The organism is Lelliottia sp. CFBP8978 (assembly GCF_034046055.2).
Lineage (GTDB): Bacteria > Pseudomonadota > Gammaproteobacteria > Enterobacterales > Enterobacteriaceae > Enterobacter.
In genome coordinates this window covers 3,794,036-4,019,203 of the sequence record NZ_CM188253.1, presented here as the reverse complement: position 1 = coordinate 4,019,203, position 225,168 = coordinate 3,794,036, and the positions used below count along the sequence as shown (strand labels likewise).

The 225,168-nt window shown below is 53.0% G+C and carries 228 protein-coding genes, 4 tRNA genes, 4 rRNA genes and 1 other RNA gene (1 of these 237 running past the window's edge); 140 read left to right on the top strand and 97 right to left on the bottom strand.

Annotation, left to right across the window (positions count from 1 at the left end):
• The first annotated feature begins 112 nt into the window (after positions 1 to 112).
• Together bfd and bfr are read left to right on the top strand one after the other, a co-directional pair.
• A complete protein-coding gene (bfd, locus tag SOM82_RS18935) occupies positions 113 to 307 on the top strand; it encodes a bacterioferritin-associated ferredoxin (protein WP_154129135.1) in 195 nt (64 codons plus the stop codon).
• Between the two features lie 72 nt (positions 308 to 379).
• Positions 380 to 856: a bacterioferritin gene (gene bfr / locus SOM82_RS18930; protein WP_154129134.1), complete on the top strand. Its 477-nt coding sequence runs from the start codon at positions 380 to 382 to the stop codon at positions 854 to 856.
• On the opposite strand, the gene SOM82_RS18925 is transcribed toward bfr, so the two are convergent.
• Positions 840 to 1,313, bottom strand: a complete 474-nt coding sequence (locus tag SOM82_RS18925) for a prepilin peptidase (protein ID WP_320461705.1) — start codon at positions 1,311 to 1,313, stop codon at positions 840 to 842. The two genes, bfr and SOM82_RS18925, sit on opposite strands and share 17 nt — an antisense overlap.
• Positions 1,314 to 1,699: 386 nt before the next feature.
• Here SOM82_RS18925 and rpsJ point away from each other — a divergent pair, with 386 nt between their 5' ends.
• The 31 genes from rpsJ to SOM82_RS18770 all read left to right on the top strand — a co-directional run bounded on the left by rpsJ (position 1,700) and on the right by SOM82_RS18770 (position 16,538).
• Positions 1,700 to 2,011, top strand: a complete 312-nt coding sequence (gene rpsJ / locus SOM82_RS18920; RefSeq protein WP_001181005.1) for a 30S ribosomal protein S10 — start codon at positions 1,700 to 1,702, stop codon at positions 2,009 to 2,011.
• A gap of 32 nt (positions 2,012 to 2,043) precedes the next feature.
• Entirely contained in the window at positions 2,044 to 2,673 is a 630-nt protein-coding gene (gene rplC / locus SOM82_RS18915; protein WP_016538466.1) for a 50S ribosomal protein L3, read from the top strand.
• Positions 2,674 to 2,683: 10 nt separating this feature from the next.
• Positions 2,684 to 3,289: a 50S ribosomal protein L4 gene (gene rplD, locus SOM82_RS18910; RefSeq protein ID WP_015960716.1), complete on the top strand. Its 606-nt coding sequence runs from the start codon at positions 2,684 to 2,686 to the stop codon at positions 3,287 to 3,289.
• On the top strand, positions 3,286 to 3,588 hold the full coding sequence (gene rplW / locus SOM82_RS18905) for a 50S ribosomal protein L23 (protein ID WP_004868363.1): 303 nt from the start codon (positions 3,286 to 3,288) through the stop codon (positions 3,586 to 3,588). Before rplD ends, rplW begins: the two co-directional genes overlap by 4 nt.
• A gap of 17 nt (positions 3,589 to 3,605) precedes the next feature.
• The gene (rplB, locus tag SOM82_RS18900) at positions 3,606 to 4,427 is read left to right on the top strand and encodes a 50S ribosomal protein L2 (protein WP_000301869.1); all 822 of its coding nucleotides are present in this window, start codon (positions 3,606 to 3,608) and stop codon (positions 4,425 to 4,427) included.
• Between the two features lie 16 nt (positions 4,428 to 4,443).
• The gene (gene rpsS / locus SOM82_RS18895; RefSeq protein WP_001138115.1) at positions 4,444 to 4,722 is read left to right on the top strand and encodes a 30S ribosomal protein S19; all 279 of its coding nucleotides are present in this window, start codon (positions 4,444 to 4,446) and stop codon (positions 4,720 to 4,722) included.
• A 14-nt stretch (positions 4,723 to 4,736) separates the two neighbouring features.
• Complete coding sequence (gene rplV, locus SOM82_RS18890) at positions 4,737 to 5,069, top strand: 50S ribosomal protein L22 (protein WP_002919773.1); 333 nt, start codon at positions 4,737 to 4,739, stop codon at positions 5,067 to 5,069.
• A 17-nt stretch (positions 5,070 to 5,086) separates the two neighbouring features.
• Complete coding sequence (rpsC, locus tag SOM82_RS18885) at positions 5,087 to 5,788, top strand: 30S ribosomal protein S3 (protein ID WP_000529945.1); 702 nt, start codon at positions 5,087 to 5,089, stop codon at positions 5,786 to 5,788.
• Positions 5,789 to 5,800: 12 nt separating this feature from the next.
• Complete coding sequence (gene rplP / locus SOM82_RS18880) at positions 5,801 to 6,211, top strand: 50S ribosomal protein L16 (protein ID WP_002919759.1); 411 nt, start codon at positions 5,801 to 5,803, stop codon at positions 6,209 to 6,211.
• Positions 6,211 to 6,402, top strand: a complete 192-nt coding sequence (rpmC, locus tag SOM82_RS18875; RefSeq protein ID WP_032614707.1) for a 50S ribosomal protein L29 — start codon at positions 6,211 to 6,213, stop codon at positions 6,400 to 6,402. Before rplP ends, rpmC begins: the two co-directional genes overlap by 1 nt.
• Entirely contained in the window at positions 6,402 to 6,656 is a 255-nt protein-coding gene (rpsQ, locus tag SOM82_RS18870; protein WP_006817275.1) for a 30S ribosomal protein S17, read from the top strand. The genes rpmC and rpsQ overlap by 1 nt, the downstream gene beginning before the upstream one ends.
• A 166-nt stretch (positions 6,657 to 6,822) precedes the next feature.
• On the top strand, positions 6,823 to 7,194 hold the full coding sequence (rplN, locus tag SOM82_RS18865) for a 50S ribosomal protein L14 (RefSeq protein WP_004160583.1): 372 nt from the start codon (positions 6,823 to 6,825) through the stop codon (positions 7,192 to 7,194).
• Positions 7,195 to 7,204: 10 nt separating this feature from the next.
• Positions 7,205 to 7,519, top strand: a complete 315-nt coding sequence (rplX, locus tag SOM82_RS18860; RefSeq protein ID WP_016538464.1) for a 50S ribosomal protein L24 — start codon at positions 7,205 to 7,207, stop codon at positions 7,517 to 7,519.
• A gap of 14 nt (positions 7,520 to 7,533) precedes the next feature.
• On the top strand, positions 7,534 to 8,073 hold the full coding sequence (gene rplE, locus SOM82_RS18855; protein WP_015960710.1) for a 50S ribosomal protein L5: 540 nt from the start codon (positions 7,534 to 7,536) through the stop codon (positions 8,071 to 8,073).
• 14 nt (positions 8,074 to 8,087) lie between these two features.
• Positions 8,088 to 8,393, top strand: a complete 306-nt coding sequence (rpsN, locus tag SOM82_RS18850) for a 30S ribosomal protein S14 (RefSeq protein ID WP_015960709.1) — start codon at positions 8,088 to 8,090, stop codon at positions 8,391 to 8,393.
• 33 nt (positions 8,394 to 8,426) lie between these two features.
• On the top strand, positions 8,427 to 8,819 hold the full coding sequence (gene rpsH, locus SOM82_RS18845; protein WP_006178918.1) for a 30S ribosomal protein S8: 393 nt from the start codon (positions 8,427 to 8,429) through the stop codon (positions 8,817 to 8,819).
• Between the two features lie 12 nt (positions 8,820 to 8,831).
• Complete coding sequence (rplF, locus tag SOM82_RS18840) at positions 8,832 to 9,365, top strand: 50S ribosomal protein L6 (protein WP_154129133.1); 534 nt, start codon at positions 8,832 to 8,834, stop codon at positions 9,363 to 9,365.
• Between the two features lie 9 nt (positions 9,366 to 9,374).
• Positions 9,375 to 9,728, top strand: a complete 354-nt coding sequence (rplR, locus tag SOM82_RS18835) for a 50S ribosomal protein L18 (protein ID WP_000358956.1) — start codon at positions 9,375 to 9,377, stop codon at positions 9,726 to 9,728.
• A gap of 14 nt (positions 9,729 to 9,742) precedes the next feature.
• Positions 9,743 to 10,243 (top strand): 30S ribosomal protein S5, encoded by a 501-nt coding sequence (gene rpsE, locus SOM82_RS18830; protein ID WP_002438697.1) that lies wholly within the window; start codon positions 9,743 to 9,745, stop codon positions 10,241 to 10,243.
• A gap of 6 nt (positions 10,244 to 10,249) precedes the next feature.
• Positions 10,250 to 10,429, top strand: coding sequence for a 50S ribosomal protein L30 (rpmD, locus tag SOM82_RS18825; RefSeq protein ID WP_003863301.1), 180 nt, complete (start codon positions 10,250 to 10,252; stop codon positions 10,427 to 10,429).
• Positions 10,430 to 10,432: 3 nt separating this feature from the next.
• Positions 10,433 to 10,867: a 50S ribosomal protein L15 gene (gene rplO, locus SOM82_RS18820; RefSeq protein ID WP_064327681.1), complete on the top strand. Its 435-nt coding sequence runs from the start codon at positions 10,433 to 10,435 to the stop codon at positions 10,865 to 10,867.
• A 7-nt stretch (positions 10,868 to 10,874) separates the two neighbouring features.
• Positions 10,875 to 12,206: a preprotein translocase subunit SecY gene (gene secY / locus SOM82_RS18815; RefSeq protein WP_064327680.1), complete on the top strand. Its 1,332-nt coding sequence runs from the start codon at positions 10,875 to 10,877 to the stop codon at positions 12,204 to 12,206.
• A 31-nt stretch (positions 12,207 to 12,237) separates the two neighbouring features.
• The gene (gene rpmJ / locus SOM82_RS18810; RefSeq protein WP_000868187.1) at positions 12,238 to 12,354 is read left to right on the top strand and encodes a 50S ribosomal protein L36; all 117 of its coding nucleotides are present in this window, start codon (positions 12,238 to 12,240) and stop codon (positions 12,352 to 12,354) included.
• Between the two features lie 146 nt (positions 12,355 to 12,500).
• Positions 12,501 to 12,857, top strand: coding sequence for a 30S ribosomal protein S13 (rpsM, locus tag SOM82_RS18805; protein ID WP_003031135.1), 357 nt, complete (start codon positions 12,501 to 12,503; stop codon positions 12,855 to 12,857).
• 16 nt (positions 12,858 to 12,873) lie between these two features.
• Entirely contained in the window at positions 12,874 to 13,263 is a 390-nt protein-coding gene (gene rpsK / locus SOM82_RS18800; RefSeq protein ID WP_003031137.1) for a 30S ribosomal protein S11, read from the top strand.
• A 34-nt stretch (positions 13,264 to 13,297) separates the two neighbouring features.
• Positions 13,298 to 13,918 carry a 30S ribosomal protein S4 gene (gene rpsD / locus SOM82_RS18795; protein ID WP_042717062.1) on the top strand — a complete coding sequence of 207 codons (621 nt, stop codon included), beginning with the start codon at positions 13,298 to 13,300 and terminating at the stop codon, positions 13,916 to 13,918.
• A gap of 25 nt (positions 13,919 to 13,943) precedes the next feature.
• Positions 13,944 to 14,933 carry a DNA-directed RNA polymerase subunit alpha gene (locus tag SOM82_RS18790; protein WP_002919219.1) on the top strand — a complete coding sequence of 330 codons (990 nt, stop codon included), beginning with the start codon at positions 13,944 to 13,946 and terminating at the stop codon, positions 14,931 to 14,933.
• Between the two features lie 40 nt (positions 14,934 to 14,973).
• A complete protein-coding gene (gene rplQ / locus SOM82_RS18785) occupies positions 14,974 to 15,360 on the top strand; it encodes a 50S ribosomal protein L17 (protein WP_001216372.1) in 387 nt (128 codons plus the stop codon).
• Positions 15,361 to 15,467: 107 nt separating this feature from the next.
• On the top strand, positions 15,468 to 15,836 hold the full coding sequence (locus SOM82_RS18780) for a DnaJ family domain-containing protein (protein WP_320461706.1): 369 nt from the start codon (positions 15,468 to 15,470) through the stop codon (positions 15,834 to 15,836).
• A 2-nt stretch (positions 15,837 to 15,838) separates the two neighbouring features.
• Complete coding sequence (gene zntR, locus SOM82_RS18775) at positions 15,839 to 16,264, top strand: Zn(2+)-responsive transcriptional regulator (RefSeq protein ID WP_154129131.1); 426 nt, start codon at positions 15,839 to 15,841, stop codon at positions 16,262 to 16,264.
• 58 nt (positions 16,265 to 16,322) lie between these two features.
• Positions 16,323 to 16,538 carry an alternative ribosome-rescue factor A gene (locus tag SOM82_RS18770; RefSeq protein ID WP_320461707.1) on the top strand — a complete coding sequence of 72 codons (216 nt, stop codon included), beginning with the start codon at positions 16,323 to 16,325 and terminating at the stop codon, positions 16,536 to 16,538.
• On the opposite strand, the gene mscL is transcribed toward SOM82_RS18770, so the two are convergent.
• The 5 genes from mscL to def all read right to left on the bottom strand — a co-directional run bounded on the left by mscL (position 16,539) and on the right by def (position 21,319).
• Positions 16,539 to 16,952, bottom strand: a complete 414-nt coding sequence (gene mscL, locus SOM82_RS18765) for a large-conductance mechanosensitive channel protein MscL (protein ID WP_154129129.1) — start codon at positions 16,950 to 16,952, stop codon at positions 16,539 to 16,541.
• 147 nt (positions 16,953 to 17,099) lie between these two features.
• A complete protein-coding gene (gene trkA / locus SOM82_RS18760) occupies positions 17,100 to 18,476 on the bottom strand; it encodes a Trk system potassium transporter TrkA (RefSeq protein ID WP_154129128.1) in 1,377 nt (458 codons plus the stop codon).
• A gap of 22 nt (positions 18,477 to 18,498) precedes the next feature.
• Positions 18,499 to 19,785: a 16S rRNA (cytosine(967)-C(5))-methyltransferase RsmB gene (rsmB, locus tag SOM82_RS18755; RefSeq protein ID WP_320461708.1), complete on the bottom strand. Its 1,287-nt coding sequence runs from the start codon at positions 19,783 to 19,785 to the stop codon at positions 18,499 to 18,501.
• A 52-nt stretch (positions 19,786 to 19,837) separates the two neighbouring features.
• Positions 19,838 to 20,785, bottom strand: a complete 948-nt coding sequence (fmt, locus tag SOM82_RS18750; RefSeq protein WP_320461709.1) for a methionyl-tRNA formyltransferase — start codon at positions 20,783 to 20,785, stop codon at positions 19,838 to 19,840.
• A 24-nt stretch (positions 20,786 to 20,809) separates the two neighbouring features.
• Entirely contained in the window at positions 20,810 to 21,319 is a 510-nt protein-coding gene (gene def, locus SOM82_RS18745) for a peptide deformylase (RefSeq protein ID WP_154129126.1), read from the bottom strand.
• Between the two features lie 127 nt (positions 21,320 to 21,446).
• Here def and dprA point away from each other — a divergent pair, with 127 nt between their 5' ends.
• Genes dprA through SOM82_RS18715 form a run of 6 tightly spaced genes read left to right on the top strand, consistent with a single transcriptional unit; the run spans position 21,447 to position 25,230 of the window.
• Positions 21,447 to 22,571 (top strand): DNA-protecting protein DprA, encoded by a 1,125-nt coding sequence (dprA, locus tag SOM82_RS18740; protein WP_320461710.1) that lies wholly within the window; start codon positions 21,447 to 21,449, stop codon positions 22,569 to 22,571.
• The gene (gene smg / locus SOM82_RS18735; protein WP_154129124.1) at positions 22,543 to 23,016 is read left to right on the top strand and encodes a DUF494 family protein Smg; all 474 of its coding nucleotides are present in this window, start codon (positions 22,543 to 22,545) and stop codon (positions 23,014 to 23,016) included. The genes dprA and smg overlap by 29 nt, the downstream gene beginning before the upstream one ends.
• 26 nt (positions 23,017 to 23,042) lie before the next feature.
• A complete protein-coding gene (locus tag SOM82_RS18730) occupies positions 23,043 to 23,597 on the top strand; it encodes a DNA topoisomerase family protein (protein ID WP_320461711.1) in 555 nt (184 codons plus the stop codon).
• Positions 23,590 to 24,162, top strand: a complete 573-nt coding sequence (gene tsaC / locus SOM82_RS18725) for an L-threonylcarbamoyladenylate synthase type 1 TsaC (RefSeq protein WP_320461712.1) — start codon at positions 23,590 to 23,592, stop codon at positions 24,160 to 24,162. The genes SOM82_RS18730 and tsaC overlap by 8 nt, the downstream gene beginning before the upstream one ends.
• A gap of 4 nt (positions 24,163 to 24,166) precedes the next feature.
• Positions 24,167 to 24,985: a shikimate dehydrogenase gene (gene aroE / locus SOM82_RS18720; protein ID WP_320461713.1), complete on the top strand. Its 819-nt coding sequence runs from the start codon at positions 24,167 to 24,169 to the stop codon at positions 24,983 to 24,985.
• A complete protein-coding gene (locus tag SOM82_RS18715) occupies positions 24,982 to 25,230 on the top strand; it encodes a DUF1488 family protein (protein ID WP_320461714.1) in 249 nt (82 codons plus the stop codon). Before aroE ends, SOM82_RS18715 begins: the two co-directional genes overlap by 4 nt.
• Here SOM82_RS18715 and SOM82_RS18710 read toward each other — a convergent pair.
• Positions 25,191 to 25,760, bottom strand: a complete 570-nt coding sequence (locus SOM82_RS18710; RefSeq protein WP_320461715.1) for a gamma carbonic anhydrase family protein — start codon at positions 25,758 to 25,760, stop codon at positions 25,191 to 25,193. The genes SOM82_RS18715 and SOM82_RS18710 overlap by 40 nt on opposite strands.
• Positions 25,761 to 26,235: 475 nt before the next feature.
• Here SOM82_RS18710 and SOM82_RS18705 point away from each other — a divergent pair.
• From SOM82_RS18705 to rrf (SOM82_RS18680), 6 genes are all read left to right on the top strand, one after another.
• A 16S ribosomal RNA gene (locus SOM82_RS18705) occupies positions 26,236 to 27,775 on the top strand.
• Between the two features lie 85 nt (positions 27,776 to 27,860).
• Positions 27,861 to 27,936 (top strand) — tRNA-Glu (locus SOM82_RS18700).
• A 217-nt stretch (positions 27,937 to 28,153) separates the two neighbouring features.
• Positions 28,154 to 31,060, top strand: a 23S ribosomal RNA gene (locus SOM82_RS18695).
• Between the two features lie 92 nt (positions 31,061 to 31,152).
• Positions 31,153 to 31,268 (top strand): 5S ribosomal RNA (gene rrf, locus SOM82_RS18690).
• Positions 31,269 to 31,282: 14 nt separating this feature from the next.
• Positions 31,283 to 31,358, top strand: a tRNA-Thr gene (locus SOM82_RS18685).
• Positions 31,359 to 31,400: 42 nt separating this feature from the next.
• Positions 31,401 to 31,516: ribosomal RNA gene (gene rrf, locus SOM82_RS18680) — 5S ribosomal RNA — on the top strand.
• Together the 16S, 23S and 5S rRNA genes with 2 tRNA genes alongside form the textbook arrangement of a ribosomal RNA operon.
• 122 nt (positions 31,517 to 31,638) lie before the next feature.
• Here rrf (SOM82_RS18680) and SOM82_RS18675 read toward each other — a convergent pair.
• The 7 genes from SOM82_RS18675 to SOM82_RS18645 form a co-directional block, all read right to left on the bottom strand.
• On the bottom strand, positions 31,639 to 32,397 hold the full coding sequence (locus tag SOM82_RS18675) for an amino acid ABC transporter ATP-binding protein (RefSeq protein ID WP_154126491.1): 759 nt from the start codon (positions 32,395 to 32,397) through the stop codon (positions 31,639 to 31,641).
• Between the two features lie 7 nt (positions 32,398 to 32,404).
• Positions 32,405 to 33,508, bottom strand: coding sequence for an amino acid ABC transporter permease (locus SOM82_RS18670; protein WP_320460947.1), 1,104 nt, complete (start codon positions 33,506 to 33,508; stop codon positions 32,405 to 32,407).
• A gap of 9 nt (positions 33,509 to 33,517) precedes the next feature.
• Entirely contained in the window at positions 33,518 to 34,699 is a 1,182-nt protein-coding gene (locus SOM82_RS18665; protein ID WP_320460942.1) for an amino acid ABC transporter permease, read from the bottom strand.
• Between the two features lie 69 nt (positions 34,700 to 34,768).
• Positions 34,769 to 35,794 (bottom strand): amino acid ABC transporter substrate-binding protein, encoded by a 1,026-nt coding sequence (locus tag SOM82_RS18660; RefSeq protein ID WP_154126488.1) that lies wholly within the window; start codon positions 35,792 to 35,794, stop codon positions 34,769 to 34,771.
• Between the two features lie 481 nt (positions 35,795 to 36,275).
• The gene (locus SOM82_RS18655; protein WP_154126487.1) at positions 36,276 to 36,497 is read right to left on the bottom strand and encodes a hypothetical protein; all 222 of its coding nucleotides are present in this window, start codon (positions 36,495 to 36,497) and stop codon (positions 36,276 to 36,278) included.
• 320 nt (positions 36,498 to 36,817) lie between these two features.
• Positions 36,818 to 39,928, bottom strand: coding sequence for an efflux RND transporter permease subunit (locus SOM82_RS18650; protein ID WP_154126486.1), 3,111 nt, complete (start codon positions 39,926 to 39,928; stop codon positions 36,818 to 36,820).
• Between the two features lie 11 nt (positions 39,929 to 39,939).
• Positions 39,940 to 41,079, bottom strand: coding sequence for an efflux RND transporter periplasmic adaptor subunit (locus SOM82_RS18645; protein ID WP_320460941.1), 1,140 nt, complete (start codon positions 41,077 to 41,079; stop codon positions 39,940 to 39,942).
• Positions 41,080 to 41,478: 399 nt separating this feature from the next.
• Between SOM82_RS18645 and envR the strand changes: the two genes are divergently transcribed.
• A complete protein-coding gene (gene envR, locus SOM82_RS18640) occupies positions 41,479 to 42,126 on the top strand; it encodes an acrEF/envCD operon transcriptional regulator (protein WP_320460940.1) in 648 nt (215 codons plus the stop codon).
• Here envR and SOM82_RS18635 read toward each other — a convergent pair.
• The 14 genes from SOM82_RS18635 to acuI all read right to left on the bottom strand — a co-directional run bounded on the left by SOM82_RS18635 (position 42,121) and on the right by acuI (position 55,072).
• Positions 42,121 to 44,208 carry a putative bifunctional diguanylate cyclase/phosphodiesterase gene (locus SOM82_RS18635; protein ID WP_320460939.1) on the bottom strand — a complete coding sequence of 696 codons (2,088 nt, stop codon included), beginning with the start codon at positions 44,206 to 44,208 and terminating at the stop codon, positions 42,121 to 42,123. The two genes, envR and SOM82_RS18635, sit on opposite strands and share 6 nt — an antisense overlap.
• Positions 44,209 to 44,353: 145 nt before the next feature.
• Positions 44,354 to 44,518, bottom strand: coding sequence for a DUF2556 family protein (locus SOM82_RS18630; RefSeq protein ID WP_320460938.1), 165 nt, complete (start codon positions 44,516 to 44,518; stop codon positions 44,354 to 44,356).
• Positions 44,519 to 44,696: 178 nt separating this feature from the next.
• Complete coding sequence (gene fis, locus SOM82_RS18625; RefSeq protein ID WP_000462905.1) at positions 44,697 to 44,993, bottom strand: DNA-binding transcriptional regulator Fis; 297 nt, start codon at positions 44,991 to 44,993, stop codon at positions 44,697 to 44,699.
• Between the two features lie 25 nt (positions 44,994 to 45,018).
• Entirely contained in the window at positions 45,019 to 45,984 is a 966-nt protein-coding gene (gene dusB, locus SOM82_RS18620; RefSeq protein WP_154126481.1) for a tRNA dihydrouridine synthase DusB, read from the bottom strand.
• A 330-nt stretch (positions 45,985 to 46,314) separates the two neighbouring features.
• Positions 46,315 to 47,055: a carbonic anhydrase gene (locus SOM82_RS18615; RefSeq protein ID WP_320460937.1), complete on the bottom strand. Its 741-nt coding sequence runs from the start codon at positions 47,053 to 47,055 to the stop codon at positions 46,315 to 46,317.
• A gap of 142 nt (positions 47,056 to 47,197) precedes the next feature.
• Positions 47,198 to 48,079: a 50S ribosomal protein L11 methyltransferase gene (gene prmA / locus SOM82_RS18610; protein ID WP_154126479.1), complete on the bottom strand. Its 882-nt coding sequence runs from the start codon at positions 48,077 to 48,079 to the stop codon at positions 47,198 to 47,200.
• A gap of 11 nt (positions 48,080 to 48,090) precedes the next feature.
• Entirely contained in the window at positions 48,091 to 49,542 is a 1,452-nt protein-coding gene (gene panF, locus SOM82_RS18605; protein WP_320460936.1) for a sodium/pantothenate symporter, read from the bottom strand.
• The gene (locus SOM82_RS18600) at positions 49,532 to 49,774 is read right to left on the bottom strand and encodes a YhdT family protein (protein ID WP_154126477.1); all 243 of its coding nucleotides are present in this window, start codon (positions 49,772 to 49,774) and stop codon (positions 49,532 to 49,534) included. The genes panF and SOM82_RS18600 overlap by 11 nt, the downstream gene beginning before the upstream one ends.
• 108 nt (positions 49,775 to 49,882) lie before the next feature.
• Positions 49,883 to 51,232 carry an acetyl-CoA carboxylase biotin carboxylase subunit gene (gene accC, locus SOM82_RS18595; RefSeq protein WP_154126476.1) on the bottom strand — a complete coding sequence of 450 codons (1,350 nt, stop codon included), beginning with the start codon at positions 51,230 to 51,232 and terminating at the stop codon, positions 49,883 to 49,885.
• A 10-nt stretch (positions 51,233 to 51,242) separates the two neighbouring features.
• Entirely contained in the window at positions 51,243 to 51,710 is a 468-nt protein-coding gene (gene accB, locus SOM82_RS18590; protein WP_154126475.1) for an acetyl-CoA carboxylase biotin carboxyl carrier protein, read from the bottom strand.
• 21 nt (positions 51,711 to 51,731) lie between these two features.
• Complete coding sequence (aroQ, locus tag SOM82_RS18585; protein WP_154126474.1) at positions 51,732 to 52,184, bottom strand: type II 3-dehydroquinate dehydratase; 453 nt, start codon at positions 52,182 to 52,184, stop codon at positions 51,732 to 51,734.
• Between the two features lie 234 nt (positions 52,185 to 52,418).
• On the bottom strand, positions 52,419 to 53,018 hold the full coding sequence (msrQ, locus tag SOM82_RS18580; protein ID WP_320460935.1) for a protein-methionine-sulfoxide reductase heme-binding subunit MsrQ: 600 nt from the start codon (positions 53,016 to 53,018) through the stop codon (positions 52,419 to 52,421).
• On the bottom strand, positions 53,019 to 54,020 hold the full coding sequence (msrP, locus tag SOM82_RS18575) for a protein-methionine-sulfoxide reductase catalytic subunit MsrP (protein ID WP_154126473.1): 1,002 nt from the start codon (positions 54,018 to 54,020) through the stop codon (positions 53,019 to 53,021).
• A gap of 77 nt (positions 54,021 to 54,097) precedes the next feature.
• Positions 54,098 to 55,072: an acrylyl-CoA reductase (NADPH) gene (gene acuI, locus SOM82_RS18570; RefSeq protein ID WP_320460934.1), complete on the bottom strand. Its 975-nt coding sequence runs from the start codon at positions 55,070 to 55,072 to the stop codon at positions 54,098 to 54,100.
• 195 nt (positions 55,073 to 55,267) lie between these two features.
• On the opposite strand from acuI, the gene csrD reads away from it, so the two are divergent.
• The 8 genes from csrD (at position 55,268) to tldD (ending at position 67,658) form a co-directional block, all read left to right on the top strand.
• Positions 55,268 to 57,208, top strand: a complete 1,941-nt coding sequence (csrD, locus tag SOM82_RS18565) for an RNase E specificity factor CsrD (RefSeq protein ID WP_320460933.1) — start codon at positions 55,268 to 55,270, stop codon at positions 57,206 to 57,208.
• Between the two features lie 402 nt (positions 57,209 to 57,610).
• Positions 57,611 to 58,654 (top strand): rod shape-determining protein MreB, encoded by a 1,044-nt coding sequence (mreB, locus tag SOM82_RS18560; RefSeq protein ID WP_000913396.1) that lies wholly within the window; start codon positions 57,611 to 57,613, stop codon positions 58,652 to 58,654.
• Between the two features lie 61 nt (positions 58,655 to 58,715).
• Positions 58,716 to 59,732 carry a rod shape-determining protein MreC gene (gene mreC, locus SOM82_RS18555; RefSeq protein WP_320460932.1) on the top strand — a complete coding sequence of 339 codons (1,017 nt, stop codon included), beginning with the start codon at positions 58,716 to 58,718 and terminating at the stop codon, positions 59,730 to 59,732.
• Positions 59,732 to 60,220 carry a rod shape-determining protein MreD gene (gene mreD / locus SOM82_RS18550; protein WP_320460931.1) on the top strand — a complete coding sequence of 163 codons (489 nt, stop codon included), beginning with the start codon at positions 59,732 to 59,734 and terminating at the stop codon, positions 60,218 to 60,220. Before mreC ends, mreD begins: the two co-directional genes overlap by 1 nt.
• A gap of 9 nt (positions 60,221 to 60,229) precedes the next feature.
• Positions 60,230 to 60,823, top strand: a complete 594-nt coding sequence (locus SOM82_RS18545) for a Maf family protein (RefSeq protein ID WP_320460930.1) — start codon at positions 60,230 to 60,232, stop codon at positions 60,821 to 60,823.
• A complete protein-coding gene (gene rng, locus SOM82_RS18540) occupies positions 60,813 to 62,282 on the top strand; it encodes a ribonuclease G (RefSeq protein WP_154126468.1) in 1,470 nt (489 codons plus the stop codon). The genes SOM82_RS18545 and rng overlap by 11 nt, the downstream gene beginning before the upstream one ends.
• Before the next feature lie 43 nt (positions 62,283 to 62,325).
• Positions 62,326 to 66,126 carry an AsmA2 domain-containing protein YhdP gene (gene yhdP / locus SOM82_RS18535; protein ID WP_320460929.1) on the top strand — a complete coding sequence of 1,267 codons (3,801 nt, stop codon included), beginning with the start codon at positions 62,326 to 62,328 and terminating at the stop codon, positions 66,124 to 66,126.
• Positions 66,127 to 66,212: 86 nt separating this feature from the next.
• Positions 66,213 to 67,658, top strand: a complete 1,446-nt coding sequence (tldD, locus tag SOM82_RS18530; RefSeq protein ID WP_154126467.1) for a metalloprotease TldD — start codon at positions 66,213 to 66,215, stop codon at positions 67,656 to 67,658.
• Between the two features lie 37 nt (positions 67,659 to 67,695).
• Here tldD and aaeR read toward each other — a convergent pair whose 3' ends face one another.
• Positions 67,696 to 68,622, bottom strand: coding sequence for an HTH-type transcriptional activator AaeR (aaeR, locus tag SOM82_RS18525; RefSeq protein WP_154126466.1), 927 nt, complete (start codon positions 68,620 to 68,622; stop codon positions 67,696 to 67,698).
• 179 nt (positions 68,623 to 68,801) lie between these two features.
• Here aaeR and aaeX point away from each other — a divergent pair, with 179 nt between their 5' ends.
• From aaeX to SOM82_RS18500, 5 genes are all read left to right on the top strand, one after another.
• Positions 68,802 to 69,005, top strand: coding sequence for a p-hydroxybenzoic acid efflux pump operon protein AaeX (gene aaeX / locus SOM82_RS18520; protein ID WP_154126465.1), 204 nt, complete (start codon positions 68,802 to 68,804; stop codon positions 69,003 to 69,005).
• Between the two features lie 7 nt (positions 69,006 to 69,012).
• Entirely contained in the window at positions 69,013 to 69,945 is a 933-nt protein-coding gene (gene aaeA / locus SOM82_RS18515) for a p-hydroxybenzoic acid efflux pump subunit AaeA (RefSeq protein WP_320460928.1), read from the top strand.
• 5 nt (positions 69,946 to 69,950) lie between these two features.
• Complete coding sequence (gene aaeB, locus SOM82_RS18510) at positions 69,951 to 71,918, top strand: p-hydroxybenzoic acid efflux pump subunit AaeB (protein ID WP_320460927.1); 1,968 nt, start codon at positions 69,951 to 69,953, stop codon at positions 71,916 to 71,918.
• 86 nt (positions 71,919 to 72,004) lie between these two features.
• On the top strand, positions 72,005 to 73,459 hold the full coding sequence (locus SOM82_RS18505; protein ID WP_320460926.1) for an NAD-dependent succinate-semialdehyde dehydrogenase: 1,455 nt from the start codon (positions 72,005 to 72,007) through the stop codon (positions 73,457 to 73,459).
• A 48-nt stretch (positions 73,460 to 73,507) separates the two neighbouring features.
• Positions 73,508 to 73,780, top strand: coding sequence for a barstar family protein (locus SOM82_RS18500; protein WP_154126461.1), 273 nt, complete (start codon positions 73,508 to 73,510; stop codon positions 73,778 to 73,780).
• 71 nt (positions 73,781 to 73,851) lie between these two features.
• Here SOM82_RS18500 and yhcN-B read toward each other — a convergent pair whose 3' ends face one another.
• The 3 genes from yhcN-B to argR all read right to left on the bottom strand — a co-directional run bounded on the left by yhcN-B (position 73,852) and on the right by argR (position 75,338).
• Positions 73,852 to 74,118 carry a DUF1471 family stress response protein YhcN-B gene (gene yhcN-B, locus SOM82_RS18495; RefSeq protein WP_154126460.1) on the bottom strand — a complete coding sequence of 89 codons (267 nt, stop codon included), beginning with the start codon at positions 74,116 to 74,118 and terminating at the stop codon, positions 73,852 to 73,854.
• 108 nt (positions 74,119 to 74,226) lie between these two features.
• Positions 74,227 to 74,490, bottom strand: coding sequence for a peroxide/acid stress response protein YhcN (gene yhcN / locus SOM82_RS18490; protein WP_154126459.1), 264 nt, complete (start codon positions 74,488 to 74,490; stop codon positions 74,227 to 74,229).
• Between the two features lie 377 nt (positions 74,491 to 74,867).
• Complete coding sequence (gene argR / locus SOM82_RS18485) at positions 74,868 to 75,338, bottom strand: transcriptional regulator ArgR (protein ID WP_100778698.1); 471 nt, start codon at positions 75,336 to 75,338, stop codon at positions 74,868 to 74,870.
• A 405-nt stretch (positions 75,339 to 75,743) separates the two neighbouring features.
• On the opposite strand from argR, the gene mdh reads away from it, so the two are divergent.
• Positions 75,744 to 76,682: a malate dehydrogenase gene (gene mdh / locus SOM82_RS18480; protein ID WP_154126458.1), complete on the top strand. Its 939-nt coding sequence runs from the start codon at positions 75,744 to 75,746 to the stop codon at positions 76,680 to 76,682.
• Between the two features lie 58 nt (positions 76,683 to 76,740).
• Here the strand turns inward: mdh and degS are convergent, their stop codons facing one another.
• The 3 genes from degS to zapG all read right to left on the bottom strand — a co-directional run bounded on the left by degS (position 76,741) and on the right by zapG (position 79,835).
• Entirely contained in the window at positions 76,741 to 77,808 is a 1,068-nt protein-coding gene (gene degS / locus SOM82_RS18475; RefSeq protein WP_154126529.1) for an outer membrane-stress sensor serine endopeptidase DegS, read from the bottom strand.
• Positions 77,809 to 77,898: 90 nt separating this feature from the next.
• Positions 77,899 to 79,266, bottom strand: a complete 1,368-nt coding sequence (gene degQ, locus SOM82_RS18470; protein WP_154126457.1) for a serine endoprotease DegQ — start codon at positions 79,264 to 79,266, stop codon at positions 77,899 to 77,901.
• A 170-nt stretch (positions 79,267 to 79,436) separates the two neighbouring features.
• Entirely contained in the window at positions 79,437 to 79,835 is a 399-nt protein-coding gene (zapG, locus tag SOM82_RS18465) for a Z-ring associated protein ZapG (protein ID WP_154126456.1), read from the bottom strand.
• A gap of 189 nt (positions 79,836 to 80,024) precedes the next feature.
• Here zapG and zapE point away from each other — a divergent pair, with 189 nt between their 5' ends.
• The 10 genes from zapE to nanQ all read left to right on the top strand — a co-directional run bounded on the left by zapE (position 80,025) and on the right by nanQ (position 88,518).
• Positions 80,025 to 81,149: a cell division protein ZapE gene (zapE, locus tag SOM82_RS18460; RefSeq protein WP_320460925.1), complete on the top strand. Its 1,125-nt coding sequence runs from the start codon at positions 80,025 to 80,027 to the stop codon at positions 81,147 to 81,149.
• 281 nt (positions 81,150 to 81,430) lie between these two features.
• The gene (gene rplM, locus SOM82_RS18455; RefSeq protein WP_004868222.1) at positions 81,431 to 81,859 is read left to right on the top strand and encodes a 50S ribosomal protein L13; all 429 of its coding nucleotides are present in this window, start codon (positions 81,431 to 81,433) and stop codon (positions 81,857 to 81,859) included.
• A gap of 15 nt (positions 81,860 to 81,874) precedes the next feature.
• Entirely contained in the window at positions 81,875 to 82,267 is a 393-nt protein-coding gene (gene rpsI / locus SOM82_RS18450) for a 30S ribosomal protein S9 (RefSeq protein ID WP_064543072.1), read from the top strand.
• A 311-nt stretch (positions 82,268 to 82,578) separates the two neighbouring features.
• Positions 82,579 to 83,217: a stringent starvation protein SspA gene (gene sspA / locus SOM82_RS18445; RefSeq protein ID WP_154126454.1), complete on the top strand. Its 639-nt coding sequence runs from the start codon at positions 82,579 to 82,581 to the stop codon at positions 83,215 to 83,217.
• 5 nt (positions 83,218 to 83,222) lie between these two features.
• On the top strand, positions 83,223 to 83,720 hold the full coding sequence (gene sspB, locus SOM82_RS18440) for a ClpXP protease specificity-enhancing factor (protein ID WP_320460924.1): 498 nt from the start codon (positions 83,223 to 83,225) through the stop codon (positions 83,718 to 83,720).
• Positions 83,721 to 83,831: 111 nt separating this feature from the next.
• On the top strand, positions 83,832 to 84,614 hold the full coding sequence (nanR, locus tag SOM82_RS18435; RefSeq protein ID WP_154126452.1) for a transcriptional regulator NanR: 783 nt from the start codon (positions 83,832 to 83,834) through the stop codon (positions 84,612 to 84,614).
• A gap of 121 nt (positions 84,615 to 84,735) precedes the next feature.
• Positions 84,736 to 85,629 carry an N-acetylneuraminate lyase gene (nanA, locus tag SOM82_RS18430; RefSeq protein ID WP_320460923.1) on the top strand — a complete coding sequence of 298 codons (894 nt, stop codon included), beginning with the start codon at positions 84,736 to 84,738 and terminating at the stop codon, positions 85,627 to 85,629.
• A gap of 65 nt (positions 85,630 to 85,694) precedes the next feature.
• Positions 85,695 to 87,182 carry an MFS transporter gene (locus SOM82_RS18425; protein WP_154126450.1) on the top strand — a complete coding sequence of 496 codons (1,488 nt, stop codon included), beginning with the start codon at positions 85,695 to 85,697 and terminating at the stop codon, positions 87,180 to 87,182.
• Positions 87,179 to 88,051, top strand: coding sequence for an N-acetylmannosamine kinase (gene nanK / locus SOM82_RS18420; RefSeq protein ID WP_320460922.1), 873 nt, complete (start codon positions 87,179 to 87,181; stop codon positions 88,049 to 88,051). Before SOM82_RS18425 ends, nanK begins: the two co-directional genes overlap by 4 nt.
• Entirely contained in the window at positions 88,051 to 88,518 is a 468-nt protein-coding gene (gene nanQ / locus SOM82_RS18415; protein ID WP_320460946.1) for an N-acetylneuraminate anomerase, read from the top strand. The genes nanK and nanQ overlap by 1 nt, the downstream gene beginning before the upstream one ends.
• Before the next feature lie 34 nt (positions 88,519 to 88,552).
• On the opposite strand, the gene SOM82_RS18410 is transcribed toward nanQ, so the two are convergent.
• Both SOM82_RS18410 and gltB read right to left on the bottom strand, forming a co-directional pair.
• A complete protein-coding gene (locus tag SOM82_RS18410) occupies positions 88,553 to 89,971 on the bottom strand; it encodes a glutamate synthase small subunit (protein WP_154126448.1) in 1,419 nt (472 codons plus the stop codon).
• A gap of 9 nt (positions 89,972 to 89,980) precedes the next feature.
• A complete protein-coding gene (gene gltB / locus SOM82_RS18405; protein ID WP_320460921.1) occupies positions 89,981 to 94,441 on the bottom strand; it encodes a glutamate synthase large subunit in 4,461 nt (1,486 codons plus the stop codon).
• 685 nt (positions 94,442 to 95,126) lie between these two features.
• Between gltB and mnmL the strand changes: the two genes are divergently transcribed.
• On the top strand, positions 95,127 to 96,068 hold the full coding sequence (mnmL, locus tag SOM82_RS18400; protein ID WP_320460945.1) for a tRNA modification radical SAM protein MnmL/YtqA: 942 nt from the start codon (positions 95,127 to 95,129) through the stop codon (positions 96,066 to 96,068).
• On the opposite strand, the gene SOM82_RS18395 is transcribed toward mnmL, so the two are convergent.
• On the bottom strand, positions 96,048 to 97,550 hold the full coding sequence (locus SOM82_RS18395) for a helicase HerA-like C-terminal domain-containing protein (protein ID WP_320460920.1): 1,503 nt from the start codon (positions 97,548 to 97,550) through the stop codon (positions 96,048 to 96,050). The genes mnmL and SOM82_RS18395 overlap by 21 nt on opposite strands.
• Positions 97,551 to 97,687: 137 nt before the next feature.
• On the opposite strand from SOM82_RS18395, the gene SOM82_RS18390 reads away from it, so the two are divergent.
• A complete protein-coding gene (locus SOM82_RS18390) occupies positions 97,688 to 99,331 on the top strand; it encodes a dihydroxyacetone kinase subunit DhaK (RefSeq protein ID WP_320460919.1) in 1,644 nt (547 codons plus the stop codon).
• Positions 99,332 to 99,422: 91 nt separating this feature from the next.
• Here SOM82_RS18390 and ahr read toward each other — a convergent pair whose 3' ends face one another.
• From ahr to pepA, 5 genes are all read right to left on the bottom strand, one after another.
• Positions 99,423 to 100,442, bottom strand: a complete 1,020-nt coding sequence (gene ahr, locus SOM82_RS18385; RefSeq protein WP_154126444.1) for an NADPH-dependent aldehyde reductase Ahr — start codon at positions 100,440 to 100,442, stop codon at positions 99,423 to 99,425.
• 83 nt (positions 100,443 to 100,525) lie between these two features.
• Positions 100,526 to 101,029 (bottom strand): GNAT family N-acetyltransferase, encoded by a 504-nt coding sequence (locus tag SOM82_RS18380; protein WP_320460918.1) that lies wholly within the window; start codon positions 101,027 to 101,029, stop codon positions 100,526 to 100,528.
• 123 nt (positions 101,030 to 101,152) lie between these two features.
• On the bottom strand, positions 101,153 to 104,008 hold the full coding sequence (locus SOM82_RS18375) for a valine--tRNA ligase (protein WP_320460917.1): 2,856 nt from the start codon (positions 104,006 to 104,008) through the stop codon (positions 101,153 to 101,155).
• Positions 104,008 to 104,451 carry a DNA polymerase III subunit chi gene (holC, locus tag SOM82_RS18370; RefSeq protein ID WP_154126441.1) on the bottom strand — a complete coding sequence of 148 codons (444 nt, stop codon included), beginning with the start codon at positions 104,449 to 104,451 and terminating at the stop codon, positions 104,008 to 104,010. The genes SOM82_RS18375 and holC overlap by 1 nt, the downstream gene beginning before the upstream one ends.
• 82 nt (positions 104,452 to 104,533) lie before the next feature.
• On the bottom strand, positions 104,534 to 106,045 hold the full coding sequence (gene pepA / locus SOM82_RS18365) for a leucyl aminopeptidase (RefSeq protein WP_154126440.1): 1,512 nt from the start codon (positions 106,043 to 106,045) through the stop codon (positions 104,534 to 104,536).
• Between the two features lie 266 nt (positions 106,046 to 106,311).
• Here pepA and lptF point away from each other — a divergent pair, with 266 nt between their 5' ends.
• From lptF to mtgA, 5 genes are all read left to right on the top strand, one after another.
• Complete coding sequence (lptF, locus tag SOM82_RS18360; protein WP_320460916.1) at positions 106,312 to 107,412, top strand: LPS export ABC transporter permease LptF; 1,101 nt, start codon at positions 106,312 to 106,314, stop codon at positions 107,410 to 107,412.
• Positions 107,412 to 108,494, top strand: coding sequence for an LPS export ABC transporter permease LptG (gene lptG, locus SOM82_RS18355; protein WP_154126439.1), 1,083 nt, complete (start codon positions 107,412 to 107,414; stop codon positions 108,492 to 108,494). Before lptF ends, lptG begins: the two co-directional genes overlap by 1 nt.
• Before the next feature lie 137 nt (positions 108,495 to 108,631).
• Positions 108,632 to 110,965 (top strand): aerobic respiration two-component sensor histidine kinase ArcB, encoded by a 2,334-nt coding sequence (gene arcB, locus SOM82_RS18350; protein ID WP_320460915.1) that lies wholly within the window; start codon positions 108,632 to 108,634, stop codon positions 110,963 to 110,965.
• 230 nt (positions 110,966 to 111,195) lie between these two features.
• Positions 111,196 to 111,849, top strand: coding sequence for an isoprenoid biosynthesis glyoxalase ElbB (gene elbB / locus SOM82_RS18345; RefSeq protein WP_320460914.1), 654 nt, complete (start codon positions 111,196 to 111,198; stop codon positions 111,847 to 111,849).
• 65 nt (positions 111,850 to 111,914) lie between these two features.
• Positions 111,915 to 112,574, top strand: coding sequence for a monofunctional biosynthetic peptidoglycan transglycosylase (mtgA, locus tag SOM82_RS18340; RefSeq protein WP_501083570.1), 660 nt, complete (start codon positions 111,915 to 111,917; stop codon positions 112,572 to 112,574).
• Positions 112,575 to 112,582: 8 nt separating this feature from the next.
• Here the strand turns inward: mtgA and npr are convergent, their stop codons facing one another.
• The 11 genes from npr to SOM82_RS18285 form a co-directional block, all read right to left on the bottom strand.
• Positions 112,583 to 112,855 (bottom strand): PTS phosphocarrier protein NPr, encoded by a 273-nt coding sequence (gene npr / locus SOM82_RS18335; RefSeq protein ID WP_154126436.1) that lies wholly within the window; start codon positions 112,853 to 112,855, stop codon positions 112,583 to 112,585.
• Positions 112,852 to 113,706 (bottom strand): RNase adapter RapZ, encoded by an 855-nt coding sequence (gene rapZ, locus SOM82_RS18330; RefSeq protein ID WP_320460912.1) that lies wholly within the window; start codon positions 113,704 to 113,706, stop codon positions 112,852 to 112,854. Before rapZ ends, npr begins: the two co-directional genes overlap by 4 nt.
• Before the next feature lie 45 nt (positions 113,707 to 113,751).
• A complete protein-coding gene (gene ptsN, locus SOM82_RS18325) occupies positions 113,752 to 114,243 on the bottom strand; it encodes a PTS IIA-like nitrogen regulatory protein PtsN (RefSeq protein WP_320460911.1) in 492 nt (163 codons plus the stop codon).
• A gap of 82 nt (positions 114,244 to 114,325) precedes the next feature.
• Positions 114,326 to 114,613: a ribosome hibernation promoting factor gene (hpf, locus tag SOM82_RS18320; protein ID WP_095283584.1), complete on the bottom strand. Its 288-nt coding sequence runs from the start codon at positions 114,611 to 114,613 to the stop codon at positions 114,326 to 114,328.
• A 22-nt stretch (positions 114,614 to 114,635) separates the two neighbouring features.
• Complete coding sequence (gene rpoN, locus SOM82_RS18315) at positions 114,636 to 116,069, bottom strand: RNA polymerase factor sigma-54 (RefSeq protein WP_320460910.1); 1,434 nt, start codon at positions 116,067 to 116,069, stop codon at positions 114,636 to 114,638.
• 171 nt (positions 116,070 to 116,240) lie between these two features.
• A complete protein-coding gene (lptB, locus tag SOM82_RS18310) occupies positions 116,241 to 116,966 on the bottom strand; it encodes an LPS export ABC transporter ATP-binding protein (RefSeq protein WP_154126432.1) in 726 nt (241 codons plus the stop codon).
• 6 nt (positions 116,967 to 116,972) lie between these two features.
• Positions 116,973 to 117,527, bottom strand: coding sequence for a lipopolysaccharide ABC transporter substrate-binding protein LptA (lptA, locus tag SOM82_RS18305; protein WP_154126431.1), 555 nt, complete (start codon positions 117,525 to 117,527; stop codon positions 116,973 to 116,975).
• A complete protein-coding gene (gene lptC / locus SOM82_RS18300) occupies positions 117,496 to 118,071 on the bottom strand; it encodes an LPS export ABC transporter periplasmic protein LptC (protein WP_154126430.1) in 576 nt (191 codons plus the stop codon). Before lptC ends, lptA begins: the two co-directional genes overlap by 32 nt.
• Positions 118,068 to 118,634 carry a 3-deoxy-manno-octulosonate-8-phosphatase KdsC gene (gene kdsC / locus SOM82_RS18295; protein ID WP_154126524.1) on the bottom strand — a complete coding sequence of 189 codons (567 nt, stop codon included), beginning with the start codon at positions 118,632 to 118,634 and terminating at the stop codon, positions 118,068 to 118,070. The genes lptC and kdsC overlap by 4 nt, the downstream gene beginning before the upstream one ends.
• Before the next feature lie 14 nt (positions 118,635 to 118,648).
• Complete coding sequence (gene kdsD / locus SOM82_RS18290; RefSeq protein WP_154126429.1) at positions 118,649 to 119,635, bottom strand: arabinose-5-phosphate isomerase KdsD; 987 nt, start codon at positions 119,633 to 119,635, stop codon at positions 118,649 to 118,651.
• A gap of 13 nt (positions 119,636 to 119,648) precedes the next feature.
• Positions 119,649 to 120,626: a calcium/sodium antiporter gene (locus SOM82_RS18285; RefSeq protein WP_320460909.1), complete on the bottom strand. Its 978-nt coding sequence runs from the start codon at positions 120,624 to 120,626 to the stop codon at positions 119,649 to 119,651.
• Between the two features lie 227 nt (positions 120,627 to 120,853).
• On the opposite strand from SOM82_RS18285, the gene mlaF reads away from it, so the two are divergent.
• From mlaF to murA, 7 genes are all read left to right on the top strand, one after another.
• Positions 120,854 to 121,666: a phospholipid ABC transporter ATP-binding protein MlaF gene (gene mlaF / locus SOM82_RS18280; protein WP_154126427.1), complete on the top strand. Its 813-nt coding sequence runs from the start codon at positions 120,854 to 120,856 to the stop codon at positions 121,664 to 121,666.
• Between the two features lie 7 nt (positions 121,667 to 121,673).
• Positions 121,674 to 122,456: a lipid asymmetry maintenance ABC transporter permease subunit MlaE gene (gene mlaE / locus SOM82_RS18275; protein ID WP_154126426.1), complete on the top strand. Its 783-nt coding sequence runs from the start codon at positions 121,674 to 121,676 to the stop codon at positions 122,454 to 122,456.
• Positions 122,457 to 122,460: 4 nt separating this feature from the next.
• The gene (mlaD, locus tag SOM82_RS18270) at positions 122,461 to 123,024 is read left to right on the top strand and encodes an outer membrane lipid asymmetry maintenance protein MlaD (protein ID WP_154126425.1); all 564 of its coding nucleotides are present in this window, start codon (positions 122,461 to 122,463) and stop codon (positions 123,022 to 123,024) included.
• A 3-nt stretch (positions 123,025 to 123,027) separates the two neighbouring features.
• Positions 123,028 to 123,663, top strand: a complete 636-nt coding sequence (gene mlaC, locus SOM82_RS18265) for a phospholipid-binding protein MlaC (protein WP_154126424.1) — start codon at positions 123,028 to 123,030, stop codon at positions 123,661 to 123,663.
• Entirely contained in the window at positions 123,663 to 123,956 is a 294-nt protein-coding gene (gene mlaB / locus SOM82_RS18260) for a lipid asymmetry maintenance protein MlaB (protein ID WP_154126423.1), read from the top strand. Before mlaC ends, mlaB begins: the two co-directional genes overlap by 1 nt.
• Before the next feature lie 126 nt (positions 123,957 to 124,082).
• A complete protein-coding gene (ibaG, locus tag SOM82_RS18255; protein WP_154126422.1) occupies positions 124,083 to 124,337 on the top strand; it encodes a BolA family iron metabolism protein IbaG in 255 nt (84 codons plus the stop codon).
• A gap of 52 nt (positions 124,338 to 124,389) precedes the next feature.
• Positions 124,390 to 125,649: a UDP-N-acetylglucosamine 1-carboxyvinyltransferase gene (gene murA, locus SOM82_RS18250; protein ID WP_154126421.1), complete on the top strand. Its 1,260-nt coding sequence runs from the start codon at positions 124,390 to 124,392 to the stop codon at positions 125,647 to 125,649.
• Between the two features lie 74 nt (positions 125,650 to 125,723).
• On the opposite strand, the gene sfsB is transcribed toward murA, so the two are convergent.
• Both sfsB and ispB read right to left on the bottom strand, forming a co-directional pair.
• Entirely contained in the window at positions 125,724 to 125,999 is a 276-nt protein-coding gene (gene sfsB / locus SOM82_RS18245) for a DNA-binding transcriptional regulator SfsB (RefSeq protein ID WP_154126420.1), read from the bottom strand.
• 228 nt (positions 126,000 to 126,227) lie between these two features.
• Positions 126,228 to 127,199 carry an octaprenyl diphosphate synthase gene (ispB, locus tag SOM82_RS18240; RefSeq protein WP_154126419.1) on the bottom strand — a complete coding sequence of 324 codons (972 nt, stop codon included), beginning with the start codon at positions 127,197 to 127,199 and terminating at the stop codon, positions 126,228 to 126,230.
• Positions 127,200 to 127,457: 258 nt separating this feature from the next.
• On the opposite strand from ispB, the gene rplU reads away from it, so the two are divergent.
• The 4 genes from rplU to cgtA all read left to right on the top strand — a co-directional run bounded on the left by rplU (position 127,458) and on the right by cgtA (position 130,301).
• Positions 127,458 to 127,769, top strand: coding sequence for a 50S ribosomal protein L21 (gene rplU, locus SOM82_RS18235; RefSeq protein WP_003025032.1), 312 nt, complete (start codon positions 127,458 to 127,460; stop codon positions 127,767 to 127,769).
• Positions 127,770 to 127,788: 19 nt separating this feature from the next.
• Positions 127,789 to 128,046: a 50S ribosomal protein L27 gene (rpmA, locus tag SOM82_RS18230; RefSeq protein WP_007673187.1), complete on the top strand. Its 258-nt coding sequence runs from the start codon at positions 127,789 to 127,791 to the stop codon at positions 128,044 to 128,046.
• 95 nt (positions 128,047 to 128,141) lie between these two features.
• Positions 128,142 to 129,107 (top strand): DMT family transporter, encoded by a 966-nt coding sequence (locus tag SOM82_RS18225; RefSeq protein WP_154126418.1) that lies wholly within the window; start codon positions 128,142 to 128,144, stop codon positions 129,105 to 129,107.
• A gap of 15 nt (positions 129,108 to 129,122) precedes the next feature.
• Entirely contained in the window at positions 129,123 to 130,301 is a 1,179-nt protein-coding gene (gene cgtA / locus SOM82_RS18220) for an Obg family GTPase CgtA (protein WP_320460908.1), read from the top strand.
• 35 nt (positions 130,302 to 130,336) lie between these two features.
• Here cgtA and pmrB read toward each other — a convergent pair whose 3' ends face one another.
• The 3 genes from pmrB to dacB are packed head-to-tail and all read right to left on the bottom strand — an operon-like array spanning position 130,337 to position 133,475.
• Complete coding sequence (pmrB, locus tag SOM82_RS18215) at positions 130,337 to 131,380, bottom strand: two-component system sensor histidine kinase PmrB (protein ID WP_320460907.1); 1,044 nt, start codon at positions 131,378 to 131,380, stop codon at positions 130,337 to 130,339.
• Positions 131,377 to 132,039 (bottom strand): two-component system response regulator PmrA, encoded by a 663-nt coding sequence (gene pmrA / locus SOM82_RS18210; protein ID WP_154126415.1) that lies wholly within the window; start codon positions 132,037 to 132,039, stop codon positions 131,377 to 131,379. The genes pmrB and pmrA overlap by 4 nt, the downstream gene beginning before the upstream one ends.
• 2 nt (positions 132,040 to 132,041) lie before the next feature.
• Entirely contained in the window at positions 132,042 to 133,475 is a 1,434-nt protein-coding gene (dacB, locus tag SOM82_RS18205; protein ID WP_320460906.1) for a serine-type D-Ala-D-Ala carboxypeptidase, read from the bottom strand.
• A 247-nt stretch (positions 133,476 to 133,722) separates the two neighbouring features.
• Here dacB and greA point away from each other — a divergent pair, with 247 nt between their 5' ends.
• On the top strand, positions 133,723 to 134,199 hold the full coding sequence (greA, locus tag SOM82_RS18200; RefSeq protein WP_154126413.1) for a transcription elongation factor GreA: 477 nt from the start codon (positions 133,723 to 133,725) through the stop codon (positions 134,197 to 134,199).
• A 151-nt stretch (positions 134,200 to 134,350) separates the two neighbouring features.
• Here the strand turns inward: greA and yhbY are convergent, their stop codons facing one another.
• Complete coding sequence (gene yhbY / locus SOM82_RS18195) at positions 134,351 to 134,644, bottom strand: ribosome assembly RNA-binding protein YhbY (RefSeq protein WP_154126412.1); 294 nt, start codon at positions 134,642 to 134,644, stop codon at positions 134,351 to 134,353.
• 126 nt (positions 134,645 to 134,770) lie between these two features.
• Here yhbY and rlmE point away from each other — a divergent pair, with 126 nt between their 5' ends.
• From rlmE to SOM82_RS18165, 6 genes are all read left to right on the top strand, one after another.
• Positions 134,771 to 135,397, top strand: a complete 627-nt coding sequence (gene rlmE, locus SOM82_RS18190; RefSeq protein ID WP_100778747.1) for a 23S rRNA (uridine(2552)-2'-O)-methyltransferase RlmE — start codon at positions 134,771 to 134,773, stop codon at positions 135,395 to 135,397.
• Between the two features lie 102 nt (positions 135,398 to 135,499).
• On the top strand, positions 135,500 to 137,434 hold the full coding sequence (gene ftsH, locus SOM82_RS18185; RefSeq protein WP_154126411.1) for an ATP-dependent zinc metalloprotease FtsH: 1,935 nt from the start codon (positions 135,500 to 135,502) through the stop codon (positions 137,432 to 137,434).
• Between the two features lie 96 nt (positions 137,435 to 137,530).
• Positions 137,531 to 138,379: a dihydropteroate synthase gene (gene folP / locus SOM82_RS18180; protein WP_320460905.1), complete on the top strand. Its 849-nt coding sequence runs from the start codon at positions 137,531 to 137,533 to the stop codon at positions 138,377 to 138,379.
• Positions 138,372 to 139,709, top strand: a complete 1,338-nt coding sequence (glmM, locus tag SOM82_RS18175; RefSeq protein WP_154126409.1) for a phosphoglucosamine mutase — start codon at positions 138,372 to 138,374, stop codon at positions 139,707 to 139,709. The genes folP and glmM overlap by 8 nt, the downstream gene beginning before the upstream one ends.
• A gap of 224 nt (positions 139,710 to 139,933) precedes the next feature.
• The gene (gene secG / locus SOM82_RS18170) at positions 139,934 to 140,266 is read left to right on the top strand and encodes a preprotein translocase subunit SecG (RefSeq protein ID WP_095283558.1); all 333 of its coding nucleotides are present in this window, start codon (positions 139,934 to 139,936) and stop codon (positions 140,264 to 140,266) included.
• 9 nt (positions 140,267 to 140,275) lie between these two features.
• Positions 140,276 to 140,362, top strand: a tRNA-Leu gene (locus SOM82_RS18165).
• Positions 140,363 to 140,486: 124 nt separating this feature from the next.
• On the opposite strand, the gene argG is transcribed toward SOM82_RS18165, so the two are convergent.
• On the bottom strand, positions 140,487 to 141,833 hold the full coding sequence (gene argG / locus SOM82_RS18160) for an argininosuccinate synthase (protein ID WP_154126408.1): 1,347 nt from the start codon (positions 141,831 to 141,833) through the stop codon (positions 140,487 to 140,489).
• A 341-nt stretch (positions 141,834 to 142,174) separates the two neighbouring features.
• Between argG and SOM82_RS18155 the strand changes: the two genes are divergently transcribed.
• The 12 genes from SOM82_RS18155 to mtr all read left to right on the top strand — a co-directional run bounded on the left by SOM82_RS18155 (position 142,175) and on the right by mtr (position 155,874).
• A tRNA-Met gene (locus SOM82_RS18155) sits at positions 142,175 to 142,251 on the top strand.
• A gap of 207 nt (positions 142,252 to 142,458) precedes the next feature.
• Positions 142,459 to 142,911, top strand: coding sequence for a ribosome maturation factor RimP (rimP, locus tag SOM82_RS18150; RefSeq protein ID WP_154126407.1), 453 nt, complete (start codon positions 142,459 to 142,461; stop codon positions 142,909 to 142,911).
• Between the two features lie 28 nt (positions 142,912 to 142,939).
• Positions 142,940 to 144,427, top strand: coding sequence for a transcription termination factor NusA (gene nusA, locus SOM82_RS18145; RefSeq protein ID WP_320460904.1), 1,488 nt, complete (start codon positions 142,940 to 142,942; stop codon positions 144,425 to 144,427).
• 24 nt (positions 144,428 to 144,451) lie between these two features.
• A complete protein-coding gene (gene infB, locus SOM82_RS18140; RefSeq protein WP_154126405.1) occupies positions 144,452 to 147,145 on the top strand; it encodes a translation initiation factor IF-2 in 2,694 nt (897 codons plus the stop codon).
• Positions 147,146 to 147,249: 104 nt separating this feature from the next.
• Positions 147,250 to 147,651: a 30S ribosome-binding factor RbfA gene (rbfA, locus tag SOM82_RS18135; RefSeq protein WP_154126404.1), complete on the top strand. Its 402-nt coding sequence runs from the start codon at positions 147,250 to 147,252 to the stop codon at positions 147,649 to 147,651.
• The gene (truB, locus tag SOM82_RS18130) at positions 147,651 to 148,595 is read left to right on the top strand and encodes a tRNA pseudouridine(55) synthase TruB (protein WP_154126403.1); all 945 of its coding nucleotides are present in this window, start codon (positions 147,651 to 147,653) and stop codon (positions 148,593 to 148,595) included. Before rbfA ends, truB begins: the two co-directional genes overlap by 1 nt.
• A 150-nt stretch (positions 148,596 to 148,745) precedes the next feature.
• Positions 148,746 to 149,015 carry a 30S ribosomal protein S15 gene (gene rpsO, locus SOM82_RS18125; protein ID WP_003861789.1) on the top strand — a complete coding sequence of 90 codons (270 nt, stop codon included), beginning with the start codon at positions 148,746 to 148,748 and terminating at the stop codon, positions 149,013 to 149,015.
• 242 nt (positions 149,016 to 149,257) lie between these two features.
• Positions 149,258 to 151,390, top strand: a complete 2,133-nt coding sequence (pnp, locus tag SOM82_RS18120) for a polyribonucleotide nucleotidyltransferase (RefSeq protein WP_154126402.1) — start codon at positions 149,258 to 149,260, stop codon at positions 151,388 to 151,390.
• Positions 151,391 to 151,498: 108 nt separating this feature from the next.
• The gene (gene nlpI / locus SOM82_RS18115) at positions 151,499 to 152,383 is read left to right on the top strand and encodes a lipoprotein NlpI (RefSeq protein WP_154126401.1); all 885 of its coding nucleotides are present in this window, start codon (positions 151,499 to 151,501) and stop codon (positions 152,381 to 152,383) included.
• Positions 152,384 to 152,492: 109 nt separating this feature from the next.
• Positions 152,493 to 152,573 carry a protein YrbN gene (gene yrbN / locus SOM82_RS18110; RefSeq protein ID WP_097919743.1) on the top strand — a complete coding sequence of 27 codons (81 nt, stop codon included), beginning with the start codon at positions 152,493 to 152,495 and terminating at the stop codon, positions 152,571 to 152,573.
• The gene (locus SOM82_RS18105) at positions 152,566 to 154,488 is read left to right on the top strand and encodes a DEAD/DEAH family ATP-dependent RNA helicase (protein ID WP_154126400.1); all 1,923 of its coding nucleotides are present in this window, start codon (positions 152,566 to 152,568) and stop codon (positions 154,486 to 154,488) included. Before yrbN ends, SOM82_RS18105 begins: the two co-directional genes overlap by 8 nt.
• 141 nt (positions 154,489 to 154,629) lie before the next feature.
• Positions 154,630 to 155,874, top strand: coding sequence for a tryptophan permease (gene mtr / locus SOM82_RS18100; protein WP_320460903.1), 1,245 nt, complete (start codon positions 154,630 to 154,632; stop codon positions 155,872 to 155,874).
• A gap of 79 nt (positions 155,875 to 155,953) precedes the next feature.
• Here mtr and SOM82_RS18095 read toward each other — a convergent pair whose 3' ends face one another.
• The 3 genes from SOM82_RS18095 to ubiU all read right to left on the bottom strand — a co-directional run bounded on the left by SOM82_RS18095 (position 155,954) and on the right by ubiU (position 158,977).
• Positions 155,954 to 156,961: a luciferase-like monooxygenase gene (locus tag SOM82_RS18095; protein WP_320460902.1), complete on the bottom strand. Its 1,008-nt coding sequence runs from the start codon at positions 156,959 to 156,961 to the stop codon at positions 155,954 to 155,956.
• Between the two features lie 133 nt (positions 156,962 to 157,094).
• On the bottom strand, positions 157,095 to 157,973 hold the full coding sequence (locus SOM82_RS18090; protein ID WP_154126397.1) for a U32 family peptidase: 879 nt from the start codon (positions 157,971 to 157,973) through the stop codon (positions 157,095 to 157,097).
• Positions 157,974 to 157,981: 8 nt separating this feature from the next.
• Positions 157,982 to 158,977 (bottom strand): ubiquinone anaerobic biosynthesis protein UbiU, encoded by a 996-nt coding sequence (ubiU, locus tag SOM82_RS18085; RefSeq protein WP_015960579.1) that lies wholly within the window; start codon positions 158,975 to 158,977, stop codon positions 157,982 to 157,984.
• Positions 158,978 to 159,196: 219 nt separating this feature from the next.
• Here ubiU and ubiT point away from each other — a divergent pair, with 219 nt between their 5' ends.
• Positions 159,197 to 159,721, top strand: coding sequence for a ubiquinone anaerobic biosynthesis accessory factor UbiT (ubiT, locus tag SOM82_RS18080; protein WP_320460944.1), 525 nt, complete (start codon positions 159,197 to 159,199; stop codon positions 159,719 to 159,721).
• Positions 159,715 to 160,218 carry a GNAT family N-acetyltransferase gene (locus SOM82_RS18075; protein ID WP_320460901.1) on the top strand — a complete coding sequence of 168 codons (504 nt, stop codon included), beginning with the start codon at positions 159,715 to 159,717 and terminating at the stop codon, positions 160,216 to 160,218. The genes ubiT and SOM82_RS18075 overlap by 7 nt, the downstream gene beginning before the upstream one ends.
• Here the strand turns inward: SOM82_RS18075 and SOM82_RS18070 are convergent.
• The gene (locus SOM82_RS18070) at positions 160,205 to 160,546 is read right to left on the bottom strand and encodes a GIY-YIG nuclease family protein (protein ID WP_154126394.1); all 342 of its coding nucleotides are present in this window, start codon (positions 160,544 to 160,546) and stop codon (positions 160,205 to 160,207) included. The two genes, SOM82_RS18075 and SOM82_RS18070, sit on opposite strands and share 14 nt — an antisense overlap.
• A gap of 14 nt (positions 160,547 to 160,560) precedes the next feature.
• Here SOM82_RS18070 and SOM82_RS18065 point away from each other — a divergent pair, with 14 nt between their 5' ends.
• Complete coding sequence (locus tag SOM82_RS18065) at positions 160,561 to 160,995, top strand: YhbP family protein (RefSeq protein WP_320460900.1); 435 nt, start codon at positions 160,561 to 160,563, stop codon at positions 160,993 to 160,995.
• Here SOM82_RS18065 and SOM82_RS18060 read toward each other — a convergent pair.
• Positions 160,975 to 161,493 (bottom strand): type 1 glutamine amidotransferase domain-containing protein, encoded by a 519-nt coding sequence (locus SOM82_RS18060; RefSeq protein WP_154126392.1) that lies wholly within the window; start codon positions 161,491 to 161,493, stop codon positions 160,975 to 160,977. The two genes, SOM82_RS18065 and SOM82_RS18060, sit on opposite strands and share 21 nt — an antisense overlap.
• A gap of 128 nt (positions 161,494 to 161,621) precedes the next feature.
• Here SOM82_RS18060 and SOM82_RS18055 point away from each other — a divergent pair, with 128 nt between their 5' ends.
• The 4 genes from SOM82_RS18055 (at position 161,622) to SOM82_RS18040 (ending at position 164,435) form a co-directional block, all read left to right on the top strand.
• Positions 161,622 to 162,266, top strand: coding sequence for an NAD(P)H-binding protein (locus SOM82_RS18055; protein WP_320460899.1), 645 nt, complete (start codon positions 161,622 to 161,624; stop codon positions 162,264 to 162,266).
• 40 nt (positions 162,267 to 162,306) lie between these two features.
• Positions 162,307 to 163,344, top strand: a complete 1,038-nt coding sequence (locus tag SOM82_RS18050) for a permease (RefSeq protein ID WP_320460898.1) — start codon at positions 162,307 to 162,309, stop codon at positions 163,342 to 163,344.
• Positions 163,345 to 163,518: 174 nt separating this feature from the next.
• Positions 163,519 to 163,989: a L,D-transpeptidase family protein gene (locus SOM82_RS18045; RefSeq protein WP_320460897.1), complete on the top strand. Its 471-nt coding sequence runs from the start codon at positions 163,519 to 163,521 to the stop codon at positions 163,987 to 163,989.
• Positions 163,986 to 164,435, top strand: coding sequence for a hypothetical protein (locus SOM82_RS18040; RefSeq protein ID WP_320460896.1), 450 nt, complete (start codon positions 163,986 to 163,988; stop codon positions 164,433 to 164,435). Before SOM82_RS18045 ends, SOM82_RS18040 begins: the two co-directional genes overlap by 4 nt.
• Before the next feature lie 210 nt (positions 164,436 to 164,645).
• Here SOM82_RS18040 and dolP read toward each other — a convergent pair whose 3' ends face one another.
• Genes dolP through SOM82_RS18020 form a run of 4 tightly spaced genes read right to left on the bottom strand, consistent with a single transcriptional unit; the run spans position 164,646 to position 168,347 of the window.
• Positions 164,646 to 165,221: a division/outer membrane stress-associated lipid-binding lipoprotein gene (gene dolP, locus SOM82_RS18035; protein WP_154126387.1), complete on the bottom strand. Its 576-nt coding sequence runs from the start codon at positions 165,219 to 165,221 to the stop codon at positions 164,646 to 164,648.
• Between the two features lie 9 nt (positions 165,222 to 165,230).
• The gene (gene diaA, locus SOM82_RS18030) at positions 165,231 to 165,821 is read right to left on the bottom strand and encodes a DnaA initiator-associating protein DiaA (RefSeq protein WP_003861754.1); all 591 of its coding nucleotides are present in this window, start codon (positions 165,819 to 165,821) and stop codon (positions 165,231 to 165,233) included.
• A gap of 22 nt (positions 165,822 to 165,843) precedes the next feature.
• On the bottom strand, positions 165,844 to 166,239 hold the full coding sequence (locus SOM82_RS18025) for a YraN family protein (RefSeq protein ID WP_154126386.1): 396 nt from the start codon (positions 166,237 to 166,239) through the stop codon (positions 165,844 to 165,846).
• On the bottom strand, positions 166,197 to 168,347 hold the full coding sequence (locus SOM82_RS18020; protein ID WP_320460895.1) for a penicillin-binding protein activator: 2,151 nt from the start codon (positions 168,345 to 168,347) through the stop codon (positions 166,197 to 166,199). Before SOM82_RS18020 ends, SOM82_RS18025 begins: the two co-directional genes overlap by 43 nt.
• A gap of 62 nt (positions 168,348 to 168,409) precedes the next feature.
• On the opposite strand from SOM82_RS18020, the gene rsmI reads away from it, so the two are divergent.
• Positions 168,410 to 169,276 carry a 16S rRNA (cytidine(1402)-2'-O)-methyltransferase gene (rsmI, locus tag SOM82_RS18015; RefSeq protein ID WP_154126384.1) on the top strand — a complete coding sequence of 289 codons (867 nt, stop codon included), beginning with the start codon at positions 168,410 to 168,412 and terminating at the stop codon, positions 169,274 to 169,276.
• A gap of 91 nt (positions 169,277 to 169,367) precedes the next feature.
• Here rsmI and garD read toward each other — a convergent pair whose 3' ends face one another.
• The gene (gene garD, locus SOM82_RS18010; RefSeq protein ID WP_154126383.1) at positions 169,368 to 170,939 is read right to left on the bottom strand and encodes a galactarate dehydratase; all 1,572 of its coding nucleotides are present in this window, start codon (positions 170,937 to 170,939) and stop codon (positions 169,368 to 169,370) included.
• Positions 170,940 to 171,352: 413 nt separating this feature from the next.
• Here garD and garP point away from each other — a divergent pair, with 413 nt between their 5' ends.
• The 6 genes from garP (at position 171,353) to SOM82_RS17980 (ending at position 176,817) form a co-directional block, all read left to right on the top strand.
• Complete coding sequence (gene garP, locus SOM82_RS18005; RefSeq protein WP_154126382.1) at positions 171,353 to 172,687, top strand: galactarate/glucarate/glycerate transporter GarP; 1,335 nt, start codon at positions 171,353 to 171,355, stop codon at positions 172,685 to 172,687.
• A 26-nt stretch (positions 172,688 to 172,713) separates the two neighbouring features.
• On the top strand, positions 172,714 to 173,484 hold the full coding sequence (gene garL, locus SOM82_RS18000; protein ID WP_154126381.1) for a 2-dehydro-3-deoxyglucarate aldolase: 771 nt from the start codon (positions 172,714 to 172,716) through the stop codon (positions 173,482 to 173,484).
• Positions 173,485 to 173,516: 32 nt separating this feature from the next.
• Positions 173,517 to 174,407, top strand: coding sequence for a 2-hydroxy-3-oxopropionate reductase (gene garR, locus SOM82_RS17995; protein WP_154126380.1), 891 nt, complete (start codon positions 173,517 to 173,519; stop codon positions 174,405 to 174,407).
• Positions 174,408 to 174,467: 60 nt separating this feature from the next.
• A complete protein-coding gene (gene garK, locus SOM82_RS17990; protein WP_320460894.1) occupies positions 174,468 to 175,613 on the top strand; it encodes a glycerate 2-kinase in 1,146 nt (381 codons plus the stop codon).
• Positions 175,614 to 175,645: 32 nt separating this feature from the next.
• Positions 175,646 to 176,024: RNase P RNA component class A (rnpB, locus tag SOM82_RS17985), an RNA gene on the top strand.
• A gap of 289 nt (positions 176,025 to 176,313) precedes the next feature.
• Complete coding sequence (locus tag SOM82_RS17980) at positions 176,314 to 176,817, top strand: hypothetical protein (RefSeq protein ID WP_320460893.1); 504 nt, start codon at positions 176,314 to 176,316, stop codon at positions 176,815 to 176,817.
• On the opposite strand, the gene SOM82_RS17975 is transcribed toward SOM82_RS17980, so the two are convergent.
• Positions 176,755 to 177,204, bottom strand: coding sequence for a hypothetical protein (locus SOM82_RS17975; RefSeq protein ID WP_320460892.1), 450 nt, complete (start codon positions 177,202 to 177,204; stop codon positions 176,755 to 176,757). The two genes, SOM82_RS17980 and SOM82_RS17975, sit on opposite strands and share 63 nt — an antisense overlap.
• A gap of 169 nt (positions 177,205 to 177,373) precedes the next feature.
• Between SOM82_RS17975 and SOM82_RS17970 the strand changes: the two genes are divergently transcribed.
• The gene (locus SOM82_RS17970; protein WP_414672122.1) at positions 177,374 to 177,586 is read left to right on the top strand and encodes a hypothetical protein; all 213 of its coding nucleotides are present in this window, start codon (positions 177,374 to 177,376) and stop codon (positions 177,584 to 177,586) included.
• Positions 177,587 to 177,720: 134 nt separating this feature from the next.
• Positions 177,721 to 178,530: a DUF4225 domain-containing protein gene (locus SOM82_RS17965; protein ID WP_320460891.1), complete on the top strand. Its 810-nt coding sequence runs from the start codon at positions 177,721 to 177,723 to the stop codon at positions 178,528 to 178,530.
• On the opposite strand, the gene SOM82_RS17960 is transcribed toward SOM82_RS17965, so the two are convergent.
• Entirely contained in the window at positions 178,527 to 178,841 is a 315-nt protein-coding gene (locus SOM82_RS17960; protein WP_003862882.1) for a hypothetical protein, read from the bottom strand. The two genes, SOM82_RS17965 and SOM82_RS17960, sit on opposite strands and share 4 nt — an antisense overlap.
• An 869-nt stretch (positions 178,842 to 179,710) precedes the next feature.
• Here SOM82_RS17960 and tdcA point away from each other — a divergent pair.
• The 6 genes from tdcA to SOM82_RS17930 all read left to right on the top strand — a co-directional run bounded on the left by tdcA (position 179,711) and on the right by SOM82_RS17930 (position 187,192).
• Complete coding sequence (gene tdcA / locus SOM82_RS17955; RefSeq protein ID WP_320460943.1) at positions 179,711 to 180,649, top strand: transcriptional regulator TdcA; 939 nt, start codon at positions 179,711 to 179,713, stop codon at positions 180,647 to 180,649.
• A 101-nt stretch (positions 180,650 to 180,750) separates the two neighbouring features.
• Positions 180,751 to 181,740, top strand: coding sequence for a bifunctional threonine ammonia-lyase/L-serine ammonia-lyase TdcB (gene tdcB, locus SOM82_RS17950; protein WP_154126378.1), 990 nt, complete (start codon positions 180,751 to 180,753; stop codon positions 181,738 to 181,740).
• A 13-nt stretch (positions 181,741 to 181,753) separates the two neighbouring features.
• On the top strand, positions 181,754 to 183,085 hold the full coding sequence (tdcC, locus tag SOM82_RS17945) for a threonine/serine transporter TdcC (protein ID WP_154126377.1): 1,332 nt from the start codon (positions 181,754 to 181,756) through the stop codon (positions 183,083 to 183,085).
• Positions 183,086 to 183,115: 30 nt separating this feature from the next.
• Complete coding sequence (gene tdcD, locus SOM82_RS17940) at positions 183,116 to 184,324, top strand: propionate kinase (RefSeq protein ID WP_320460890.1); 1,209 nt, start codon at positions 183,116 to 183,118, stop codon at positions 184,322 to 184,324.
• 15 nt (positions 184,325 to 184,339) lie between these two features.
• Positions 184,340 to 186,634, top strand: a complete 2,295-nt coding sequence (gene pflB, locus SOM82_RS17935) for a formate C-acetyltransferase (RefSeq protein WP_320460889.1) — start codon at positions 184,340 to 184,342, stop codon at positions 186,632 to 186,634.
• Between the two features lie 147 nt (positions 186,635 to 186,781).
• A complete protein-coding gene (locus SOM82_RS17930; protein ID WP_154126374.1) occupies positions 186,782 to 187,192 on the top strand; it encodes a Spy/CpxP family protein refolding chaperone in 411 nt (136 codons plus the stop codon).
• 44 nt (positions 187,193 to 187,236) lie between these two features.
• Here SOM82_RS17930 and SOM82_RS17925 read toward each other — a convergent pair whose 3' ends face one another.
• Positions 187,237 to 187,938, bottom strand: coding sequence for a pirin family protein (locus tag SOM82_RS17925; RefSeq protein WP_320460888.1), 702 nt, complete (start codon positions 187,936 to 187,938; stop codon positions 187,237 to 187,239).
• Positions 187,939 to 188,042: 104 nt separating this feature from the next.
• Here SOM82_RS17925 and SOM82_RS17920 point away from each other — a divergent pair, with 104 nt between their 5' ends.
• A complete protein-coding gene (locus tag SOM82_RS17920; RefSeq protein WP_154126372.1) occupies positions 188,043 to 188,939 on the top strand; it encodes a LysR family transcriptional regulator in 897 nt (298 codons plus the stop codon).
• A gap of 37 nt (positions 188,940 to 188,976) precedes the next feature.
• Here SOM82_RS17920 and SOM82_RS17915 read toward each other — a convergent pair whose 3' ends face one another.
• The 11 genes from SOM82_RS17915 to SOM82_RS17865 form a co-directional block, all read right to left on the bottom strand.
• A complete protein-coding gene (locus tag SOM82_RS17915; protein ID WP_154126371.1) occupies positions 188,977 to 189,342 on the bottom strand; it encodes a DUF805 domain-containing protein in 366 nt (121 codons plus the stop codon).
• Between the two features lie 105 nt (positions 189,343 to 189,447).
• Positions 189,448 to 190,434, bottom strand: a complete 987-nt coding sequence (locus SOM82_RS17910; protein WP_320460887.1) for a glutathione S-transferase family protein — start codon at positions 190,432 to 190,434, stop codon at positions 189,448 to 189,450.
• Positions 190,435 to 190,535: 101 nt separating this feature from the next.
• The gene (locus SOM82_RS17905; protein WP_320460886.1) at positions 190,536 to 190,928 is read right to left on the bottom strand and encodes a DoxX family protein; all 393 of its coding nucleotides are present in this window, start codon (positions 190,926 to 190,928) and stop codon (positions 190,536 to 190,538) included.
• Positions 190,929 to 191,170: 242 nt separating this feature from the next.
• Complete coding sequence (locus tag SOM82_RS17900; protein WP_320460885.1) at positions 191,171 to 191,470, bottom strand: YqjK-like family protein; 300 nt, start codon at positions 191,468 to 191,470, stop codon at positions 191,171 to 191,173.
• Positions 191,467 to 191,865 (bottom strand): phage holin family protein, encoded by a 399-nt coding sequence (locus SOM82_RS17895; RefSeq protein WP_320460884.1) that lies wholly within the window; start codon positions 191,863 to 191,865, stop codon positions 191,467 to 191,469. Before SOM82_RS17895 ends, SOM82_RS17900 begins: the two co-directional genes overlap by 4 nt.
• 2 nt (positions 191,866 to 191,867) lie before the next feature.
• Positions 191,868 to 192,173 carry an ElaB/YgaM/YqjD family protein gene (locus tag SOM82_RS17890; RefSeq protein WP_154126364.1) on the bottom strand — a complete coding sequence of 102 codons (306 nt, stop codon included), beginning with the start codon at positions 192,171 to 192,173 and terminating at the stop codon, positions 191,868 to 191,870.
• Between the two features lie 41 nt (positions 192,174 to 192,214).
• Positions 192,215 to 192,583 carry a DUF1090 domain-containing protein gene (locus tag SOM82_RS17885; protein ID WP_154126363.1) on the bottom strand — a complete coding sequence of 123 codons (369 nt, stop codon included), beginning with the start codon at positions 192,581 to 192,583 and terminating at the stop codon, positions 192,215 to 192,217.
• A gap of 154 nt (positions 192,584 to 192,737) precedes the next feature.
• Positions 192,738 to 193,067: an EnvZ/OmpR regulon moderator MzrA gene (mzrA, locus tag SOM82_RS17880; protein ID WP_501083569.1), complete on the bottom strand. Its 330-nt coding sequence runs from the start codon at positions 193,065 to 193,067 to the stop codon at positions 192,738 to 192,740.
• Positions 193,068 to 193,122: 55 nt separating this feature from the next.
• Entirely contained in the window at positions 193,123 to 193,785 is a 663-nt protein-coding gene (yqjA, locus tag SOM82_RS17875; protein WP_154126361.1) for a DedA family general envelope maintenance protein YqjA, read from the bottom strand.
• A 348-nt stretch (positions 193,786 to 194,133) separates the two neighbouring features.
• On the bottom strand, positions 194,134 to 194,910 hold the full coding sequence (exuR, locus tag SOM82_RS17870) for a transcriptional regulator ExuR (RefSeq protein ID WP_154126360.1): 777 nt from the start codon (positions 194,908 to 194,910) through the stop codon (positions 194,134 to 194,136).
• A 117-nt stretch (positions 194,911 to 195,027) separates the two neighbouring features.
• Positions 195,028 to 196,326, bottom strand: a complete 1,299-nt coding sequence (locus SOM82_RS17865; RefSeq protein ID WP_320460882.1) for an MFS transporter — start codon at positions 196,324 to 196,326, stop codon at positions 195,028 to 195,030.
• 480 nt (positions 196,327 to 196,806) lie between these two features.
• Between SOM82_RS17865 and uxaC the strand changes: the two genes are divergently transcribed.
• From uxaC to SOM82_RS17850, 3 genes are all read left to right on the top strand, one after another.
• Positions 196,807 to 198,219: a glucuronate isomerase gene (uxaC, locus tag SOM82_RS17860; RefSeq protein WP_320460881.1), complete on the top strand. Its 1,413-nt coding sequence runs from the start codon at positions 196,807 to 196,809 to the stop codon at positions 198,217 to 198,219.
• Between the two features lie 17 nt (positions 198,220 to 198,236).
• Positions 198,237 to 199,724 carry a UxaA family hydrolase gene (locus tag SOM82_RS17855; RefSeq protein WP_320460880.1) on the top strand — a complete coding sequence of 496 codons (1,488 nt, stop codon included), beginning with the start codon at positions 198,237 to 198,239 and terminating at the stop codon, positions 199,722 to 199,724.
• Between the two features lie 80 nt (positions 199,725 to 199,804).
• Entirely contained in the window at positions 199,805 to 200,359 is a 555-nt protein-coding gene (locus SOM82_RS17850; RefSeq protein ID WP_414672121.1) for a YgjV family protein, read from the top strand.
• Between the two features lie 16 nt (positions 200,360 to 200,375).
• Here SOM82_RS17850 and sstT read toward each other — a convergent pair whose 3' ends face one another.
• The 4 genes from sstT to SOM82_RS17830 all read right to left on the bottom strand — a co-directional run bounded on the left by sstT (position 200,376) and on the right by SOM82_RS17830 (position 204,707).
• A complete protein-coding gene (sstT, locus tag SOM82_RS17845; RefSeq protein WP_320460879.1) occupies positions 200,376 to 201,617 on the bottom strand; it encodes a serine/threonine transporter SstT in 1,242 nt (413 codons plus the stop codon).
• A gap of 214 nt (positions 201,618 to 201,831) precedes the next feature.
• Positions 201,832 to 202,800, bottom strand: coding sequence for a TerC family protein (locus tag SOM82_RS17840; protein WP_154126354.1), 969 nt, complete (start codon positions 202,798 to 202,800; stop codon positions 201,832 to 201,834).
• A gap of 273 nt (positions 202,801 to 203,073) precedes the next feature.
• The gene (locus SOM82_RS17835) at positions 203,074 to 204,072 is read right to left on the bottom strand and encodes a Gfo/Idh/MocA family protein (RefSeq protein ID WP_320460878.1); all 999 of its coding nucleotides are present in this window, start codon (positions 204,070 to 204,072) and stop codon (positions 203,074 to 203,076) included.
• A gap of 134 nt (positions 204,073 to 204,206) precedes the next feature.
• The gene (locus SOM82_RS17830) at positions 204,207 to 204,707 is read right to left on the bottom strand and encodes a YgjP-like metallopeptidase domain-containing protein (protein ID WP_320460877.1); all 501 of its coding nucleotides are present in this window, start codon (positions 204,705 to 204,707) and stop codon (positions 204,207 to 204,209) included.
• Between the two features lie 84 nt (positions 204,708 to 204,791).
• Between SOM82_RS17830 and rlmG the strand changes: the two genes are divergently transcribed.
• Positions 204,792 to 205,928, top strand: a complete 1,137-nt coding sequence (gene rlmG / locus SOM82_RS17825) for a 23S rRNA (guanine(1835)-N(2))-methyltransferase RlmG (protein WP_320460876.1) — start codon at positions 204,792 to 204,794, stop codon at positions 205,926 to 205,928.
• Between the two features lie 58 nt (positions 205,929 to 205,986).
• Here rlmG and SOM82_RS17820 read toward each other — a convergent pair whose 3' ends face one another.
• The 3 genes from SOM82_RS17820 to lsrR form a co-directional block, all read right to left on the bottom strand.
• A complete protein-coding gene (locus SOM82_RS17820; protein ID WP_320460875.1) occupies positions 205,987 to 208,008 on the bottom strand; it encodes an oxidoreductase in 2,022 nt (673 codons plus the stop codon).
• 455 nt (positions 208,009 to 208,463) lie between these two features.
• On the bottom strand, positions 208,464 to 210,047 hold the full coding sequence (gene lsrK, locus SOM82_RS17815; protein WP_320460874.1) for an autoinducer-2 kinase: 1,584 nt from the start codon (positions 210,045 to 210,047) through the stop codon (positions 208,464 to 208,466).
• A 33-nt stretch (positions 210,048 to 210,080) separates the two neighbouring features.
• Positions 210,081 to 211,052, bottom strand: coding sequence for a transcriptional regulator LsrR (lsrR, locus tag SOM82_RS17810; protein WP_154126348.1), 972 nt, complete (start codon positions 211,050 to 211,052; stop codon positions 210,081 to 210,083).
• Positions 211,053 to 211,267: 215 nt separating this feature from the next.
• Here lsrR and lsrA point away from each other — a divergent pair, with 215 nt between their 5' ends.
• The 6 genes from lsrA to lsrG are packed head-to-tail and all read left to right on the top strand — an operon-like array spanning position 211,268 to position 216,967.
• The gene (lsrA, locus tag SOM82_RS17805) at positions 211,268 to 212,755 is read left to right on the top strand and encodes an autoinducer 2 ABC transporter ATP-binding protein LsrA (RefSeq protein WP_320460873.1); all 1,488 of its coding nucleotides are present in this window, start codon (positions 211,268 to 211,270) and stop codon (positions 212,753 to 212,755) included.
• Positions 212,752 to 213,783, top strand: a complete 1,032-nt coding sequence (gene lsrC, locus SOM82_RS17800; RefSeq protein ID WP_320460872.1) for an autoinducer 2 ABC transporter permease LsrC — start codon at positions 212,752 to 212,754, stop codon at positions 213,781 to 213,783. The genes lsrA and lsrC overlap by 4 nt, the downstream gene beginning before the upstream one ends.
• Positions 213,784 to 214,776 carry an autoinducer 2 ABC transporter permease LsrD gene (gene lsrD, locus SOM82_RS17795; protein WP_320460871.1) on the top strand — a complete coding sequence of 331 codons (993 nt, stop codon included), beginning with the start codon at positions 213,784 to 213,786 and terminating at the stop codon, positions 214,774 to 214,776. It abuts the gene before it with no gap.
• A 1-nt stretch (position 214,777) separates the two neighbouring features.
• Complete coding sequence (lsrB, locus tag SOM82_RS17790) at positions 214,778 to 215,779, top strand: autoinducer 2 ABC transporter substrate-binding protein LsrB (RefSeq protein ID WP_154126344.1); 1,002 nt, start codon at positions 214,778 to 214,780, stop codon at positions 215,777 to 215,779.
• A 10-nt stretch (positions 215,780 to 215,789) separates the two neighbouring features.
• Positions 215,790 to 216,677: a 3-hydroxy-5-phosphonooxypentane-2,4-dione thiolase gene (lsrF, locus tag SOM82_RS17785; protein WP_100778830.1), complete on the top strand. Its 888-nt coding sequence runs from the start codon at positions 215,790 to 215,792 to the stop codon at positions 216,675 to 216,677.
• Entirely contained in the window at positions 216,674 to 216,967 is a 294-nt protein-coding gene (gene lsrG / locus SOM82_RS17780) for a (4S)-4-hydroxy-5-phosphonooxypentane-2,3-dione isomerase (protein WP_320460870.1), read from the top strand. Before lsrF ends, lsrG begins: the two co-directional genes overlap by 4 nt.
• 104 nt (positions 216,968 to 217,071) lie before the next feature.
• Here lsrG and ygjK read toward each other — a convergent pair whose 3' ends face one another.
• The 5 genes in view from ygjK to ebgA are tightly spaced (at most 57 nt apart) and all read right to left on the bottom strand, a layout consistent with a single transcriptional unit that may run on beyond the window.
• On the bottom strand, positions 217,072 to 219,423 hold the full coding sequence (gene ygjK / locus SOM82_RS17775; protein ID WP_320460869.1) for an alpha-glucosidase: 2,352 nt from the start codon (positions 219,421 to 219,423) through the stop codon (positions 217,072 to 217,074).
• Between the two features lie 16 nt (positions 219,424 to 219,439).
• Positions 219,440 to 220,498, bottom strand: coding sequence for a protein YgjJ (ygjJ, locus tag SOM82_RS17770; RefSeq protein WP_320460868.1), 1,059 nt, complete (start codon positions 220,496 to 220,498; stop codon positions 219,440 to 219,442).
• 18 nt (positions 220,499 to 220,516) lie between these two features.
• Positions 220,517 to 221,965 carry an amino acid permease gene (locus SOM82_RS17765; protein WP_320460867.1) on the bottom strand — a complete coding sequence of 483 codons (1,449 nt, stop codon included), beginning with the start codon at positions 221,963 to 221,965 and terminating at the stop codon, positions 220,517 to 220,519.
• A gap of 57 nt (positions 221,966 to 222,022) precedes the next feature.
• A complete protein-coding gene (locus SOM82_RS17760; RefSeq protein WP_320460866.1) occupies positions 222,023 to 222,472 on the bottom strand; it encodes a beta-galactosidase subunit beta in 450 nt (149 codons plus the stop codon).
• Positions 222,472 to 225,168 carry the 3' portion of a beta-galactosidase subunit alpha gene (ebgA, locus tag SOM82_RS17755; protein WP_320460865.1) on the bottom strand. 366 nt of this gene lie beyond the right edge of the window, so 2,697 of the gene's 3,063 nt are visible here — the last part of the coding sequence; its start codon lies beyond the right edge, outside the window; its stop codon occupies positions 222,472 to 222,474. The genes SOM82_RS17760 and ebgA overlap by 1 nt, the downstream gene beginning before the upstream one ends.

The following is a 225,168-nucleotide window of genomic DNA, read 5'->3' as shown; positions in this document are numbered from 1 at the left end:
TCACAAATAATCGCATTTTTTGTTAGCTTCCGGCCCGTCTCACTACGAATGTGCTATTGTAATCATAATTATTCTCACTTAGAATTTGATCATAAATTGAGCGGGAGTATTTATGTACGTTTGTTTGTGTAATGGTGTGAGTGACAAAAAAATACGTCAGGCTGTTCGCCAGTTTAACCCTCAGTCATTTCAGCAACTGCGCAAGTTTGTTCCAGTGGGAAATCAATGTGGTAAGTGCGTCCGTGCGGCACGCGAAATCATGCAGGACGAATTGATGCAGATCCCGGAATACAAAGAGATCGCCTGAGCCTCTATCTTTTTTTTGACATCCCTGTAGCCCCATCTACGCTTCAATAAGTGGAAGCGGAGGGACTATATAATGAAAGGTGATGTTAAAATCATAAGTTATCTCAATAAATTATTGGGAAATGAGCTTGTCGCAATCAATCAATATTTTCTCCATGCGAGAATGTTCAAGAATTGGGGGCTGACACGCCTCAACGACGTTGAATACCATGAATCTATCGATGAAATGAAACATGCCGATAAATACATCGAGCGTATTTTATTTCTTGAGGGCATCCCGAATCTGCAGGATCTCGGCAAGCTCGGTATTGGCGAAGATGTCGAAGAGATGCTGCAATCTGACCTTCGCCTTGAACTCGAAGGCGCGAAAGATCTTCGCGAAGCCATCGCGTATGCCGATAGCGTTCATGATTATGTTAGCCGCGATATGATGATCACGATTCTCGCAGACGAAGAAGGTCATATCGACTGGTTGGAAACCGAGCTGGACCTCATTGGAAAAATTGGTTTGCAAAATTACCTGCAATCGCAAATCAAAGTGACGGATTGATTAAGCTCTGCCAACCCATTATCAGACCTGCTGCCGCCATGAATGGACCAAACGGCAGCGGGTTTTTATGTACCTGTAATCCAGGGTTGAATAGCATTTTGAAAAGCACATAAAGAGTAGCCAGTAGGGCCGCTGACAATGTTATGACTGGAAGCACATACCAGCCGTGCCAGGCGCCGAGAGCGCCCAGATATTTCACATCTCCGTATCCCAGCCCTTCACGTTTGAATATCAAACGATAACCCCAGTAAATGCCAGCGAAGCCAATGTAACCCGCCATGGCACCAGTCACCGCGTTTGCCAAAAAATCCGGATTATTGATGAGATGATAAAGCAGACCTGTCCACAAGAGTGGGCAGAGATATTTGTCCGGCAACAATCCGAAGCGGATATCTTCGCGAACCAGCAGGCAGGATATTACTGCATAGGTCATCAGAAAAGGGAAAACAGTCAACACGATTTATGCCTCTGCGATTAACGTGGCGATATCCTCGTCTGTGGAGAAAACTACGACAAGCAGCAGAGTGAACCTTTGCGTGTGGCATTCCAGTGAACCGTCTAAACCATGAAAACATGACGTCTTTATGTCGAGCCTCCACGCAAAATCAATCAGTAGCGCCCGTTTTCTAAACTACGCTTGCGTTGCGGCCAGATTTACGTATAATGCGCGGGCTTGTCGTAATTGACGGCTGGTTCAATATGAACCGGAGTAACACTGTTTTTCGTTACTCAACAATGCTCCCAATTGGGGGGCTACGTAAGAACGGTTACACTCTCCCATCAATCGTAATGGGTTTGAGTAGTAATCATTTTCGTTTATAAAATAATTGGAGCTCTGGTCTCATGCAGAACCAAAGAATCCGTATCCGCCTGAAAGCGTTTGATCATCGTCTGATCGATCAATCAACCGCGGAAATCGTCGAGACTGCCAAGCGCACTGGTGCGCAGGTCCGTGGTCCGATCCCGCTGCCGACCCGCAAAGAGCGCTTTACCGTTCTGATCTCTCCGCACGTTAACAAAGATGCGCGTGATCAGTACGAGATTCGCACTCACAAGCGTCTGGTTGACATCGTTGAGCCAACTGAGAAAACCGTTGATGCTCTGATGCGTCTGGATCTGGCTGCCGGTGTAGACGTGCAGATCAGCCTGGGTTGATCAGGTCATCGAGCGATTGAGAGGTTGAAACAATGATTGGTTTAGTCGGTAAAAAAGTGGGTATGACCCGCATCTTCACTGAAGATGGCGTTTCTATCCCAGTAACCGTAATCGAAGTTGAAGCAAACCGCGTTACTCAGGTTAAAGACCTGGCTAACGATGGCTACCGTGCTGTTCAGGTTACTACCGGTGCTAAAAAAGCTAACCGTGTAACCAAGCCGGAAGCTGGTCACTTCGCTAAAGCTGGCGTTGAAGCTGGCCGTGGTCTGTGGGAATTCCGTCTTGCTGAAGGCGAAGAGTTCACCGTAGGTCAGGACATTAGCGTTGAGCTGTTTGCTGAAGTTAAAAAAGTTGACGTAACCGGTACCTCTAAAGGTAAAGGTTTTGCTGGTACCGTTAAGCGCTGGAACTTCCGTACCCAGGACGCTACCCACGGTAACTCCTTGTCTCACCGCGTACCGGGTTCTATCGGTCAGAACCAGACTCCGGGCAAAGTGTTCAAAGGCAAGAAAATGGCAGGTCAGCTGGGTAACGAACGTGTAACCGTTCAGAGCCTGGACGTAGTACGTGTTGACGCTGAGCGCAACCTGCTGCTGGTTAAAGGTGCTGTTCCGGGTGCAACCGGTAGCGACCTGATCGTTAAACCAGCTGTGAAGGCGTGAGGAGATAGCAATGGAATTAGTATTGAAAGACGCGCAGAGCGCGCTGACTGTTTCCGAAACTACCTTCGGTCGTGATTTCAACGAAGCGCTGGTTCACCAGGTTGTAGTTGCTTATGCAGCTGGTGCTCGTCAGGGTACTCGTGCTCAGAAGACTCGTGCTGAAGTAACTGGTTCCGGCAAAAAGCCGTGGCGCCAGAAAGGTACCGGCCGTGCGCGTTCAGGTTCTATTAAGAGCCCGATCTGGCGTTCCGGTGGCGTGACCTTCGCTGCTCGCCCGCAGGACCACAGTCAAAAAGTAAACAAAAAGATGTACCGCGGCGCGCTGAAAAGCATTCTGTCCGAACTGGTACGTCAGGATCGTCTGATCGTTGTCGAAACGTTCTCTGTAGAAGCGCCTAAAACTAAGCTGCTGGCACAGAAACTGAAAGACATGGCTCTGGAAGATGTGCTGATCATCACCGGTGAGCTGGACGAGAACCTGTTCCTTGCTGCGCGTAACCTGCATAAGGTTGACGTACGCGATGCAACTGGTATCGACCCGGTTAGCCTGATCGCCTTCGACAAAGTCGTAATGACTGCTGATGCTGTTAAGCAAGTTGAGGAGATGCTGGCATGATTCGTGAAGAACGTCTGCTGAAGGTGCTTCGTGCACCGCACGTTTCTGAAAAAGCGTCTGCTGCGATGGAAAAAACCAATACCATCGTTCTCAAAGTTGCTAAAGACGCGACCAAAGCAGAAATCAAAGCTGCTGTGCAGAAACTGTTTGAAGTCGAAGTCGAAGTCGTTAACACCCTGGTAGTTAAAGGGAAAGTTAAACGTCACGGACAGCGTATCGGTCGTCGTAGCGACTGGAAAAAAGCTTACGTCACCCTGAAAGAAGGCCAGAATCTGGACTTCGTCGGCGGCGCTGAGTAAGTCGGAGGAGTAATACAATGGCAGTTGTTAAATGTAAACCGACATCTCCGGGTCGTCGCCACGTCGTTAAAGTGGTCAACCCAGAGCTGCACAAGGGCAAACCTTTTGCTCCGCTGGTTGAAAAAAACAGCAAATCCGGTGGTCGTAACAACAATGGCCGTATCACCACTCGTCACATCGGTGGTGGCCACAAGCAGGCTTATCGTATTGTTGATTTCAAACGCAACAAAGACGGTATCCCAGCAGTTGTTGAGCGTCTTGAGTACGATCCGAACCGTTCCGCGAACATCGCGCTGGTTCTGTACAAAGATGGCGAACGCCGTTACATCCTGGCCCCTAAAGGCCTGAAAGCTGGCGACCAGATTCAGTCTGGCGTTGATGCTGCAATCAAAGCAGGTAACACCCTGCCGATGCGCAATATCCCGGTTGGTTCTACCGTTCATAACGTAGAAATGAAACCAGGTAAAGGCGGTCAGCTGGCACGTTCCGCTGGTACTTACGTTCAGATCGTTGCTCGTGATGGTGCTTATGTCACCCTGCGTCTGCGTTCTGGTGAAATGCGTAAAGTCGAAGCAGACTGCCGTGCAACTCTGGGCGAAGTTGGCAATGCTGAGCATATGCTGCGCGTTCTGGGTAAAGCAGGTGCTGCACGCTGGCGTGGTGTTCGTCCTACCGTTCGCGGTACTGCGATGAACCCAGTCGACCACCCACATGGTGGTGGTGAAGGTCGTAACTTTGGTAAACACCCTGTAACTCCATGGGGCGTTCAGACCAAAGGTAAGAAGACCCGCAGCAACAAGCGTACTGATAAATTTATCGTACGTCGCCGTAGCAAATAATTTTAGAGGATAAGCCATGCCACGTTCTCTCAAGAAAGGTCCTTTTATTGACCTGCACTTGCTGAAGAAGGTAGAGAAAGCGGTGGAAAGCGGAGACAAGAAGCCCCTGCGCACTTGGTCCCGTCGTTCAACGATCTTTCCTAACATGATCGGTTTGACCATCGCTGTCCATAATGGTCGTCAGCACGTTCCAGTATTTGTTTCCGACGAAATGGTCGGTCATAAACTGGGTGAATTCGCACCGACTCGTACTTATCGCGGCCACGCTGCTGATAAAAAAGCGAAGAAGAAATAAGGTAGGAGGAAGAGATGGAAACTTTAGCTCAACATCGCCATGCTCGTTCTTCTGCTCAGAAGGTTCGCCTTGTTGCTGACCTGATTCGCGGTAAGAAAGTGTCGCAGGCCCTGGACATCCTGACCTATACCAACAAGAAAGCTGCGGTATTGGTTAAGAAAGTACTGGAATCTGCCATTGCTAACGCTGAACACAACGATGGCGCTGACATTGACGATCTGAAAGTTGCGAAAATTTTCGTAGATGAAGGCCCAAGCATGAAGCGCATTATGCCGCGTGCGAAAGGTCGTGCAGATCGCATCCTGAAGCGCACCAGCCACATTACTGTGGTTGTGTCCGATCGCTGAGACTCTGGAGACTAGCAATGGGTCAGAAAGTACATCCTAATGGTATTCGCCTGGGTATTGTAAAACCATGGAACTCAACCTGGTTTGCGAACACCAAAGAATTCGCTGACAACCTGGACAGCGATTTTAAAGTACGTCAGTACCTGACTAAGGAACTGGCTAAAGCGTCTGTATCTCGTATCGTTATCGAGCGTCCGGCTAAGAGCATCCGTGTGACTATTCACACTGCTCGCCCGGGTATCGTTATCGGTAAGAAAGGCGAAGACGTAGAAAAACTGCGCAAGGTCGTAGCGGATATCGCTGGCGTTCCTGCACAGATCAATATCGCTGAAGTTCGTAAGCCTGAACTGGACGCTAAATTGGTTGCTGACAGCATCACTTCACAGCTGGAACGTCGTGTTATGTTCCGTCGTGCTATGAAGCGTGCTGTACAGAACGCAATGCGTCTGGGCGCTAAAGGTATCAAAGTTGAAGTTAGCGGCCGTCTCGGCGGCGCGGAAATCGCACGTACCGAATGGTACCGCGAAGGTCGCGTACCGTTGCACACTCTGCGTGCTGACATCGACTACAACACCTCTGAAGCGCACACCACTTACGGTGTAATCGGCGTTAAGGTATGGATCTTCAAAGGTGAGATCCTGGGTGGTATGGCTGCTGTTGAACAACCGGAAAAACCGGCTGCGCAACCTAAAAAGCAGCAGCGTAAAGGCCGTAAATAAGGAGCGTCGCTGATGTTACAACCAAAGCGTACAAAATTCCGTAAAGTGCACAAAGGCCGCAACCGTGGTCTGGCGCAGGGTACGGATGTTAGCTTCGGCACTTTCGGTCTGAAAGCTGTTGGCCGTGGTCGTCTGACTGCACGTCAGATCGAAGCAGCACGTCGTGCAATGACCCGTGCAGTTAAGCGTCAAGGTAAAATCTGGATCCGTGTATTCCCGGACAAACCAATTACCGAGAAGCCGCTGGAAGTTCGTATGGGTAAAGGTAAAGGTAACGTGGAGTATTGGGTTGCCTTGATTCAGCCGGGTAAAGTCCTGTATGAAATGGACGGCGTACCGGAAGAGCTAGCCCGTGAAGCATTCGGCCTGGCAGCAGCGAAACTGCCGATTAAAACCACCTTTGTAACTAAGACGGTGATGTAATGAAAGCAAATGAGCTGCGTGAAAAAAGCGTTGAAGAGCTGAACGCTGAGCTGCTGAACCTGCTGCGTGAGCAGTTTAACCTGCGCATGCAGGCGGCAAGTGGCCAGCTGCAACAGACTCACCTGCTGAAGCAAGTGCGTCGTGATGTTGCACGCGTTAAGACTTTACTGACTCAGAAGGCGGGTGCGTAATGACCGATAAAATCCGTACTCTGCAAGGTCGTGTTGTTAGCGACAAAATGGAGAAATCCATTGTTGTTGCTATCGAACGTATTGTGAAACACCCGATCTACGGTAAATTCATCAAGCGTACGACCAAACTGCACGTACATGACGAGAACAACGAATGCGGTATCGGTGACGTGGTTGAAATCCGCGAATGCCGTCCGCTGTCCAAGACTAAGTCCTGGACGCTGGTTCGCGTTGTAGAGAAAGCCGTTCTGTAATACAGTAAGGCCTCTCAATACGAATACACGGCTCAGTAATGGGCCGTGTATTTTTTCTACCCATATTGTAGAACCGGTGTTATAATGCCGCGCCCTCGATATGGGGCTTTTCGACGACTCTGATTTTGGAGTCTCAGGTAGTAGTTGACATTAGCGGAGCACTAAAATGATCCAAGAACAGACTATGCTGAACGTCGCCGACAACTCCGGTGCACGTCGCGTAATGTGTATCAAGGTTCTGGGTGGCTCGCACCGTCGCTACGCAGGCGTAGGCGACATCATCAAGATCACCATCAAGGAAGCAATTCCACGTGGTAAGGTCAAAAAAGGTGATGTGCTGAAAGCGGTAGTGGTGCGCACCAGGAAGGGTGTTCGTCGCCCTGACGGTTCTGTCATTCGCTTCGATGGTAATGCATGCGTTATTTTAAATAATAACAGCGAGCAGCCTATCGGCACGCGTATCTTTGGGCCGGTAACTCGTGAACTTCGTACTGAAAAGTTCATGAAAATTATCTCTCTGGCACCAGAAGTACTCTAAGGAGCGAATCATGGCAGCGAAAATCCGTCGTGATGACGAAGTTATCGTGTTAACCGGTAAAGATAAAGGTAAACGCGGTAAAGTAAAAAATGTTCTGTCTTCCGGCAAGATCATTGTTGAAGGTATCAACCTGGTTAAGAAACATCAGAAGCCGGTTCCGGCCCTGAACCAACCAGGTGGCATCGTTGAAAAAGAAGCTGCTATTCAGGTTTCTAACGTTGCACTCTTCAACGCGGCAACCGGCAAGGCTGACCGTGTAGGCTTTAGATTCGAAGACGGCAAAAAAGTCCGTTTCTTCAAGTCTAACAGCGAAACTATCAAGTAATTTGGAGTAGTACGATGGCGAAACTGCATGATTACTACAAAGACGAAGTAGTTAGCAAACTCATGACTGAGTTTAACTACAATTCTGTCATGCAAGTCCCTCGGGTCGAGAAGATCACCCTGAACATGGGTGTTGGTGAAGCGATCGCTGACAAGAAACTGCTGGATAACGCAGCAGCTGATCTGACAGCAATCTCCGGTCAAAAGCCGTTGATCACCAAAGCACGCAAATCTGTTGCAGGCTTCAAAATCCGTCAGGGCTATCCGATCGGCTGTAAAGTAACTCTGCGTGGCGAACGCATGTGGGAGTTCCTTGAGCGCCTGATCTCTATTGCTGTTCCACGTATCCGTGACTTCCGTGGCTTGTCCGCTAAGTCATTCGATGGTCGTGGTAACTACAGCATGGGTGTCCGTGAGCAGATCATCTTCCCAGAGATCGACTACGATAAAGTCGACCGCGTGCGTGGTTTGGATATTACCATTACCACTACTGCGAACTCTGACGAAGAAGGCCGTGCTCTGCTGGCTGCCTTTGACTTCCCGTTCCGCAAGTAAGGTAGGGTTACTGAATGGCTAAGCAATCAATGAAAGCACGCGAAGTAAAGCGCGTAGCTTTAGCTGATAAATTCTTCGCTAAACGCGCTGAACTGAAAGCGATCATTTCTGATGTGAACGCTTCCGACGAAGATCGTTGGAACGCAGTTCTGAAGCTGCAGTCTCTGCCGCGTGATTCCAGCCCGTCTCGTCAGCGTAACCGCTGTCGTCAAACTGGTCGTCCGCACGCTTTCCTGCGGAAGTTCGGGTTGAGCCGTATTAAGGTCCGTGAAGCCGCTATGCGCGGTGAAATCCCGGGTCTGAAAAAGGCTAGCTGGTAATTGTCACCAATTGAATCACGGGAGTAAAGACAGATGAGCATGCAAGATCCGATCGCGGATATGCTGACCCGTATCCGTAACGGTCAGGCCGCGAACAAAGTTGCGGTCACCATGCCTTCCGCCAAGCTGAAAGTGGCAATTGCCAACGTGCTGAAGGAAGAAGGTTTTATCGAAGATTTTAAAGTTGAAGGCGACACCAAGCCGGAACTGGAACTTACTCTTAAGTATTTCCAGGGTAAAGCTGTTGTAGAAAGCATTCAGCGTGTCAGCCGCCCAGGCCTGCGCATCTATAAGAAAAAAGATGAGCTGCCAAAAGTTATGGCTGGTCTGGGTATCGCAGTTGTTTCTACCTCTAAAGGTGTTATGACTGATCGTGCAGCGCGCCAAGCTGGTCTTGGTGGCGAAATTATCTGCTACGTAGCCTAATCGGAGGAAAGAATGTCTCGTGTTGCTAAAGCACCGGTCGTTGTTCCTGCCGGCGTTGATGTAAAAATCGACGGTCAGGTTATTACGATCAAAGGTAAAAACGGCGAGCTGACTCGTACTCTCAACAATGCTGTTGAAGTTAAACATGCAGATAATGCTCTGACCTTCGGTCCACGTGATGGTTTCGTGGATGGATGGGCTCAGGCTGGTACCGCGCGTGCCCTGCTGAACTCAATGGTTGTTGGTGTTACCGAAGGCTTCACTAAAAAGCTTCAACTGGTTGGTGTAGGTTACCGTGCAGCGATCAAAGGGAATGCAGTAGGCCTGTCTCTGGGCTTCTCACACCCTGTTGAGCATCAGCTGCCAGCCGGTATCACTGCAGAATGTCCGTCTCAGACTGAGATCGTGCTGAAAGGCGCTGATAAACAGCTGATCGGTCAGGTTGCAGCAGATCTGCGCGCCTACCGTCGTCCTGAGCCTTATAAAGGCAAGGGTGTTCGTTACGCCGACGAAGTCGTGCGTACCAAAGAGGCTAAGAAGAAGTAAGGTAACACTATGGATAAGAAATCTGCTCGTATCCGTCGTGCGACCCGCGCACGCCGCAAGCTCAAAGAGCTGGGTGCAACTCGCCTGGTGGTACATCGTACCCCGCGTCATATTTACGCACAGGTCATTGCACCAAACGGTTCTGAAGTTCTGGTAGCTGCTTCTACTGTAGAAAAAGCTATTGCTGAACAATTGAAGTACACCGGTAACAAAGACGCTGCTGCAGCTGTTGGTAAAGCTGTTGCTGAACGCGCTCTGGAAAAAGGCATCAAAGACGTGTCCTTTGACCGTTCCGGGTTCCAATATCATGGTCGTGTCCAGGCACTGGCAGATGCTGCCCGTGAAGCTGGCCTTCAGTTCTAAGGTAGAGGTGTAAGATGGCTCACATCGAAAAACAAGCTGGCGAACTGCAGGAAAAGCTGATCGCGGTTAACCGCGTATCTAAAACCGTTAAAGGTGGTCGTATTTTCTCCTTCACAGCTCTGACTGTTGTTGGCGATGGTAACGGTCGCGTTGGTTTTGGTTACGGTAAAGCGCGTGAAGTTCCAGCAGCGATCCAGAAAGCGATGGAAAAAGCCCGTCGCAATATGATTAACGTCGCGCTGAACCACGGCACCCTGCAACACCCAGTTAAAGGTGTTCACACGGGTTCTCGTGTCTTCATGCAGCCGGCTTCAGAAGGTACCGGTATCATCGCCGGTGGTGCAATGCGCGCCGTTCTTGAAGTCGCTGGAGTTCATAACGTTCTGGCTAAAGCATATGGTTCCACCAACCCGATAAACGTGGTTCGTGCAACTATTGATGGCCTGGAAAATATGAATTCTCCAGAAATGGTCGCTGCCAAGCGTGGTAAATCCGTTGAAGAAATTCTGGGGTAATTGACCATGGCAAAGACTATTAAAATCACTCAAACCCGCAGTGCAATCGGTCGTCTGCCGAAACACAAGGCAACGCTGCTTGGCCTGGGTCTGCGTCGTATTGGTCATACCGTTGAGCGTGAGGATACTCCCGCTGTACGTGGTATGGTCAACGCGGTTTACTTCATGGTTAAAGTTGAGGAGTAAGAGATGCGTTTAAATACTCTGTCTCCAGCCGAAGGCTCTAAAAAGGCGGGTAAACGCCTTGGTCGTGGTATCGGTTCTGGCCTCGGTAAAACCGGTGGTCGTGGTCACAAAGGTCAGAACTCTCGTTCTGGCGGTGGCGTACGTCGCGGTTTCGAGGGTGGCCAGATGCCACTGTACCGTCGTCTGCCAAAATTTGGCTTCACTTCTCGCAAAGCAGCGATCACAGCCGAAATTCGTCTGTCTGACCTGGCGAAAGTTGAAGGCGGCGTTGTAGACCTGAACACGCTGAAAGCAGCAAACATTATCGGTATCCAGATCGAGTTCGCGAAAGTGATCCTGGCTGGTGAAGTTTCTACTCCGGTAACTGTTCGCGGCCTGCGTGTTTCTAAAGGCGCTCGTGCTGCTATCGAAGCTGCTGGCGGTAAAATTGAGGAATAAGTAGCAGATGGCTAAGCAACCGGGATTAGATTTTCAAAGTGCCAAGGGTGGATTTGGCGAACTGAAACGCAGACTTTTGTTTGTTGTTGGTGCGCTGATCGTTTTCCGTATTGGTTCTTTTATTCCGATCCCTGGTATCGATGCCGCTGTACTTGCCAAACTGCTTGAGCAACAGCGAGGCACCATCATTGAAATGTTTAACATGTTCTCTGGTGGTGCTCTCAGCCGTGCTTCTATCTTTGCACTGGGTATCATGCCGTATATTTCGGCATCGATTATTATCCAACTGTTAACAGTCGTTCATCCGGCTCTGGCAGAGTTGAAGAAAGAAGGGGAGTCTGGTCGTCGTAAGATCAGCCAGTACACCCGTTACGGCACTCTGGTGCTGGCAATATTCCAGTCAATCGGTATTGCTACCGGTTTACCGAATATGCCTGGTATGCAAGGTCTGGTAATTAATCCAGGCTTTGCATTCTATTTCACCGCTGTTGTAAGTCTGGTCACAGGAACGATGTTCCTGATGTGGCTCGGCGAACAGATTACTGAACGAGGTATCGGCAACGGTATCTCAATCATTATCTTCGCTGGTATCGTTGCGGGACTCCCGCCAGCCATTGCCCATACGATCGAGCAAGCGCGTCAAGGCGACCTGCACTTCCTCCTGTTGCTGTTGGTTGCAGTATTAGTATTTGCAGTGACCTTCTTTGTTGTATTCGTTGAACGTGGTCAACGCCGCATTGTGGTGAACTATGCTAAACGTCAGCAAGGTCGTCGTGTCTATGCTGCACAGAGCACACATTTACCGCTGAAAGTGAATATGGCGGGGGTAATCCCGGCAATCTTCGCTTCCAGTATCATTCTGTTCCCTGCGACCATCGCGTCATGGTTCGGGGGCGGAACGGGTTGGAACTGGCTGACAACAATTTCGCTGTATTTGCAGCCTGGGCAACCGCTTTATGTGTTACTCTATGCGTCTGCAATCATCTTCTTCTGTTTCTTCTATACGGCGTTGGTCTTCAACCCACGTGAAACAGCAGATAACCTGAAGAAGTCCGGTGCATTTGTACCAGGAATTCGTCCGGGAGAGCAAACGGCGAAGTATATCGATAAAGTAATGACTCGTCTGACTTTGGTTGGTGCGCTGTATATTACTTTTATCTGCCTGATCCCGGAGTTCATGCGTGATGCAATGAAAGTACCGTTCTACTTCGGTGGGACCTCACTGCTTATCGTTGTTGTCGTGATTATGGACTTTATGGCTCAAGTGCAAACTCTGATGATGTCAAGTCAGTATGAGTCTGCCTTGAAGAAGGCGAACCTGAAAGGCTACGGCCGTTAATTGGTCGCCCGAGAAGTTACGGAGAGTAAAAATGAAAGTTCGTGCTTCCGTCAAGAAATTATGCCGTAACTGCAAAATCGTTAAGCGTGATGGCGTCATCCGCGTGATTTGCAGTGCCGAGCCGAAGCATAAACAGCGTCAAGGCTGATTATTTCGCATATTTTTCTTGCAAAGTTGGGTTGAGCTGGCTAGATTAGCCAGCCAATCTTTTGTATGTCTGTATGTATCCATTTGAGTATCCTGAAAACGGGCTTTTCAGCATGGTGCGTACATATTAAATAGTAGGAGTGCATAGTGGCCCGTATAGCAGGCATTAACATTCCTGATCAGAAACATGCTGTGATCGCATTAACTTCGATCTACGGCGTCGGCAAGACCCGTTCCAAAGCCATTCTGGCTGCAGCGGGTATCGCTGAAGATGTTAAGATCAGTGAGCTGTCTGAAGAACAAATCGACACGCTGCGTGACGAAGTTGCCAAATTTGTCGTTGAAGGTGATCTGCGCCGTGAAGTTAGCATGAGCATCAAGCGCCTTATGGACCTTGGTTGCTATCGCGGTTTGCGTCATCGTCGTGGTCTCCCGGTTCGCGGTCAGCGTACCAAGACCAACGCACGTACCCGTAAGGGTCCGCGCAAACCGATCAAGAAATAATCGGGGTGATTGAATAATGGCAAAGGCACCAATTCGTGCACGTAAACGTGTAAGAAAACAAGTCTCTGACGGCGTGGCTCATATCCATGCTTCTTTTAACAACACCATCGTTACTATTACTGATCGTCAGGGTAACGCATTGGGTTGGGCAACAGCCGGTGGTTCCGGTTTCCGTGGTTCTCGCAAATCTACTCCGTTCGCAGCTCAGGTTGCAGCAGAGCGTTGTGCAGAAGCCGTAAAAGAATACGGCATCAAGAATCTGGAAGTTATGGTTAAAGGTCCGGGTCCGGGTCGCGAATCAACTGTTCGTGCTCTGAACGCCGCTGGTTTCCGCATCACTAATATTACTGATGTGACTCCGATCCCTCATAACGGTTGTCGTCCGCCGAAAAAACGTCGCGTATAACGCTTACGTTTTCTAGGATTGTTGGAGATAGAAAATGGCAAGATATTTGGGTCCTAAGCTCAAGCTGAGCCGTCGTGAGGGCACCGACTTATTCCTTAAGTCTGGCGTTCGCGCGATCGATACCAAGTGTAAAATTGAACAAGCTCCTGGCCAGCACGGTGCGCGTAAACCGCGTCTGTCTGACTATGGTGTGCAGTTGCGTGAAAAGCAAAAAGTTCGCCGTACCTACGGTGTGCTGGAGCGTCAGTTCCGTAACTACTATAAAGAAGCAGCACGTCTGAAAGGCAACACTGGTGAAAACCTGTTAGCTCTGCTGGAAGGTCGTCTGGACAACGTTGTTTACCGTATGGGCTTCGGCGCTACTCGTGCTGAATCACGCCAACTGGTTAGCCACAAAGCAATCATGGTAAACGGTCGTGTTGTTAACATCGCTTCTTATCAGGTTAAAGCGAATGACGTTGTTAGCATTCGTGAGAAAGCGAAAAAGCAATCTCGCGTGAAAGCCGCTCTGGAGCTGGCTGAGCAGCGTGAAAAGCCAACCTGGCTGGAAGTTGATGCTGGCAAGATGGAAGGCACGTTCAAGCGTCAGCCGGAACGTTCTGATCTGTCTGCGGACATTAACGAACACCTGATCGTCGAGCTTTACTCCAAGTAAAGCTTAGTACCAAAGAGAGGACACAATGCAGGGTTCTGTGACAGAGTTTCTAAAACCGCGCCTGGTAGATATCGAGCAAGTGAGTTCGACGCACGCCAAGGTGACCCTTGAGCCTTTAGAGCGTGGCTTTGGCCATACTCTGGGTAACGCACTGCGCCGTATTCTGCTCTCATCGATGCCGGGTTGCGCGGTGACCGAGGTTGAGATTGATGGTGTACTTCATGAGTACAGCACCAAAGAAGGCGTTCAGGAAGATATCCTTGAAATCCTGCTCAACCTGAAAGGGCTGGCGGTGAGAGTTCAGGGTAAAGATGAAGTTATTCTTACTCTGAATAAATCTGGCATTGGCCCTGTGACTGCAGCCGACATTACCCACGACGGTGATGTCGAAATCGTCAAGCCGCAGCACGTGATCTGCCACCTGACCGATGAGAACGCAGCTATTAGCATGCGTATCAAAGTTCAGCGCGGTCGTGGTTATGTGCCGGCTTCTGCCCGAATTCATTCGGAAGAAGATGAGCGCCCAATCGGCCGTCTGCTGGTCGACGCATGCTATAGCCCTGTAGAGCGTATTGCCTACAATGTTGAAGCAGCGCGTGTAGAACAGCGTACCGACCTGGACAAGCTGGTCATCGAAATGGAAACCAACGGCACAATCGATCCTGAAGAGGCGATTCGTCGTGCGGCAACCATTCTGGCAGAACAACTTGAAGCTTTCGTTGACCTACGTGATGTGCGTCAGCCGGAAGTTAAAGAAGAGAAACCAGAGTTCGATCCGATCCTGCTGCGCCCTGTTGACGATCTGGAATTGACTGTCCGCTCTGCTAACTGCCTTAAGGCAGAAGCTATCCACTATATCGGTGATCTGGTACAGCGTACCGAGGTTGAGTTGCTGAAAACGCCGAACCTGGGTAAAAAATCTCTTACTGAGATTAAAGACGTGCTGGCTTCACGTGGTCTGTCTCTGGGCATGCGCCTGGAAAACTGGCCACCGGCAAGCATTGCTGACGAGTAACCGGATCACAGGTTAAGGTTTTACTGAGAAGGATAAGGTCATGCGCCATCGTAAGAGTGGTCGTCAACTGAACCGCAACAGCAGCCATCGCCAGGCTATGTTCCGCAACATGGCAGGTTCACTGGTTCGTCATGAGATCATCAAGACGACCCTGCCTAAAGCGAAAGAGCTGCGTCGCGTAGTTGAGCCGCTGATTACTCTTGCCAAGACTGACAGCGTTGCTAATCGTCGTCTGGCATTCGCCCGCACTCGTGATAACGAGATCGTGGCAAAACTGTTTAACGAACTGGGCCCGCGTTTCGCGAGCCGTGCAGGTGGTTACACTCGTATTCTGAAGTGTGGCTTCCGCGCAGGCGACAACGCTCCGATGGCTTACATCGAGCTGGTTGATCGTTCTGAGTCGAAAGCAGAAGCTGCTGCAGAGTAATCTGTAGTAACGTAAAAGAACCCGCTTCGGCGGGTTTTTTTATATCCTCTAAACCCTCACTTATCTACACTGTTCTTGTTAACTCTCATTACGTCTGGATTTCCACTATGTGGCTACTTGACCAATGGGCAGAACGTCATATTCTCGAAGCTCAACGCAATGGCGAATTTGATCATCTTTCTGGCAGTGGTGAACTGCTGATCCTGGATGATGATTCACATGTTCCAACGGAGTTACGTGCTGCTTACCGATTGCTTAAAAATTCCGGCAATCTTCCACCAGAGTTGATTTATCGAAGGAATGCTCTGGAACTGACCCACTTGCTCAAGAGTATTGATCATGATGATCACAGAGCAGATGAACTCCGCGCTAAACTTGCGATGATGGAGTTAAAGTTGCAACAGGCTGGGGTGAATACTGAATTCTTGCATGGCCAATACTCTCAGCAGCTATTGAATAAAATTAACGAGGATTAGCAATGTATCGCATCGGTGAACTGGCGAAGCTGGCAGACGTAACGCCTGATACCATCCGCTACTATGAAAAGCAGCAGATGATGGATCATGAGATTCGAACGGAAGGCGGATTTCGTCTCTATACCGAGAAGGATCTTCAACGGCTGAAGTTTATCCGCTATGCGAGACAGCTTGGCTTTACGCTGGAGTCGATCCGAGAACTGCTGTCGATCCGTATTGATCCGGCGCATCATACCTGTCAGGAGTCAAAAAGCATTGTTCAGGCAAGACTGAATGAGGTGCAAGCACGTATCGAAGAATTACAATCCATGCAGCGTTCCTTGCAGCGTCTGAATGATGCCTGTTGCGGCACTGCTCATAGCAGCATCTATTGCTCTATCCTTGAAACCCTGGAGCAAGGGGCTAGCGGAATACAGCGTGGCTGTTGATTTTCAAAATGGTCGGACCTAAACTCGTGCCGACGTTACACACATATCTGGAGATATAATGAGCCGCTATCAGCATACTAAAGGGCAAATTAAAGATAACGCGATCGAAGCATTACTTCATGACCCGCTTTTCAGACAACGAGTTGAGAAGAATAAAAAAGGAAAAGGAAGTTATCTACGTAAAGAAAAGCATGCGAATCGGAGTAGCCGGGAGGCCAGTGGCAAGAAAGTGAAGCACTTTTTTACCACTGGCCTTCTGACTTTGTGCGCCTGATTAAGTACGATTATTCTGTTCTTTTAACAGATCGCGAATTTCACTGAGCAAGACTTCTTCTTTTGATGGTGCCGGTGGAGCAGCTGCGGGTTCTTCTTTTTTACGATTCAGTCTGTTGATAAGTTTGATCGCCATGAAGATTGCAAACGCGACGATGACGAAGTCGAACACGTTCTGAATAAATACGCCGTAGTGCATGACGACTGCCGGAATATCACCCTGAGCTTCTCTGAGAGTGACTGCAAACTGTTTAAAATCAATCCCGCCGATTAACAGACCCAGCGGCGGCATAATGATATCGGCGACCAGAGATGAAACAATCTTGCCGAATGCCGCACCAATAATCACACCCACCGCCAAATCGACTACATTTCCGCGCATCGCAAATTCGCGAAATTCTTTAATCACACTCATTTTATTCTCCTTGAGCCAGCTGACGATCCTAAGTTTAACAAATCATTAGCCAATTTCCATTGAGGATAAATAATCGTTATGAAAAATTAATCATTATAAAAGAGATGGTTAATATTAAAAGGCGCTCAAGATGAGCGCCTTTTAGCACTACAGGAAGAAAGGACTTGGCTGGAATAGGCGTTCGACATCCGTTATAAACTTTTTATCGGTAAGGAACATAATGACATGGTCACCCTGCTCGATGCGTAAATTGTCATTGGCAATCATGACATCATTACCGCGAACGACGGCTCCGATAATAGTCCCGGGTGGGAGTTTGATCTCATCAATGGCACGGCCAACCACGCGTGAAGTGGTTTCATCTCCATGAGCAACAGCTTCTATTGCTTCGGCAACACCACGACGAAGGGAAGAAACACCGACGATGTCCGCTTTACGGACATGGCTTAACAGCGCTGAAATGGTTGCCTGCTGCGGCGAAATAGCAATATCGATCACGCTACCCTGAACAAGGTCAACATAGGCGCGACGCTGAATAAGCACCATCACCTTTTTGGCGCCCATACGTTTAGCCAGCATGGCCGACATAATGTTCGCTTCATCGTCATTGGTGACGGCAATAAACAGATCAACTTGATCGATATGTTCCTCTGCCAGCAACTCCTGATCCGATGCATCGCCATAGAATACGATAGTATTTTGTAACTTCTCCGCCAGCTCAGACGCTCGTTGTTGATCGCGTTCGATCAACTTTACGCTGTAGTCTTTTTCCAGACGATGGGCCAGGCCCGCACCGATATTCCCCCCGCCTACGAGCATGATTCGTTTGTAAGGCTTTTCCAGGCGCTGCAACTCACTCATGACGGCACGAATGTGCTGCGAGGCGGCGATAAAAAATACCTCATCGCCGGCTTCCACGATGGTTGAACCTTGCGGGCGAATTGGTCGGTCATGACGAAAGATGGCTGCAACACGCGTATCGATATGCGGCATATGTTCGCGCATCGTGGACAATGCGTTACCGATTAGCGGGCCGCCGTAATAGGCTTTCACGACAGCAAGACTGACTTTTCCTTCAGCAAAATTCACAACCTGCAAAGCGCCTGGATATTCGATCAAACGGTAGATGCTATCTATCACCAGTTGTTCTGGCGCGATAAGGTGATCGATGGGCACTGCTTCAGAGTTGAACAACTTGTCTGCGTCACGGACGTAATCTGGAGAACGGATACGTGCAATTCGATTAGGGGTATTAAATAGCGAGTAGGCAACCTGACAGGCCACCATGTTCGTTTCATCTGAGCTGGTCACGGCAACCAGCATATCGGCATCATCGGCCCCCGCTTCGCGAAGCACGCGGGGATGCGAGCCATGCCCCTGGACAACACGTAGATCGAATTTATCCTGCAATCCGCGTAAGCGATCGCCATTGGTGTCAACGATAGTGATATCGTTGTTTTCACCCACCAGGTTTTCGGCCAGCGTACCGCCGACCTGTCCTGCACCCAGAATGATTATCTTCATAAGTTGCGACCCGTTTTCAGCATTACGCTTTGATTAGCTTAGCGTAAAAGAAGCCATCACCTTCTTCCGCACCCGGCAAGTTTTGTATGCCTGGATTGTCAGGTGAGCCGGTCATATGTAACTCGGCATCAGGAGTTCGTTTCAAAAAGGCTGCAACCTGTCGGGAGTTTTCTTCCGGAAGGACTGAACAGGTCGCATAAACCAGCGTGCCACCTGGCTTGAGATGTGGCCAAACAGCATCGAGAATTTCGCTCTGCAGCTGGGCCAGCTCGTTAATATCCCGGTCCCGACGCAGCCATTTGATATCAGGATGGCGGCGGATGACACCGGTTGCGGAGCAGGGGGCATCCAGCAAAATGCGATCAAACTGTTCGTCACCGCACCATTGTGCAGGCGTACGTCCATCACCCTGCTTGACTTCGGCTTTCATTCCTAAGCGTTTCAGGTTGTCGTAAACGCGTGACAGGCGCTGTTCATCCACATCGACTGCCAGAACGTTGGCCAACGGCGCGGCTTCAAGGATATGCGTTGTTTTCCCGCCGGGCGCAGCGCAAAGGTCCAGAATACGTTCGCCATTTTTTGGCTCAAGCCAGGTAACACATCCCTGCGCAGAGGCGTCCTGAACGGTCACCCAACCTTGTTCAAAACCGGGTAAGGCGTGGACCGGGGCTGGCGAAGCCAGGCGTACCGCATCCGGGTAGTTATCATGCGTAAAACCATTCATATCTGCTTGTTCCAGCAGAGATAACCACTCATCGCGAGAATGATGATTGCGGTTAACACGCAGCCACATCGGAGGACGCTGATTGTTGGCTTCAACAATGGCTTCCCATTGCTTAGGATAAACTTTTTGCAGACGTTTCAGCAGCCAGTCGGGGTGCAGAAAACGCTTATCAGACTGGGCAAACTCAGTCAGGAGTTCTTCCTGCTGGCGCTGGAACTGACGTAACACGCCATTAATGAGGCCTTTAAGCTGTGGGCGTTTTATCGCAACAGCACCTTCTACGGTCTCGGCTAGCGCGGCGTGAGGAGGAATCCGCGTATGTAGCAGCTGATAGAACCCAACCATAATCAAATAATGGATGGTACGCTGTTTACCCGTCATTGGGCGGGACATCAGCTTGTTGATAAGCCATTCCTGCTGAGACAGCGTGCGCAATACTCCAAAGCAAAGTTCCTGAAGCAGGGCTTTGTCTTTATCAGAAACTTTCTGTTGAAGCGGCGGCAGGATATTACTTAGTGATTGACCCTGTTCGACCACTTTTTCAATGGCTTGCGCTGCCATGCTGCGAAGATTTTGTTTTTTCATAACCGCAAAAATAAAAATGCCCGGAAACTCCGGGCCTTAGGATTAAATGCACTCAGGCAAGACGTTTGCCCGGCGTAAACCACTCGCGACGGGAATTCAGCAGGTCCTGCGCGCTCATTGCTTTTTTACCGGCGGGTTGCAGTGATTCGAGATTCAGAATGCCTTCTGCAGTAGTGACCTGGATGCCTTGTTTATTCGCTTCAATAATAGTGCCCGGTTCTTCAGATGAGGCTCTATCAATGACGGACGCCTTCCAGACTTTGATGGGCTGATCGTCGATCATTATCCAGCTCATAGGCCAGGGATTAAATGCGCGAATACACCGTTCTAACTGGGCTGCCGAGAGGGTCCAGTCGATTTGGGCCTCTTCTTTACTGAGCTTTTCAGCATAGGTAACGAGCGCTTCATCCTGAACTTCTGGCTGAGTTGTCCCATCGGCCAGTTGTTGTAGCGTCTCAATTAACCCTTGTGGACCCAGGTTTGCCAGTTTGTCGTAAAGCGTTGCGCTGGTATCTTCTGCGGTGATTGGGCATGCCAGTTTATACAGCATATTTCCCGTATCAAGTCCGACATCCATCTGCATGATTGTGACACCCGTTTCGCTATCACCAGCCCACAGTGAACGCTGGATGGGGGCCGCACCACGCCAGCGCGGCAGCAGCGAACCATGCACATTGATGCAACCGAGACGAGGCATATCAAGAACGGCTTTTGGTAAAATTAAACCATAAGCCACAACAACCATGACATCTGCATTCAGATCGGCGACGAGCTGCTGATTATCCTGGGGCCGAAGGGAAACCGGCTGAAAAACGGGCAAAGCATGCTGTTCCGCCAGAACTTTGACCGGACTCGGCATCAATTTCTTGCCGCGACCAGCAGGGCGGTCAGGTTGAGTGAATACGCCGACAATCTGGTGACCAGATGATAACAGCGCGTCAAGATGACGCGCTGCGAAGTCAGGTGTTCCCGCGAAGATAATGCGTAACTTTCTAGACACGTTATTCCTTGTATCCGGGGTCTGTTATGCGCGAGTACGCATACGATCCAGTTTCTCTACTTTCTGACGAATACGCTGCTGTTTCAGCGGAGAGAGGTAATCAATAAATAGCTTACCGACTAAATGGTCCATCTCATGCTGAATACAGATCGCGAGCAGATCGTCTGCTTCCAGTTCAAACGGCTTACCATCCCGGTCAAGCGCGCGAATTTTCACTTTCTCTGCGCGTGGCACTAATGCACGCTGTTCAGGAATCGACAGACAGCCTTCTTCGATGCCGGTTTCGCCGCTTTTCTCAAGCAGCTCCGGATTGATCAACACTAGACGTTCTTCGCGATTTTCAGAAACATCAATCACGATGATACGCTTGTGGATATTCACCTGCGTGGCCGCGAGGCCAATGCCTTCTTCTGCATACATCGTATCGAACATATCATCGACGATACGCTGAATTTCTGCATTCACTTCTTTTACCGGTTCAGCAACAATGCGAAGGCGCTCGTCCGGGATGTGTAACACTTGCAAAACTGCCATAAATTTCCAGAGCCGTGTTCAGGAGTTGAAAAGATTATTACCTCTATTCTAGACAAATCCCCCTCTGATTGACAGCATCGCTGACCAATCGCAAAGATTGCTGAGGCTGCTTATGGCAGGGAAAAGGATGACTTCAACAGAGATATGGTTACGTCTAATCAACATGGGCGATTTATGCGGCGATGCCATGCTGATGGCTGCACAAAATCTGTCCCAGCGCCAGGATATCGATGAAGCTGCGCTGAAAGAGGCTGGCTTTACTGACAGGCAGTCCAGCAAATTCTGGAGCCTGACAGAATCAGAACTTATTCGCTCACTGAACTGGCTCGAGCAACCGGGTCAGTCCCTCATCTCAGCCGAAAGCCCCTTTTATCCGCCGCTTTTACGCGCCATCCCAGACTATCCTGGTGCGTTATTCGTCAGAGGCAATCTTGATGCGCTTAACCACTTTCAGTTGGCTGTAGTGGGTAGCAGAAGCCCCTCCTGGTACGGAGAGCGGTGGGGGAAAAGCTTTTGCGAACATCTGGCAAAATCTGGACTCACTATTACCAGCGGCCTGGCGTGTGGCATTGATGGTATAGCCCATCGTGCAACGCTATCTGTTCAGGGCATAAGCGTTGCCGTTCTGGGTAACGGCCTGTTTAGTATTTATCCCCGCCGCCATGTTGATCTTGCGGACAGAATTATCGACGCTGGAGGTGCGGTCATTTCTGAATTTTCACTCGCCACGCCTCCCTGGCCGGGGAACTTTCCGCGTCGTAATCGCATCATTAGCGGATTGAGTCAGGGGGTTTTTGTTGTTGAGGCGGCAATAAGAAGTGGTTCGCTTGTGACAGCCCGAAGCGCGCTTGAGCAAGGGCGAGAGATTTTTGCTTTGCCGGGACCGGTCGGAAACCCTGGATGTGAAGGACCACACTGGCTCATTAAGCAAGGGGCGACGCCAGTCACAAATGCAGAGGAAATTATTGAGAATTTGCGTTACGGACTCCATTGGGTACCCGACGAACCTGAAATATCACTTTATTCATCAGATCAGGAGGAGGTGGCATTGCCATTTCCAGAGCTCCTGGCTAACGTAGGAGATGAGGTAACACCTGTTGACGTTGTCGCTGAACGTGCCGGCCAACCTGTGCCAGCAACGGTAGCACAGCTACTGGAACTGGAGTTAGCAGGATGGATCGCAGCTGTACCCGGCGGCTATGTCCGATTGAGGAGGGCAAGCCATGTTCGACGTACTGATGTATTTGTTTGAGACTTACATCCATAACGAAGCTGAAATGCGCGTGGACCAGGATCGACTGACGCGGGATCTTACCGATGCAGGTTTTGAGCGGGAAGATATTTATAATGCGTTGTTGTGGCTAGAGAAACTGGCTGATTATCAGGAAGGCCTTGCCGAACCGATGCAGCTTGCCTCAGATCCACTGTCTGTACGCATTTATACAGTTGAAGAGTGTGAAAGGCTGGATGCCAGTTGCCGGGGATTTGTCCTATTCCTGGAACAGATTCAGGTGCTAAACCTCGAAACCCGAGAAATGGTGATAGAGCGCGTCATGGCGCTGGATACGGCAGAATTCGAACTGGAAGATCTGAAATGGGTGATCCTGATGGTTCTGTTTAATATTCCAGGCTGTGAAAATGCCTATCAGCAAATGGAAGAATTACTCTTTGAAGTGAATGAAGGTATGCTGCATTAATTCTTTATGCAGCCCCAAGAGTTGTTATGGCCAAATCAGCACTATTTACGGTGCCAAATAACGAGCCCTGCCCACAGTGTGGGGCTAAACTTATCATACGGTCCGGGAAACACGGTCCGTTTCTCGGTTGTTCACACTATCCGGAATGTGATTATGTCCGTCCCCTGAAAAATCAGGCGGACGGCCATATTGTTAAAATTCTGGAGGGGCAAACTTGCCCATCCTGTGGAGCTGACCTGGCGCTTCGCCAGGGGCGTTTCGGCATGTTTATAGGATGCAGCCATTACCCCGAGTGTGGGCACACAGAGCAGATTGATAAACCAGATGAAACAGCGATAGCGTGTCCTCAGTGCCAGCAAGGCCAGTTGATACAGCGTCGTTCTCGTTTCGGTAAGACCTTCCATTCTTGTGATCGCTACCCTGAATGCCAGTTCGTTATCAATTTCAAGCCTGTAGCGGGAAAATGCCCTCATTGCGAATATCCGCTACTTATAGAGAAGAAAACGGCGCAAGGCGTTAAACGTTTTTGTGCCAGTAAACAATGTGGAAAGCCAGTTCCGACGGATCAAACCTGTGAATAATAATTTGCCATCAGGTTCCATCGCGCATGCGGTGGACGTACTGAAGAATGAAGAAGTCATCGCATATCCAACAGAGGCTGTGTTTGGGGTCGGATGCGATCCTGACAGTGAAATAGCCGTTACTCGTTTATTAGAACTTAAGCAGAGGCCGGTCGAAAAAGGACTGATTCTGATTGCGGCTACCTTTGAACAGCTCAGACCCTATATTGATGATTCGATGTTAAGTCAGGCGCAGCGCGATACCATTTTTGCTGTCTGGCCTGGGCCGGTCACCTTTGTTTTCCCGGCGCAACCGACCACACCACGCTGGCTGACCGGGCGTTTTGACTCTCTGGCTGTCCGTGTCACCGATCATCCGCTGGTTGTTGAACTGTGCCAGACTTTTGGTAAGCCGCTGGTTTCAACGAGTGCCAATTTGACGGGGTTGCCTCCTTGTCGCACATCGCAAGAAGTTTTGGCTCAGTTCGGTAATGATTTTCCTGTGGTCAGGGGCGAAACCGGTGGTCGCCTGAATCCGTCGGAAATTCGAGATGCATTGACCGGCGAGCGTTTTCGCCAGGGGTAATAGGATGGATAAGTACGCCGTTTTTGGTAACCCAATAGCTCATAGCAAGTCCCCGTTCATTCATCAGCTATTTGCTCAACAGCTTCAGCTTGATCATCCCTATGGACGTGTTTTGGCGCCTGTTGATGATTTTGTCGCGACGCTTGATATCTTTTTTACCACGGGCGGGCGGGGAGCGAATGTAACAGTCCCCTTTAAAGAAGAGGCTTTTGCGCGAGCCGATGAGTTAACGGAGCGAGCGTCGTTGGCCGGAGCAGTCAATACGCTTAAACGGCTGGAAGACGGGCGTCTGCTGGGGGATAACACCGACGGTATCGGTTTATTAAGCGATCTTGAAAGACTCTCTTTTATTAAGAAGGGTTTTCGCATTTTACTGATTGGAGCGGGAGGAGCCTCTCGCGGCGTGTTGTTACCCCTTCTTTCTATGGATTGCGCTGTCACTATTACCAACCGTACCTTTTCCCGAGCTGAAGACCTGGCGAAGCTGTTTACTCATACGGGAAGCGTGGATGCGGTGGCGTTGAATGATCTGAACGGGAGGGAGTTTGATCTTATTATTAATGCCACCTCCAGCGGGATCGGTGGTGAAGTCCCAGTTATCCCATCTTCCTTAATCAAGGCGCATATGTACTTCTATGACATGTTCTATCAAAAAGGAAAAACTCCTTTTCTGAACTGGTGTGAAGGACATGGCGCGAAACATCTCGCAGATGGTCTGGGCATGCTGGTGGGTCAAGCGGCACATGCCGTGTTGCTATGGCATGGCGTACTGCCCGATACAGAACCGGTTATAGAGAAACTTAAAGAGGAATTGCAGGCATGAATCAGGCAATTCAGTTTCCGGACAGAGAATTCTGGGATGAAAGCAAACAAGCGGTTTGTTTTCCGGTGCTGGTTAATGGCATGCAAATGACTTGTGCGATCAAATCAGAATTATTACTTAGTCGCTTTGGGGGGAGGGTTCCTCTTGATGCATTTAAGGATAATCGCTGGGATCTTGAAGAAGAAGCCAGCGATCTGATCCGCGATCAGCAAGAAGACGATGAAGGCTGGGTATGGTTTTCCTGAGCCAGATAGTCGTCTTTCCACTTAACGTAGTTATCTGCTGAGTATTTCAGTCCTTCTATTTCCGCCTCTTTTAATGGGCGGATCTGTTTTACCGGACTGCCTAAATAGAGATAGCCGCTTTCCAGACGTTTGTTTTGTGGGACCAGGCTGCCGGCTCCAATCATGACATCGTCTTCAACTATCACACCGTCCAGTAAAATAGAACCCATACCGACTAACACCCGGTTGCCAATCATGCAGCCGTGCAGCATGACCTTATGTCCGACGGTTACCTCTTCACCCACAATGAGTGGGTTGCCTTCCGGGTTATAAGCAGATTTATGAGTAACGTGTAGAACGCTGCCGTCCTGAATGTTGGTTCGCGCACCTATCGCGACGTAGTTCACATCACCCCTGATCGCGACCAGTGGCCAGATGCTCACATCATCCCCCATTCTCACATCACCGATGACCACGCTGCTGTCATCGATCATCACGCGCTCTCCTTTTACTGGGAACAGATCTTTATAAGGGCGTAGTACTGCTGACATAGGAACCTCGATTGATGAACTCTGTAGAGAAGACTTTGATCGTATTATGCAGCGCGGGCAAGGGGAAAATACGTCATTTTTTAGTCAGATCGGGCAGGATCTCGACGGAAAGAGTGGAAAAGCAGCAGTCAGAAAAAAAGATCTAAAAAACGCTTGTGCTAAAAACTGGGATCCCTATAATGCGCCTCCATCGACACGGCGGATGTGAATCACTTCACACAAACAGCCGGTTCGGTTTAAGAGAAAAAATCCTGAAATTCAGGGTTGACTCTGAAAGAGGAAAGCGTAATATACGCCACCTCGCAACGGTGAGCGAAAGCCGCGTTGCACTGCTCTTTAACAATTTATCAGACAATCTGTGTGGGCACTCAAAGTGACATGGATTCTAAACGTCGCAAGACGCTAAATGAATAACCAAGTCTCTGAGTGAACATACGTAATTCATTACGAAGTTTAATTCACGAGCATCAAACTTAAATTGAAGAGTTTGATCATGGCTCAGATTGAACGCTGGCGGCAGGCCTAACACATGCAAGTCGAGCGGTAGCACAGAGAGCTTGCTCTCGGGTGACGAGCGGCGGACGGGTGAGTAATGTCTGGGAAACTGCCTGATGGAGGGGGATAACTACTGGAAACGGTAGCTAATACCGCATAACGTCGCAAGACCAAAGAGGGGGACCTTCGGGCCTCTTGCCATCAGATGTGCCCAGATGGGATTAGCTAGTAGGTGGGGTAACGGCTCACCTAGGCGACGATCCCTAGCTGGTCTGAGAGGATGACCAGCCACACTGGAACTGAGACACGGTCCAGACTCCTACGGGAGGCAGCAGTGGGGAATATTGCACAATGGGCGCAAGCCTGATGCAGCCATGCCGCGTGTATGAAGAAGGCCTTCGGGTTGTAAAGTACTTTCAGCGAGGAGGAAGGCATTGTGGTTAATAACCACAGTGATTGACGTTACTCGCAGAAGAAGCACCGGCTAACTCCGTGCCAGCAGCCGCGGTAATACGGAGGGTGCAAGCGTTAATCGGAATTACTGGGCGTAAAGCGCACGCAGGCGGTCTGTCAAGTCGGATGTGAAATCCCCGGGCTCAACCTGGGAACTGCATTCGAAACTGGCAGGCTAGAGTCTTGTAGAGGGGGGTAGAATTCCAGGTGTAGCGGTGAAATGCGTAGAGATCTGGAGGAATACCGGTGGCGAAGGCGGCCCCCTGGACAAAGACTGACGCTCAGGTGCGAAAGCGTGGGGAGCAAACAGGATTAGATACCCTGGTAGTCCACGCCGTAAACGATGTCGACTTGGAGGTTGTTCCCTTGAGGAGTGGCTTCCGGAGCTAACGCGTTAAGTCGACCGCCTGGGGAGTACGGCCGCAAGGTTAAAACTCAAATGAATTGACGGGGGCCCGCACAAGCGGTGGAGCATGTGGTTTAATTCGATGCAACGCGAAGAACCTTACCTACTCTTGACATCCACGGAATTTAGCAGAGATGCTTTAGTGCCTTCGGGAACCGTGAGACAGGTGCTGCATGGCTGTCGTCAGCTCGTGTTGTGAAATGTTGGGTTAAGTCCCGCAACGAGCGCAACCCTTATCCTTTGTTGCCAGCGGTTCGGCCGGGAACTCAAAGGAGACTGCCAGTGATAAACTGGAGGAAGGTGGGGATGACGTCAAGTCATCATGGCCCTTACGAGTAGGGCTACACACGTGCTACAATGGCGCATACAAAGAGAAGCGACCTCGCGAGAGCAAGCGGACCTCATAAAGTGCGTCGTAGTCCGGATTGGAGTCTGCAACTCGACTCCATGAAGTCGGAATCGCTAGTAATCGTAGATCAGAATGCTACGGTGAATACGTTCCCGGGCCTTGTACACACCGCCCGTCACACCATGGGAGTGGGTTGCAAAAGAAGTAGGTAGCTTAACCTTCGGGAGGGCGCTTACCACTTTGTGATTCATGACTGGGGTGAAGTCGTAACAAGGTAACCGTAGGGGAACCTGCGGTTGGATCACCTCCTTACCTGAAAGAACCTGCCTTTGTAGTGCTCACACAGATTGTCTGATGAAAAGTAAATAGCAAGGCGTCTTGCGATTGAGACTTCAGTGTCCCCTTCGTCTAGAGGCCCAGGACACCGCCCTTTCACGGCGGTAACAGGGGTTCGAATCCCCTAGGGGACGCCACTTGCTGGTTTGTGAGTGAAAGTCGCCGACCTCTGTATCTCAAAACTGACTTGCGAGTCATGTTTGAGATATTTGCTCTTTAAAAATCTGGATCAAGCTGAAAATTGAAACGACACACTGTGTCTGTTCTCCGTAATAAGAACAGATAAGCGGTGTGTTCGAGTCTCTCAAATTTTCGCAATGCGATGATGTTTTACGAAACATCTTCGGGTTGTGAGGTTAAGCGACTAAGCGTACACGGTGGATGCCCTGGCAGTCAGAGGCGATGAAGGGCGTGCTAATCTGCGATAAGCGTCGGCGAGGTGATATGAACCTTTGACCCGGCGATACCCGAATGGGGAAACCCAGTGTGTTTCGACACACTATCATGTCATGAATACATAGTGGCATGAGGCGAACCGGGGGAACTGAAACATCTAAGTACCCCGAGGAAAAGAAATCAACCGAGATTCCCCCAGTAGCGGCGAGCGAACGGGGAGGAGCCCAGAGTCTGAATCAGCGCGCGTGTTAGTGGAACGGTCTGGAAAGTCCGACGGTACAGGGTGATAGTCCCGTACACAAAAATGCACGCGTTGTGAACTCGAAGAGTAGGGCGGGACACGTGGTATCCTGTCTGAATATGGGGGGACCATCCTCCAAGGCTAAATACTCCTGACTGACCGATAGTGAACCAGTACCGTGAGGGAAAGGCGAAAAGAACCCCGGCGAGGGGAGTGAAAAAGAACCTGAAACCGTGTACGTACAAGCAGTGGGAGCCTACTTGTTAGGTGACTGCGTACCTTTTGTATAATGGGTCAGCGACTTATATTCTGTAGCAAGGTTAACCGTATAGGGGAGCCGAAGGGAAACCGAGTCTTAACTGGGCGTTAAGTTGCAGGGTATAGACCCGAAACCCGGTGATCTAGCCATGGGCAGGTTGAAGGTTGGGTAACACTAACTGGAGGACCGAACCGACTAATGTTGAAAAATTAGCGGATGACTTGTGGCTGGGGGTGAAAGGCCAATCAAACCGGGAGATAGCTGGTTCTCCCCGAAAGCTATTTAGGTAGCGCCTCGTGAACTCATCTTCGGGGGTAGAGCACTGTTTCGGCTAGGGGGCCATCCCGGCTTACCAACCCGATGCAAACTACGAATACCGAAGAATGTTATCACGGGAGACACACGGCGGGTGCTAACGTCCGTCGTGAAGAGGGAAACAACCCAGACCGCCAGCTAAGGTCCCAAAGTCATGGTTAAGTGGGAAACGATGTGGGAAGGCACAGACAGCCAGGATGTTGGCTTAGAAGCAGCCATCATTTAAAGAAAGCGTAATAGCTCACTGGTCGAGTCGGCCTGCGCGGAAGATGTAACGGGGCTAAACCATGCACCGAAGCTGCGGCAGCGACACTTAGGTGTTGTTGGGTAGGGGAGCGTTCTGTAAGCCGTTGAAGGTGAACTGTGAGGTTTGCTGGAGGTATCAGAAGTGCGAATGCTGACATAAGTAACGATAAAGCGGGTGAAAAGCCCGCTCGCCGGAAGACCAAGGGTTCCTGTCCAACGTTAATCGGGGCAGGGTGAGTCGACCCCTAAGGCGAGGCCGAAAGGCGTAGTCGATGGGAAACAGGTTAATATTCCTGTACTCGGTGTTACTGCGAAGGGGGGACGGAGAAGGCTATGTTAGCCGGGCGACGGTTGTCCCGGTTTAAGCATGTAGGCGGAGAGTTTAGGTAAATCCGGACTCTTATCTAACGCTGAGGTGTGACGACGAGGCACTACGGTGCTGAAGTAACAAATGCCCTGCTTCCAGGAAAAGCCTCTAAGCATCAGGTAACATCAAATCGTACCCCAAACCGACACAGGTGGTCAGGTAGAGAATACCAAGGCGCTTGAGAGAACTCGGGTGAAGGAACTAGGCAAAATGGTGCCGTAACTTCGGGAGAAGGCACGCTGGTGTGTAGGTGAAGTCCCTGCGGACGGAGCTGAAACCAGTCGAAGATACCAGCTGGCTGCAACTGTTTATTAAAAACACAGCACTGTGCAAACACGAAAGTGGACGTATACGGTGTGACGCCTGCCCGGTGCCGGAAGGTTAATTGATGGGGTTAGCCGCAAGGCGAAGCTCTTGATCGAAGCCCCGGTAAACGGCGGCCGTAACTATAACGGTCCTAAGGTAGCGAAATTCCTTGTCGGGTAAGTTCCGACCTGCACGAATGGCGTAATGATGGCCAGGCTGTCTCCACCCGAGACTCAGTGAAATTGAACTCGCTGTGAAGATGCAGTGTACCCGCGGCAAGACGGAAAGACCCCGTGAACCTTTACTATAGCTTGACACTGAACACTGGTCCTTGATGTGTAGGATAGGTGGGAGGCTTTGAAGCGTGGACGCCAGTCTGCGTGGAGCCAACCTTGAAATACCACCCTTTAATGGCTGGTGTTCTAACGTAGACCCGTAATCCGGGTTGCGGACAGTGTCTGGTGGGTAGTTTGACTGGGGCGGTCTCCTCCTAAAGAGTAACGGAGGAGCACGAAGGTTAGCTAATCCTGGTCGGACATCAGGAGGTTAGTGCAATGGCATAAGCTAGCTTGACTGCGAGAGTGACGGCTCGAGCAGGTGCGAAAGCAGGTCATAGTGATCCGGTGGTTCTGAATGGAAGGGCCATCGCTCAACGGATAAAAGGTACTCCGGGGATAACAGGCTGATACCGCCCAAGAGTTCATATCGACGGCGGTGTTTGGCACCTCGATGTCGGCTCATCACATCCTGGGGCTGAAGTAGGTCCCAAGGGTACGGCTGTTCGCCGTTTAAAGTGGTACGCGAGCTGGGTTTAGAACGTCGTGAGACAGTTCGGTCCCTATCTGCCGTGGGCGCTGGAGAATTGAGGGGGGCTGCTCCTAGTACGAGAGGACCGGAGTGGACGCATCACTGGTGTTCGGGTTGTCATGCCAATGGCATTGCCCGGTAGCTAAATGCGGAAAAGATAAGTGCTGAAAGCATCTAAGCACGAAACTTGCCCCGAGATGAGTTCTCCCTGACTCTTTAAGAGTCCTGAAGGAACGTTGAAGACTACGACGTTGATAGGTCGGGTGTGTAAGTGCAGCGATGCATTGAGCTAACCGATACTAATGAACCGTGAGGCTTAACCTTACAACGCCGAAGATGTTTTGGCGGAAGAGACGATATTCAGCTTGATAACAGATTAACTGACGCGCGAAGAAGCGTGTTGGTAACAGAATTTGCCTGGCGGCTTTAGCGCGGTGGTCCCACCTGATCCCATGCCGAACTCAGAAGTGAAACGCCGTAGCGCCGATGGTAGTGTGGGGTCTCCCCATGTGAGAGTAGGGAACTGCCAGGCATCAAATTTAGCGTGCTGATATGGCTCAGTTGGTAGAGCGCACCCTTGGTAAGGGTGAGGTCCCCAGTTCGACTCTGGGTATCAGCACCACTTAATACGTAGGTTGAAGTTCGGCAAAAGTAAAAGAATTTGTCTGGCGGCTTTAGCGCGGTGGTCCCACCTGACCCCATGCCGAACTCAGAAGTGAAACGCCGTAGCGCCGATGGTAGTGTGGGGTCTCCCCATGTGAGAGTAGGGAACTGCCAGACATCAATTAAGTGAAAAGGCCATCCGAAAGGATGGCCTTTTTGCGTTTCGGCACAGGATGATTTGAAAAATTTGCGTCTTTAAGTGACTTGCCTGGCAATCAAATTGACGCCAGGCAGCTTTATTAATGAATGACCTGCGATAAAAATGCGCGTGTGCGTTCAGATTTCGGGTTTGCAAAGAACTCCTCCGGAGGAGCCTGCTCCACAATTTCACCGCGATCCATAAATATCACCCTGTCCGCTACCGTTCTCGCAAATCCCATTTCATGTGTTACACAGAGCATTGTCATGCCTGACTGGGCCAGGCCAATCATCGTATCCAATACTTCTTTAACCATCTCAGGATCGAGGGCTGAAGTCGGTTCATCGAACAGCATAATTTTGGGTTTCATACACAGGGAACGAGCGATTGCCACACGCTGTTGCTGTCCACCTGATATTTGTCCTGGAAACTTATGAGCATGTTCTGCGATACGCACGCGTTCCAGATAGTGCATTGCGAGTGCTTCCGCCTCCTTCTTCGGCATTTTTCTCACCCAGATTGGTGCCAGCGTGCAGTTTTGCAATACCGTCAGATGTGGGAACAAATTAAAGTGCTGAAATACCATACCGACTTCCTGACGAACCCTTTCGATATTGCGAATATCTTCATCCAGCTCGATTCCATCGACGACAATGCGCCCTTGCTGATGTTCCTCAAGATGATTTATGCAACGGATGGTTGTCGATTTTCCTGAACCTGATGGCCCGCACAGGACGATGCGCTCACCCTGTTTGACCTTTAAATTGATATCTTTTAGTACGTGAAACTGCCCATACCATTTATTGACATTTTCCAGCGTAATCATCGCGTCGGCGGGGGTCATTGTTATTTTGCTCATACATTCCTCAGTGCGGCGTACGCCCGGTGTTAAAGCGCTTCTCCAGATATTGGCTGTAGCGCGACATGCTGAAACAGAAAATCCAGTAAACAAGTGCTGCAAAAACATATCCTTCCGTTGACATACCAAGCCAGACAGGATCAACGGTCGCCTGTTGAACGCTGCTGAAGAGATCGAACAATCCGATAATGATCACCAGGCTGGTATCTTTAAAAAGTGCGATTATCGTGTTTACCAGCCCTGGGATGACCAGTTTCAACGCTTGCGGCAAAATCACCAGCCCTTGCGTTTTCCAGTAACCCAGCGCCAGCGATTCGGCTGCCTCATACTGACCTTTCGGAAGAGCCTGAAGTCCACCTCGTACCACTTCCGCGACATAAGCCGACTGGAACAAAATGACCCCCACCAGGGCGCGGATCAGTTTGTCGATGGTGGTGCCCTCTGCCATAAACAGCGGCAGCATCACCGAGGACATAAACAGAACGGTAATCAGCGGTACACCGCGCCAGAACTCGATAAAAATCACCGACAGAATGCGTACCACTGGCATAGTTGAACGACGACCAAGTGCCAGCAAAATCCCCAACGGCAGCGCCCCGGCTATGCCCACAGAAGCGATGATCAGTGTTAACGTCAGCCCACCCCACTGGCGTGTTTCAACACGCTCCAGCCCCAGTATTCCCCCATACAGCAACAGCCAGACAATCAGCGGATACGCCACTGCCCAGCAGGCAATGTAGCGACCACGACGCGGCAGGCTTTTAAAGAACATCGGTGCGATCGACAGTAGACCAATAACCAGCGCCAGATTAATGCGCCAGCGCTGATCGTGTGGATACAGGCCATACATAAACTGGCCAAAACGTTGATGAATAAACACCCAACACGCTCCTGCTTTGGTGCAGTCAGCGCGTGTCGAGCCTGTCCAGTTTGCCTGCAGAAAAGCCCAGTTCAATAGCGGCGGGATTAGCTCCCACATTAACCACAAGCAGAAGATAGTCAGAAGACTGTTACTCCAGGAGGAGAACAGGTTTTTGCGAGCCCAGGTGATAAAACGCGAGCCTCCAGCGCTGGACGGACGCGGGGCGTGAGACAATACGGCTTTTGTCATCATGGTTCCTTAGCGCTCAACCAGTGCGATGCGACGGTTATAAATATTCATTAATAACGAGATGCCCAGACTGATCAGCAGATAAACCGACATTGTGATGGCAATAGTCTCAATCGCTTGCCCGGTCTGGTTAAGCACTGTTCCGGCGAACAGCGACACCATGTCGGGATAACCAATTGCGGCAGCCAGCGAGGAGTTCTTGGCAATGTTGAGATACTGACTGGTCAGCGGCGGGATGATCACACGCATGGCCTGAGGAATAATCACCTGTCGCAGTGTCACCGGATTGGGTAATCCGAGCGAACGCGCGGCTTCATGTTGGCCATAGGGAACCGCCTGAATACCGGAGCGAATAATTTCAGCGATAAACGCAGAAGTATAAATAGACAAGGCCAGGGTCAACGCGGCCAGTTCGGGGATCAAAACCATTCCCCCGCGGAAGTTAAATCCGCGTAATTGTGGGATATCCCAGTGTATTGCTGCGCCAAATATCCACTGCGCGGCTAGCGGCAACCCAATAAACAGTATCGTCACGACCGGCCATGTTCTGCGAAGTTGACCGGTTTTGATCTGGTGCGCACGGTTATAGCGGAATAGCCCAACGGCGATTGCGAAAGCGATAATAATGGCTGCGATAAACGCATACATTCCTTCACCAGCCTGAGGAGAGGGGATGTACAAGCCACGGTTACTCAGGAAAAAAAGATCAAAAGCATCTACTGCCTGGCGGGGGCCTGGCAGATTACGCAGTACGGCGAAATACCAAAAGAAGATCTGCAGGAGTGGGGGAATATTGCGAAATGTCTCAATATAAATCGTGGAAAGTTTACGCAATAACCAGTTTTCTGACAGTCGTGCAAGTCCGAGGAAAAAGCCCAGAATTGAAGCAAATACAATACATAATGCAGAGACCAGCAGAGTATTCAGCAATCCGACCAGGAATACTCTTCCATAAGTATCGCCTTCCTGGTAATCGATTAAATGCTGCACAATTCCGAAACCGGCACTGCGATCCAGGAATGCAAAGCCTGACGTAATACCGCGATTGCTCAGGTTAGTCACGGTGTTGTGAATTAAATAAACCGCAACAACCACGACGGCGACAATGGCGATAATTTGAAATAGCCAGGCGCGGACCGCGGGGTGAGAAAAGGAAAGTTTTCCTTTTACGGCTAAGCGGCGATGGGACATAAAGAAACCTCGGTAACCATGACTCTGGACTGGGCACTGCTGATGCAGTGCCCGTTACAGCTAAAATGCTTAGCGCACTGGCGGGGCGTACTGAATACCGCCGTTATTCCAGAGATTGTTCTGGCCACGTTTAATCTTCAGCGGGCTTTCCGAACCGACGTTACGCTCAAAGATTTCGGCGTAGTTCCCAACGTGTTTGATGATGTTATAAGCCCACTTGTTATCAAGCTTCAGGTCTTTGCCGTAGTCACCTTCTTTACCCAAAAGGTGTGCCATATCCGGAGTGGAAGGATTAGCCGCTTTTTCGTCGACATTTTTAGAGCTGATCCCCATCTCTTCGGCGTTCAGCATGGCAAATAAGGTCCAGCGAACAATAGAGAACCAGTCTTCATCGCCACGACGCACGACCGGGCCAAGTGGTTCTTTAGAGATAACTTCTGGCAGAACGATCCATTCGGCTGGGTTACTGAGTTTGATGCGCAGAGCGTAGAGTTGTGATTGGTCAGAAGCCAGCGTATCGCAACGGCCTGACTCCAGTGCTTTTGCCGATTCGTCAGAGCGATCGAAAGTCACCGGGGTGTATTTCATTTTGTTTGCTTTAAAATAGTCGGCAACGTTCAATTCGGTATCCGTACCTGCCTGGATACAAACCGTCGCGCCGTCGAGTTCTTTTGCACTTTTCAGCCCGGCTTTATTGTGGGTCAGGAAGCCGATGCCGTCATAATAAGTCACGCCAGTAAAAGACATCCCCATGCCTGCATCGCGTGAAGAGGTCCAGGTTGTGTTACGGGAAAGCATATCAACTTCGCCGGATTGTAAGGCGGTAAAGCGTTCTTTTGCCGTCAGAGGGGTATATTTGACTTTAGTATCATCCCCAAAGAGGGCTGCGGCAACGCCACGACAAACATCAACATCAATGCCGGTAAATTTCCCGTCGGCATCTGCATAAGAGAAGCCTGGCAACCCATCGCTAATACCGCATTGTACAAAGCCTTTCTTTTTCACGGCATCCAGAGTTGCGCCCGCATGTGCTTGACCCGCTACCGCAAACAACATGCCCGCGGCGGCCAGGCTGGCTATCATCGTTTTTTTCATAATGCATCCTGTGTGGCGAAATTTATCGTTATAGAAAGTCGTTTTAAAACGCTTTTACCTGTCTGTGGCATAAGCCGACGTTTGTAAAGCAAACGGGATGCCAGTTTTCACGTTCGGATAAAAATGGGGATAACTGAACGCGTAATGCTGAGTGTAGACAGGGATAAATAAATCGAGCGCCCTGAAATGGTGCGAAATTAGTACCTGCGCCACAAATCGGAGCAAAAGTTGACGACGAGTGAGTTAAATTCTGGCGATGGTTTCTGGCGTGAATATTGGCAGGGTATTTAATGTTATTAATCTGTGAAAAATATCACGCAGAGAGATGAGAATTAAAAATGAATGGCAAAGAAGATGTGATATGAATCGGGTTGAAAAAATGGAGGAAGATAAAAATGGGCGTTTATAAAATGATGAGCAGAAAAACTGCACTGATTTGAAGCAAAAGCGCGGAGTTCAGCCGCGCTTTTGCAGGAAAGTCTTATTTGGTGAGGGCGACGATACCCAGCGTCAGGCCGGCAATAGCAGCTGCTCCGCCAGCGATAGCTCCTGCGGTTTCCCAGTTATCCTGTGTGGTACCTTTCATACAGGTATTGGTATGAACCAGTCGACCTTGATCGTCATACACTGGTACACACGGAGAATCGTGTGCGCAACCAGCCAAAAGCGCTGCGAGCAATGAGACGCAAATGAATCTTTTCATGATGTTACCTCTGAATTAAAACTGGCTCGCTATAAAACCAGAAAGGTATTTATCGAGCTGGCATTATTTTACCACTACATCTATCTTCGGCGGCAGGACGAATAATCTCAAAGTATGTGATTTGTAAAAATCATGGAGAAGGTAGCAATATCGGCATGATTTAATGAAGAAAGTGTGGAGAGACGCGAGTGGGTTTTGAACTTAACACAAATGAAATCATACTTAATTATAAGCAGACATAATAATATAGATAAAGGGCAAGAACTAATCCTCTGTTTATCTTAAAAGAAAAGGCATCCAGGGGACGCCTTTTGGGTTTGTTACTCAGCGTGTCGATTAAAGCGTCGTCGCACTACTACAAAAAATACGGGTACAAAGAAGATAGCCAGAAGTGTGGCGGAGAGCATACCTCCCATCACCCCTGTACCAACGGCATTTTGCGCACCGCTCCCGGCTCCATGGCTGAGAACCAGTGGCATAACACCCAGGATAAACGCCAGTGAAGTCATCAGGATAGGACGCAGGCGCATACGAGCCGCTTCGAGCGCAGCTTCCATCACTCCCTTTCCTTCTTTCTCCATCAGATCTTTTGCAAATTCGACAATAAGAATGGCGTTCTTAGCCGAAAGCCCAATAGTAGTGAGAAGGCCCACCTGGAAATAGACATCATTGTTTAACCCACGCAGTGATGCGCCAAGAAGCGCGCCAATGACCCCTAGCGGCACCACCAGCATAACGGAGAATGGGATCGACCAACTCTCGTAGAGTGCTGCCAGACACAAGAAAACGACGATCAGCGAAATGGCATACAGGGCAGGTGCCTGATTACCAGAAAGCCGCTCCTGATAAGACATTCCCGTCCAGTCGAAACCAATGCCCGAAGGTAATTTCTTCGCCAGGCTTTCCATCATGATCATCGCTTCGCCCGTACTCCTGCCTGGTGCGGACTCGCCGAGGATTTCCATTGATGGCATGCCGTTGTAGCGTTCAAGGCGCGGTGAGCCTGAAATCCAGTATGAGGTGCTGAAGGCAGCGAAAGGAACCATCTCCCCGTTTGCACTACGCACATAAAGGTTATTGATGTCGCCAGGCAGCATGCGGTATTTGGCATCAGCCTGTACATAGACCTTCTTCACGCGACCGTGATCGATAAAGTCGTTGACGTAAGTTCCCCCGAGCGCAGTCGAGACAGTCTGATTAATATCCGACACGCTCACGCCGAGCGCCTGCGCTTTTTCCTGATCAATATCCAGTTTGAACTGAGGTGTATCTTCCAGCCCGTTAGGACGTACGCGAACCAATAGATCGGGATGCTCTTTTACCATGCCAAGCAACTGATTGCGTGCTTGCGTGAGCTGAGTATGCCCGAGGTTTGCCTGATCAATAAGCTCAAAGTCAAAGCCCGTGGCGGTGCCCAGCTCGATAATCGCTGGCAGGTTGAATGGAAAGACCAGACCGTCTTTTAACTGACTGAACGCTTTTGTTGCGCGCCCAACGATGGCGCCGACGCCGTTTTCTTCTCCTGGACGATCTTCCCACGGTTTAAGGCTAATAAATGCGATACCTGAGTTTTGACCCTGGCCGCTAAAACTAAAGCCATTTACCGTGAAGACCGACTCCACGTTCGCTTTCTCTTTGGTGAGATAATAGTCCTGAACCTGATCCAGAATCTGCTGCGTACGGGTTTGCGTGGCGCCAGCGGGCAGCTGGACCATCGTCAAAAATACGCCCTGATCTTCTTCCGGAAGGAAGGAGGTCGGGAGCCGCAAAAACAGAACCGCCATGCCACCAACAATCACGACATATACCAGCAGATAGCGCCCGGTTTTGCGAAGAATTCCGCTCACGCTGTTGCTGTAATGATCGACACTCTTATTGAAAAGGTTATTGAACCAGCCAAAGAGCCCGCCTTTTGCATGATGTTCTTCTGAAGGCGGTTTCAGTAGCGTGGCGCAAAGAGCTGGCGTCAGAATCATCGCCACCAGGACAGAAAGGGCCATAGCCGACACAATGGTCAGGGAGAACTGTCGGTAAATCGCGCCAGTGGAACCACCAAAAAAGGCCATCGGAATAAATACCGCCGAAAGTACCATCGCGATGCCGACCAGTGCGCCCTGGATTTGCTCCATAGATTTTTGCGTCGCTTCTTTTGGCGGCAGCTTATCCTCCGCCATGACGCGCTCTACGTTCTCGACAACAACAATGGCGTCATCGACCAGTAAGCCTATCGCCAGTACCATCCCGAACATCGTCAGGGTATTGATGGAAAATCCGAAGGCAGACAGAACGGCAAATGTACCCAGCAAAACGACGGGAACGGCAATGGTTGGGATCAGCGTGGCTCGCAGGTTTTGCAGGAACAAATACATCACCAGGAACACGAGCACGATCGCCTCGAACAACGTTTTAACCACTTCATGAATGGAAATTTTCACAAAAGGTGTCGTGTCATACGGGTAAACGACTTTCAGGCCTTGAGGGAAGAAGGACTGCAGTTCTGCCAGCTTTGATTTAATTGCAGCGGCCGTATCAAGGGCGTTCGCGCCCGTTGCCAGTTTGATCCCAAGACCTGTTGCCGCCTGGCCATTGATCTTCGTCACCATGTTGTAGTTTTCACCGCCAAGTTCAATTCTGGCGACATCCTTAAGATGCACCATTGAACCATCCTGATTCACTTTTAGCGTGATCTTGCTGAATTCCTCCGGAGATTTCAGTCGGGTTTGCGCGATGATAGAAGCGTTAAGCTGCTGTCCAGGTACGGAAGGTGACCCACCCAGTTGACCGGCTGCAATCTGGTTATTCTGGGTTTTAAGCTGGTTGATGACATCCAGCGGCGTCAGCTGGTATTTATTCAGAGCATTGGCATCGAGCCAAATACGCATCGCATACTGCGCACCAAACAACTGCACATCGCCGACACCCGAGGTACGGCTGATGGCATCTTTCACATTTGAGGCAACGTAATCAGAGATATCATCCTGTGACAGACTTTTGTTATCGGAGACAAAACCTGCAACCAGCAGGTAGCTGCTGCTGGATTTCTCCACGCCAATCCCTTGCTGTTGCACTTCTTGTGGCAGTAGCGGCATCGCAAGCTGAAGTTTATTTTGTACCTGCACCTGTGCGATATCCGGATCGGTTCCGGACTGGAAGGTCAGGGTAATGGTCACGCTGCCCGAGGAATCGCTGGTGGAGGACATATACATCAGGTTATCAATACCGTTCATGTTCTGTTCGATAACCTGCGTGACGGTATCCTGCACCGTCTGGGCATCAGCGCCAGGATAGTTCGCCGTAACAGCGACGGCAGGTGGCGCTATGGTGGGATACTGCGCCACGGGCAGTTTGAGAATAGCCAGCCCGCCTGCAATCATCAATATGATGGCAAGAACCCAAGCGAAAATCGGCCTTTGAATAAAGAAATTAGCCATTTCGTAATCCCTTAGCTGGCTTTAGACGTGGCGGAGTCAGGCGTGGCGACCACGGTGGCACCAGGATGCGCTTTTTGCAGGCCGCTTACGACGACACGGTCCCCTTCCTTCAATCCTTCCGTTATCAGCCAGCGATTGCCGATAGCCTGAGAGGCAACGACGTTACGCATTTCGATCTGCTCTTTCGCATTCACAACCAGCACGGTGGCATCGCCGCGCGGCGTGCGGGTGACGCCCTGCTGAGGAACGAGGATAGCGTCAGGCTGTACGCCTTCATCTATAACGGCGCGCACAAACATTCCTGGCAACAACATATGCTGAGGATTGGGGAACACGGCGCGCAGCGTGATAGAGCCGGTGCTCTCATCTACGGTGACATCAGAGAACTGGAGCGTCCCTTTTTGCGGATACGGCTGGCCGTTTTCCATTAGAAGCTGGACGCTGTTGGCTGCATCGTTTTTCGTCAGACTAAGTTGCTTCAGATGCATAAAGTCGCTGCTGGACTGGGTGACATCCACATAAATAGGATCAAGCTGTTGAACGGTTGCCAGTGCGGTAGCCTGACCGTTGGTCACCAGTGCGCCTTCGGTGACGCTGGATTTACCAATACGTCCGCTAATAGGGGATGACACTTTAGTGTATGCGAGATTGATACGTGCGGTTTCGACACCGGCCTGGGCGGCGATAACGCTGGCATCCGCCTGTCTGGCGTTGGCGACGGCCTGATCATATTCTTGCCGACTGACATACTGAGTACCCACCAGAGGGACATAGCGTTTCACGGTTAAATGGGCGATGTTTGCCGCTGCTTCGGCTTTTACCAGATCGCCTTTCGCGCTGTCATACGCGGCCTGATAAGTCGCGGGGTCTATCTGATACAGGGAGTCGCCAGCTTTGATATCGCTACCTTCGGTGAAATTACGACGTAAAACGATTCCGCTTACCTGCGGACGAACTTCAGCGACGCGAAATGCATCCGTACGCCCTGGCAGCTCTGTTGTTACCGCCAGTGGGGCACTTTTCACGACGTAAACAGAGACCTGGGGGACCTGTGCGCCTTGCTGTGGGCTCTCAGAGCCATCACAGCCAGCAACCAGTGCAGCGCAGACAATAAGACCGGACAAAGGTAAAAGCCTGAAGTGTGTCGTCATACTGTTCCTTTAAAAAAACAATAAATGATATTTGCCGTGAAGTTGTGAAAAAGTCGGAGGGGCAAAGAGTGAGAAAGCGTGCGCACATCATAATGAGGTACGTTGGTTATTTTTAATTTATAAGTGCGGCGCAGGCTTTATTAAGATAAAAATCAGAGTCTGAAACCATAAATCAACGATATAGTGATTTTGTAGCACGCCGTTCTGGTTATTTAAAGGGTGCAATTCATTTGTTTAATGGATGTATTTAATGGAATTCATTCTTGTGAATTATTAATTCATGTTATTGACTTTTTTTGTGCAAAATAACATCCGTTTTTATTGAATACTCCCACAACGATGCGTGCCCGATTTTTTACCGGTGACATAGCAACTTGTTTGGTGAATGGGTAAGAGAGTATGGCGCGTAAAACGAAAGAAGATGCACAGAAAACACGACAACTGCTGATCGACGCTGCCATTGCTGAGTTCTCGACGCGTGGTGTGGCAAGTACCACGCTGACTGATATTGCAGCAGCAGCGGGGGTGACGCGAGGGGCAATATACTGGCATTTCACCAGTAAGTCAGAAATCTTCAATGCAATATGGGAGCAGCAACTTCCCTTATGTGATTTAATTCACGATCGCCTTTCTTTAAAGCCGGATGATGATCCATTGCTGGTGCTGCGTGAGCGTTTTGTGATTGCCTTGCAATATATTTCCCACGACCCACGGCAGCGAGCATTGCAACAAATTCTTTATCATAAATGTGAATTTCATGATGAAATGACGTCAGAATGTGAAATTCGGAAACGAATTGGTTTTAATTATGAAAATGTTCGTACATTACTGGAGCGTTGCCTGTCACGCGGCGTCATTTCGCCTAACGTCAATATTGATATGGCATTAATTGTTTTCCACGGTTTTTTTAGCGGATTAATTAAAAACTGGTTGATGAACAATGAGAGCTTTAATCTTTATCTGCAAGCGCCTGCGCTGGTGGATAATATTCTGGCGACATTACACATTACGCGCGTGTCGCCAGTGTCGTATCACATCGCCTCATGACGGCAATTTTTTTCCTGCGATCTCAGCATCATTGCAAAGATTTTCGACAGTTTGTGCCGTCACCGGTTTGCCCAACAGATACCCCTGGAGCGTGTTACAGCCTAACTCGGTCAAAAACGCTTGTTGGGCCTCGGTTTCCACACCTTCAGCCACAACTTTAAGATTCAACGTTTTTGCAAGCGCGACAATCGCGGAGACGATGGTGGCATCATCACTTGCGCCGCTGAGATCTTTCACAAACGCACGATCGATTTTGAGCTCACAGGCCGGTAATCTCTTCAGATAGAGCAGGCTGGAATATCCCGTCCCAAAATCATCAATGGAGGCTTTTACGCCCGCATTGGTGAGCTCCGTTAAGACCCGTACGCTTTCGTCCGGATTGTTCATCGCCGTAGTTTCTGTGACCTCAAGGATCAACGATTCTGGCGGAAGATGGTGCCGTGCCAGACAGTCGAGCACCGTTTTAACCAGCGTGGGTTGCTCAAACTGGAGCGTCGACAGATTCACCGCCATGGACCAGTTCAGATGTCCCTGAAGATGCCACTCGCGTAGCTGACGGCAGGCTTCGTTAATGACCCAGTTGCCAATCGGAATAATCAATCCGGTTTTTTCTGCCAGTTGCAGGAAAATATCGGGAGTAAGCAGCCCCTGTTTCGGGTGTTCCCAGCGCAACAATGCTTCGAAGCCGAGGATAGGACCGGCGGGCGCATGGAATTTAGGCTGATAGTGAAGGCGTAGTTCATCGCGCTCAATCGCCAGCCACAGATCATTCATCAGCTGCAAATGCGTTTGCGCCAGCGTATTCATGGAGGGCTGGAAAAAGTGATACCCGTTACGCCCCATATGTTTAGTGTGATACATCGCCGCATCAGCGTTGAACATCAGCTCACGATCGGTTTTCCCGTCGTGTGGATAGAGGGCAATACCAATGCTGACGGTCACAACCAGCTCGTAAGGATCGACATTGAAAGGGCTATCAATAGCACGAACGAGCGCATTGGCAAGCGAGGCTGCATCATCCGGACCGCCCACTTCCGCCAGCAAGATAAACTCGTCCCCGCCGATACGGGCGAGAGTATATTGCCCTTTCAGCGGCAGCCGTAGCCGCTCGGTCACCGCGACCAGAAGCTTATCACCCGTATCATGGCCATAAGCGTCATTGACCGCCTTGAAACCATCCAGGTCCATAAACAGCAGCGCAAAGTGGGTCCCTTCGCGGTCAGCTTTGCTGATGGCCTGATCGAGTCGGTCTTCCAGCAGGATTCGGTTGGGTAAACGGGTCAGGGTGTCGTGCAGCGCCAGTTGCGCGAGTTCGCGGTTCGCTTCCGCAAGGGAAGAGGCCAGCAGAGACGTCCGCGCCTGAAGTCGGGCATCAAGCATTGATACCAGCAAGGTAATACCCAGAATAGAGAGCGCGACGACGCTGACCAGAACCGCCAGCCAGCTGCCATTAATCCCGTGGTGGTGCATGCCAGAAGCAGTGTCGGGAAACTGTGCCGCCTTCATACCAGCATAGTGCATGCCTGCTATCGCAATCCCCATCGTGATAGCGGCACCCAGGCGCATCAGAGCAACCTGTGCGGCTTCATGCCGCAGGCGGAATGTGAGCCACAGCGCGACAAGCGAGGCTGCCAGCGCAATCGCCACGGAGATGGCCACCCACATTTTGTCCCAGACAATGGCTGATGACACTTCCAGCGCGGCCATGCCCGTGTAGTGCATCGCGACGATGCCCGATCCCATTACGAATGCCCCCGGCAACAGGCGTCGTAAACGCAACTGCTCGCCACTGACCAGCCACAGAGCAAACATTGACGAACCAATGGCAATCACCATCGAGAGCACGGTTATTGCCGTGTCGTAGCTCATGCTCATGGAGATATCCATCGCCAGCATGCCGATGAAGTGCATTGCCCATACGCCGATCCCCATCGCAATGCCTCCCCCGGCCAACCATATGCGCGCAGCGACGCCCTGGTTTCCGGCGACACGCGCGGCCATATTTAACGCGGTATAGGCAGCAAGAATGGCAACAACAAAGGAGATGACAACGAGGATTTGGTTGTATTGGCTAACCAGCATGGTCTGTTTAACTCATTCTCAGTGAGACGTTATGCAAGAGCGCTTGAAAAGGGCAGAGACATTATCACCGTACTGGATTGACGAAAAGGGATTTAAATCCCTGTTTTTAATGGGTGATAGGGCTATTTTCCACGATGTTAGCCGCTTAATCGAGATCGGAACAATTCACCAGTTTGAGCGGATTAACGGAGTTCATATTGCGACACTTATCGGTTTCGGTACTGAGCAGTTCAATCCACTGTATCAGTAGCGCATCAAAGATGAAGACCGTGACAGCAAAGACAATCAGCCACCCGTATTTGCGAATCATTGTGTCGTTCCGGAGTTAGAGGTCCAGTGAGGTGGTGGAAATATACACGAAAAGCAGACGTTTAAAAGCGGGAGAGTACAAGGTTTACAAAGCGCTGACGCAGGGAGAAGGAGAAATAAAAAAGGCGCGTCCCCATGCCGAGTAGCGCCTTTTTAAACAAGCAGTTAGCTAATCGAAATTAGTTCATGCCGTATTTTTTCAGTTTCTTACGCAGGGTACCACGGTTGATACCCATCATCAGGGCAGCGCGGGTTTGGTTACCGCGGGTGTATTGCATCACCATGTCCAACAGTGGCTGTTCAACTTCAGCCAATACCAGCTCATACAGGTCATTAACATCCTGACCGTTCAGTTGAGCAAAATAGTTCTTCAGTGCCTGTTTTACCGAGTCACGGAGGGGTTTTTGAGTTACCTGATCCTGAGAGTTAACGGTAGAAACGGTCAGTACGTCAGAATTTACGCGTTGTTCGAACATAGTTCTGTCAGCTCTTTATTTCTGTTTACGCAAAATTTTCGAAGTATGCCTCCAACGCCTCCAGCTGTAAGCTGGCATCCTCTATGGCGTTGAATGTGCGCCGAAACTGGTCATTTGGAGCGTGTTCCTGGAGATACCAGGATACGTGTTTACGCGCAATTCGGTACCCTTTTGCCTGACCATAAAAATCATGCAATTCCCGAATATGTGCACAAAGCAAGCGCTTAACCTCTGCCAGAGGCAGTGGAGCAAGCAACTCCCCAGTGTCCAGATAATGCTGGATTTCCCGAAAGATCCAGGGTCTTCCCTGAGCTGCACGTCCTATCATCAGAGCATCTGCCCCTGTATAGTCGAGCACAGCCCTGGCTTTAAGCGGGTCAGTTATGTCGCCATTCGCGATAATCGGAATGGAAACTTTCTGCTTAACTGCCCGAATGCTGTCGTATTCCGCATTGCCATTGAACAAACAGGCACGCGTACGTCCATGAATGGTCAGGGCCTGGATACCACAGTCTTCGGCCAGTTGGGCAATTTCTACACAGTTACGGTGTTCCGGCGCCCAACCAGTGCGAATCTTCAGCGTGACCGGAACGTCCACTGCATTTACAACCACCGATAAGATCGATTTCACCTGATCGGGGTATTGCAGAAGGGCTGAACCAGCCAGCTTGCGATTCACTTTCTTTGCCGGGCAACCCATATTGATATCAATAATTTGGGCGCCACTTTCAACGTTAATACGCGCGGCTTCCGCCATCTCTTCAGGATCGCTTCCGGCAATTTGCACGGTTCGAATACCTGGTTCATCAATGTGCACCATCCGAAGACGGGATTTATCGCTTTCCCAAACCTGCGGGTTAGACGACATCATCTCGGAAACGGTTAATCCTGCTCCCATCTCGTAGCACAGCGTCCTGAATGGCCGGTCGGTAATACCTGCCATAGGTGCTGCGATCAGGCGATTTCTGAGCTGGTACTGTCCGATGCGCATGAGTTAAGAAATGACCATACTGTGACTGCAAGGCGGCGTATATTACGCATTTTTTGCACGAGATGAAAGGCCAAACTTTGAACAATCCGCTGTTATAGATCAAGGAATTGCTATGCAGCCTATAAGAAATGAATTATTAACCAGTTAAATCATTGTGTTATATGTTTGTGTTTATTTTATAGACGCTTACAAATTCCCTTAACTTCTCTTGATATCGGCATAAATGAATCGCTTAATCGGGATAATCTGCTGTTTTTAGCAGCAGATTATTGCCCTTCTTTGCGATCTCAGTCGCATTTTAGAACATGATCTCAGATCGCAATATGAACATTATTCAACCACAACACGTCCGTGCAGCGACTGTACCGGGCGGTTATTATCGTGATGCATTGTGTGTGTGAATTTCTCCCACTGACTTTCAGAAAGCGTCATGGGTTGTTTCAGGACAATCCAGGTCACACCCTCTGAGCATGGCGGGGTGGTCAGAGAACCGCTAAAACGCCAGTAGGTTTTGTCCGTTGGCAGCAGCTTGTTGATATCAAGATGGATATTGAGCGTGGCAGATTGCTCAGCGTGTCCCGGCATCACATTCCAGAGCTTATCGAGCTCTGCATTGGCAGCGCCTTTATCAAACATCACTGCGACCACGGTCAGCTCACCTTTGGCATTTTTATGCACCAGGTGCATTTCCATCGCATACTTTTTCCCGTGCACCGTGTTTTCACTCGGTGAATGGAAATGGAACTGCTGGAGCGTCCAGGTCTGATTATCAAGCGTGATCGTATCGCGGGTGTCGGCCTTTTCGACGGCCTGAATGGTATGGCCGTTATTTGTCAAAGTGACAGGGCCATCAATGTAGCCCGTCTGGAGCGGAGAGATATGCGCCTGGACGGTTGAGTCGATGTTGATTGGAGACTGATTCATCCCCATCTGGCAGGTTTTGAACGACTCATCCAGCTCGCCCCAGTGTTCAGGAGAGCCTTCGCCTTCATAGCTCCAGTGAGATGCATAAGCTGAAACAGACATCATACTCAGCGCCAGCAGCGCGGCCTTGCCAATAAATTGAATCATAGTATTCTTCCGGTGAATATTTTTATGTAAATCATTCATATAGGAAATAATTTCCTGCTGTTATTATACAGGATAACTATGAGGGAAGGAGACGTTTACACGAAAAAAGGCGCGGGAAGATACCCACGCCGGAGAGAGGAAATTACTTCTTACGACCGGTAATACGACACCACTCTTCTTTCTCAACCACAGGATCGAGAGCAAAGAGGTCAGCATAGGCTTCGCATACGCTTTCCGCCTGGCTGGCCAGAATCCCGGAAAGCCCGAGCAGACCGCCCTCAACGGGCAGCACGCTAATTAAAGGTGCCAGCTCGCGTAACGGGCCTGCCAGAATATTCGCCACCACCACATCGGCTTTCATGACCTCTGGCTGGCTGTCCGGTAAATACAGCTCGAGACGGTCGGAAACACCATTGCGCTGAGCGTTATCGCGACTTGCCTGGATCGCCTGCGGATCGATATCGATCCCGATCGCTTTTGCTGCACCCAGTTTCAGCGCGGCAATCGCCAGGATCCCTGATCCACAACCGAAGTCGATCACTGTTTTGCCTTCAAGATCCAGGCCATCAAGCCATTGCAGGCAAAGAGAGGTTGTCGGATGCGTTCCTGTACCAAACGCCAGACCCGGATCAAGCATGACGTTCACGGCATTGACATCAGGCACATCGCGCCAGCTCGGGCAGATCCACAGACGTTGACCAAACTGCATCGGGTGGAAATTATCCATCCACTCGCGTTCCCAGTCTTTATCTTCCAGTTGTTCGATCTTGTGAACAAAACCAGTCCCCAGTAGCGGGTGGTTTTCCAGAATCGCCACGACTTCTTTCATGTCGGTTTCTGCATCGAACAGGCCAATTACGTCAGTGTCGCCCCACAGGCGTGTTTCGCCGGGAAGCGGTTCAAACACCGGTGTGTCATGCGTATCCTGGAAAGTGATGGAAACCGACCCGGCCTCCATTAATGCGTCACTCAGCTCTTCGGCATTCGCGCCTGTTGTGTTCAGTTTTAGTTGGATCCACGGCATGGCAAAACTCTTTATTTATCAGTAGAAATGACGGCAGCCTGCGGAACAGGTTGACCGAAACGGTTCCCGACCACAAACGCCAGCAAACTTAACAGTAACGAAGGCACGATAGGATGGAAGCCCAGATACTGAATTTTAAATGTGGCAAGTACTGCATACAGCACGCCGCCTGTAATCATCCCGCTCAGCGCGCCCGCAGCGTTGGCGCGTTCCCAGTACAGTCCCAGGACCAGCGGCCACAAAAACACGGCTTCAAGCCCGCCGAAAGCCAGCAGGTTTAGCCAGATAATCATCTCCGGTGGACGCCATGCCGCCAGCATCATCAGAATGCCGAGCACCAGTGTGGTCCAGGTGGAGATTCGTTTCAGGCGCTGCTCATTATGCATTTTAGTCGGACGCGCGCTGAGCCACAGATCTTTAATGATCGTGGCGGATGCCTGTAACAGGTGAGCATTCACGTTAGACATGATCGCTGCCATTGGCGCGGCGAGGAACAGACCCGCCGCCCAGGGGGGTAAGACTTCTACCATCAATGTCGGGATAACCTGATCCGGTACGGTCAGATGCGGCAATATGGCACGACCCAGCGCACCGGCCAGATGCATTCCCAGCATCAGCAGTGACACCACCACGGTCCCGATAATAATTCCGCGATGTACGGCTTTGCTGTCTTTATAGGAGATACAGCGCACCGCCGTGTGCGGCAGGCCGATGACGCCAAAGCACACCAGAACCCAGAATGAGGTCATAAACGCTGGGGTGAGAATGTCATCAGCGCCGTGCGGGCTAACCAGCTTCGGATCAATGTGCTCCAGCGTTTCAACGGCATTGTGCAAACCGCCCGCGGCATAGATAACGCCGACCAATAACACCAGAGTGCCAATCAGCATCACCATGCCTTGCATCGTGTCGTTAAGCACGCTGGCACGAAATCCGCCAAACGCGGTATAAAGCGCGATGGTAATGCCAAAAATCAACAGGCCGTGTTCATACTGGATACCGGCGGCGGTTTCCAGCAGACGTGCGCCGCCGATGAATTGCACCGCAATCGCCCCGACAAAAGCCACCAACAGGCTTACGCTGGCAATCCACACCACCGCGCGGTTCTGGTAGCGAGCCTGCAGCATGTCATTAAGCGTAATGGCGTTATAGCGTCTGGCGAGAATGGCGAATTTCTTCCCCAACACTCCGAGCGACAGCCAGATAGTGGGCACCTGAATCATCGCCAGCAGAACCCAGCCCAGCCCATATTTGTAGGCTGCACCCGGCCCGCCGATAAACGAACTGGCGCTGACATAGGTCGCGGTCAGGGTCATCGCAAGGACAAATCCGCCCATTGAACGGCTGCCCAGGAAATATTCGCTGAGAAACGATCCGGAACTGCGCTTACGCATGGCATAAGCGGAAAGGCCAAACACCACGAATAAATAGATAATCAAAACGGCGATGATTTCAGTTTGCATCGCTATCCTCCAGAGAGATATCGCGGAAGATAAAGCGCACCATCAGCCAGCACAGCACGATAAAAACCAATGGCATAAGCAGACAGGCCATTTCAAACCAGTGCGGCAGGCCGGTAAATCCGGTAGCAGAACCAGGTAAGTAAGCAGTTACTAACCATGCGACGAGATAGAGAAGGGTCAGCCACAGCGCCCAGCGCGCTTCTTTATGGGCTTGAACAAATCGTTTGTCCATTTTAAGTCCCTTGTGGATGAAGAAAACGGGGATTGTACCCTACGGGACTTGGCGATCCCCAGAAATAAAAAAGGCCGGAATATCCGGCCTTTTAACGCTAATGCAGTCTTATTTTTCGTTCAGACCGAGTTTTTTCTCCAGATAGTGGATGTTGGTTCCACCATTCTGGAAGTTCTCGTCGTTCATGATACGAACCTGCAAATCAACGTTGGTTTTAATACCGTCGATGATCAGCTCCTGCAGGGCGTTCTTCATGCGGGCAATCGCCACATCACGGTTCTCACCGTAGCAGATCAGCTTACCGATCATTGAGTCATAGTACGGCGGTACAGTGTAGCCGGCGTAAATATGAGATTCCCAACGGACACCAAAGCCACCCGGCGCGTGGAAACGCGTGATTTTACCCGGGCTTGGCAGGAAGGTATTCGGGTCTTCGGCGTTAATACGGCACTCGACCGCATGGCCTTTCACCACAACTTCTTCCTGCGTGATGGACAGCGGTTGGCCCGCCGCGATACGCAGCTGTTCTTTGATCAGATCAACGCCGGTAATCATTTCTGTTACCGGGTGCTCAACCTGAATACGGGTGTTCATCTCAATGAAATAGAACTCGCCGTTTTCGAACAGGAATTCGAACGTACCTGCACCGCGATAGCCGATATCAACGCACGCCTTGGAGCAACGCTCGCCGATGTAGCGACGCAGTTCCGGGGTAATGCCCGGTGCTGGTGCTTCTTCGACAACTTTCTGGTGACGACGCTGCATGGAGCAGTCACGTTCCGCCAGATAGATCGCATTACCCTGACCGTCAGCCAGCACCTGAATTTCGATGTGGCGTGGGTTTTCGAGGTATTTTTCCATGTAAACCATGTCATTGCTGAAAGCAGCTTTTGCTTCCGCTTTGGTCATGGAGATGGATTGCGCCAGATCGGCATCGCTACGCACAACGCGCATACCGCGACCACCGCCGCCACCGGACGCTTTGATGATAACCGGATAACCAATGCGTTTAGCATGGGCGCGGTTAGCATCCATATCGTCGCCCAGCGGGCCGTCGGAGCCTGGTACAGTTGGAACGCCAGCTTTCTTCATAGCGGTAATAGCAGACACTTTATCGCCCATCAGGCGGATAGTGTCAGCTTTAGGGCCAATGAAGATAAAGCCAGAGCGTTCTACCTGCTCAGCAAAGTTGGCATTCTCAGAGAGGAAGCCATAACCCGGATGGATTGCCACCGCGCCGGTGATTTCAGCGGCGCTGATGATAGCCGGGATATTCAGATAACTTTTTACGGACGGAGCCGGGCCAATACAGACCGTCTCATCCGCCAGTAATACGTGTTTTAAATCGCGGTCCGCGCTTGAATGCACAGCAACAGTCTTGATGCCCAGTTCTTTACAGGCACGAAGAATTCGCAATGCGATCTCGCCGCGGTTGGCGATGACAATTTTATCCAGCATGTTCGCCTCGTTACTCGATGACGACCAGAGGCTCGTCAAATTCTACCGGCTGACCACTTTCGACCAGAATCGCTTTCACAGTACCTGACTTGTCAGCTTCGATCTGGTTCATCATTTTCATGGCTTCAACGATACACAGGGTATCGCCTGCGTTGACTTTCTGACCCACTTCGATGAACGCTTTCGCATCCGGGCTCGGGGTGCGGTAGAAAGTACCAACCATCGGGGAACGTACGATGTGACCACTGATTTCTGCGGCTGCTGCGACCGGCGCTTCTGCTGCTGGAGCAACGGCGTTAGACAGAGCAGGCTGCTGCTGCATCACTGGGGCAGCGTAAGCCTGCTGCATGACCGGGAAGCTAGCGGCTGGCGCTGCACGGCTGATGCGTACAGACTCTTCGCCTTCAGAAATTTCCAGTTCGGAGATGCCTGATTCTTCAACCAGCTCGATCAGTTTTTTAATCTTACGAATATCCATGAGTGGGTTCCGTACTCTTGTTTAGTGTGATTGTGACAGGCGTTTTACCGCTGTCTGTAAAGCGTATGAATAACCGTCAGCACCCAGTCCGCAGATGACGCCAGCGGCGACATCAGACAGATACGAATGGTGGCGGAACGGTTCTCGGGCGTGCACATTGCTCAGATGGATCTCGATAAACGGGATACTCACCGCAAGCAGTGCGTCGCGTATCGCGACACTGGTGTGCGTAAACGCGGCCGGATTAATCAGGATATAGTCCACATTGTCTTTAGCCTGATGAATACGGTCGATGAGTGCGTACTCCGCGTTTGACTGAAAATGGTCAAGACTCACACCCAGCGCAGCTGCTTCCGTGCCAAGACGGTTAACAATTTCGCTCAATGTCAGCGTGCCGTACTTCTCGGGTTCACGCGTACCGAGCATATTCAGGTTCGGTCCGTTTAAAACTAAGATGTGCAACTTTTCAGTCATTGTGCCGCTATCTCCTGCGATTCTCGGGTAAAAAACAAAATATACCTTCGATGCGCAATTGTCACCCTTTAGGGCGGTGAAAAACCCCTTCGGGAAAACCAAGGTCGCACATTATAACGATTTCGTAGCATTTGGCAGCTAAATACTGGTCTTATCAGGGAAGATTATCAACCGCAATTGGAAAAAGATTCGCGGTTGATAAGTAATCTGCGGGAAAACGCACAGTTTCCTGAACTATCGAAACCACATGCGGAACTTCTTATAACGCCACATCAAAAGGGCTAAAGCGACCAGCGCGTAGAGGATTGGCTGAGGGGATAATATCTTCACCGACCACAGATAATGGATGGGCGTAAGGATCGCGACAAGATAGACGAAATTATGCAAAAGTTGCCACTTCCTGCCCAGCTTTCGTTGTGCATACTGCGTTGATGTCAACGTTAACGCCAGTAAAACCAGCCAACTCACTATTCCCAGCGTCAGGTACGGACGCGTCACCAGCTCGCTGCCCAATAGCGACACATTATTGATCCCCAGTTCCAGCAGCGCATAGCTCGTCAGATGCAGCGTCGCCCAGGCAAAGCACCATAGACCTAAAAGACGTCGTGTGCGAATCAATAACGGCTGTTTAGCGTAACGCGCCAGTGGGGAGACCAGCAAGGTTGCGAGTAAAAATTTCAGAGCCATCCTACCGGTAAAGTGTTGAATATCCTTTGCCGGATCGGCGCTGAAATAGCCCTGGCTGGCGGCCCAAAACAGCCATATAAAAGGAAGCAAACCGGCCAGATGCAACAGCACTTTAAGCCAGGTGATCTGCTTTACGGTAAGGCGCACTTAAAAATTCTCCCGTAAATTGAGTCCCCGATACAGCGAGGCGACTTCATCCGCATAGCCATTAAACAATAGCGTGGGTTGGCGTTTAACATCCAGCGCGCCGCCGGAGCCGATAAAGCGCTCGGTCGCCTGCGACCAGCGCGGATGATCAACATGCGGGTTTACGTTGGCGAAAAAGCCATATTCTCCCGGTGCGGCAAGGTTCCAGGTGGTCGGCGGGCGCTCTTTGGTGAGCTTAATACTGACGATCGATTTAATCCCTTTAAAGCCATATTTCCACGGCACGGTTAAGCGGATGGGGGCGCCGTTTTGCGGAGGTAAGGCTTTACCGTAAACGCCGACGGTCAGTAACGTCAGAGGATGCATCGCTTCATCAAGGCGAAGCCCTTCTACATATGGATAGGCCAGTCCGCCGCCAATAAACCGATCTTTCTGCCCGGGCATTTGCTCCGGTGAGTAGAGCGTCTGGAAAGAAACATATTTGGCGTTGCTGGTGGGTTCCGCCATAGCCAGTAATTTATGCAGCGGAAAACCGATCCAGGGTACGACCATCGACCACGCCTCTACGCAGCGCATACGGTAAATGCGCTCCTCAAGAGGAAAGCGGGTGGTGAGGTCGTGATGGTCCAGCGTGAGCGGTTTGGCAACTTCGCCCTCAATTTTAAGCGTCCAGGGATCGGTTTTCATGCTGCCAGCATTGGCGGCAGGATCGGCTTTATCGAGGCCAAATTCGTAAAAGTTATTGTAGCCCGTCACTTTCTCTTCAGGAGTCAGTGCAAGCTTGTTTTGCCACTGGGCAGGTTGGGTAAATGTCAGCGGCTGTCCGGATGGGGCTTTGGGGCGATCGTTGCCTTTAAACCAGTCGAGCAGATCCGCATGAGCCGTATGGGGCAGCGAAAGGGCCGTTGCGCTGATGCCAAGCATCTTCAGGATCTGGCGGCGTTGTAACATAAAGACAGATTCAGCCGTGACATCGGCTTCCGTCAGTTTTCTGCTTTTCATGGCATCCTCCGTCATGCGTTTTTTTAATCATGACGGAGGAGCCGGGTTATCGCGAATATGTCACGAAAATTTGAAGATTAAGCGATCTTGACCAGTGCCCGACCGTGGAACTGGTTGCTCATGATCTTGTCTGCATACTCAGGCGCCTGCTGGAGGGTGATTTCTGTGGCGCTCTGGCTATAGAACGATTCCGGTAAATCGCGTACCAGACGCTCCCACGCCTGCGTGCGTCGCGCCGCTGGCGTCATGACGGAATCCACGCCTTGCAAACGCACATTACGCAGAATGAAAGGCATCACCGTGGTGGGAAGAGCGAAACCACCAGCCAGGCCGCAGGCCGCCACGCAACCGCCGTAGTTCATTTGTGCCAGAACTTTGGCCAGCACTTTGTCGCCCACGGTATCCACAGCGCCAGCCCAAAGCTGTTTTTCCAGAGGACGCGTTTCGGCAAACTCTTCGCGCCCAAGAATCCGTGTTGCGCCGAGGGAGCGAAGATAATCATGAGTGCTTTCTCGCCCGGAAACCGCGACCACCTGATAGCCCAGTTTATGCAGCAGAGTCACGGCGGTACTGCCCACACCGCCGCTGGCGCCGGTTACCACGATTTCGCCGGACTCCGGACGAATGCCCGCGTCTTCCAGTGCCATCACACACAGCATCGCGGTAAAGCCCGCGGTTCCGATAATCATCGCTTTGCGGCCATCCATGCCTTTTGGCATCGGCACCAGCCAGTCGCCCTTCACGCGGGCCCGATCCGCCAGCCCCCCCCAGTGATTTTCACCAACGCCCCAGCCGGTTAACAGCACATGCTGTCCGGCATGAAAACGGGGATCTTCGCTCGAGTGAACATGCCCGGCGAAATCAATTCCAGGTATCATCGGAAAGTTTCGGATGATTTTACCTTTCCCGGTAATAGCCAGTGCATCCTTATAGTTCAGGCTGGACCAGTCGATATCAACGGTGACTTCGCCTTCTGGCAGGCGGTTTTCCTCAATGGATTGAACCGACGCAAGGGTTTTTCCGTCTTGCTGTTCTAAGATCAATGCCTGCATATACATATCCTCACTAAGCATGGTGATTGGAAAAATATTTCTGAAGACTATACTCGCACACTGAAACACTGTGCCGATTTAACGCAATAAATTGCCAGATATACCAGGTTTGGTAGTATGCCTTTGCTAAACGCTAGTTAGCACTTACTTGCTATCCAACCGTTTTCCCCCATCAACCACGGAGTAATCTCAAGGATGCGATTAACGACGAAATTTTCGGCTTTTATTACGCTGCTGACGGGGCTAACTATTTTTGTCACCCTAATGGGGTGCTCGTTAAGTTTTTATAACGCCATCCAGGACAAGCTGACGAATCGCGTGTACTCGGTGGCGTCCGTCATTGACACGCGGCTTGTCACGTCCTCCATTCCCGCGCTCTCTCAGCAACTGGATGAGTTGATGGTGCCGGTCGATATTGTGCATATCGACATTTTACAAGGTAGCAAAGTGGTTCTCAGCCATGCCCGCAAGAGCAGTTATCGCCCCGCAGGGGCACTGGCGCAATATCGGGAACTCACCGTTCACTCCTTAAAAAGTCCGGGAATGAGCTTCAGGCTGGTCTATCAGGACCCGATGGCAAATTATTTCCGCTCGCTGATGACCACCGCACCGCTGACGATTGCGATAGGCTTTATTGTGTTACTGATTTTTTTAGCAGTACGCTGGGTTCGGCGTCAGCTTTCGGGACAAGAGTTGCTGGAATCACGCTCGGTGCGCATTTTAAACGGCGAACGAGGCGCAAAGGCGCGGGGTTCTGTTTATGAGTGGCCGTCACGCACCAGCAGTGCGCTGGACGTTTTGCTCTCTGAGATTCAGTTTGCCAGCGATCAACGTAATCGGATGGATACGCTAATTCGTTCCTATGCCGCCCAGGATAACAAAACCGGTCTTAACAACCGACTCTTCTTTGATAATCAGCTGGCCACGCTGCTGGATGATCCGGAAAAGGTTGGAACGCACGGCGTGGTGATGATCATTCGCCTGCCCGATTTCGATTTATTACGCGAAACCTGGGGCCGTCCGGTGGCCGAGGATCATCTTTTCACGCTGATTAACTTGCTCTCTACTTTTATTATGCGTTATCCCGGTTCGCTGCTGGCACGCTACCACCGCAGCGATTTTGCCGTGTTATTGCCCCATCGGACGTTGAAAGAGTCAGAAAGTATTGCCAGCCAGCTCCTGAAAGCCGTCGATGCATTGCCGCCAACAAAAATGCTCGATCGGGACGATATGGTACACATTGGAATTTGTGCCTGGCGCGGTGGACAACACACTCAGCAGGTGATGGAACATGCGGAGGCCGCGACGCGTAACGCGGTGTTGCAGGGGGCCAATGGCTGGGCTGTTTATGATGATTCTCTGCCGGAAAAAGGGCGGGGAAATGTGCGCTGGCGAACGCTCATCGAACAGATGCTCAGCCGCGGCGGGCCGAGGATTTACCAAAAGCCAGCGGTCATGCGTAATGGTCTGGTCCATCATCGTGAATTAATGTGCCGGATCTTCGACGGAAGCGAAGAGGTGGTTTCCGCAGAATATCTGCCGATGGTGTTGCAGTTTGGTCTCTCCGAGGAGTATGACCGCCAGCAAATTACGCGCCTCATTCCATTTTTATCTTTCTGGCCTGAAGAAACTCTGGCATTACAGGTAACAGTAGAATCGCTGATTAGGCCTCGTTTTCAGCGCTGGTTACGCGATACCTTAATGCAGTGCGAAAAATCACAGCGGAAACGCATTATTTTTGAACTTGCAGAGGCAGATGTTTGTCAACACATCAGCCGCTTACAGCCGGTGATTCGCCTGATGAATGCACTCGGCGTTCACGTTGCGGTAACACAGGCGGGTTTAACACTGGTGAGCACCAGCTGGATCAAGGAACTGGATGTGGAATTGTTAAAGCTACATCCGGGGCTGGTGAGGGACATCGAAAAACGCACAGAAAATCAGCTTTTGGTTCAAAGTCTGGTTGAGGCGTGCAAGGGAACGCGAACACAAGTATTTGCCACAGGTATACGTTCACGCAGTGAATGGCAGATGTTGACGGAGCGCGGTGTGGCGGGTGGTCAGGGGGATTTTTTCGCCGCCTCTCAACCGCTTGACAGCAATGTGAAAAAATATTTGCAAAGATACTCGGTTTGACCTGCCGTTTAATCTGTTTTCACGTAGAATATCGCGCCTGTAGCTTTGAGTATGACGAGCATACGCCCAAAATAATTCAGGTTGCAGTACGGCGGCTAACGAGGGAATCCCGAAGAGCTTATATAAGTCAGCGATTCGGGTGTGTGAGAGCAGTCATCGCCGCTGCAGTTTGAAGAGTGTCGGGTACGCCAGTGAACGCCCTTTATCGTTGCAAATTAAGTGAGGAACACAGCTGTTTACTCAGCCCTGATGGACTCAGGTAATAAATTTGTAACATAAGGAAACGTGCTGCACTAATTTTCACCGTAGCAGATGATTTTTGCGCCTTGTCGCTGCTATGTGTGGTTGGTAAAGTAAGCGGATTTTATTTTTCCGCCCCAGCTTTCAGGATTATCCCTTAGTATGTTGAAAAAATTTCGTGGCATGTTTTCCAATGACCTGTCCATTGACCTGGGTACTGCGAATACCCTGATTTATGTAAAAGGACAAGGCATCGTATTGAATGAGCCTTCCGTTGTGGCCATTCGTCAGGATCGTGCCGGCTCCCCGAAAAGCGTGGCAGCCGTAGGACATGATGCGAAGCAGATGCTGGGTCGTACCCCAGGCAACATCGCCGCGATCCGCCCGATGAAAGACGGCGTTATCGCTGACTTCTTCGTCACCGAAAAAATGCTTCAGCACTTCATCAAGCAGGTTCACAGCAACAGCTTCATGCGCCCAAGCCCGCGCGTGCTGGTGTGTGTACCGGTGGGTGCAACGCAGGTTGAACGTCGTGCAATCCGTGAGTCCGCTCAGGGCGCTGGTGCGCGTGAAGTCTTCCTGATTGAAGAACCGATGGCTGCGGCAATTGGCGCAGGTCTGCCGGTTTCAGAAGCAACGGGTTCGATGGTGGTGGATATTGGTGGTGGTACCACTGAAGTTGCCGTTATCTCCCTGAACGGTGTGGTTTATTCCTCCTCCGTACGTATCGGTGGTGACCGCTTCGATGAAGCCATTATTAATTATGTGCGCCGTAACTACGGCTCTCTGATCGGTGAAGCCACCGCAGAGCGTATTAAGCACGAAATCGGTTCTGCTTATCCTGGTGATGAAGTCCGCGAAATCGAAGTCCGCGGTCGTAACCTGGCTGAAGGCGTTCCGCGCGGCTTTACTCTGAACTCCAACGAAATTCTGGAAGCGCTGCAAGAGCCGTTGACCGGTATCGTGAGTGCAGTCATGGTTGCTCTGGAACAGTGCCCGCCAGAACTGGCTTCTGATATCTCTGAACGCGGTATGGTTCTGACTGGTGGTGGCGCGCTGCTGCGTAACCTCGACCGCCTGTTAATGGAAGAGACAGGTATTCCTGTCGTAGTTGCAGAAGATCCACTGACTTGCGTAGCCCGTGGTGGCGGCAAGGCGCTGGAAATGATCGACATGCACGGCGGCGACTTGTTCAGCGAAGAGTAGTCAGGTGTGAAAGGGTAGCGGACGCTGCCCTTTCTCTCTGACGCGAGAATACGCATAGCCTATGAAGCCAATTTTTAGCCGTGGCCCGTCGCTGCAGTTTCGCCTGATCCTGGGGGTACTGGTAGCGCTTGGAGTCATCATCGCCGATAGCCGCCTCGGTATGTTCAGCCAGATCAGAACATACATGGATACCGCCGTCAGTCCTTTCTATTTTGTATCAAATGGTCCCCGCGAATTACTCGACAGCGTTTCACAAACTTTGTCGTCGCGCGATCAACTCGAGCTTGAAAATCGTGCGTTACGCCAGGAGCTGCTGCTGAAAAACAGCGAGCTGCTGATGCTGGGTCAGTATCGTCAGGAAAACGCACGTCTGCGTGAACTGCTTGGCTCGCCGCTGCGTCAGGATGAGCAGAAAATGGTGACCCAGGTGATCTCCACCGTTAACGATCCCTACAGCGATCAGGTGGTGATCGACAAAGGCAGCGTTAATGGTGTCTACGAAGGCCAGCCCGTCATTAGCGATAAAGGCGTGGTGGGGCAGGTTGTGGCCGTTGCCAAACTGACCAGCCGCGTTCTGCTGATATGCGATGCAACCCATGCTTTGCCGATCCAGGTGCTGCGTAATGATATTCGTGTCATTGCTGCGGGTAATGGCTGCACGGACGATCTGCAACTGGAGCATCTGCCTGCCAACACCGACATTCGTGTGGGTGATGTCCTGGTCACCTCCGGTCTGGGTGGCCGTTTCCCGGAAGGCTATCCGGTTGGCGTTGTTTCTTCCGTGAAGCTGGATACCCAACGTGCCTATACCGTGATTCAGGCTCGTCCAACCGCAGGATTACAGCGTCTGCGTTATCTGCTGCTGCTGTGGGGAGCCGATCGTAACGGCATCAACCCGATGACGCCGGAAGAGGTGCACCGCGTAGCCAATGAACGTCTGATGCAGATGATGCCGCAGGTTCTGCCAGCGCCTGATTCGATGGGGCCGCCCGCGCCTGTCCCTGCACCGGCCACCGGATTGACGCAGCCTCCTGCGGATGCGCCGCTGCCGCCACAAATCTCCCGTGGAGGGCAGTAGTGGCAAGCTATCGTAGCCAGGGACGCTGGGTTATTTGGCTCTCGTTTCTCATCGCATTGTTACTGCAAATCATGCCCTGGCCGGACGACATTCTTGTTTTCCGGCCAAACTGGGTGCTGCTCATTTTACTGTACTGGACCCTCGCTCTGCCGCACCGCGTAAATGTGGGCACAGGATTTGTGATGGGTGCCATACTGGATCTCATTAGTGGCTCCACGCTTGGCGTGCGCGCGCTATCCATGAGTATTATTGCGTACCTTGTCGCACTGAAATTCCAGCTTTTCCGTAACCTCGCTCTCTGGCAACAGGCGCTGGTGGTGATGTTGTTGTCTCTCGCCGCAGATATCATTGTTTTCTGGGCAGAGTTTTTAGTGATCAACGTCTCTTTCCGACCGGAAGTGTTCTGGAGTAGTGTAGTCAACGGTGTGCTCTGGCCATGGCTGTTCCTGCTGATGCGTAAAGTTCGCCAGCAGTTTGCTGTGCAATAAAAGGTTTCTATGACTTCTTTATATCTTGCCTCTGGTTCTCCGCGTCGTCAGGAGTTGCTCACTCAATTGGGCGTTTCTTTTGAGCGTATCGTCACCGGTATTGAAGAAACCCGCGGCGATGGCGAAAGCGCGCAGCAGTATGTATGCCGTCTCGCGCGGGAAAAAGCCCTGGCGGGTGTGGCGCAAACGCCGCGCGATTTGCCGGTGCTGGGGGCAGATACCATCGTGATTTTCAACGGTGAAGTGCTGGAGAAACCGCGTGACGATGAACATGCGGCGCATATGCTGCGCAAGCTATCCGGTCAAACTCACCAGGTGATGACGGCGGTTGCGCTGGCGGATAGCCAGCAGGTGCTGGATTGTCTGGTGGTCACGGATGTCACGTTCAGAGTGCTTACCGACGAGGAGATCGCCGGCTATATTGTCAGCGGTGAACCTATGGATAAAGCAGGTGCATACGGTATTCAAGGGCTGGGTGGCTGTTTTGTCAGGAAGATTAATGGCAGCTATCACGCCGTAGTCGGCTTACCGCTGGTGGAAACGTATGAGTTGCTGAGCAATTTTAACTCACTGCGTGAGGGAAGGGATAATTATGACGGCTGAATTATTGGTTAACGTAACGCCATCCGAAACCCGTGTGGCGTATATAGATGGCGGCATTCTTCAGGAAATTCATATTGAGCGCGAAGCGCGACGCGGAATAGTAGGCAATATCTACAAAGGTCGTGTCAGTCGAGTACTACCGGGTATGCAGGCGGCATTTGTAGATATTGGCCTTGATAAAGCGGCGTTTCTGCATGCCTCTGACATCATGCCCCATACCGAATGCGTAGCGGGCGAAGAGCAAAAGCAATTTACCGTTCGCGATATCTCTGAACTGGTGCGCCAGGGGCAGGATCTCATGGTACAGGTGGTGAAAGATCCCCTGGGAACCAAAGGCGCCCGTCTGACCACCGACATCACATTACCTTCCCGTTATCTGGTCTTTATGCCAGGCGCATCGCACGTCGGCGTCTCTCAACGTATTGAAAGCGAAAGCGAGCGTGAGCGCCTGAAAAAGGTCGTGGGGGCTTACTGTGATGAGCAGGGCGGATTCATTATTCGCACCGCGGCAGAAGGCATCAGCGAAGAGGATCTCGCCTCTGATGCGGCCTATCTGAAACGGGTCTGGACCAAAGTGATGGAGCGTAAAAAACGCAACCAGACCCGCTATCAACTGTACGGCGAGCTGGCGTTGGCCCAGCGCGTGTTACGTGATTTTGCTGATGCGCAGCTCGACCGCATTCGCGTGGATTCCCGCCTCACTTACGATGCGTTACTGGAATTCACCGCTGAATACATCCCGGAGATGCCCGGTCTGCTGGAACACTATTCTGGCCGCCAGCCGATTTTTGATCTCTTCGACGTCGAGAACGAAATCCAGCGCGCGCTGGAGCGTAAAGTTGAGCTGAAATCCGGCGGCTATCTGATTATCGATCAGACCGAAGCGATGACCACCGTCGATATCAATACCGGTGCATTTGTCGGTCATCGCAATCTCGACGACACGATTTTCAACACCAACATTGAAGCGACCCAGGCCATCGCGCGTCAACTGCGTCTGCGCAATCTTGGCGGTATTATCATCATCGACTTTATCGATATGAATAATGAGGATCACCGCCGCCGTGTGCTGCATTCGCTCGAACAGGCGTTGAGCAAAGATCGCGTTAAAACCAGCATCAATGGTTTCTCGCAGCTGGGGCTGGTGGAGATGACGCGTAAGCGGACGCGCGAAAGCGTCGAGCACGTGTTGTGCAATGAGTGCCCGACCTGTCACGGACGCGGCACGGTAAAGTCCGTGGAGACGGTCTGTTACGAAATTATGCGTGAAATTGTTCGCGTCCACCATGCCTACGACTCCGACCGTTTTCTGGTCTATGCTTCCCCTGCGGTGGCAGAAGCGCTGAAAGGTGAAGAGTCACACGCGCTGGCCGAAGTGGAAATCTTTGTTGGCAAACAGGTTAAAGTTCAAATCGAGCCGCTCTATAACCAGGAGCAGTTTGACGTGGTGATGATGTAAGAGGCAGCAACGCTGCAAGAGTACGGCTGACAAGGAGAGATGCGTGAGGCGATTGCCGGGAATTTTACTGCTTACGGGGGCAACGCTTGTCGTTATCGTCGCGTTGCTCGTGAGCGGGCTACGCCTCGTTTTACCGCATCTGGATAGCTGGCGTCCGCAGGTGCTGGCGAAAATCGAAAGTGCTACCGGCGTTCCTGTCGACGTGAGCCAGCTCAGCGCGAGCTGGCAAAATTTTGGCCCAACGCTGGACGCGCGGGATATTAATGCCACCCTGAAAGACGGCGGCTACCTCAAAATCAAACGCGTTACCCTGGCGCTCGATGTCTGGCAAAGTTTGCTGCACATGCGCTGGCAGTTCCGCGATCTCACCTTCTGGCAGCTTCAGTATTTAACCAATACCCCTCTGCGTAATGACGCAGGCAGCGAAGGTATGGAAACCAACCGCATCAGCGATCTCTTCCTGCGCCAGTTCGATCATTTTGATCTGCGCGATAGCGAGGTGAGCTTCATTACGATCTCCGGTCAACGGGCGGAGCTGGCGATCCCGCAACTGACCTGGCTCAACGGCAAAGACCGGCATCGCGCAGAAGGACAGGTAAATCTCTCCAGCCTGAACGGTCAGCATGGGATCATGCAGGTACGTATGGATCTGCGTGATGACAAAGGGCTGCTTAACAACGGCAAAGTTTGGCTACAGGCTGACGATGTGGATGTTAAACCCTGGCTCGGCAAATGGATGCAGGACAACGTTGCGCTGCAAACCGCGCGTTTTAGCGTGGAAGGCTGGCTGACGCTCACTGAAGGCGATATTGCCGCCGGTGATGTCTGGTTGAAGCAGGGCGGCGCGACATGGAAAGGCGATTCCGAATTGCATGAGATGTCGGTAGATAACCTCACTGCCCATGTCACCCGCCAGGGCGCTAACTGGCAATTCTCTATTCCTGACACCCGCATTACGATGGACGGCAAAGCCTGGCCGCGCGGGGCGTTGACGATGGCGTGGATCCCAGAGCAGGAAGTGGGTGGCGTAAACAATAAACGCAGCGACGAGTTGCGCATTCGCGCCAGTCATCTCGATCTGGCGAGCCTCGAAGCGTTGCGCCCCATCGCCAACAGAATGTCCGCGTCCCTGGGTGAAGTCTGGCAGGCCACGCAGCCGAGCGGGCAAATCGACACGCTGGCCCTCGATATCCCATTACAGGCGACGGAAAAAACGCGTTTCCAGGCGTCGTGGAAAGCGCTCTCCTGGCAGCAATGGAAGCTGTTGCCTGGCGCGGAACATTTTGACGGTAAGCTCGAAGGCAGCGTTGAAAACGGCAGACTGACGGCGAAAATGACCGACGCCAAAATGCCATACGAAACCGTTTTTCGCGCTCCGCTGGAGATCGAAAAAGGCACGGCCACGCTGAACTGGCTGAAAAATGCCAAAGGTTTTCAGCTTGACGGGCGCGATATCGACGTCAAAGCGACAGGCGTCCACGCTACCGGTAATTTTCGTTATTTACAGCCAGAGGGTGATGAACCCTGGCTGGGTATTCTGGCCGGTATCAGCACCGACGATGGCGCACAGGCCTGGCGCTATTTCCCGGAAAATTTAATGGGTAAAGCGCTGGTGGACTACCTGAGTGGCGCGATTCAGGGCGGCCAGGCGGATAACGCCACGCTGGTGTATGGCGGCAATCCCCATCTCTTCCCTTATAAGCACAACGAAGGTCAGTTTCAGGTTCTGGTCCCGCTGCATAATGCGACCTTTGCCTTCCAGCCTGACTGGCCTGCGCTCAAAAACCTCAATATTGAGCTTAACTTCCTGAACGACGGCCTGTGGATGAAATCCGACAGCGTCGCGTTGGGCGACGTCACTGCCAGCAATCTCAGGGCGGTGATCCCGGATTACTCCAAAGAGAAGCTGCTGATCGACGCGGACATTAACGGGCCGGGTAAAGCCGTGGGGCCGTACTTTGAAGAGACCCCGCTGGATGACTCTCTGGCCGCCGCACTGCAAGAGCTGCAAATTGATGGCGACGTGAACGCGCGCCTGCATCTTGATATCCCGCTGGACGGTGAAATGACCACCGCCGAAGGCGACGTGATGCTGAATAACAACAGCCTGTACATCAAGCCACTCGATAGCACGTTGAAGAACCTGAGCGGTAAGTTCAGCTTCGTGAACGGCAATCTGAAAAGCGAACCGCTGAAAGCGAACTGGTTTAATCAGCCCATTAATGTCGACTTCAGTACTACCGAGGGTGAGAAAGCCTATCAGGTCGCCGTCAATATGAACGCAAACTGGCAGCCTTCCAGAATGGATGTGCTGCCAAAACCGATCGCTGATTCACTGGATGGGGCAGTTGCCTGGGACGGCAAAGTGGCGATAGACCTGCCATATCGCGGCAGCGCGCGTTACAAGGTCGATGTCACAGGCGACCTGAAAAATGTAAGCAGTCACTTACCTTCGCCGCTGGATAAGAAATCCGGTCAGGCGTTACCCGTAAAAATTAACGTCGACGGTGATCTTAACAGCTTCGCAGTGACCGGGAATGCGGGCGGGAAAAACCATTTCAATAGCCGCTGGTTACTGAACCGTAAATTAACCCTCGACAGAGCGATCTGGACGACGGACAGCCGTACCATTCCGCCCCTGCCAGAACAGCAGGGCGTGGAGCTGAATCTCCCTCCGCTGGATGGTGCCGAATGGCTGGCAATGTTTAACAAAGGCGTTGGGCAAAATGTCGATGAGGCCGCGCAGTTCCCGCAAAAAGTGACCGTGCGTACCCCGTCACTGGCGCTGGGCGGGCAGCAATGGAACAACCTCAGCATTGTCTCTCAGCCCACGCTGAATGGTTCGACGGTAGAAGCGCAGGGTCGCGAGATTAACGCCACGCTCACCATGCGCGATAACGCACCGTGGCAGGCAGCGATTCGCTATCTTTATTACAATCCGGTATTTACCCCCGCGAAAGGCCAAAACAGCAGCGTCTCGCCTTTGGCTGAAGTCTCTAAAGTGGATTTCAGCGGCTGGCCCGATCTGCAGCTGCGCTGCGCGGAATGCTGGTTGTGGGGACAGAAATACGGCCGTATTGATGGTGATGTGACAATTAAAGGCAACACCCTCAGCCTGGCCGGCGGCTTAATTGATACCGGATTTGGCCGTCTCACCGCCGATGGCGAATGGGTGAATCGCGCAGGTGAACAGCGCACGTCGCTGAAAGGGCGCATCAAGGGCGGTAAGCTGGATTCCGTGGCTAACTTCTTCGGGATCAGCACGCCGCTTCGTGGCTCTTCGTTTGACGTGAATTACGATCTTCACTGGCGCGCCGAGCCGTGGAAGCCCGATGAAGCTTCGCTTAATGGCATTCTCAAAACGTACTTTGGCAAGGGGGAGATCGCCGACGTCAGTACCGGTCATGCCGGCCAGCTGTTACGCCTGCTCAGCTTCGATGCGCTGTTGCGTAAATTGCGTTTTGACTTCAGCGATACCTTTAGCGAAGGGTTTTACTACGATTCCATTCGCAGTACGGCGTGGATCAAAGATGGCGTTCTGCATACAGACGATACGCTGGTGGATGGCCTTGAGGCCGATATCGCCATGAAAGGCTCCGTGAACCTTGTGCGCCGCGAGCTGGATATGGAAGCGGTGGTGGCACCCGAAATCTCAGCAACCGTCGGCGTGGCTGCCGCGTTTGTGGTCAACCCAATTGTGGGGGCCGCAGTGTTTGCCGCCAGCAAAGTGCTGGGGCCACTGTGGAGCAAAGTCTCGATTCTGCGTTATCGTATTACCGGCCCGATGGATAAGCCGCAAATTAATGAAGTGCTCCGTCAGCCGCGCAAAGATGCGCAGCAATGATTTGACGGCGGGGATTAATTGCCCCACTCTCAACTGATGAGATCTTTTATAGCGCCTCATGGCGGCAACGAACGAGTAGCAAAACGATGAGTCTGAACCTGGTAAGTGAACATTTGCTCGCAGCGAACGGCCTGAGTCATCAGGACCTGTTTTCCATTCTTAGTCAACTGACCGAACGTCGTCTCGACTACGGCGATCTCTATTTCCAGTCGAGCTATCACGAATCCTGGGTTTTAGAAGACGGCATCATAAAAGATGGCTCCTGGAACATTGACCAGGGCGTAGGTGTACGCGCCGTTAGCGGCGAGAAAACCGGCTTTGCTTATGCCGATCAAATCAGCCTGGCAGCGCTGGAGCAGAGTGCTCAGGCGGCTCGCACCATCGTGCGTGAAAACGGTGATGGGCGCGTGAAAACGCTGGGTGAAGTGCAGCATACCGCCCTCTATACCAGCATTGATCCGCTGCAAAGTATGAGCCGTGAAGAGAAGCTGGATATTCTGCGTCGCGTGGACAAAGTGGCCCGCGCGGCAGACAAACGCGTACACGAAGTTTCAGCCAGCCTGAGTGGGGTGTATGAATTAATTCTGGTTGCGGCAACCGATGGCACGCTGGCTGCCGATGTACGTCCACTGGTCCGTCTGTCCGTCAGCGTTCAGGTGGAAGATGATGGCAAGCGCGAGCGTGGCTCCAGCGGCGGCGGCGGTCGTTTTGGTTATGACTGGTTCCTGGCCGATGAAGATGGCGAAGTGCGCGCGGATGCGTGGGCGAAAGAAGCCGTTCGTATGGCGCTGGTGAACCTTTCAGCGGTGGCGGCTCCTGCGGGCACGCTGCCGGTTGTGCTGGGCGCGGGCTGGCCGGGCGTGCTGCTGCACGAAGCGGTGGGTCATGGTCTGGAAGGTGATTTTAACCGTCGTGGCACGTCGGTGTTTAGCGGTCAGATGGGGGAGTTGGTAGCCTCTGAGCTGTGTACCGTTGTGGATGACGGAACGATGGTCGATCGCCGTGGTTCAATCGCCATCGACGATGAAGGGACGCCGGGTCAGTATAATGTGCTGATCGAAAACGGCGTGCTGAAAGGCTACATGCAGGACAAGCTGAACGCGCGTCTGATGGGCGTAGCACCAACCGGTAATGGTCGTCGTGAGTCTTACGCTCATCTGCCGATGCCGCGTATGACCAACACCTATATGCTGGCAGGAAAATCGACTCCGCAAGAGATTATCGAATCCGTGGATTACGGTATTTTCGCGCCAAACTTTGGTGGCGGTCAGGTTGATATTACCTCCGGTAAATTCGTCTTCTCGACGTCAGAAGCGTATTTGATCGAAAAAGGCAAAGTCACCAAAGCGGTGAAAGGGGCTACGCTGATCGGTTCCGGCATTGAAGCCATGCAGCAGATCTCAATGGTCGGTAACGATCTGAAACTGGATAAAGGCGTTGGCGTCTGCGGTAAAGAAGGCCAGAGCCTGCCGGTGGGTGTCGGCCAGCCGACCCTGAAAGTTGATAATCTTACGGTGGGCGGCACAGCCTGACTGGTCCCTTCTGATGCCCTCTTCCGAGGGCATCTTGTTACTCTTTTCTTCTTCCGCGCATTCCCTGATACAGCTCCGCAACCTCGACAAAATAATCCGTCAGATAGTTAATACAGACCTGTACTTTAAGCGGCAGTTTGTCTTTTTCGGTATACAGCGCATACACCGGTCGCGGATCGGACTGATAGCGGGGGAAAAGGATCTCCAGCTCGCCGCTGTTAATCTCATTGATCACCCACATCAACGGAACGTAAGCAATCCCGGCTCCGGCGACCAGCCAGCGGGAAATCGTCATCGGATCGTTGGTCACGAACCGGCCTTGCGGCAGTAATTTTGTAGAGAGCCCCTCGGGCGCGATCAGCTCAAATTCGTTGTCGGGACGTACGCTGTATTCCAGCCAGGAGTGGTTGCTTAAATCCGCGGGCTTTTCCGGAACGCCAAACTGCGCCAGATAATTTTTTGAGCCGCAAACCACCATGGGCATACTGCCCAGACGACGAGAGAAGAGGCTGGAATCCTGGAGCGCCCCCACGCGGATCACCACATCCAGACCGTCCGCGATGAGGTCCGGCGCCGGTATGCCGGTAACCAGATTGACCGTTAGACCGGGATACTCTTTGAGCATTTCCGCGGTCATACCGGCGAGAACATTTTGTGCCATAGTTGAAGAACACCCAATGCGCAGCGTGCCAATAGGGGTGTTGTTAAAGGCGTAAAGTTGCTCGTGCACATCCTGGACTTCGTGCAGCATGCGGCGGCAGCCCTGATAATAAATTTTGCCCGCTTCCGTCAGCCCAATGCTGCGGGTGCTGCGGTTTAGCAACTTCACCTGAAGCTCATCCTCCAGTTTTGAAACAGTCTGACTGATGGATGAAACACTCATCTGAAGCTGTCGGGCTGCGGCGGTAAAAGAGCCAAATTCGACAACTTTGGCAAATACTGACATGCGCTTTAAACGTTCCATTGTTCACTCTGGCTTAAAAGTGATTTAGATCACATATGATAGATAACAGCATAACAGTTACGTTAATATACTATTCATGACATAACAGCTTCGCCATTCCCGCCCGGCTTTTCTTGCCTTCCTGCGATGGTGTGAGCTTAAAAATTCTGTCGCCTGCTCGTTCTCTAATCAAGGTCAACATGAGTCTGTTTCCCGTTATCGTGGTGTTCGGTCTGTCGTTCCCACCGATTTTCTTCGAACTTATTTTATCACTGGCGATTTTCTGGCTGGTGCGTAAGGTGCTGGTCCCCACCCGGATCTATGATTTTGTCTGGCACCCTGCGTTGTTTAATACCGCGCTGTATTGCTGCCTGTTCTGGTTAATATCGCGCATGTTTGTCTGAGGTAGATGTGAAAACACTAACAAGAAATATCTCCCGCACCGCCATTACTGTGGCGCTGGTCATTCTGGCATTTATTGCTATCTTTCGTGCCTGGGTGTTTTACACCGAGTCACCGTGGACGCGCGATGCACGATTCAGCGCCGATGTTGTCGCCATTGCGCCTGATGTCGCAGGGCTTATTACGGCAGTTAATGTGCACGATAACCAGCTGGTGAAAAAAGATCAGGTTCTCTTCACTATCGATCAGCCGCGCTATAAAAAAGCGTTAGAAGAGTCTGAAGCTGACGTCGCGTATTACCAGGCACTGGCGACTGAAAAGCGTCGCGAAGCCGGGCGTCGTAACCAGTTGGGCGTTCAGGCGATGTCTCGCGAAGAGATTGATCAATCCAACAACATGCTGCAAACCGTCCTTCATCAGCTGGCAAAAGCGGAAGCAACGCGCGATCTGGCGAAACTGGATCTGGAGCGGACGGTTATCCGTGCCCCCTCGGATGGCTGGGTCACCAACCTGAATGTCTATACCGGGGAATTTATCACACGTGGCTCGACCGCGGTTGCCCTGATTAAACAGCATTCGTTCTATATTCTTGCCTATATGGAAGAGACCAAACTGGAAGGGGTTCGCCCCGGATACCGCGCGGAAATCACCCCGCTCGGAAGTAATCGGGTGCTCAAAGGGACGGTGGACAGCATTGCTGCGGGTGTGACTAACTCCAGCGCCACCCGCGATGCCAAAGGGATGGCAACCGTTGATTCCAATCTCGAGTGGGTCCGCCTCGCGCAGCGTGTACCGGTTCGCATCCATCTGGATGAGGAGCAGGGGAACCTGTGGCCAGCCGGGACCACGGCTACGGTGGTGATCACGGGTGAAAAAGACCGAGATGCCAACAACGACTCGCTGTTCCGTAAAATTGCGCACCGCCTGCGCGAGTTTGGTTAATCGTGATGGGCATTTTCACTATTGCCAGCCAGCACATTCGCTTCGCCGTTAAGCTGGCCTGCGCGATTGTGCTGGCGCTGTTTGTCGGTTTCCATTTTCAACTGGAAACACCGCGCTGGGCGGTACTGACGGCGGCAATTGTGGCCGCGGGGCCGGCATTTGCCGCCGGTGGCGAGCCATACTCCGGCGCCATCCGCTATCGGGGAATGCTCCGTATTGTCGGGACGTTTGTCGGCTGTGTAGCGGCGCTGGTGATTATTATCACGATGATCCGCTCGCCGCTTCTGATGCTGATGGTGTGCTGTATTTGGGCCGGTTTTTGCACATGGGCCTCTTCCCTGGTTAAGGTGGAAAACTCTTATGCGTGGGGACTTTCCGGTTATACCGCGCTGATTATTGTGATTACGATTCAGAGTGAACCCCTGCTCGCGCCGCAATTCGCGGTAGAGCGTTGCAGTGAGATCGTTATCGGTATTGTTTGTGCGATCGTCGCCGATCTGCTCTTCTCTCCACGCTCGATCAAACAAGAAGTGGATCGTGAGCTCGACGCACTGATTGTCGCTCAGTATCAGCTCATGCAGCTCTGTATTAAGCACGGCGACAGCGAAGAGGTGGATAATGCGTGGGGGGCTTTGGTGCGTCGTACCACTGCGCTGGAAGGGATGCGTAGCAACCTCAACATGGAATCTTCCCGCTGGGCGCGCGCTAACCGGCGACTCAAAGCGATCAATACAGTCTCGTTAACGCTGATCACTCAGGCGTGTGAAACCTACCTCATTCAGAATACTCGTCCGGAAGCGGTTACCGATACGTTCCGCGAGCTGTTCGAAGAACCCGTCGAAACGGTTCAGGATGTTCATAAACAGCTGAAGCGGATACGCCGGGTGATGTCCTGGACCGGGGAGCGCGATACTCCCGTGACGATCTACAGTTGGGTGGGGGCCGCGACGCGCTATCTTCTGCTTAAACGCGGCGTGATCAGCAATACGAAAATCAGCGCTATTGAAGAAGACGTTCTGCAAAGTGAGATCGTTGTAAAAGCCGAATCCGCTGAGCGCCACCATGCGATGGTGAATTTCTGGCGCACCACGCTTGCCTGTATGCTCGGCACGTTGTTCTGGCTGTGGACGGGCTGGACATCGGGCAGTGGCGCAATGGTTATGATTGCGGTGGTCACCTCGCTGGCGATGCGCCTGCCCAACCCGCGGATGGTCGCGGTTGACTTCTTATACGGTACCATTGCCGCACTGCCCATCGGGGCGTTCTATTTCCTGGTGGTCATCCCGTCCACCCAGCAAAGTATGCTGCTGTTGTGTATCAGCCTTGCGGTGCTGGCGTTCTTCATTGGAATAGAAGTGCAGAAGCGTCGTCTGGGATCGTTGGGCGCGCTGGCCAGTACCATTAATATTCTGGTGCTGGACAACCCGATGACATTCCACTTTAACCAGTTCCTCGATAGCGCGTTAGGCCAGCTGGTAGGCTGTTTCCTGGCGATGATGGTGATTCTGCTGGTTCGGGATAACTCGCAGGCGCGGACGGGCCGCGTGCTGCTGAATCAGTTTGTTTCGGCGGCGGTGTCCGCTATGACGACGAACACCGCCCGGCGCAAAGAAAACCATCTGCCTGCGCTTTATCAGCAGCTGTTTTTACTGTTAACCAAATTCCCCGGCGATGTGGCTAAGTTCCGCCTGGCGTTGACGATGATCATCGCTCACCAGCGACTGCGTAATGCGCCTGTGCCGATCAATGACGACTTATCCGCGTTCCACCGTCAGCTGCGCCGCACGGCCGATCATGTTATTTCGGCCTCAAGCGATGACAAACGTCGTCGCTACTTCGCGCAGCTGCTGGAAGAACTGAATATCTACCAGGAGAAATTACGCGTCTGGGAAGCTCCTCTGCAGGTGACCGAACCCGTCAGGCGACTAACGGATGTGCTTCAGCGCTATCAAAATGCGCTGACCGACAGCTGATGAGGATGAAACCGACGCCAAAAGCGTCGGTTTTTTTATGGCTATACTTAATCTGGCAGGCTCTTAAACCCAGATCAGGAGGACACATGACAACCCAGGCACTCCAGGATAATGCGCTTTTTCAGACCGGATATCTGGTAGACGGCGTATGGAAAACGTTGAATACCACGTTCGATGTGCTTAACCCGGCAACGGGCGAGATCGTCGCCAAAGTGGCAAAGGCAGGTAAAAAAGAAACAGAAGAAGCCATTGCGGCTGCGAGCCGAGCCTTTCCTGCATGGCGAGCAAAAACGGCGAAAGAGCGTTCGGCTATCCTCTATCGCTGGTATGAGCTGATTATCGAAAATAAAAGCTGGCTCGGACGACTGATGACCACCGAGCAAGGGAAGCCATTAAAAGAAGCGGAAGGCGAAGTCGAATATGCCGCCAGCTTTATTCAGTGGTTTGCCGAGCAGGCCAAGCGTGCCAATGGCGAAATTATTCCGCCGGTTAAACCCGGCTCCCGCATTCTGGCGACGCGTGAACCGATAGGCGTCGTGGCCGCCATTACCCCGTGGAATTTCCCGATGGCGATGCTGACCCGCAAGCTTGGTCCGGCGCTGGCCGCAGGCTGTACCGGGGTCATTAAACCCGCAAACAACACCCCGCTGAGCGCCTTTGCGCTGCTGACGCTGGCGAAAAAAGCCGGTGTTCCGGACGGTGTGCTTAATGCCGTAGCCGGGAACACGCATGAAATCAGCGATGCGATTATGGCCAGCCATGACGTGCGTAAAATTTCGTTTACCGGCTCGACCGCGGTCGGCAAAACGCTGGTGCGTAATGCTGCGGAAACCATGAAGAAAGTCTCGATGGAGCTTGGGGGCAACGCACCTTATATCGTCTTTGAAGACGCCGATATTGACGCCGCCGTGAAGGGGGCCATCGCCAATAAATTCCGTAACGCAGGACAGGTTTGTGTCAGCGTTAACCGTTTTTATATTCATGAATCCATCTACGATTCGTTTGTCAGCCAACTTGCCGATGCGGTTAATGCGCTGAAAGTGGGGAATGGCCTCGATGAGGGGGTGGTGGTTGGCCCCCTGATTGAACCTTCCGCGGTAGATAAAGTGCGCGAGCATGTCGAAGATGCCGTTGCCAAAGGCGCGACGGTTCTGGCTGGCGGTAAAGCCCATTCGCTCGGCGGAAATTTCTGGCTGCCAACGGTCCTGGGGGATTGCCATGAGGGAATGAAACTGGCGGAAGAAGAGACTTTTGGCCCGGTTGCCGCCTGCTTCCGCTTTACCTCGGAAGAGGAGGTGATCCAGCGCGCGAACAATACCCCGTTTGGTCTGGCGGCTTATTTCTATACGCAAAATCTGTCCCGCGTTTTTCGCGTCTCGCAAGCCATTGAGAGCGGCATGATCGGGATTAATGAGTGTGCGGTATCGACTGAGCTGGGGCCCTTCGGCGGCGTGAAAGAGTCGGGCCTGGGCCGCGAGGGATCGGTTCTCGGGCTGGAAGAGTTTCTTGAAGTGAAAACCCTGCATATTGGGGGATTATAATAATCGTCAGGGCGGCATTAGCCGCCCGTCCGGACAGGGTGGCTGGCAATGAATATCTATACCTTTGATTTTGACGAAATCGACAGTCAGGAAGACTTCTTTCGCGAGTTTGCTCGCACCTTCGGCCTTGAACGGGAAAAGGTAACCAATCTTGATTCACTGTGGGATGTTGTGACGGGCGAAGGGCTACCGATGCCGCTTGAGATTGAATTTACCCATTTACCCGAGAAGCTTCGCCGGCGCTTTGGTGCGCTGATTCTGCTGTTTGATGAAGCGGAAGAAGAGCTGGAAGGACAACTGCGTTTTAACGTCCGCCGCTGATTGTTGGATATAAAAAAGCCCCTGACAAAACAGCGTCAGGGGCAAGTCGTATGATGAGATACGACGAGGGTTTATTTGTACAGTTCAGCCGTTGCGTGCCAGTGGTCACCTTCATTCAGCTCGGTGACTCGATAGCTGCTGGCGCCCGCTTTTTCAGCTTTGGCGGACAGTTCCTGACGGACATCCATCGGAGAGCCGCCTACTGATGAAACAGAGATGCTTCCCATGGATTGCAGATTTTGTGCTTGTTCAGCGTTAACCTGTTGAACAGCAGCGCTGGCACCGAATGACAGGACGGAAGCCAGACCTAGGGTGGCGATGATTAATTTAGTGTTCATAGTCATTACTCCTGAATAGTTTTCTCTCAACGGCGAGAAGGGTTAAACCGCTTTTTTTATGCCTGGTGCCGTTGATCAGATCATTACGTTACTTATTGTTGCTCAAACTTATTTGTACAGTTCAGCCGTTGCGTGCCAATGGTCACCGGTACGCGCTTCAATAATGCGGTATGAAGATGCACCCTGTTCTGACGCTTTTTTGTTCAGCATTTCATGCATATCCATCGGAGTGGTACCGATAGCGCCAACGGACACGGTGCCGATTGCCTGACGGGATTGCGCCTGATCGGCATTAATGGAGTCGGCTGCAAAAGCACCAAAAGAAAGAACAGACAGTACGCTCAGCGCGGCTACAGTCGTTTTGATTTTCATGATTCTTTACCTCGTCGAATTTTATTGGGGTCTTTCGTTTCGTGACCCTCATCACAAAATCAAGTATACACTAATCACGCTAAAAATTAATAACACGCTAATGGTTTCGCCTGTTATTACGTATTAACAAAAATGATTTATATAACTAAAACGAATAAATATGGTTGTTTTTTCGACGCGCTGGTGATTTTTATCTATAAAAATCATTAAGATATGACAATTTGATTTTTTGTGCGATCTGTTGATTTGTGATTCACTGGATGAATGGAAAGTGGCAGGGAAAAGCACTATTTGCAAAAGAGAAGGGCAACAGATTATGGCGTTAAACCAGGCTGATACAGAAGGTTCCCCGCCGCCACAGGCGACAGGGAGGCGGATCATAGCTCTTGTTCGAACAGCATCAGAATGGCTTCATACAGGTCTTTCACGGAGAAGCCATTCGCAGGAGTCGTAAAGATGGTATCGTCGCCAGCAATGGTGCCGAGAATACCTTCCGCTTTACCCAGCGAATCAAGCAGGCGCGCAATCAGCTGCGCTGCACCCGGACTGGTATGAATCACCACAACGGCATCGTTGTAGTCAATATCCAGCACCAGATTCTTCAGAGGGCTGGAGGTGGTGGGGACGCCCAGCTCTGCTGGCAGGCAGTAGACCATTTCCATTTTGGCGTTGCGCGTTCGCACTGCGCCAAACTTGGTTAACATGCGGGAGACTTTCGACTGATTAATATTCTCGAAGCCCTGTTCCTGTAAGGCCAGAACAATCTCTCCCTGAGAACTGAATTTCTCTTCTTTAAGCAGCGCTTTAAACGCTTTAACTAATTCTTCTTGTTTTGACGAGCTTCGCATAAGTCACCCGGAATATGACGATAGAAACAACATTATTATGCATGTGGATGAATTTTTATGCAAATTATCTGCCGTGAGTTAGGCTGAAATAATGTTATGAAAGGGAGTGATTTTATCAAATTTCGTTATCAGAAAACATGCTTACATCACGCCGCGCAAATAACCTTAAAAGTAAATTAAATGTTATCAAAATGATGTTGTTTTGGTGGCGAGACAGGGTGTATTGTAACCACCGTCTTGATTGGCTACTTCGTTGCCGCAAATTGCCGGAACCTTTCTGGCGAAGTTGAAAGGCGCGTGACCTCAAATTCTTTAGCTACGAAAATTGTAATTATTTACTTGCTGAATTAATGTCGCCGCAACGGAGTAACAGATATTTAAGTTAACCATAATAAGGAGTTTAGGATGAAAGTTGCAGTCCTCGGCGCTGCTGGTGGTATTGGCCAGGCGCTTGCCCTACTACTGAAAACCCAACTGCCTTCAGGCTCAGAACTCTCCCTGTACGATATTGCTCCGGTAACCCCAGGTGTGGCGGTTGACCTGAGCCACATCCCGACAGCCGTGAAAATCAAAGGTTTCTCTGGCGAAAACGCCCGTCCGGCACTCGAAGGCGCAGATGTTGTGCTGATCTCTGCCGGTGTGGCACGTAAGCCGGGTATGGACCGTTCCGATCTGTTCAACGTCAACGCCGGTATCGTGAAGAACCTGGTGCAGCAGATCGCTGAAACCTGCCCGAAAGCCTGTGTCGGTATTATCACTAACCCGGTGAACACTACTGTCGCTATCGCTGCAGAAGTGCTGAAGAAAGCGGGCGTGTACGATAAGAACAAACTGTTTGGCGTGACCACGCTGGACATCATCCGTTCCAACACTTTTGTTGCTGAACTGAAAGGCAAATCTCCGGCCGATATCGAGGTTCCGGTTATCGGTGGCCACTCTGGCGTGACCATTCTGCCGCTGCTGTCGCAGATCCCGGGCGTCAGCTTCTCCGAGCAGGAAGTGGCTGACCTGACCAAACGTATCCAGAACGCGGGCACCGAAGTGGTGGAAGCGAAGGCGGGTGGCGGTTCTGCAACGCTGTCTATGGGTCAGGCTGCTGCACGTTTTGGTCTGTCACTGGTACGCGCGCTGCAAGGTGAGAAAGGCGTGGTGGAATGCGCTTACGTTGAAGGCGACGGCGAGCACGCCCGCTTCTTCTCTCAGCCGCTGCTGCTGGGCAAAAACGGCGTTGAAGAACGTCAGTCAATTGGCAAGCTGAGCGCGTTTGAACAACAAGCGATGGAAGGCATGCTGGATACACTGAAGAAAGATATCACTCTGGGTGAAGAGTTCGTTAACAAGTAAGCGAACATTCAGAGCATAAAAAACCGGAGCTTAAGTGGCTCCGGTTTTTTTATGTCTTTTAGTTGGTGGCGGGGTATTCCTGAATGGTGACCTGAAGCGTAATTTTCTTATCATTACGCATCACTTCCACCGGAATAATAGAGCCGGGGCGAATCTCCGCGACCTGGTCCATGGTTTCAAGCGCCGACAGGGCAGGAATACCATTCACTGAAACAATCACGTCATTGACCTGAAGACCCGCGTTAGCCGCCGGGCCGCCGGGCGTCACTTCGTTCACGACGATTCCCTGAATCGGATCGATGCCGCCGCCCTGGGTATGAAGCGGCGCGATTTCACGTCCGCCAATCCCGATATAGCCACGAATGACGCGACCATCGCGAATCAGCTTATCCATAATTTTGGTCGCCAGCTGGAACGGTATCGCAAAGCCGATCCCTTCGGGCGTCTCGCCATCATTACTCTTATCAAACGATAAGGTATTAATGCCCATCAGTTCACCCAGCGAGTTGACCAGCGCGCCGCCGGAGTTACCGTGATTGATGGAGGCATCCGTTTGCAGGAAATTCTGTCTGCCAGAAGGGTTCAGGCCAATACGACCGGTGGCGCTGATAATCCCCTGAGTAATGGTTTGACCAAGATTATAAGGGTTGCCGATGGCCATCACCACGTCACCGATATGCGGCGTACGCTTGCGATTAATTGGAATAACCGGCAATCCGCCCGTGGCATTGATTTTGAGGACCGCGAGGTCGGTCAGGCTATCGGATCCCACCAGTAAGGCTTCAAAGACACGGCCATCCTGCAGGGCAACGATAATCTGATCGGCATCGTTGATCACATGTTTGTTCGTAATGATATAGCCGCGCTCGTCCATAATCACACCAGACCCGAGAGTGCGGATCTCCAGCTGATTATGCGCAGAGCTATTAAGGCCGCGGTTATAAACGTTAACCACGGCAGGGGCAGCACGGCGAACGGCCTGATTGTAACTAACAGGCGTCTCATCCGTACTGTCGAACTGCGGCGTCGCCAGTTTATTGAACTGACGTAGCGAAGGCATTGCAGCCAGTAACAGGCCGCCAACAACCAAACCGATGGCGACAGAACGAAATAGCTTAAAAACCATGATGCGGGCGTCGTTAATTAAGGAACGGTTGCAGCATAGCATGAGTTATCCGGACATCACACGCAGCGGTGATGTCCGGAGGGCAAATGCTTAGCGTAATATAATGTAGAGCGTATCGTTGCCGCGAACGATCTGGAGCGCGATCACCGTGGGTTTGTTCTCCAGTAATTTGCGCATCTCAGCGATCGACTGCACGCGATTACGGTTTACACCAATGATCACATCGTCCTGATGCAGACCTGCTTGTGCGGCCGGGCTGCTCTTTTCGACGCTCTCAATGGTGATGCCTTTAGTTCCGTCTTTGAGCTGCCCGTCACTCAAAGCCGCGCCTTGCAGCGCAGGGGCAATCAGCTCGGCGCTGGCCGACGAAGAGGTGCTTTTATCCAGCGTCACCTCGACGTCCAGCGGTTTACCATCGCGCAACAGGCCCAGTTTTACTTTAGTACCCGGTTCAGTGGTGGCAATGCGCGAGCGCAGTTCGGCGAAGCTGCTCAGCGGCTTGCCGTTCAGACTGACGATCACGTCGCCAGATTTCACTCCTGCTTTCGCGGAGCCTGAATTTGCCAGCACTTCACTGACGAATGCCCCGCGCTGGACGTTGAGATTGAAGGCTTTCGCGATATCAGCGCTCATCTCCATTCCTTTTATCCCCAGCAGTCCGCGTTTAACTTCACCAGACTCAATCAACTGTTGTGCCAGCGTTTTGGCCATATTGCTGGGGATCGCAAAGCCGATACCAATACTGCCGCCGCCCGGGGCAAGAATCGCGGTATTAATGCCAATCAGTTCGCCGTTGAGGTTCAGCAGGGCGCCGCCGGAGTTCCCGCGGTTGATGGAGGCGTCAGTCTGGATAAAGTTCTCCAGCCCTTCCAGATTCAGGCCACTACGACCGAGCGCCGAGATAATTCCCGATGTGGCCGTCTGACCTAAACCGAACGGGTTGCCGACCGCTACCGCGAAATCACCGACGCGCAGTTTGTCGGAATCGGCGATCGCAATCTGGGTAAGATGGCTGGGGTTTTGTATCTGTAACAGCGCAATGTCGCTTTGATCGTCGCCGCCAATCAATTTAGCGTCGAATTCCCGGCCATCGTTCATCTGCACGCTGATTTTGTCAGCCTGGCTGATGACATGGTTATTGGTCAGTACGTAGCCTTTTGTCGCATCAATCACGACGCCAGAGCCAAGGCCTTCAAACGGTTGAGTTTGTTGATCAGGGCCATCTTCACCAAAATATTTTTTGAGCTCTTCCGGCACGCGCTGGCTTTGCGCCGCTGTGCCTTCCACCTTCACGCTCACCACGGCAGGCAATACTTTCTCAAGCATCGGGGCGAGGCTCGGAATAGCGGCTTCTCCGGGAACTTGCGAAGGAAGCGCTGCGGCCACAGGCCAGGACGCAGTGAGAGATAACCCGACACTTAACGCTAACGCGCTTAACAGCTGGTTTTTTTTCTTCATTGATGCTGGCTCTCGTAACCTGGAATTAAGGAAAAATGGCCCAAAAACAGTTTGATGTTATTGAATTTTAAACCACTGAACAATGAGGTATTTGACTAAATAATAGCTGGGACGGGAAAGAAAGGACGGGCGCAATGCCTGCGCCCGTAAAATATATTGTCGATGTGTGATTAATCGCGTTTTGCGCCACCGCGCAGCAGTCCGGAAGCACCGTCTGAGTAATCGCGCGGCATCTCAACCGGCGCCTGATCGTTGCCCGCTTCAGACTCAGCCAGACGGTTACGGAACGGGTTACTTTCCGCGGTCATTTCTGGCAGCAGGCTGCTGGAGCTTTTCGCCATGTGTTGATACAGCTGACGATAGTCGGTCGCCATGTTGTCCAGCAGCTCAGCGCTACGGGCAAAATGGCTGACCAACTCTTCACGATACTCTTCCAGCTCAGCTTTGTTTTTTTGCAGTTCATACTGTAACGACTGTTGCTGACGCAATTTTCGATTACCGAAACGCATGGCCACGGCACCGATTGCGATGCCAACGACTAAACCAATGAGCGCATATTCCCAGGTCATGAACTTCTCCCGTTGTCTTGTGGTTCCGTAGGGTATTGGCGCGGCTCCTGCCTGTGCCTGATTATGCCACTATAACCGCTATTCCTTCAGAAGTGGAATCCTGACGCATCATCGCGTACTGTAGAACGGCCTTTTTTTCGCCAGTCGGGTCATCTGGTGAGCTTTAATTGAAGGAATAACAATAAGATTATGCAAAGCCTGTCCCCAACATCCCGTTATCAACAAGCCCTGGATGAGGGCACTCACCAGCCCGATGATGTTCAGCGTGAGGCGGTAAATCGCCTGAATACTATCTATCAGAAACTGACGAGCGAACCGACAGAGACCGCGCAAAGCGGTGGTCTGAAAGCGGCGTTTGGCCGACTGTTGGGTAAAAAAGAGCCACAGACTGCCGCCCCGGCTCGGGGTCTTTATATGTGGGGCGGGGTAGGGCGCGGAAAAACCTGGCTGATGGACCTGTTTTATCAGAGCCTGCCGGGCACCCGTAAGCAACGTTTGCACTTTCACCGCTTTATGCTGCGCGTTCATGATGAATTGACCGCTTTGCAGGGACAGAGCGATCCGCTGGAAAAAGTCGCCGATCGTTTTAAAGCAGAGACAGACGTCCTGTGCTTCGATGAATTCTTTGTGTCGGATATTACCGATGCGATGCTGCTTGGCGGCCTGATGAAAGCCCTTTTTGCACGGGGCATCACGCTGGTGGCAACTTCGAACATTCCGCCTGACGAGTTGTATCGTAATGGTCTGCAGCGCGCGCGTTTTCTGCCCGCGATCGATGCCATAAAAGCGCATTGCGACGTCATGAATGTGGATGCAGGAGTGGATTATCGCCTGCGTACCCTGACTCAGGCGCATCTGTGGTTATCGCCATTAAATGATGAGACGCAGCGCCAAATGGATACGCTCTGGCTGGCTCTGGCGGGTGCAAAGCGTGACAACGCGCCAGAACTGGAGATTAACCACCGTCCCCTGAAAACGCGCGGAGTGGAAAACCAAACTCTGGCCGTCTCTTTTGCCACGCTGTGCGTCGATGCCCGCAGCCAGCATGACTATATCGCGTTGTCGCGTCTCTTCCATACTGTCATGTTGTTTGATGTGCCGGTTATGACGTCGCTCATGGAGAGCGAAGCCCGTCGCTTTATCGCGCTGGTGGATGAATTTTACGAGCGCCATGTGAAGCTTGTTGTCAGCGCTGATGTCCCGCTGTATGAGGTCTATCAGGGGGAGCGACTGAAATTTGAGTTCCAGCGCTGTTTATCGCGGCTGCAGGAAATGCAGAGCGAAGAGTATTTGAAACGCGCGCACATGCCGTAAATGCCGCACCGTGCCGCAGGCCGGGTAAGGCATAGCCGCCGCCCGGCAATCCCTCGGCGAAAACCTTGCGACTAATCACATTTAGGGGTCGATCTTTGACCTCGACTTCTCTATAATCTTGCGACCCCACGTTACGAGAAGGTTTTTTTCCCAAAACTTTCTATGTGCTGGCATAGGCTATTCGAAGGGGTAGGTTTGCCGGACTTTGTCGTGTGAGCCTCAACTGACTAAACGTTTGGGTGTTCACCAACGTGTAACTTATTTATTTGGGTAAGCTTTTAATGAAAACTTTTACAGCTAAACCAGAAACCGTAAAACGCGACTGGTATGTTGTTGACGCGACCGGTAAAACTCTGGGTCGTCTGGCTTCCGAACTGGCTCGTCGCCTGCGCGGTAAGCACAAAGCGGAATACACTCCGCACGTTGATACTGGTGATTACATCATCGTTCTGAACGCAGAAAAAGTTGCTGTAACCGGCAACAAGCGCGAAGACAAAATGTATTACCACCACACCGGCCACATCGGTGGTATCAAAGAAGCGACCTTTGAAGAGATGATTGCCCGCCGTCCTGAGCGTGTGATTGAAATCGCGGTTAAAGGCATGCTGCCAAAAGGCCCGCTGGGTCGTGCTATGTACCGTAAACTGAAAGTTTACGCAGGCAACGAGCACAACCACGCGGCACAGCAACCGCAAGTTCTTGACATCTAATCGGGATTATAGGCAATGGCTGAAAATCAATACTACGGCACTGGTCGCCGCAAAAGCTCCGCCGCTCGCGTGTTCATCAAACCGGGCAGTGGTAAAATCGTCATCAACCAACGTTCTCTGGAACAGTACTTCGGTCGTGAAACTGCCCGCATGGTAGTTCGTCAGCCGCTGGAACTGGTTGATATGGTTGAGAAATTCGATCTGTACATCACTGTTAAAGGTGGTGGTACTTCTGGTCAGGCTGGTGCGATCCGTCACGGTATCACCCGCGCTCTGATGGAGTACGACGAGTCCCTGCGTGGCGAACTGCGTAAAGCTGGCTTCGTTACTCGTGATGCTCGTGAAGTTGAACGTAAGAAAGTCGGTCTGCGTAAAGCACGTCGTCGTCCTCAGTTCTCCAAACGTTAATCTTTTTTCTGCTTTGGCAGAAAGATTGGCGAAAAACCCGCTTCGGCGGGTTTTTTTTATGGATAATCTTGCGGTTATCCACAGTATTTATTTGATTATCAGCTCTTTTTCAGCATTTCCAGAATCCCCTCACCACAAAGCCGGTAAAATCTGGTAAACTATCATCCAATTTTCTGCCCAAATGTCCGTGAATACTCGATTTTTGTTCGATTATTGAACAATGCTGAGCGTTCTCTGAGATGGGTAACAAATCATCTGGCTGGCCCGCGTGGCCGGTAGCAGTAATATTCTGACTATACCTGGAGGTTTTCATGGCTGTCGCTGCCAACAAACGTTCGGTAATGACGCTGTTTTCTGGTCCTACTGACATCTATAGCCATCAGGTTCGTATCGTGCTGGCCGAAAAGGGTGTCAGTTTTGAGATCGAGCATGTGGAAAAGGATAACCCACCTCAGGATCTGATCGATCTCAACCCGAACCAGAGCGTACCAACGCTGGTGGATCGCGAGCTGACCCTGTGGGAATCCCGCATCATTATGGAATATCTGGATGAGCGATTCCCTCATCCGCCGCTGATGCCGGTTTATCCGGTTGCGCGTGGTGAAAGCCGCCTGTACATGCAGCGTATCGAGAAAGACTGGTACACACTGATGAACGTTATTGTTAACGGTTCATCCTCTGAAGCCGATGCTGCTCGTAAGCAATTGCGCGAAGAGTTGTTGGCCATCGCACCTGTATTCGGTCAGAAACCTTTCTTCCTGAGTGATGAATTCAGCCTGGTTGATTGCTATCTGGCTCCGCTGTTATGGCGTCTGCAGGTGTTGGGCGTTGAGTTCAGTGGTCCTGGCGCAAAAGAGCTTAAAGGCTACATGACTCGCGTATTCGAGCGCGACTCTTTCCTCGCTTCTCTGACAGAACCGGAACGCGAAATGCGTCTTGGCCGAGGTTAACGATTGTGGAAATGTCACAGCTGTCTCCACGCCGTCCGTATCTGCTGCGTGCCTTCTATGAATGGCTGCTGGACAACCAGCTTACGCCGCACCTGGTAGTGGATGTGACGTTGCCTGGCGTGAACGTTCCCATGGAATATGCACGCGACGGGCAAATCGTGTTGAACATCGCTCCGCGTGCGGTAGGTAACCTTGAACTGGCTAACGACGAAGTGCGTTTTAACGCGCGTTTCGGCGGTGTGCCACGTCAGGTTTCCGTACCGCTGGCTGCTGTACTGGCTGTCTATGCGCGTGAAAACGGTGCGGGTACGATGTTTGAGCCGGAAGCGGCTTATGACGAAGACGTCGCCAGCCTCAACGATGAAGACGGTTCTACCGGAAGCGAAAGCGAAACGGTGATGTCGGTCATTGATGGCGACAAACCCGATCACGATCATGATAATGATCCTGATGACGACCCGCCGCCACGCGGTGGCCGTCCGGCGCTACGCGTCGTGAAATAATATAACAGGCCCGATGGGCCTGTTTTGCTATCCGGGGGCTTTCGCCCGGCCAAAAATCCTGTGATATGATGATTGTCTTCACCGATTGTCACTCTTCTGACACGAGTTGTTATGAAACCATTTGATCTTCAGGCGGAAAACTCAACCGAGACTCCCGGGCGCACTCTGCGTCGACGACCTTTGGCGCGTAAAAAACTCTCCGAAATGGTGGAAGAAGAGCTTGAGCAAATGATCCGCCGCCAGGAGTTTACGCAGGGCGAACAACTCCCCTCAGAACGCGAGCTGATGGAGTTTTTCAACGTGGGTCGCCCTTCCGTGCGAGAAGCACTGGCCGCGCTGAAGCGCAAAGGGTTGGTGCAAATTAATAACGGGGAACGCGCTCGTGTCACCATGCCGTCTGCGGATACGATCATCAGTGAACTCTCCGGTATGGCCAAGGATTTCCTTACCCAGCCGGGTGGGATTACGCATTTTGAACAGCTTCGCCTGTTCTTCGAATCAAGCCTGGTGCGTTACGCGGCGGAATACGCCACGGATGAACAGGTCGATCAACTGGCAAAAGCGCTGGAGATCAACAGCCAGTCGCTGAACGACAATGCACTCTTTATCCGCTCGGATGTCGATTTTCATCGCGTGCTGGCGGAGATCCCCGGCAATCCTATCTTTATGGCGATCCACGTTGCCCTGCTTGACTGGCTAATTGCCGCCAGGCCAAAAGTGTCGGACGCCGACCTTTACCAGCACAACGATGTCAGCTATCGGCAGCATATTACGATCGTTGATGCGATCCGCCGCCGCGATCCTGATGAAGCCGATCGTGCGCTGCAAACCCATCTCAATAGTGTCTCCGCAACCTGGCACGCCATCGGCCAGGGATCAAAAAAGAAAAAATAACGATCCTTTAGTGAAGCAGATCGCAATATAAGCGTTCTGTATGGGGTGCTGATTATTTGATCTGGTATAACAGGTATAAAGGTATATCAATAAACCAGACCCGTAATCACTTGAGGTATCTATGGCAAAGCATTTAAGTGGCGTAATGGCTGCACTCCTGACCCCGTTCAACTCTCAACAGGCGCTCGATAAAGAGAGTCTGAGACGTCTTGTCCGGTTCAATATTCAGCAGGGAATTGATGGCCTGTATGTCGGCGGGTCAACGGGCGAAGCCTTTGTGCAAAGTCTCTCCGAGCGCGAGCAGGTTCTGGAAATCGTGGCGGAAGAAGCAAAAGGCAAAGTGACGCTTATTGCCCATGTCGGTTGCGTCAGTACCACGGAAAGCCAACAGTTAGCGACCGCAGCCAGTCGCTTTGGTTTTGACGCTGTGTCGGCGGTCACACCGTTTTACTATCCCTTTAGCTTTGAGGAACATTGTGACCACTACCGTGCAATTATTGATTCGTCGGATGGTTTGCCGATGGTGGTCTACAACATTCCGGCGCTGAGCGGAGTGAAGCTGACGCTGGATCAAATCAATACTCTGGTCACGCTACCGGGTGTTGGAGCGCTGAAACAAACGTCGGGCGATCTCTTCCAGATGGAGCAGATCCGCCGTGCGCATCCGGATCTGGTGCTCTACAACGGTTATGACGAAATTTTTGCTTCCGGTTTGCTGGCAGGTGCGGATGGTGGGATCGGCAGTACCTACAACATCATGGGCTGGCGCTACCAGGCAATTTCTAAAGCGATCCGTGAAGGAGACAACGCGACGGCACAGCGCCTGCAAAGCGAGTGCAACCGCGTTATCGATCTGCTGATCAAAGTCGGTGTTTTCCGTGGCCTGAAGACGGTACTGCATCACATGGATGTCGTGTCTGTTCCTCTGTGCCGCAAACCCTTCGCACCGGTGGATGAGCAGTACCTGCCAGAGCTGAAGGCTCTTGCAAAGCAATTGATGGCTGAGAAGGCGTAAATGCGTTGCCCGGCGGCGCAACGTCGCCGGGCTAAACAGACAATGTAGAGCGTCGGGAGAGTGAAATGAGTATTTCTACCCAAGGCATCCCGTGGTACCGCCATCTTAGCCGCCCGCAGTTGCGCGCATTCTCCGCCGCCTGGTTGGGATATTTGCTTGATGGCTTCGATTTTGTGTTGATGGCGCTGGTTTTAACAGAAGTAAAAAGTGAATTCGGATTAAACACGGTGGAGGCGGCAAGCCTGATTTCTGCTGCCTTTATCTCGCGCTGGTTTGGTGGGCTATTGCTCGGCGCGATGGGCGATCGTTATGGACGCAAGCTGGCGATGATCACCAGTATCGTTCTCTTTTCCTGCGGCACGCTGGCGTGCGGATTTGCGCCGGGCTACGTCACGATGTTTATTGCCCGTATGGTGATTGGCATGGGAATGGCGGGAGAATATGGCTCCAGTGCAACCTATGTGATTGAAAGTTGGCCGAAACATCTGCGTAATAAAGCCAGCGGCTTTTTAATCTCCGGTTTTTCTGTCGGTGCCGTGGTTGCGGCGCAGGTTTACAGCCTGGTTGTCCCCGCGTGGGGCTGGCGCGCGCTGTTCTTTATCGGCATTTTGCCCATCATTTTCGCCCTGTGGCTGCGTAAAAACATCCCGGAAGCGGAAGACTGGAAAGCGAAGCACGAAGGCAAAGCGCCGGTGCGCACGATGGTCGACATCCTCTATCGCGGGAAGCATCGCGCGATCAATATCGCCATGACGCTCTTCGCTGGCACTGCGCTGTGGTTTTGCTTTGCCGGAGAGCTAAACAACGCCGGGCTGGTGATGATTCTTGGGTTACTCTGCGCCTGCGTCTTTATCAGCTTTATGGTGCAAAGCAGCGGGAAACGCTGGCCGACGGGAGTCACGCTGATGGTCGTCGTATTATTCGCGTTTCTCTATTCGTGGCCGATTCAGGCGCTGCTGCCGACCTACCTGAAAACGGATCTGGGATATGACCCGATGATGGTCGCGCATGTCCTGTTCTTTAGCGGCTTTGGTGCGGCAGTGGGCTGCTGCGTGGGTGGTTTTCTCGGTGACTGGCTGGGGACGCGCAAAGCCTATGTCTGCAGCCTGTTAGCCTCTCAACTGCTCATCATCCCGGTGTTTGCGATCGGCGGTTCCAGTATTTGGGTTCTGGGCTTGCTGCTCTTCTTCCAGCAGATGCTGGGGCAGGGGATCTCCGGCATTCTGCCAAAGCTGATTGGCGGCTATTTCGATACTGACCAACGTGCGGCGGGTCTGGGTTTTACCTATAACGTCGGGGCATTAGGTGGCGCTATCGCACCGATCGTTGGCGCGTTGCTGGCTCAGAGGCTAGAGCTGGGCACGGCGCTGGGATCGCTTTCGTTTGGTCTGACGTTTGTGGTCATCCTGCTGATAGGGCTTGATATGCCATCGCGCGTTCAGCGCTGGATTCGACCTGAGGCGCTACGCACTCACGATGCCATTGATGGTAAACCGATGAGCGGGGCGATTCCGTTTGGCACGCTCAAAAGCAAACATGAGGCCGTGAAATGACCACGCTGGCGATCGATATTGGCGGCACAAAACTGGCCGCGGCGCTGGTCGATGATGCCTTACGTATCCGTGAGCGACGAGAGATGGCGACACCTGCCAGTAAAACCGCAGCGGCCTTAACGGCAGCCTTGCAGCAGCTCGTTACACCGTTAGCCGCGCAGGCACAGCGCGTGGCAATCGCCTCTACGGGGATTATCCGGGAGGGAACGTTGCTGGCGATTAATCCTGATAACCTGGGGGGACTGCTCCACTTCCCGCTGGTCCAGACGCTGGAGGCCATCACCGGCTTACCTGCGATGGCGGTAAACGACGCGCAGGCGGCTGCGTGGGCGGAATATCATGCGCTGGAAGCCGATACGCAAGATATGGTGTTCATTACCGTTTCGACCGGCGTAGGCGGTGGCATGGTGCTGCGTGGCGCATTACAAACGGGAACCGGAGGCCTTGCCGGCCATCTCGGCCATACGCTTGCCGATCCGCACGGCCCGGTTTGTGGCTGTGGTCGTCAGGGGTGTGTAGAGGCCATTGCGTCCGGTCGCGGGATTGCGGCCCAGGCAGATGGAGAACTGAAAGGGCTGGATGCGAAAGCCATTTTCGGCCATGCGGCGAACGGCCACCCGCAAGCCATTGAGATCGTCACACGTTCTGCGCAGACCCTGGCACGGTTAATTGCGGATGTGAAGGCCATGACCGATTGCCAGACGGTTGTGGTTGGAGGCAGCGTTGGCCTTGCTGAAGGATATCTGCAACGCGTGACACACTATCTGGCGCAGCAGCCGTCGATCTACCATGTGGAAGTCCGCCCGGCCCGGCATCGCCACGATGCTGGTTTACTGGGCGCGACATTACTGGCTCAGGGAGCACAATGATGATGATGGGCGAAGTTAAGTCACTCTCCTCGTCGGGATTACCTTCGGTGCTGATTGACGCACTCACGTTGGCTATCGCAGAGTGGCCGCAGGATAAAGCGCCGGGTCGCTATGAACTCCGGGGTGAAGATGTGTTCATGAACGTCATGACGTTTGCCACCCAGTCGCCGGAACTTAAAAAAGCAGAGCTGCATGAGCAATATATTGATATTCAGCTGTTGCTGGCAGGCGAAGAGCGGATTCTCTTTGGCCCGTCAGGCTCGGCGCGCCAGTGTGATGAAAGGCACATTGAGGACGATTATCAGCTCTGTAGCGCGATTGAAGGTATGCAGATGCTGGATTTGCTACCGGGAATGTACGCGATTTTTATGCCGGGAGAACCGCATAAGCCGGGCTGTATCGTGAGGGAGTCGGAAGAGATAAAGAAAGTGGTGGTGAAAGTTCGCGCCAGTCTGCTGAGCGCTTAAAAAAAACCGGATGGCATTGCCATCCGGTTGTCTTTTACACTTCCAGGTAGTTCATGATGCCTTCAGCCGCTTTACGGCCTTCGGCAATCGCGGTCACGACAAGGTCTGAACCGCGAACGATATCACCACCGGCGAAGATTTTCGGGTTGCTGGTCTGGAACGCATTTTCGCTGCCTTCAGGTGCAATCACGCGGCCTTGTGAATCCAGCTCAACGCTGTGTTTCGCCAGCCACTCCATGCTGTGAGGACGGAAACCGAACGCCATCACCACCGCATCGGCCGGAACCACATGCTCGGAGCCAGCCACGATTTCAGCACGGCGACGCCCTTTGGCATCCGGTGCGCCCATCTCGGTGCGCGCCATCTTCACGCCGCTCACTTTCCCGTTGGCATTCACTTCAATACCCAGCGGCTGAACGTTGAACTGGAACTCCACGCCCTCTTCACGCGCGTTTTTCACTTCGCGTTTGGAGCCAGGCATGTTCTCTTCGTCACGACGATAAGCGCAGATAACGTGCGTTGCGTTCTGACGGATTGAGGTACGCACGCAGTCCATCGCGGTATCACCGCCGCCCAGTACCACCACGCGTTTGCCTTCCATGGTGACGTAAGGCGCTTCGGTGGTTTCACCAAAGCCCATCATCTGCCTGGTATTGGCAATCAGGAACGGCAGTGCGTCAAACACACCCGGTGCATCTTCGTTTTCCAGACCGCCACGCATCGACTGATAGGTGCCGACACCGAGGAACACGGAGTCGTACTCTTTCAGCAGATCGTCGAGCTGAACATCCCGACCCACTTCGATATTGAGTTTGAACTCAATACCCATGTCGGTGAAGATTTCACGACGACGCGTCATCACCTCTTTTTCCAGCTTGAAGGCCGGAATACCAAAGGTCAGCAGGCCGCCGATCTCCGGATGACGATCGAACACCACGGCTTTTACGCCATTGCGGGTCAGCACGTCGGCACACGCCAGACCAGCCGGACCTGCGCCGATGATCGCCACGCGCTTGTCAGTCTGACGCACGCCGGTCATGTCCGGACGCCAGCCCATCTCAAACGCTTTATCATTGATATAGCGCTCGATATTACCGATGGTGACCGCGCCAAACTCATCGTTCAGCGTACAGGAACCTTCGCACAGACGGTCCTGCGGACACACGCGGCCACAGACTTCCGGCAGCGTGTTGGTCTGGTGCGACAGCTCGGCGGCTTCGAAAATACGCCCTTCGTTGGCCAGCTTCAGCCAGTTCGGAATGTAGTTGTGGACCGGACACTTCCATTCGCAGTAAGGGTTACCGCAGGACAGGCAGCGATCTGCCTGCGCCTTGGCCTGGCCTTCTGAAAACGGCTCGTAAATTTCAACAAATTCAATTTTACGGATCTTCAGCGGTTTCTTTGGCGGATCAACGCGCTGCAGGTCGATAAACTGGTATACGTTCTGACTCATTGCTACCCCTTACTGCGCCTGCACACGCAGCTCTGCTGCGCTACGACTACGGTGACCCAACAGTGCCTTAACATCGCTGGACTTCGGTTTAACCAGCGCGAATTTCGCCGAGAACGCTGGCCAGTTCGCCAGGATCTCTTCACCGCGCGAAGAGCCGGTATGCTGCACGTGTTCGGTAATCAGACCGCGCAGATGCTCTTCGTGAATGGCGAGCGTTTCTACGTCCAGCACTTCTACCAGCTCCGGGTTCACGCGTTTGCGGAACTCACCGTCTTCGTCCAGGACATAGGCGAAGCCGCCGGTCATACCTGCGCCGAAGTTAACGCCGGTTTTGCCCATCACGCAGACAATCCCGCCCGTCATGTATTCACAACCGTTATCACCGATACCTTCGACAACGGTAATAGCACCGGAGTTACGCACCGCAAAGCGCTCACCCGCACGCCCTGCGGCGAACAGACGACCCCCGGTGGCACCATAGAGACAGGTGTTACCGATAATGCTCGCTTCGTGGCTGCGGAACGCGGAACCTACCGGAGGACGTACCGCCAGCAAACCGCCCGCCATGCCTTTGCCCACATAGTCGTTGGCATCGCCGGTCAGATACAGCTCAACGCCGCCAGCGTTCCAGACGCCGAAACTCTGTCCCGCCGTTCCGCTGAAGTGCGCGGTAATAGGATCGGCAGCCAGACCCTGATCGCCATGCGTTTGCGCGATATAGCCAGAAAGTGTCGCCCCCACAGAACGGTCAGTGTTGCGAATATCGAACCAGAACGTCTTGCTCTGTTTCTCATCGACGTATGATTTTGCCTGCTGCAGGAGCTGCGCATTCAGCACGCCGTTATCAAACGGTGGGTTTTTCTCGGTGCAGTAAACGGCTTTGCCCGCATGTGGCTCGGCGGTTTCCAGAAGCCGTGAAAGCTCCAGCTTCTGCTGTTTGGCGGTGAAACCTTCCAGCTCTTTGAGCAGATCGGTACGGCCAATCAGATCCACCAGGCGTTTAACGCCCAGCTCTGCCATCAGCTCGCGGGTTTCGCGGGCGATAAATTCAAAGTAATTAGTCACTTTGAACGGCAGGCCGTGGTAGTGGTTCTTACGCAGTTTCTCGTCCTGGGTTGCCACACCGGTTGCGCAGTTATTCAGGTGGCAAATACGCAGATATTTACAGCCCAGCGCCACCATCGGTCCGGTGCCAAAGCCAAAGCTCTCTGCACCCAGAATTGCCGCTTTGATGATGTCGAGACCGGTTTTGAGGCCGCCATCCACCTGCAGACGGATCTTGTGACGCAGGCCATTAGCCACCAGCGCCTGTTGTGTTTCCACCAGGCCCAGCTCCCACGGACAGCCCGCGTATTTCACGGAAGAGAGTGGGCTTGCGCCAGTCCCGCCGTCGTAGCCCGCAATGGTAATGAGGTCCGCGTAGGCTTTCGCCACACCGGTGGCGATAGTGCCCACGCCCGGTTCGGAAACCAGCTTCACGGAGATCATCGCTTTCGGGTTGACCTGTTTAAGATCGAAAATCAGCTGCGCCAAATCCTCGATAGAGTAGATATCGTGGTGTGGCGGTGGGGAAATCAGCGTTACGCCCGGTACGGAATAGCGCAGTTTGGCGATGTACGGGGTGACTTTGTCGCCCGGCAACTGACCGCCTTCGCCCGGCTTCGCACCTTGAGCGACTTTAATCTGAATCACGTCGGCGTTGACCAGGTACGCTGGCGTCACGCCAAAGCGACCAGAAGCCACCTGCTTAATGCGCGACACTTTATTGGTGCCATAACGCGCAGGATCTTCACCGCCTTCACCGGAGTTCGAGTTGCCGCCGATGCTGTTCATCGCTTCGGCCAGCGCTTCGTGTGCTTCCGGGCTGAGTGCTCCGATCGACATCGCTGCGGTATCAAAGCGTTTGTACAGCTCACTTGCCGGTTCAACGTCGTTAATGTTGACCGTTTCGCCATTCGGGGTCACGGCCAGCAGGTCACGCAATGTCGCCGCCGGACGCTCGTTAACCAGTCTGGAATACTGCTGATAATCGCTGTATTCGCCGCTCTGAACCGCCTGCTGCAGGGTACGCACCACGTCAGGGTTGTAGGCGTGGTATTCACCGCCGTGAACGTATTTCAGCAAGCCGCCCTGATCTAACGGTTTACGTGCCAGCCATGCGCGTTTCGACAGGTTCAGCAGATCCTGCTGGAAGTCAGAGAATCCTGCGCCGCCGATACGGCTGATCACGCCCTGGAAGCAGAGATCTGCGACATCATCATGCAGACCAACCGCTTCGAAGAGCTTCGAGCAGCGATACGAAGCGATGGTTGAGATGCCCATTTTGGACATGATTTTGTACAGACCTTTATTGATGCCGTTACGGTAGTTCAGCATCACGGTACGGTAATCTTTTTCGATAGCGTGGCCATCGACCAGCTTCGCCAGCGTTTCGTAGGCCAGATACGGGTAGATAGCCGTCGCGCCAAAGCCCAGCAGCACAGCGAAGTGGTGCGGGTCGCGGGCGCTTGCCGTTTCAACAATGATGTTGGCGTCACAGCGCAGGCTCTTATCCACCAGACGGGTCTGGATAGCGCCCACCGCCATCGGTGCCGGAACCGGCAGGCGATTCTTCGCGATATTACGGTCAGACAGCACCAGCAGAACGGTACCGTTTCGCACCATCTGCTCGGCTTTATCGCACAGGCCTTTCACCGTCTCTTCGAGGGTCGCTTCGGTCACGTCGAAGGTAATATCGAGCGTGTCGGCGCGGTAGTGCTCCTCAGTCATGGTGGTGAGCTGTTTAAAATCGGAGTACAGCAGAATCGGCGACTTAAAGCTCAGGCGGTGCGCCTGGCCTTCGGCTTCGCAGAAGACGTTCATCTCGCGACCGATACTGGTCGCCAGCGACATCACATGCGCTTCACGCAGCGGATCGATTGGCGGGTTGGTGACCTGCGCAAACTGCTGGCGGAAGTAGTCGTAAATGATGCGTGGCTGGCTGGAGAGCACGGCAAACGGGGTGTCATCACCCATTGAGCCGACCGCTTCCTGGCCGTTTTCGCCGAGCACGCGGATCACGGAATCCAGCTCTTCGGCGCTGTAGTTAAACTGTTTCTGGTAGCTGGCGAGGGTATCGTCGTCCAACTCGCGGCTGCCGACTTCTTCGTTCGACAGATCTTCGAACGGCACCAGACGGCGGACGTTTGTCTCCATCCACTCTTTGTACGGATGGCGGCTTTTCAGATCGTCATCGGTTTCCGCCGAGTGCAAAATGCGCCCGCTGCGGGTGTCGATAACCATCAGTTCGCCAGGGCCGACGCGACCTTTCTCAACCACTTCGTCAGGCTGGTAATCCCAGATGCCTACTTCAGAAGCGCAGGTGATCAACTTATCTTTGGTGATGACGTAGCGCGCCGGGCGCAGACCGTTACGGTCGAGGTTACAGGCGGCGTAGCGTCCGTCGGACATAACGATGCCCGCCGGGCCATCCCACGGCTCCATGTGCATGGAGTTAAAGTCGAAGAACGCGCGCAGGTCCGGGTCCATATCCGGGTTGTTCTGCCAGGCTGGCGGAACAAGCAGACGCATCGCACGTACGATATCCATCCCGCCTGCCAGCAGCAGTTCCAGCATGTTATCCATCGAGCTGGAGTCAGAGCCGGTTTCGTTAACGAATGGCGCGGCGTCATGCAGATCCGGGATCAGTGGAGTTTGGAATTTATAGGTACGCGCACGCGCCCACTGGCGGTTACCGGTGATGGTGTTGATCTCACCGTTATGCGCCAGGTAGCGGAAGGGCTGAGCCAGCGGCCAGCGTGGTACGGTATTGGTGGAGAAGCGCTGGTGGAACAGGCAGATGGCCGATTCCAGACGCAGGTCCGCAAGGTCCAGGTAGAAGCGCGGCAGATCCGCCGGCATACACAGACCTTTATAGATGTTCACCAGATTCGAGAGGCTACAGACGTAGAACTCTTTATCGTCCAGCAAACGTTTTTCGATGCGGCGACGGGCAATGAAAAGGCGGCGCTCCATATCGCGCGGACGCCAGCCCGCAGGCGCATTGACAAAAATCTGTTCGATACGTGGCAGCGAGGAGAGGGCGATTTCACCGAGCACCCCTTCGTTAGTTGGCACATTGCGCCAGCCGACAATCGACAGGGTTTCGCGTTGAAGTTCTTCTTCAACGATGCGGCGGGAAGCGGCGGCTTTTTCTGGATCCTGATTCAGGAACAGCATGCCGACAGCGTAGTTTTTGGCTAAACGCCAGCCGCGCTCTTGCGCAACGATCCGGAAGAAACGATCCGGTTTTTGCAGTAGCAGACCACAACCGTCGCCGGTTTTACCATCAGCGAGGATGGCACCACGGTGCTGCATACGGGCCAGTGCGTGTATAGCGGTACGCACTACCTTGTGGCTAGGTTCGCCTTCTATGTGGGCGATCAGGCCGAAACCACAGTTATCCTTCTCAAGGGATTTATCGTACAACATATCAGTGAACCTCCCCAGGCTCTTCGGGACTCCCCACTGAACCGTGGCGCACAGGCACAGAAAGAGCGCGGCGACGGGGTTTGCGTGTCATACGCGTACCTCGCATTCGCCCTCTTCATTTCCTTTTTCGCACAGGTCAAACAAGTTTGAGGACTTGCTTCAGAGGGAATCTCAATTACTGCATAAATATGATAAGCAGGCTGCTTATCCAGAAAGCTTCCAGCGGATTTCCAACTTATCGGGAATTGATACACAGGTCAAATGGCAATCTTATTTATACAAAAATGTGCTAAAGGCTGGTTAAAGCAATGATTAAAAAGAAAAAATGACAGGTTTTATCTCGACAAAACCCTGGGGGAAGCGGCAGGAGAGTGTGATCTGACTCACTGTATGAAAGCGGTATTATCAATGTTCCGTGCTGAATAGACGAATTAATGCAGAATATTACTCTGGCATGATGCTCTAACCCACATAATCTCACTGTTTTACAGCGATGGCGGGTTAAATGAAAAAAACCATCAGAACATAAGGAAAAGTAATCGCCGGCTCTGTGAATGAAATTGCAGTTATAGTGAGTTTTTATTCAAAATGATAATAGCCGTCCAGGGCGATTGATCCAGGTCATCGCCGAATGAGGCTAAAAATGGCAGGCTTGTCCCCTTTCATCGGGGCGGTCTATCAGATTATGCAGTTACAGAAATTAGTCAATATGTTTGGTGGGGATCTTTCACGTCGATACGGACAAAAGGTTCATAAGCTGACGCTGCACGGCGGTTTTAGCTGCCCTAACCGTGACGGCACTATCGGGCGTGGCGGTTGTACTTTCTGTAATGTGGCCTCTTTTGCTGATGAAGCGCAGCAACACCACTCAATTGTGGAGCAGCTGGCCCATCAGGCGAGTCTGGTCAATCGCGCGAAGCAATATCTCGCCTATTTCCAGGCCTACACCAGCACCTGGGCAGAAGTGCAGGTATTGCGCTCCATGTATCAGCAGGCCGTGAGTCAGGCCAGCATTGTCGGTCTGTGCGTGGGGACTCGCCCGGACTGTGTACCGGAAGCGGTGCTGGATCTGCTGAGTGAGTATAAAGACCAGGGTTATGAAATCTGGCTCGAACTGGGGCTGCAGACGGCACATGACAAAACACTGCATCGTATCAACCGCGGTCACGACTTTGCCTGTTATCAGCGTACCACCCGGCTTGCGCGCGAGCGTGGGCTGAAAGTGTGCTCACATCTGATTGTCGGGCTACCCGGCGAAGGGCAGCAGCATGGTCTGGAAACACTCGAAAAAGTTGTTGAGACGGGCGTCGATGGCATCAAGCTACATCCGCTGCACATAGTGAAGGGCAGCATAATGGCAAAAGCCTGGGAAGCGGGCCGGCTCAGTGGGATTGATCTTGAAGAGTACACCGTGACGGCGGGCGAGATGATTCGCCACACGCCGCCAGAGATTATCTATCATCGCATTTCTGCCAGCGCCCGCCGTCCAACATTGCTCGCCCCGCTATGGTGTGAGAATCGCTGGACGGGAATGGTTGAGCTGGACCGCTATTTAAATGCGCACGGCGTACAGGGATCGGCATTAGGCACACCGTGGATTTCTCCGTTATCGGCGTCGCCCTCCTAATAAACTTCCCAGCATGCCGCGCACAATTTGATTTGTAACCTGCCGCGCGGCACTTTTCGCCATCGTCTGCACTACGCCATCGCGTTTACCGCCTCGTGGCCCGGTACTACCGAACAGAATATCCTTCAGCCCACCGAGAATACCGTCATCAACGGCAACGCCTCCCGCTTTAGTGGCCGGTGCTTCCTGCCGATCGGTCGTCTCCTGGACGCCTTTCTGGAGCATTTCGAATGCAGACTCTCTGTCCATGTCCTCTTCGTATTTACCATAAACGGGAGAATGATTAATTAACCCGTTGCGTTCGTCTTCTGTGACTGGCCCCATACGCGAGCAGGGGGCAATGACCATCGTGCGCTCGACAACGGACGGACTACCTTTGCTATCGAGAAAGGAGATGAGCGCTTCGCCCGTTCCGAGCGCCTGGATAGCCTGCTCAGTATCAAAGGCCGGATTGGCGCGCATCGTTTGGGCCGCCGCTTTCACGGCCTTTTGATCTTTAGGCGTAAAAGCACGCAGGGCATGCTGCACGCGGTTACCGAGCTGCCCCAGGACATTATCCGGAATGTCCGAGGGATTCTGCGACACAAAATAAACGCCAACGCCTTTAGAGCGGATCAGGCGGATCACCTGTTCAATCTTATCGAGCAAGACTTGGGGCGCATCGCTAAACAGCAGATGCGCTTCGTCAAAAAAGAAGACCAGTTTGGGCTTGTCCAGATCGCCGGCTTCGGGGAGTTGTTCATACAGTTCAGACAGCATCCACAGCAGGCTGGCCGCATAGAGTTTAGGCATCTGATAGAGCTTTTCGGCGCTCAGAATATTGATAATGCCTTTACCGCTACTGTCGGTGCGCATCCAGTCTTTGATATCCAGCATTGGCTCACCGAAGAAGTGTTCCGCGCCCTGCTGCTCAAGGTTGAGTAATCCCCGCTGTATCGCTCCTACTGACGCGCTGCCGATATTACCGTACTGATTCTGGAAAGATTTAGCGTTATCACCGATGTACTGGGTAATGGCGCGCAGATCTTTGAAATCGAGCAACAGCAGGCCCTGATCGTCAGCCACCCGGAAAATGATATTGAGTACGCCCGACTGTACATCGTTAAGATTGAGAAGCCGCGCCAGCAGCAAGGGACCAAGATCGGAGACGGTGGCGCGCACCGGATGACCTTTCTCACCAAAAATATCCCACACCACCACCGGGTTTGCCTGCGGCTGCCAGTCGGTCACACCGATATTTTTGAGTCGCTCAAGGAGTTTCTCTGACGCCGTGCCTGCCTGCGCGATCCCGGTTAAATCGCCTTTCACATCGGCCATAAAAACCGGTACGCCAGCCGCTGAAAAAGACTCAGCCAGCTTTTGCAGTGTGACGGTTTTCCCCGTTCCCGTGGCACCGGTAATCAGCCCGTGGCGATTTGCCATTCCAGGCAGTAAGAACAGCTCTGTATCCGGCGTCCGGGCAATCAGCAGTGGTGTACTCATGATGCGCTTCCTCTCTTTGTCCTGCGTGGAGTATAGGCAACCTGACGATAAAATGAGTGAGCAAAATCCTGAGTTTGCGGCGCATTACCCAGCGCGGACTATGCTTTTGCATACGATGAACAAAATTTTGGAAAGCTATGTCCAGATTCTTCTTTAATGACCGCAAACAGCTGGTCAACGACGCCATTGAAGGCATACTGATCTCCGCGCCGCACGGTAATCTCGTCAAACTCGATATCGATCCGGCCATCCGCGTGGTTGCCCGTAGCGACTGGGATAAAAGCCGTGTAGCGGTGATCTCGGGCGGGGGTTCCGGGCATGAACCGGCTCACGCAGGGTTTGTTGGTAAAGGGATGTTGACCGCTGCTGTTTGCGGCGATCTGTTTGCGTCTCCGAGCGTTGATGCGGTGCTCAATGCCATAGTTGCGGTAACGGGTGACCGCGGCTGTTTGCTGATCGTCAAAAATTATACCGGCGACCGTTTAAACTTCGGGCTGGCGGCGGAAAAAGCCAAACGCTACGGATTGAAGGTGGAGATGGTTATTGTTGCCGATGATATTGCGCTGCCGGATAACAAACAGCCGCGCGGCATTGCAGGGACGGCATTGGTTCACAAAATCGCCGGGTACGCCGCTGAAAAAGGCAAGTCGTTGAGTGAAGTGCGGGATATTGCGCAACAGGCCTGCGAGAACCTGTGGAGTCTCGGCGTGGCGATGCAAACCTGTAATTTGCCAGGCAGCGACGACGAAGGGCGCATTAAAAAAGGGCATGTCGAGCTGGGGTTAGGTATCCACGGGGAGCCGGGGGCTTCGGTGGTGGAGACGCAAAACAGCAAAGCCATTATCGACACGCTCGTCACACCATTAAAAGCGCAGGCGGGCGACGGGCGGTTCGCGGTGCTGATTAACAACCTTGGCGGCGTGTCGGCGCTGGAGATGGCTCTGCTGACCAAAGAGCTGGCGCATTCTGCGCTGAAAGAGAGCATTGCGTATCTCATTGGTCCCGCGCCGCTGGTGAGTTCGCTGGACATGAAAGGTTTTTCATTGTCTTTGCTCAGGTTGAACGAAACGTTTGAGCGGGCGATTAACGAGCCGGTCGAAACCATTGGCTGGCAGAAGCCGGTGGTGTTTGCGCCTTTGCGCACGCTGGCGCATAGCGCTATTCAGGATAGCGTGGAGTTTGCTCCATCGGAAAATGAGCAAGTCGCGGGGCTGGTGGCCGCTGCCACCCAGACGCTAATCGATCTGGAGAATCGCCTCAACGCCCTTGATGCGAAAGTGGGGGACGGAGATACCGGTTCGACCTTTGCGCAAGGTGCGCGCGAAATTGCGCAGCGCCTGGAGGAAAAGCAGCTCCCGTTGAACGACGTCTCCAGATTGCTTTTACTGACAGGCGAGCGGCTGGCGACGGTGATGGGAGGATCGAGCGGAGTGCTGATGTCGATCTTCTTTACCGCGGCCGGGCAGCATCTTCATGAGGGCAAGCCGCTGGCAGATGCTTTACTGAGAGGGCTTGCACAAATGAAGCAGTACGGCGGAGCGGATCTCGGCGATCGGACGCTGATTGATGCGCTACAGCCCGCGCTGGAATCCTTGCAGAAAGGGGATATTCAGGCAGCCGCGCAGGCGGCGAAAAAAGGCGCGGAAGCGACCGCCAGCATGCAAAAAGCGGGAGCAGGGCGCTCGTCGTACGTGAATAAAGAGAATCTGGACGGCGTAACTGACCCCGGAGCGGTGGCTGTTGCAGAGGTCTTTGCGGCAATGGCAAAAGCAAAACGGTAACAGATGTTACCGTTTTATCGTGTTTTCACCCTCTCCCATCAGGAGAGGGTTTAAGTGAGGCGTCAGGCCACACTTATCCAGGAAACAGATATCAGAAGTCGGCTTTCAACACTACGCGGTAGCGCGCTTTGCCATCGCGAACGTGCTGGATGGCTTCGTTGATTTTTGACATCGGATACAGCTCGGTGGTTGGAGCCACTTTGGTGCGACCGGCAAACTTCATCAGTTTGCGCAGTTCAAACGGCGTGCCGGTGGCTGAACCGGAAACACTACGATCGCCGCCAATCAAGGTGAAGGCCGGAACCGGCAGCGGCTTGAGCACCGCACCGACGGTGTGGAAATTACCGCCATAGGCCAGTGCTTCAAAGTACGGCTGCCAGTCGAGATCGACGTTAACGGTGTTAATGATCAAATCAAACTGACCGGCCAGCGCTTTCAGTGCTTCCGGATCGCGGCTGTTCACCACTTTGTCGGCACCCATCGCCAGCACTTCTTTCTCTTTAGCCGGATTAGAACTGAATGCCGTCACCTCGCAGCCCATAGCATGCAGCAGCTTGATGGCGATATGACCCAGACCGCCGATACCGATCACACCCACGCGGCTGGTGGCGGTGACATGATGCATCAGCAACGGTTTAAAGACGGTAATACCGCCGCAGAGCAGCGGGCCTGCCGATTCGATATCAATGCTTTCCGGTAACGGAATGACCCACTGCCAGTCGGCGCGGAGTTTGTCGGCGAAACCGCCTTTGTTAAGGATGGTGGGAACAGCGCCTTCCAGGCAGTTGATCTGATTGCCGCTGATACAGGCGTCGCAATGGCCGCAGCTGCGGGCGGTCCAGCCGATGCCAACGCGCTGGCCAACTTTCAGCCCTTTATCCTGGGCGGCGGTTCCCAGCGCTGCAACACGTCCAATCACTTCGTGTCCGGCAACCAGCGGGTAGCTGGATATGCCCCATTCGTTATCGATCATCGACAGGTCTGAGTGGCAGATCCCGCAATAATCGACCTGTACTTCGACGTCTCCTGCTTTCAGCTCGCCCGCATCGTATTCATGCAGTTCAAGTTCTGCACCTGCCTGCGGCGCGGCATAGCTTTTAATCTTCGACATCGTTTTTCCCCCGTTTTGGTGTGAACTGAGAGTGTAGAGCATTCAGTTTACAGTCGCTTAACAGAAGAGGGCAGGAAGCGGATTTACAGACTTTTCAACATTCTGACTTCGCAATCAATGTGCCCGGTACAGCCCAGCGGCGCATCAATGTGCTCGAAACCCAGATGTTCATATAATCCAATCGCTTCTTTCAGAAAGGCGGTTGTTTCGAGGTAACAGCGCTTAAAGCCCTGCGAGCGTGCATGATCGAGAGCGAGAAGCGCGAGCTTTTTTGCCAGACCTTGTCCACGCACCGTCGACAGAAAGTACATTTTTTGCAGTTCACAGATATCGGGTTCGCTGCAGCTCAGAGGCGCCACGCCGCCTCCGCCCACGACTTTGCCGTTTTGCTCAATCACCCAGTAGGCATGGCCCGGTTGGCTGTAGAGCTGAAACAGTTCGTCCAGATTGGGATCGGCAACGGTGTAGCCTTTATCGGCCGTCAGACCATACTCCGCAGAGACTTCACGGATCACGGTGGCGATGGCTGGGTTGTCTTGCTCTGTGATCCGGCGCATGACCGCAGCGACGGGGGTAATCACGCTCATAGCATTACTCATGACAAAAATTGACACACAACTGGTGTTAATAGCACCGCAGAAAAGGGAGTGCAAGCGAGGATATTTCAGGGAGGATACCCCTTGCCTGCGAACAGGCAAGGGGCAGAGGCATTACAGCGCGGCGATAACAGCCTGCTGTTCGATCAGTTTCGCTTTAGCATCAGCGAAAGCAACCAGTCTTTCACGCTCTTTAGCGATAACCGCTTCCGGTGCGCGAGCCACAAAGCCTTCGTTCGCCAGCTTGCTTTCGATTTTTCCAATCTCCAGCTCGACTTTAGCCACTTCTTTCGCCAGACGCGCCAGCTCAGATTCTTTGTCGATCAGACCCGCCATCGGGATCAGCAGCTCGGCGCCGTCGATGATTTTGGTCACGGATACCGGACCTTTATCATCGGCTGGCAGCACCGTGATGCTTTCCAGACGCGCCATGGTTTGCAGGAAGCTGCGGTTCTCGTTAACACGACGAACAGCCGCTTCACTGCAACCGCGCAGCAGCAGTTCCAGCGGTTTGCCTGGTGAGAGGTTCATTTCTGCACGAATATTACGTGCAGCCACGATCGCCTGTTTCAGCCATTCGGTATCAGAAGCAGCCGCTTCATCGACCTGCGCCGCATCGAATTCCGGGAACGGCTGAAGCATGATGGTATCGGCGGTGATACCTTTGATCACTTTCACACGCTGCCAGATAGTTTCGGTGATGAATGGAATGATCGGGTGCGCCAGGCGCAGCAGACCTTCCAGAACCGTGATCAGCGTGTTGCGCGTACCGCGCAGTTCCGCTTCATTGCTACCGTTCATCACCGGCTTGGTCAGCTCCAGATACCAGTCGCAGAACTGGTTCCAGGTGAACTCATACAGAATGCCTGCCGCGATGTCGAAGCGATAGGTGTCCAGCGCTTCACGGTACGCTTTGATGGTCTGGTTGAATTCCGCCAGAATCCAGCGGTCCGCCAGCGACAGCGTCATCTCACCGCCGTTAAAGCCGCAATCCTGGTCTTCGGTGTTCATCAGCACAAAGCGGCTGGCGTTCCACAGCTTGTTACAGAAGTTGCGGTAACCTTCCAGACGTTTCATATCCCAGTTGATGTCACGGCCAGTCGAGGCCAGTGCCGCCAGGGTGAAACGCAGAGCGTCTGTGCCGTGTGGCTCAATGCCGTCCGGGAACTGTTTCTCGGTACGTTTACGGATTTTTTCAGCCAGCTGCGGCTGCATCATGTTGCCGGTACGTTTCTCCAGCAGGTCTGCCAGGGAAATACCATCCACCATATCCAGCGGGTCGATAACGTTACCCTTGGATTTGGACATTTTCTGGCCTTCATCGTCACGAATCAGACCGGTCATATAGACGGTTTTAAACGGAACCTGCGGCTTGCCGTTTTCATCTTTGATGAAGTGCATGGTCATCATGATCATGCGGGCAATCCAGAAGAAGATGATGTCGAAGCCGGATACCATCACGCTGGTTGGGTGGAACTGGCGCAGTGCGTCAGTGTTTTCCGGCCAGCCGAGCGTAGAGAACGTCCACAGCGCAGAAGAGAACCAGGTGTCCAGAACGTCGTCGTCCTGACGCAGTGCTACGTCAGCCCCCAGATTGTTCTCCTGGCGCACTTCCTCTTCGGTACGGCCAACAAAGACGTTGCCGTCGTTGTCATACCACGCCGGAATACGGTGACCCCACCACAGCTGACGAGAGATACACCAGTCCTGGATATCACGCATCCAGGAGAAGTACATGTTTTCGTACTGTTTTGGCACAAACTGAATGTCGCCGTTTTCGACGGCTTCAACGGCCGGTTTTGCCAGCACGTCGGCACGCACGTACCACTGGTCGGTCAGCATCGGTTCGATGACCACGCCGCCGCGATCGCCGTAAGGGACGGTCAGGTCGTGAGGTTTGATCTCTTCCAGCAGGCCAAGGGCGTCGATGGCTGCCACAACCGCTTTACGCGCAGCAAAACGTTCCAGTTTCTGGAATTCAGCCGGGATCTCGCTGGAGTAGACGTCGGACTCTTCGCCTTTGGTGTCGTACACTTCCGCGCTTTCACGGATATCGCCGTCAAAGGTCAGAATATTAATCATCGGCAAAGCGTGACGACGACCCACTTCATAGTCGTTGAAATCGTGCGCCGGGGTGATTTTCACACAGCCGGTGCCTTTTTCCATGTCGGCGTGTTCGTCGCCAAGGATTGGAATACGGCGGTTCACCAGCGGCAGAACCACGAATTTACCGATCAGATCTTTATAGCGTGGATCTTCCGGGTTTACGGCAACGCCGGTATCGCCCAGCAGGGTTTCCGGACGCGTGGTCGCCACCACCAGATAATCTTTACCGTCTGCCGTTTTTGCGCCATCAGCCAGCGGATAGCGGATATGCCACATGGAGCCTTTAGACTCGCGGTTTTCCACTTCCAGATCGGAGATTGCCGTACGCAGTTTGGGATCCCAGTTCACCAGGCGTTTGCCACGGTAAATCAGATCTTCTTTGTACAGACGAACGAACACTTCTTTCACGGCGTTGGAAAGGCCTTCGTCCATGGTGAAGCGCTCGCGCTCCCAGTCCACGGAGTTGCCGAGACGGCGCATCTGACGGGTAATCGTGCCGCCAGATTCTGCTTTCCACTGCCAAATTTTGTCGATGAAGGCGTCGCGACCGTAGTCGTGGCGGGTTTTACCTTCTTCAGCGGCAATCTTACGCTCAACCACCATTTGGGTCGCAATACCCGCATGGTCAGTCCCAGCCTGCCACAGGGTGTTTTTGCCCTGCATGCGCTGGTAACGGATCATGGTATCCATGATGGTTTGCTGGAAAGCATGACCCATATGCAAACTGCCGGTGACGTTCGGCGGCGGGATCATGATGCAGAAGGACTCTTTGCTTTCATCGCCATTAGGCTTGAAATAGCCCTGCTCTTCCCAGTGCTCGTAAAGCGGCTGTTCGATATCTCGTGGGTTGTATGTCTTTTCCATTATTTCCAGGTTGCCGTATTCAGGTTAAAACCAGCCAGGCGGTACGCTTTATAGCGTTCGCGCGCCAGTTGTTTCAGAGAATCTTCATGAGGGACAAAGTCTACCACTTCTGTGAAAGCGGTGGCAAAATCTGCAAAGCCTGTGCGCAGGCTGATCAGAATATCGCGAGCGCTGCTGTTGCGCTTTTGCGGCCAGGCAATTTCCACTGGCGCGCCGCCGCGCGGCCCTTCTCCCGACAAATTGTGCGGAACAAAACTTTCTGGCGGTCTTGCCCACAGTGCTTCATCGAGGCGAATGGCTTGCTGTTCGTCTTCACAGGCAATCAGCACGCGTTTTCCGTTGCGCCAACGTTCTGCGGCAATTTCACACACCAGTTGTTCGACGGCACTTAAGCCATCCTGTTGAGTGTCGTTGTCCAGAAGATAGAACGTCGCGTTTTTCATGATATGGGGCTTCTTGTGGTGGATTTCATCCCCCGCGATCGGGGGACAGATTCCCTCCCCCGTGGGAGAGGGAATTCAGTGATTACTCTTCGCCGTTAAAGCCGGCGCGGTTGAGCAGGAACTGTGACAGCAAAGCGACGGGACGACCGGTTGCGCCTTTGGCTTTACCGGAGCGCCATGCGGTACCCGCGATATCGAGGTGCGCCCAGTTATACTTACGCGTAAAGCGCGCCAGGAAACAACCTGCGGTAATCGCGCCACCAGGGCGGCCGCCGATATTAGCCATATCCGCGAAGTTAGACTCCAGCTGTTCCTGATACTCATCGCCCAACGGCAGACGCCAAGCGCGGTCGCCGGCCTGTTCTGATGCGCCGATCAGCTCATGGGCCAACGGGTTATGGTTCGACATCAGGCCAGTGATGTGATGACCCAGGGCGATCACGCACGCACCCGTTAAGGTAGCGACGTCGATAACGGCTTCAGGCTCGAAACGCTCCACGTAAGTCAGGACGTCACACAGCACCAGACGGCCTTCCGCATCGGTATTCAACACTTCGACAGTCTGACCGGACATGGTGGTCAATACATCCCCCGGACGATAAGCGCGACCGCCCGGCATGTTTTCACAGCCCGCCAGGACGCCGATGACGTTTATCGGCAATTGCAGCTCGGCCACCATGCGCATGACGCCGTAGACCGCCGCTGCGCCGCACATGTCGTATTTCATCTCGTCCATGCCTTCGGCAGGCTTGATGGAGATACCGCCGGAGTCAAAGGTTAACCCTTTGCCGACCAGTACGATTGGGCGCGCATCTTCAGACGGATTTCCTTTGTACTCAATGACCGACATCAGTGATTCGTTCTGGGAACCGTTGCCGACTGCGAGGTATGAGTGCATTCCCAGCTCTTTCATCTGCTGTTCGCCGATGACGCGGGTAACGACATTTTTGCTGTAGGAATCAGCGAGTTGACGCGCCTGAGAGGCCAGGTAACCGGCGTTACAGATGTTCGGCGGCATGTTGCCAAGATCTTTTGCCGCTTTGATACCGGCGGCAATCGCCAGACCGTGCTGAATGGCGCGCTCACCGATGGTCAGTTCGCGGCGGGTCGGGACGTTAAAGACCATTTTACGCAGCGGACGACGCGGTTCGCTTTTGTTGGTCTTCAGCTGATCAAAGCTGTAGAGGCTCTCTTTTGCTGTCTCAACGGCCTGGCGCACTTTCCAGTAGGTATTGCGGCCTTTAACGTGGAGCTCGGTCAGGAAACAAACCGCTTCCATTGAGCCTGTATCATTCAGAGTATTGATAGTTTTCTGAATGACCTGCTTGTACTGGCGCTCATCAAGCTCACGCTCTTTACCGCAACCAATCAGCAGAATACGTTCGGACAGCACGTTTGGAACATGGTGCAGTAACAGCGTCTGCCCAGGTTTGCCTTCCAGTTCGCCACGGCGTAACAGGGCGCTGATATAGCCGTCACTGATTTTATCGAGTTGTTCGGCGATTGGGGAGAGTCGGCGTGGTTCAAAGACGCCCACAACGATGCAGGCACTCCGCTGTTTCTCCGGGCTACCGCTTTTTACACTGAACTCCATGCACTACGCTCCTGAATCTTAAAGACAACGACGGCTGCTACGGATAGAATTGAAACCTTTCGTAACTCATGTCCGCTGTTGTGGTGACTTCGTGTTAATCTTACGTTACTACGGTTTCGACACGTCAAAAAATTTCCTGAAGCGCGACGCCGCCGGGTTTTTTAATCTTAGCGATGATTTCGACGACTCAAGAGAATAAATGACGTTTAAGCCATGAAACAAGCAATTTTCCAGCAAAGAGACGGGTTTTTACGGGCGTATTTAAAGTGATAATCATAAGATATCTGGTGCGGGAAACGCTTAAGAGCCAACTGGCGATCCTTTTCATTCTGCTTCTGATCTTTTTCTGTCAGAAGTTAGTGAGGATCCTCGGTGCGGCTGTTGACGGCGAAATCCCAACAAATCTGGTGCTTTCTCTGCTCGGATTAGGCGTGCCAGAAATGGCGCAGCTTATTCTGCCGCTGAGCCTTTTCCTCGGCCTGCTGATGACGCTCGGGAAACTCTATACCGAAAGTGAAATCACGGTAATGCATGCCTGCGGCTTAAGTAAAGCCGTGTTGGTTAAAGCTGCGATGGTGCTGGCGTTATTGACGGGTATCGTCGCGGCGGTGAACGTCATGTGGGCGGGGCCGTGGTCATCCAGACATCAGGATGAAGTGTTGGCCGAAGCCAAAGCGAACCCCGGCATGGCGGCGCTTGCGCAAGGTCAGTTCCAGCAGGCAACTGACGGCAGCTCGGTGCTCTTTATTGAGAGCGTAGACGGCAGCAGTTTCAACGATGTTTTCCTGGCGCAGATCCGCACCAAAGGCAATGCGCGTCCGTCTGTTGTGGTGGCTGACTCCGGCCAGCTTTCACAGCGTAAAGATGGCTCGCAGATTGTGACGCTCAACAAAGGCACTCGTTTTGAAGGCACGGCGATGCTGCGCGATTTCCGTATCACGGATTTCCAGAACTATCAGGCGATTGTCGGGCATCAGAATGTTGCACTTGATGCCAATGATACCGAACAGATGGACATGCGTACGCTGATCAAAACGGACACCAATCGTGCCCGGGCGGAATTACACTGGCGCCTGACTCTGGTGTTTACCGTATTTATGATGGCGTTGATGGTCGTTCCGCTGAGCGTGGTTAACCCACGTCAGGGGCGTGTGCTGTCGATGCTGCCTGCAATGCTGCTCTATCTGGTCTTCTTCCTGCTGCAAACGTCTATCAAGTCTAACGGTGGAAAAGGCAAAATCGATCCGATGATTTGGACATGGGTAGTCAACGGCCTGTACCTGTTGCTGGCTCTGATGTTAAACCTGTGGGATACCGTGCCGATGCGTCGTGTGCGTGCCCGTTTTACGCGTAAAGGAGCGGTGTAATGCAGGCGTTTCGCGTTCTAGACCGCTATATCGGTAAAACCATTTTTACCACCATCATGATGACGTTGTTCATGCTGGTGTCGCTCTCCGGCATTATTAAATTCGTCGACCAGCTGAAAAAAGCCGGGCAGGGGAGCTATGACGCGTTGGGGGCGGGGATGTATACCATTCTCAGCGTGCCAAAAGATGTGCAGATTTTCTTCCCGATGGCCGCGCTGCTCGGTGCATTGCTGGGTCTGGGCATGCTGGCCCAGCGCAGTGAGTTGGTGGTCATGCAGGCCTCGGGCTTCACCCGCATGCAGGTTGCACTGTCAGTGATGAAAACGGCGATCCCGCTGGTGATTCTGACCATGGCCATTGGCGAGTGGGTCGCACCGCAGGGAGAGCAGATGGCGCGTAATTATCGTGCGCAGGCCATGTACGGCGGATCGCTGATGTCTACCCAGCAAGGTTTGTGGGCGAAAGATGGTAACAACTTCGTCTATATCGAACGTGTGAAGGGCGATGATGAGCTGGGCGGCGTCAGTATCTATAGCTTTAATGATGATCGTCGTTTGCAGTCCGTTCGCTATGCTGCCTCTGCGAAGTTTGACCCGGCTAATAAACTCTGGCGCCTGTCGCAGGTTGACGAATCGAACCTGAAAGATCCGAAGCAAATTACCGGCTCTCAGACCGTTTCGGGTACCTGGAAGACCAATCTGACGCCGGACAAATTAGGCGTGGTTGCGCTGGATCCCGATGCGTTGTCGATCAGCGGTTTGCACAACTATGTTAAGTATCTGAAATCGAGTGGCCAGGATGCCGGTCGTTATCAGCTCAACATGTGGAGCAAAATATTCCAGCCGATGTCTGTGGCGGTCATGATGCTGATGGCGCTGTCGTTTATCTTTGGTCCGCTGCGCAGCGTGCCGATGGGCGTGCGCGTGGTCACGGGTATCAGCTTTGGTTTTGTCTTCTACGTGCTTGACCAGATTTTTGGCCCGCTCACGTTGGTGTATGGGATCCCGCCGCTCATTGGCGCCCTGTTGCCAAGCGCTTCGTTCTTCCTGATAAGCCTCTGGTTGCTTCTCAGACGCTCCTGATCGTCCCTGTTCCTCACTCCCGCGCTGCCGGGAGTGAGGCTAATCTCCTGTTTCACACCGCACTTTTTCACACAACCTTCAACGCCTTGCCCGGAATTTGAGTATTATTGAGCGATGAAGTCGTGAAGGGATCCCCTATGAAGCAAATTCGAATGCTTGCGCAGTATTACGTCGATCTGATGATGAAGCTCGGCCTGGTTCGTTTCTCACTGCTGTTGGCCCTGGCGCTGGTGGTGCTGGCGATTGTCGTGCAAATGGCCGTCACTATGGTTCTCCATGGGCAGGTTGAAAGTATCGACGTTATCCGCTCGATCTTTTTCGGCCTGTTGATTACCCCGTGGGCTGTCTATTTTCTCTCTGTCGTGGTGGAACAACTGGAAGAGTCGCGCCAGCGGCTCTCCCGTCTGGTGCAGAAACTGGAGGAGATGCGCGAGCGCGACCTGAAACTTAACATACAGCTGAAGGACAACATCGCGCAGCTGAATCAGGAGATCTCGGATCGTGAAAAAGCGGAGGCCGAACGCCAGACCACGCTTGAGCAGCTGAAAATCGAGATGAAAGAGCGTGAAGTCACCCAGATCCAGCTAGAGCAGCAATCCTCTTTCCTGCGATCTTTTCTCGATGCCTCGCCTGATTTGGTTTTCTACCGTAACGAAGATAAAGAATTTTCGGGCTGTAACCGCGCGATGGAGCTGCTGACCGGGAAAAGCGAAAAACAGCTGATTCACCTCAAACCGCAGGATGTCTACTCGGAAGAAGCGGCGGCCAAGGTGATTGAAACCGATGAAAAAGTGTTCCGCCATAATGTCTCACTCACTTACGAACAGTGGCTGGACTATCCGGACGGACGCAAAGCCTGCTTCGAAATCCGTAAAGTGCCTTATTACGATCGCGTTGGGAAACGCCACGGCCTGATGGGCTTTGGGCGTGATATTACCGAGCGTAAGCGCTATCAGGACGCGCTGGAGCGCGCCAGCCGGGATAAGACGACATTCATCTCCACCATCAGCCACGAACTGCGTACGCCGCTGAACGGCATCGTGGGCCTGAGCCGCATTCTGCTGGACACCGAACTCACTTCCGAGCAAGAAAAATACCTCAAAACTATCCATGTTTCCGCCGTGACGCTCGGCAATATCTTCAACGATATTATTGATATGGATAAGATGGAGCGGCGTAAAGTTCAGCTGGATAATCAGCCCGTGGATTTCACCGGCTTCCTCGCCGATCTGGAGAATCTGTCCGGCCTGCAGGCGCAGCAAAAAGGGCTACGATTTGTGCTGGAGCCGACACTTCCTCTGCCGCATAAAGTGGTAACGGACGGTACGCGTCTGCGCCAGATCCTCTGGAATCTGATCAGTAATGCCGTCAAGTTTACCCAGCATGGCGCAGTGGTTGTGCGTATTCGCTTTGATGAAGGCGATATGTTGCACTTTGAGGTGGAAGATTCTGGCATCGGCATCCCGCAGGAAGAGCAGGATAAGATCTTCGCCATGTATTACCAGGTGAAAGACAGTAACGGCGGCAAACCGGCCACTGGGACCGGGATTGGTCTGGCGGTATCGCGCCGTCTGGCGAAGAGTATGGGCGGTGATATCACCGTGGCCAGCCAACAAGGTAAAGGCTCAACGTTTACGCTGACAGTGCATGCTCCGGCAGTGGCGGAAGAAGTCGAAGATACGTTTGAGAACGACGAACTGCCGCTGCCTGCGCTGCATGTGCTGCTGGTAGAAGATATTGAGTTGAACGTCATTGTTGCCCGTTCGGTTCTGGAAAAACTGGGTAACAGCGTCGATGTCGCCATGACGGGGACGGCCGCGCTGGAGATGTTTACCCCTGGAGAATATGACCTCGTTCTGCTGGATATTCAGCTGCCGGATATGACCGGGCTGGATATCTCTCGTGAACTCACCCGCCGTTATACCCGCGATGAGATGCCGCCGCTGGTGGCTCTCACCGCGAACGTATTGAAGGATAAAAAAGAGTACCTCGATGCCGGTATGGACGATGTGCTTAGCAAACCGCTGGCGGTTCCCGCTCTGACCGCCATGATTAAAAAGTTCTGGGATACCAGTGATGAAGAGGAATGCACCATGACATCTGTTGATAGCGCGAAGGCACAAGCTATTCTGGATATTGCCATGCTTGAGCAGTATATCGAGCTGGTGGGGCCGAAACTGATTACTGATGGTCTGGCCGTATTTGAAAAAATGATGCCAGGTTATGTAAGTGTGCTGGAATCGAATCTGACCGCTCGCGATCAGAAAGGCATAGTCGAAGAAGGCCACAAAATTAAAGGTGCTGCAGGCTCGATTGGTTTGCGTCACTTACAACAGCTCGGTCAGCAGATCCAGTCTTCGGATTTACCGGCGTGGTGGGACAACGTGGGTGAATGGGTTGAGGAGATGAAACAAGAGTGGCAGAACGATGTGGACGTGCTTAAGGCGTGGGTGGACAGCACAAAAAAATGACCCCGGCTTAACCGGGGTGCGCGAATACTGCGCCAACACCAGGGAAATCGTGGCCGCGCCTGATTATTTGTGTTGTTCTCGCATGGACGCAGCCTAAAAATTAAGGCCGTAAGCAGTTAAGATAGCAAATCTTAAACGATTTGTTACATGAATCAGTGAAATGTGTGAAGCATAGCGTTTTAATCAGAATTATTAATGTGCTTCAGAGAGTTGGAAAGAAGGAACGGTTAATGAAAAAGGTTGGTATTGTACTCAGCGGATGTGGCGTCTATGACGGTACGGAGATTCATGAGTCCGTTCTGACGCTGCTGGCGCTGGCGAAACAGGGCGCAGAAGTCGTCTGTTTCGCACCGGATAAAAATCAGGTGGATGTCATCAATCATCTCACCGGCGAGCCGATGGCTGAAACCCGCAATGTGCTTATTGAATCGGCTCGCATTACGCGTGGCGCGGTGACCCCGCTGGCACAGGCGAATGCCGATGAGCTGGATGCGCTGATTGTTCCCGGCGGTTTTGGGGCGGCGAAAAATCTGAGCAGCTTTGCCAGCCTTGGCAGCGAGTGTCGGGTTGACCCGACGCTGAAAGATCTGGTTCAGCGTATGCACAGCGCGGGAAAACCGCTGGGCTTTATGTGCATTGCGCCCGCCATGCTCCCTAAAATCTTTGATTTTCCGCTGCGCCTGACCATCGGGACGGATATTGATACGGCAGAGGTGATCGAAGAGATGGGTGGCGAGCATGTGCCTTGCCCTGTGGATGATATCGTCGTGGATGAAGACAACAAAATTGTCACCACTCCTGCCTATATGCTGGCGCAAAACATCGCTGAAGCCGCGGCCGGAATCGAGAAGCTGGTTGATCGCGTGCTGGTGCTGACTCTGTGAGTAAGAAAAACGCGACGCCTGTCGCCTGGGCGAAGCGCATTTTGCTTCGCATCATTCTGGTGCTGATGGTTTTCTGGGGAGGCGGCATTGCGGTGTTTAGCATTCTCCCCGTACCATTTTCTGCGGTGATGGTGGAGCGGCAGATCGGCGCATGGTTGACCGGTAATTTCAGCTACGTGGCACATTCTGACTGGGTGAGCATGGATGAGATTTCACCGTGGATGGGGCTGGCGGTGATTGCCGCAGAAGATCAGAAATTCCCGGACCACTGGGGTTTTGACGTCACGGCGATTGAGAAAGCGCTGGCCCACAATGAACGCAACGAGAATCGCGTTCGCGGAGCGTCAACTCTTTCCCAGCAGACGGCAAAAAATCTTTTTTTGTGGGATGGACGAAGCTGGGTGAGAAAAGGGCTGGAAGCGGGCCTGACGTTAGGCATGGAGACGGTCTGGAGTAAAAAACGCATCCTGACGGTCTATCTGAATGTTGCTGAGTTTGGTGAGGGCGTGTTTGGTGTTGAGGCGGCAGCTCAGCGCTATTTCCATAAACCGGCCAGCCGTTTGACGCTTTCAGAAGCGGCACTGCTGGCGGCCGTATTACCCAACCCGATTCGGTTTAAAGCGGATGCGCCGTCTGGATATGTCCGCAGCCGCCAGGCGTGGATTATGCGCCAGATGCGCCAGCTTGGCGGGGAAGGATTTATGACGAGAAATAAATTGTATTAGATGAGGACTTAGTCCTCATCAAAGCCGGCATTAAACAGCGCGACGACCGCTTCCAGCGCTTCGACCTCTTGCGGACCCGTCGCTTCGACTTCAATCTGTCGGCCTTTGGCGGAATCCAGCATCAACAAAGCGATGACGCTATTGGCTTCGGCTTCGGTGCCTTCGTCGTTTCGCAGCAGCACTTCTGCATCAAATCCCTGCATCAGTTCAAACAGTTTCATCGCCGGGCGTGCGTGCATGCCCAGCTTGTTGGTGATTTCAACGGTATGTTTTACGGTCATGTTTTACGTTTTTCCAGCGTGCGATGACGAGACTGAACGTTTTTACCGCGTGAGCGGAAATAATCGGCCAGCTGTTCGGCAATATACACCGAACGATGTTTACCACCGGTACACCCAATCGCGACGGTCAGATAGCTGCGGTTGTTGGTTTCCAGCATAGGTAACCATAGCTCAAGGTAGCTTCGCGTCTGGTAAATAAAATTGTGAACTTCTGTGTGTCTGTCGAGGAATGCGGCGACGGGCTTGTCCAGACCGGTCATTGGACGCAGTTTCGGGTCCCAGTGCGGATTGGGCAGGAAGCGCACGTCGAAAACATAATCCGCATCAATCGGAATACCGTGTTTGAAACCAAAGGATTCGAACACCATGGTCAGCTCGCGCTCGCGTTTACCCAGCAGGCGTGTGCGCAGCATTTCTGCCAGTTCATGAACGGACATTTCGGAGGTATCGACGATCAAATCCGCACGGGAACGCAGCGGTTCCAGCAAATCGCTCTCTTCATCGATGGCGCTCTCCAGCGATAAATTCTTGCTGGAAAGAGGGTGCAGACGACGGGTATCGCTGTAGCGGCGGATCAGGGTATTGCGATCGGCATCAAGGAACAGCAGCTGAGGCGTAAAGGTCTCAGGCAGACTGTTCATCGCCTGTTCAAAGATCTCCGGGGATTCCGGCATGTTGCGCACGTCGATACTTACCGCAGCAGAAATTTGCCTGTCGGCCAGCGTACGCGCCAGGTCGGGCAGCAGTACCACCGGAAGGTTATCTACGCAGTAAAATCCCATATCTTCGAGCGCCCGGAGAGCAACGGATTTTCCCGAACCCGAACGACCGCTGACGATCATCAGCACCATGTTCCGTTTCTCCTCACGACGACAGATGTGAAGGCTATCTCCTGGTTACGCATCATCGTGATGGCCTTCCGCTTCGGTGATAATTTGATACAGCTCCTCATCACTTTGGGCTGCGCGCAGGCGGCGGCAAATCGTTTTATCCGCCAGACGTTTAGCGACCAGCGAAAGCGTATGCAAATGGGTTTTCGTCTGGTCAGCGGGCACCAGCAGAGCAAACAGCAGATCCACAGGCTGATTATCAATCGCATCAAAGGCGATAGGCGTTTCGAGCTGCACGAAAACACCAACGGCACGTAAGGTGTCTTCTTCCAGTTTGCCATGCGGAATGGCAATGCCGTTGCCGATACCGGTACTGCCCATTTTTTCGCGGGTCAGAATCGCTTCAAACACCACCTGGGGCGGCAGGCCTAACTGTTTTGCGGCCAGTTCACTGATGATTTCCAGAGCACGTTTTTTGCTCTGACAGTGAACGCCACTGCGGGTACATTCCTGGTTAAGGACATTACTCAATTGAAGAGCCGAATCGTTGTTCATCATAATTTCACCTAAGCGCTAACCGTACAAATGGCCTGTTGTGTTTCACAACAGGCCGTCCTGCACCCGTTAACTGCCCGGACAATTAGTGTTGTTTCAGTTTATCTTTATGTTTATTAAGCTGTCGTGCCAGCTTGTCAATCAAGCCGTCGATAGCCGCGTACATGTCTTGCCCTTCCGCACTGGCATGGATTTCACCCCCGTTGATGTGCAGGGTTGCGTCCGAGATATGAGTCACTTTCTCCACTTTTAACACAATGTAGACCTGATTGATCCTCTCGAAATATTGCTCCAGCTTAGCGAATTTTGTATTCACAAAATCGCGTAACGCTTCGGTGATTTCGACGTTGTGTCCTGTGATGTTGAGCTGCATAGTGTCTTCCTTATCGGTTGTGTCAAACCAGTTGTTTACGCTGGTTAGACGGCGGAATGGATAAAGACTCTCGATACTTCGCAACAGTACGACGTGCCACCATAATACCCTGGTCGGACAGCATGGTGGTTAACTTACTGTCACTCAGTGGCTTCGCGGGATTTTCCGCGGCGATCAACTTCTTCACCAGTGCGCGGATCGCCGTTGACGAGGCTTCGCCGCCGCCCTCGGTATTCACATGGCTGGAGAAGAAATACTTAAGCTCAAAAATACCGCGCGGACTGTGCAGATACTTCTGCGTGGTCACGCGGGAGATAGTGGATTCATGCATCTCGACGGCCTGGGCAATATCGGCCAGCACCATCGGTTTCATAAACTCGTCACCTTTTTCAAAAAAGGCCTGCTGCTGCTCAACAATGCAGCGGCTGACGCGCAGTAATGTATCATTGCGGCTCTCCAGGCTTTTTATCAGCCATCGCGCTTCCTGAAGATTGCTACGAATATACTGGTTGTCGGAATCATTGCGCACACTGGTGCACATAGAGGCGTATTGCTGATTGATTTGCAGGCGGGGAATGCTGTCGGAATTGAGCTCAACGCTCCAGCGGCCGTTATGCTTTCTCACCAATACGTCAGGAATAACGTATTCGGGTTCGCTGGTCTGGATCGATTGCCCAGGGCGCGGATCGAGCGATTGAATCAGATTGACCGCTTCTTTCAGCACATCTTCTTTGAGCCGGGTCACGCGCATTAGCGTTCGGAAATCGTGGTTCGCCAGCAGATCGAGGTGATCGCTAATGATCAAGCGTGCTTCATCGATCCAGGGAGTCTCTTTCGCGAATTGCGAAAGCTGGATCAGCAGGCAGTCGCGCAGATCTTTCGCCGCAACGCCAACAGGATCAAAGCGCTGAATGCGTTTAAGTACGGCTTCTATTTCATCAAGATCGACTTCGCCATCACCGATGCTTTCGAGGATATCGTCCAGCGATACGGTCAAATAGCCGGTGTCGTCAACCGCATCGACAATCGAGGTTGCGATCGCGCGATCGGTTTCGGTAAAAGGCGTCAGCTCTACCTGCCACATCAGGTAATCCTGAAGCGACTGCGTGGTTTCACCCTGATAAACCGGTAACTCGTCATCCTGATAGTCGGCACGCGTCCCGGACGGCGTTCCGGCGGTGTAGATTTCATCCCAGCTGGCATCTAACGGCAGCTCATCCGGCATCTCTTTTTGTTCAAGAGCGTCAGCCGTATCGAGCGCTTCAGTATCCTGTTTTTCCTGGGTATCTACCTCGTCATGAAGATCGGTTTGCTCCAGCAGCGGGTTGCTATCCAGGGCTTGCTGGAGTTCCTGCTGGAGTTCTAACGTGGACAGTTGCAACAGACGAATCGCCTGTTGTAGCTGTGGCGTCATTGCCAACTGCTGGCTGAGCCTTAATTGCAAACCTTGCTTCATGTTCAGAGCGTTTTTCTCCGGTTATACCCGTCATACTTCAAACTGCATGTGCGGTGACTGCGCTCACTCATCCCAGCCACTTACTGAGGTAAGCTCCAGGGACTCACTTATTTGCCGTCTGCCTGCCGCTCGACTTATTCAAAGTATATGCGTGACTTAACCTCTACCCTATCAGAGTCTGAAGTCTTCCCCAAGGTACACGCGCTTCACTTGCTCATCTTCAAGGATTTGCTGTGGGGTTCCGTGGGCGATTAAATGGCCCTGGCTGACGATATAAGCGCGTTCGCAGACGGCCAGTGTTTCACGCACGTTGTGGTCCGTGATGAGGACACCGAGGCCGCTGTCGCGCAGATGCTCGATAATACGTTTGATGTCGATAACAGAAATCGGGTCGACGCCTGCAAATGGCTCATCCAGAAGAATAAATTTCGGATTTGCTGCAAGAGCGCGGGCGATCTCTACGCGGCGGCGTTCACCACCGGAAAGCGACTGGCCCATGCTGTCGCGCAGATGCTCAATATGGAACTCTTCCATCAGCTCATTAGCACGATCCTGGCGCTGTTCGGCGGTCAAATCGTCACGGATTTGCAGAACAGCCATCAGATTGTCGAACACGCTCAGGCGGCGGAAAATAGAGGCTTCCTGCGGCAGGTAGCCAATTCCACGACGCGCGCGGGCGTGCAGCGGCAGAATACTGATGTCTTCGTCATCAATGATAATGTTACCGGCATCGCGCGCGACAATCCCGACCACCATGTAGAAGGTGGTTGTTTTGCCCGCGCCGTTAGGACCCAACAGGCCAACGATTTCGCCGGATTTGACGGTCAGACTGACATCTTCCACTACGCGACGGCCTTTGTAGGCTTTGGCGAGGTTCTTTGCAGTTAATGTTGCCATAACGAATTAGTTACTCTTTTTCTGTGCCGGAGCCTGGTCTTTGCCTTTGTCCTGCAGCTGAGACGGAACCAGAACGGTGGTGACGCGCTTGCCTTTCTCGCTGGAAGCCTGCATTTTTTGCTCTTTCACCAGGTAAGTGATTTTGTCACCGGTGATGTTGCTGTCCAGCTGCTCCAGATAGGCATTGCCGGTCAGAATGACCAGATCCTTCGCCAGTTCATAGTGCATATGAGACGCACGGCCTTTCACTGGCTTACCGTTGTCCTGCATCTGGTAGAAGGTGGCAGGATTGCCGTAGCCATCAATGATCTCTTTGCCTTGCTCGCCGCCCGGACGGGTGACAACCACTTTGTCGGCATTGATTTTGATTGTGCCCTGAGTCATCACAACATTGCCCGTGAAGGTCACAACGTTGCCCTGCATATCAAGCGACTGAGTATCAGATTCGATATGAATGGGCTGCTCAGTATCGCCCGTCACAGCAAGCGCAGGGAGACTGGCGGCCAGCAGCGCGCTGGCGATGATAAAATTAAGGCTGAGTTTGTTTGTTTTGAATTTCATAGGAGGTTCTAACCTTTTCAATCAGCTCGGCGTTTTTGCTGCGTAAGTTTCCGCGCATTCTCAGACCGCTGGAATTAAATGTTGTCCCGTATAACGTGACCAGATCTTGTGAAGTGACATCCTGGGTGACCAGGTTGATCTGGGCATTATCCGTCGTAATTTTGCGCAGTTGAGAGTCAGCGGTCAGAGCGTTGACTTCAACATGACCATACAGATAAAGCATACGGTCATTCGTCAATTTTGCTCTGTCAGATTTAATCGACCACGTCGGCACTTTGTTGGTATCAAATGTGGTCATGACCGGCTGAGTAAACCACGAGATACCTTCCTCGGAAAAATATTCAACATGCTGGGCGATCAGGCGATAATTCAGGGCACCTTCCGGGCTGTAAACCACCGTGTCGCTGTGATCGCTCTTGTATGTTGGATCGCTCGCATTGGTCACATCGGCTGGCGCGTCGTCCTGGTCTGCGAGATTCACACCAATCAGCACCAGTACGGCCAGTGAAAGCAGAATGATAACCCAACGTCTGGTTTTACTCATATCGATTGCCCTTTGGCCTCATCAAGCTTGCCCTGCGCCAGCAATAACAGGTCGCACACCTCACGCACGGCACCGCGGCCACCGTTGATCCGGGTGACATAGTCAGCGCGCGGGATCAGCAGCGGATGCGCATCGGCAACGGCGATACTCAACCCCACCTCTGCCATAACCGGCCAGTCAATAAGATCGTCGCCAACATAGGCAACATTTTCAGGGGAAATAGCCAGTTTCGCCAGTAAATCCCGGAAGGCCACTCGTTTGTCTGATTGGCCCTGATAAAGATGGGTAATACCCAACGTCGCACAGCGATCTTCTACCAGTTTAGCCTTACGTCCGGTGATGATTGCCACTTCGATGCCTGAAGTGAGCGCACAACGAATGCCATAGCCGTCGCGTACGTTAAACGCTTTCAGCTCTTCGCCATTGTTGCCCATAAAAATCAAACCATCGGACAGTACACCGTCGACGTCCAAAATCAGCAGACGAACGTTTTCCGCCTGCGCCATTATTTGCGTGCTTACCGGACCATAACAGGTTGCAAGGGATGCACCCGCATTACTCATTGTCTTATCCTTCATTACACTACGCCTGCGCGCAGGAGATCATGCATATGTACCACACCCAGCAGTTGGTCGCCATCTGCAACCATGGCCGAGGTAATATGACGGGACTGCATCAGGTTTAAAACTTCCACCGCCAGCGTACCCGGACGCACCCGGATCCCGCCTGGCGTCATGACGTCAGCAATACCTAAATGGCGTACGTCAACGCCCATATCAAATACGCGGCGTAAATCACCGTCGGTGAATATGCCTTCGATCTTCATCTGTTCGTCGCAAATCACCGTCATGCCGAGATTTTTACGAGTGATTTCCAGCAAGGCATCCCGCAGTGAGGCCTCTTTGCTGACGTGGGGAATTTCCTCCCCGGTGTGCATTATATCGTTAACCCGCAGTAACAGTTTACGTCCCAACGCACCGCCTGGGTGTGAAAGGGCGAAATCTTCCGGGGTAAAACCGCGGGCTTCAAGCAGCGCAACGGCCAGGGCATCACCCATGACCAGCGCAGCAGTGGTGCTGGAGGTCGGTGCCAGGCCAAGCGGGCAAGCCTCTTTTGGCACTTTCACGCACAAATGAATATCGGCCGCCCGGGCCATGCTGCTTTCCGGGCGACTGGTCATGCATATGAGCTGAACCTGTAGCCGCTTCAGCACGGGGATGAGGGCCAGGATCTCGTTGGACTCACCGGAGTTGGAGAGTGCAATAACGACATCCTGCGGCGTCACCATCCCCAGGTCGCCATGAGCGGCTTCACCCGGATGGACAAAAAATGATGGGGTTCCGGTGCTGGCGAAAGTCGCGGCCATTTTACGGCCAATGTGACCCGATTTCCCCATGCCCATCACCACAACTTTGCCCGCGCAAGAGAATATTTTCGCACACGCCTGGCTAAAATCCTGATTAATGTATTGATCTAACTGCGCCAGACCTTCACGTTCAATCTCCAGAACTTCTTTGCCTGCTTTCTGAAAGTCAAAATCCGGCTGCAATTCTAATGGCGACATAATGCGTTTCCGATTACCCAGAGAGAAGAGGCGATAGCCAGTAAAGCATCGCCATCCATACGATAAATCCACCCGTCAGCAGGGCGCCTGTTCCTTTGCCTGTTTGCTGTTTTCGCCGCCAGCAGAGCAGGGCGAAAATAACGCTGACTAACAGCATCACACCGTAATCGCGGGAGAAGGCCAGTGGGTTAAATGCTCCTGGCGCAATCAGTGCGGGTAAACCCATGACGATAGCGATGTTGAAGATGTTCGAGCCAATGATATTGCCAATCGCAATATCATCTTCACCTTTCCGTGCCCCCGCTAACGCGGTAGCCAGTTCCGGCAAACTGGTGCCGATAGCAATCACCGTCAGGCCAATCGTCAGCTCGCTCATAGCGAAGTAATTTGCCAGCACGGTGGCGTTATCAATCACCATTCTGGTGGCCATCGGCATGATGATCAGCGCCACCCCCAGCCATAGCAGCGCAACGGGCAGGGTGCCTTCCCGTGGCAGCTCTGCAACTTGTTCCCGCGTCAGGCTGTCGTTACCCTGTTTTTCCGCCAGACGAGCAATTTTTACGATATAGATAAGCCAAATGATCGCCAGCGCCAGTAATAAAATTCCGTCGTCGATCGTCAGTTGCCCATCATAAAGTACATAGCCCGCAAGCAGGGTAACAATTAACATTAGCGGCAATTCGCGGCGCAGAACATCAGAATGCACGCGAAATGGATGCAGTAGCGCCGCAAGGCCAAGGATCAGTAAAATATTGACAATATTAGAGCCAATTGCCGTCCCAATAGCGAGATCGATCTGACCGTTGAGCGACGCGGAAACGGAGACAATAATTTCCGGAAGCGATGTTCCGACGCTAACCACCGTCATTCCGATGATCAGAGGCGGCATGCCAAAGAGCCTGCAAAGGATTGATGCTGCGAAAACCAAACGGTCAGCACTGTAGACCACCAGAAGTAAACCAATTATTAACAGTGCCGTTGCTAAAAGCATCAAAAATCCTTTATTCAGGTATACTCGCCGGTCCACCGAGAATGAATCTCTGGCGCGGCACGTAGTCTGAAGTCGTAACGAATTCCTAATTTTGACTTTATGCGCCGGAAAAGTAAAACAAATGCCAGCTTTCGCTAACCCGTGCGGACCATATTCTGCAAAAATGTTGGGTTTAAGGCTGAATTAAGCGCCATGCTTAACCTGAAAGGGAAAGAAAGGAACTTTAAATGAGCCAAACGATGGCGAATTTAGTCGATGTCCGTGACGTCAGCTTCTCTCGCAGCAACAGATTGATATTTGAAGACATTACATTGACGGTCCCACGGGGCAAGATCACCGCTATCATGGGACCTTCCGGAATCGGCAAAACGACGCTGCTGCGCCTCATTGGTGGACAAATTCCTCCTGACCGCGGCGAAATCCTCTTCGACGGCGAAAATATCCCGGCGATGTCTCGCACGCGTCTGTATACCGTCCGTAAACGTATGAGCATGCTTTTTCAGTCCGGGGCGTTGTTTACCGACATGAACGTCTTTGACAACGTAGCTTACCCGCTGCGTGAGCATACTCATCTGTCTCCGGAGTTGCTGAAAACGACGGTCATGATGAAACTGGAAGCGGTGGGTCTGCGCGGCGCGGCCAAACTGATGCCGTCTGAGCTTTCCGGCGGAATGGCGCGTCGTGCGGCGCTGGCGCGTGCGATTGCGCTTGAACCCGATTTAATCATGTTCGACGAGCCGTTTGTCGGGCAGGATCCTATTACCATGGGCGTGCTGGTGAAGCTGATTTCAGAACTGAACAGCGCACTGGGCGTGACCTGTATTGTGGTCTCTCACGATGTCCCGGAAGTGCTGAGTATCGCGGACTACGCCTACATTGTGGCGGATAAAAAAATCGTTGCGCATGGTGGTGCTCAGGCGTTGCAGAACAACAGCGATCCTCGCGTTCGCCAGTTCCTCGACGGCATTGCGGACGGTCCTGTACCGTTCCGCTATCCAGCGGGTGACTACCATCAAGATTTATTGGGAATAGGGAGTTAAGCCACTCATGTTGTTAAATGCGTTGGCCGCTCTTGGACACCGTGGCATAAAAACCATCAGGACGTTCGGGCGTGCCGGGTTGATGTTATTTAATGCGCTGGTCGGCAAGCCGGAATTCCGCAAGCATGCCCCATTGCTGATACGTCAGCTCTATAATGTCGGCGTGCTGTCGATGCTGATTATCATCGTCTCCGGGTTGTTTATCGGGATGGTACTTGGGCTGCAGGGATATCTCGTTTTAACGACATACAGTGCAGAGACCAGTCTCGGTATGCTGGTGGCGCTTTCTCTGCTACGTGAGCTTGGACCGGTGGTGGCCGCGTTGCTCTTCGCCGGCCGAGCGGGTTCTGCTTTAACCGCTGAAATCGGTCTGATGCGCGCGACAGAACAGCTATCCAGTATGGAAATGATGGCCGTCGATCCCCTGCGTCGCGTCATCTCCCCCCGTTTTTGGGCGGGTGTTATTTCTCTCCCGCTGCTGACGATCCTCTTTGTGGCCGTCGGTATCTGGGGCGGTTCGCTGGTTGGCGTACAGTGGAAAGGCATTGACGCGGGCTTCTTCTGGTCAGCAATGCAGGATGCTGTCGATCTGCGAATGGACCTGGTGAACTGTCTGATTAAGAGCGCGGTCTTTGCCATCACCGTCACCTGGATTGCGTTGTTCAATGGTTATGATGCGATACCGACCTCAGAAGGTATTAGTCGCGCGACAACGCGCACTGTCGTTCATTCGTCGCTGGCCGTACTTGGCCTGGATTTTGTGCTCACCGCACTGATGTTTGGGAATTGAGTTCATGCAAACAAGAAAAAGTGAAATTTGGGTTGGTGTATTTATGGTGCTGGCGCTGTTAGCGGCCCTGTTTATTTGCTTAAGAGCGGCGGATATCACCTCAATTCGGACTGAACCCACTTATCGTATCTATGCCACCTTCGATAACATCGGTGGTCTGAAAGCACGTTCTCCTGTCCGCATTGGTGGCGTGGTTATCGGACGGGTGTCAGATATCACCCTCGATGAGAAAACCTATCTGCCGCGCGTAGAGATGGACATTGAAGAACGTTACAACAATATTCCGGATACCAGCTCCCTCTCTATCCGTACTTCCGGTTTGCTTGGCGAGCAATATCTGGCACTGAATGTCGGCTTTGAAGACCCGGAGCTGGGAACGTCTATCCTTAAAGATGGCGGCGTGATCCAGGATACCAAGTCGGCTATGGTGCTCGAAGACATGATTGGTCAGTTCCTTTACAACAGTAAAGGTGATGACAAGAAAGCTGACGATGGCTCTGCACAGAGTGAAGGTCAAACCGATGTCACGCCGACCTCTGGCACAACGAATTCACCTCAGGAGAAGTAATTCATGATTAAACGACTGCTAATGGTTGCCATGCTGGTGATTGCCCCTCTGACCGCTGCCACTGCGGCTGACCAGACCAACCCGTATAAATTAATGGACGAGGCGGCACAGAAAACGTTTGATCGCCTGAAAAATGAACAGCCTAAAATCCGCTCAAATCCGGATTATCTGCGTGATGTCGTTGACCAGGAGCTGCTGCCGTATGTGCAGGTGAAATACGCTGGTGCGCTGGTGCTGGGTCGCTACTACAAAGACGCCACCCCTGCGCAGCGCGATGCCTACTTTGCTGCTTTCCGTGAATACTTGAAGCAGGCTTATGGACAGGCGCTGGCCATGTACCACGGTCAGACTTATCAGATCGCACCTGAACAATCGCTGGGTAATGCCACTATTGTGCCGATTCGTGTGACCATTATCGATCCAAATGGTCGCCCGCCGGTACGTCTGGACTTCCAGTGGCGTAAAAACAGCCAGAGTGGCAACTGGCAGGCTTACGACATGATCGCCGAAGGGGTGAGCATGATTACGACCAAGCAGAATGAGTGGAGCGATCTGCTGCGTACCAAAGGCATTGATGGCCTGACTGCACAGTTGAAATCCATCTCTAACCAGAAAATTACCCTGGACGAGAAAAAGTAATGACACAGCAATTCAGCTGGGCGCGTGAAGGCGACAAATTATTGTTGTCGGGCGAGCTCGACCAGGATCTGCTGAATCCGTTATGGGATGCGCGCCATGACGCCATGAAGGGCGTCACGCTGATTGATCTCAGCAGCGTGTCCCGGGTTGATACGGCAGGGGTGGCGCTGTTAGTACATCTGGTTGCAGAAGGTAAAAATCAGGGTGCCGCTGTCACGCTTTCCGGTGTCAGCGAAAACGTGCTGACCCTTGCGAAGCTTTATAATCTGCCCGAAGACGCATTACCTCGCTAATTATTTCAGTATGTTACTTGTGAAAGCCTCGACTGTTTCATGGTCGGGGCTTTTTGCTTGTTTAAGACTGCGCCACTTTGCTCTAAGATGTTGGGCTTGTTTTCACTATCAGATGATTTAGAACCCATGGAAAATCATGAAATCCAGACAGTGCTGATGAATGCACTCTCCCTTAAGGAAGTCCACGTCACAGGCGATGGCAGTCACTTTCAGGTTATTGCTGTGGGTGAGTTTTTCGACGGTATGAGCCGTGTGAAGAAACAGCAGGCTGTTTACGCGCCGCTGATGGAATACATTGCGGATAACCGCATCCACGCCTTGTCGATCAAAGCTTATACCCCACAAGAGTGGGAGCGCGATCGCAAGCTAAACGGTTTTTGAGCTGGGGGGATGTGAGCCCACAGCACGGTTGAATTGATAAGAGAGCACATTCATGGATAAATTTCGTGTACAGGGGCCAACGCGTCTCCAGGGCGAAGTCACAATTTCCGGCGCCAAAAACGCCGCGCTACCGATTCTCTTCGCTGCACTGCTGGCAGAAGAGCCGGTAGAAATTCAGAACGTACCGAAACTGAAAGATATCGACACCACCATGAAGCTGCTCAGTCAACTGGGTACCAAAGTGGAGCGCAACGGTTCGGTATGGATCGACGCCAGCAACGTCAACATCTTCTGCGCGCCGTACGAACTGGTGAAAACCATGCGTGCATCCATCTGGGCACTTGGCCCGCTGGTGGCGCGTTTTGGTCAGGGTCAGGTTTCTCTGCCGGGTGGCTGTGCAATCGGCGCGCGTCCGGTTGACCTGCACATCTTTGGCCTTGAGAAGCTCGGAGCCGAGATCAAGCTTGAAGAAGGTTACGTTAAAGCCTCGGTGAATGGCCGCCTGAAGGGCGCGCACATTGTGATGGATAAAGTCAGCGTAGGCGCGACGGTAACTATCATGTCAGCAGCAACGCTGGCGGAAGGGACAACGGTTATCGAGAACGCCGCGCGTGAGCCGGAAATTGTTGATACCGCTAATTTCCTTGTTGCGCTCGGGGCGAAGATCACCGGCCAGGGCACGGATCGTATCACCATCGAAGGCGTTGAACGTCTGGGCGGCGGTGTGTATCGCGTTCTGCCGGACCGTATTGAAACGGGTACGTTCCTGGTCGCTGCAGCCATTTCCGGTGGCAAAATTGTCTGTCGCAACGCGCAGCCGGATACGCTGGATGCGGTTCTGGCGAAACTGCGTGATGCGGGTGCGGACATTGAGACCGGCGAAGACTGGATTAGTCTGGATATGCACGGCCAACGCCCGAAAGCGGTGAATGTGCGTACCGCTCCGCATCCTGCTTTCCCGACGGATATGCAGGCGCAATTCACGCTGTTGAATCTGGTGGCTGAAGGTACTGGTTTCATTACGGAAACCATCTTCGAAAACCGTTTTATGCACGTACCGGAACTTATCCGTATGGGCGCGCATGCGGAGATCGAAAGCAATACCGTCATTTGTCATGGCGTAGAAACGCTGTCTGGCGCTCAGGTTATGGCAACGGATTTACGTGCATCGGCGAGCCTGGTGCTGGCGGGTTGTATTGCGGAAGGCACTACGGTGGTGGATCGTATCTATCACATCGATCGTGGCTATGAGCGTATCGAAGACAAACTGCGCGCGCTGGGTGCAAACATTGAGCGTGTAAAGGGCGAGTAATCGTTCCGGCAGCCCCCTGCCAGAAATGACCGGGGGGTTGCTGTTCCTGTCTGAATATAGCGTCAGTCCTGGCGCTATTCTCCCTGCTTTTTCTGGCGCATCATGCGCGTTCTGTCGATAAATTCGTGGGTAATGGGATCGTGGTAACGCGATGGCCAGATCACCCAGGGTTGCGTTTCCAGCGCGTTGGCAATGATCAACTCACCTTTTGGCCAGGGGCGTGTTAACGCGTTTGCCAGCGTCGAAGAGCTTAATCCACTGCGCCTTGATTCCGCAGCCAGCGATGTCCCTTTTTTGCGTAATGCGGCAATAATATCGGCCGAATGCCAGTCAATAAACTTCTTATCCATATGCTGTCCTCTGTTACGAAAGTGTCCATGTTATTTCGGTTGAATTAACGATGGTTACTATACCTTCTTCGAACAGCGGTTCTAAAAAGTTCGCATAACAGGAAGCAATATTCGGAATATGACAGGGCTTTATTCATGCGGCCTGTAAGCCGATTATTTAACATGAATAGATGCTTTATTGGAACTTATAGGATGTTCCCCGCGAAGGTGCGGGGAGGAGAAGACAGATTAGCGGTCGCGCTGAACGGCGATGTGGGCAAGTCCAATTAACGCATCGCGCCATGGGCTGTCTGGGATAACCTGAATGGCAGCAATCGCTTTATCGGCTTCTTCTTCAGCGCGTTGACGCGTCCATTCCAGCGAACCGCAGATAGCCATTGTTTCCAGTACAGGTTCCAGAAGATGTCGACCGTTTCCTTGCTCAATCGCTTCGCGAATCATTTTTGCCTGATCCGGCGAACCATTACGCATGGCATGTAACAGTGGCAGGGTCGGTTTACCTTCGTTGAGGTCATCGCCGACGTTTTTGCCGAGCGTTTCGCCATCGGCGCTGTAATCGAGTAAATCATCAATCAGCTGGAACGCGGTGCCAAGGTAGCGCCCATAATCCTGCAGGCCGCGCTCTTGCTCCTCACTACACCCTGCCAGGATACCGGAACACTGAGCCGCCGCTTCAAACAGACGCGCGGTTTTGCTGTAGATCACCCGCATGTAGTTTTCTTCGGTAATGTTCGGATCGTTAACGTTCATCAGCTGCAATACTTCGCCTTCTGCGATGACATTAACCGCCTCTGACATCACTTCCAGCACTTTAAGCGAGCCGAGTCGGGTCATCATCTGGAAGGCGCGGGTATAGATAAAATCACCCACCAGAACGCTGGCAGCGTTTCCAAATGCGGCATTCGCCGTGGCTTTCCCGCGGCGCATATCTGACTCATCCACCACATCATCATGCAGAAGCGTGGCAGTGTGGATAAACTCAATGAGAGCGGCAATATTGACGTGAGCATTTCCCTGATATCCAACGGCTCGTGCGGCCAGTATGGCTATCATTGGACGGATGCGTTTACCGCCGCCACTGACGATGTAATAACCCAACTGATTGATGAGCTGAACATCAGAGTTGAGTTGCTCCAGGATTGCTGCATTCACACCCGCCATATCCTGCGCGGTTAAATCGTTGATTTTATCTAAATTCATCGCAAAAGCCGGGCTTCTTATCCAGTTTGCCGTATAGTAAATCGGCTCACAAAGGGTTTTGGTTTATCAATAGTAGCGCTGATTGTACTGAAAAAACGGCTCAGATAAACGTTACCGTACGTGTTGTGTTTTTTTTCTTCATGTATTGATGGTAGCACTTGTCAAAGGCTCGCGTTTTGCGTAATATTCGCGCCCTATTGTGAATATTTATAGCGCACTCTGAATCACACGAGGATGTGCGCGGAAGCGGAGTTCTATATGTACGCGGTTTTCCAAAGTGGTGGTAAACAACACCGAGTAAGCGAAGGTCAGACCGTTCGCCTGGAAAAGCTGGACATCGCAACTGGCGAATCTGTTGAGTTCGCTGAAGTTCTGATGATCGCAAACGGTGAAGAAGTCAAAATCGGCGTTCCTTTCGTTGATGGCGGCGTTATCAAAGCTGAAGTTGTTGCTCATGGTCGTGGCGAGAAAGTTAAAATCGTTAAGTTTCGTCGTCGTAAACACTACCGTAAGCAGCAGGGCCACCGTCAGTGGTTCACTGATGTGAAAATTACTGGCATCAGCGCCTAAGACCTGAGGAGAGATTTAAATGGCACATAAAAAGGCTGGCGGCTCAACTCGTAACGGTCGCGACTCAGAAGCTAAACGTCTTGGCGTTAAGCGTTTCGGTGGCGAAACCGTTCTGGCGGGTAGCATCATCGTTCGTCAACGTGGCACCAAATTCCACGCTGGTAACAACGTAGGTTGCGGTCGTGACCACACTCTGTTTGCTAAAGCAGACGGTAAAGTGAAATTTGAAGTTAAAGGCCCGAACAACCGTAAATACATCAGCATCGTTGCTGAGTAAGTTTTTCGTGGTCCGGTAACGGATTAAAGCCCCGCAACGTGTTGCGGGGCTTTTTACATTGAAAAGCTGCAAAATTTTCTGCAGGGAAAACGGGCATGAAACAGCAGGCTGGCATCGGCATTCTCCTGGCACTCACAACTGCGGTGTGCTGGGGGGCGTTGCCAATTGCAATGAAGCAGGTCCTGGAAGTGATGGAGCCGCCCACAGTGGTGTTTTATCGCTTCCTGATGGCAAGTATTGGCCTTGGCGCGATTCTGGCGATAAAAGGCAAGCTGCCGCCTCTGAGGATCTTCCGTAAACCGCGTTGGCTGGTTCTGCTGGCTATTGCGACGGGAGGTCTTTTCGGCAACTTTATTCTGTTCAGTTCTTCCTTGCAGTATTTAAGCCCTACCGCGTCGCAGGTGATTGGTCAGCTTTCACCGGTTGGCATGATGGTTGCCAGCGTCTTTATCCTCAAGGAAAAGATGCGCGGTACGCAGATCATTGGGGCAATCCTGCTGCTTTGTGGTCTGGTGATGTTTTTTAACACCAGCCTGATCGAAATATTTACCCGACTGACAGATTACACCTGGGGTGTCATTTTTGGCGTTGGGGCAGCAACGGTCTGGGTGAGTTATGGTGTCGCGCAAAAGGTGTTATTGCGCAGACTCGCCTCACAGCAGATCCTCTTTTTATTGTACACTTTGTGTACAATAGCATTATTGCCGTTAGCCAAACCGGGAGTCATTTCCCAGCTAAGCGACTGGCAACTGGCGTGCCTCATTTTTTGTGGGCTAAATACGCTGGTCGGTTATGGCGCGCTGGCCGAAGCGATGGCGCGTTGGCAGGCAGCACAAGTGAGTGCATTGATTACGCTCACTCCGCTGTTTACGCTGTTATTTTCAGATTTGTTATCAATGGCCTGGCCCGATTTCTTCGTCAAACCGATGTTAAACCTGTTGGGGTATCTCGGTGCGTTTGTCGTGGTTGCGGGCGCGATGTATTCCGCCATTGGTCATCGTCTTTGGGGACGTTGGCGCAAAAATGAAGCGGTTGTAGTTGTCCCCCGCTCAGGCGAATGATTTACGGAGAGTAAGATGAAGTTTGTTGATGAAGCAACGATCCTGGTTGTTGCAGGTGATGGCGGTAATGGTTGCGTAAGCTTCCGCCGTGAAAAATATATTCCGCGTGGCGGCCCTGACGGCGGCGACGGTGGAGATGGTGGTGACGTGTGGTTAGAGGCGGATGAAAACCTCAACACGCTGATCGACTACCGCTTTGAAAAATCTTTCCGCGCTGAGCGTGGCCAGAATGGTCAGAGCCGCGACTGTACCGGTAAACGCGGTAAAGACGTGGCGATTAAAGTCCCGGTCGGAACGCGTGTTATCGATCAGGGTACGGGCGAAACCATGGGTGACATGACCAAACACGGTCAACGTCTGATGGTCGCAAAAGGCGGTTGGCATGGTCTCGGCAACAGCCGTTTCAAATCTTCCGTTAACCGTACTCCGCGTCAGAAAACCATGGGTACTCCGGGCGACAAGCGAGATCTGCAGCTGGAACTGATGCTGCTGGCAGACGTCGGCATGCTGGGCATGCCAAACGCCGGTAAATCTACCTTTATCCGTGCTGTTTCGGCTGCTAAACCAAAAGTGGCGGATTATCCGTTTACCACGTTAGTACCAAGTCTCGGCGTTGTTCGTATGGATAACGAAAAGAGCTTTGTGGTTGCCGACATTCCGGGTTTGATCGCTGGTGCGGCTGAAGGTGCAGGCCTGGGTATTCGCTTCCTGAAACACCTTGAGCGTTGCCGTGTTCTGCTGCACCTCATCGATATCGATCCTATTGACGGTTCCGATCCGGTTGAGAATGCGCGCATTATCATCGGCGAGCTGGAGAAATACAGCGATAAACTGGCCGCTAAACCGCGCTGGCTGGTCTTTAACAAGATCGACCTGATGGACAAAGCAGAAGCCGAAGCGAAAGCGAAAGCCATCGCTGAAGCAATGGGCTGGGAAGAGAAATACTACCTGATCTCTGCGGCGAGCCAGATGGGCGTCAAAGATCTCTGCTGGGATGTGATGACCTTTATCATCGAAAACCCAATTGCTCAGGCAGAAGAAGTGAAAGGGCCTGAGAAAGTTGAGTTTATGTGGGATGACTATCATCGCCAGCAGCTTGAAGAACAAGAAGTTGAAGTCGAAGATGAAGAAGACTGGGATGATGACTGGGACGAAGACGACGAAGAAGGTGTCGAATTCATCTACAAGCGTTAATTCCGAAACAGCCCCCTGATACAGGGGGCTTTTTTTTAGTCCAGCGTTGACGGTACCCAACAACGGGCGATTAACCCACCCTCTGGGGCGTTATCCAGCTGCAAATGACCACGATGGAGCTGCACGATACGTTGCACGATACTCAGCCCTAAACCACTGCCGCCATAGCGTTGATCGAGACGACGGAAAGGTTCGGTGATCGAGTGCCGGTGCGCTTCGTCAATTCCCGGCCCTTTATCGATAACGCTTACCGTTGCGCCGCCATCCTGTTCCGCTAATGTCACTTTTATTGTGGTATGGGTTGGGCTGTATCGTCCCGCATTTTCCAGTAAATTCCGCAGCATCAGCCGCAGCAATACAGGGTCTCCCTGCACGGTGATATCACTCTGTGCTGGCCATATTATCGTATGTTCTTTCGCCTCATGTTCCAGCGCCAGAGGGGCAATAATATCGTCTGTCCAGTTGATCGTCTGATAACAGCCACTGGCCAGGGCTTGTCCGGCACGCGCCAGCATTAGCAGCTGTTCTACGGTGTGCATCAGTTGGTCGATGCGTGTGACCAGCGTGGCGGCTTGCGGAGAGCCTGACTGCGCCATCAGCTCCAGATGGAGCCGAATACCTGCAAGCGGTGTGCGTAGTTCATGGGCTGCGTCAGCGGTAAATAATCGCTCCTGCTGGATAGTATGGTCCAGACGCGCAAGCAGCTGATTTAACGACGTTGTGACGGCGCCAATTTCTTCCATATCGGAAAAGACAGGGACAGGAGACAGATTATTCGCTGAACGGTTGGCCAGAGTGGCACGGAGTTTATTGAGCGGGCGCGTAATCCAGGTGATGGCCCAGAAAGAGAAAAACAGGGTAAACCCTACCATCACCAGTGAAGGAACCAGCAGTGAGGCGATGGCCTCGCGGATCTCCTTCTCGACGTGCTGGTTACGAGCTTTCGCTGACAGCGTCTCACTCACCAGAAAACCGATTTGCTCGCGGCTCTCATGCCAGAGCCAAATGACGCTGATAAGCTGGAAAAATAACAGAATGACCGCCAGCAACACCATCAGGCGCCGACGCATACTGTTCATTTCTGGCTTTCCAGACGATAACCAATCCCGCGAACGGTTTTGATGCGATCTTTACCGAGCTTACGTCGCAGATTATGAATATGGACTTCGAGCGTGTTGGAGCCAGGATCGTCCTGCCAGGAGTAGATGTCCTGTTGTAGCGTTTCACGGTGGACCGTTTGGCCGGTACGCATAATCAGGCGTGTGAGCAGGGCAAACTCTTTCGGGGTGACTTCTACCGGCTGGCTATCACGTACGACCTGCTGCGTTTGCAGATTCAGCGTCAGATCGCCATCGGTTAACAGGTTGTCACTGTGCCCCTGATAGCGACGAATCAGCGCACGTACGCGCGCCAGCAGCTCAGCCAGCGCGAAGGGTTTCACCAGATAGTCATCCGCGCCTGAGTCCAGACCGTTGATTCTGTCCTCAAGCGCATCCCGCGCCGTGAGGATCAGCACCGGATTTGCGATACCACGACGTCGCCATTGACTCAGCAGGGTTGCGCCGTCTTTATCGGGCAATCCTAAATCAAGAATAACAAGGCTGTATTCCCCGGTTTGAATCAGCGCGTCAGCCTCAGCTGCTGTCGCTGCGCAATCCTGTGCGTATCCTTCGTTAGCAAGCCCCAGCGCCAGCCCTTCCTGTAATAACAGGTCGTCTTCAACAATGAGTATTTTCATGGCTAGTTATTCTGGTAGATGTCCTTATAAAGCCTGCTTTCGAAACGCACCAGAGGAATACGGCGATTACGCTGGTCTGCCGGTTCGACGGCATAGCCGGAAAGATACTGCACAAATGCCATTCGCTGTCCGCTTGCTGTCGTGATAAACCCGGCGAGGTTATATACACCCTGTAGCGAGCCGGTCTTGGCGGAAACTTTACCATCCACGCCTGCAGCATGCAGGCCTGCGCGGTACTGAAGAGAACCGTCATAGCCCGCAAGCGGAAGCATCGAAATAAAGTTTAGCTCAGTGTCGTGCTGCGCAATGTACTGCAGAACCTGCATCATTGTGGCAGGAGAGATCAAGTTATGGCGCGAAAGACCTGAGCCATCGACAGCGATGGTATTACCGAGTTCGATTCCAGCCTGCTGGCGCAGGATTTGTCGGACAGCATCCGAACCTGCTCGCCATGTTCCAGGAACACCGAAACGCGCATGGCCAATCATCCTGAACACGGTATCGGCAATCATGTTGTCCGATTTTTTCAGCATAATCTTAAGTAAATCGTGCAGCGGGGCGGACTGTTTGCTGGCAATGACCGTTCCGGGTTCACTGGGTTGTGTCTGGCGTAGCAGAGTACCAGAGTAGGTAATTCCCGCCTGTTTCAGTTCATCTTTCAGAATGGCTCCGGCATAGCTTGCGCCATCCTGAATAGCGAAAGCCAGCGGTAATGGTTCGGCGCGCTGGGTCAGACAGCCGGTCAACGTGAAGCGGTTAAGGTCGCCGGGCACGACATCCAGCTCGCAGTATTGGGCGTCGGGTGAACCTTTAGCCAGCGTGCGGACCTGGCTGAACATCGTCACGGGATAGTATGACGCCACGCGGATAAACGCTAAGTCGTTCGCCTTTGGCGCGCTGTACAGTGAAACGGAGAAACAGTTACGATCGACGATGGCGGCTGAGGGCGGGGCGCTAAAGCATTGGGTCATGTCATTCCACGGCCAGCCGGGGGCTTTATCGTGACTGGCAAAAATGGAGGTATCAATCAGCACGTTACCTTCGATCTTCTGGACGCCGGACTTTTTCAGCACGGCAACCATATTGCGAATATCCTGACGTTTAAACGTAGGATCGCCGCCAAACCGCGCAATTAAATCGCCCTTCAGAACACCGCCATCCACGCTGCCTTTACTTTCAAGCGTGGTGGTAAAGCGAAAATCAGGCCCCAGCTGTAGCAAAGCGGCCAGCGCAGTAATCACTTTCTGAGTACTGGCGGGGAGCGCCATCTGCTGGCTGTGATAATCAATTTCTGGTGTCGGGGCACCCACTTTTTGCACCATCAGCGCAAGGTTGGCGCCAGCCGGAAGTTGATTAATATACTCATCTACATTCGCTGCCTGAACAGTGAACGCCACACTGGTAGTCAATCCGATGATAAATCTGGAAAATCGCATAATCTCGCGCTAACAACCCGTAAACAAACCGTCATACTACGGTGCAACGCCCTGTAAAGTAAACGATGACCCATAGTGAACTTCGCGGTAAAATACGCATCAAATTAAAAAATTGCTGCTGACCTGGGACTTTGCTTCCGGGTCAGTTTTCTTTTGCTCCTGACCTGTGAAAGGCATTGATGCCTGCGAGGCCGGTAGTCGGAGTGAGTGAGTCGCTCCCAACAGGAATGTTTAAGAGGTATAACAAATGCAAGCTATTCCGATGACCTTACGTGGTGCCGAAAAACTGCGCGAAGAACTGGATTTTCTGAAATCTGTTCGCCGTCCTGAAATCATCGCCGCTATCGCGGATGCGCGTGAACATGGCGACCTGAAAGAGAATGCGGAATACCACGCCGCTCGCGAACAGCAAGGCTTCTGTGAAGGGCGTATCAAAGATATCGAAGCGAAACTGTCGAATGCACAGGTTATCGATATCAGTAAAATACCGAACAATGGCCGCGTCATTTTTGGTTCCACGGTCACGGTCCTGAATCTGGATAATGATGAAGAGCAGGCGTATCGCATCGTGGGCGATGACGAGGCAGACTTTAAACAGAACTTAATCTCTGTAAACTCACCGATTGCGCGTGGCCTGATTGGCAAAGAGCAGGATGATGTCGTTGTGATTCGTACGCCAGGTGGTGAAGTGGAATACGAAATTACCAAGGTTGAGTACCTGTAATTCGCATCTCGGCGCAGATGTTGATACATTGTAAAGAAAGGAAAAAGGCCGCATAGCGGCCTTTTATCAACTCTCGGAGCGTGGCATTTTGCTCACCTGCTCAAGGAAATCCCTCGTTTTACACAGAAAATGTGTTCGATTCAGGATATTCTTAGCGTGGCAGCGAGATTTTACGCTCTTTAGTCGGGCGATAGAGCACCAGCGTTTTACCGATAACCTGTACGTTACAGGCACCGGTTTCGCGCACGATAGCTTCCACGATCAGGTTTTTATTATCTCTGTCTTCAGAGGCAATTTTCACCTTGATCAACTCGTGGTGCTCCAGCGCTTGTTCGATCTCGGCAAGCACCCCTTCGGTCAAACCATTATTGCCAAGCATGACTACAGGCTTGAGTGGATGTGCCAGACCTTTAAGGTGCTGTTTTTGTTTAGTACTCAGATTCATCGTATATTTTTGCTTACGTTGGGATTGAAAACGGTTCATTCTACCGCCATCTCCCTTATATCGCCAAATAGCTGCGTAGAAATTTACGTCACAGGCAGGTTACGATGAACCAGGACGGAAAGTGAAATGACAGGTAAAAAGCGTTCTGCCAGCTCCAGCCGCTGGCTCCAGGAACACTTTAGCGATAAATATGTTCTTCAGGCACAGAAAAAGGGGTTACGTTCCCGTGCCTGGTTTAAACTTGATGAAATACAGCAAAGTGACAAACTCTTTAAGCCAGGAATGACGATTGTTGATCTTGGCGCTGCACCCGGTGGATGGTCTCAGTATGCCGTCACGCAAATCGGTGGCCAGGGGCGAATCATCGCATGCGATCTTTTACCAATGGATCCGATTGTCGGCGTAGACTTCCTTCAGGGCGACTTTCGTGATGAATTAGTGCTGAAAGCATTACTTGAACGCGTAGGTGACAGTAAAGTTCAGGTTGTCATGTCTGATATGGCGCCAAATATGTGCGGAACACCAGCGGTGGATATCCCCCGTTCCATGTATCTGGTTGAACTGGCGTTAGAAATGTGTCGTGATGTTCTAGCACCTGGTGGTAGTTTTGTAGTGAAGGTGTTCCAGGGCGAAGGTTTCGAGGAGTATCTTAAGGAAATTCGCTCCCTGTTTGCGAAGGTGAAAGTTCGTAAGCCGGACTCTTCCCGTGCTCGTTCACGAGAAGTGTATATTGTAGCGACCGGGCGGAAATGATAGCCGGCTGATTTCGAACGAATGTTCGAAAGACACTGGATAGAGAGTCTCCTGACGCTGTTTTTAACACAGTTGTAATATGAGGTTAATCCCTTGAGTGACATGGCGAAAAACCTAATACTCTGGCTGGTCATTGCCGTTGTGCTGATGTCAGTGTTCCAGAGCTTTGGGCCCAGCGAGTCAAATGGCCGCAAGGTGGATTATTCTACCTTCCTGCAAGAGGTCAATCAGGACCAGGTTCGCGAAGCGCGTATCAACGGACGTGAGATCAACGTTACCAAGAAAGATAGTAACCGTTACACGACTTACATCCCGGTGAACGATCCTAAGCTGCTTGATAACCTTCTGACTAAAAACGTCAAGGTGGTAGGTGAGCCGCCGGAAGAGCCAAGCCTGCTGGCTTCTATCTTCATTTCCTGGTTCCCGATGCTGCTGCTTATCGGCGTCTGGATCTTCTTTATGCGCCAAATGCAGGGCGGCGGTGGCAAAGGTGCCATGTCGTTCGGTAAGAGCAAAGCGCGCATGCTGACGGAAGATCAGATCAAAACCACTTTTGCCGACGTTGCAGGTTGCGACGAAGCAAAAGAAGAAGTGGCCGAACTGGTTGAATACCTGCGTGAGCCGAGCCGCTTCCAGAAACTGGGTGGTAAGATCCCGAAAGGCGTTCTGATGGTGGGGCCTCCAGGTACCGGTAAAACCCTGCTGGCGAAAGCCATCGCGGGTGAAGCGAAAGTACCGTTCTTTACCATTTCAGGTTCTGACTTCGTTGAAATGTTCGTGGGTGTCGGTGCATCTCGTGTGCGCGACATGTTCGAGCAGGCCAAGAAGGCAGCTCCGTGCATTATCTTCATCGATGAAATCGACGCCGTAGGCCGCCAGCGTGGCGCGGGTCTGGGCGGCGGTCACGATGAACGTGAACAGACTCTGAACCAGATGCTGGTTGAGATGGACGGCTTCGAAGGTAACGAAGGTATTATCGTTATCGCGGCGACTAACCGTCCTGATGTACTTGACCCAGCGCTGCTGCGTCCAGGCCGTTTCGACCGTCAGGTTGTGGTCGGTCTGCCGGATGTGCGTGGTCGTGAACAGATTCTTAAAGTCCACATGCGTCGTGTGCCGCTGTCTCCAGATATTGATGCAGCAATCATTGCGCGTGGTACGCCGGGCTTCTCCGGTGCGGACCTGGCAAACCTGGTCAACGAAGCTGCATTGTTTGCTGCTCGCGGTAATAAGCGCGTGGTTTCAATGGTGGAATTCGAAAAAGCGAAAGATAAAATCATGATGGGTGCGGAACGTCGCTCCATGGTGATGACAGAAGCGCAGAAAGAGTCCACGGCATATCACGAAGCAGGCCACGCCATTATTGGTCGCCTGGTTCCTGAACACGATCCGGTGCATAAAGTCACGATTATTCCGCGTGGTCGTGCGCTGGGCGTTACGTTCTTCCTGCCGGAAGGTGATGCTATCAGCGCCAGCCGTCAGAAACTGGAAAGCCAGATTTCAACGCTGTACGGCGGTCGTCTTGCTGAAGAGATTATCTACGGCGTAGAACATGTTTCTACCGGTGCGTCGAACGATATTAAAGTGGCGACAAACCTGGCGCGTAACATGGTGACGCAATGGGGCTTCTCCGACAAACTGGGTCCGCTGCTGTACGCGGAAGAAGAAGGCGAAGTCTTCCTGGGCCGCTCTGTGGCGAAAGCGAAGCATATGTCCGATGAAACGGCACGTATCATCGATCAGGAAGTGAAAGCGCTGGTTGAACGTAACTATGGTCGCGCACGTGAAATCCTGAACGAAAACCTGGATATTCTGCACTCGATGAAAGATGCGCTCATGAAATATGAGACGATCGATGCTCCGCAGATTGATGACCTGATGGCGCGCCGTGAAGTACGTCCGCCAGCCGGTTGGGAAGATCCAGGTGCTTCCAACAATTCTGACAACAATGGCACCCCGCGTGCACCGCGTCCGGTCGATGAACCGCGTACGCCAAATCCGGGCAATACCATGTCAGAGCAGTTGGGCGACAAATAAGTCACCGCTGGAAATGTATTTATCTTCACCTGAAACCCTGGAGCTTGCTCCGGGGTTTTTCTTATCTGCTTAAATGAAAATACCAGGGATTTAGCTATGAAACTTTTCGCCCAGGACTCGACTCTCGATCTCTCACATCCGCATGTGATGGGCATCCTGAACGTTACCCCTGACTCCTTCTCCGACGGCGGCACGCATAACACGCTGATTGAAGCGGTCAAGCATGCCAACTTGATGATCAATGCAGGCGCAACGATTATTGATATCGGTGGCGAATCGACGCGCCCCGGCGCGGCAGACGTGAGTGTGGATGAAGAGTTAGCGCGCGTTATCCCTGTTGTCGAAGCCATTGCCCAGCGTTTTGAAGTGTGGATATCTGTCGACACGTCTAAGCCGGAGGTCATTCGTGAGTCTGCGAGAGTAGGCGCTCACATCATTAATGACATTCGCTCTCTCAGCGAGCCTGGGGCACTCGAAGCCGCCGCTGAAACCGGTTTGCCGGTCTGTCTTATGCACATGCAGGGGCAACCAAAAACGATGCAGGAAGCGCCAAAGTATTCTGATGTCTTCGCTGACGTAAATCGTTACTTTATTGAGCAAATCGAACGCTGCGAACGTGCTGGTATCGCAAAAGAGAAATTGCTGCTCGACCCGGGGTTCGGTTTCGGTAAAAATCTCTCCCATAACTATGAGCTGCTTGCGCACTTATCAGAGTTTCATCACTTTGGCCTGCCGTTGCTGGTCGGAATGTCGAGAAAATCAATGATAGGGCAATTGCTGAATGTAGGCCCTGCCGAGCGTCTGAGCGGCAGCCTTGCCTGCGCGGTGATTGCAGCTATGCAAGGAGCACACATCATTCGCGTCCATGACGTCAAAGAGACTGTAGAAGCTATGCGTGTGGTTGAAGCCACATTGTCAGCGAAGGAAAACAAACGCTATGAGTAATCGTAAGTATTTTGGCACTGATGGTATCCGTGGACGCGTGGGTGATGCGCCTATTACTCCTGAATTTGTGCTTAAGCTTGGTTGGGCGGCAGGTAAGGTTTTAGCACGCCATGGTTCACGTAAAATTATCATCGGTAAAGATACCCGTATTTCGGGCTATATGCTGGAGTCCGCTTTAGAAGCGGGTCTGTCGGCAGCCGGGCTCTCGGCTTCCTTTACTGGTCCAATGCCAACGCCTGCGGTGGCGTATCTGACGCGGACTTTCCGCGCAGAGGCCGGTATCGTCATTTCTGCCTCGCATAACCCGTTCTACGATAACGGCATCAAATTCTTCTCTATTGATGGCACCAAACTGCCGGATGAAGTCGAAGAAGCGATTGAAGCCGAAATGGAAAAAGAGCTGACCTGTGTTGACTCTTCGGAGCTGGGCAAAGCCAGCCGTATTGTGGATGCTGCGGGCCGTTATATCGAATTCTGCAAAGGCACATTCCCGAATGAGCTGAGCCTCAGCCACCTCAAAATCGTGGTCGATTGTGCCAATGGCGCGACCTACCACATTGCTCCAAACGTGTTCCGTGAACTCGGCGCTAAAGTGATTGCTATCGGCTGTGAGCCAGACGGCGTCAACATTAACGAAGAAGTGGGCGCCACTGACGTGCGCGCGCTGCAGGCGCGCGTGCTGGCAGAAAAAGCAGACCTTGGGATTGCGTTTGACGGTGATGGCGACCGCGTCATCATGGTTGATCACGAAGGCAATAAGGTCGATGGCGATCAGATCCTCTATATCATCGCCCGCGAAGGCCTGCGTCAGGGACAACTTCGCGGCGGTGCAGTCGGCACATTGATGAGTAATATGGGTCTTGAGCTGGCATTGAAACAGCTGGGAATTCCATTTACGCGTGCCAAAGTGGGCGATCGCTACGTTCTGGAGAAGTTGCAGGAAAAAGGCTGGCGTATTGGTGCTGAGAATTCCGGTCACGTGATCCTGCTCGACAAAACTACGACCGGTGACGGTATCGTGGCCAGCCTTCAGGTGGTTGCGGCGATGGTTCGTAATCATATGAGCCTGCACGATCTCTGTAGCGGAATGAAAATGTTCCCGCAGATTCTGGTGAATGTTCGCTTCACCGCGGGTAAAGGCGATCCGCTGGAAAATGAGAACGTGAAAACGGTTATGGCCGAAGTCGAAGCTGCGCTGGGCAATCGTGGTCGCGTGCTGCTGCGTAAATCCGGGACTGAACCGTTAATTCGCGTCATGGTGGAAGGTGAAGACGAAACGCAGGTCACTGACTTTGCTCATCGAATTGCCGATGCGGTTAAAGCTGCTTAACGTAAAGCGATAAGTGTTTAAAAAGGCGGCATTTGCCGCCTTAACTTTGGTCGACAAGCGCACTTTTGCTGTTTTTTTCCGCAGTTGATACAATGCGCTGAAATTGCCCTTGCGAAGGTCATTCGCTTTGGTTAGTATTCACACCCGCTTCAGTGGGAAACACAAATCCTGCTAAATTGGTCGAAGCATTGGTATGCGGCAAATCCGCAAGGAACAGGTTGATTATGTACGAAGCTCTTTTAGTTGTTTTCCTTATTGTAGCCATCGCTCTCGTAGCGCTGATTATGCTGCAGCAAGGTAAAGGCGCTGATATGGGAGCCTCCTTCGGAGCAGGCGCTTCCGGTACGCTGTTTGGCTCAAGTGGTTCTGCGAACTTCATGACCCGTACAACGGCGATTCTGGCTACGCTGTTCTTCATCATCAGCCTGGCGCTTGGCAATATCAATAGCAACAAGACCAGCAAAGGAAGCGAGTGGGACAATCTGAGTGCTCCGTCTAAAACTGAGCAGACTCAGCCAGCTGAACCGGCTAAGCCGACCAGCGATATCCCGCACTAAGTATTCAGTACCGAGGTGGTGGAATTGGTAGACACGCTACCTTGAGGTGGTAGTGCCCTAACGGGCTTGTGGGTTCGAGTCCCATCCTCGGTACCAATATTCCAGAAAAAAGACGTCGAAAGACGTCTTTTTTTTCGTTTGTCGTTCGGGAGATTTTACCCGATGCCAACCGGCAAATAAAAAAGGCGCCCTCAGGCGCCTTTATTGTTCAGCGTATCAATCACTTCTTATCGCTGTGTTCCAGGTTCTCGACCTGCGGTAAACCATTTCCTGAAGAGGCAGACAGTAAACCGGTCTCGATATAGTTAACCAGTTTCTCGCGCGTATCTGTGATATCCAGATTACGCATGGTCAACTGACCAATACGGTCATCAGGGGAGAATACGGAGTCGCCTTTCTCCATGGTCAGACGCTCTGCTTTGTAGGTCAGGTTGTCAGACACCGTGTTCAGGATGGAGTAATCGTTGCCACGACGCAGTTCAAGTGTCACTTCGCCGGTAATAGCGCTTGCAACCCAACGTTGCAGAGCATCACGCAGCATCAGCGCCTGCGGATCAAACCAGCGACCCTGGTACAGCAATTTACCCAACTGACGACCGTGAGAATGATACTGTTCGATGGTATCTTCGTTGTGAATACCCGTCAGCAAACGCTCGTAAGCAATATGCAGCAGCGCCATCCCTGGGGCTTCATAGATGCCGCGGCTCTTCGCTTCGATGATACGGTTTTCAATCTGATCGCTCATGCCCAAACCGTGGCGGCCACCGATACGGTTAGCTTCAAGCATCAGTTCGACGTCATTTGCAAAGGTTTGACCGTTCAGGGCAACAGGGTGGCCGCGCTCAAAGCGCACAGTCACTTCTTCCGCCTGAATTTTGACATTCTCATCCCAGAACTTAACGCCCATGATCGGGTTGACGATCTTCACGCTGGAGTTCAGGAACTCGAGATCTTTCGCTTCATGCGTTGCGCCCAACATGTTGGAGTCGGTTGAGTAAGCTTTCTCGGCGGACATCTTATAGTCAAAACCGGAAGCGACCATAAACTCGGACATTTCCTGACGGCCACCCAGCTCATCGATAAAGTCAGTATCGAGCCATGGTTTGTAAATCTGCAGTTCGGCGTTCGTCAGCAGGCCATAGCGATAGAAGCGCTCGATATCGTTGCCTTTATAGGTGCTGCCATCGCCCCAGATATTTACGCCGTCGTCTTTCATGGCGGCAACTAGCATCGTACCAGTGACCGCACGACCCAGAGGCGTGGTGTTGAAATAAGTCAGGCCGCCGGTGGTGTTATGGAATGCACCACATTGAATCGCCGCGATACCTTCAGCAACCAGTTGCTTACGGCAGTCAATCAGACGTGCGTTCTCTGCGCCATATTCCATGGCACGACGAGGGATCGCATCATAATCTTCCTCATCCGGCTGGCCCAGGTTCGCAGTATAAGCATAAGGAACCGCTCCCTTTTGGCGCATCCACAGCAGTGCAGCGCTAGTATCCAGGCCACCAGAAAAAGCGATGCCTATACGTTGTCCTACCGGAAGATGCTTGAGAATCGTCGTCATAAAATAAAACCCTGCTTGATTGACTGATTAGAGACCGCTTTCGCTCTCATTGCATGTTTATGCAAAATAAGTGAGTTTTCATTTAATCATCTTTTGACGATGACCGGAAGAGATTCGTGCATTTTTTGTAAAATTTCCTTTGCTGCTGCCTGTTGCGAGACACGCCTGTAAAGTCATGAGTTTATTCAACGCTATTCAGCGTAGCGCATGGAAACCAGAGTTGACAGCCCATCCCTCTAAACAATATAATAAGCACAGATTTTACGTCCCGTCCTCGGTACCAAATCCCAGCATTATTTGCATTTTTTACCCAAAACGAGTAAAATTTGCCACGTTTCAGGCGCGGGGTGGAGCAGCCTGGTAGCTCGTCGGGCTCATAACCCGAAGGTCGTCGGTTCAAATCCGGCCCCCGCAACCACTTTCCTATAAAGTTCTTTTTCAAATATACTGTGAAGACTCAGAGCCTTCGTAGCTGGATTTGAAAAAATTCTTTCAGAAAGTGCTCCAGGCCGCAGTTGCGGCTATAGGGTTCAGTTATCTAAAGCCCCGATTTATCGGGGTTTTTTGTTATCTGACTACAGAATAACTGGGCTTTAGGCCCTTTTTTTATGTCTTGGGGGTGGGCTTGTCCACATTAGAGCAAAAATTAACAGAGATGATTAAAGCACCGGTCGAAGCACTGGGCTACGAACTGGTCGGCATCGAATTTATTCGCAGCCGTACATCCACGCTGCGCATCTATATTGATAGTGAAGATGGCATCAATGTTGATGATTGTGCTGATGTCAGCCACCAGGTGAGTGCGGTTCTTGATGTTGAAGATCCTATTACTGTCGCCTATAACCTGGAAGTTTCCTCGCCTGGCCTCCATCGTCCGATGTTCACTGCTGAACATTACACGCGTTATATCGGTGAAGAAGTGACTGTTGTTCTGCGTATGGCTGTACAAAATCGCCGTAAGTGGCAGGGCATTATTAAGGCCGTTGATGGTGAGATGATCACAGTAACAGTCGAAGGCAAAGATGAAGTGTTCGCGCTGAGTAATATCCAGAAGGCGAACCTGGTTCCCCACTTTTAACAGTCTGGATTGAGGTGAAAAGCCCGCGATGAACAAAGAAATTTTGGCTGTTGTTGAAGCCGTCTCTAACGAGAAATCACTGCCGCGTGAGAAAATTTTCGAAGCGCTGGAAAGTGCACTGGCTACGGCAACCAAGAAAAAATACGAACAAGAGATCGATGTTCGCGTAGAAATCGATCGTAAAAGTGGTGACTTCGATACCTTCCGCCGTTGGGTAATCGTTGAAGAAGTGACCCTACCGACCAAAGAAATTACGCTGGAAGCGGCTCGTTTTGAAGACGAAAGCTTTAATGTCGGCGAATATGTTGAAGATCAGATCGAATCTGTCACCTTTGACCGTATCACTACCCAAACAGCGAAGCAGGTTATCGTACAGAAAGTACGTGAAGCTGAGCGCGCGATGGTAGTTGATCAGTTCCGCGAGCACGAAGGCGAAATTATCACCGGTGTGGTGAAGAAAGTTAACCGCGACAACATCTCTCTGGATCTGGGTAGCAACGCTGAAGCTGTTATCCTGCGCGAAGACATGCTGCCGCGTGAAAACTTCCGCCCAGGCGACCGTATCCGTGGCGTTCTGTACGCTGTGCGTCCGGAAGCGCGTGGTGCGCAACTGTTCGTCACCCGCTCTAAGCCAGAAATGCTGATCGAACTGTTCCGCATTGAGGTGCCAGAAATCGGTGAAGAAGTTATCGAGATCAAAGCAGCGGCCCGCGATCCGGGTTCTCGCGCCAAGATCGCGGTAAAAACCAACGACAAGCGAATCGATCCGGTTGGCGCTTGCGTAGGTATGCGTGGCGCACGTGTTCAGGCGGTATCCACTGAACTCGGTGGCGAACGTATTGATATCGTCCTGTGGGATGACAACCCGGCCCAGTTTGTGATCAACGCAATGGCGCCGGCTGATGTGTCTTCTATCGTTGTTGATGAAGACAAGCACACCATGGATATCGCGGTTGAAGCAGGTAACCTTGCACAAGCTATCGGCCGTAACGGTCAGAACGTGCGTCTGGCTTCTCAGCTGAGCGGCTGGGATCTTAACGTGATGACGGTTGATGATCTGCAGGCTAAGCATCAGGCTGAAGCGCATGCAGCGATCGCTAACTTCACGAAGTACCTGGATATTGACGAAGATTTCGCTACTGTCCTGGTCGAAGAAGGTTTCTCTTCACTGGAAGAACTGGCCTACGTGCCAATTAAAGAACTGCTGGAAATTGACGGCCTGGATGAAGCAACCGTTGAAGCCCTGCGTGAACGCGCTAAAAACGCACTGACCACCCTGGCGCTGGCTCAGGAAGAAAGCCTTGGTGATAACAAGCCGGCTGATGACCTGCTGAATCTGGAAGGTCTTGATCGTGCGATTGCGTTCAAGCTGGCTGCCCGTGGTGTTTGTACGCTGGAAGATCTCGCTGAGCAAGGCGTTGATGACCTGGCTGATATCGAAGGTTTAACCGACGAGAAAGCCGGCGAACTCATCATGGCCGCACGTAATATTTGCTGGTTCGGCGACGAAGCGTAATAAACTGTAGCAGGAAGGAACAGCATGACTGATGTAACTGTAAAATCGCTGGCTGCTGAAATTCAGACCCCCGTGGACCGCCTGGTACAGCAATTTGCTGATGCAGGGATCCCAAAGGGTGCTGATGATTCAGTGACCGCGCAAGAAAAACAAACGTTGTTAGCGCACCTGAACCGTGAACACGGTTCAACGCCTGACAAACTGACGTTGCAGCGTAAAACGCGCAGCACGTTAAATGTTCCTGGTACCGGTGGAAAAAGTAAATCGGTACAAATCGAAGTCCGCAAGACACGCACCTTTGTAAAACGTGATCCGCAAGAGGCCGAGCGCCTTGCAGCGGAAGAGCAGGCGCAGCGTGAAGCGGAAGAGCAAGCCCATCGTGAGGCGGAAGAAACAGCCAAGCGTGAGGCAGTATTAAAAGCTGAACGTGAGGCCGCAGAAAAAGCGAAGCGCGACGCCAGTGACAAAGCGAAGCGTGAAGCTGCGGAAAAAGACAAAGTGAGCAATCAACAGACTGACGAAATGACCAAAACCGCCCAGGCAGAAAAAGCCCGTCGTGAAAATGAAGCAGCGGATCTGAAGCGTAAAGCGGAAGAAGAAGCCCGTCGCAAGCTTGAAGAAGATGCGCGTCGCGTAGCTGAAGAAGCCCGTCGTATGGCGGAAGAAAATGCCGGTGTTTGGGCTGAGCAAGAAAAAGAGAAAGGTGAAGAGGATAAGACTGATTATCACGTCACCACTTCTCAACATGCTCGCCAGGCAGAAGACGAGAACGATCGTGAAGTTGAAGGCGGCCGTGGCCGTACTCGCACGACCAAAGCTGCTCGTCCTCAGAAGAAGGGCAACAAGCACTCTGAATCAAAAGCTGACCGTGAAGAAGCGCGCGCCGCTGTTCGCGGTGGTAAAGGTGGCAAGCGTAAAGGTTCTTCTTTACAGCAGGGCTTCCAGAAACCCGCTCAGGCAGTTAACCGCGACGTTGTGATTGGCGAAACCATCACCGTTGGCGACCTGGCAAACAAAATGGCTGTCAAAGGTTCTCAGGTCATCAAAGCGATGATGAAACTGGGCGCAATGGCAACCATTAACCAGGTTATCGATCAGGAAACCGCGCAGCTGGTTGCTGAAGAGATGGGCCACAAAGTTATCCTGCGTCGTGAAAACGAGCTGGAAGAAGCGGTAATGAGCGACCGTGATACTGGCGCTGCGGCAGAGTCCCGCGCACCGGTTGTGACCATCATGGGTCACGTTGACCACGGTAAAACTTCTCTGCTGGACTACATTCGTTCAACGAAAGTGGCTTCAGGCGAAGCGGGCGGCATTACCCAGCACATCGGTGCTTACCACGTTGAAACTGACAACGGTATGATCACCTTCCTGGATACCCCGGGTCACGCCGCGTTTACCTCTATGCGTGCTCGTGGTGCTCAGGCAACGGATATCGTTGTTCTGGTTGTCGCAGCAGACGATGGCGTGATGCCACAGACTATCGAAGCAATCCAGCACGCGAAAGCGGCGCAGGTGCCGGTAGTTGTTGCGGTGAACAAGATCGATAAGCCAGAAGCTGACATGGATCGCGTTAAAAACGAACTGTCTCAGTACGGCGTAATGCCGGAAGAGTGGGGCGGCGAATCTCAGTTCATCCCAGTATCTGCAAAAGCGGGTACCGGTATTGATGACCTGCTGAACGCTATCCTGCTGCAGGCTGAAGTTCTGGAGCTGAAAGCGGTTCGCAAAGGTATGGCGAGCGGTGCGGTGATCGAATCCTTCCTGGATAAAGGTCGTGGTCCGGTTGCTACCGTACTGGTACGTGAAGGTACGCTGAATAAAGGCGATATCGTTCTGTGTGGCTTCGAATACGGTCGTGTTCGTGCAATGCGTAACGAACTGGGTCAGGAAGTTCTGGAAGCAGGTCCGTCAATTCCTGTGGAAATCCTGGGTCTGTCCGGTGTTCCTGCTGCGGGTGACGAAGTGACCGTTGTTCGTGACGAGAAGAAAGCGCGTGAAGTTGCACTGTATCGTCAGGGCAAATTCCGCGAAGTTAAACTGGCTCGTCAGCAGAAATCTAAACTCGAGAACATGTTCGCTAACATGACTGAAGGCGAAGTTCACGAAGTGAACGTCGTACTGAAAGCGGACGTTCAGGGTTCTGTGGAAGCGATTTCCGATTCTTTACTGAAACTGTCTACCGACGAAGTGAAAGTGAAGATCATCGGTTCTGGCGTAGGTGGTATCACCGAAACCGACGCCACCCTGGCTGCGGCTTCCAACGCTATTCTGGTTGGCTTCAACGTTCGTGCTGATGCCTCTGCGCGTAAAGTTATCGACGCTGAAAGCCTGGACCTGCGCTACTACTCCGTCATCTATCATCTGATTGACGAAGTGAAAGCGGCGATGAGCGGTATGCTGTCTCCAGAACTGAAACAGCAGATCATCGGTCTGGCTGAAGTGCGTGACGTGTTCAAATCACCGAAATTTGGTGCGATCGCGGGCTGTATGGTTACCGAAGGTACCATCAAACGTCACAACCCAATCCGCGTTCTGCGTGACAACGTGGTTATCTACGAAGGCGAGCTGGAATCCCTGCGCCGCTTCAAAGATGACGTTAACGAAGTCCGTAACGGCATGGAATGTGGTATCGGCGTTAAGAACTACAACGATGTTCGCGTTGGCGATATGATCGAAGTCTTCGAAATTATCGAAATCCAGCGTAGCATTGCTTAATCCCTTAAAGGATTAAGAAAATTGTAAGCCGGGTAAGCGAAGCGCCACCCGGCATGAAATATCAAAAGGGGCTTATGGCCCCTTTTTTGTCTGGAGAATTTATTATGGCGAAAGAATTTGGTCGCCCACAGCGCGTGGCCCAGGAGATGCAGAAAGAAATCGCACTCATCCTGCAGCGCGAAATCAAAGACCCACGCGTGGGCATGATGACCACTGTTTCGGGTGTCGAAATGTCCCGTGACCTGGCGTACGCCAAAGTGTTCGTCACTTTCCTGAACGATAAAGACGAAGCCGCAGTGAAAAACGGCATTAAAGCGTTGCAGGAAGCCTCTGGTTTTATCCGCTCCCTGCTGGGTAAAGCAATGCGTTTACGCATCGTACCTGAGCTGACTTTCTTCTATGACAACTCACTGGTAGAAGGTATGCGTATGTCTAACCTTGTTACCAGCGTGGTGAAGCATGACGACGAACGTCGTGTGAACCCGGACGACGAAAAGGAGGACTGATGAGTCGTCCTCGTCGTCGCGGTCGCGATGTGCACGGTGTGTTGTTACTGGATAAGCCACAAGGTGCATCCAGTAACGACGTGCTGCAAAAAGTGAAGCGTATTTATAACGCCAATCGTGCCGGGCATACCGGCGCGCTGGACCCGCTGGCGACAGGTATGCTGCCGGTTTGTCTGGGCGAAGCGACAAAGTTTTCGCAGTATCTGCTCGATTCCGACAAACGCTATCGCGTTATCGCAAAACTGGGCCAGCGTACGGATACCTCCGATGCGGATGGCCAGGTGGTAGAGGAACGTCCGGTAACGTTTAGTGCCGAACAGCTCAGCGCCGCTCTTGAAAGTTTCCGCGGTGAGACCCTGCAAGTGCCATCAATGTATTCAGCGCTGAAATATCAGGGTAAAAAACTGTATGAGTATGCGCGTCAGGGAATCGACGTTCCGCGTGAAGCGCGCCCAATTACGGTCTACGAACTACTGTTCATTCGCCACGAAGGTGACGAGCTGGAGCTGGAAGTTCACTGCTCAAAAGGTACGTACATTCGTACCATTATTGATGACCTGGGTGAAAAGCTGGGCTGCGGTGCGCATGTGATTTACCTGCGTCGTCTGGCGGTCAGTAAGTATCCGGTTGAACGCATGGTGACGCTGGAACATCTTCGCGCGCTGGTTGACCAGGCGGAAGAGCAGGGGATTTCACCCGCAGATCTACTTGATCCGTTGCTGATGCCGATGGACAGCCCTGCGGCCGATTTTCCGATCGTCAATTTGCCGCTCACCTCGTCCGTTTACTTTAAAAATGGTAACCCGGTGCGCACCACTGAAACCCCCCATACGGGTTTGGTTCGTGTGACCGAAGGCGATGAAAATAAGTTCATTGGCATGGGCGAAATAGACGACGAAGGCCGCGTGGCTCCGCGTCGTCTGGTTGTTGAATATCCGGTTTAAGAGATCTACTTGCCTTGCGATAAGCAGGGGAGACGGGTAGAATATCGCCGCTTAACGCCTGGCAAATTGTTTAACAATCGGTGAGGCGTAAACTGGGGTTGCTGAATTAGAGATCGGCACCCTTTCATTCTTTATTTTTTGGAGTTCATCATGTCTCTAAGCGTTGAAGCTAAAGCTAAAATCGTTTCCGAGTTCGGTCGTGGTACTAACGACAGCGGTTCTACCGAAGTTCAGGTTGCCCTGCTGACTGCACAGATTAACCACCTGCAGGGTCACTTTGCAGAGCACAAAAAAGATCACCACAGCCGTCGTGGTCTGCTGCGTATGGTTTCTCAGCGTCGTAAACTGCTCGACTACCTGAAGCGTAAAGATGTTGCACGCTACACCGCGCTGATCGAGCGTCTGGGTCTGCGTCGCTAAGTCTTGCGAGTTTCAGAAAAAGGGGCCTGATGGCCCCTTTTTTCAACCAGACGGCAGCAATTCACTGGAAACTATTGTATTGTTGCTATAAATGATCTTCATTGCAGAGGTTCGCGCGGCTAATGAGAGGCTTCACCCATGGGGGTGTCGGTTGTCATTAGTCGCGAGGATGCGAAGAAGGTCGGGTTAAATCGACAGCACGCCGAGGGTGTGCTGTCAAACATTTAAGAAAGGACAGAATTTTGCTGAATCCGATCGTTCGTAAATTCCAGTATGGCCAGCATACCGTCACACTGGAAACCGGCATGATGGCACGTCAGGCTACTGCTGCCGTTATGGTAAGCATGGATGACACCGCTGTATTCGTGACCGTTGTTGGCCAGAAAAAAGCAAAACCAGGTCAGGACTTTTTCCCTCTGACCGTTAACTATCAGGAGCGTACTTACGCTGCTGGTAAAATCCCGGGTGGCTTCTTCCGTCGTGAAGGTCGTCCAAGCGAAGGCGAAACCCTGATCGCGCGTCTGATTGACCGCCCGGTTCGTCCGCTGTTCCCGGAAGGCTTCGTTAACGAAGTTCAGGTTATTGCCACCGTTGTTTCCGTTAACCCACAGGTTAACCCGGACATCGTCGCAATGATCGGTGCATCCGCTGCACTTTCCCTGTCAGGTATTCCATTCAATGGCCCTATCGGTTCTGCTCGCGTTGGTTACATCAACGACCAGTACGTACTGAACCCAACTCAGGACGAGCTGAAAGAAAGTAAGCTGGACCTGGTTGTTGCAGGTACCGAAGCAGCAGTACTGATGGTTGAATCCGAAGCAGAACTGCTGAGCGAAGACCAGATGCTGGGCGCAGTGGTATTTGGCCACGAGCAGCAGCAGATTGTTATCCAGAACATCAACGACCTGGTTAAAGAAGCCGGTAAACCACGTTGGGACTGGCAGCCAGAAGCCGTTAATGAAGCGCTGAATGCGCGCGTTGCTGCACTGGCTGAAGCGCGTCTGAGCGATGCATACCGCATCACTGACAAACAAGAGCGTTATGCTCAGATTGACGTCATTAAATCTGAAGCCATCGCGACTCTGGTTGCAGAAGACGAGTCTCTGGATGCTAACGAACTGAGCGAAATCCTGCACGCCATTGAGAAAAATGCTGTACGTAGCCGCGTTCTGGCTGGCGAACCGCGTATCGATGGCCGCGAAAAAGACATGATCCGTGGTCTGGATGTGCGTACTGGCGTTCTGCCACGTACTCACGGTTCCGCACTGTTCACTCGTGGTGAAACTCAGGCGCTGGTCACAGCCACTCTGGGTACGGCACGTGATGCACAGAACATCGACGAACTGATGGGCGAGCGCACCGACAGCTTCCTGTTCCACTATAACTTCCCTCCGTACTCCGTAGGTGAAACCGGTATGGTTGGCTCGCCGAAGCGTCGTGAAATTGGTCACGGTCGTCTGGCGAAGCGCGGCGTACTGGCTGTTATGCCAGAAGCTGATAAATTCCCGTACACCGTTCGTGTGGTTTCTGAAATCACCGAATCCAACGGTTCTTCTTCTATGGCTTCCGTGTGTGGCGCATCTCTGGCGCTGATGGATGCAGGTGTGCCAATCAAAGCCGCTGTTGCGGGTATCGCAATGGGTCTGGTGAAAGAAGGCGACAACTTTGTTGTTCTGTCTGACATTCTGGGCGACGAAGATCACCTGGGCGATATGGACTTCAAAGTCGCGGGTTCTCGCGAAGGTATCTCTGCGCTGCAGATGGATATCAAAATTGAAGGTATCACCAAAGAGATCATGCAGGTTGCACTGAACCAGGCTAAAGGTGCGCGTCTGCACATCCTGGGTGTGATGGAGCAGGCGATTAACGCGCCGCGCGGCGACATTTCTCAGTTCGCACCGCGTATCCATACCATTAAGATCAGCCCGGACAAGATCAAAGACGTGATCGGTAAAGGCGGTTCTGTTATCCGCGCTCTGACCGAAGAAACCGGCACCACCATTGAAATCGAAGATGACGGTACTGTGAAGATCGCAGCGACCGACGGTGAAAAAGCGAAATTCGCAATCCGTCGTATCGAAGAGATCACTGCAGAAATCGAAGTGGGCCGTATCTACGCTGGTAAAGTGACCCGTATCGTTGACTTTGGCGCGTTCGTTGCCATCGGTGGCGGTAAAGAAGGTCTGGTTCACATTTCTCAGATCGCTGACAAGCGCGTTGAGAAAGTAACCGACTACCTGCAGATGAACCAGGAAGTCCCGGTTAAAGTTCTGGAAGTTGACCGCCAGGGCCGTATCCGTCTGAGCATTAAAGAAGCAACCGAGCAGTCTCCAGCTGCCGCGCCGGAAGCACCGGCCGCAGAACAAGGCGAGTAAGGTTGCATTTGCCCTCCGCTTCGGCGGAGGGCGTATTATCAGGCAGGACGCCTTGTTAGCAGCCGGGGGACAGGACGTTCATCCAATAGTTGTCTTCGGGAGTGGGAAATGAAGCCTTTTTTGCGCTGGTGTTTCGTTGCGACAGCTTTAACGCTGGCAGGATGCAGCAACTCTGCCTGGCGTAAGAGCGAAGTCCTCGCAGTGCCATTGCAACCGACTTTGCAGCAAGAAGTGATTCTGGCACGCATGGAACAAATTCTTGCCAGTCGGGCTTTAACCGATGATGAACGCGCACAGCTTTTATATGAGCGCGGAGTGTTGTATGATAGTCTCGGTCTGAGGGCACTAGCGCGAAATGATTTTTCACAAGCGTTGGCAATCCGACCTGATATGCCTGAAGTATTCAATTACTTAGGTATATATTTAACGCAGGCAGGCAATTTTGATGCTGCCTATGAAGCGTTTGATTCTGTACTTGAGCTTGATCCAACTTACAACTACGCGCACTTGAATCGCGGTATCGCATTGTATTACGGCGGTCGTGACAAGTTAGCGCAAGATGATCTGCTGGCGTTTTATCAAGACGATCCTAATGATCCTTTCCGCACCCTGTGGCTTTACATCGTTGAGCAGAAGCTCAATGAGAAGCAGGCAAAAGAAGCGTTAAAGCAACGTTTCGATAAATCGGACAAGGAACAGTGGGGATGGAACATTGTCGAGTTCTACCTGGGGAACATTAGCGAAGCAACGCTGATGGAGCGCCTCAAGGCGGACGCAACGGATAACACCTCGCTCGCTGAGCATCTCAGTGAAACCAACTTCTATTTAGGTAAGTACTACCTAAGTCTGGGGGATAAGGACAGCGCTACGGCACTGTTCAAATTAGCGGTCGCTAACAACGTACACAACTTCGTTGAGCACCGTTATGCATTGTTGGAATTATCGCTCTTGGGCCAGGAGCAAGACGACCTGGCAGAATCGGACCAGCAATAGCTGACGTCACCACTTCAGCCCGTAATCATTTTTTGATTGCCATCACCTTAACTGGTGAGGGCGTTGTTGTTCGTCAATACACCTACTTTGAGCCGGTTCACACTTTTCAATGAAAATTGCTAATCATTTTCACGACGAGTTATGTAGACTGGCCGCCATTAATATCGAGGCACTTGTACTACATGGCTGAATTCGAAACCACTTTTGCAGATCTGGGCCTGAAGGCCACTATCCTTGAAGCCCTTAACGATCTGGGTTACGAAAAACCATCTCCGATCCAGGCTGAATGTATTCCGCATTTACTCTCTGGTCGTGACGTGCTGGGCATGGCCCAGACTGGTAGCGGTAAAACTGCAGCATTCTCGCTGCCACTGCTGCACAACATTGATCCGGACCTGCGCGCACCGCAGATCCTCGTACTGGCTCCGACCCGTGAACTGGCTGTTCAGGTTGCGGAAGCTATGACTGAATTCTCTAAACACATGCGCGGCGTGAACGTGGTAGCCCTTTACGGCGGCCAGCGTTATGACGTGCAGTTACGCGCCCTGCGTCAGGGTCCACAGATTGTTGTCGGTACGCCAGGCCGTCTGTTGGATCACCTGAAACGCGGTACGCTGGATCTCTCTAAACTGAGTGGTCTGGTTCTGGATGAAGCTGACGAAATGCTCCGCATGGGCTTCATCGAAGACGTAGAAACGATTATGGCGCAGATCCCAGAAGGTCATCAGACCGCTCTGTTCTCTGCAACGATGCCGGAAGCGATTCGTCGCATTACCCGTCGTTTCATGAAGGATCCGCAGGAAGTGCGTATCCAGTCCAGCGTAACCACTCGCCCGGACATCAGCCAGAGCTACTGGTCTGTGTACGGTATGCGTAAAAACGAAGCGCTGGTACGTTTCCTGGAAGCAGAAGATTTTGATGCGGCGATTATCTTCGTGCGTACCAAAAACGCGACCCTGGAAGTGGCTGAAGCACTGGAACGTAGCGGCTATAGCAGCGCAGCGCTGAACGGTGACATGAACCAGTCTCTGCGTGAACAAACTCTGGAACGTCTGAAAGACGGTCGTCTGGATATCCTGATTGCAACCGACGTGGCAGCACGTGGTCTGGACGTAGAACGTATCAGCCTGGTTGTGAACTACGACATCCCTATGGATTCCGAGTCTTACGTTCACCGTATCGGCCGTACCGGTCGTGCGGGTCGTGCTGGCCGTGCTCTGCTGTTCGTTGAGAACCGTGAGCGTCGTCTACTGCGTAACATTGAACGCACCATGAAGCTGACCATTCCAGAAGCAGACCTGCCGAACGCAGAACTGCTGGGCAAACGCCGTCTGGAAAAATTCGCCGCGAAAGTACAGCAGCAGCTGGAAAGCAGCGATCTGGATCAGTACCGCGCACTGCTGGCGCAAATCCAGCCGACCGTGGAAGGTGAAGAGCTGGATATCGAAACTCTGGCTGCAGCGCTGCTGAAAATGGCACAGGGCGAACGCGCTCTGATCGTGCCGCCTGATGCTCCGATGCGTCCTAAGCGTGAGTTCCGTGAGCGTGATGAGCGTTTCGAACGTCGTGGTAACGATCGTAATGACCGTGGCCCACGTGGCGACCGTCCTGAGCGTAGCGGTGAAGACCGTCCACGTCGTGAGCGTCGTGACGCTGGCGATATGGAGCTGTACCGCATTGAAGTTGGCCGTGATGATGGTGTTGAAGTTCGTCATATCGTTGGCGCTATCGCTAACGAAGGCGATATCAGCAGCCGTTACATCGGTAACATCAAGCTGTTCGGTACTCACTCTACCATCGAACTGCCAAAAGGCATGCCGGGCGAAGTTCTGCAGCACTTTACTCGCACCCGCATCCTGAACAAGCCGATGAATATGCAGCTGATGGGCGATGCCCAGCCGCGTCCTGATCGTGGTCCTCGCCGTGAAGGCGATCGTCCAGCGGGCGAACGTCGTAGCTTCGGCGGCGGCGAGCGTCGTGAAGGCGGTCGTGGTCCTCGTCGTGATGGCGCAGCACCAGCCGGTGCAGGTCGCTTCAGCGGTGAACGTCGTGAAAACCGTGGTCCACGTCGTGAAGAAGGCACCAGCCGTCGTCGCGACGCGTAAAGCGTAGTTTCAGCGTAAAGTAATCATTACAGCCCCGATAAAGACTATCGGGGCTTTTTTTATTCCATTTGTACTATCGTACTGGTACAGTGCGACACATTAAAATGCAGTAGCAAAATGATCAACTGGAGAAATGGCTGTATGGCGACACTAACCACCACTCAAACGTCACCTTCGCTGCTTGGCGGCGTGGTGATTATCGGCGGGACGATTATTGGTGCAGGGATGTTTTCTCTGCCGGTGGTCATGTCCGGTGCGTGGTTCTTCTGGTCGCTGGCAGCGCTGGTGTTTACCTGGTTTTGCATGCTGCATTCCGGGCTGATGATCCTCGAAGCTAATCTGAACTATCGCATCGGGTCGAGCTTCGACACCATCACCAAAGATCTGCTGGGTAAAGGATGGAACGTCGTGAATGGCATCTCTATTGCCTTCGTGCTTTACATACTGACCTACGCCTACATTTCTGCGAGTGGCTCGATACTGCATCATACGTTTTCCGAAATGTCGCTGAACGTTCCGGCACGCCTCGCGGGACTGGTCTTCGCGCTGGCAGTGGCGTTTATCGTCTGGATGAGCACCAAAGCGGTGAGTCGCATGACCGCCATCGTACTGGGCGCCAAGGTCATCACCTTCTTTCTGACCTTCGGAAGCCTGCTGGGGCACGTCACACCAGCAACACTGTTTAACGTGGCAGAAAGCCACGCATCATACTCACCGTATTTGCTGATGACTCTGCCGTTCTGTCTGGCATCGTTTGGTTATCACGGCAATGTACCGAGTCTGATGAAGTATTACGGCAAAGATCCTCGCACCATTATTCGCTGCCTGGTTTACGGTACGCTGCTGGCGCTGGGTCTGTACGTGATTTGGTTGCTGGGGACGATGGGCAATATCCCGCGCCCTGACTTTATCGGTATCGCCCAGAAGGGCGGTAACATTGATGTGCTGGTGCAGGCGCTGAGCGGCGTGCTGAACAGCCGTAGCCTGGATCTGCTGTTGGTCGTCTTCTCCAACTTCGCGGTGGCCAGTTCATTCCTGGGGGTGACCCTGGGCCTGTTTGACTACCTGGCCGACCTCTTTGGCTTTGATGATTCCGCAACCGGGCGTTTGAAAACCGCACTGCTGACTTTCCTGCCGCCGATTGTGGGTGGTCTGCTCTGGCCGAACGGTTTCCTGTATGCCATTGGTTATGCTGGTTTAGCAGCCACCATCTGGGCGGCGATCGTTCCGGCGCTGCTGGCAAGAAAATCACGTAAACGCTTCGGTAGCCCAAAATTCCGCGTCTGGGGCGGAAAGCCGATGATTGCGCTGATTCTGGTCTTTGGTGTCGGCAACGCACTGGTCCATATTCTGTCGAGCTTTGATCTATTGCCGGTGTATCAGTAAACAAAAAGCCCGGCAGGCGTGACGCTTACCGGGCTTTTTGTCCCTCTCTCTGAAGAGAGATGAAGAGCTTAACGACGGACTAGCCCAGCAGTTCCTCTTTCACCTGCATTGCCAGATCAAACGAATGCAGACGGGCCTGATGATCGAAAATCTGGCCGTTAACCATAATCTCATCCGCCTGCGTTTCGCGCAGAACCGACTCCAGTCCATGACGTACTTTAGCCTTATCGCCCACCAGCGACATACTCAACGCCTGCTGCACACCGTACTGTTCCGACGCTGACCATAGCTGATGCATATTCTCCACCGGCGGCGGGAGTTGTCCGCTCTCGCCACGGCGCAGCTTCGCAAAAGCCTGCTGCATCGAGGTAAAGAGGAATTCCGCATCGCGGTTGCTGTCGGCGGCGATGATGTTGATACAGACCATCGCGTACGGTTTTTCCAGCCGTTCGGACGGTTTGAAGTGGGTGCGATAGAGATGCAGCGCCTGGTGCAGCATATCCGGAGCAAAGTGAGAAGCGAAGGCAAAAGGCAGGCCGAGCTGGGCCGCCAGCTGTGCACTGTAGAGGCTTGAGCCTAATAGCCACACCGGGATCTTTTCGCCATAGCCTGGAACCGGCCGCACCTGCGGATTGGGATCACGCGCATCGAACCAGTCCACCAGCTCTGCCACGTCACGCGGGAAGTTATCAATATCGCCGCTCATATGGCGACGCAGCGCGCGCATGGTGGGCTGATCGCTGCCAGGCGCACGTCCAAGCCCTAAATCAATTCGCCCTGGGTAGAGCGTATTCAGCGTACCAAACTGCTCAGCGATCACCAGCGGGGAGTGGTTCGGAAGCATCACGCCGCCCGAGCCGAGATGCAGCGTGGTGGTATTCGCTGCCAGATAACCAATCAGCACCGAAGTCGCGGCGCTGGCGATACCCACCATATTGTGATGCTCCGCCAGCCAGTAGCGATGATATCCACGCTGTTCAGCGAGACGAGCAAGATCCAGAGAATGAGAAAAGGCCACTCCTGCAGAGGAGCCTTCAGGGATCGGTGCCAGATCGAGCACCGAAAAGGGAATGGATTTATCTGTCATAGCAGCTCACTTTGTCGACGGTGAATCTTTTAATATTGCATTAAAATTTAATAACCGTTGTTAACAAAGTGAGCTTTTACGCGTCAACCCTTAAGCTGCTGTCTGGCGACAGCTTAAATGATTTTGGGTAAATTCAGGCCTGTAGCTCCAGCCCGGCGAGACGTTTCCAGTAACCGTTGCAGTCGCTGTTTGCTGTCAGCGGTAGGGGCGCGGCCCCGTTTTCATTGGCGCGAAACGCATCCAGCATCGCAAACACGTCAGTATCCAGCGGTGACAGGCGCACCATATCCACGACGCCTTTCATCGATGTTAATTCGTTGCCCAGGTTGTAAACATAGCCGCTCATGGTCTGAATGCCGTTAAGCACAAAGACTTGCTGATTTTCCTGCGACAGCACACTGCGCCCGTTGGGATATTTGATGCAGCAGGTTTCGCACTCATCTTTAGGGCGATCTTCTGAGCGAGCGGTAAAGCAACGCGCGGAATACGCCAGCGGCAGATGCCCGTAACTCAGTACTTCCACTTCGAACCGATCGCGAATACCCAGCTCTTCGCATTGATTCAGCAAATTAATGAGCCAGTCTCGTGACAGCTCCACCGGCATGCACCAACGCGTCATCCCCTGTTTCAGCAGCAGGCGCAGCGTGACAGCGTTATAGCAGTTCAACGCATGCCCAGCGACAAACGGCAGTTTGCGCTCGGCGCACATATTCACCACGCCAAGATCGCTCGCTTCCAGCAGGAAATCACCGTTCTCGACGTAGCGTTTAATCTCGCCCAGTTCCGATGACGCCTGCACCAGTGCAAGCGTTGAAAGCACCACCTGCTTGCCGCTGCCGGCGAGGCTTTTCGCCATATCCAGCCAGTCGCCCACTTTGGTTGCCCGACGCTTGCTGCACACCGATTCACCGAGATAAATCGTGTCGGCGCTACTGGCCGCCGCCTGCTGGTAAAAGTCCTCCAGCGTCTCTTTTGACCAGTAATAGAGCACCGGTCCTAATGAATATTTCATGAGTTATCTCACTGCCATTTACGGTGATACGCACCAAGCGTAGTTTGCGTGCCTTCGGACATTGCCCCGAGGGTCTCCATCCAGGCCGGCTGCGGCGCATAGTTCTGCGGGTCAGCCATACAGCGATCAATCGCCTGACGCCACACTTTCGCCACCTGGCTGACGTACGCCGGGCTGCGCTGGCGGCCTTCAATTTTGACGGAGGCGATATTGGCCGCCAGTAGCTCCGGAAGTAATTCCAGGGTATTGAGGCTGGTCGGTTCTTCCAGCGCGTGATAACGCTCGCCGTCCACCAGATAACGGCCTTTGCACAGCGTCGGATAGCCCGCATTTTCGCCATCCTGATAGCGGTCGATCAGCACATCGTTCAGGCGTGATTCCAGCCCCTGCGGCGTCTGCTGCCAGCGGACAAAGCGGGCAGGGGAGCATGCCCCAACGGTGTTCGGCGATTCGCCGGTTAAATAGGATGAGAGGTAGCAACGGCCCTCAGCCATGATGCACAGGCTGCCGAAGGCAAAAACTTCCAGTGGCACTGGCGAGACGCGCGCCAGTTGCTTAACCTGATGAATAGACAGCACGCGCGGTAACACCACGCGGGCGACGTCAAAGTGACGATGATAAAAGCGGACGGCTTCTTCGTTGGTGGCCGAGGCCTGAACAGAGACATGGCGCTCAATATGCGGATAGCGTTCTGCGGCATACTCCAGCATAGCGAGGTCGGCGAGGATCAACGCATCCGCCCCTAGCTGTGCCGCCATATCCACGGCGCGCTGCCAGCGCGCATAGCCATCAGGATGCGCAAACGTATTGATGGCAATATGTAACTTGCGGCGATGCTGGTGAACGAAGTTCACCGCTTCCTGGAGTTTTTTCTCCGTGAAGTTGAGACCCGCAAAATGACGGGCATTGGTGTCATCTTTCAGCCCGATATAGACCGCATCGGCACCGTTTTCGATGGCCGCTTTAAGTGCCGGAAGGTTTCCGGCTGGACAGAGCAGCTCCATAATTTATCCTGACGTTCGCTGCCCAGAGGGCACAAAATTGTTAACGAACGGGGAGTTTAATTAACCTCCACGCGACAATTTTTGATTTAAGGCAGTTAATGGCGTATTGATGACACCAATAATGAATGATACCGGAAGACGGTTTGTTGATTTACGCCGCTACGGCCGCCGCCGTATATGGCAAAATATCGGGATTATCGCTATCAGGGAGTAAAGCTCGTGCTGGAAAAACTGCGTTCACGACTCGTACAATTTGGTCCATCAATGCTGAGCGTGCCGGTAAAACTCACGCCGTTCGCCCTTAAGCGTCAGCTTCTGCAGCAAGTGCTGAGCTGGCAATTTCGGCAGGCCCTTGAAGAGGGCGAGCTGGAGTTTCTCGAAGGCCGCTGGCTGAGTATTGAAGTACGTGACATTGGACTGCGCTGGTTTACATCCGTTGAGAACGATCGGCTGATCGTCAGTGAATCAGCCATCGCGGATGTCAGTTTCAGCGCGAACGCCAGCGATCTGTTGATGATCGCCGCGCGTAAACAGGACCCGGACACACTCTTTTTCCAGCGCCGTCTGGTCATTGAAGGCGATACCGAGCTGGGCCTGTACGTCAAAAATTTAATGGACGCCATTGAGCTGGATCAGATGCCTAAGCCGCTGCGCACGGCGCTGATGCAAATGGCTGATTTTGTTGAGGCTGGTCTGAAAAACCCGCCTGAAAGTAAACACACTTCAGTAGGTGAGCCATGCTGATTCGAGTTGAAATTGGGATTGATGCTCCTGGTATTGATGCATTATTACGTCGTTCGTTCCCTGAGGACGGCGAGGCCCGACTGGTCCACGATCTCCGTGAAGACGGACTGATCACGCTGGGGCTGGTGGCAACGGATGACGAAGGCCAGGTGATCGGTTATGTGGCGTTCAGTCCGGTGGCTGTTCAGGGTGAGGAACTCCAGTGGGTCGGAATGGCGCCGCTGGCGGTAGATGAACACTATCGCGGTCAGGGTCTGGCACGGAAATTAGTGTATGAAGGGCTGGATTCACTGAATGAGTTTGGCTACGCGGCGGTCGTGGCACTGGGCGATCCGGCGTTCTATGGACGCTTAGGCTTCGAACCGGCTGCCGATTACGATCTACACTGTCGCTGGCCGGGAGCCGAGTCTGCATTTCAGGTGCACCGTCTGGCCGACGATGCGTTTAATGGCGTGAATGGTCTTGTGGAGTATCACGACCACTTCAATCGCTTTTAACCGCCAGCGTTTGCAGGCTCTCACGTAGCGCCTCAAACGAACCATCCCCGGCGACGAGGCGCTCTTTCTGGCGCTTCGTCATCTGCTTGATGCGGTATTCCATCTTCAGCGCCAGTGAGCGCTCACCAACGGGTGCCGAAAAGGCAAGCATCAGTTCACCTTTACCCCGCAGCGCTTTGGCCCCTTTCCCCGACTGATGCTCAAGGAAACGCCGGGCAACATCGGTTGTCACTCCCGTATAGAGCGCATTATTAGCCGTTCGGACTAGATAGAGAAACCAGCACACAGTACGTTTATTCAGTATGTTAAGGTGAACGCAAGATAGCATGAGAGAGAACGAAAATGGAAACTCTGGCTGCCATTAACCGCTGGCTGGCAAAGCAGCATGTCGTGACCTGGTGTGTCCATCAGGACGATGAGCTGTGGTGTGCGAATGCATTTTATTATTACGATCCGGTGAAGGTCGCATTTTATCTGTTAAGTGAAGATAAAACGCGGCATGCGCAAATGACCGGCCAGCAAGCCAAAGTCGCCGGGACGGTAAACGGGCAGCCTAAGAACGTCGCACTGATTCGTGGCGTGCAATTTAAAGGTGAGATCCGTCGTCTGGAGGGGGAGGAAAGCAACGCCATGCGTCAGCACTACATGCGTCGCTTTCCTGTTGCCCTTGCGTTGTCAGCGCCCGTTTGGGAAATTCGTCTCGACGAAATAAAATTCACCGACAACACGCTGGGCTTTGGTAAAAAACGTCACTGGTTACGCGCCGAGCAGGCGTAACGCTTCGCGGTTAAATGCGGGCAGATCGTCAGGCGTTCGGCTGGTCACCAGCTGATCGTGGTCAACCACCACTTCCTGATCGTAAAAATCCGCGCCCGCATTTTTAAGATCGATGACGATCGGTTTGACGGCGGTCAGCTTACGGCCTCGCACCACTTCAGCGCTAATCAGTAACTGTGGCCCGTGACAGATAGCAAAGACCGGTTTGCCGCTGGCAACAAAATCGCGCGTGAACGTCACAAAGCGCTCATCGCCTCGCAGCGTATCCGGAGAATGGCCGCCAGGCAGCAGAAGGGCGTCAAACTGTGCCGGGGTCACGTCATCAATGGATTTATCAATAGTGACACTGGCCTCACCTTTATGGCCTTTCACCGTTTTCCCTGCTTGCTTATCAATCGTAACGACTTCATGCCCCGCTTTGCGGAACGCCTCGGCAGGAGAGGTGAACTCTGAGTCTTCAAACTCGTCGGTAATCAAGACGGCTATTTTCTTGCTCATGTTTCCTCCATTGTTCTGGCTTCAGACAGATTTTTCGTTGTTTGTGGTAAATACTTACCCGTAACAGACTTCTAAGTGTGGTTGAGCAGGCTGAAATCGCAAACGGACTAATCTGCAAAGGAGAAAAGATGAGCCAGGTATTATTAACAGGTGCAACCGGGCTGGTGGGTGGGCACTTACTGCGGATGCTGATCCAGGATCCGCGGGTAAATTACATCGCGGCTCCGACCCGTCGTCCATTGGCCGATATTCCGGGTGTGTTCAATCCTCACGATCCGCAGCTGACCGATGCGCTGGCCCAGGTGAAGGATCCCGTTGATATCGCCTTTTGCTGTCTGGGGACGACCCGACGCGAAGCCGGAAGCAAAGAGGCGTTCATTCATGCCGACTATACGCTGGTGATAGACACGGCATTAACGGCTAAAAAACTCGGAGCCACTCATTTTTTGGTGGTGAGTTCGATGGGCGCGAGCCCCCGTTCGCCGTTCTTTTACAACAAGGTAAAAGGACAAATGGAAGAGGCGCTGATGGCGCAGAAATGGGACCGGCTCACCATAGTGCGTCCTTCGATGCTGATGGGCGATCGTGAAAAGCATCGCTTCAGCGAATCGCTGTTTGCTCCATTGTTCCAGCTTTTTCCCGGGAACTGGAAATCAATCGATGCACGTGATGTGGCGCGGGCGATGCTCAAAGAGGCGATGTCCCCGGCGCAGGAAGGCGTCAATATTATTCCCTCGGCAAAACTGCGTGATATTGCCAAAGGCGAGGCGTAAACTCGCCGGGCAAAATTAATCACACTCCCCGGGGAATGCTATGACTGGTCAGTCTTCATCTCAGGCGGCAACGCCATTTCAGTGGTGGAAACCCGCACTCTTTTTCATCGTCGTTATTATTGGTCTCTGGTATGTGAAATGGCAGCCCTATTACGGCAAAGCGTTTACTGCCGCCGAAACACATAACATTGGCAAATCTATTCTTGCGCAGGCGGACGCCAGTCCACTGCAGGCGGCATGGGATTACGCCATGGTCTACTTCCTGGCCGTATGGAAAGCCGCTGTGTTGGGCGTGCTGCTGGGATCGCTGATTCAGGTACTTATTCCACGCAACTGGCTCATGCGCACCCTCGGACAGCCGCGCTTTCAGGGAACTCTGTTGGGGACGCTATTTTCGCTGCCGGGAATGATGTGTTCCTGCTGTGCCGCGCCTGTTACGGCAGGCATGCGGCGCCAGCAGGTGTCGATGGGCGGCGCGCTGGCTTTCTGGATGGGTAATCCTCTCCTCAACCCCGCTACGCTGGTGTTTATGGGATTCGTGCTGGGCTGGCATTTTGCGCTGATCCGCCTGGTTGCCGGATTGCTTACCGTGCTGATTGTCGCCTCTCTGGTGCAGTCCCTGGTCAGAGAAAAAGAGGTACAGTCTGTGGCGACAGAGATGAGCGCGCCTGAGCCACAAGGTGATTTCTTTACCCGCTGGGGCAAAGCGCTCTGGCAGCTGTTCTGGAGTACCATCCCGGTCTACATTTTGGCGGTGCTGGTTCTGGGTGCGGCACGCGTCTGGTTGTTCCCGCATGCGGATGGCGCGATCGATAACACGCTGCTGTGGGTTATTGCGATGGCGGTAGCCGGATGTTTATTCGTTATCCCGACCGCCGCCGAAATTCCGATTGTGCAAACCATGATGCTTGCGGGGATGGGAACCGCGCCTGCGCTGGCGCTATTAATGACCTTGCCAGCGGTGAGTCTGCCGTCGTTAATTATGCTGCGCAAATCATTCCCGGCAAAAGCGCTGTGGCTGACCGGTGTGCTGGTCATCGTGAGTGGGGTGATAACAGGAAGTATCGCGCTGTTGTAATCACCTCGGATGGTGTGGCGCGCATTCGCTATGTGTCATTTACGCCCTCTCCCCAAAGTGGGGAGGGGAAAACTACACCGTTTTTATACACGCTAAGGCACGAATAACTTAACTCTTGTGAGAAATAAGGAGTGTAGTTATCCCTTCATATATACCTAAGAAAGGATTTCGACGATGTCACGACTTATTTATAACGGATTAACACACCGGCTTTCGCTTTTAGATGGCGACTATAATGTTATTGGCATATGGGAGGCTTATAACAATGTTGATTCTACAGCGACCATGCGGCATGTAAATAATGGTACTTATTCGATTCAGGATACAAGAACACCACACTTACACCCTGGTGATAATGCTGATGGACCATATGGGGCCTACGGAATTATTCGCTTTAATTATCCTGGGCATCGTGGTGTAGGCGTGCATTCAGGTCAGGCTCACAATCCCCGAGTGCCAGGTCCACAGCACTGGACTATGGGATGTATTCGCACCACAGATGAAGCCATGCAAAAAATTAAAGACTATATGTCAAACTCGCCACTTTCGACTATAGAGGTGCTGAATAGTAGCGGCCCGTCAAAGATGAAACCTAATCTCAATAAAGAAAATATTGATGTTCCAGCCGGAATGTACTGGATATGAAATCTATTTTTCTTCTCCTCGTATTGATAATAATATCAGGTTCCGTTTACGCCGAAGAGTGTTCAGACGAAGACTTCAATGCGGCTGATGCCACAATCCCGTTGCAAACCTGGAATGATGTAGCTTCATTTTTTAATAAATTTAAACAATGCGATGAGGGGTACTTAGCAGAAGGGGTGTCAACGGCTGTTAGCGTTTTGCTTGCAAGGCACTGGGAAGATTTTCCACAATTGCTGCAAGTTGAAAAGAATAATCCTGATTTTGAAAAGTGGATGCTAAAACATATTAATACTACAGCAAATGGAGAGGATATTGAGCTAATAATCAAAAATTCCTCCATGCGCTGCCCGCAAGGTGAAACCCTCATTTGTAATAAAATAGGCCAATCAGCAAAGCAGGTAATAAAAGAGTTTGATACCGAAGGTGCTGAAAATAAAACACTTTAGCCAATATTGATAGTGATATATTAGTGGGGCAATGCTCCACTAATTATTTTTCGTGGAATATGTTTCTCAATAATAATGAGCTGGAGCGCAAGCCATCTGGAGAGTTAGAGAAAGCCACTTTAGTGTAACTTTTCTGACTTTCAAACATCCATTCGAATGGGCGTTATTGATGATTTACTGCCCCCCCACAGGGAGAGGGCAGCGATAAAGTTACTTAATGTATGTAAACGCGGTGGTGACGTGCTTCACGCCGCTGACGCGGCTGGCGATATCGGCGGCGGCTTTGCCTTCACGGTCAGTAACCAGTCCGAGCAAGAAGACCTCGCCGTTTTCAGTGGTGACCTTCACGTTAGAGGATTTCACCTGATCGCTACCCAAAAGCTGTGAGCGCACTTTAGTGGTGATCCAGGTGTCAGAAGACGCGGTTCCCAGACCAATCGGCTGGCCCTGGCGCACTTCATTGAACACTTCTGTTGTGCCTTCTACACCCACGGCGATCTGCTTCGCACGCGTGGCGAGCTCCATATTGGGCGCCTGGCCTGCCAACAGCACTTTGCCCTGATAAGCCGTAACGTTAATACGCGCTTCTTTCTTGATCTGTTCGTCTTTGGACAGGGCGCTGTTTACGCGTAATTCCAGCGTACCGTCATCCACCTGGGTTCCCACTGAGCGTGGGTCAGTTGCCGCTTTGGTGCCAACGGCTGCAGTACCAACCACAGCCGCAGCAATACATCCCTGAAGCAGAAGCGCAGAAATAAGGACTGCGAGGGGCGTTAATGCCTTCATTAGAACTCCTTAATCATCCTGGTGAGGGAAAAGCGTGTTATCAATCAGATCGCATAAGCAGTTCACTGTCAGCATGTGCATTTCCTGAATACGCGCGCTGCGATGAGAAGGAATGCGAATTTCCACATCCTGCGGACCGAGAAGCCCGGCCAGTTCGCCACCGTCATAGCCCGTCAGCGCAACGATAGTCATATCGCGCGTTACAGCAGCTTCAACGGCTTTGACGATATCACGGCTGTTACCCCGCGTGGAAATCGCCAGCAGAACATCCCCGGCATGGCCTAAGGCGCGCACCTGTTTTGCGTATATTTCATCATGCAGACGATCGTTGGCGATAGCCGTTAAGACCACATTATCGGTATTAAGTGCAATGGCAGGTAAACTTGGGCGTTCTGTTTCGAAGCGATTGATCATGCTGGCAGCAAAATGCTGTGCGTTGGCGGCTGACGTGCCATTACCACAACAGAGGATTTTGTTGCCATTCAGCAGGGACTGCACCAGCGTCATCGCTGCGCGAGAAATAGCATCCGGGAGGGCTTCCGCCGCTGCAATCTGAGTTTGAATGCTTTCTGTGAAACAAACCTTAATTCTTTCGAGCACGTTATCCCTTTAAAACTTTGTTTTATACGTCTTCGCCAAAGGCGTTTTTAAACCACTCAATGTCGTTTCCGGTGAAGGCTACCACATCGAACCGGCAATCCACAGTATCAAAACTCCCATTATGGCGGGCGAGCCACAAGCGGGCAGTGTGTAATAATTTTCGTTGTTTGGCGAGCGTCACGCTGGCGGCAGCGCCACCAAAGAAGGACGACTGTCGGAAACGCACCTCAATAAACACGGTGACCTGACCCTCTTTCATGATCAGGTCAATCTCGCCGCCACGTCCGCGAACGTTGGCGGCGATAAAACGCAGTCCTTTGCCTTCCAGCCAGCGACGCGCTGTTAACTCCCACGCGTCGCCAGTCTGCTTACGGCTTAACTGGCCGGGACGATCTGCCCCTGCTGGTATTTGAGCCATGATAACTTCCTGTTAATCACACAATCCTGAGTGGCCGTCAGATCGCCGGTATTGCCGTTAAGCTCAAAGCCTGGCACCTGGCGCATCTGGGTAAAGTGGTTAGCCAGCGCCCACGCATCGACACCCATTGCATACAAACGTGCCAGAGAGTAGTCGTTACGCACGCTGCTCAGCGCCTGCTGCATCAGTGCCGGATTACTGCCTGCCAGCATCGGGATTTCGCTGTACTGCAGACCATCCATCTCCAGACGGAAATCCGGACCGGCCGTCCCCTGCGCGCTGCGCGAGCTGGCATACAGCGTGACGCCGCTCTGGCTGCCGTTGCGCATGGCGATCATCGGCTTGATGAAGGCGATCTCCTCTGGCGTGGCGACGATATACGCCGCATCCACTTTGCCGCCACCGCTAATTTGTGCATCGGACGGTGGCGCAGGAATGGTCAGTCCGCCGATAGTGACGCTCTGCTGTTGCGGCAGGCTTGCAGAAACCGGACTGCCGGTCAAGGCGATACCCGACCCGCCGTTGACGCCCGCTCTCAGTTCCGAGGTGGAACCAAATTTCTGCTGAAGTACTACGCTGCCGCCCAGCTGTTGCCACTCTTGGGCAAACGCATTCGCCACGCGGTCGCCCAGTGCGCTACGTGGAGTCAGCAGCAGCGGAGCTTGTTTTCCCTGCTCGTGGATATGGCGCGCGGCATCGCGAGCTTCATCTTCCGGTGAAAGGGCGAAGTAACAAATGTTTGCGCGATTCTGCACCTGCTCCGGCTGGTTGAGTGCCAGCACGTTCAGCGAGGTATTGCTCTTCATCAGCTCTTCGACGTTATTTTTCAGCAGCGGACCGACAACAATACTGGCCCCGTCCTGCTGGGCCTGCGCCAGAACCTGATCGAGCGGTTGCGAGCTGGTATCGTAAACTTTTAGCTCAGCGCCTGGATTCGCTGTGGTTGCGGCCACGGTTTGTGGCTGCGCGGCGGGCTGCTGTTCCGGTGCGGCGGTTTGCGGCGCAGGCGCAGCGACATCGGTTGCCGGGGCTGCTGGCGCTTGCGCCGGGGTCTGTGCCTGCGCTTCTGGCGCTGGCGCGGCTGCCGGAGGAGTGGTTGGCGCCGTGACCGGATTCTGCATCGTGCCCTGTGCAGGCGCTTGCGAAGTCGTTAAATCACTGGTTTCCGCCGCAGACGGGCTAATGACGTCATTCACGTTCGCGGCCTGGGCGGACTGATCGGGAATCGCATTCCCGGCTACCGCCGTCGTGCCATTTTTTGCCGCTTCAAAGCCCTGCTGAATGGTGCGACCGAATACCGCCGCCTGGCCGTTGAGCGGCAGCAGAAGGGCGATCTTATTCACGGAGGCGGGTTTGAAGTTTTGCACATTCACCAGCTGCGACGGCAGCATTTTCGCGCCCGGGTTTTGCGGATAACGCGTTTGCCAGTCGGTGATCCCTGCTTTAAGCATCTTTGGGTCGCTGCGGTTGTTGAACCACATCTGCTGCAAATCCAGCCAGCCCTGCAGCACATTTTCGTCGGCATTGATCACCAGGGTCTGCGCCTGTTCCGGCGTCATCGCGGAGAGTGCTTGCCAGGTCGCATCAATGTTCTTCTGCTTATCCGCCGCGTTCAGTAACGGCTCCTGAGCAATTAAAGCCCGAAGGAGTTGCAGTGAAGGACGCCCCTGCTCGGTGGCAATGATTGCCTGCCAGTAGCGCGCTTGCTGATTGTTTTCCAGCGCTTTGACGTCGATGTCGCTCAGGATCTTTTTCGCCGCCGGGTAATCTTTCTGCGCAATTTTCAGTTCAGCGGAGAGAAGGGATTGCTCGTGACGCTGGGTGTCGTTCAAATCCTGCGGCAGCTGGTTATACAGTTCGGACGCCTGCTGCGTCTTGCCTTCCTTCAGCAGTGAACGAATGGCAAGTAATTGCCAGTTGGTCTTGGTATCATCTGAGCTCTGCGACATTTGTTGCAGATAATAGCCGGAATCAGCCTGCGCAGTCCCCTGCATATGGGCAGCAGTTTGATCGGGCGCCTGGGTGCCACAGCCTGCAAAGAGTAAGGCTGCCAGCACGACAGGAAGGCTGCGCGAAGCTTTTGTTCGAAGAAACGTTAACGGTACCATACTGTATCCAGTGATATTTTTTAGGCAATGCTCAATATTAAATCGGCAATACGGACTAAACAATGAAACAACACGAAACGGCAGATAATTCTCAAGGCCAGCTTTATATTGTACCTACTCCTATCGGGAATTTGTCTGATATTACCCAACGTGCACTCACCGTTTTACAAGCCGTTGATTTAATTGCCGCTGAAGATACCCGCCACACCGGCCTGTTGCTGCAACATTTCGCCATCAACGCTCGTTTGTTCGCATTACACGATCACAATGAGCAACAAAAAGCGCAGATGCTGGTGGATAAACTCAAGGCGGGGCAGAACATTGCGCTGGTGTCCGATGCCGGAACGCCGCTGATTAACGATCCCGGTTACCACCTGGTTCGCACCTGTCGTGAAGCCGGTATCCGCGTGGTACCGCTGCCGGGGCCGTGCGCGGCGATTGCGGCTTTAAGTGCGGCGGGCCTGCCGTCGGATCGCTTCTGCTACGAAGGTTTCTTACCGGCAAAATCCAAAGGTCGCCGTGACACGCTGAAAGAACTGGAAGCGGAACCGCGGACGCTGATTTTCTATGAGTCCACCCACCGTCTGCTGGAAAGTTTAGAGGATATGGTCGCTGTGTGGGGGGAAGCCCGCTATGTGGTACTGGCGCGTGAGCTCACTAAAACCTGGGAAACGATCCACGGCGCACCCGTGGGAGAATTGCTGGCCTGGGTGAAAGAAGATGAAAACCGCCGCAAAGGCGAGATGGTGCTGATTGTTGAAGGCCATAAGGCGCAGGAAGATGCGCTGCCAGCCGACGCGCTGCGTACGCTGGCACTGTTGCAAACCGAGCTGCCACTGAAAAAAGCCGCTGCGCTTGCCGCTGAAATTCACGGCGTGAAAAAGAACGCGCTGTATAAATATGCTCTGGAGCAGCAGGACAACGGTTAACGGTAAACCGGGCGAGCGTCATGCCGCCCGGCCTGTTATCCAGCGACCGGTTCCCTCCGCCCTTGCGGGAAGAGGGAAGTGGGGCGAAGAATCAGGTCACCGGAGCCGGGTTAAATACCGCCAGTTGGTTATGCAATCCCCACTGATCGGAGAAGGTTTTCTTCCGGCCGCTCGCCACATCCAGGATGAAGTGGAACAGTTTCCAGCCCACGTCCTCAATGCTCTCTTCGCCCGTCGCAATGGTTCCCGCGTTAATATCCATTAAGTCATACCAGCGGTTCGCCAGCTCAGTACGGGTCGCCATCTTGATTACCGGAACCGCCATCAGACCGTACGGCGTGCCACGCCCGGTGGTAAAGACTTGTACCGTAATACCGGATGCCACCTGCTGCGTACCGCAGACAAAATCGCTCGCAGGCGTTGCGGCATAAATCAGACCGCGTTTGGTTGGACGCTGGCCTGGTGAAAGCACCTCAGAGATGGCGCTCTGGCCGGATTTAGCAATCGAGCCGAGGGCCTTTTCGACCACGTTCGCCAGGCCACCTTTTTTGTTGCCCGGCGACGGGTTAGCGCTGCGGTCGGTTTGCCCGAGATCGAGATAGTTATCGTACCAGGCCATCTCCTCCAGCAGGCGCTTACCCACTTCTTCATTGATGGCTCGCGGCGTGAGAAGGTGAATTGCATCGCGGACTTCAGTGACTTCCGAGAACATGACCGTTGCGCCACAGCGAACAAACAGATCGGAGGCATAACCCACTGCCGGATTCGCAGTGACGCCTGAGAAAGCATCGCTGCCGCCGCACTGCGTGCCGACAACCAGCTCTGAGGCCGGGCAGGTTTCGCGCTGGCGTTTATTCAGTTTTTCCAGATGGCGGACGGCAACCTGGAGAATATCGTCGACCATGGATTTAAAGCCGACGTGATGTTCATCCTGCAAACGGACGATGCTGGCGTCATCAACCGCGATGGCTTTGACATCTTCGGTGCCCTGCAGCAGACGCTCCGGCTGGAGCTTTTCACAGCCCAGGCCAATCACCATCACTTCGCCGCCAAAATTCGGGTTCAGCGCAATGTTATGGATAGTCCGAATCGGTACGACCGCCGCCGGGGCATTAATGGCGACACCGCAGCCATAGAGATGATTCAGGCCGACCACGCCGTCAACGTTCGGATATTTCGGCAGCAAATCACGTTCGATGATTTTGACCACGTAATCCACCACGCCCGCCACGCAATGCACGCTGGTGGTAATGCCGAGCAGGTTTTTCGTTCCCACGCTGCCGTCTGCGTTGCGGTAGCCTTCAAAGGTATAACCTTCCAGAGGCGGCAGCGGTTCAGGGACGCGAGTGGCCAGCGGTAGTGTATTCAGCGGCGGGGCTTTAGGCAGTTCAACTAATGATTCATCAATCCAGCTGCCCTGAGGTATCGCGCGCACGGCGTAACCGATGATTTCGCCGTAGCGGATGATTTCGCCATGCGCCGGAATATCGACCAGTGCGACTTTGTGTCCCTGGGGAATGTGTTCAATAAGCGCCAGGCCATCAGGAAAACGAGTTCCCGCTTTCAGGCCATTGTCATTAACAATGATCGCCACGTTATCTGTGTCGTGTACCTTAATATAGAACGCCGTAGGCGACGCTTGTCGAATTTCGATGTCGGCCATTGCTCATTATTCTCCAGTTAAATCTTAGATATTAAATGCAGTGACAAGAGTGTTTATTTTCTTATTGTCAGAAATAAAGACGCTGCTTTGTTGAATAAAGAATGTCAGGACTCGGAGGATAAAAATGTGACGAAGATCACTCCCCTGAGTGCGCATCACCGCCGTCTGGCGAGTAATGCGTAAATCTGTGCATCAGCGCCCAGATGATTGTGCATATGCTCAAAATAATGTTCTTAAATACGCATATAATTGAGCGATACAACAATGTGCAGGGCAGGGCTGATGTTTATACTTAATCACGATTTCATTGTATCTGGTTAATTAACTGATATTGCCTGCTATCAATAAATAATCAGTAAAACGATTCCAAAAATAATAAAAACACCTACACCGATGTACCTGAGGAAATTAAAATGTCACTGGATACTGCTGTAGAAACAAAAAAGGGTATTCATACCCGTCATTTAATATTGCTGATTATCTTTATTGTGACCGCGGTGAACTATGCGGACCGCGCGACACTTTCTATTGCCGGGACAGAAGTCGCGAAAGAGCTCCAGTTAAGTGCCGTGTCGATGGGGTATATCTTCTCTGCATTTGGCTGGGCCTATCTGCTGATGCAGATCCCGGGCGGCTGGTTGCTCGATAAATTTGGCTCGAAGAAGGTTTATACCTATAGCCTGTTCTTCTGGTCGCTGTTCACGTTCTTACAGGGTTTTGTTGATTTCTTCCCGCTGGCGTGGGCAGGTATCTCCATGTTCTGTATGCGTTTTATGCTGGGTTTCTCGGAGGCCCCGTCTTTCCCGGCCAACGCCCGTATTGTGGCCGCCTGGTTCCCGACGAAAGAGCGCGGCACTGCCTCGGCTATTTTTAACTCTGCGCAATATTTTTCTCTGGCACTTTTCTCACCGCTGCTGGGCTGGTTGACCTTCGCGTGGGGCTGGGAACATGTCTTTACCGTGATGGGTGTGATTGGCTTTGTTCTGACCGGGCTGTGGGTGAAGTTTATCCATAACCCAACCGACCATCCGCGTATGTCTGCAGAAGAGCTGAAGTTCATCTCGGACGGCGGCGCGGTAGTCGATATGGATCATAAAAAGCCAGGCGACAAAGCGGCAAGCGGACCAAAACTGCATTACATCAAACAGTTGTTGACCAACCGCATGATGCTCGGCGTATTTTTTGGTCAATACTTTATCAACACCATTACCTGGTTCTTCCTCACCTGGTTCCCGATTTATCTGGTGCAGGAGAAGGGAATGTCAATTCTGAAGGTCGGCATGGTGGCCTCTATTCCGGCACTGTGCGGTTTTGCGGGTGGCGTACTGGGCGGCGTGTTCTCAGACCATCTGATCAAAAGCGGCAAGTCTATTACCCTGGCGCGTAAGTTACCGATTGTGCTCGGCATGCTACTGGCATCGACCATTATCCTGTGCAACTACACCAACAATACCGCGCTGGTGGTGGCATTGATGGCGCTGGCATTCTTCGGTAAAGGCTTTGGTGCGCTGGGCTGGCCGGTCATTTCTGACACCGCGCCAAAAGAGATTGTGGGCCTGTGTGGCGGTGTGTTCAACGTCTTCGGTAACGTGGCGTCGATTGTCACGCCTCTGGTGATTGGCTATCTGGTGAGCGAACTGCATTCATTTAATGCGGCTCTGGTATTCGTTGGCTGCTCGGCGTTGATGGCGATGGTGTGTTACCTGTTCGTGGTAGGCGACATCAAACGTATGGAATTGCAGAAATAAATCACGATTCATTGAAGGTATAAGCGATGAGTAACGATATTTTCCCGAACAAGTTTAAAGCGGCCCTGGCGGCAAAAGAGATTCAGATTGGCTGCTGGTCTGCGCTGGCTAACCCCATCAGCACCGAAGTGTTAGGGCTGGCAGGGTTTGACTGGCTGGTACTGGACGGCGAACACGCGCCGAATGACATCACCACGTTTATTCCGCAACTGATGGCGCTAAAGGGGAGCCACAGCGCGCCGGTGGTGCGTGTGCCAACCAACGAGCCGGTGATTATTAAGCGCCTGCTGGATATCGGCTTCTATAACTTCCTGATCCCGTTTGTGGAAAATGTGGAAGAAGCGGTACAGGCCGTGGCGTCTACCCGCTATCCGCCAGAAGGTATTCGCGGCGTGTCCGTTTCTCATCGCGCCAATATGTTCGGCACGGTGCCGGACTACTTTGCCCAGTCCAACCAGAACATCACGATTCTGGTTCAGATTGAGAGTCAGCAGGGCGTGGACAACGTTGACGCCATTGCGGCAACGGACGGCGTGGACGGCATTTTTGTCGGTCCAAGCGATCTGGCTGCGGCGTTTGGCCACCTCGGCAATGCCAGTCACCCGGAGGTGCAGCGTGCCATCCAGCACATTTTCGCCCGTGCTAAAGCGCACGGTAAACCGAGCGGTATTCTGGCTCCGGTTGAGGCTGATGCTCGCCGTTACCTTGAGTGGGGCGCCACCTTTGTTGCCGTAGGCAGCGACCTCGGCGTATTCCGTTCTGCCACGCAGAAGTTAGCGGATTCCTTTAAAAAATAATCACCATCGATAATAGAGAGAGAGATGCAATTATGACACTGAAAGTTGGTTTTATTGGCCTGGGTATCATGGGCAAACCAATGAGTAAAAACCTCATTAAAGCCGGTTACTCGCTGGTGGTTTCTGACCGTAATCCTGAAGTCATTGCGGAATTGATTGCCGCTGGTGCTGAAACCGCGATCACCGCCAAAGCGATTGCTGAGCAGTGTGATGTGGTCATCACCATGCTGCCTAACTCCCCGCATGTCCATGAGGTGGCGCTGGGTGAAAACGGGCTGATTGAAGGCGCGAAGCCAGGGCTGGTGCTGATCGACATGAGTTCTATCGCTCCGCTGGCGAGCCGTGAAATCAGCGAAGCGCTGAAAGCGAAAGGCGTAGAGATGCTGGATGCGCCGGTGAGCGGCGGCGAGCCAAAAGCGATCGACGGCACGCTGTCGGTCATGGTCGGCGGCGATAAAGCCATTTTCGACAAATATTACGATCTGCTGAAAGCAATGGCGGGCTCCGTAGTGCATACCGGTGAAATCGGTGCGGGCAACGTGACCAAACTGGCGAACCAGGTGATTGTGGCGCTGAACATCGCCGCGATGTCCGAAGCGCTGACGCTGGCCACCAAAGCGGGCGTGAACCCGGATCTGGTGTACCAGGCTATTCGCGGTGGACTGGCGGGCAGTACGGTGCTGGACGCGAAAGCGCCAATGGTGATGGACCGCAACTTCAAGCCGGGCTTCCGTATCGACTTACACATCAAAGACCTGGCCAATGCGCTGGATACCTCTCACGGCGTCGGCGCACAGCTGCCGCTGACCGCAGCGGTAATGGAGATGATGCAGGCGTTACGCGCCGATGGTCTCGGTAATGCAGACCACAGCGCAATTGCATGCTACTACGAAAAACTGGCGAAAGTGGAAGTCACTCGCTAACAAAGACGGGCGCAGAAACGCGCCCGGTATTTTTGCCGCGTGCAGTAACAGGCTACAACTATGAAAATCGTAATCGCCCCTGACTCGTATAAAGAAAGCCTTTCTGCCTCCGAGGTAGCTCAGGCGATAGAAAAAGGATTTCGGGAAATTTTTCCTGATGCTCAGTATGTTTCTGTGCCTGTTGCTGACGGTGGAGAAGGCACGGTCGACGCGATGATTGCCGCCACTCAGGGCACGGAACAGCACATTGTTGTCACGGGCCCGCTGGGCGAACAAGTGAATGCCTGCTGGGGAATGTCCGGCGATGGTACTACCGCGATTATCGAGATGGCCGCAGCAAGTGGCCTGGCGCTGGTTCCTTCTGCAAAACGCAATCCGCTGATTACCACTTCGCGGGGGACAGGCGAGCTGATCCTCGATGCGCTGGACAAGGGCGCGCGCAATATCATTATCGGCATTGGCGGTAGCGCCACCAATGATGGCGGTGCCGGAATGATGCAGGCCCTTGGCGCGAAACTGTGTGACGCCAACGGGACGGAGATTGGCTACGGCGGCGGTAGTTTGATGGCGTTAAACAGTATTGATGTCTCCGGGCTGGATCCGCGACTGAAGAACTGTACCCTTCGCGTGGCCTGTGATGTCACCAATCCGCTGGTGGGGGATAAAGGGGCATCGCGTATTTTTGGCCCGCAGAAAGGGGCGGACGAAGCAAAAATCGTCGAACTCGATCGAAATCTCAGCCACTTTGCTGATGTGATTAAGAAATCCCTGTCCATTGACGTGAGAAATGTCCCTGGTTCTGGCGCCGCGGGCGGGATGGGGGCAGCGCTGATGGCGTTCCTCGGCGCGGAGTTACGCAGCGGGATTGAGATCGTCACCCAGGCGTTGAACCTGGAGGAGCATATCCACGATTGCACTCTGGTGTTAACCGGTGAGGGCCGTCTCGACAGCCAGAGTATCCACGGCAAAGTGCCGGTTGGCGTGGCGACCGTTGCCAAAAAATATCATAAACCGGTGATCGGAATTGCAGGCAGCCTGACCAGCGATGTTGGTGTGGTGCATCAGCACGGTATCGACGCGGTGTTCAGCGTGTTAAGCAGTATTGGAACCCTGGAAGAGGCATTCCGCGGTGCATTTGACAACATTTACCGCTCGTCGCGTAATATCGCCGCGACTTTACAGGTGGGGATGCGCACGCAAGGGTGACAGCGGGACGCAAACCCTCTATACTTCGCGCCGAAGCTGACCAGACAGTCGCCGCTTCGTCGTCGTCCCTCTTCGGGGGGAGACGGGCGGAGGGGAGGAAAGTCCGGGCTCCATAGGGCAGGGTGCCAGGTAACGCCTGGGGGGGAAACCCACGACCAGTGCAACAGAGAGCAAACCGCCGATGGCCCGCGCAAGCGGGATCAGGTAAGGGTGAAAGGGTGCGGTAAGAGCGCACCGCGCGGCTGGTAACAGTCCGTGGCACGGTAAACTCCACCCGGAGCAAGGCCAAATAGGGGTTCACAAGGTACGGCCCGTACTGAACCCGGGTAGGCTGCTTGAGCCAGTGAGCGATTGCTGGCCTAGATGAATGACTGTCCACGACAGAACCCGGCTTATCGGTCAGCTTCAACTTCTTCTAAAACAATACGTTGGTGTGTCTCAGGCCTTAATAGGTGAAAATGTGACACAGACTGTGATACAGACGAGGCACACCAACGGCTGTTCCATCCCGAATATCCTAAAGCGTGGCAACCGCTACTGCCTTCATTTCAGACTACCTTCAGGCGGTTTGTTCCGCGTGTCTCTAGGCTGCGATTCAGCCAGCAGAGCAAGATTTATATCTTCCCGTCTCTCTATGTTCATTTCTTTTGTAAAATCGTCCAAAATGGAGCCAGCCCAATTATTGGACATAGTGCAGAAAATGAAGAAGTTAGAACAAGACGATATTGATCGTTATTTGCTTAAAATTCAGGCAGATTTTTACGCCGCAGCAAAAAAAATTCCCTCAACTGTACGTAGCACCCTGCGAGAATCCGGTTCATTGGCTCGTGAAAAACGTAATGCGCATGATTTTGGGCTGCTACTTGATGGAACCTTTAAACAAGATGTTGAACCGCTGTCGACAGATTCAGTCATAGAGCAACTTGGTAGCCAGTTTGATCTTACGGGCATGGCGGATGAAATCGATTATTTGGCCTCAGAATACGATCTCCTTTGGAGACATTACTGCGATGCACATATAGCCTTTATGGATCAACGGCATTCTGATTATCGCCAGATCGTTAACTCTATGCGACCAGAAAGTGATTATGTTCCCGGTCAAGCTGCTAAGCCTGAAGAACCACAGACCCCTGCTTTGTCGCTACACGCTTTCGTCAGAAGATGTCGCCTTTGGTTTTACGGCACCAGCTTGCGATTGCTCTGATGTCGTCATCTCATCAACCACCATTTTCATAAAATCTTTTTGCATCGAGATATAGGCTGCGACCCCACCACAGCTATCAATGGCTATCTTATCTTTAGTTATCAATCTCCCTTTAGCTTTAAGCGCAGCTCCAGCTCCAGCGCCCTCAACGACAGAATTGTAAACAGCGTAGTAGCTCGGTGTATCTTTCTTCATACCCCGTGTTGCCTGCTTTATCAGTACATCCTCAGAACCTCCCTTCAGTGCCTGTTCACACCCAACAGTAACAAGCGTTTTGACATATGCAGCCAGGTAATCAGGATATGGCTGGATTTCGCCCGAGACCGCTCCACTAGCTACGGATGAGAAAGCGCAGAGCAACAGAGGTAACACAATAATTTTTTTCATACTTCTTCCTGTATGCAGACTTGACCGTTAAAATTCATAATAGATTTTATCTATCGAAATTATATTTTCAATCGTTTTTATGGATTAATGGTGTGCATGCACAGTCCCCATGTACCCAATGATGAAGCGGTAAGAAGTAGCGAACTTCATTCCAGAAAAGGACGAGAAAATGAAAGGTTATATACTGATACTTTGCGGTTTGATGGTGGCCTTCAACGCCAGCGCCGGGCGCATAACGATGAGCAATCCTGTACAGACAACCACGGAAAACGGGATGATACTCTGCGTATACAGCAACAATGTGTACACGTTCGTCTATAAAACCCGGTCGAAACATTGCCCGTACAGCAAGAGTTTTGACACATCCGAAGATGACAATTAGGGAAATACCGTGCTGGATCTCAAAGTTTGCCCATGTGTTCGTTCCGCTAAAATCAGACTCTGGGAAAGCATTTCCTGTTGCCCGTGAGCATATTGCACGTAAAGTGACCTGACACATTTGGGAAAGGAGGCTTTATGGATATCGCGCTGCTTAATAGGGGCTGGAACAGAACATGGTCAGATACCATGGTGAATCTTGAAGCCCGGAAACTCGTCGAAACAGCAAATCGGCTATCAGCATTCTATTTGCAAGATGGTCTAACACGTATCAAGTTTGTCGAGGAGATAAAACAGGTTGTAGAGAAAGAATTTGAAGCAGCGCGACGGGCCAAAACAGATGAACAATGCATCGTATGCATAAAAAATCTGCGTGCCGAAACGGATAATCTGCAAGAACAAGAGCGCCTGTTAAGGACCAGAGCCGCACAACTTTATGCAAAGATAGAATTTGTTCGAGAAAATAATAAAATCGTTGGTTATGTTATATCCGCTGTAAATGTGGTGCTATCAGGCGTGGTTCTCTTTGGTGGCTTTATGATGTTATCAACTATGGGGCCGATTGGTATGCTGGCTGGGGCAGTCCTGATTGCCGATGGAATGAACGGATTAACGAAAGAAGTGCTCAACTTTGATCAGCCAGCAGGACATAAACCCTCGCAAGGTATAATTGCTGACTCTGCGATGCATACGGCCCAGTTCATGGGATTTAATCCTAACACGGGCTTGGCTCTCTATAATGGTGTTACTCTTGGTGCCAGTGTGTACAGCATTGTAGGACTCGCTCGAAAAACTGGAGCCTGGAGATTATTCCGCTGGCTTCCACACGATTACTATCGCAAAGTCAGCACAATGAGCACTCCTAAGCTAACAATGAAGATTGTCGGTTATGGTGTTAAAGCAAAAGTGATTTTCGATCTATTGACAACAGAAAATGGAACCAGTTAATCCTTGATAGTTTTTCGGTAACGCCAGGATTTATAGGAAATTACCGGCGGCTGTGCGAAGGACATAATGGCAACCCCAAAGATCATCGCCAGCCCCCATGCAACTGCTCTATCAGGTGAGCTGAAGACGATAAGTAGCAGTAGGATTAAGGCACACACAGCCACCACTCCCGCCAAGGTAACAAATCGCCTGGCGAGGTCATTTATGGCCTCTCCAAGCGTTCCTCCATATTTTTCAATATTGCTTTTTATCTTCTGCAATTCGGGCTGCGTAAACCCTGAACGTAACAAAGCCTCATCAGTCACTTTCATATCGTCTCGTCCCTTATCTCCCAGAAGTGTTTTCTCAATCGCTGATTGTGCAAATAATCATACTGATGAACTTTACAGCATTCCAGCTGAAACTGTTTCTCTAATTCTGGAAAACTACCGTTTCCCAAAAAAGTGAATCGCCACGGGTTTATCAGTCAGCTTCAGCTTCTTAACAAACCCCGTCTCGGCGGAGTTTTTTGCTTTTAGCAGCACAATTTTTGCTTTTGGCTGCACAGATGAATGACTGTCCACGACGCCTTCGTCAAAACGAACGAATTCTCATTTTTGCGACAATAAGCACATTTCACTGTTTTTGTCTGGAGTTGCGCTGCTTTACCGATATTAGCGATCCAATTCACAAAATATCGCGCTAGAAAATGTGATTTTCTTGGTGTTAATTTATTGTTGATTTTGTTTTTTATTTGTATCTTATTCATGGCGTATAAATTAATGAAATCGTTTTATTTAATACATTTGCCGCGTGAATATGTGATGGGTTCGATGCTTTTCCTGATGTTGACAAGTATTTATTAAGTTATTTGATAATATACAAAAATGTTTAATAGAAATTACGTCTAATTATTCGCCGTTAATTGCCTGAAATATCACCTTTATTACCGATCCTTTATCACCATAAATAGATCGTGGTTATCGCCATAAAATAAAATTATCTCTCTGTTTTTTATTGATCAATATCAGGCGGGTTTATGGTAACTATTTATGTAACTTGGTGATTTATAATTAAAAATAGACTATTTTAATGGCATCTGATGTGTCGTAAAAAGTAATCTGTGAGAGACAGCACATACCCTTGCTATCAATAATGAGTAGAATTCTGCATCGGGATAAGGAAATAAGCGCAGAATATGATGAACACTATTATTCTACCGAAAACACAACACCTGGTTGTATTTCAGGAAGTCATTAAAAGTGGATCCATTGGTTCTGCCGCCCGACAGCTCGGGCTCACACAGCCAGCCGTCAGTAAAATTATTAACGATATCGAATCCTATTTTGGCGTCGAACTGATCGTGCGCAAAAACACCGGTGTGAAGCTGACCAGCGCGGGACAGACACTGCTCGCCTACTCCGAGTCCATCACTCGCGAAATGAAGAATATGGTCAGTGAGATGAACAGCCTGAGTTTCAGCACCGTTATTGACGTCTCGTTCGGCTATCCGTCGCTGATTGGTTTCACGTTCCTCTCCAGTATGATCAAAAAATTCAAAGAAGTGTTCCCAAAAGCGCGAGTATCAATGTTTGAAGCGCAGCTATCGTCATTCCTGCCCGCCATTCGGGACGGACGGCTGGACTTTGCCATCGGGACGCTGAGCGATGAAATGCTGCTGCAGGATCTGCACGTTGAGCCGCTTTTTGAATCTGAGTTTGTGCTGGTGGCCAGCAGATCGCGAACGTGCACCGACACGACAAGCCTGGCATCGCTCACGCATGAACAGTGGGTGATGCCGCAAACGGATATGGGTTACTACAAAGAACTATTAACCACCCTTCAGAACAACCACATCAGTATCGAAAATATCGTCCAGACGGACTCCGTCGTCACCATCTATAACCTGGTTCTCAATGCCGATTATCTCACCGTTATCCCGCGTGACATGATTACTCCTTTCGGTTCAGACCAGTTTGTGGTGCTGCCAGTCGAAGATGAGTTACCGGTCGCGCGTTATGCCGCCGTCTGGTCAAAAAATTATCGTATTAAAAAATCCGCTTCGGTATTAGTGGAGTTGGCGAAGCAATATTCCGCGCAAAATAGTGAAAGGCGAAAACAGCTCACCATAACTGAATAATATATTGAGAAGTGCACATTTTAAAAACACCCGGCGAAATTTATATATCGCTGACGCCCAAATTTTTCTGACATAAAATGAATTATTATAAAGAGGATTATATGCACATTACTTACGACCTTCCGGTAACGATTGAAGAAATACAAGATGCCCGTAAACGACTGGCTGGAAAAATTTATAAGACGGGTATGCCACGCTCTAACTATCTGAGCGAACGCTGCAAAGGCGAAATTTTCCTGAAATTTGAAAATATGCAGCGTACTGGCTCATTTAAAATTCGCGGTGCATTTAATAAATTAAGCTCGTTAACCGAAGCAGAACGTCGTAAAGGGGTCGTGGCCTGTTCCGCAGGCAACCATGCCCAGGGCGTTTCGCTCTCCTGCGCCATGCTGGGGATTGACGGCAAAGTGGTGATGCCGATGGGGGCGCCAAAGTCTAAAGTGGCCGCCACCCGTGACTATTCGGCAGAAGTGGTGCTGCATGGTGAAAACTTTAACGACACTATCGCCAAAGTGAGCGAAATCGTTGAGATGGAGGGGCGCATTTTTATCCCGCCTTATGATGATGTTAAAGTGATTGCCGGGCAGGGCACCATCGGTCTTGAAATCCTGGAAGATCTGTATGATGTCGATAACGTTATTGTCCCGATTGGCGGCGGTGGATTAATTGCCGGGATTGCGACAGCGATTAAATCAATTAACCCGACCATTAATATTATCGGCGTTCAGTCTGAAAACGTACACGGTATGGCGGCCTCGTTCTTTGCCGGTGAAATTGTCAATCATCGCACCACCGGGACCTTAGCCGACGGCTGTGATGTTTCTCGTCCGGGTAATTTAACCTTCCAGATCGTTCGTGAATTAGTCGATGATATCGTACTGGTTAGCGAAGATGATATTCGCAATAGCATGGTGGCTTTAATTCAGCGCAATAAAGTCGTGACTGAAGGGGCTGGCGCTCTGGCAACGGCTGCATTATTAAGCGGTAAACTGGATCATTATATTCAGGGTCGGAAAACAGTCAGTATTATTTCCGGCGGTAATATCGATCTCTCCCGAGTTTCACAAATCACCGGCCTCGTTGACGCATAAATAAGGACAGATTATGAGCAACACTGAAAGTATTATTGTCAGTCAGACAAAAGCGAGCTCCTGGCGTAAATCAGATACCACCTGGACACTCGGCCTTTTTGGCACCGCAATCGGTGCTGGCGTTTTGTTTTTCCCGATTCGCGCAGGGTTCGGCGGCCTGATCCCCATTCTGCTGATGCTGCTTCTGGCCTATCCGATTGCCTTCTACTGTCACCGCGCTCTGGCGCGTTTGTGCCTCTCGGGGAGCAATCCTTCCGGGAATATTACCGAGACGGTTGAGGAGCATTTTGGTAAGACCGGCGGTGTGGTCATCACTTTCCTCTACTTTTTTGCCATTTGTCCGCTGTTGTGGATTTACGGCGTCACTATTACCAACACGTTTATGACCTTCTGGGAAAATCAGCTCCAGCTGCCAGCACTAAACCGTGGTTTTGTCGCGCTGTTCCTGCTGCTGTTAATGGCTTTCGTCATCTGGTTTGGTAAAGACCTGATGGTGAAGGTGATGAGCTTCCTGGTGTTCCCGTTTATCGCCAGTCTGGTGCTCATTTCTCTGTCGCTGATCCCTTACTGGAACTCTGCGGTGATCGACCAGGTGAACCTGAGCGATATCTCCTTTACCGGGCATGACGGCATTCTGGTTACTGTCTGGCTGGGGATTTCTATCATGGTCTTCTCCTTTAACTTCTCACCCATTGTCTCTTCGTTTGTGGTGTCGAAGCGCGAAGAGTACGAACCGGAGTTTGGTAAAGCGTTCACCGAGCAGAAATGTTCCAAAATTATCGGACGCGCCAGCATGCTGATGGTGGCGGTGGTGATGTTCTTTGCCTTTAGCTGCCTGTTCACGCTCTCTCCGCAAAACATGGCGGAAGCCAAAGCGCAGAATATTCCGGTGCTGTCTTACCTTGCCAACCACTTTGCTTCGCTCTCTGGCACGAAATCGACCTTCGCTACGGTGCTGGAATATGGCGCGTCGATTATTGCGCTGGTCGCGATTTTCAAATCCTTCTTCGGCCATTACCTGGGCACGCTGGAAGGGCTGAACGGCCTGGTGCTGAAGTTTGGCTATAAGGGCGATAAGAAAAAAGTGTCCGTCGGCAAACTCAATACCATCAGCATGATCTTCATTATGGGATCGACCTGGGTGGTGGCGTACGCGAACCCGAACATTCTCGACCTTATTGAAGCCATGGGTGCGCCGATCATTGCCTCTCTGCTGTGCCTGCTGCCGATGTACGCCATCCGCAAAACGCCGGCACTGGCGAAATACAAAGGCAGAACGGAGAACATCTTCGTCACCGCGATTGGCCTGCTGACCATTCTGAATATCGTTTACAAACTGTTCTGATTTAAAGCTCAGGAAGAGCGGAGTAATGACATGATTGAATTTCCGGTTGTACTGGTCATTAACTGTGGTTCGTCGTCTGTGAAGTTTTCTGTGCTGGATGCCGCGAGCGGCGAGGCGCTGATGGCGGGCATCGCGGACGGCGTGAATACGGAGAATGCCTTTATATCCGTGAACGGGAGCGAGCCAGCGTCTCTGGCTCGCAAGGACTACGAAGGGGCGCTGGCCGCCATCGCCCTGGAGCTGGAGAAGCGCGATTTGATGGGCAGCGTGGCCTTGATTGGCCACCGTATTGCTCACGGTGGCAGCATTTTCAAAGAGTCCACCCTGATCACAGAAGAGGTTATCGACCAGATCCGTCAGGTTTCACCGCTGGCCCCGCTGCACAACTACGCCAATCTCAGCGGCGTGGAAGCCGCTCAACAGCTGTTTCCGGGCGTGCAACAGGTGGCAGTATTCGATACCAGCTTCCATCAGACACTCCCGCCGCAGGCCTATTTGTACGGTTTGCCATGGCGCTATTTCGAAGAGTTAGGCGTGCGTCGCTACGGTTTTCACGGAACCTCCCACCGCTATGTCGCTCGCCAGGCTTATTCACTGCTGCGTATTGCTGAAGAGGATAGCGGGCTGGTCATTGCGCATCTCGGTAATGGCGCGTCCATCTGCGCGGTGCGCAACGGTCACAGCGTTGACACCTCAATGGGCATGACGCCGCTGGAAGGGCTGGTGATGGGAACCCGCTGCGGTGATGTCGATTTTGGTGCGATGGCGTGGATTGCACAGCAGACCGGCCAGTCGTTTGACGATCTGGAGCGCGTGGTCAATAAGGAGTCGGGGCTGCTGGGATTGTCCGGCGTCTCGTCCGATTTGCGCACGCTGGAAAAAGCCTGGCACGACGGTCACGAGCGCGCACGGCTGGCAGTCGAGACGTTTGCGCATCGCATCGCTCGCCATATTGCGGGCCATGCCGCCTCCCTGCACCGGCTGGATGGCGTTGTCTTTACCGGCGGCATTGGTGAGAACTCCCGTTTGATCCGCCAGTTAGTGACGGAGCGCTTACAGGTGTTCGGCATTGAGCTGGATGATGAGAAAAATGCCCTGCCGGGCAGTGCCGGCGAGCGAATCATCACCATCGACACGTCTCGCGTGCCTTGCGCCGTGATCCCGACCAACGAAGAAAAAATGATCGCGCTGGATGCCCTCCGTCTTGGAAAGGCCGCTCTGGCAGCTGAAATTGCCTGATACAGAGAGAAAATCATGAAGGTAAATATTGATGTCCGTGTCGCCCCCTACAGCGACGCGTGGGCCGGCTTTTGCGGTAATGACTGGCGGGACAGTATCAATGTGCGGGACTTCATTCAGCACAACTACACGCCATATGAAGGTGATGAGGGCTTTTTAGCGCCAGCGACCCCGGCCACCACGGCGCTGTGGCAGAAGGTGATGGAAGGGATTCGCCAGGAGAATGCGACTCACGCTCCGGTCGATTTCGATACCCATGTCGCCACCACGATTACGGCTCACGGACCGGGTTATATCGAGAAAGAGCTGGAAACGATTGTCGGGCTACAGACGGATCGTCCGCTCAAACGGGCGCTGCATCCGTATGGCGGGATCAACATGATCCGCAGTTCGTTTGAGGCCTACGGGCGGGAAATGGATCCGCAGTTTGAATATCTGTTCACGCATTTGCGTAAAACGCACAACCAGGGCGTGTTCGACGTTTACTCGCCTGAGATGATGCGCTGCCGTAAATCCGGCGTGCTGACCGGCCTGCCGGACGGATATGGCCGTGGGCGTATCATCGGTGACTATCGTCGTGTGGCGTTGTACGGCATCAGCTACCTGGTGCGTGAGCGTGAACTGCAATTTGCCGATCTGCAGCCGAAGATGGAGCGCGGAGAAGATCTCGAAGCCACAATCCGTCTGCGCGAAGAGTTATCTGAGCACCGCCGGGCGCTGCTGCAAATCCAGGAGATGGCGGCGAAGTATGGCTTTGATCTCTCTCGCCCGGCGATGAATGCTCAGGAAGCAGTGCAGTGGCTCTATTTTGCCTATCTGGCGGCGGTGAAGTCGCAGAACGGCGGAGCGATGTCGCTGGGCCGTACGGCGACGTTCCTGGATATTTACATTGAGCGTGACATGAAGGCTGGACGTCTGAACGAGATCCAGGCGCAGGAGCTGATCGACCACTTCATCATGAAGATCCGTATGGTGCGCTTCTTGCGTACGCCGGAATTCGACACACTTTTCTCCGGCGATCCGATCTGGGCCACGGAAGTGATTGGCGGAATGGGGCTGGATGGCCGCACGCTGGTGAGTAAGTCTTCGTTCCGCTATCTGCACACGCTCAACACGATGGGGCCTGCGCCAGAGCCAAACCTGACGATCCTGTGGTCGGAAGCGCTGCCGATTGCCTTCAAGAAGTATGCCGCGCAAATGTCGATCGTTACCTCGTCGTTGCAGTATGAGAATGACGACCTGATGCGCGCTGATTTTGACAGCGATGACTATGCCATTGCCTGCTGCGTCAGCCCGATGGTGATTGGCAAGCAGATGCAGTTCTTTGGCGCGCGCGCCAACCTCGCCAAAACGCTGCTGTACGCGATCAACGGCGGGGTGGATGAGAAGCTGAAAATTCAGGTAGGGCCAAAAACCGAGCCGCTGCTGGATGATGTGCTGGACTACGATACCGTGATGGCGAGCCTCGATCACTTTATGGACTGGCTGGCTGTGCAGTACATTAGCGCGCTGAATCTTATCCACTTTATGCACGATAAATACAGCTACGAAGCCTCGCTGATGGCGCTACACGACCGTGACGTTCACCGCACGATGGCGTGTGGGATTGCCGGTTTGTCGGTGGCTGCGGATTCGCTATCGGCCATCAAATACGCCACGGTACAGCCGGTGCGCGACCATACCGGTCTGGCCGTCGATTTTGTTATTACTGGCGACTATCCGCAGTACGGCAACAACGACGATCGCGTGGACAGCATTGCCTGTGATTTGGTTGAGCGTTTTATGAAGAAGATTCAGGCGCTGCCAACTTATCGCAACGCGGTACCGACCCAGTCGATTCTGACCATTACCTCCAACGTGGTGTATGGCCAGAAGACGGGTAATACGCCGGACGGGCGTCGGAGCGGTACGCCGTTTGCGCCAGGCGCCAACCCCATGCACGGGCGCGATCGCAAAGGGGCCGTGGCTTCGTTAACCTCCGTCGCGAAACTGCCGTTCACCTATGCCAAAGACGGGATTTCCTATACTTTCTCAATCGTGCCGCAGGCGCTGGGTAAAGACGATGGGATACGTAAAACTAATCTCGTGGGGTTGCTGGACGGGTATTTCCATCACGAGGATGCGATAGAGGGCGGGCAACATCTGAACGTCAACGTCATGAACCGGGAAATGCTGATGGATGCCATCGAACATCCGGAAAACTATCCGAATCTGACAATCCGTGTTTCAGGCTATGCCGTTCGTTTTAATGCCCTGACGCGTGAGCAACAGCAGGATGTGATTTCGCGAACGTTCACGCAGTCCGTCTGAGTCTACACTTACTCTGTACCCCCTTTCTGTAAGGGGGTTTTTATGTCTTAACATGCATGGTTGTTTATATAGTATTTCACACCTGTTCATCCGTTCTTGAAAAACAATGTACTTGTTTTCCCTCCGAAAAATTTTAAGGACAATAAGATGAAAAAAATGACCCGTATCGCGCTGCTGGCCGTCTCCCTGACTGGCGTTTGTTTTGCGGCTCAGGCGGCAAATGTTCAGGCTGCACCGTCGCCATCGCAAGATCCGATCGTTCAGCACCTGAAATTGAGCAGCGATCAAGTTAAACAAATCACGGCCCTGCACCAGAAACTGGAAGATAACGTCAGTAATATCCCGATGACCGGCGTTAAAGACGGCGCATTAATTGAGATGTTCCAGGCAGGCAAATGGAATGAAAGCGTAGTGAAAAGCCAGCTTGCGGCATTCAGCAAGATTGAAGAGCAAACGCGTTATTATCGCGTGAAATATTATTTCGACGTCAACCAGGTTCTGACGCCAGAACAGCGCGCACAGGTGAAAACCGATTTCGCCAATGCACTGAGCGAATAATTCGCGGGCAGCCGGGTAACTGATGTGTTACCCGGTGTTTCAAATTAAACCGGTAAATCAATCAATAAAGCACGCAGCGGCGTGTCGGCAACCAGCGTGATATTCGCTTCATCGCGGATAAACGCCCCATCTCCGCAGGTCAGCGCTTCTTTTTCTTCCGTATGCGTCAGCGCATGCACGGTGCCATGAATGGATTGCAGGTAGGCGCGCGGTCCGTGAAGCTGGAAGCTTGCTTGTTCACCTTTTTTCAATTCAATGTGATGCAGCCACACCTGCTGGCGAAGCTGCAGGCTGCCATGACTGGCATCCGGTGAAGCAATCAGCTGTTGCTTATTGCCGCTCAAATTGATCTTCTGTACCAGCGCATTTTCCCGTTGCGGGCAGGCGTCCAGCCACAGCTGCATGCGGGTCAGCGTCTTATCTTTGCTGAGGTTATGCTCGCTATAGCTAATGCCTGGCTGCGTTGAAATCAGCAACGCTTCGCCGGCCCTGGCCTGGACGTGATTGCCCTCGCTATCGCGATATTCTGCTTCACCTTCCAGTATCAGATTCAGGATATCTACCTTCGGATACGTGCGCGGCTGGAAGGAGGCGCCCGGTGCGAGCACTTCCTGATTCAGCACGCGCAGTGAGGCGTAACCGAGCAGTTTTGGGTCAAAGTAGTGTCCAAAGGAAAAGGTGTAGCGGGCCTGCAGCCAACCAAAATCGGCCTGTCCGCACTGTTTTGCTGTTCTTGTCGTAATCATAAAACTGACCTCTCTTTACACTAAAACAATGGTAAAGGTATGGACGCTTCATTGTTAGCCAGATATTCTGCCCGGTATGTTCAAATTTCCTGAATGAGAACGAGATGGCTAAAGAGAGAGCATTGACGCTTGAGGCGCTGCGCGTGATGGACGCGATTGACCGGCGTGGCAGCTTTGCCGCTGCGGCAGATGAGCTGGGGCGCGTTCCGTCTGCCCTGAGTTACACCATGCAGAAGCTGGAAGAAGAGCTGGATGTAGTATTGTTCGACCGTTCCGGTCATCGAACAAAATTCACCAATGTGGGGCGCATGCTGCTGGAACGTGGCCGTGTGCTGCTGGAAGCCGCCGATAAACTCACCACCGACGCCGAAGCGCTGGCGCGCGGCTGGGAAACCCATCTCACTCTGGTGACGGAAGCGCTGGTCCCTACTGCCGCGTTATTTCCGCTGGTGGAACGTCTGGCCCTCAAAGCCAATACTCAGCTTTCGATCATTACCGAAGTGCTGGCGGGGGCATGGGAACGTCTGGAGACGGGCAGGGCGGATATTGTCATCGCACCCGATATGCACTTCCGGTCCTCCTCGGAGATCAACTCGCGCAAACTCTATAGCGTGCTGAACGTCTATGTTGCCGCACCGGATCACCCGATTCATCAGGAGCCGGAGCCGTTATCGGAGGTCACTCGCGTTAAATATCGCGGTGTCGCGGTGGCGGACACCGCGCGTGAACGTCCGGTGCTTACCGTTCAGCTGCTGGACAAACAGCCGCGTCTGACGGTCACTTCGCTGGAAGATAAACGTCAGGCATTGTTAGCGGGGCTTGGCGTAGCAACGATGCCCTATCCGTTCGTGGAGAAAGATATTGCCGAAGGGCGTCTGCGGGTGGTCAGCCCGGAGTACACCAACGAAGTGGACATCATCATGGCCTGGCGTCGCGACAGTATGGGCGAGGCGAAATCGTGGTGTTTACGCGAGATCCCAAAACTGTTTGCGCATAAATAGCGTTTGGCCCGGCCAGCATCAGGCTGCCGGGCTCGTTTCAGGCAAGAGGTTTTGGGTCGGGTCCAAAGCGGTTTTCACCCGGTGTGCCGCTCTGGCAGTTAAAGATCAGAATCACCAGCCAGCCGATAATTGGGATCAGAATCAGCAACAGCCACCATGCTGAACGGTCGGTGTCGTGAAGCCGGCGGAACAGTACCGCCCATGACGGCAGAAAGACTAGCAGCGCGTAAATCGTGGTAAGAATGCCTTCGCCACCCGCACGCTCCCACCCCAGAATTTTATCGACGATACCCAGCACAATGGCGAGGATGAAGTTCACCAGAACGAACATCCAGTATTCTTTACGCCGCGCGCGGCCGCTAAACCCTACGTAGTTTCTCAGTACTTTTAAATACCAGTCCATTTTTATGCCTCGATATGCAGTCAATCACTTGTTTTTTAAGCAATCGAGTTAAGGATAGTTGTAGATGATGAATTAAAAAAGGGCATCCGTGGATGCCCTTAACATTTAGCCGAAACGCGTGTCGCGACCGTGGGGTTCATCAAGATCCTGCCACGGACCCACGGAGATAATTCCGGTTGGGTTGATCGTCTTGTGGCTGCGGTAATAGTGCGTGCGGATATGGTTAAAATCGACCGTTTCGGCGATGCCATCCATTTGATAAATATCACGCAAGAAACCATACAGATTCAGGTAATCGCTGATTCGGTGTTTATCGCATTTGAAGTGGGTGACATACACCGGATCAAAACGGACCAGCGTGGTCCACAGGCGAATATCGGCCTCTGTCAGGCGATCGCCAGTCAAAAAGCGGTGCTGGCCCAGGATCTGCTCCAGCCGCGCCAGTGATTCAAACACCTGTTTCACCGCTTCGTCGTAGGCCTCCTGGCTGGTGGCAAACCCGGCTTTATAGACGCCATTGTTGACGTTGTCATAAATCCAGCTGTTCAGCTCGTCGATTTTATCGCGCAGTTCTGGCGGGTAGAAATCGCCCGCCCGCGCGCCGTGCGCGTCAAAGGCCGTGTTGAACATGCGAATGATTTCGGCCGATTCATTGCTGACGATAGTCTGATTCTTTTTATCCCACAGCACGGGAACCGTGACGCGTCCGGTGTAATGCGGATCGGCCTGCAGATAGAGCTGATAAAGAAAATCATGATGATAAAGATCATCGCCGGTAGCCGCCGGGAAGTCGCTGTCGAAGGTCCAGCCGTTTTCCAGCATCAGCGGATTGACGACAGAAACCGGAATGAAAGCGTCCAGCCCTTTCAGCTTGCGTACGATCAGCGTGCGATGCGCCCATGGGCAGGCCAGTGATACGTAGAGGTGATAGCGATCTCTTTCCGCCGCAAAACCACCTTCGCCACTCGGGCCTGGCTGGCCATCGGCCGTCAGCCAGTTACGGAATGCGGAAACAGAACGCTTGAAGCGCCCTCCAGTGGATTTGGTGTCATACCAGATATCCTGCCAGACGCCGTCAACTAATTGTCCCATTTTTCCTCCGTTTCAGATGTGCCCTTGATACTTCATGTGACCCAAAAGCAAAAGCAAAAGCGAGGAGATATCTCCTCGCTTTTTAATTCAGTATAGCGTGCTTACCACTTCTTATTCAGCGCACGGTCGATGCTGAATGCGCCCGGACCGGTGATAGCCAGCAGCAGGAAGCCACCCGCGATGGTCAGGTTTTTCATGAACATCAGGGAGTTCATGCCTTCCGCAAAGTTGCTGTGGAAGATGAACGCGGTCAGCAGCGTAAAGCCTGCGGTAAACAGTGCGGTGGTGCGGGTCAGGAAGCCGAACAGAATCGCCAGACCGCCGCCGAACTCAAGCAAAATGGTCAGAGGCAACAAGAACCCCGGGACGCCCATCGCTTCCATATACTGTTGGGTACCCGCATAACCGGTGATTTTGCCCCAGCCTGCGGTGATAAACAGAATTGGCATCAGAATGCGCGCTACCAGTACACCAACATCTTCTAATTTTTTCATTTTACTCTCCAGGGAACCACGGGGGCTGCTAATTATTATTTGTGTGCAAATCCGGGTAGATACCGCGTGTTTGCTGTCGATGGAGAGGATAATAAACGTGACGGGGAGCAATTGTTAGCAAGGAAAACTGTCAATCTTCTTCAAAGATATTGAGTGACTGAAGGGGAGGGGGAAAGACCAGGCCTGATAGACAACGTGCCATCAGGCCTGGCAGGAGGAACGTCTTGCCCGGTATGGGAAGATCAGCTGCGTAGCTGTTGCTGGCGAAGGGTCGCTTTCACCAGTCGCCATGCGCTCCAGACGCCAAAGCCCCGTCTTGCCCAGCGGACAAGCATGCTGGGATGACGAACCGTCCAGATAGCCATCACGCTGCTACCGACCAGCGCCCATGAGCGCAGGCTCAGAAACGTGTTCCAGCCGCGATCGTATGAGTGCGTCACTTCCAGCCAGTCACGGCGGCTGGCAGTCAGATCCAGCCGTTGCTGTTGGATCTGACTTAACAGATACGCTTTCCGTTTCTGACGTTCTGTTTTGCTGCTCACAGCTTGTCATCCTCCAGCAGTGCGCGGTCATTGGCCAGCTCCTGACGGGTATGGCGTAATAGCGTTGAGCTACGCGCCTTGTGCATCGTCCACAGCCCGCCAATGAGCGCCGCCACCAACAGCACAACCGTGGTGGCGATCATCGCATTAAGGCGATACTGCGGATCGATAGCCCAGATGATCAATACCATCAGGCTCATCAGGCCAAACGCGGCGAAGAGCATGGTGAGTCCCAGCATCAGCAGCATCTGGAAGAGATTGGCTTTCTCCTCTTCCAGCTCGACCACCGCCAGACGAACTCGCGTTTCGGCAATGCCGACCAGCGTGGTTAAAATACGCTGTCCGATACCGAGGACGTTTTTAGCAGGCCCCTGTGCGTGACGAGGATCTTCCATAATCAGCGACGCGTCAGCAGAACGCCCAGAACCACACCGACCGCAGCGCCGATGCCTACGCCCGTCCATGGATTATCACGGACATATTCGTCTGCTTTGGCAGCCGCTTCACGAGTCTGTTTTGCCAGTGCATCACTGGTGTCGCCCAGGCGATGGCGACTCTCTTTCAGCGCGCTTTCCGCTTTGCTGCGCAGTTTACTCAGCTCTTCTTTCGATTTATCGGTCGAAGAGTTCAGCACCTCTTCCAGGGTATCGGCCAGGGATTTCAACTCAGCGCGCAGGTGTTCTGAAGTAGTATCTTTAGACATGATTTTCTCCTGTTGAGATTTCCGTTAACTCAATAATTAACTCAATAGTCGCGAGCTTCAAGGGCTTTCAGCTCTTCCTGTGCCTCTTTCAGCTTTGCCTCGCGCTTAGCAATTTTGTCCGCATCCCCTTTCTCATTCGCTTCTTTCAGGTCTTGACGGCGTTCAGCAATCTCGTCCTGTTGTTCAGCGATTTTCTTCTGGTGATCGGCGCGCAACTTGCTGTCCGAGCAGTTAGCTTTGACTTCACTCAGCGCTTTCTTCAGACCGTCGATACGATTCTGATTGTTATGCTTTTCGGCATAACTGATTTCGCGCTGAATATCCTTTTCTTTCTCCTGACAGAGAGAGGTTGCAAAGGAAGCTGTGCTTAAAGAAAACAGGGCCAGAGCCAGAGTGATGCGGTATTTCATTATAGAAACCTTCCATTGTGTGGCGGCATTTTCGAGAGCGTGCCGCTTTTCCAGTGTCATGCGGAGAACAACTGAGGGGTGCTCCGCGTACTTAAGCATAGTAAGTAAACGGGGTTATCACCAAAGTGAGTGAAAAGATTCAGAATCCTGGTAATTAACCAAACCGATGAGAGTTATCGCGCAGCCGCGTTAACCACGCTGCGGTCTGACTCTCATCTTCTTGTAGGGCAATGATATAACCGTGAGGCAACGATCTGTCGAGCACGACTTTTGCCGCAGCGCTTTGCGCGCTGGAGTCAAACTTAATCAGCAGAACGTCGTCTTGCGGTGTAATGCTTTTAAAGCGAATGCCATTCGCATCCAGATGATGCCAGATGTAAAACCCATCCGGTACGCTGGCCCCCTGGCTGACCGGGCGGATCGCCAGCGTAGATTCCTGATGCTGAAGCGCGGTCCAGATCAGAATCATCGCGCTGAGTAGCATCAGCGCGACAATGGCATAAGACCAGCGGCGCACGGAGAAAGGGGCAGTGACCATATTACCCTCTGGCCCCATATTTCTTTTTCAACAGCACATACAGCGAGCCGAGCAGGCCAAAAACCAGCAGCACGACAGGCAGAAGCATCAGGCAGGACATCAACTGATCTTCATATTTCAGGAACACCGGCGTTTTACCCAGCAGATAGCCGAGGCTGGTTAAAATCAGCACCCACAGCAGACCGCTCATCCAGTTGAAGAACTGGAAACGCGCGCTGCTCAGGCCGGAAAGACCAGCGATGGTAGGCAGTAGCGTGCGCACAAAAGCGATAAAGCGGGCAATCAGCAGCGCCGAGAGGCCATGCTTATGGAAAAGATGGTGCGCGCGCTGGTGATAATGTGCCGGGAGATGGGAAAGCCAGTTTTGGACAATACGCGTATTGCCAAGCCATCGGCCCTGAATATAGCTCAACCAGCACCCGAGGCTTGCGGCGATGGTGAGCAGTAAGACGGTCTGCGGAAAGGCCATCGCCCCTTTTGCACACAGAACGCCCACAAGGACCAATAAGCTGTCACCAGGCAGAAAAGCCGCCGGGAGCAATCCATTCTCAAGAAACAGAATCATAAACAGGACGAAATAGAGCATGCCAATCATGGAGGGATTGGCCAGGGTTTCGAAATCCTGAGCCCATAAGGCATTCAGTAATTGGGTCAAAAGTTCCATTCAGTGTTCCTGGAAATCGGTTAACGTCTCGCCTGTTATCCGGGTCAAACAGCACAGCGACATGGGTTATGATTTCATTATGGTCGCTCGCGGACACAATGTGGTGGCCAGAACTGTTCCCTGTAAAGTGGCTGGGTAAGCAAGCACTAACTTAATAAATGCAATTTGCATCCAATTGTAACAAAGCCCAACGTCATGCGTCACAGAATTTGCAATCCGGCGGGTAAATGATTTTGGCCTATGGAATGGAAAGGACGCGAGGGTATTTACACAGGCTGACACTATATATGTTTACTGACCCACGCTCGCCGGAAGGCGCATCGTTGCACCTGCCAGCGAAAAAGAGTGCTATTTTGCCTGACTGGATGCGGTATCGAGATGAACGACGGGATTATCGGCAAAAAGATAGCGGTCGGCGTTGAATTCGAAGTCGTCGCTGGTTTCATTGAACAGCATCAGTTTGGTGTTTTCGAGATGCTGCCACATGGCCAGTTTTGCGGCATGGGGATCTTTACGAATCAGCGCTTTAAGAATCTGATCGTGATCGTCGCACCAGTTATCTACGGTACGCAAATCTATATGATCGTGCAGTTTCTTCCAGTACGGGTTGTGAACGCGCTGAGTCCACATTTTTTCAACAATTGCAGCCAGAGCGGTATTTTGCGTGGCCAGTGCCACCTGGACGTGAAACTGCAGGTCCCATTCGGAATCGCGGAAGCATTTTTCCTTACGCGCGTTATCCTGGATTTCCATCAGTTTCATGATGTCCTGCTTGGTCACCTGGGTTGCAGCAAACTCGGCGATATTACTTTCGATCAGCTGGCGAGCCTGGAGCAGCTCAAAGGGACCATAGCTGGCGAATTCAAGACTTTCGTCCGGCACCGGGGAGTGTTTAGGCAGATTTGAGATCACGTGAATCCCGGAGCCTTTGCGTACCTCTACATAGCCTTCAACTTCCAGCATGATAATCGCTTCGCGAACCACGGTGCGGCTAACGCTCTTTTCATCAGCAATGAAGCGCTCGGCAGGGAGTTTGTCACCGACAAGATAGACGCCTTGCTCGATGCGAGCTTTCAGCTCGGCAGCAAGTTGCTGATATAAACGACGTGATTCGGTGATTTCCATATGCGCTCCAGGCAGGGTACGGCGGATGATTTGTTATACCACTTTTGCGCGCCAGTCTCCAGATTTCCCCATGAAAAAAGCCGCCCTGAGGCGGCTTCCTTCGATGCCTGGCAGACGCTAACTTTGCGCCGCAGGCCCACCCACAGAGCCATTGAGTAGCTCGTCGGCAGACTGGTTTTTCAGTACCGTCCAGATAACCACCGCACCCAGCAGGTCGAAGATGGCCAGAACAGCGAACAGCGGGCTAAAGCCGATAGTGTCAGCCAGCGCGCCCACAACCAGAGCAAACATGGTGCTCGCGGTCCAGGCTGCCATACCGGTCAGGCCGTTGGCGGTTGCCACTTCGTTACGTCCAAAGACGTCAGAAGAGAGCGTGATCAGCGCGCCAGAAAGAGACTGGTGAGCAAAACCACCAATACACAGCAGGCCGATTGCCACATACGGGCTGGTGAACAGGCCGATCATCCCCGGGCCAATCATCAGCAGTGCGCCCATGGTCACGACCATTTTACGGGAGACAATCAGGTTCACACCAAACCAGCGCTGGAACAGCGGCGGTAAATAACCCCCGACGATACAACCCAGGTCAGCAAAGAGCATTGGCATCCAGGCAAACATCGCGATTTCTTTCAGGTTAAAGCCGTAGACTTTAAACATGAACAGCGGGATCCAGGCGTTAAAGGTCCCCCACGCTGGTTCTGCCAGGAAGCGCGGCAGGGCGATACCCCAGAACTGACGGGTCCCCAGAATCTGCCAGACGGACATTTTCTTGCCGTTGTTGGTTTGGTGATGGGATTCCTGACCACCAATGATGTACGCACGTTCTTCGTCAGACAGTTTCTTCTGATCGCGTGGGTGTTTGTAGAAAATCAGCCATGCCATGGCCCAGGCGAAGCTCAGCACGCCGGAGATGATGAACGCCAGCTGCCAGCTGTGCATCACGATAGCCCACACCACCAACGGAGGGGCAATCATCGCGCCGATAGAGGAGCCGACGTTGAAGTAACCGACAGCAATAGAGCGCTCTTTCGCCGGGAACCACTCAGAGCTGGCTTTCAGACCCGCAGGGATCATCGCGGCTTCAGCCGCACCGACCGCACCACGTGCCAGCGCCAGTCCACCCCAGCTTCCTGCCAGCGCGGTTGCACCGCAGAAAATTGCCCAGGTGACCGCGAAGAAGGCGTAGCCGACTTTAGTACCCAGAATATCCAGAAGGTAGCCCGCTACAGGCTGCATGATGGTATAAGCCGCGGAGTAGGCCGCGATAATATAGGAGTATTGCTGCGTGGAGATATGCAGTTCTTCCATTAGCGTTGGCGCAGCCGCTGCTATGGTGTTACGCGTCAGGTAGCCCAGCACGGTGCCGAGCGTCACCAGTGCGATCATGTACCAACGTAACCCTTTAATTTTACGCATGTAAAACCTCATCGTTATAGTATTGCCGCGCCGGAGCACGGTACATCTCGACCGTTTCCGGGAGCTGTCTTGTAACGGGAGGGCGTAACGGGAGTGACTCCCGGAACGGCCCGAACCTTGCCATAAGTAATCGTGCATAAGTCGGTATCCGTACCGCTAATTCCGATGTTTAAACACCGGTAATGCATTCCGTCGGCTTATATGTTGCGACGGCGGAAAAGATAACTTGTCATACAACTTTAAAAGGTGAGTGACATCACAAAAGTGTGAATCTTTGTGTGGTCATTATTTTGGCGTTTCAAAGCCAGGAATGGCGCGGGTTGCGGAGTGTTTTACTCCTTTGAGGGTAAATTATTTGTCAGCGTTTATTGATCTAACTCACGAAAAAAACTTCGGTCGCTGGAAATTGGTGTGATAACTTTGCAGCATCTGAACATAAGCTTTAGCTTTCTGACGCTCTCGTTATAGAGGAAGACGATAATGACGCCGTTTATGACCGAAGATTTTCTATTAGATACTGAATTTGCTCGCCGTCTGTACCATGACTATGCAAAAGACCAGCCGATTTTCGACTACCACTGCCATTTGCCGCCGCAGCAGGTTGCCGAAAATTACCGTTTCAAAAACCTGTATGACATCTGGCTGAAGGGTGACCACTATAAATGGCGTGCGATGCGCACCAACGGTGTGGCTGAGCGCCTGTGTACCGGCGATGCGTCCGATCGTGAGAAGTTCGATGCGTGGGCAGCAACTGTGCCTCATACCATCGGCAACCCGTTATACCACTGGACTCATCTGGAGCTGCGTCGTCCGTTCGGTATCACCGGCAAGCTGCTGTCGCCAACCACTGCGGATGAAATCTGGGATCAGTGCGGTGAATTGCTGGCGCAGGATAAATTCTCCGCGCGCGGAATCATGCAGCAGATGAATGTGAAAATGGTCGGCACTACCGACGATCCTGTTGATACGCTGGAACACCACGCGGTTGTCGCCAAAGACACCTCCTTTGATATCAAAGTGCTGCCGAGCTGGCGCCCGGATAAAGCCTTCAATATCGAGCAGGCGACCTTCAATGACTATATGGCGAAACTGGCCGAAGTCTCTGATACCGATATCCGTCGTTTCACCGATCTGCAAACCGCATTGACCAAACGACTGGATCACTTTGCGGCGCATGGCTGTAAGGTGTCGGACCACGCGCTTGACGTGGTGCTGTTTGCTGAAGCCAGCGAGTCCGAGCTGGACGCGATCCTGGCACGCCGCCTGGCGGGTGAGTCCCTGAGCGAGCACGAAGTGGCACAGTTCAAAACCGCCGTATTGGTGTTCCTGGGCGCAGAGTATGCGCGCCGCGGCTGGGTGCAGCAGTATCACATCGGTGCGCTGCGTAATAACAACCAGCGTCAGTTCAAACTGCTGGGCGCGGATGTGGGCTTTGACTCCATCAACGATCGTCCTCTGGCGGAAGAGCTGTCAAAACTGCTGAGCAAACAGAACGAGCAAAATCTGCTGCCGAAAACCATTCTGTACTGCCTGAACCCGCGCGATAACGAAGTGCTGGGCACCATGATCGGTAACTTCCAGGGCGAAGGGATGCCAGGAAAAATGCAGTTTGGTTCCGGCTGGTGGTTTAACGATCAGAAAGATGGCATGGAACGTCAGATGACGCAGCTGGCGCAGCTCGGTTTGTTAAGCCGCTTCGTGGGGATGCTGACCGATAGCCGCAGCTTCCTGTCTTATACCCGCCATGAATATTTCCGCCGCATTCTGTGCCAGATGATTGGTCGCTGGGTGGCTGCGGGTGAAGCGCCAGCCGACATTCAGCTGCTGGGCGACATGGTGAAAAACATCTGCTTTAACAATGCGCGCGATTACTTCGCCATTGAACTGAACTAAGACCGTTTGAGGTTGATATGCAATACATCAAGATCCATTCGCTGGATAACGTTGCCGTAGCGCTGGCGGATCTGGCCGAAGGTGCTGAAGTCACCGTTGAAAACCAGACCGTCACGCTTCGCCAGGCGATTGTGCGCGGGCATAAATTCGCTCTGTTCCCGATCGCCAAAGGCGAGAACGTGGTGAAGTACGGTTTACCGATCGGTCATGCGCTGGCGGATATTGTGCCGGGTGAACATATTCATTCCCACAATACCCGCACCAATCTCAGCGATTTGGACGAGTACAGCTATCAACCTGATTTCCAGGCCGAAATGGGGCAGGGGGGTGATCGCGACGTTGAGATCTACCGCCGCGCCAGCGGAGAAGTGGGGATCCGCAACGAACTGTGGATCCTGCCAACCGTCGGTTGCGTTAACGGTATTGCCCGTCAAATTCAGAATCGTTTTCTGAAAGAGACCAACAATGCTGAAGGGACTGACGGGGTATTCCTGTTCAGTCACACCTACGGCTGCTCGCAGCTGGGTGACGACCACATTAATACCCGCACCATGCTGCAAAACATGGTGCGCCACCCGAATGCGGGCGCGGTGCTGGTGATTGGCCTGGGATGCGAAAACAACCAGGTCGATGCCTTCCGCGAAACGCTGGGTGAGTTCGATCCTGAGCGTGTGCACTTTATGGTGTGTCAGCATCAGGACGATGAAGTCGAAGCGGGCCTTGAACAACTGCATCAGCTGTATGACGTGATGCGTCACGACAAGCGTCAGCCGGGCAAACTGAGTGAACTGAAGTTTGGTCTTGAGTGCGGCGGCTCCGATGGCCTGTCAGGCATCACCGCCAACCCGATGCTGGGGCGTTTCTCGGATTATATGATTGCCAACGGCGGTACAACGGTGCTGACCGAGGTGCCGGAAATGTTTGGCGCAGAACGCATTCTGATGAGTCACTGCCGCGACGAAGAGACGTTTGAAAAAACCGTCACCATGGTGAACGACTTCAAACAGTACTTTATTGCGCACAACCAACCGATTTATGAAAACCCATCGCCGGGCAACAAGGCGGGCGGGATCACGACGCTTGAAGAGAAATCCCTCGGCTGTACGCAGAAAGCGGGAGCCAGCCAGGTGGTGGACGTTCTGCGCTATGGTGAACGCCTGAAAACGCACGGTCTGAACTTGTTAAGCGCGCCGGGTAACGACGCGGTGGCGACGAGTGCACTGGCGGGTGCGGGCTGTCATATGGTGCTGTTCAGTACCGGTCGCGGCACGCCGTATGGCGGCTTTGTCCCGACGGTAAAAATTGCCACCAACAGCGAACTGGCGGCGAAGAAAAAACACTGGATCGACTTTGACGCCGGACAGCTCATTCACGGTAAAGGTATGCCGCAGGTGCTGAATGAATTCATCGACACCATCGTTGAATTTGCCAACGGCAAACAGACCTGCAATGAACGCAATGATTTCCGCGAACTGGCGATCTTCAAGAGTGGCGTGACGCTATAAGTTGTTATCCATCTCACCCCAAAACGGCGCATTCACTACCTGAAGCGCCGTTTGTTTTCGTCTGAATACAGGACGTTATCATGACCGCGTATTGGCTTGCCCAGGGCGTTGGTGTCATCGCCTTTCTGGTGGGTATCACCACCTTTATCAACCGCGACGAGCGGAAGTTCAAAAAGCAGCTCTCCGCTTACAGCGCCATTATCGGCCTACATTTCTTTTTGATGGGGGCGTTTCCGGCCGGGTCGAGCGCCATGCTCAATGCGGTACGAACGCTGATTACCCTGCGCACCCGCAGTCTGTGGGTGATGACGTTATTTATTGTCCTCACTGCCGGGCTGGGTCTGGCGAAATTCCATCATCCTGTCGAATTGCTGCCGGTGGCCGGCACGCTGGTGAGCACCTGGGCGCTGTTTCGCTGCAAAGGGCTGACGATGCGCTGCGTTCTCTGGTGTTCCACCGGATGTTGGGTGATCCATAACTTCTGGCTGGGATCGATTGGCGGGACGTTAATTGAGGGCAGTTTTCTCATCATGAACGGGCTGAATATCCTCCGCTTCTGGCGTATGCAGCGGCGGGGTATCGATCCATTTAAAATCGAAAAAACGGAACCAGAAGAGAGCCCCTCCGTCCGTTGACGAAAGGGCTCCCCGGTTAGCTACGAAGCGCGTTTTTTGCCAGACGCGCGTCTTCTGCCTGACACACGGCGGCCGTGAACATCACGTCGGTTGAGGAGTTGATGGCGGTTTCGCACGAATCCTGCAACACGCCGATAATGAATCCGACGGCCACGACCTGCATGGCGATTTCGTTCGGGATACCGAACATGTTACACGCCAGCGGAATGAGCAGCAGCGAACCGCCCGCCACGCCGGATGCGCCACAGGCACACAGAGAGGCGACCACGCTCAATAACAGCGCCGTTGGTAGATCCACAGGGATCCCCAGCGTATGCACCGCCGCCAGCGTCAGCACGGTAATCGTGATCGCCGCACCCGCCATATTCACCGTCGCACCCAGTGGAATTGACACCGAATAGGTATCGCGGTCGAGATTCAGCTTTTCACACAGCGTCATATTGACGGGAATATTGGCCGCAGAGCTGCGGGTGAAGAACGCCGTGACCCCGCTTTCGCGCAGACACATCAACACCAGCGGATACGGATTGCGACGGGTCTGGACAAACACCAGCAGAGTATTAATCACCAGCGCCACCACGGCCATACAACCCACCAATACCAGCAGCAGCTGCGCATAGCCCCACAGCGCGGAGAAACCGGTGGTCGCCAGCGTCGACGCGACCAGCCCGAAAATACCGACAGGCGCAAAGCGAATCACTACCGTCACGATGAAGGTCACTGCGTTAGAGACGTCGTTAATCAGGTTTTTCGTGGTGTCGTTGCTGTGGCGCAGGGCAAAGCCCAGGCCGACGGCCCACACCAGAATACCGATGTAGTTGGCGTTGATCAGCGCGTGAATGGGGTTGGCGACCACGCTCATCAGCAGGCCGTGCATCACCTCAACAATCCCCGCAGGCGGGGTAATATCCGTTGCGCCCGTGGTCAGTTGCAGGGTGGAAGGGAAGAGGAAACTCACCACCACGGCGGTCAGAGCGGCAGAGAATGTTCCCAGCAAATACATCCACAGGATGGGACGAATGTTGGTTTTCTGTCCCTGCTGATGATTGGCGATCGAAGCCATCACCAGGGTCAGCACCAGGATGGGGGCGACGGCTTTCAGTGCGCCCACAAACAGCGTTCCGAGTAAGCCAGTGGCGACGGCGGCGGGTTTTGAGACCAGCGCCAACAAAATCCCCAGCACCAGGCCGATCAGTATTTGTTTTACAAGGCTGCCCTGCATCAAGCGCGCAAGCAGACCAGATGAGTGTGTGGTCATCTTGATTCCTTAAGTGAAATTGTGTCCCATCCCGGACGTGATCGATGTCACGTTTATGTCTGGATGTAAGTAAATGTTTGCCTGACCGAGTATAGGGAAAGTGTGCGGAGGGGGAAGCGTAAAATGCTGGAATTTACGTACTACGTCATATTTTTTAACTGTATATTTACATATTCGCTTTATGCCCCCTCCCGAAGGGAGAGGGCGACAGAGATTATTGCGTCTGCTGTTTCTTATCGTTCTGATGATTAACCCAGGCGTTAATGATTAGCGTCAGCGCCAGAATGCCAAACACCACGCCCAGCGAAATCGCGATAGGGATATGGTAGAAATCGACAATCAGCATCTTGATACCGATGAACACCAGAATCACCGACAGCCCGTATTTCAGCATCGAGAAGCGCTCCGCCACGCCCGCCAGCAGGAAGTACATGGCACGTAAGCCGAGGATCGCGAACAGGTTAGACGTCAGGACAATAAACGGATCGGTGGTTACCGCGAAGATAGCCGGAATACTGTCGACGGCGAAGATCACATCGCTCAGCTCCACCAGAATCAACACCAGCAGCAGCGGCGTCGCAAACAGCAGGCCGTTTTTACGAACAAAGAAATGCTCGTTGTCGATGGTGTCGGTCATGCGCAGATGTCCGCGGATCCATTTCACCAGCGGCTTCTCGCCAATTCCGGTTTCGTCTTCTTTCGCCAGCGCCATTTTCACACCGGTGAACAGCAGGAACGCGCCAAAGACATATAGCAGCCATTCGAACTGGGTAATCAGCCAGCTGCCCGCGAAGATCATGACGGTACGCAGGATGATCGCACCCAGCACGCCATAAACCAGCACGCGGCGCTGCAGAGCCGCAGGAACCGCAAAGTAGCTGAACAGCATCAGCCAGACAAAGACGTTATCAACCGCCAGGGCTTTTTCAATCAGATAGCCAGTGAGGAAGGCGAGCGCCTGCGGATCGGCCACCGCGCGGCCTTCCGTCGATGCCAGATACCACCAGAACGCGGCGCAAAACAGCAGAGAGAGACTGACCCACACCAGAGACCAGGCGGCGGCCTGTTTCATGGTCATGCCATGAGCGCCGCGACGGCCCTGTAAAAACAGGTCGATCGCCAGCATGATGACCACCACAACGGCGAACCCGCCCCATAACATTGGAGTGCCGACAGAGTGCATAGAGATTTTTCCTTCCATAAAAACAAAAACGGCTAACGTCAGAAGACGATAGCCGTTGCGTTTTTTATGCAGGGACCTCGCCTTCCGGCAAGGTCTCACTTACAACCAAAAGAACACGTTTTCGTGACTCTTTTCGTTGCCCGGCGACCGGATGCGGTATTGCACGCATCGTAATGACGACCCACCGGCAATGAAGTTACTCCCCTTTGCAGGTAACAAAATATGTCAGCATGCGTGTTTCGTCAATGCCTGACTGCATCCTATTACACAGCTTTACGCGATAGTTTCTGTATTCACGCCATCCGCAGGGAACACCACACCCGTCTGACGACGGATCTCGGTCTGGAGTTTCGCCGTGGTACGGCTAACGGCCAGGCCCGGGTGGTTCACTTCATTGTTTTCGACCAGGCGAGCGAACGCCTCTGCCTCATAGAGCATAGTGTTAATATGCTGAGGCTGCGTCAGTTCCTGCGCTTTTCCGCCGCGTGGGATAAAACTCACCTTCTGGCACTCGGAAATTTTCTCGATCACTAGCGAGCCCGCTTCACCCTGAATTTCACTCGGCAGCACAGAATCACTGACTTTAGAGTGTTGCAGCGTGACGCTGAAATCACCGTAATCCAGCACCACTAATCCGTGCGCATCCACTCCGCTCTCCAGCAGGCTGGCGGTGGCGATCACGCCATGCGGCTCGCCCCACAGTGCAACCGCGGAGGCCAGGCAGTAAAAACCGATATCCATAATCGAGCCGTTCGAGAACGCAGGATTAAAGGTATTTGGATTTTCGCCGTCCAGATAGCGCTGATACCGGGACGAATACTGGCAGTAATTAATAAACGCTTTGCGCACTTTGCCCAGTTTTGGCAACGACTGCTGCAACAGCAGGAAATTAGGCAGGCTGGCGGTTTTGAACGCTTCGAACAACACCACCTGATTTTCCCGCGCAAGCTGAATGGCGGCTTCCACTTCCTGAATCGTGGACGCCAGCGGTTTCTCGCAAATCACATGTTTTTTGTGGGCGAGGAATAGCAGCGTTTGTGGAGAGTGCAGCGAGTTCGGGCTGGCAATATAGACCGCGTCTATAGCATCGCTTTGCGCCATCTCCTCGAGCGAGGTAAACAGATGCTCGACAGGGTAATCGTTCGCAAAGGTCTGGGCCTGTTCAAGGCTGCGGGAATAGACTGCGGTGAGTTTGTATTTGCCGGTCTCATGGGCGGCATCGACGAACTGGCGAGTGATCCAGTTAGTGCCTATAACTGCGAAACGTATCATAAACGTTCACGTACTCCGTAGCTGGGAACCTTTTGTCACTTTAGCACGCGTGCATGACAAAACCAGTGCGTAAACCCGCATCCCGGTCATTCTTCAGGCAGCTGGTGCATTGGTCTTCCTGCAACGCGAATAATTTAGGGGCAATCCTTTAACGATAAATGCGTCAGCCACAGCCGGGTATCAAACTCCAGCTGGTGGTACTGCGGTTCCATGTGACAACACAAGGAATAGAAGGCTTTGTCGTGCTCTTTTTCCTTCAGGTGCGCCAGCTCATGCACCACGATCATGCGCAAAAAAGCCTCCGGCGCGTTGCGAAACACCGTGGCGACGCGGATCTCCGCCTTGGCTTTTAACTTGCCGCCCTGGACGCGGGAGATCGCAGTGTGCAGACCGAGCGCGTTTTTCAGCACGTGGATCTTGTTGTCGTACATCACTTTATTGATCGGCGGCGCGCTGCGCAGATAACGATTTTTCATATCCTGCGTATACTGCCAGAGTGCTTTATCCGTCGCGAAATCGTGCGTGCCCGGATACCGCTTTTCCAGCACTGCGCCCAATTTTTGCTCGGCAATTAAGCTGCGAACCTGGAAAAGTAAATTCTCCGGGTAGCCCTGGAGATAAGTAAGTTGGTTCATCAAAGCCCCAAATGTTCGATAAAACGGGTATACTCACGCACCCTTTTCAGGGATAACGCCAAATTTTACCACTCAGGAGGGCCGATGAGCCACTTAGACAACGGTTTCCGTTCACTCAATCTTAAACGTTTCCCGGAAACGGACGACGTTAACCCGCTTCAGGCGTGGGAAGCGGCGGATGAATATCTGCTGCAACAGTTGGATGACACAGAAATTGTCGGCCCGGTTCTGATCCTGAATGATACCTTCGGTGCGCTGGGCTGTGCGCTGGCCGAACACACGCCTTACAGTATCGGCGACTCTTATTTAAGCGAACTCGCGACGCGTGAAAACCTGCGTCATAACGATATTGCGGAATCCAGCGTCAAGTTTCTCGACAGCACGGCGGAATATCCGCAGGCGCCGGGCGTTGTCCTGATTAAAATTCCTAAAACGCTGGCCCTGCTGGAACAGCAGCTGCGGGCGCTGCGCCACGTCGTGACGCCGCAAACGCGCATTATTGCCGGCGCTAAAGCGCGTGATATTCACAACTCGACTCTTGAGCTGTTCGAAAAAGTGCTGGGTCCCACCACCACCACGCTGGCCTGGAAAAAGGCGCGTCTGATTAACTGTACCTTCAGTCAGCCAGAGCTTGCCGATGCGCCAGAAACCCTGAGCTGGAAACTGGAAGGAACTAGCTGGACCATTCACAACCATGCGAACGTCTTCTCGCGCACCGGGCTGGATATCGGCGCTCGCTTCTTCCTGGAACATCTGCCAGAAAATCTGGAAGGCGAAATCGTCGATCTCGGTTGCGGTAACGGTGTTGTGGGGCTGACGCTGCTGGAGAAAAACCCGGAAGCCAGCGTGATCTTTACCGATGAGTCGCCGATGGCGGTGGCATCAAGCCGCCTGAATGTAGAAACCAACATGCCGGAAGCGCTGGATCGCTGCGAATTTATGATCAACAACGCGCTGTCGGGCGTTGAGCCTTTCCGCTTCAACGCGGTGCTGTGCAACCCGCCGTTCCACCAGAAACATGCCCTGACGGATAATGTGGCCTGGGAAATGTTCCACCACGCGCGTCGCTGCCTGAAGATTAACGGTGAGCTGTACATCGTGGCAAACCGTCACCTTGACTACTTCCACAAGCTGAAGAAGATTTTCGGTAACTGCTCCACGGTCGCCACCAATAACAAATTTGTGGTGCTGAAAGCCGTGAAGCTGGGGCGTCGTCGCTAAGTCGGCACTGCTGCGACGGTTATGCCCGGTAGCGCTACGCTTACCGGGCGTACATTACCTAGATTTCCAGCGCCAGACGGGTCCCCTGCGCAATGGCTCGCCGGGCGTCCAGTTCCATCGCCACATCACACCCGCCAATCAAATGCACCGTTTTTCCGGCTTCGCGCAGCGGATCGGCCAGATCGCGTTTCGGCTCCTGCCCGGCACACAAAATCACATGATCCACGCGAAGAAGCTGCGGTTCGCCGCCGATCACCACATGCAATCCCTCATCGTCGATTTTTTGATAGCTCACCGCCGGGATCATCTTCACACCGCGGGAAAGCAGCGTCGCGCGGTGGATCCAGCCGGTCGTTTTCCCCAGCCCCTCGCCAGGCTTGCTGGCTTTACGCTGGAGCATCACTATCCGACGCGGGCTTTTCGGTAACAGCGGTCCCTCTGGACGCAGGCCGCCGGACTGATTCAGGCTGGTGTCGATTCCCCATTCCACGCAAAACTCGGCAATATTCTGACTGGTCGCTTCACCGGGCTGGCTCAGATACATCGCGGTATCAAAGCCGATTCCGCCGCAGCCGATAATCGCCACGCTCTCGCCGACGGGCATCTTGTCGCGCAACACGTCAAGATAACTCAGCACTTTCGGGTGATCGATGCCGTCGATCGTGGGAGTGCGCGGCGCGATCCCGCTTGCCAGGATCACTTCATCAAAAGCACTCAGCTCTGATGCGCTGACATACTGATTGAGCCGCAGATCCACGCCGGTCAACGCGATCATCCGGCGGTAATAGCGCAGCGTTTCGTAAAACTCTTCTTTGCCGGGGATCTGTTTGGCGATATTAAACTGCCCGCCAATCTCCGCCAGCGCGTCAAACAGCGTGACCGCGTGGCCCCTCGCCGCGGCATTCACCGCAAACGCCAGGCCCGCTGGCCCTGCGCCGACCACGGCCAGACGTTTGATCTTCACCGCCGGAACGATCGGCATCTTCGTTTCGTGGCAGGCGCGCGGATTCACCAGACAGGAGGTCACTTTGCCGACGAAGATCTGATCCAGGCACGCCTGATTACAGCCGATACAGGTATTGATCTCATCAGCGCGATCGCTTTGCGCTTTGGAAAGCAGCTCCGCGTCGGCCAGGAACGGACGCGCCATCGACACCATATCGGCATCGCCTTTGGCCAGCACATCCTCGGCCACCTGAGGATCGTTAATGCGGTTGGTGGTGACCAGCGGGATCGACACTTTGCCTTTCAGCTTGCGGGTGACCCAGCTAAACGCGGCGCGAGGGACCGGCGTGGCGATGGTCGGAATGCGCGCTTCATGCCAGCCAATGCCGGTGTTGATAAGGGTCGCGCCCGCCGCTTCGATGGCTTGCGCCAGCTGGACAGTCTCTTCAAACGTGCCGCCGCCCTCCACCAAATCGAGCATCGACAGGCGGAAGATAATAATAAAATCGGCTCCTGCGCGCTCGCGTACGGCGCGTACTATTTCTACGGCAAAGCGCATCCGACGTGAATAATCGCCGCCCCATTCGTCGTCGCGATGGTTGGTTCGCGCAGCGAGAAATTCGTTAATCAGATAGCCTTCGGAACCCATCACCTCCACGCCGTCATAACCTGCCTCACGAGCCAGCGCGGCGCAGCGGGCGAAGTCGTTTATCAGCGCAAGGATTTCATCGTGGGTGAGGGCGTGCGGCGTAAAGCGGTTAATCGGGGCCTGAATGGCGGAAGGGGCCACCAGGTGCGGCTGATAGCTGTAGCGCCCGGTATGCAGGATTTGCAGCGCAATTTTGCCCCCTTCTTTGTGCACCGCATCGGTCACCACGCGGTGATGCGGCAGCTGGCTGGCATCGTTGAGCACCGCGCCGCCTTCCATGCCCACGCCGGACAGCGCAGGCGCTACGCCGCCCGTGACAATCAATGCCACCCCGTGACGGGCACGTTCGGCGTAGAAGGCCGCCAGGCGTTCAGCACCGTCCGGATGTTCCTCCAGACCGGTATGCATAGATCCCATCAAGACGCGGTTTTTAAGGGTGGTGAACCCCAGATCGAGTGGGGCAAAAAGCGACGGATAGCGGCTCATAATCTCTTCCAGTGTAAAATTATTGTTATGTGGTCGGATGAGTTACTAATTTAGCCAGTCGCAGGCAAAAGGGAAAAGAGGAGTGCGGTGATTGTGATGGGATTCAAAGATTGATGCGGCCTGATGCCCTCACCCTAACCCTCTCCCACGGGGAGAGGGGACCGACCAGTGCAGATTTGACGCTAAGGGTTGGGCATTATCCCCTCTGTCCTGGGGGGAGAGGGTCAGGGTGAGGGGACCTACCGGTGTGGGCTTGACGCTAAGGGTTGGGCATTTTCCCCTCTCCCCTGAGGGGAGAGGGTCAGGGAGAGGGGACCGACCGGTGCGGACTTGACGCTAAGGGTTGGGCATTTTCCCCTCTGCCCTGAGGGGAGAGGGTCAGGGAGAGGGGACCGACCGGTGCGGACTTGACGCTAAGGGTTGGGCATTTTCCCCTCTGTCCTGGGGGGAGAGGGTCAGGGTGAGGGGGACGTCCGCACCAGTCCTGGCGCCTGCCACATCGACGTGGTCAGCCCGCTATCGACCAGCCCGAGCTGATCGACATAGACCGCCTGCCATTTTTGCATCATCCCGTCGTACAACTCCCGGTGATCGGGATTAGGTGTAAATTCCCGGCTCCACTTCACCAGCCGTTCCCCCGTCGAGGCCATATCGCTAAACAGCCCAGCCCCGGTGCCTGCCGCAATCGCGCAGCCGAGCGCCGTCGCCTCTTTCACTTCGGGTACGCGCACCGGCAGTCCGGTGACATCGCTTAAAATCTGGCTCCACAATGCCCCTTTTGCGCCGCCACCGGCGAACACCAGGCTTTCAAACGTCACGCCGGAAAAATGGGAGATCTGCGCCAGATTACAGGCCGAAACAATCGCGGCATTCTCTTCCAGGGCGCGGAACAGCGTCGCTTTATTGCATTTTTCCGGGTCGATGGAGAGGTTAATAAACGACGGCGCAGCGTGATACCACTGCTTAAAATGCATTGCATCAGAAAATATCGGCATCACACCGTGAGAGCCAGGCGGTACGCGGCTGGCCATCTCTTCGAGCAGCGAATAGGCGTCCATCCCCATTCGCTCGGCGATCAGTTTTTCTTCCGCGCAAAAGGCATCCCGGAACCAGCGCATCGTCAGTCCGGTAAAGAAGCTGATGGATTCGGCCTGCGCCATTCCGGGGATGACGTGCGGATTCACGCGAATATTCATCTCCGGATCGGTACGCACCTGCGGCAGATTTACCACCTGCTGCCAGAACGTTCCCCCCAACACCGCGGTTTGCCCGGCGCGCACCACGCCTAAGCCCAGACAACCCAGCTGCACATCGCCGCCGCCCATCACCACCGGCGTGCCCTCGCGCAGGCCGCTTTGCTGCGCAGCCTCGCGGGTGACGGCTCCCAGCACAGTGCCGGTCTCTTTGACCGGGGAAAGAATATCGGCGCGCAGCCCGGCCATATCCAGCAGCGCAGGACGCCAGTCGCGGCTAAACAGATCGAGCATACCGGTGGTCCCCGCATTGGACGGATCCACCGCCAGCTCGCCGGAAAGTTTTGCCGCCAGCCAGTCGCTGATCATGGTGATGGTCGCCGCGTTGCGATAAATGTCCGGCCGATGATGCGCCAGCCATAGCAGGCGCGGCATGGCGCTCAGGGCCAGCGTCTGGCCGGAGACGTCATATACCTCGGATTCAAAACGGTCGTCGTGGATCTCTTTGAGTTCAGCTACTTCACGGCTGGCGCGGGCATCGACGTTCGCGCAGGCCCAAATCGCCTCGCCGTTGCGGTCATAGAGCACGATGCCTTCCCGCATCGAACAGCAGGCGATGGACTGAATGTCCGCCGCGCTAAGATGGGCACGCTCCAGCGCCTGGTGGATACACTGGCACGTCAGTCGCCAGTTCGTTTCGAGATCAAACTCCATAGAGCCAGGCACATTTTCCACACTCAGGTGTTTCCACTCCGCCTGGCCGACGGCGATCTGGTTGCCGTGCAGATCGAATACCACGGCGCGAACACTTCCCGTCCCTGCATCTAACGCTAAAAGGTAACTCATGACCTTGCCTCGTTGTGAGCACGGGACAGGCTCTTATGTCGCCAGAGCCAGCACCGCGCGGGCTGTCGTCTCTTCCGTCACCAGGCCATTGATACGGCGACCTTTCAGTGCGGCATAAATCGCATCTGTTTTCTCTTCGCCACCGGCCACGCCGATAATCGTCGGCAGCTGCGCCAGCTCATCGAGCGTCACACCCAGTAATTCCTGATGGATGTCCAGATCGGCAACCCGTTCGCCTGCGGCATTAAGGAAATAGCCGAGGATGTCACCCACTGCGCCTTTACGCGCAAACATCAGCTGTTCGCCTTCGCTGATGTAACCGGAGCGCAAAATTGTGGCATCGCGGCGCTGATTTACCGCGCCAATTCCCACGACGGCGGCATCGGCGGCGGTCGCCGCAAGGATCACATCCCGCACGCTGGCTTCGCGTTTTAAGATCCCGGCCACTTCCGCCGATGAGACGCGAAGCGGGGCGGGGATCATGCTCACGCTACAGGCGGCGTCCAGCTGGCCGATACCGGTCATGTACGGCCCCACTCCGCCGGAGAGGGTCACCAGCCGCACCTGCTGCGAGCTGATAAAGCCGCTTAAATGTTGAATGCAGCTCATGGTCGCTTCGCCAAATCCCACCGCCAGCAGTTGTCCTGGCTCCAGCACGCCCATTAAGGACTGCGCCGCGCCAATGCCAAGACGCACGTTCATGGATGAGGTATTCAGCGCGGGAACCACGCGAACCAGCTTCAGCCCAAAGCGCTGCTGTAATTCTGTTTCCAGCGCCAGACAGCCCTCATAGCGGGAATTAATCTGGACGCGGATAACGCCCGACTGACGTCCCTTTTCCAACAACCGTGAAATCTTCAGGCGCGGCAACCCTAAGCGCTCGCCAATATCGTTCTGCGTCAGGCCGTCGTGGTAATAGCACCACGCCACCCGCGCAACCAGTTCTTCTTCAGCCAGCGCCAGCCCGGCAAATCGACTCTCTTCGGCAATGCGTTTATCGCCCATATTTGAACTCTTATAAAAATTTAGATCATATGTTCGCAATGACGCGGACAGAAAATGTGAGCCATGCGGCAAAACGGATCTTTTAGATTGTTTCTGCGCTATCTGGATCTTAATCCATAAAACTGTGATCCCTGCACGGTTGTAAATATAGTTCACCGTCTACGCTTTTGAACATTATTAAATCAAAAAATCATTTGTTCAATAGCGGAGCGGTGATGACCACACTGATAGAGGCGCGCGGGATCCACAAACAGTTCTCCGGTGTTCCGGTGCTGAAGGGCATTGATTTCACGCTGCTTGCTGGGCAGGTCCACGCGCTAATGGGTGGCAACGGCGCGGGCAAATCGACGCTAATGAAAATCATCGCCGGGGTGGAAACGCCAGATAGCGGTGAACTTTACGTTGAAGGAAAGCCTTTTGCGCGCCTCAGTCCCGGCCAGGCGCATCAGTTAGGTATCTATCTGGTGCCGCAAGAGCCGATGCTGTTTCCGAATCTCACCGTGCGTGAAAACATCCTTTTTCGACTGCCGCGCGCTCACGATCCTGAAAAGCGCCTGGCGGATAAACTCCGACAGCTGGAATGCCAGCTCAATCTTGATGCCGCCGCCAGCACGCTGGAAGTGGCGGATCAGCAGATGGTGGAGATCCTGCGCGGATTAATGCGCGAGGCGAAAATCCTGATCCTCGATGAACCCACGGCTTCGCTCACACCAGGGGAAACCGAACGGTTGTTCCGTCAGATCCGCGCCCTGCAGGATTTTGGCGTCGGCATCGTTTTTATCTCGCATAAATTGCCAGAGATCCGCCAGCTTGCCAGCCACGTTTCGGTGATGCGCGACGGCGCCGTGGTGCTGAGTGGCGAAATCACGGCCTGTGATGACAACGCCTTAATCGCCGCCATGACGCCGGTAGGCCGCGAGCATAGCTTAAGCGATACGCAAAAACTGTGGCTGGCGCTGCCGGGCAACCGTCGTACCCAGGCGCAGGATTTCCCGGTGCTGCGGGTGGAAGATCTCACGGGCGAGGGGTTTATCGATCTCAATCTGGAGATCTACGCCGGAGAGATCGTCGGACTCGCCGGGCTGGTGGGATCGGGGCGTACCGAGTTTGCGGAGACGCTTTACGGGCTGCGTCCTGTACGCGGCGGGCGGATCTGGCTGGAGAACCAGGCGATCGGCGGCGACAGTGTGCAGTCGCGGATGGATAAAGGGCTGGTCTATCTGCCTGAAGATCGGCAGGTTTCCGGATTATTTTTGGATGCGCCGATCCGCTGGAACACCGTCGCGCTGAATGAACCTTCCGTCTGGCAACAGCGCAAACGCGAAGCGGCGGTCGTAGAACGCTATCACCGTGCGCTCGGGATCAAGCTCAACCACCCGGATCAAACCGTGCGCACGCTGTCCGGCGGAAACCAGCAAAAAGTTCTTCTGGCCCGCTGTCTGGAGGCCAATCCGCTGCTGCTGATCGTGGATGAGCCGACGCGCGGTGTCGATGTTTCGGCGCGCGCGGACATCTACCAGCTGATCAAAAGCGTGGCAGCGCAGAACGTGGCGGTACTGATGATCTCCAGCGATCTGGATGAATTTCCGGGCCTCGCCGATCGGGTGCTGGTGATGCATCAGGGCGTGCTCAGCGGCGAACTGCCGCGCCACGCCGTCAGCCTCGAGCGCATGATGGCGCTGGCCTTTGGAGGGCAATCATGAAGACGTTACTGAAAAACCGCGAGCTGAGCGCCTTCCTCGCCATCCTGGCGCTGTTCGGCGTGCTGGTGGCGCTCAACCCGGCTTATTTGAGTTTTCAAACGCTGGGGATGATTTTTGCCAGCGCGCAAATTCTGATCCTGCTGGCGCTGGGCGCGACGCTGGTGATGCTGACGCGCAACATTGATGTCTCGGTCGGCTCCACGGTGGGGCTTTGCGCCATTGCGGTGGGGGTGGCGCTGAATAACGGCTACAGCCTGCCGGTGTCGATGCTGTTTGCGTTGGCCATTGGCGCACTGGCCGGGGCGTTCAACGGCCTGCTGGTGGTCGGATTACGTATCCCGGCGATAGTCGCCACGCTCGGCACGCTGGGGCTGTATCGCGGGGCCATGCTGCTGTGGACCGGCGGTAAATGGATTGAAGGATTGCCATCGAGCCTGAAGGCGCTGTCAGAGCCGATAGCCCTCGGTGTTTCTCCGCTCGGTATGGTGGTGCTGTTTTTAGCCATTGCTGGCGCGTGGACGCTGTCGCGCACCGCATTTGGCCGCGATTTTTACGCGGTTGGCGACAATCTGGCCGCCGCGCGTCAGCTCGGCGTAGCGGTGAATCGTACCCGCATGATCGCCTTTACCCTCAACGGCATGCTGGCGGCCTGCGCCGGGATTGCCTTTGCCTCGCAGATTGGATTTGTCCCCAACCAGACCGGCAGCGGGCTGGAGATGAAAGCCATCGCCGCCTGCGTGCTGGGCGGTATTTCGCTGCTCGGCGGCACCGGAACGCTGATTGGCGCGTTGCTCGGCGCCTTCTTCCTGACGCAAATCGACACCGTGCTGGTGCTGTTCAGACTCCCGGCCTGGTGGAATGACTTTATCGCCGGACTGGTGCTGCTTGGCGTGCTGGTGCTCGACGGGCGTTTACGTCAGGCGCTGATGCGTCATCAACGGGCGCTGAAGTACAGCCGCTTTCAGCCTGGTAATAAAGGGGGAAAGCACGTCACCCCGTTTCCAAAACGCAAAAAAGAGGTGGCGTAAATGAGGCTTAACTGGGAAAGCGCGCTGTTGATATTGCTGGTTGTGGAGATCCTGCTTTTCGGGGCCATTAACCCGCGCATGCTCGATATCAACATGCTGCTGTTCAGCACCAGCGACTTTATCTGCATCGGGATTGTCGCGCTGCCGCTGACGCTGGTGATCATTAGCGGCGGGATTGATATCTCGCTCGGCTCCACCATCGGCCTGTGCGCCATCGCGCTGGGCGTGATGATGCAGGCCGGGCTGCCGATGCTGGCGGCGATCCCGCTGACGCTGCTGCTCGGTCTGCTGTGCGGCTTGTTCAACGCGGCGCTGATCCACTACACCGGCATCAGTCCGCTGGTGATTACCCTTGGCACGCTCTATCTGTACGGCGGCGGCGCGTTGTTGCTCTCCGGCATGGCTGGCGCAACCGGCTATGAGGGGATCGGCGGCTTCCCGGACAGTTTCACCGCTTTCGCCAGCCTGACCGTTTTCGGTCTGCCGATCCCGCTGGTGCTGTTTGCGGTCATTACCTTTTTCTTCTGGTTGATCACCCATCGCGGGCGTTTTGGCCGGCATCTGTTTTTGATTGGACAAAACCCGCGTGCGGCGCGTTACGCGGCGCTGTCGGTGAACGGGATGCCATACGCGTTGTACGGACTGGTGGGCATGGCGTCGGCGATTGCCGCGCTGGTGATGGTCTCCTATTTCGGATCCGCGCGTTCCGATTTAGGGCGTGATTTGCTGATGCCCGCGCTCACGGCGGCGGTGCTCGGCGGAGCCAATATTTATGGCGGTTCAGGTTCGGTTATCGGTACGGCACTGGCGGCGCTGCTGGTGGGGTATCTGCAACAGGGGTTACAGATGGTCGGCATCCCCAACCAGGTGTCGAGCGCGCTGTCAGGGGCGCTGTTGGTTGTGGTGGTGATGGGACGTTCGCTGAGTCTGCATCGTGAATGGCTGCGTTCGGCGTGGCGACGCCTTTTCTCACAGAAAACACTCGGAGCTTAAGATGAAAACAAAACTGTTAGTCCTGGCGATGGCGTTAAGCGTTGCCTCCGCCCAGGCTGCCGATCGCATTGCATTCATTCCAAAACTGGTTGGTGTCGGCTTCTTTACCAGCGGCGGAAACGGCGCCAAAGAGGCAGGCAAAGCGCTGGGGGCTGATGTCACCTACGACGGCCCGACCGAACCGAGCGTTTCCGGCCAGGTGCAGCTCATTAACAACTTCGTCAACCAGGGCTACAACGCGATTATCGTCTCCGCCGTGTCGCCAGACGGGCTTTGCCCGGCGCTGAAACGGGCGATGCAGCGCGGTGTGAAGGTGCTGACCTGGGATTCCGATACCAAACCCGAATGTCGCAGCATCTACATCAATCAAGGCACGCCGGAACAGCTTGGCGGGCTACTGGTGGATATGGCCTCGAAGCAGGTCACAAAGCCCAACGCCAAAGTCGCATTTTTCTATTCCAGCCCCACGGTCACCGACCAAAACCAGTGGGTAAAAGAGGCGAAGGCCAAAATCGAGAAAGAGCACCCGCAGTGGGAGATCGTCACGACGCAGTTTGGCTATAACGATGCCACAAAATCGCTGCAAACCGCCGAGGGGATCTTAAAAGCTTACCCGGATCTGGATGCGATTATCGCCCCTGACGCTAACGCGTTGCCTGCGGCGGCGCAGGCGGCGGAAAACCTCAAACGTGAAGGAGTGGCGATTGTTGGCTTCAGTACGCCAAACGTGATGCGCCCGTATGTGGAGCGCGGCACGGTAAAAGCCTTCGGCCTGTGGGATGTGGTGCAGCAGGGCAAAATTGCGGTCAACGTGGCAGATCATTTGCTGAAAAAGGGCGATCTTAACGTCGGCGACAGCGTGGACGTGAAAGATATCGGCACGCTGAAAGTCGAGCCAAACAGCGTACAGGGTTATCAATACGAAGCGAAAGGCAACGGCATTGTGCTGCTGCCGGAGCGCGTGGTGTTCACCAAAGAGAACATCGACAAATACGACTTCTGACGGGGGAAAAATGGCTGATTTAGATGATATTAAAGACGGCAAAGATTTTGGCATCGGTACGCCGCAGCAGAACGTACCGTTCACCCTGAAGGGCTGCGGTGCGCTGGACTGGGGAATGCAGTCGCGTCTGGCGCGGATCTTCAATCCGAAAAGCAATCGTACGGTGATGCTGGCCTTTGACCATGGCTATTTTCAGGGACCGACCACCGGGCTGGAACGCATCGATCTGTCGATTGCGCCGCTATTTGCTGAAACCGACGTGCTGATGTGTACCCGCGGGATTTTGCGAAGCACCGTTCCGCCCGCCACCAATAAACCGGTGGTGCTGCGCGCGTCGGGCGGTAACTCCATTCTGGGCGAGCTATCGAATGAGTGCGTGGCGGTGGCAATGGAAGACGCCCTGCGTCTGAACGTCTGTGCCGTGGCGGCGCAGGTGTATATCGGCAGCGAGTTTGAGCATCAGTCAATCAACAACATTATCAAGCTGGTGGATGCGGGCAATCGCTACGGCATTCCGACCCTGGCGGTGACCGGCGTCGGGAAAGAGATGGCGCGTGATGCGCGTTATTTTTCGCTGGCCAGCCGTATTGCCGCCGAAATAGGGGCGCAGTTCGTCAAAACCTATTTCGTCGAAGAAGGGTTCGAAAAAGTCACCGCCAGCTGTCCGGTACCGATTGTGATCGCCGGGGGCAAAAAGCTGCCCGAACACGAGGCGCTGGAGATGTGCTTCCGCGCGATCGACCAGGGGGCCTCTGGCGTGGACATGGGACGCAATATCTTCCAGTCCAGCGCCCCGCTGGCGATGCTCAAAGCGGTGAAAAAAGTGGTACACGAGAACATGAGCGCTCGCGAGGCGTTCCAGTTCTGGCAGGAAGAAAAACAGGGAGAGGTGAAATGAATGTGACGTTAGTGGAAATCAATATCAAACCGGAACGCGTGGATGAGTTTCTTGAGGTGTTTCGCGCTAATCACGAAGGGGCGATCCAGGAGCCGGGAAATCTGCGTTTTGACGTGTTGCAGGACCCGCGGGTGAAAACCCGGTTCTTTATCTACGAAGCCTACAAAGATGAAGAGGCGGTGCTGGCGCACAAGAAAACGCCGCACTATCTGGAGTGCGTGGATAAGCTTGAGGCGTTGATGTCGGAACCGCGTAAGAAACGGAGTTTTGTGGGGTTGATGCCGGAGTAAGACCTTACCCCTCGCCCTAACCCTCTCCCACAGGGAGAGGGGACTACTCAGTGCGGTCTTTTCTCCCTCTCCCTTGGGGAGAGGGCCGGGGTGAGGGGCCCAGACTACTCCTTACGGAAAAAATCGTTATACAACATATACAAATGCGCAGAACTCCATGAGAAGTTCGGTGCACCTTGCTGCGCACCGGTCAGCGGGTTGTAGTTCTCCTGGATCGGCCCGTCGCTGGTCAGCCCTTTGGCGTGCTGGAAGAAGGTATCCGCCAGTTTCAGCGCCGCATCGCGATGCCCGTAACGTTCCATCCCTTTGAGCCCAAACCAGAACTGATCCACCCATACGCGCCCACGCCAGTAGATATCTGCGCCAAACGCCGGGTTGGTTAACGCCGCGGTGCCGAGCGGTACAAAGGTGTTGAACTCTTTCGGGTCCAGCATCACTTTCACCACTGCATCGGCGTGCGCCTGGGTCGCTGCGCCGTTAAACAGCGGCGACCAGCCTTCCGGCCCTTTTCCGCGCTCGACGATCGGTTTGCCCGCGCAGCCGTTGGCCAGCGGTTTTTCTTCAATGCGGATGTCGTAATAAAAACCACTTTTCGCATCAAACATGCAGGTATTGATGTAGTCCGCGAGCTTATCCGCCAGCTGCCCGTAATGCTTCGCCGCTTCGGGTTTACCGAGGATCGTCGCCATTTCCGCCAGATAGCGGTTATCGCTGAACATATAGCTCGCCTGATCGACGGACTCCTGCATCAGGGAATAGCCGAGCAGGGTGCCTTTGGCGTCACGGTTTTCGGCGAAGCTCACCGTCCAGTCGCTGCGTTTCCCGCCATTCTGCACGTACTTATCCAGCTGATCTTTATCAATAAAGCCAAACACCGCCGCGTCGTCGCGCCCGGATTCCCAGGACGCCGCCACCTGCGCCGGAATTTGCAAACTGTCGTACTGGCCTTTGCTGACGGTCGCGTCATAATTTTGCAGCCCGGAAAGGGTTTGCTCTTTATCGCCGGTTTTCACCGTGAACAGCATCTCGCCGTTTTCAGTGTTGTGGGCTTTATCGCGCGTCGCGCCGTACTCCGGCACGCCGTTGTGGTTGTGATCGCGGTTGCGCAGCCACCAGTCGTGATAAGCCACCAGTTTCGGGTACATCTCCTCCAGCCAGGCTTTGTCCTTGGTGGTTTTATACACTTCCATCACCGACCACGCCGCGAGGCTCGGTTTGGTGTTGCGCTCATTCCAGTTCCCGCCGTCGCCGCCGCGATCCGGGCTGAGGTTCCAGGCGATCAGATCCGGAACAAACCCAGCATCCTGCGGACGCACTTTATCGTCGGCTTTGACCTGCCACGAGAAGACCGCGCGGATGTTCTCTTTGGCGATCTCCGGGTTAAAGTGCGCCATCGCAAACGCCTGTTTCCAGGTATCCCACGGCCAGGTCTGGTTGCCGGAGAACCAGCGCCCGGTAACCGACGGCGTGACGGTATTGAATTTCACCGCGCCGCCTGGCGAGCGCCAGTTGCCGTTCAGGGTTTCGATGGCTTTCACCGCGACGCGCGTTTGCTGCTCGGTGGCGTCTGGATTTGTCAGCCCACGTTGCAAATAACCTTCCCAGCGTTGCTCCGACGCCTGCATAAAATGCGCAGGGCGAGCGAGAATATCGCGGATCTGCGCCTTCTCATGGCTGACGTCGTCGGCGGTCAGCAGATGGGAATAAGTGGTCCAGATCGTCGTCGAACCATTGACGCGCGCGGTGCTGGTGAAGCGATGCCCGTCAATGTGAGTCTCAACGGGAATCGACTTATGCACCTGATACTGCGATGCCCCGGAGGTCAGCAGATCCCAGGTCGAACGCACTTTGCCAAACGTCACGTTCACGCCGTCGCGCGTGGCGACCAGGCGGCGCTGATAGTCCGGATACGCGCTGTCGATAGTTTTATCGGAAACCGCTTTGCCCTCTTTGGCTTCCAGTTTTTCCAGCAACTCGCCATCCCATTGCAGAACGAGAGGCGCGTCGCTGGTGATTTGTGTTTCCAGAAGCGAGGTGCGCGGGCTGGCGAAGCGCAGGGTCATGACGATCTTCACGCCGGACGCGGTCAGGGTCTGGACTAACGCCCCAGGAAGACTCCACGCCTGCATCGTGAAATCGACTTTTTTGCCGCCGCGCGTGACCGTCAGCCGGTCAAAGTTGGTGGCCATAAAGTTGATGTACTCTTCTGTCAGCAGCGCCGGGCCGGGGAAGCCGCCCATCGTTTCCGGCCCATCGGGCAGCAAATGTCCGTGCCAGGCCCCGAGATCGAAGAACGGGTTAAAACGCTGGTGGTCGTCGCTGTCAAAATCCTGCATGTAGTGCGGCGCGCCGACGCGGTTAATCACGTTTTTATAGCTATCAGCGGTAGCCGCGTGCGCCGAGAGGCTGAGCATCAAAGCACAGGCCAGCGGGGCGAGTGGGGTGGTCAGTTTCATGGTTAATCGGTCCTTGTTACCAGTAGAAATATTGCATCAGGAAAACCTGGTCGCTTGGGTCGCCGGAGGCGGTTTTCATGTACCAGCGGCTGTCGGCGGCGGTGGCAAAGCGTCCGTTGCCGTATTCGTACCAGATGCCGAACTGCGCAAATGAGGTGGTTTCGTCGGCAGAATCATCAGGGCGATGTTTGGCGTAGCTCCAGGCGGTGGAGAAGTAGAGCCCTTTTAGCGTTTCGACCATCGCGCTCGCCATAAACCCGGTTTCCGTTCCCGGCACGTTTTGCCCTTTGGCGCGCCCGGTATGATGCCATGCGCGGGCGGCGAGATTAGGTGACAGCAGCCCGGTTAAGAATAATTCGCCGGTGCCGTCGGTTACTTCCAGGCCGTTCATCCAGGTCACGCCATCGATGAATTCGTACTGCAAATAACCGTTCATCATCGCCGGATAAGTGTACTTATCGTCGTAGCGATCGTATTTGCCGAAGTGCAGCAAGGCTTTACTCTCGTCGTGATGTCCGGCGGGGGTGGCGGTCACGCTGTAGCGCAGTTTTCCTGCCAGATTTTGCACTTTAAGCGCCGTCATGATGTCGCGGGTGTTGGGGATGACATAGCCCAGATCGGGCGTGAAATCGCCCCACCATTGCAGGTCGTCGAGAGACGAATCCTGGCGCAGGCTGAGCATGATTTCGGTACTGTCGTCCGTGCGATAGCCGCCGTAAAAGCGGTTCAGGCCACCTTCAAAACCGCCCCAGCTGTGGTCGGGAACCCAGGCGTTACCCTGATGGTCCGCTTGCACGGTCCAGCCTTCACCGTAGATCAGGCCGAACCACGGGCCGTGTTTGATCTCCAGCCCGCCTTCGATATAGGTTCCGTCGCTGTATTTGTTTTTCTCCGGACCTTCGACGTCCATATAGCCGCCGACGCCCAGCTCGCCATAAAAACGATACGACGTGGCGCTGATTTCCGGCGTGCGGGTATCGTCATGTTCCGCCGGACGAATTTCCTCCGCCGCCAGTGACGGGGTGCAAAAAGAGAGGGCAGCGAGTGCCCCGTAAACAGATGGTGTTATTTTCATGACCGGATCCTGGTTCCTTCAGGAAATTGTCGACGCGGGTGCGGCTTCAATTTGTTGTTCTTCTTTGGATAGTCCTTTGATGTATTTGCTGTATTTCCACCACGCAAAGCCGAGGAAAATCACAATGCCGCCAACGTTATAGAACACAATCGTCAGAATATTGCCGCCGGTCGGGAAGGTGGAGGCAATAAAGCCAATGGTGAAAATAACAATCAGCATCGACACCACCACTATGCCGGTGGTGCGAGAGCCCATTTTAAATTCACGCGGCAGATGGTCGAGTTTGCGACGCAGGTTCAGATAGGCCAGCATAATAAACAGCGGTGGCAGCATCGACGCGGCGGCGGTCATATTAATCACCGTGTTCATTAGATCCTGCGCGGTATTTGATCCCATTGTCGGAATAATCATCAGCGGAATGACGATCAAATATTGAATCCACGCCGCGCGCGCCGGAACGCCGTTTTCATTGAGGGCCACGGTTTTCGCCCCAAAGATGCCGGTTGGGATTTCGGAGAAGAAGATTTTCACCGGCGTGGCGGTCCACATCAGCAGGGAGCCGAACATCGCGGTGAAGGAGACCAGGCCCACGAAGCGGTTCATCAGTACTTCCGGCAGACCAAACCAGACCGCCAGACCGTGGAATACCTGCACCGAGCCGCCGGTAAATTTCAGCTCTTTGCTGCTGATAAAGATGTTGATCAGCACCGAGGTGATGGAATAGAGCACGCCGATGACGATCCCGGCGAGGATAATCACTTTGACGAACGACTTCGAGCCTCCCTTCACGTCGTTGACGTACACCGCGACGGATTCCGCGCCGCCAGCGGCCATAAAGATCCAGGTGGTTATCCCGAGGAACGCCCAGTTAAAGTGGGGGATCATCGCATCGACGGTGATCGGATCGGCAGGCTGTACGCCACCCATCAGCGCCGCGCCCGCCAGTAAAATGTAGGAAAGCGTGAGCAGCAGCATCAGAGTGGATGTCACGGAAGTAATCGGCCCGAGCATTTTCGCGCCGTTGGTCGACACCCACGTCGAAAACGCAAACAGCACCAGACTCAGCACCACGGTGGCAAACGGCGTGAGAATGTACTCATAGCCGAGAAAAGCATAGGAGGCATAGGCAATGACGCGCGGTAATAACGAGGTGAAAAAGAATAAATTCACGAACCAATAGGTGTAGGCGGTAATAAACGCCCAGCGCCCGCCGAGCGAACTTTTCACCCACGCATAAACGCCCGCCTCGGAGTTTTTATTCAGCGAGACGAATTCGGCGATGATCAGACAGAACGGAATAAAGTAGAACAGTGTCGCCAGGAAGAACATCGGCGCAGATGCCAGCCCCAGCTCGATATTATTGTTGATGACGTTGTTAAAGCTAAAAACGGCGGCAAAGGTCAGCGAAAGCAGGCCGAACTTACCGATGGTATTACGCTTGGACTGTGAAACAGTGGACTCTGACATAACGAATCTCCGGGTACGAGGAGTGTAGTGGCGCTACTTCGGCGCCACCGAATCTTTTTATTTGTTATGGAAATAGCCGTCTTCTACGGTCACCCGCAGGACGACCTTCTTCACCGCGCCGTCGCTGATAAAGCGGCATGCTTCGTCGATATCACAAATCACCATCTGGCCTTCGTGCACCTGTACGGTGGTCCCGCAGCCTTTAAAGAACTCTCGGTCGGTTTCATCGCGGTAGCACTCCACCTCCTGAAGCTGCGCTTTCGGTGCGTACTCGATTTTTTGCGCACCCTGCAGGTAGTAATGCACGTCGAAATAACGCCGATGACCGAGGAAAAGCGCGTCGGTGGTGGTGTCGGTGGTCAGGCGATAGCTAAGCGAATCGCCAATCGAATGGGCCACGCCGGGGCGAATGTTGTCGATGTTCTGTATGGCTTCCACGCAGCGCTGCCATTTGCGACCACCGTGGTAGCGGCGGGTAAACTCTTCCAGGTTGTTAATAATGTCCATTATTCGGCCTCGCTTTCGGCGGCTGCGGGAGTAAGAGAAAACGCCTGGGCCTGCACGTCACCACAGGTCGGCAGCAGGGTGAAGCCGTAGCGGAACGGCTGGAAGCGCACGCGCCAGCTGTCCAGCACTTCGCTGCCCCAGGAGTTAGAACCTAATCCCAGCAGTTGGTGATCAAGATTCAATGTGATATGCCCGCTGCGCTCGAGTTCGTTGCAGTGACGCGCGGCATGAATTGCTTCGCTGCTGTATGGCCAGGCGCTGAAGTGGATCGGCTTTTGCGCCACCACGAGCAGGCCGTGGCCGCTATGGCTGGTGAGCGACGCCCAGCGCACCTGCTGGCGGTTGCCGTTGTTCTGCGGAAACGGGTAGTTTTCGAACATCGCATCGACATCGCTTTTCCACACGTCGATCAGATTCGCCTGCTGGCTGTCCGGGTAGTTTTCGCCTGGCCCGCGCCCGTAGTACGTCACCTGATCGAAGTGTTGGTTGATGCCGAGCGTAAAGCCGATGCACGGGATAAAGTGCGGGTAGTCGCCATATGGCGTGCCCGCCAGCTCGACGCCGAGTGCGCCAGCAGGGCTGATGCGCCAGCGGTAGGTGCAGCGCATGCCGAAATCAAACACCGGCGGCGCGATGATGGTCTGAGTTTCAATCACCAGTTCATCACCGTCGTGCTTAATGCCAAATGCACGCAGATGTTCCTGCATGATTTGCAGATGATTCGGTTGCCACAGCCCTTCGTACTCCTGCTTGTGGTTATCAATCATCGGTTTGAAGAAGTTAATTTTGCCCTCTTCGGCGATCAATTCTTCACCGTTCACCCGCCAGGACGTGAGCTTGCCGCTGAGTTTCGAGAACACCATGCGGAAGTTGTGTCCGCTGACGACGCAGGTCAGGCGTTCGTCACTGACGGCCAGCGGCGTGGTGCTGTCTGTCTGCCACGGCTGCGCGACCAGGGTGCGCGGGGCCAGCGCAAACTGATACTGCGCAATCGGGTGATTCGCATCGCTGTAAGAAGTGGCGGAATCTTTGCTGACGAACACGTTGACCCAGCTTTCGCGACCGTCTGTCTCTGGGACGGTAATCTGAATAGTGCGGGCGCTGTTCGGGGCTAAATCGCTCACTTTCAGCACCTGACTGCTCAGCAGTTCGCCTTCGGCTTTGATCTCCACGCGCAGGGTGTAGTCGTCGAGTGTGCTGAACCACAGTTTGTTCTCGACCCGCAGCTCGCCGCGCGCGAGATCGACGGCGCTGACTTTCACCGGGGCGATCACCTGCTTGTATTCCAGCAGGCCGGGGCCAGGCGTTTGATCGGAGTAGATCAGCCCGTCGAGGCAGAAGTTGGCGTTATTTGGGTAGTCACCAAAATCGCCGCCGTACTGGTAGAAGGTTTTGCCGTCCGCGTCCTGCGCCTGAATGCCGTGATCGCACCACTCCCAGACGTAATGCCCTTGCAGGCAGTCGTGACGATAAAACACGTTCTGGTATTCACTTAATCCGCCGGGACCGTTGCCCATCGCGTGGGCGTATTCGCAGATGATGCGCGGTTTTGGGTGCGGATATTCGCCGAACTCATTCATCAGCGGCACGCGGGTATACATGGTGGAGATGATGTCCACCACGTCGGCGTCGCGGTCCTCTTCGTAATGCAGCAGGCGGGTTGGGTCCAGCGCCTTGCAGGCTTTCGCCATCGCGGGGATGTTGCAGCCATAGCCGGATTCGTTGCCGAGCGACCAGATGACAATCGACGGATGGTTTTTCTGCGCCTGAACGTGGCGCACGATGCGCTCGACATACACGCTTTCCCACGTCGGATCGTCGGTGATGCGGCTCAGATCGCCGACGTTGGCAAATCCGTGGGATTCGACGTCAGTTTCCGCCATCACGAACAGACCGTAGAGATCGCACAGCTCGTAAAAGCGCGGATCGTTCGGATAGTGGGCGGTGCGTACCGAGTTGATATTGTGTTGCTTCATCAGGATCAGATCTTTCTCGACGCGATCCATACTCACCGCGCGCCCCTTGCGATGATCGTTATCGTGGCGGTTCACGCCGTGAAGCATCACGTAATGGTTGTTGATGAGCATCAGGCCGTCGCGCACCTGGATGTCGCGGAAGCCCACGCGCTGCGGCACCACTTCCAGTATTTCGCCCGCCGCGTTTTTCAGGATCAGTAGCAGGTGATACAGATAAGGCGTTTCGGCGGACCACTGTTTTGGCTGTTTAACGTCGATGCTGAAATCGACGGTCTGACGCTGACCGACGCTGGCCTGCGCTTCGCCCTGATACAGTCGCTGTTCGCCGTCGAAAAACTGAACGTCAAGGGTGACGTTTTGCGTCTGGGCGGCCAGGTTTTCCAGCTCGACGTGGCAGGAGAGAGTGGCGTCGCAATAGTCGTCGTTGAAGGTCGTGGTGACGGTGAAATCGTCGATGTGCGTCAGCTCGCGACCCACCAGATAGACGTCGCGGAAGATCCCCGCCGTCCACCACATATCCTGATCTTCGATGTAGGTTGAATCCGCCCACTGCATCACTTTGACACACAGCAGGTTTTCACCCGCGTGGACGTAAGGCGAAACGTCAAATTCAGCGGTCAGGCGGCTGCCCTTGCTGAACCCGACGTAATGGCCGTTTACGTACACTTCGAAATAGGTCTCTACGCCGTCGAATTTAATCAGCGTCTGGCGCGTGCTCCA

What these genes read in the sequence shown, in the direction of transcription:
- lptG (WP_154126439.1), top strand. Translation starts at nt 107,412, where the DNA reads ATGCAGGCGTTTCGCGTTCTAGACCGCTATATCGGTAAAACCATTTTT.
- pepA (WP_154126440.1), bottom strand. Translation starts at nt 106,045, where the DNA reads ATGGAGTTCAGTGTAAAAAGCGGTAGCCCGGAGAAACAGCGGAGTGCC.
- SOM82_RS17830 (WP_320460877.1), bottom strand. Translation starts at nt 204,707, where the DNA reads ATGAACCAACTTACTTATCTCCAGGGCTACCCGGAGAATTTACTTTTC.
- SOM82_RS18675 (WP_154126491.1), bottom strand. Translation starts at nt 32,397, where the DNA reads ATGAGCAAAATAACAATGACCCCCGCCGACGCGATGATTACGCTGGAA.
- rplN (WP_004160583.1), top strand. Translation starts at nt 6,823, where the DNA reads ATGATCCAAGAACAGACTATGCTGAACGTCGCCGACAACTCCGGTGCA.
- lptC (WP_154126430.1), bottom strand. Translation starts at nt 118,071, where the DNA reads ATGAGTAAAACCAGACGTTGGGTTATCATTCTGCTTTCACTGGCCGTA.
- yhcN-B (WP_154126460.1), bottom strand. Translation starts at nt 74,118, where the DNA reads ATGAACACTAAATTAATCATCGCCACCCTAGGTCTGGCTTCCGTCCTG.
- degQ (WP_154126457.1), bottom strand. Translation starts at nt 79,266, where the DNA reads ATGAAGAAAAAAAACCAGCTGTTAAGCGCGTTAGCGTTAAGTGTCGGG.
- SOM82_RS18090 (WP_154126397.1), bottom strand. Translation starts at nt 157,973, where the DNA reads ATGAAATATTCATTAGGACCGGTGCTCTATTACTGGTCAAAAGAGACG.
- rpsI (WP_064543072.1), top strand. Translation starts at nt 81,875, where the DNA reads ATGGCTGAAAATCAATACTACGGCACTGGTCGCCGCAAAAGCTCCGCC.
- SOM82_RS17890 (WP_154126364.1), bottom strand. Translation starts at nt 192,173, where the DNA reads ATGTCTAAAGATACTACTTCAGAACACCTGCGCGCTGAGTTGAAATCC.
- rpsS (WP_001138115.1), top strand. Translation starts at nt 4,444, where the DNA reads ATGCCACGTTCTCTCAAGAAAGGTCCTTTTATTGACCTGCACTTGCTG.
- kdsD (WP_154126429.1), bottom strand. Translation starts at nt 119,635, where the DNA reads ATGTCGCCATTAGAATTGCAGCCGGATTTTGACTTTCAGAAAGCAGGC.
- rpmD (WP_003863301.1), top strand. Translation starts at nt 10,250, where the DNA reads ATGGCAAAGACTATTAAAATCACTCAAACCCGCAGTGCAATCGGTCGT.
- cgtA (WP_320460908.1), top strand. Translation starts at nt 129,123, where the DNA reads ATGAAGTTTGTTGATGAAGCAACGATCCTGGTTGTTGCAGGTGATGGC.
- ygjK (WP_320460869.1), bottom strand. Translation starts at nt 219,423, where the DNA reads ATGAAACTGACCACCCCACTCGCCCCGCTGGCCTGTGCTTTGATGCTC.
- SOM82_RS17915 (WP_154126371.1), bottom strand. Translation starts at nt 189,342, where the DNA reads ATGGACTGGTATTTAAAAGTACTGAGAAACTACGTAGGGTTTAGCGGC.
- rpsO (WP_003861789.1), top strand. Translation starts at nt 148,746, where the DNA reads ATGTCTCTAAGCGTTGAAGCTAAAGCTAAAATCGTTTCCGAGTTCGGT.
- garL (WP_154126381.1), top strand. Translation starts at nt 172,714, where the DNA reads ATGAGTAACGATATTTTCCCGAACAAGTTTAAAGCGGCCCTGGCGGCA.
- SOM82_RS18630 (WP_320460938.1), bottom strand. Translation starts at nt 44,518, where the DNA reads ATGATTCGCAAATACGGGTGGCTGATTGTCTTTGCTGTCACGGTCTTC.
- SOM82_RS18710 (WP_320461715.1), bottom strand. Translation starts at nt 25,760, where the DNA reads ATGTCAGCAGTACTACGCCCTTATAAAGATCTGTTCCCAGTAAAAGGA.
- SOM82_RS18025 (WP_154126386.1), bottom strand. Translation starts at nt 166,239, where the DNA reads ATGGCTCAAATACCAGCAGGGGCAGATCGTCCCGGCCAGTTAAGCCGT.
- ispB (WP_154126419.1), bottom strand. Translation starts at nt 127,199, where the DNA reads ATGAATTTAGATAAAATCAACGATTTAACCGCGCAGGATATGGCGGGT.
- aaeB (WP_320460927.1), top strand. Translation starts at nt 69,951, where the DNA reads ATGGGCATTTTCACTATTGCCAGCCAGCACATTCGCTTCGCCGTTAAG.
- aroE (WP_320461713.1), top strand. Translation starts at nt 24,167, where the DNA reads ATGGATAAGTACGCCGTTTTTGGTAACCCAATAGCTCATAGCAAGTCC.
- SOM82_RS17960 (WP_003862882.1), bottom strand. Translation starts at nt 178,841, where the DNA reads ATGAAAGTGACTGATGAGGCTTTGTTACGTTCAGGGTTTACGCAGCCC.
- rpsH (WP_006178918.1), top strand. Translation starts at nt 8,427, where the DNA reads ATGAGCATGCAAGATCCGATCGCGGATATGCTGACCCGTATCCGTAAC.
- SOM82_RS17970 (WP_414672122.1), top strand. Translation starts at nt 177,374, where the DNA reads ATGAAAGGTTATATACTGATACTTTGCGGTTTGATGGTGGCCTTCAAC.
- SOM82_RS18040 (WP_320460896.1), top strand. Translation starts at nt 163,986, where the DNA reads ATGAAATCTATTTTTCTTCTCCTCGTATTGATAATAATATCAGGTTCC.
- rplB (WP_000301869.1), top strand. Translation starts at nt 3,606, where the DNA reads ATGGCAGTTGTTAAATGTAAACCGACATCTCCGGGTCGTCGCCACGTC.
- mlaF (WP_154126427.1), top strand. Translation starts at nt 120,854, where the DNA reads ATGAGCCAAACGATGGCGAATTTAGTCGATGTCCGTGACGTCAGCTTC.
- rpmJ (WP_000868187.1), top strand. Translation starts at nt 12,238, where the DNA reads ATGAAAGTTCGTGCTTCCGTCAAGAAATTATGCCGTAACTGCAAAATC.
- uxaC (WP_320460881.1), top strand. Translation starts at nt 196,807, where the DNA reads ATGACGCCGTTTATGACCGAAGATTTTCTATTAGATACTGAATTTGCT.
- prmA (WP_154126479.1), bottom strand. Translation starts at nt 48,079, where the DNA reads ATGCCGTGGATCCAACTAAAACTGAACACAACAGGCGCGAATGCCGAA.
- lsrD (WP_320460871.1), top strand. Translation starts at nt 213,784, where the DNA reads ATGAGGCTTAACTGGGAAAGCGCGCTGTTGATATTGCTGGTTGTGGAG.
- SOM82_RS18050 (WP_320460898.1), top strand. Translation starts at nt 162,307, where the DNA reads ATGACTGGTCAGTCTTCATCTCAGGCGGCAACGCCATTTCAGTGGTGG.
- rplX (WP_016538464.1), top strand. Translation starts at nt 7,205, where the DNA reads ATGGCAGCGAAAATCCGTCGTGATGACGAAGTTATCGTGTTAACCGGT.
- bfr (WP_154129134.1), top strand. Translation starts at nt 380, where the DNA reads ATGAAAGGTGATGTTAAAATCATAAGTTATCTCAATAAATTATTGGGA.
- def (WP_154129126.1), bottom strand. Translation starts at nt 21,319, where the DNA reads ATGGCAGTTTTGCAAGTGTTACACATCCCGGACGAGCGCCTTCGCATT.
- tdcA (WP_320460943.1), top strand. Translation starts at nt 179,711, where the DNA reads ATGAACACTATTATTCTACCGAAAACACAACACCTGGTTGTATTTCAG.
- mscL (WP_154129129.1), bottom strand. Translation starts at nt 16,952, where the DNA reads ATGAGTGTGATTAAAGAATTTCGCGAATTTGCGATGCGCGGAAATGTA.
- accC (WP_154126476.1), bottom strand. Translation starts at nt 51,232, where the DNA reads ATGCTGGATAAAATTGTCATCGCCAACCGCGGCGAGATCGCATTGCGA.
- hpf (WP_095283584.1), bottom strand. Translation starts at nt 114,613, where the DNA reads ATGCAGCTCAACATCACAGGACACAACGTCGAAATCACCGAAGCGTTA.
- dusB (WP_154126481.1), bottom strand. Translation starts at nt 45,984, where the DNA reads ATGCGCATCGGACAGTACCAGCTCAGAAATCGCCTGATCGCAGCACCT.
- secG (WP_095283558.1), top strand. Translation starts at nt 139,934, where the DNA reads ATGTACGAAGCTCTTTTAGTTGTTTTCCTTATTGTAGCCATCGCTCTC.
- SOM82_RS18095 (WP_320460902.1), bottom strand. Translation starts at nt 156,961, where the DNA reads ATGACAGATAAATCCATTCCCTTTTCGGTGCTCGATCTGGCACCGATC.
- glmM (WP_154126409.1), top strand. Translation starts at nt 138,372, where the DNA reads ATGAGTAATCGTAAGTATTTTGGCACTGATGGTATCCGTGGACGCGTG.
- sspA (WP_154126454.1), top strand. Translation starts at nt 82,579, where the DNA reads ATGGCTGTCGCTGCCAACAAACGTTCGGTAATGACGCTGTTTTCTGGT.
- SOM82_RS18660 (WP_154126488.1), bottom strand. Translation starts at nt 35,794, where the DNA reads ATGAAAAAAACGATGATAGCCAGCCTGGCCGCCGCGGGCATGTTGTTT.
- SOM82_RS17910 (WP_320460887.1), bottom strand. Translation starts at nt 190,434, where the DNA reads ATGGGACAATTAGTTGACGGCGTCTGGCAGGATATCTGGTATGACACC.
- rpsE (WP_002438697.1), top strand. Translation starts at nt 9,743, where the DNA reads ATGGCTCACATCGAAAAACAAGCTGGCGAACTGCAGGAAAAGCTGATC.
- nanK (WP_320460922.1), top strand. Translation starts at nt 87,179, where the DNA reads ATGACCACGCTGGCGATCGATATTGGCGGCACAAAACTGGCCGCGGCG.
- SOM82_RS18285 (WP_320460909.1), bottom strand. Translation starts at nt 120,626, where the DNA reads ATGCTTTTAGCAACGGCACTGTTAATAATTGGTTTACTTCTGGTGGTC.
- yhcN (WP_154126459.1), bottom strand. Translation starts at nt 74,490, where the DNA reads ATGAAAATCAAAACGACTGTAGCCGCGCTGAGCGTACTGTCTGTTCTT.
- SOM82_RS18045 (WP_320460897.1), top strand. Translation starts at nt 163,519, where the DNA reads ATGTCACGACTTATTTATAACGGATTAACACACCGGCTTTCGCTTTTA.
- pmrA (WP_154126415.1), bottom strand. Translation starts at nt 132,039, where the DNA reads ATGAAAATACTCATTGTTGAAGACGACCTGTTATTACAGGAAGGGCTG.
- SOM82_RS17965 (WP_320460891.1), top strand. Translation starts at nt 177,721, where the DNA reads ATGGATATCGCGCTGCTTAATAGGGGCTGGAACAGAACATGGTCAGAT.
- SOM82_RS18500 (WP_154126461.1), top strand. Translation starts at nt 73,508, where the DNA reads ATGAATATCTATACCTTTGATTTTGACGAAATCGACAGTCAGGAAGAC.
- SOM82_RS17820 (WP_320460875.1), bottom strand. Translation starts at nt 208,008, where the DNA reads ATGAGCCGCTATCCGTCGCTTTTTGCCCCACTCGATCTGGGGTTCACC.
- SOM82_RS18020 (WP_320460895.1), bottom strand. Translation starts at nt 168,347, where the DNA reads ATGGTACCGTTAACGTTTCTTCGAACAAAAGCTTCGCGCAGCCTTCCT.
- dacB (WP_320460906.1), bottom strand. Translation starts at nt 133,475, where the DNA reads ATGCGATTTTCCAGATTTATCATCGGATTGACTACCAGTGTGGCGTTC.
- rapZ (WP_320460912.1), bottom strand. Translation starts at nt 113,706, where the DNA reads ATGGTGCTGATGATCGTCAGCGGTCGTTCGGGTTCGGGAAAATCCGTT.
- SOM82_RS18105 (WP_154126400.1), top strand. Translation starts at nt 152,566, where the DNA reads ATGGCTGAATTCGAAACCACTTTTGCAGATCTGGGCCTGAAGGCCACT.
- nanR (WP_154126452.1), top strand. Translation starts at nt 83,832, where the DNA reads ATGAAACCATTTGATCTTCAGGCGGAAAACTCAACCGAGACTCCCGGG.
- argR (WP_100778698.1), bottom strand. Translation starts at nt 75,338, where the DNA reads ATGCGAAGCTCGTCAAAACAAGAAGAATTAGTTAAAGCGTTTAAAGCG.
- SOM82_RS17930 (WP_154126374.1), top strand. Translation starts at nt 186,782, where the DNA reads ATGAAAAAAATGACCCGTATCGCGCTGCTGGCCGTCTCCCTGACTGGC.
- zapG (WP_154126456.1), bottom strand. Translation starts at nt 79,835, where the DNA reads ATGACCTGGGAATATGCGCTCATTGGTTTAGTCGTTGGCATCGCAATC.
- SOM82_RS18670 (WP_320460947.1), bottom strand. Translation starts at nt 33,508, where the DNA reads ATGACAAAAGCCGTATTGTCTCACGCCCCGCGTCCGTCCAGCGCTGGA.
- yqjA (WP_154126361.1), bottom strand. Translation starts at nt 193,785, where the DNA reads ATGGAACTTTTGACCCAATTACTGAATGCCTTATGGGCTCAGGATTTC.
- infB (WP_154126405.1), top strand. Translation starts at nt 144,452, where the DNA reads ATGACTGATGTAACTGTAAAATCGCTGGCTGCTGAAATTCAGACCCCC.
- pmrB (WP_320460907.1), bottom strand. Translation starts at nt 131,380, where the DNA reads ATGAACAGTATGCGTCGGCGCCTGATGGTGTTGCTGGCGGTCATTCTG.
- SOM82_RS17925 (WP_320460888.1), bottom strand. Translation starts at nt 187,938, where the DNA reads ATGATTACGACAAGAACAGCAAAACAGTGCGGACAGGCCGATTTTGGT.
- SOM82_RS18375 (WP_320460917.1), bottom strand. Translation starts at nt 104,008, where the DNA reads ATGGAAAAGACATACAACCCACGAGATATCGAACAGCCGCTTTACGAG.
- rplW (WP_004868363.1), top strand. Translation starts at nt 3,286, where the DNA reads ATGATTCGTGAAGAACGTCTGCTGAAGGTGCTTCGTGCACCGCACGTT.
- msrP (WP_154126473.1), bottom strand. Translation starts at nt 54,020, where the DNA reads ATGAAAAGCAGAAAACTGACGGAAGCCGATGTCACGGCTGAATCTGTC.
- SOM82_RS17895 (WP_320460884.1), bottom strand. Translation starts at nt 191,865, where the DNA reads ATGGAAGATCCTCGTCACGCACAGGGGCCTGCTAAAAACGTCCTCGGT.
- SOM82_RS18790 (WP_002919219.1), top strand. Translation starts at nt 13,944, where the DNA reads ATGCAGGGTTCTGTGACAGAGTTTCTAAAACCGCGCCTGGTAGATATC.
- dprA (WP_320461710.1), top strand. Translation starts at nt 21,447, where the DNA reads ATGACTTCAACAGAGATATGGTTACGTCTAATCAACATGGGCGATTTA.
- rpsQ (WP_006817275.1), top strand. Translation starts at nt 6,402, where the DNA reads ATGACCGATAAAATCCGTACTCTGCAAGGTCGTGTTGTTAGCGACAAA.
- mtr (WP_320460903.1), top strand. Translation starts at nt 154,630, where the DNA reads ATGGCGACACTAACCACCACTCAAACGTCACCTTCGCTGCTTGGCGGC.
- tdcC (WP_154126377.1), top strand. Translation starts at nt 181,754, where the DNA reads ATGAGCAACACTGAAAGTATTATTGTCAGTCAGACAAAAGCGAGCTCC.
- SOM82_RS17885 (WP_154126363.1), bottom strand. Translation starts at nt 192,583, where the DNA reads ATGAAATACCGCATCACTCTGGCTCTGGCCCTGTTTTCTTTAAGCACA.
- SOM82_RS18410 (WP_154126448.1), bottom strand. Translation starts at nt 89,971, where the DNA reads ATGAGTCAGAACGTATACCAGTTTATCGACCTGCAGCGCGTTGATCCG.
- nanA (WP_320460923.1), top strand. Translation starts at nt 84,736, where the DNA reads ATGGCAAAGCATTTAAGTGGCGTAATGGCTGCACTCCTGACCCCGTTC.
- SOM82_RS18645 (WP_320460941.1), bottom strand. Translation starts at nt 41,079, where the DNA reads ATGACGACACACTTCAGGCTTTTACCTTTGTCCGGTCTTATTGTCTGC.
- rplC (WP_016538466.1), top strand. Translation starts at nt 2,044, where the DNA reads ATGATTGGTTTAGTCGGTAAAAAAGTGGGTATGACCCGCATCTTCACT.
- rbfA (WP_154126404.1), top strand. Translation starts at nt 147,250, where the DNA reads ATGGCGAAAGAATTTGGTCGCCCACAGCGCGTGGCCCAGGAGATGCAG.
- SOM82_RS18395 (WP_320460920.1), bottom strand. Translation starts at nt 97,550, where the DNA reads ATGAGTACACCACTGCTGATTGCCCGGACGCCGGATACAGAGCTGTTC.
- rpsN (WP_015960709.1), top strand. Translation starts at nt 8,088, where the DNA reads ATGGCTAAGCAATCAATGAAAGCACGCGAAGTAAAGCGCGTAGCTTTA.
- trkA (WP_154129128.1), bottom strand. Translation starts at nt 18,476, where the DNA reads ATGAAGATAATCATTCTGGGTGCAGGACAGGTCGGCGGTACGCTGGCC.
- mnmL (WP_320460945.1), top strand. Translation starts at nt 95,127, where the DNA reads ATGCAGTTACAGAAATTAGTCAATATGTTTGGTGGGGATCTTTCACGT.
- garK (WP_320460894.1), top strand. Translation starts at nt 174,468, where the DNA reads ATGAAAATCGTAATCGCCCCTGACTCGTATAAAGAAAGCCTTTCTGCC.
- zapE (WP_320460925.1), top strand. Translation starts at nt 80,025, where the DNA reads ATGCAAAGCCTGTCCCCAACATCCCGTTATCAACAAGCCCTGGATGAG.
- mlaD (WP_154126425.1), top strand. Translation starts at nt 122,461, where the DNA reads ATGCAAACAAGAAAAAGTGAAATTTGGGTTGGTGTATTTATGGTGCTG.
- npr (WP_154126436.1), bottom strand. Translation starts at nt 112,855, where the DNA reads ATGACCGTAAAACATACCGTTGAAATCACCAACAAGCTGGGCATGCAC.
- mtgA (WP_501083570.1), top strand. Translation starts at nt 111,915, where the DNA reads ATGGTTTTCTGGGGAGGCGGCATTGCGGTGTTTAGCATTCTCCCCGTA.
- SOM82_RS18600 (WP_154126477.1), bottom strand. Translation starts at nt 49,774, where the DNA reads ATGGACAAACGATTTGTTCAAGCCCATAAAGAAGCGCGCTGGGCGCTG.
- rplV (WP_002919773.1), top strand. Translation starts at nt 4,737, where the DNA reads ATGGAAACTTTAGCTCAACATCGCCATGCTCGTTCTTCTGCTCAGAAG.
- SOM82_RS17865 (WP_320460882.1), bottom strand. Translation starts at nt 196,326, where the DNA reads ATGCGTAAAATTAAAGGGTTACGTTGGTACATGATCGCACTGGTGACG.
- rpsJ (WP_001181005.1), top strand. Translation starts at nt 1,700, where the DNA reads ATGCAGAACCAAAGAATCCGTATCCGCCTGAAAGCGTTTGATCATCGT.
- SOM82_RS18055 (WP_320460899.1), top strand. Translation starts at nt 161,622, where the DNA reads ATGAGCCAGGTATTATTAACAGGTGCAACCGGGCTGGTGGGTGGGCAC.
- SOM82_RS18060 (WP_154126392.1), bottom strand. Translation starts at nt 161,493, where the DNA reads ATGAGCAAGAAAATAGCCGTCTTGATTACCGACGAGTTTGAAGACTCA.
- rplQ (WP_001216372.1), top strand. Translation starts at nt 14,974, where the DNA reads ATGCGCCATCGTAAGAGTGGTCGTCAACTGAACCGCAACAGCAGCCAT.
- bfd (WP_154129135.1), top strand. Translation starts at nt 113, where the DNA reads ATGTACGTTTGTTTGTGTAATGGTGTGAGTGACAAAAAAATACGTCAG.
- mlaB (WP_154126423.1), top strand. Translation starts at nt 123,663, where the DNA reads ATGACACAGCAATTCAGCTGGGCGCGTGAAGGCGACAAATTATTGTTG.
- rplO (WP_064327681.1), top strand. Translation starts at nt 10,433, where the DNA reads ATGCGTTTAAATACTCTGTCTCCAGCCGAAGGCTCTAAAAAGGCGGGT.
- mdh (WP_154126458.1), top strand. Translation starts at nt 75,744, where the DNA reads ATGAAAGTTGCAGTCCTCGGCGCTGCTGGTGGTATTGGCCAGGCGCTT.
- SOM82_RS17975 (WP_320460892.1), bottom strand. Translation starts at nt 177,204, where the DNA reads ATGAAAAAAATTATTGTGTTACCTCTGTTGCTCTGCGCTTTCTCATCC.
- lsrA (WP_320460873.1), top strand. Translation starts at nt 211,268, where the DNA reads ATGACCACACTGATAGAGGCGCGCGGGATCCACAAACAGTTCTCCGGT.
- tdcD (WP_320460890.1), top strand. Translation starts at nt 183,116, where the DNA reads ATGATTGAATTTCCGGTTGTACTGGTCATTAACTGTGGTTCGTCGTCT.
- garR (WP_154126380.1), top strand. Translation starts at nt 173,517, where the DNA reads ATGACACTGAAAGTTGGTTTTATTGGCCTGGGTATCATGGGCAAACCA.
- mzrA (WP_501083569.1), bottom strand. Translation starts at nt 193,067, where the DNA reads ATGCTACTCAGCGCGATGATTCTGATCTGGACCGCGCTTCAGCATCAG.
- greA (WP_154126413.1), top strand. Translation starts at nt 133,723, where the DNA reads ATGCAAGCTATTCCGATGACCTTACGTGGTGCCGAAAAACTGCGCGAA.
- SOM82_RS18075 (WP_320460901.1), top strand. Translation starts at nt 159,715, where the DNA reads ATGCTGATTCGAGTTGAAATTGGGATTGATGCTCCTGGTATTGATGCA.
- SOM82_RS18715 (WP_320461714.1), top strand. Translation starts at nt 24,982, where the DNA reads ATGAATCAGGCAATTCAGTTTCCGGACAGAGAATTCTGGGATGAAAGC.
- arcB (WP_320460915.1), top strand. Translation starts at nt 108,632, where the DNA reads ATGAAGCAAATTCGAATGCTTGCGCAGTATTACGTCGATCTGATGATG.
- zntR (WP_154129131.1), top strand. Translation starts at nt 15,839, where the DNA reads ATGTATCGCATCGGTGAACTGGCGAAGCTGGCAGACGTAACGCCTGAT.
- lsrC (WP_320460872.1), top strand. Translation starts at nt 212,752, where the DNA reads ATGAAGACGTTACTGAAAAACCGCGAGCTGAGCGCCTTCCTCGCCATC.
- rplD (WP_015960716.1), top strand. Translation starts at nt 2,684, where the DNA reads ATGGAATTAGTATTGAAAGACGCGCAGAGCGCGCTGACTGTTTCCGAA.
- tdcB (WP_154126378.1), top strand. Translation starts at nt 180,751, where the DNA reads ATGCACATTACTTACGACCTTCCGGTAACGATTGAAGAAATACAAGAT.
- secY (WP_064327680.1), top strand. Translation starts at nt 10,875, where the DNA reads ATGGCTAAGCAACCGGGATTAGATTTTCAAAGTGCCAAGGGTGGATTT.
- SOM82_RS18225 (WP_154126418.1), top strand. Translation starts at nt 128,142, where the DNA reads ATGAAACAGCAGGCTGGCATCGGCATTCTCCTGGCACTCACAACTGCG.
- SOM82_RS18505 (WP_320460926.1), top strand. Translation starts at nt 72,005, where the DNA reads ATGACAACCCAGGCACTCCAGGATAATGCGCTTTTTCAGACCGGATAT.
- argG (WP_154126408.1), bottom strand. Translation starts at nt 141,833, where the DNA reads ATGACGACGATTCTCAAGCATCTTCCGGTAGGACAACGTATAGGCATC.
- yhbY (WP_154126412.1), bottom strand. Translation starts at nt 134,644, where the DNA reads ATGAATCTGAGTACTAAACAAAAACAGCACCTTAAAGGTCTGGCACAT.
- ftsH (WP_154126411.1), top strand. Translation starts at nt 135,500, where the DNA reads ATGGCGAAAAACCTAATACTCTGGCTGGTCATTGCCGTTGTGCTGATG.
- rng (WP_154126468.1), top strand. Translation starts at nt 60,813, where the DNA reads ATGACGGCTGAATTATTGGTTAACGTAACGCCATCCGAAACCCGTGTG.
- SOM82_RS18780 (WP_320461706.1), top strand. Translation starts at nt 15,468, where the DNA reads ATGTGGCTACTTGACCAATGGGCAGAACGTCATATTCTCGAAGCTCAA.
- mreC (WP_320460932.1), top strand. Translation starts at nt 58,716, where the DNA reads ATGAAGCCAATTTTTAGCCGTGGCCCGTCGCTGCAGTTTCGCCTGATC.
- aroQ (WP_154126474.1), bottom strand. Translation starts at nt 52,184, where the DNA reads ATGACTGAAAAGTTGCACATCTTAGTTTTAAACGGACCGAACCTGAAT.
- lsrG (WP_320460870.1), top strand. Translation starts at nt 216,674, where the DNA reads ATGAATGTGACGTTAGTGGAAATCAATATCAAACCGGAACGCGTGGAT.
- SOM82_RS18065 (WP_320460900.1), top strand. Translation starts at nt 160,561, where the DNA reads ATGGAAACTCTGGCTGCCATTAACCGCTGGCTGGCAAAGCAGCATGTC.
- nanQ (WP_320460946.1), top strand. Translation starts at nt 88,051, where the DNA reads ATGATGATGGGCGAAGTTAAGTCACTCTCCTCGTCGGGATTACCTTCG.
- rplP (WP_002919759.1), top strand. Translation starts at nt 5,801, where the DNA reads ATGTTACAACCAAAGCGTACAAAATTCCGTAAAGTGCACAAAGGCCGC.
- rplM (WP_004868222.1), top strand. Translation starts at nt 81,431, where the DNA reads ATGAAAACTTTTACAGCTAAACCAGAAACCGTAAAACGCGACTGGTAT.
- SOM82_RS18380 (WP_320460918.1), bottom strand. Translation starts at nt 101,029, where the DNA reads ATGAGCGTGATTACCCCCGTCGCTGCGGTCATGCGCCGGATCACAGAG.
- lsrK (WP_320460874.1), bottom strand. Translation starts at nt 210,047, where the DNA reads ATGAGTTACCTTTTAGCGTTAGATGCAGGGACGGGAAGTGTTCGCGCC.
- rpsK (WP_003031137.1), top strand. Translation starts at nt 12,874, where the DNA reads ATGGCAAAGGCACCAATTCGTGCACGTAAACGTGTAAGAAAACAAGTC.
- gltB (WP_320460921.1), bottom strand. Translation starts at nt 94,441, where the DNA reads ATGTTGTACGATAAATCCCTTGAGAAGGATAACTGTGGTTTCGGCCTG.
- csrD (WP_320460933.1), top strand. Translation starts at nt 55,268, where the DNA reads ATGCGATTAACGACGAAATTTTCGGCTTTTATTACGCTGCTGACGGGG.
- rplR (WP_000358956.1), top strand. Translation starts at nt 9,375, where the DNA reads ATGGATAAGAAATCTGCTCGTATCCGTCGTGCGACCCGCGCACGCCGC.
- SOM82_RS17905 (WP_320460886.1), bottom strand. Translation starts at nt 190,928, where the DNA reads ATGAAAAAATTAGAAGATGTTGGTGTACTGGTAGCGCGCATTCTGATG.
- panF (WP_320460936.1), bottom strand. Translation starts at nt 49,542, where the DNA reads ATGCAAACTGAAATCATCGCCGTTTTGATTATCTATTTATTCGTGGTG.
- dolP (WP_154126387.1), bottom strand. Translation starts at nt 165,221, where the DNA reads ATGAAGGCATTAACGCCCCTCGCAGTCCTTATTTCTGCGCTTCTGCTT.
- rplE (WP_015960710.1), top strand. Translation starts at nt 7,534, where the DNA reads ATGGCGAAACTGCATGATTACTACAAAGACGAAGTAGTTAGCAAACTC.
- sstT (WP_320460879.1), bottom strand. Translation starts at nt 201,617, where the DNA reads ATGACCACACACTCATCTGGTCTGCTTGCGCGCTTGATGCAGGGCAGC.
- ahr (WP_154126444.1), bottom strand. Translation starts at nt 100,442, where the DNA reads ATGTCGAAGATTAAAAGCTATGCCGCGCCGCAGGCAGGTGCAGAACTT.
- folP (WP_320460905.1), top strand. Translation starts at nt 137,531, where the DNA reads ATGAAACTTTTCGCCCAGGACTCGACTCTCGATCTCTCACATCCGCAT.
- SOM82_RS17850 (WP_414672121.1), top strand. Translation starts at nt 199,805, where the DNA reads ATGACCGCGTATTGGCTTGCCCAGGGCGTTGGTGTCATCGCCTTTCTG.
- SOM82_RS18770 (WP_320461707.1), top strand. Translation starts at nt 16,323, where the DNA reads ATGAGCCGCTATCAGCATACTAAAGGGCAAATTAAAGATAACGCGATC.
- yrbN (WP_097919743.1), top strand. Translation starts at nt 152,493, where the DNA reads ATGAAAATTGCTAATCATTTTCACGACGAGTTATGTAGACTGGCCGCC.
- smg (WP_154129124.1), top strand. Translation starts at nt 22,543, where the DNA reads ATGTTCGACGTACTGATGTATTTGTTTGAGACTTACATCCATAACGAA.
- SOM82_RS17760 (WP_320460866.1), bottom strand. Translation starts at nt 222,472, where the DNA reads ATGGACATTATTAACAACCTGGAAGAGTTTACCCGCCGCTACCACGGT.
- SOM82_RS18545 (WP_320460930.1), top strand. Translation starts at nt 60,230, where the DNA reads ATGACTTCTTTATATCTTGCCTCTGGTTCTCCGCGTCGTCAGGAGTTG.
- SOM82_RS18650 (WP_154126486.1), bottom strand. Translation starts at nt 39,928, where the DNA reads ATGGCTAATTTCTTTATTCAAAGGCCGATTTTCGCTTGGGTTCTTGCC.
- exuR (WP_154126360.1), bottom strand. Translation starts at nt 194,910, where the DNA reads ATGGAAATCACCGAATCACGTCGTTTATATCAGCAACTTGCTGCCGAG.
- SOM82_RS17835 (WP_320460878.1), bottom strand. Translation starts at nt 204,072, where the DNA reads ATGATACGTTTCGCAGTTATAGGCACTAACTGGATCACTCGCCAGTTC.
- kdsC (WP_154126524.1), bottom strand. Translation starts at nt 118,634, where the DNA reads ATGAGTAATGCGGGTGCATCCCTTGCAACCTGTTATGGTCCGGTAAGC.
- rpmA (WP_007673187.1), top strand. Translation starts at nt 127,789, where the DNA reads ATGGCACATAAAAAGGCTGGCGGCTCAACTCGTAACGGTCGCGACTCA.
- rsmB (WP_320461708.1), bottom strand. Translation starts at nt 19,785, where the DNA reads ATGAAAAAACAAAATCTTCGCAGCATGGCAGCGCAAGCCATTGAAAAA.
- rsmI (WP_154126384.1), top strand. Translation starts at nt 168,410, where the DNA reads ATGAAACAACACGAAACGGCAGATAATTCTCAAGGCCAGCTTTATATT.
- garD (WP_154126383.1), bottom strand. Translation starts at nt 170,939, where the DNA reads ATGGCCGACATCGAAATTCGACAAGCGTCGCCTACGGCGTTCTATATT.
- degS (WP_154126529.1), bottom strand. Translation starts at nt 77,808, where the DNA reads ATGGTTTTTAAGCTATTTCGTTCTGTCGCCATCGGTTTGGTTGTTGGC.
- mreB (WP_000913396.1), top strand. Translation starts at nt 57,611, where the DNA reads ATGTTGAAAAAATTTCGTGGCATGTTTTCCAATGACCTGTCCATTGAC.
- SOM82_RS17855 (WP_320460880.1), top strand. Translation starts at nt 198,237, where the DNA reads ATGCAATACATCAAGATCCATTCGCTGGATAACGTTGCCGTAGCGCTG.
- tldD (WP_154126467.1), top strand. Translation starts at nt 66,213, where the DNA reads ATGAGTCTGAACCTGGTAAGTGAACATTTGCTCGCAGCGAACGGCCTG.
- SOM82_RS17920 (WP_154126372.1), top strand. Translation starts at nt 188,043, where the DNA reads ATGGCTAAAGAGAGAGCATTGACGCTTGAGGCGCTGCGCGTGATGGAC.
- lsrB (WP_154126344.1), top strand. Translation starts at nt 214,778, where the DNA reads ATGAAAACAAAACTGTTAGTCCTGGCGATGGCGTTAAGCGTTGCCTCC.
- lsrF (WP_100778830.1), top strand. Translation starts at nt 215,790, where the DNA reads ATGGCTGATTTAGATGATATTAAAGACGGCAAAGATTTTGGCATCGGT.
- nlpI (WP_154126401.1), top strand. Translation starts at nt 151,499, where the DNA reads ATGAAGCCTTTTTTGCGCTGGTGTTTCGTTGCGACAGCTTTAACGCTG.
- mlaE (WP_154126426.1), top strand. Translation starts at nt 121,674, where the DNA reads ATGTTGTTAAATGCGTTGGCCGCTCTTGGACACCGTGGCATAAAAACC.
- ubiU (WP_015960579.1), bottom strand. Translation starts at nt 158,977, where the DNA reads ATGGAGCTGCTCTGTCCAGCCGGAAACCTTCCGGCACTTAAAGCGGCC.
- accB (WP_154126475.1), bottom strand. Translation starts at nt 51,710, where the DNA reads ATGGATATTCGTAAGATTAAAAAACTGATCGAGCTGGTTGAAGAATCA.
- rplU (WP_003025032.1), top strand. Translation starts at nt 127,458, where the DNA reads ATGTACGCGGTTTTCCAAAGTGGTGGTAAACAACACCGAGTAAGCGAA.
- lptA (WP_154126431.1), bottom strand. Translation starts at nt 117,527, where the DNA reads ATGAAATTCAAAACAAACAAACTCAGCCTTAATTTTATCATCGCCAGC.
- rpmC (WP_032614707.1), top strand. Translation starts at nt 6,211, where the DNA reads ATGAAAGCAAATGAGCTGCGTGAAAAAAGCGTTGAAGAGCTGAACGCT.
- truB (WP_154126403.1), top strand. Translation starts at nt 147,651, where the DNA reads ATGAGTCGTCCTCGTCGTCGCGGTCGCGATGTGCACGGTGTGTTGTTA.
- ibaG (WP_154126422.1), top strand. Translation starts at nt 124,083, where the DNA reads ATGGAAAATCATGAAATCCAGACAGTGCTGATGAATGCACTCTCCCTT.
- rpsD (WP_042717062.1), top strand. Translation starts at nt 13,298, where the DNA reads ATGGCAAGATATTTGGGTCCTAAGCTCAAGCTGAGCCGTCGTGAGGGC.
- nusA (WP_320460904.1), top strand. Translation starts at nt 142,940, where the DNA reads ATGAACAAAGAAATTTTGGCTGTTGTTGAAGCCGTCTCTAACGAGAAA.
- rpoN (WP_320460910.1), bottom strand. Translation starts at nt 116,069, where the DNA reads ATGAAGCAAGGTTTGCAATTAAGGCTCAGCCAGCAGTTGGCAATGACG.
- SOM82_RS18390 (WP_320460919.1), top strand. Translation starts at nt 97,688, where the DNA reads ATGTCCAGATTCTTCTTTAATGACCGCAAACAGCTGGTCAACGACGCC.
- holC (WP_154126441.1), bottom strand. Translation starts at nt 104,451, where the DNA reads ATGAAAAACGCGACGTTCTATCTTCTGGACAACGACACTCAACAGGAT.
- garP (WP_154126382.1), top strand. Translation starts at nt 171,353, where the DNA reads ATGTCACTGGATACTGCTGTAGAAACAAAAAAGGGTATTCATACCCGT.
- SOM82_RS17840 (WP_154126354.1), bottom strand. Translation starts at nt 202,800, where the DNA reads ATGCACTCTGTCGGCACTCCAATGTTATGGGGCGGGTTCGCCGTTGTG.
- rlmE (WP_100778747.1), top strand. Translation starts at nt 134,771, where the DNA reads ATGACAGGTAAAAAGCGTTCTGCCAGCTCCAGCCGCTGGCTCCAGGAA.
- rlmG (WP_320460876.1), top strand. Translation starts at nt 204,792, where the DNA reads ATGAGCCACTTAGACAACGGTTTCCGTTCACTCAATCTTAAACGTTTC.
- aaeR (WP_154126466.1), bottom strand. Translation starts at nt 68,622, where the DNA reads ATGGAACGTTTAAAGCGCATGTCAGTATTTGCCAAAGTTGTCGAATTT.
- murA (WP_154126421.1), top strand. Translation starts at nt 124,390, where the DNA reads ATGGATAAATTTCGTGTACAGGGGCCAACGCGTCTCCAGGGCGAAGTC.
- SOM82_RS17980 (WP_320460893.1), top strand. Translation starts at nt 176,314, where the DNA reads ATGAAGAAGTTAGAACAAGACGATATTGATCGTTATTTGCTTAAAATT.
- SOM82_RS18635 (WP_320460939.1), bottom strand. Translation starts at nt 44,208, where the DNA reads ATGCTGGTTAGCCAATACAACCAAATCCTCGTTGTCATCTCCTTTGTT.
- rplF (WP_154129133.1), top strand. Translation starts at nt 8,832, where the DNA reads ATGTCTCGTGTTGCTAAAGCACCGGTCGTTGTTCCTGCCGGCGTTGAT.
- SOM82_RS17765 (WP_320460867.1), bottom strand. Translation starts at nt 221,965, where the DNA reads ATGTCAGAGTCCACTGTTTCACAGTCCAAGCGTAATACCATCGGTAAG.
- ptsN (WP_320460911.1), bottom strand. Translation starts at nt 114,243, where the DNA reads ATGATGAACAACGATTCGGCTCTTCAATTGAGTAATGTCCTTAACCAG.
- ygjJ (WP_320460868.1), bottom strand. Translation starts at nt 220,498, where the DNA reads ATGAAAATAACACCATCTGTTTACGGGGCACTCGCTGCCCTCTCTTTT.
- SOM82_RS18730 (WP_320461711.1), top strand. Translation starts at nt 23,043, where the DNA reads ATGGCCAAATCAGCACTATTTACGGTGCCAAATAACGAGCCCTGCCCA.
- SOM82_RS18425 (WP_154126450.1), top strand. Translation starts at nt 85,695, where the DNA reads ATGAGTATTTCTACCCAAGGCATCCCGTGGTACCGCCATCTTAGCCGC.
- SOM82_RS18665 (WP_320460942.1), bottom strand. Translation starts at nt 34,699, where the DNA reads ATGTCCCATCGCCGCTTAGCCGTAAAAGGAAAACTTTCCTTTTCTCAC.
- sfsB (WP_154126420.1), bottom strand. Translation starts at nt 125,999, where the DNA reads ATGGATAAGAAGTTTATTGACTGGCATTCGGCCGATATTATTGCCGCA.
- fis (WP_000462905.1), bottom strand. Translation starts at nt 44,993, where the DNA reads ATGTTCGAACAACGCGTAAATTCTGACGTACTGACCGTTTCTACCGTT.
- pflB (WP_320460889.1), top strand. Translation starts at nt 184,340, where the DNA reads ATGAAGGTAAATATTGATGTCCGTGTCGCCCCCTACAGCGACGCGTGG.
- rpsC (WP_000529945.1), top strand. Translation starts at nt 5,087, where the DNA reads ATGGGTCAGAAAGTACATCCTAATGGTATTCGCCTGGGTATTGTAAAA.
- SOM82_RS18070 (WP_154126394.1), bottom strand. Translation starts at nt 160,546, where the DNA reads ATGCTATCTTGCGTTCACCTTAACATACTGAATAAACGTACTGTGTGC.
- acuI (WP_320460934.1), bottom strand. Translation starts at nt 55,072, where the DNA reads ATGCAGGCATTGATCTTAGAACAGCAAGACGGAAAAACCCTTGCGTCG.
- lptB (WP_154126432.1), bottom strand. Translation starts at nt 116,966, where the DNA reads ATGGCAACATTAACTGCAAAGAACCTCGCCAAAGCCTACAAAGGCCGT.
- SOM82_RS18655 (WP_154126487.1), bottom strand. Translation starts at nt 36,497, where the DNA reads ATGAAAAGATTCATTTGCGTCTCATTGCTCGCAGCGCTTTTGGCTGGT.
- SOM82_RS18615 (WP_320460937.1), bottom strand. Translation starts at nt 47,055, where the DNA reads ATGATTCAATTTATTGGCAAGGCCGCGCTGCTGGCGCTGAGTATGATG.
- elbB (WP_320460914.1), top strand. Translation starts at nt 111,196, where the DNA reads ATGAAAAAGGTTGGTATTGTACTCAGCGGATGTGGCGTCTATGACGGT.
- aaeX (WP_154126465.1), top strand. Translation starts at nt 68,802, where the DNA reads ATGAGTCTGTTTCCCGTTATCGTGGTGTTCGGTCTGTCGTTCCCACCG.
- mlaC (WP_154126424.1), top strand. Translation starts at nt 123,028, where the DNA reads ATGATTAAACGACTGCTAATGGTTGCCATGCTGGTGATTGCCCCTCTG.
- lsrR (WP_154126348.1), bottom strand. Translation starts at nt 211,052, where the DNA reads ATGGGCGATAAACGCATTGCCGAAGAGAGTCGATTTGCCGGGCTGGCG.
- envR (WP_320460940.1), top strand. Translation starts at nt 41,479, where the DNA reads ATGGCGCGTAAAACGAAAGAAGATGCACAGAAAACACGACAACTGCTG.